The following is a 228,979-nucleotide window of genomic DNA, read 5'->3' as shown; positions in this document are numbered from 1 at the left end:
GCGGGCGCCGGCCTGCTCGCGTACACCAGCATCCTGAACGCGGACACCACGGAGATGCACCTGGCCGCGGACCACCAGGCGACCGAGGCCGCGATCAAGGAGTCCGGCCTGCCGTACGTGTTCCTGCGCAACAGCTGGTACTTCGAGAACTACACCGGCCAGTTCCCGCAGACGCTGCAGAACGGCGCGATCCTCGGCGCGGCCGGCGACGGGCGGATCGCCGCCGCCGCGCGGGCCGACTACGCGGCAGCGGCCGGTGCGGTGCTGACCTCGGACGGCCCGGTCGGCGTCGCCTACGAGCTGGGCGGCGACGTCCCGATCACGCTGGCCGAGCTGGCCGCGGAGGTGACCGCGCAGTCCGGCACCCAGGTCGTCTACCGCGACCTGCCCGCCGACGAATTCGAGAAGGCGCTGGCCGGCTTCGGCATGCCGGCCCCGGTGGCGGCGCTCTTCGCGGACGTGGACGTGAACATCGCGCGCGGCGCGCTGAACACCGGCTCCGGCGACCTGTCCCGGCTGATCGGCCGGCCCACCACGCCGCTGGCCGACGCGGTCGCGGCCGCGCTCAAGGCCTGACCGCACCCGGATCGGGGCGTCGTTCCGGCGAACGGCGCCCCGGTGCCGGCCACGGCGGTCAGTGCGGGTAGGCCGCCGGCGGGGAGGCGCGGTGCCGGCCGCGCCTCGCCGCCTCGGCCTCCGCCGAGGTGCCCGCCGGGAGCGCACGGGCCTGGATCGCGCGGCCCTGGTCCTGCTTCCGGTTCGCCTTGACCGTGTACATGTGCGCGTCCGCCGCGCGCAGCACGCCGTCGAAGTCACGCCGGCCGAAGCTCGCGGTCCCCGGCACACCGACCATGCCGTCGCCGACCGTGGTCGCGAAGCCGATGCTGGTGCCGACGTACACGGTCTCGCCCATCAGCTGGATCGGCTGCGCGACCGCGTCCATGCAGCGCCGGGCCACCTCGGCCGCCACGCCCGCGTCCGCGCCGGAGAGCACGATCACGAACTCGTCGCCGCCGAGCCGGGCCACGATGTCGTCGTCGCGGGCCTGGGCGAGCAGCCGGGCCGCGACCACCTTGAGCAGCTCGTCGCCGGCCGCGTGCCCGAGCGTGTCGTTGACCTGCTTGAACCCGTCCAGGTCGAGCGCCAGCACGGCCATCTCGCGCCGGTCGGCCATCGCCTGCCGGGCGAAGTCGTGCAGCCGGGTCCGGTTCGCCAGGCCCGTGAGCGCGTCGTGGTGCACCTGATAGCTGAGCGCGGCCTTGGCGTCCCGCATGGCCTGGATGCGCTTGTTCGCGTTGCTGGCCGGCAGGCCGGTCAGCAACGTCAGCGCGAGCAGCACGCCGATGATGACCGGGAGGCCGAGCCCGTCGCCGGGCGAGAGCCAGTCCGGCGCCCGCAGCGAGACGATGCCGAGCAGCCCGGCGATCGCACCGGCACCGCTGACGAACGCGCCGCGCAGGTCCGCGCGGTAGGCGGCGCCGTGGATCGGCACCAGCAGCAGCGCCCAGACCTGGCCCGCGCGCGGATCGCCGGACGTGCCGTAGATCAGCATCAGCACGCTGAACAGGTCGATCGGGATCTGCGCGAGGCTCAGCACGCGGTAGACGCGCCGGGCCCGGCAGCGCAGCGCGACCAGCGACAGCATGCTGCCGAGCGCGAACAGCAGCACGGCGACCAGCACCCAGGTCATCTCCGGGAGGCCGTGCAGCGTGGGACCGGGCGCGACCAGCACGAAAAGGATCAGCACGGCGACGGCGCCGAAGACGCGCACACCGAGCGAGACCAGCTCGACCGTGCGTCGTTGCTGAAGCGAGCCGGCGTCGACTTCGCCGTGCCCCGCCTTACCGTTCATCCCCACCGTCCCCGGCCGCCGTGCCTGTCCCATCGGCCGTGGAGGTGCGAACTTTACGAACGCACGCCGCGCAGGAAGTCCCGCAGCGCGTCCCGGTACGGCGCGATCGTGCCGAGCTCGGCGTGTTCGTCCGGCCCGTGCTGGCCCTCGCCGCCGATGCCGAACGCGACCGCGGCCATCCCGGCCTGGAAGTAGAACCGGCCGTCGCCGGCACCGTGCCGGCGCAGGAACGCCCCGGCGTACCCCTGCGCCCGCGCGGCCCGGCGCAGCGCGGTCACGTCCGGGTGGTCCCGCTCGGCCAGGTGTGGCGCGTCGACGTGGGCGACGCCGACCGTGACACCCGGACCGGCGATGTCCGCCAGATGCTTCGTCACCTCGGCGACACCGCGCCCGGTGAAGTCCGGGTCGGTGGGCGGGAAGCGCAGGTTCAGCCACGCCGAGGCCGCCGCCGGCACCTGGTTGAACGCCGTGTTCGGCGTGTCGATCCGCGCGACGTTGATCGTGGTGCGCCACGCCTCCTCGGCCGGCACCGGGTAGCGGGAGAGCAGCGCCCGCACCGCGTCGACCACGGTGAGCAGCGCGTTGTCGCCGAGCCACGGGTAGGCGCCGTGCGCGGCCCGGCCCGCCGCGGTGAGCGTGACGTCGATCAGGCCCTTGGACTCGACCGTGATGTCCAGCCGGCTCATCTCGCCGATCACCGCGAAGTCCGTGGTCACCCCGGCCTCGATCTGGTGCCCGGTGCCGTCCCGGCCGCCGACCTCCTCGTCCAGGACCAGTTGCAGGCCCAGCGGGTACGGCAGGGTCGGTGCCAGCTCGCGGAACACGTCCGCCATGACCAGCGCGGACAGCTTCATGTCCTGGGCACCGCGGGCGTAGAGCCGGTCGCCCGCGCGGCGCGGCGTGAACAGCGCGTCCGGCGCGGGCACCACGTCCAGGTGGCCGTTCAGGATGATCCGGAACCGGCCGGGCCGCACGTCACCGCGGTAGAGCAGCGCGCTCGGCTTGCCGCGCGACTCGAACCGCTCGACCGTGATGCCGGGGCCGACGCGGTCGATCATCCAGTCCAGCGCGCGGGCCAGCTCCGCGGGCCGGTCCGCGGTGCTCGGGATGCGCAACAACTCGTCGGCCGCGGTCAGCCACGCCTCGTCCAGCATCGATCCATTGTGTCGGATCAGGGCGAGTACGGCAGGCCGACATAGTTCTCCGCCAGCGAGGTCGCGGCGGCCGTCGAGGACGCGGTGTAGCGCAGCTGGGCCAGCTGGAGCTCGCGCTGGAACGGGTCGTGGCCGGGGAACGTGTGCAGCATCGAGGTCATCCACCAGGAGAAGTGCTGGGCGCGCCAGACCCGGGCGAGGCAGTCCGCGCCGTACCGCTCGGCGGGTCCCGGATCGTTGCCGGTGAGGAGCGCGGTGAGCGCGACGCTGAGCCGGCGCACGTCCGCTATCGCGAGGTTCATCCCCTTCGCGCCGGTCGGCGGCACGATGTGCGCGGCGTCGCCGGCCAGGAACAGCCGCTCGTGCCGCATCGGCGCGACCACGAAACTGCGCATACCGGTCACGCCCTTCTCCAGGATCGGCCCCTCGGCCAGCGTGAATCCGTCCGCGGCCAGCCGGGTGTGCAGCTCGTCCCAGATCCGCCGGTCGGACCAGTCCTCGATCCGCTCGTCCGGCGGCACCTGCAGGTAGAGGCGGGTGATCGTCGGCGACCGCATGCTGTGCAGGGCGAAGCCGCGCGGATGGTACGTGTAGATCAGCTCGTGGTGCGACGGCGGCGCCTCGGCGAGCACGCCGAGCCAGGCGAACGGGTACGTGTGCTGGTGGACGGTCAGCGCGCCGGCCGGGATCGCGTCGCGGGTGATGCCGTGGAAGCCGTCGCACCCGGCGAGCACGTCGCACCGCAGGATCTGCCGCGCACCGGCCGAGTCGCGGAACGAGACCGTGGCGGCGCGCGGGTCCACCGCCACGTCGGACACGCCGAAGCGCAGGTCACCGCCGTCCGCGAGGCGTCGTGCGATCAGGTCCTTGACCACCTCCTGCTGGCCGTAGACGGTGATCCGCCGCCCGGTCAGCGCCCGGAAGTCGATCCGGTGGTCCGCGCCGTCGAAGCGCAGCGAGATGCCGTCGTGCGGCAGGCCCCGCGCGTCCATCCGCTCGCCCACGCCGGCCTCACGCAGCAGCTCGACCGTGGGCTGCTCCAGCACCCCGGCCCGGACGCGGGCCTCCACGTACGCCCGGTCGCGCAGCTCCAGGACCACGGAGTCGACGCCCGCGAGGTGCAGCAGGTGCGACAGGAGCAGGCCGGCCGGGCCGGCGCCGATGATCCCGACCTGAGTCCGCATACATCGCACGCTATCGCTGTTCCGGTGGCCGGAAAACAGGCGAACGCTTTTTACCTACCCGTCAGTAGGGTAGCCTCGCGCACATGAGCATCTCGGGAACCTGGAACGTAGAGATCAGCACGCCGATGGGCAAGCAGACGGCGGTCCTCGACCTGACCGCGGACGGTGACGTGCTCACCGGCACCGCGAAGCAGGGCGGCGAGACCGCCCCGATCCAGGACGGCACGGCGTCCGGCGACAACGCCACGTTCACGCTCGACCTGACCAAGCCGATCCCGGTCAAGCTGGCGTTCAACGTGACCGCCAGCGGCGACGACCTCTCCGGCGACGTCAAGCTCGGCGCGTTCGGCACCTCGAAGGTCTCCGGCACCCGCGCGTGAGGGTGTTCACGCTCTCCGGCTCAGGCCGGAGAGCGTGTCCGTCAGCAGCGGCCAGTGCGGGTCCCGCGGGTCGATGAACGAGTAGTGGTGCGCGTCCGCCGGCGCGATCAGCTCGGCCCCGCACCGCGCCGCGTAGGCCTCGGACAGCGCGGCCGGCACCGTCTCGTCCCGGCGGCCGTGCAGGAGCACACACCGGTCCGCGGGTACGGGTGGCAGCCGCATCGGGTCGAGCGCCGTCCCGTCGTGCGCGCCGAGGAACGCCCGGACCGCGCCGCCGCCCAGCCCCAGCTCCTCGGCCCGGCGCAGGTCCGCGACCGGGGCGAGCGCGACCGTCCGCAGCGTGTGATCATGCGCGGCCGCCCACAGCGCGAGCTGGCCACCGGCCGAGTGACCGATCACGATCATGCGACCGTCGTGCGCGCTCACCAGCGACGGCAGCGCGTCCAGCGCGGCCCGCACGTCGGACGCGGTCGCGTCCGGGTCGCCGGGGACCCGGCGGTACTCGACCGCGGCGGTGGTCCAGCCGGCCGCGCGCAGCGCCTCCGCCATCGGGCCGGTGTGCGTGCGGTCGAACCGCGGGCGCCAGAACCCGCCGTGCAGGATCACCAGCAGCGGCCGGGTCGCGTCGCCGAGGCGTACCCCCGCGATCTGGTCCTGATCCACGCCGTAGGCGACCGTCCGGTCCGGCGCCGGCGCCGGCCGGGACAGGACCGACTCGTCCTCGCCCGGCATCAGGCGAGCGCGGCCAGCGCCGCCGCGGCGCGCCAGCAGTCGTGGTAGCTGGAGTAGAGCGCCGCCGGGGCCAGCCGGATCACGTCCGGTTCGCGCGAGTCGACCAGCACGCCGTGCCCGAAGCGCAGCCGTTTGGCCAGCTCACCGGCGCTCTGCCCGGTCACGCGCACGGAGACCTGCCCGCCGCGGCGGTCCACGGCCCGGGGCGTGATGACCTCCAGCGGCCGGTGCGGCGTGACCGAGCCCAGCAGGTCCATCAGGTACTCGGTCAGGCGCAGGCTGCGGGCGCGCAACGCGGGCATGCCGACCTCGTCGAACAGGGCGAGCGCGCTGGTCATCGGCGCGAGCGCGAGCGTCTGCGGCGTGGAGAGCTGCCACGCGTCCGCGCTCGCCGGCGGGCGGCTGACCGGCGCCATCTCGAACCGGGTCCGCTCGTCCGTGCCCCACCAGCCGTCCAGCCGCCGGATCGCCGGGTCGCCGAGGTGCCGGGCGTGCACGAACGCGCTGCCGGGCGCGCCCGGGCCGGAGTTGAGGTACTTGTAGTTGCACCAGGCCGCGAAGTCGACGCCCCAGTCGTGCAGGCGCAGCTCCACGCTGCCGGCCGCGTGCGCCAGGTCCCAGCCGACGAGCGCACCGGCCGCATGCCCGGCCTCGGTCAGCGCCGGGATGTCGACGAGCTCACCGGTCAGGTAGTTGACGCCGCCGAGCAGCAGCAGCGCGACCGTGTCGCCCTCGTCCCGCAGGAACGCGGTGACGTCCTCGGTACGCAGCGCGTCCTCGCCGGCGCGCGGACGCAGCCGGACCACGGTCGCGTCCGGGTCCAGGCCGTGCAGCGCGGCCTGGCTGCGCACCGCGTAACTGTCCGACGGGAACGCGGCGTCCTCGATGACGATCCGGGTCCGGGCGCCGGACGGCCGGTAGAACGAGATCATCAGCAGGTGCAGGTTGACGGTGAGCGAGTTCATCACCACCGTCTCCGCCGGACGGGCGCCGACGATCCGCGCGGACGGCACGGCGAGCCGCTGCGGCAGCGTCAGCCAGGGCTCATGCGCCTCCCAGTGGCCCTCGACGCCGAGCGTGGCCCAGTCGTCCAGGTGCGCGGCCAGGTCGTCGCGGACCGCGCGGGGCTGCAGACCGAGCGAGTTGCCGACCAGGTACGCCGACTCCGCGTACCGGCCGCCGGACGCGGGCGGGACCAGGAACATGGACCGGTGGCCGGGGTCCTCGGCGTCCCGGCGCAGCGCGTCCGTCTCATCCGGCGTCATCGGGTCCGGCATCATCGGGTCTCGGGTCTCCGCTCGTCTCGTCGCTCGGTGCCGGGTCGCCCCCGGGCGCTCACATGTGGGTGCGAGCCTCCCACAGCTCGGGAAAGACGACCCGGGCCGCGGACCGTTCCAGCCAGGTGATGCCGGCGGAGCCGCCGGAGCCGGGCTTCGCGCCCATCGTGCGGCGCACCGTGAGCAGGTGCTGGTGCCGCCACTCGCCGAACGCCACGGCCACCGCGGTCAGCGCCTCGCCGAGCATGCGCAGGTGGTTGTGCGGGCCGTCGTCGGCGTAGATCTCGACCCAGCCCCGGCCGTGCCGTCGCGTCAACGCCATCGTCTCGTCCCACAGGCTCGGCTCCTCGAGCGCCTCGACCAGCCGGGGGTACGCCTCGGAGCCCCGGAACGGCCGGATCAGCGACTCGGTCTTCAGGCCGAGCAGGAACTCCAGCTCCCGGTAGGCCGCCGACTGGAAGCCGGAACCCTCGCCGAGCAGGTCGCGGAACCCGTTGAAGTCGGACGGCGTCATCCAGCTCAGCGCCTTCCACGCCGCGTTCAGGCCCTCCAGGTCCAGCGCGGCGCGGCGCAGCGGGGCGAGCGCGCCCCAGGCGTCGTCCTTCCTGATCAGGTCGCGCGCGCCGGCCAGCTCGAACCGGGTGAGGCCGAAGTACAGCTCCATGATCTGGCTGACCATCAGGAACGACATCTCGCCCGGCTCACCGCTGAGCGTGCGCTGCAGCGAGTGCAGCGTGGTGGCGTGCACGTAGGCGTCGTAGGGCACGCGGCCGGCGAACGTCGTCGTCGGCTCGCCGGCGTTCGCGGCGGCCCTGGCGTCACGCTGGGCCGCGGTCCGGGTCTCGATCACGCGGTCAATGATTCCTCCGCGCTCCGGCTTTCCGGAATGCCTTGTCGCTGGTCCTTCCCGGCATCTACCTTGCTTTCATAACCTGATCTTGCGATCGACCTTACGAACGGAAAGTGCGTATGGACGACATGGACTGGGCGATCCTCGGCGAGCTCCAGGCCGACGCCCGGCTGTCCTACTCCGAGCTGTCCCGGCGGGTGCACCTGTCCGCGCCGGCCGTAGCCGAGCGGGTGCGACGCCTCGAGGAGTCCGGCGTGATCACCGGCTACCACGCGCACATCGACCCGGCGCGGGCCGGACGCAGCGTGCTGGCGCTGATCCGGATGTCCTGCTACGGGCCGCTCTGCGTGCTGCGCGACCCGGACGTGGCGACCTGGCCGGAGATCCTGCAGATCCACCGCGTCACCGGCGACACGTGCTGCATGCTGCGCGTCGCGGCCGCGTCGATGGTCGCGTTCGAGCGGGTGATCGACCGGCTCGGCCGGTACGGGCCGCCGTCCAGCACCATGATCCTGTCCACACCGCTGGAGTGGCGGCCACTCACCCGCTCCTGACATCGCCACGGCCGACCGCGCGCTTTCCGGCCATGCCCACCGGAAAGCCCGTCCATCATAGACCTGTTCGTCGATACGGCAATTGCGCGGGCACCATTACCGGTAGCCTTCCCGGCATGACGAGAATTGCGAATTCTACCCTCCTCCTCGCCGCATCCCTCTCGCTCGCCGGGCTCTCTCTCGCGCTCTCCTCACCCGCACACGCGGATGACACCACCTACTTCCAGATCCGGAACGTCTACAACGACAAGTGCGTGGACGCGGACAAGGGCATGATCGTGAAGAACGGCACGCGGCTGCAGTTGTGGGACTGTCACACCGGCGACAACCAGCTCTGGTACGCGGACGGCGGCACCATCCGGAACAAGGCGAGCGGACGCTGCCTGGACGCGGACACCCAGACCGCGGGCATGCCCGGCACCCGCGTCCGGCTCTGGGACTGCTCCGGCGCCGAGCACCAGGAGTGGCGTATGGAGCCGATGGAGAACGGCAACACCATGATCCGCAGCGTGGCGACCGGACGCGGTCTGGACGCGGACCGCAACGTGCTGTTCCAGAACGGCACCGACGTGCAGCTCTGGGACGACTGGAACGGCACGGACAATCTCAACCAGCAGTGGTACACGGCCCACTAATCGCTATTCACGACATCCGGATTCGCGGCAAGAAAAGCCTTCACGTCGTCCTCGGCCATCGCCTCGAACATTTCCGTCGACGTTTCGTCGAGAATCTCCGCGCTGCCCACTCCGTCGATCGTCTCGGTGTTGAAATCGCCGTCGTTCACCTTGAGCGTGGTCAGCGCGCCGGAACGGATCCCGCGCATCGCGAAGATCCAGTCCTCCAGCGGAATGCCGCCGTCGTCAACCGTCATGGTCCTGCCGACGGCGGCCAGCAGGGACGGCAACTCGGTCGCGTCCCCCTCCAGGACGCCGTTCAGCACCGCCTTCATGAACTGCTGCTGGTGCCGCTGCCGGCCGTAGTCGAAGTCGTTCGTCTCCAGCAGGTCGCGCTGCCGCACGAAGTCCAGTGCCTCGTCGGGTGTGAAGCACCGGTTGCCCTTCTCGTACACGTTCGGCGTCACGCCCGGCACCCGGCCGCGGATCGTGCCGTCCGGGTTCACCAGGAACGGCGGGGCCGGCTCGCCGGTGCGGTCGTTCGTGCCGACGTGGATCGAGGTGACCTGGCCGTCGACGTACATGCAGACCTCGCCGAGCGCCTCCACCACCTCGGTGAACCCGTCGAAGTCGATGATCGCGCCCGCGTCCGGTGTGATGCCGGTCGTGTCCCGCACCGTCATGGCCAGCAACTCGAACCCGCCGGACAGCGCGTCCGCGCCGGTCAGACCCTGACTGCCGAACGCGAACGCCGCGTTGATCTTGTTGGGCCCGCCCGCGAACGGCACCTCGCCGTTGTCGTACTCCGGGATCTCCACCAGCGTGTCCCGCGGCAGCGACACCAGGTACGCGTGGTCGTGCGTGGCCGGGATGTGCAGCACGATGATCGAGTCGGACCGGGCCGGCTCGCCCTCGTCCTCGCCCGGCCGGGTGTCCAGGCCGACCAGGAGGATGTTCTTCGCGCCGTCGACGTCGACCCGCTCGCGCTCCTTGCGGGCGTCGCCGAGCAGGTCCTGGCGGGTCACGGTGCCGGTGGCGGCGGTGAGCAGCATGCGGCCGCCGACGACCGCGCCGCCGCCGAGCACCAGCGCGGTCGCGGCCGCCCCGGCGAGGACCTTCCCCCACGGGGTACGCCGTCTCCCCCAGCCGCTCTGCCGTCCCCAGCCGCTCCGCCGTCCCCAGCCGCGCTGCCTCCTGCTCCGACGCCTCACACGCTCTCCTGATCGTTCGGGCGGCGGGCGTTACGCACGCGCGGCCGCTGCGGCGGTCATTACCGTCGATCACGCACCGCAGCCGCCGAGGGTTCAGACGTCACCTTCCGTAAGTATCGAGTGACCCGCGGAGCCCGCACGGACATGAGCCGTCGCCGGAGTCGCGGCCTCGGCCGGAGTCCCGGCCGCGCCGGGCGTCGCGGGGCCGGCTCAGCCGCGCGGCACGGCTATGTGCGGCCCGCCCGAAGTTCACGTACCCGACTGAGTCTCGCGGGCCGCCGGCGGCACGCCGGGAGGCGGACGGTGGGCCGGTGGCCGGCGTGGGGTGCCGCGATCAGCGGTCGTCGTAGGAGGCGCGGCTGGCGCGCACGTGCTCGTGGTGGCGCAGCGACCAGTGCAGCAGCGCGGTCAGCGGCTCGGTCAGCGACCGGCCGGCCGGCGTCAGTTCGTAGTCGACCCGCGGCGGGACCGTGGGATGGACGGTGCGGGTGAGCAGGCCGTCGCGTTCCAGCGAGCGCAGCGTGTGGGTGAGCATGCGCTGGCTGATGCCGGCGGCGGCGCGGCGCAGGTCGGTGAAGCGGCGCGGGCCGTCGCGCAGCAGCACCACGACGATCACGGTCCACCGGTCGCCGATCCGGTCCAGTGTGTCGCGCAGCGGGCAGTGCTCGCGCATCGACTCGGTGACCCGGACGTCCGGTGGCAGGCGCAGGTCCATCATGGTTACTCCCGTGTGCCTCGGGCACTTCCGACTGCCCTCTTCCGCGCAGATCATGGCGGCGGCACGATCGGTGCGGCAATCCGGTTTCGAGGAGGTGGCGGAATGCGCATCGGGGTGACCGGCGCGTCGGGCGCGCTGGCGAGTGCGGCGGTCCGGCTGCTGGCCGCGGCGGGACACGAGGTCGTCGCGCTGACGCGCACGCCGGGATCGTGCCCGGCCCCGGACGGCGTGACCGTGCGCCGGGCGGACTTCGACGAGCCGGCCGGGTTGCCGGCCGCGTTCGCGGGCGTGGACCGGCTGCTGCTGGTCAGCACGGACGCCTGGGAGCCCGGGCGGCGGATCGCGCAGCACACGGCCGCGATCGACGCGGCCCGGGACGCGGGGGTGCGGCACCTGGTCTACACGTCGCTGGTCGCCTGCGACGGCCCGCCCGACATGCTGCACCGCGCGCACCGGGCCACCGAGGCGCATCTGCGCGCGACCGCGCCACGGTGGACGATCCTGCGCGATGCCGTCTACGCCGAGGGCATCCCGGGGCTGCTCGCCGGCGCCCGCACCACCGGCCGGTACGTGACGAACACCGGCGACGGCGCGGTCGCGTACGTGCGGCGCGACGACTGCGCGGCCACGGCCGCCGCCGCGCTGGTCCGCACCGGGGACCTGCACGGCCGGGTCCTGGACGTGACCGGCCCGCGCGCGCTGACCGCCGGTGACCTGGCCGCGCTCGCCGGGCCGGAGGTCACCGCGGTGCACGTGTCCGACGACGGCTACCGCGCCCACCTGATCGCCGGCGGCACCCCGCCGCCGGTCGCCGACGCGCTGGTCGAGCTGGGCCGCGCGATCCGCTCCGGCCGCTACGCCACCGTCACCACCACGGTGCCCGACCTGACCGGCAGACCGGCCACCGAGGCCGGCCGACCGGATGGCGGCTGACCGGCAGAACCGGCTGACGGGCGGGACCGCATAACCGGCGGGACCGGCTGACCGGCGCGACCGGCGGAACCGGCTGACCGGCGGAACCGGCTGACCGGCGCGACCGGCGGAACCGGCTGACCGGCGGAACCGGCTGACCGGCGCGACCGGCGGGACCGGCTGACCGGCGCGACCGGCGCGACCGGCGGGACCGGCTGACCGGCGGGACCGGATAACCGCCTTGGCGGACAACCGGCAAGACACGCTGACCGCCAAGGCGGTCATCCGGCAGGGCCGGATGACCGGGTCCGCGCACAGCGATCGGGGCATCCCGTGGCGGGACGCCCCGATCGGGGACGGTGTGGTGCTCAGCCCTCGGTGGCCGGTGCCTCCTCGGCCGGGATGTCGCCGGTGCCGCCGGTGTCCGGTGGGGTGACCGGATCGGTGGTCGGTTCGGGCTGCGGGCCGGTCCCGCTGCTCGGCGCCGGGTCGGCCGTGGCCGGGGCGTCCGCCGATGCCGTGGTCTGCGGCACCTCGGCGGGCGCGGTGGCCGTGGTGGTCGGGTCGACCGGCACGGTCGAGATGGGCGGCTCCGGGGTGTAGACCGGGGCCGGGTCGCCGTCGCCGGACAGGAACGGCACCGTGGTGGCTCCCGCCGAGCCGTCACCGAAGAGGCCGGCCAGCGAGTCACCGGCCATCAGCTCGAACGCGGAGATCGCCAGCATGGCGAAGACGAACATCGCGGCCGTGGCCAGGCCCAGCCGGACCCAGTGGGCGCGCCGGCCGGCGCGGTCGTCGTCCCGGTCCGGCCGGTCCGCGAACCGGGCGCGGGCCGGTGCCCCGCCGTCACGGCCGGCCGGGCAGGCGCCGATGTCGGCTCCACCGCCGTCCGTGCCGAACCCGGAGGCCGGCCCGGAGCCCGAGCCGGACGCGGAGCCCGAGCCCGAGCCGGACGCGGAGCCCGAGCCCGAGCCGGACGCGGAGTCGATGCCCGTGCCGGCCGCGGCCGCACGGGCCGGGACCGGGCGGTCCGAGGCCCGGCGCCCGTCGGCGGCGTCGTCCCGGGTGCCGGACGCGTCGGCGCGATCGTCCAGGAGGACGGTGTCGTCGCTCGCGCGCGGCACGGGTGCGGGACGGCCGGCCGGGGTCGCCACGCGCGTGGTCGCGCCGACGACCGCGAGGGCCTGCTCCAGGCGTACCCCCCGAAGGCGTTGGTAGGTGTGTTTGAGCGAGTGTGCGTAGAGCTCCTGGCCGACCGTGGCGATCACGCTGGCCAGCGCGGCGCCGACGATCGTGCCGGTGACGCCCAGCCAGGACGCGCACACGGCGGAGGAGATCGCGGCGAGCGTGCCGGCCGCGAGCTTCACCAGGTCGATCTTCGACCAGACCCGCCGTTCCTTGTCGTCCTCGTGGTGTTGATCCTTGGTCATTCCGTGGCCCGTGCCCCTCCCTCGCGCGTCAGGTCCCCGCACCGACATACCCATCCGGCGGCGCCGAACCACGGAATCGACCATGAGTGATTCAGGACGCGCCGCTGGCCTGCCAGTTCAGCCGGACGAGAAGCTGACGGGCCTGCTCGGCGACGTCCGGCGTGGTGGTCACCGCGTACTGGCCGGCCTGCAGCGAGCTGCGCGAGGTGAAGTCGCGGCGGCCGCCGGTGAGCGCGTGCGCGATCGCGCCGAAGACCGCGCCCCAGAGCGCGCCGATCAGCACGGCGGAGAGCATGATGCCGAGCCAGGAGCCCTCGGTGAACAGGCTGAGCAGCAGGCCGATGAAGAAGCCGAAGTAGGCGCCGCTGGCCAGGCCGGCGAGCGCGGCACGGCCGACCGTGAGCCGGCCCAGCACGTTCTCGACCAGGCGCAGGTCGGTGCCGACGATCGCGGTCCGCTCCACCGGGAACTGGTTGTCGGAGAGGTAGTCGACCGCGCGCTGCGCGGACGGGTAGTCGGGGTAGCTCGCCACCGCGACGGTCGAGCCGGTGTCGGGGCCGATCGGTGCGGGCACGGCGCCGGCGGGGCCGGGCGGAATCGGTCTGCCGGGGTCGGTATCGGACATCTTCGCCTCCAGGTAGTCGGTCGTCTCGACCGGAGTACCCGGCCGAGGACACGGTTCGGCATCCGGAGGCATGTGAATTCGTTGTGTGCACGGTCACCGGTGCGACGATCTGTGGCGCCTCGGACAACCGGCGGAGGATGATCCATCGCAGCGGAGGGATACAGCATGGAGCAACCGGACTTCGTACAGCTCTTGACGCCGGACGGCGAGCGGATCGAGCGGTCGGTCGGTCAGGACGGCGTGGAGTACTCCGTCGACCTGACCGACGAGGAGCTGATGGGCCTCTACCGGGACATGGTGGTGACCCGGCGGCTGGACGCCGAGGGCGTGGCGCTGCAGCGGCAGGGCGAGATGGCGCTGTGGGCGAGCCTGGCCGGGCAGGAGGCGGCGCAGGTCGGTTCGGGCCGGGCGCTGCGGCCGCAGGACATGCTGTTCCCGAGCTACCGCGAGCACGGCGTGCTCTATGCCCGCGGCCTGGACCCGCTGCTGCCGTTCTCGCTGTTCCGCGGCCTCGACCACGGCGCCTGGGACCCGGCGGAGCACCGGACGCAGATGTACACGCTGGTCGTCGGCGCGCAGACGCTGCACGCCACCGGGTACGCGATGGGCATCACGCTGGACGGGCGGCTGGGCGACGACGGCGAGGCCGCGATCGTCTACTTCGGTGACGGTGCGACCGCGCAGGGCGATGTGAACGAGGCGTTCGTCTGGGCCGGCGTGCACCAGGCCCCGGTCGTCTTCTTCTGCCAGAACAACCAGTACGCGATCAGCGTGCCCCCGGAGCGGCAGTCCCGGGCGCCGCTCTACCGGCGGGCGGCCGGCTTCGGCTTCCCGGGCGTGCGGGTGGACGGCAACGACGTGCTGGCCAGCTACGCGGTGACGCGGCACGCGCTGGACCGGGCGCGCCGCGGCGCGGGTCCGATGCTGATCGAGGCGTACACGTACCGGATGGGCGCGCACACCACGTCGGACGACCCGAGCCGGTACCGGGCGAGCGCGGAGGAGCAGGCGTGGGCGGCACGCGACCCGATCGCCCGGCTGGCCACGTTCCTGCGCCGCCGCGGGCTCGCGGACGACGACCTGTTCCTGAAGATCGAGGAGGAGGTCCGGCGGCTCTCGGTGGAGTTGCGCGAGCGGGTGCTGGGGCTGCCTGCGCCGGACTCGTCGACGATCTTCGATCACGCGTACGCGCACGGGTCACCGCTCGTGGAGGCGCAGCGTGCCCGGCACGAGGCGTACACGACCTCGTTCGAAGGCTGACCCCAACCTCTGTCGATCTTGGACGGTCGGCGCGTACCGTCGCGGTCATGATTGCCGCGCCGTGCACGTGAACACACCTCCTCAGCACCAAAACCTTGCAAGTCGGTAGGAAATGTGGGAAGTTTCGGCGCAACATATCCATCGCACGGAGGCGCACCCATGTCCCACCACGTCTTCTCCCGCCGTGACCTGCTCCGGGCCGCCGGTCTCGCCGGTGGCGCCGTCGCGCTCGCGGCCTGCGCCGGGCCCGGCGGCGAGGCCACGCCGGCTGCGAGCGGTGGCTTCGACGGCCCGGTCGAGGGCGAGCTGTCGTTCGCGCACTGGCGCGCCGAGGACAAGGACGTCTTCGACCAGGTGATCGCGAGCTTCGTGGGGAAGCACCCGAAGGTCACGGTGCGGCAGGACATATCCGCGTCCGCGGACTACCAGAGCACCGCGCTGACGAAGATCCGCGGCGGCGGCGTGGGCGACGCGTTCACCGCGTTCCGCGGCGCGCAGTTCACCACGGTCGCGTCCGCCGGCGTCTGGACCGACCTGACCGGCCAGCCGCTGGTCGGCGCGTACGAGCCGGCGCTGATCGCGGCCGGTGCGCAGGGCGGCCGGCAGCTCGGCCTGCCGTACCAGCTGGTCTTCAACATGCCGGTGACCAACCCGGACCTGCTCGCCCGGCACGGGTACGCGGACCTGCCGCGGACCTGGGACGGCTTCCTCGGCGTGCTCGACGGCCTCAAGGGCAAGGGCGTCACGCCGATCGCCTGGCCGGGCGGCGACAGCGGCAACGGCGGCCAGCTGATCAACTCGATGGTGATGAACAACGCGCCGGCCGACGACGCGTTCGCCCAGGTCGAGGCCGGCACGCTGAAGGTCACCGACGACTGGTTCCTCACCACGCTCCGACAGTACGAGCAGCTCAGGCCGTACTTCCAGGACGGCGCGACCGGCACCGCCAACGAGGCCGCGATGCAGCTGTTCGCCACCGGCAAGGCCGCGTTCCTGGCCACCGGCTCCTACGCGGCCGGCCCGGTCCGCAAGCTCGGCGCGCGGTTCCCGTTCGGGCTGTACGCGCCGATCACGGTCGCGAACCCGCGCTACACCGGCATCTTCAACGCCACGTTCATCCTCGGCGTCAACGCGAACTCGCCGAAGAGGGCCGCCGCGCTCGCCTGGCTCACCCACCTCTCCGACCCGGCCGTGGCCGCGGTCTACGCGAACGGCACGTCCCAGCACGTGACCGTCGCGGGTGTGGAGTACACGAACCCGGACCTCCGGGCGTTCGCACCCTGGCTCACCGAGAAGACGCTGCTGGCGCCGCGGTTCCAGTTCAACGACCTGGACATCCGTACGGCCGTGGAGGAGGCCGCCGTGAAGGTCGTCGGCGGCACGAAGCCGGAGGAGGCGGCCGAGGCCGCGCAGCGGGTGGTGGACCAGAAGCGGTGAGGCGACACTGGGGTCTCTACCTGTTCCCGATCCCGGCGCTGGCGCTCTACCTGGCGTTCTTCGTGCTGCCGGCGGTCCAGGGCCTGCAGTACGCGATCACGGACTGGGACGGTTTCAGCCCGACGTTCAACCGGGTCGGCACCGGCAACTTCACGCGGATCGTCACCGCGGACGACCAGTTCGCGAACGCGCTCGGCAACAACCTGACGTTCCTGCTGTCCGTGGTGAGCGGGCAGACCGTGCTGGCCCTCGGGCTGGCCGTGCTGCTCGCCGCCCGCAGCCGCGGCTCGACCGCGCTGCGCGCGCTGTTCTTCCTGCCGACCGTGCTCTCCTCGATCTCGGTCGCGTTCGTCTGGCGGTTCGTCTACGACCCGAACCTGGGGCTGCTGCACTCGCTCGGCGTGCCCGGGGTGTTCCTCGGTGACGAGGACACCGCGATCCTGTGGGTCGCGGTGGCGCAGATCTGGTTCCACGCCGGGCAGATGATGGTGCTGTTCATCGCCGGCCTGCACCAGATCCCGGCCGAGCTGTACGAGGCCGCGCACGTCGACGGCGCCGGGCGCCGGCAGCGGTTCCGGTTCGTCACCTGGCCGATGCTGGCCCCGACGACCGCGCTGGTCGTCGCGTACACCACGATCCAGTCGTTCAAGGCGTTCGACCTGATCCTCGGCCTGGCCGGCAACCCACCACGGTCCTCGCTGGACATCCTGTCCACCCGGATCTACACCACGTTCGCCAACAGCCAGCTCGGGTACGCCGCCGCGGAGTCCGTCGTGTTCATGATCGCCATCGGGGTCGTCACCTGGATGCAGAACCGGGCGGCGCGGATCGGAGCCGGACGATGACCAGACGAGCACTTCTCGCGGTCTACGCGCTGCTGATCGTCGTACCGCTGATGGTCGTGCTCTTCGGCTCCTTCAAGACCACGCCGGATCTGTTCGCGTCGCCGTTCGGCCCGCCGCTGTCCCCCACGCTCGGCAACTACCGGGTGATCCTCGGGGACGCCGGACTGCTGCGCGTCTTCGGCAACAGCGTGCTCGTGGTGATCGTCTCGGTGCCGGTCACGCTGGTGCTGGCGAGCCTGACCGGCTACGCGGTGGCCCGGCTCCCCCGCTGGCCGTCCCGGATCCTGTTCGGTGCGTTCGCCGCCGGTCTCGCGGTGCCCGCGCAGGCCATGATGATCCCGCAGTACGTCCAGTTCGACCGGCTCGGCCTGCGCGACAGTCTGTTCGGCCTGATGCTGGTCAACGTGGTGGTGACGCTGCCGGTCGCGGTGTTCATCCTGTCCGGCTTCATGCGCACGCTCCCGCGCGAGCTGTTCGAGGCCGCGGCGCTGGACGGCGCCGGGCCGTGTGCCGTCTACCGCCGGATCGCGGTCCCGCTGTCCCTGCCGTCGCTGGCCGCGACCGCGATCTTCCTGCTGGTCATGCACTGGAACGACCTGCTGTACCCGCTGCTGTTCATCGACGACCCGGCCAACCGCACGCTGCCGCTGGCGCTGCTCGACTTCGCCGGTGAGTACCTGACCGACTATCCCCTGCTCTTCACCGGCGTGGTGATCGCCTCGATCCCGATGGTGCTGCTCTACGCCGTCCTGCAACGGTGGTTCGTCGCCGGCATCACGGCGGGAGCGATCAAGGGCTGACCCGCGGCGCCGGTAGGCCGCACCGCCCCATTCCTTCCTAGGAGGCTAGCCTCATGCCTCCGTCAACGTCACGCGCGGAGCTCGCGCCACGAGGAGTAGTGCTGGATGGAGATGCCGTTGTAGGCGCGGTCCCGGGCGGCCGCGCGGTCCAGTGCGGACAGCTGCGTCCCCAGCACGGTCGCCCCCTCCTCCGCGAAGCTGCAGTGCGCGCAGTCCGCCAGCACCGCCGTCTCCGCGCCGAGGCGGACCTTCTTGCCCGCCTTCGCGCCGCGGCCGAGCCAGTCACGGCTGATCTCGTACATCGAGTTGGGTCCGACCGCGGTGTCGCGGTAGCTCATCACGGTGACCGCGTCGACGCGCTTGAGCGTCTCGGCGGCCAGGTTCCGCCCGCCGGTGACGGTCACCTCGCCGTACCAGAACGCCACGTCCGCCTCGATCGGCAGCGTGGCGCCGGACCGCAGCCTGTCCAGCATGGACAGATAGCGGGCGCCGAGCGTCGCGCGGTTGCCCTCCCAGCTGGGGAGCACGTGCGGTTCCACGTCGACGTGCAGGCCGGCGAAGAGGCCGGTGGCGGTGACCGCCGTGCGCCACGCGACGGCCTGGGCCGGGTCGGCGATCCAGGCCGGGTCGCCGTTCAGCGCGACGAGCCGGATGCCGACCGCGGCGGCCCGCTTCCTGATCTCCTTCAGGCGGGCGAGCTGCGGCGTGCGGGCGACGTCCGTCTCCACGTACGCGAAGATCTCCCGGACGCCGCGGGCCGCCGCCCACGGCACGACCTCGGCCGCCTCGGCGCGGCTCCACAGCCACATGGCCCGCGCGCCGGCCGCGCCCTGCGGCGTGGCCACGCTGGTCAGCTTCGGCGTGACCACCGGGACCGCGGCGGCCACCACCGCCAGCGCGGCCGTGGCCAGCCTCGTTCTCCACCGCCCCGCCATCGCCGCCTCCGTGCGTCAAAGAGCGAACGGGCGAGCCCGTGGATCCCCGGGCTCGCCCCGCCGCTCGTCCGTGAGCGGCGCGTCAGCAGTATCGGCGCCGGGCGTCCCGGCTGAAGGGAAACGCGGTCAGCTGCTCGCCGGGACCGGGACGTCCACGCTGCCGCCCTGGGGCAGCGCCAGGAACTGGGGACAGCCCTTGGGCGCCTCGCCGGTGAGGCAGCGCTGCATCGCGTCGTAGAGCACGTACCCGTCCGGGCCGAGCACCTCGACGAGCTTCTCGATCTGCTTGAGCTTCTCGTCGACGGTCGCGTTCTGCTCCTTGATCGCCTGCCGCTCGGTGATCGCCACCTGGACCGCGGCGAGCCCGTCGACCAGTTCCTTGCGCGGCGCCGGCTTCTGCAGCGTCAGGTTGAACTGGGTGAAGTACGCCTTGCCGCCGGTGGTCGCCATCACCGCGTTGCCCAGGTTCGTGTTGATCGCGGCCTCGAACTGCGCGCGGGTGGCCGGGTCGTTGTAGAGCGCGAGCCAGTCGTACTTCTGCGCCTCGGTGGCCAGCGCCTTGTTCAGCGGCTGTCCGATGTAGAACCGCAGCATCTCCAGCCACCGGTCGGTGGTCTGACCGTCGTCGTCCATCGTCGGCTGGAACTTGAGGCCGATCTCCTCGTGGAACTCGCGCAGCATGCCGCCGTCCGGGTCACACGACGTGTCCAGGTGGAAGGTCAGCCCGCCGGACACGGTCAGCTCCTGGTTGTCCTTGGAGACGACGGTGAACGGGTTGCTCTCCGCGTCGTCGCCGCCCATGAAGTCGAAGTTCCGCTGGCCGGCCGGGTACTTGTAGTACTTCTCGCCGAGCCCGTCCCACGTGCGGTTGTTCTGGGTCACGCACTCCTGGTAGGTGGTGCTCGAGAACGAGCCCGCGTTGTAGTGCAGCGCCACCTGGTCCGACTCCGTGCTCACCGTGCTGCACCCGGCCAGCATCGGCATGGTCACCGCTGCCGCCAGGACGACCGCCACCGTTCGCCGCATCGGTCTCCCCCGTCGTGTCGTCGTTCTGACCCGCAGAGTAGGGAGCCCGGTCAATCGGACGGCCGACACTATGGTCGGGAACACATACGTAGAAATGTGGATTCACTCGGCGAATCGGTCACGCTATAGGCAACCCCCGAGAGACCCTCCAGAGAAAGCGACTCGCGTGAACCGCAACCGTCGTCTGCCCCTCGTCGCCGCCACCGCGCTGCTTGCGCTCGCCACCGCCGCCTGCGGCTCATCCGGCACGGACGCCGCCGCGTCCGGAACGAACACCTCCCCCACGAACAGCACCGTCCCGGTGACGGCCACCACGGCCGGCGGCGCGGGCGGATCGGCCACCGACGTCCCGGCGAAGAAGGGGATCACCCTCCGGGTGACCGGCGGGCACAGCACGGCGGACGTCTCGTACCTGATCGGCACGGCGAACACCGAGGAGAAGGCCACCACGCTGCCGTGGCAGAAGGTCGTCGTCCCGGTCGACGAGGTGTTCCACGTCTCGCTGATCGCCATGTCCACCACCGAGGCGGCGGACCTGACCTGCGAGATCTTCATCGACGGCACCTCGGTGGACACCGCGAAGGCCGGCGAGGCGTCCGGCGGCGTCGCCGGCTGCGAGTGGAACGGCAAGGACAACTAGCCGAACAGGCGGAGCGCGAGCCAGAGCGTGAGGGTGCCGGTCACCAGCGTGACCGGCACGGTGATCGCGCCGAGGCGGGTGAAGCGGCGGTTGCCGGGCGCGTGGTCGTGGGCGTGCAGGATCTGCCGCCAGAGCAGCGTGGCGAGCGAGCCGACGTAGGTGAGATTCGGGCCGAGGTTCACGCCGAGCAACACCGCGAGCGTGAGGCCCGGGTTCCCGGCGGTCAGCGGCACCAGCATCAGCGTGGCCGGCAGGTTGTTGAGCAGGTTCGCCAGCACCGCGGCGAGCGTGGCCGCGGCGAGCAGGCCGGGCAGCGTGGCCTGCTCCGGCACCAGGTGCCCGACCAGCGCGCCGAAGCCGGAGTCGCGCACGGCCAGCACGACCACGCCGAGCGCGGGCACGAACAGCAGGAACGCCGGGTGTACGGCCCGCAGCAGCCGCCGGGACCCCGCGCCGGGCGCCCGCCACAGCCTCGGCACGGCCAGCACCAGCGCGCCGAGCGTGGCCACCCACGCGGGATGCACACCGGCCAGTTCGCCGAGCGGGAACCCGGCCAGCGTCGCGGCCAGCACACCCAGAGCCGTCCGCGGTACGCCGGGATCCGCCGGCGCGGCGGGCGGCTCCGGCGCGCCGGACGCCCGTCCCGGTGCGGCCGATGCGGCGGGTGCCGCTCCCGGTGCGGCCGGTGAGCCGGACGCCGCTCCCGGTGCGGCGGGTGCCGCTGCGGGTGCCGTGGTCCGGTCCGGGGTAGGGATGCGCAGGTCGGCGCGGAAGAAGAGCCGGAAGATCAGGTACTCGGCGGCGATGACGGTGAGCCAGGGCAGGGTCATCAGCGCGGCGAAGCCGGCGAAGGTGAGGCCGCTGGCGGCGAACGCGAGCAGGTTGGTCAGGTTGGAGACCGGCAGCAGCAGCGACGCCGAGTTGGCCAGATGGGCGCAGGCGTAGACGTGCGGCGTGGTCGGCGCGCGCATCGCACGGGCGGCGCGCAGCACCACCGGGGTCAGCAGCACCACGGTGGCGTCCAGGCTGAGCACGGCCGTGACCAGAGACGCGAGCACGAAGACGATGCCGAGCAGGCGGCGTGGTGAGCCGGCGCCGCGGGCGGTGGCGAGCCGACCGGCCCAGGTGAAGACGCCGGCCTCGTCCGCGAGCGCGGACAGCACCAGCACGGCGGCCAGGAACGCCACGGTCGGGGCGAGCTCGACGATCTCGTCCCACGCCTCCGCCGGTTCCACCATGCCCAGGAGCACGACCAGCAGCGCGGCGGGCACGGCCGCGGCCGCCTCGGGGAGGCCGCGCGGCCGGATCACCGCGAACGCGAGCACGGCCGCCAGTATCAGCAGCGCCACCACTGTTCCCATGACGTCCGCCCTGGTGCCGAACCGGATCTTTGCCGCCGGACCAGCTACCCACCCGGGCCGGCCCGTACGCCGGATCACCGAAAGGCCGGGGTATGAGACGCGCCTCGTCACCCGTTCGGTTGCCGGCTGTGACGCATCTGTCGATAGTGGTCGGAAAGGGGCGGTGGGCGCGTCCCGCGGATCGGGTCACCTAGTAACTTGTGCCGAGTGAAATCGCCTCGAGTTGCGCCGGACGAGGGCGCGGCGGACGTCTCGCGCGGTGCCAAGATCTCGCCGCTGCACTCGCTCGACCCTACTGAGCTGGGCAAGTACCAGATCAAGGGCCGGCTCGGCGAGGGCGGCATGGGCACGGTCTACCTCGCGGAGGACGAGGAGGGGCGGCAGGTCGCGGTCAAGGTGATCCGCACCGACCTGGCGGCCGAGCCGGACTTCCGGCGGCGGTTCCGCAGCGAGGTGAACCGGGCCAAGCAGGTGCCGCCGTTCTGCACCGCGGAGGTGCTGGACGCGGACCCGGACCATGAGCACCCGTACCTCGTGGTCGAGTTCGTGGACGGCCCGAGCCTGGCCGACGTGGTCAAGGAGCAGGGGCCGCTCACCCCGGCGAACCTGCACGGGCTGGCGATCGGCATGGCGACCGCGCTGGTCGCGATCCACGGCGCCGGCGTGGTGCACCGGGACCTGAAGCCGCGCAACGTGCTGCTGCCGCCGGGCAGCCCCAAGGTGATCGACTTCGGTATCGCGCGGGCGACGGACGCGACCAGCGGCGTGACGAAGACGCACGAGATGCTGGGCACGGTGGCGTACATGCCGCCGGAGCGCCTGGACACGGCCGGGAAGGCGCCGACCACGCCGAAGGCGGACATCTTCGCGTGGGGTGCCGTGGTCGCGTACGCGGGCACCGGGCGCACGCCGTTCCAGGACGCGTCGATGCCGCTGACCGCGATGCGGATCATCTCCGGCGAACCCGACCTGGAGGGCCTGACGCCGGAGCTGCGCAAGGTGGTGTCGGCGGCGCTGGCGAAGAAGCCGGAGGACCGGCCGACCGCGCGCAAGCTGCTCGACATGCTGCTCGACGCGAGCGGCGAGGCGACGGACGAGTTGCCGCCGGCCGAGGTGGTCGCGGTGGTGACGCCGCCGGCCGAGACGCCCGCGGCGCCGGTGGCCGCGGCCGTTCCGGTGGGCGCGGCGACTCCCGCGACGCCGGCCCGGAAGCGGGCCCGGCTGGTGGCGGTCGTGGCCGGGGTGCTGACCGTGGTGGCGATCGTGGCCGCGATCGCGATCCCGCTGTCGACGCGCGGCGGCGACGACCCGGCCGGCGGCGGGCTGAATCCGGCCGGTGCGGGCCCGAGCGGCCCGGCGGTCGCGGGCGACGGCGGGGTGCTGCCCGGGTCGGAGTCACCCGGCGGCGAGTCCAGCACCGGCAACGCGCTGCCGGAACCGCTGGCCCCCGGTGCCGCCGGCCACGCGGTCGCGGACCCGCTGACCAGCGGCGCGAACTGGGCGGCGAGCACGGAGTTCGGCGGCATCTGCGCGTTCACGGGCGGCTCGATGGAGATCACGAAGCAGTCCGACGGCTGGTTCCGGTGCACCGGGCCGGCCACCGTGTTCGGCGGCGACGTGGAGATCGCGGCGACCGCCACCCTGGTCACGCCGGGCTCGTGCGCGTCGTTCTGGCTCGGCGTCAACGATCCGGACGGATACGTGCTGCACGTCTGCGAGAACGACCTGCGCCTGGACCGGCAGCCGACCGGGACCGGTCTCAAGACCGAGCTCGCCGCCAAGGCACTGACCAGCCCGATCGCGCTGGGCGGGCCGGTCGCGCTGACCATCCGCGCGGAGGCCGACCGGGTTCGGGTGTGGCGCGGCACGGAGCAGGTGGCGATCCTCCCGCTGGCCGGCCGGCTGCCGGCCGGGAAGGTGACGCTCGGCGTGTCCGGCGCGGCGCAGGACGGCCCGCCGCCGCCCTACACCGTGCGGGTCAAGGACATCAGCGTGCGGTCGACCGGGTGATCGCCCAGTTGACCGCCCAGAGCGCCGCGCCGCCGAGCAGCATCCAGAACGCCAGCAGGTAGATGCCGGCGTCGCGGACCACCGGCAGCAGGAAGAGCGCGGAGACGATCGCGCCGAGCACCAGCACGACGGTCGGCGCGCGGAAGTGGTCGTGGTCGACGGTGTCCCGGCGGAGCACCAGCGCGGACACGTTGACGGCCAGGAACACGCCGGTGAGCAGCAGCACCGTGGTGTCGGAGAGGTCACCGAGGTCGTCCACCGCGATCAGCAGCCCGACCGCGGCGGCCGTGGTGAACGCGATCGCGACCCACGGCGTGCGGCGGGCGCCGAGCCGGCCGAAGATCGGCGGCAGCACACCGCGGTTGGCCATGCCGTAGAGCAGCCGGGACGCCATCAGCATGTTGATCAGCATGGTGTTGCTGACCGCGATGATCGACACGGCGGAGAACACCCGCTCGGCGGGCAGGTCCGGCGCGCCGATCCGGACCACCTCCAGCAGCGGGCCGGACGACGCGACCAGCGTGTCCAGCGGCACCGTCATCGCGGCCGTGAACGCGACCAGCAGGTAGACGACACCGGCCAGCACCAGGCCGGTGACCAGCGCCGGCGGGAAGCACTTCCGCGGCTCGGTGACCTCCTCGGCCAGGTTCGCCGAGTCCTCGAAGCCGATGAACGCGTAGAACGCGGTGGCGGCGCCGGCCAGCAGGCCGGTGGCCACGCCGAAGCCGGTGCCGGAGAACTCGAACGCGGCGCCCGGGTCGCCACCGCCGGTGGCCAGCACCCAGCCGCCGACGCCGATGATGAACAGCAGGCCGGCCAGCTCGATGCAGGTGATCACGACGTTGACCCGCATCGACTCCGCGACGCCCCACAGGTTCACGGCCGCGACGAGCAGGATCGCGACGACGCCGATCAGCACGGCCGGCGGGTTCTCGACGCCGGTGAGGCCGGTGAAGTAACGGCCACCGACCCGGCTGGCCGCGAACGCGGCGGACGTGACGCCGGACGCCATCACCGCGAACGTGACCATGAACGACAGCGCCCGGATGCCGAACGCGCGGTCGACGTAGAGCGCGGCGCCGGCCGCCTGCGGGTACTTCGTGACCAGCTCGAGGTAGGCGAACGCGGTCAGGAACGCCAACCCGAACGCGATCAGGAAGCTGGCCCAGATCGCGCCGCCGGAGTCCGCGCCGACCTCGCCGGTGAGCGAGTAGATGCCGGCGCCCAGCACGTCGCCGAGGATGAAGAACGTCAGCACCGGCCGGCTGATCACGCGGCGCAGCTCGGTGGACTCCGTGGCCGTCGTCATGGCGGCAGATGTGCCGCCGATTCATGATCGGTAAACGTCCGGTTACCGGCCGGCCGTGTCCGTGGCGGTTCCGGTCGCGGGCAGGGACGGCAGCGCGGAGATCGCCCGCGCGTAGTTGTCCACCTGACGCTGGCCGGCGGTCGCGCCCATGCCGCGCAGCCGCTGGGCGAGCTCGATCCGCACCTGGTCCTCCGGCAGGCCGCGATGTGTCGCCATCACCTGGGTCACCACCCAGTCGATCCGCATCTGCACCTGCCAGCCGACCGGGCGAATGTCCGGGGCGGTGGGGTCGAACCGCACCTTCTCGTTGTCGCGCATGGTCACGACGGTAGGAAATCGGGTGCTTTGCAGGGAAGACGCAGCCACCCGTTGCTACCTTCCGGCAACCGAACTGCTCCGTACGCTTGCGTCGCGAGATGGGGAGCGGTAGGCCTGGTCTGACAATCGTCGATCTCGGAGGGTCACTGTGAAGCATCTCGCGGCGTTCACCGCCGCCACGCTCGCCGCCACCATGATCAATGCCGCACCGGCGCACGCCTCCTACCAGCCCCCGATCTCCCCGACCGCGACCGGGTACGGCGGCGCGGTCTCCTCGGTCGACCCGACCGTCACCGCGGTGGGCCTGGACGTGCTGCGCCGGGGCGGCAACGCGGTCGACGCCGCGATCGCGGCCGCCGCGACGATCGGCGTGACGGAGCCGTTCTCGGCCGGGATCGGCGGCGGCGGGTTCTTCGTCTACTACGACGCGCGCACCCGGCGGGTGCACACCGTCGACGGCCGGGAGGCCGCGCCCGCGTCGATGCGGGAGAACTCGTTCCAGAACCCGGACGGTACGGCGCTGGACTTCAACGCGGCCCGGGTCAGCGGCCTCTCCGTCGGCGTACCGGGCACGCTCGCGGTCTGGGAGGCGGCGGCGGACCGATGGGGCTCCCGGTCGCTCGGCGAGCTGCTGCGCCCGGCCGCGGACGTGGCGGACCGCGGCTTCACGGTGGACGCGACGTTCAACGCGCAGGTCGCGGCGAACGCGGCGATCTTCGGGCAGTTCGACTCGTCCACGGAGCTGTACCTGCCCGGCGGTGCGCCGCCCGCGGTCGGCTCCACGTTCCGCAACCCGGACCTGGCGGACACGTACCGGCTGATCGCGAAGCGCGGCACGGACGTGTTCTACGAGGGGGCGATCGCGCGCGACATCGCGGCGACCGTGCAGCGGCCGCCGGTGTCGGACACGCCGATCGGCACCTGGGCGCACCCGATCCGGCCCGGCGGCATGACGGTCCGCGACCTCGCCCGCTACCAGGCGCGGTTCCCGGCGCCGACCCGCTCGGACTACCGCGGGCTGGACGTCTACGGGATGGCCACGCCGTCCAGCGGCGGCGCCGCGGTGGGTGAGGCGCTCAACATCCTGGAGGGGTACGACCTGGCCGCGCTGGACGACGCGGACGCGCTGCACCGGTACCTGGAGGCGTCCGCGCTGGCGTTCGCGGACCGCAACCGCTACGTGGGCGACCACACCCGCCGGGCGGTGCTGGACGAGCTGCTGAGTGACCGGTTCGCGGCCGAGCGGCGGTGCGTGATCTCCGGTTCCGCCGCGTTGCCGAAGCCGGTCGCGCCGGGCGTGCCGGACGGGCGGTACACCGGCTGTGCCCCCGCCGCCGCCGGTGTGCCGGACACGGACGCCAGCCAGAGCACCACGCACCTGACCGTGGCCGACAGGTGGGGCAACGTCGTGTCGTTCACGTTCACGATCGAGCAGATCGGCGGCGCCGGGATCGTGGTGCCGGGCCGCGGCATCCTGCTCAACAACGAGCTGACCGACTTCAACTTCACGCCGACCCAGGGCACCGCGGCCGACCCGAACCTGCCCGGTCCCGGCAAGCGCCCGCGCAGCTCGATGTCGCCGACGATTGTGCTCAAGGACGGCAAGCCGTTCGTGGCGGTCGGCTCGCCGGGCGGCGCCACCATCATCACCACCGTGCTGCAGATCCTCATCAACCGGATCGACCTGGGCATGAGCCTGCCGGCCGCGGTGGCCGCGCCGCGGGCGTCGCAGCGCAACTCCGCGACGCCGCAGGCCGAGCCCGCGTTCATCGCCGCGTACGGCGCGGACCTGACCGCGCTCGGGCATCCGGCGTTCACGTCCACGGCCGAGATCGGTGCCGCGACCGCGATCGAGTTCGGCCGGAACGGCCAGCTCACGGCCGTGGCGGAACCGGTTCGGCGCGGGGTCGGCGCCGCCGGGGTGGTCCGCTCCGGCCGTTAGGAGACGCCGGGATGGCCGGGCGGTGAAGCGAAAGTGCGAATTCGGGCCTGGCGTTCCCGGCGTGGGCGTCGTACGCTGAGCGCATAAAGGGTTGACCACCTTCCCCCGTGGGTGGTCAACCCTTTTCCTGTTGACCCATGTCACTGTCAACCCTTTTCCTGTTGACCCATGTCACTGTCAACCCTTTGCTCGTTGGCGCCTGCCGCTGCCAACCCTTTGCTCGTTGACCCATGTCACTGTCGACCCGCTTCTGCGCCCGGGTTTCCTAGCCTTGCAGCATGGACCTGCTCTGCGAGCCGTACCTGCTCGATCCCCGGCCCGGATCCGTCACCGTCGTCTGGCACACCTCGGAACCCGGCGCGGTCAACGCGGTGCTGCTCGGGCCCGCGGACGTGCTCGCGGCCGTCACACCGGCGACGGCGCACGAGGTGCGCGTGGTGCCGGCGGCCACCACCCGGCTGCCCCGGATGCGGGAGGACGCGCGGCCGCCGGCGCCGGGCGGGCCGGTCGAGCGGCCGGTCCACCGCCAGCTCGCGGTCGTGACGGGCCTGCCGGAGGGGCGCACCGCGTACCGGGTGATGTCCGGGTCCGTGCTCTCCGGCGTCCACACGCTGCGCGGCGCGCCGGCGGCCGGGACGCCGGTGCGCCTGCTGCTCACCAGCGATCACCAGCTGGGCCCGATGGTCCCGGCGAACCTGGAGCTGGCCGCGGAGACCGCGGGCGACCTGGACGGCGTGCTCTTCGCGGGCGACATGGTCAACGTGGTGGACCGGGGCAGCGACTGGTTCGACCACGCCGACGGGCGCGCGTTCTTCGCCGCGTTCGGCGGGCGGGCGTCGTGGACCGCGGGCGGGCGCACGTTCACCGGCGCGCCGATCATCTCGTCCGCGCCGCTCTACCCCACGATCGGCAACCACGAGGTGATCCGCCGGACCGCGTCGCCGACGCTGAACGCGCAGTTCCACGACGCGGTGCCGGACGACTGGGACGTGAGCACGTACGAGGCGATGTTCCCGGTCCCGGCCAGCGAGACCGGCGGGCCGCGCTGGTGGGCGCGGACGGTCGGCGACGTCTATGTGGTGTCGCTGTTCGGCACGGAGATCTGGCGCCCGGAGCGGCCCGGCACCCGGGGCACCTATTCCGAACGGCCCGCGGACCGGGACTCGCCGGAACGGTGGGGACACGGGCGGTTCATCTTCGCGCCGATCGGCAAGGGATCGCCGCAGTACGCGTTCCTGGTCTCCGCGCTGGCGTCGGACGAGGCCCGGAACGCGCGCTACCGCGTGGTGATGTTCCACCATCCGAGCCACGGGCTGGGCTTCAACTCGGTGCCGGCCTACACGGATCCGGTGCGGGTGATCACGGACGAGGAGATCCGGTACGAGTATCCGCTGGCGAACGACTACGTGCTGCGCGACCTCGCGCCGGTCTTCTCCGCCTACTACGTGAACCTGGTGCTGAACGGGCACTCGCACGTGTGGGCCCGGTTCCGGGACGACGCGGGCGTCAACTGGCTGGAGACGTCGAACGTGGGCAACACCTGGGGCGCGTACCACAAGCTCTCCGGCCGCTCCCGGATCGCGCCGGCCGGCCCGGACTACGTGCTGCAGGGCGACCCCGGCGGGCTGGAGCCGGTGCTGCCGACGGTGGCGCCGCTGACCGGGCCCGGCGGCGAGCCGCTGCCGTTCGTCGCCAGCAACGAGATCACCGTGTTCACGCTGCTGGACTCGGCCGCCGGGGTGGTGCGCTCCTACCGCTACGACACCGTGGCCGGCGGCGACGTGGTGCTCTTCGACGAGTTCCCGCTCTGACCGGCCGGCCCGCTCCGCGGGATTCCAAGGACGCGGAGCGGGCCGTTCGCGTCCTTGCGCCCTCGGATCCCGCAGGGAGGAGCGCCAGCGACGACCGGTGCCCGCGGGAGCATGCGGCACTCGGCCCGCCGGGAGCGGGCACATCGGTTCGTCATTGCTCCAACGACAGCGCCTGGCTGGGACAGATCAGGACCGCCTGCCGGGCGCGCGTGACCGCCGCGTCGTCCGGCGGCTCGGGACGCAGGACGATCACGATGCCCGCCGCGTCGTCCTGGTCGAACGCGTCCGGGTCGGTCAGCACGCACTGACCAGCGCCGATGCACCGGCTCGTGTCCGCGTGGATCTTCGTCATGGCGCGTCCCAGGTGACCGGCAGGCGGTAGAGGCCGTAGACCGTCGCGTCGTCCTTGTACGGCAGGCCGTCCGCGGGCTCGGTCAGGCGCAGGCTCGGGACGCGGCGGAACAGCGTGTCGAAGACGATCTGGAGCTCCAGGCGGGCGAGGTTCTGGCCCAGGCACTGGTGCGCGCCGAAGCCGAACGCGATGTGGTGCCGCGCGCCGCGCTCGACGTCCAGCTCGGCACCGTGCGGGAACGCGGCCGGGTCCCGGTTCGCCGCGTTGCCGAGCGTGACCACGCCCTCGCCGGCGCGGATCAGCACGCCGCCCAGCTCGACGTCCTCCCGCGCGACCCGGGACGTGGCGAACTCCGCGATCGTGAAGTAGCGCAGCAGCTCCTCGACCGCGGCCGGCGTCCGGGACGGGTCCGTGGTGATCGCCTTGAGCTGGTCGGGGTGGTCGAGCAGCGCCACCACGCCGAGGGAGATCATGTTCGCGGTGGTCTCGTGGCCGGCGAGCAGCAGCAGGAACCCGAGCGAGACCAGCGCCTCGACGTCGTCCGACGTGGCGAGCTGCCGGCTGAGCAGGTCGTCGCCCGGTTGCTCGCGGCGCCGCGCGATCAGGCCGGCCAGGTAGACGTGCAGCGCCTCGGCCGCGGCCGCGCGCTCCTCGGCCGGCGCGGTCAGGCTGAGCAGCGTGGCGGAGGACGTCTGGAAGAAGTCGTGGTCCCCGTAGGGCACGCCGAGCAGCTCGCAGATCACCAGCGACGGGACCGGCAGGGACAGCGCCGTGACCAGGTCGGCCGGGTTCGGCCCGGCGAGCATCGCGTCGATGTGGTCGTCGACGATCCGCTGGATCCGCGGGCGCAGCGCCTCCATCCGCCGGACGGTGAACTCGCCGACGACGGCGCGCCGGGCCTCGCCGTGCTCCGGCGGGTCCATCATCACCAGCGGGGTACGCCGCGCGTGCCGGCCGGGCACGTCCTGCGGGCGGTCCTTGGTGAGCGTGGGGAAGCCGCGGAGCCAGCGGTTGGAGCTGAACCGCGGGTCGGACAGCATCGCGCGGACGTGGTCGAGCCGGCCGAGCGCCCAGGCCTGCTCCCCGTTCGGCATGGTGACCTTCGTCGGCGTCTCCTGGTCGCGCAGCCGCTCGTGCTCCTCGGGTGGGGCGAACGGGCAGGTGCGCGTGGTCCGGAGGTGCGGAGCGGTCATCTGCGGCCATCCCGTCATCGAAGATCGATTAGAAGTGCGGCAAGCGATTCCGGTCAATGCCGACGCTAGACCTCCACCCGCATCACGTCCACGGCGGATTCGGCCGACGTCCGTCCAGCAGGGGTGACTCCACCAGCAAAATTGAACCAGATCACCCGCGAGCACTCCCGAAGATCATGAATTGGCAAGCTGAATCCCGCCGACCGAACCCACCCGATAGCACCGATCAGCAAGACGATCGACCGGCCGCAATCCATGAGCCGACCCCCCGGATGGCGTACAATCGAGGCATTCTGTCCACGCCGCCGGGCAATACACCACGCGACAGTCACAGATTCGTTGCCCACTCCGCGCCACAGAGACGCTCCACGAACGAGCCTCGTCGATTTGCCGGAAACGAGCACAAACCAAGGGCAAATACTCAGCCCAACGAGGGAGTTACAGTCAGTCATGACTGATGCGCAGACTCGGTCGAATTCGGAGTGGGCATGGGATGCATTCGACTCTGACTTCTACTTCACGCATAACTATGACAGCGTCCGGCGAGCTGACGCCGAAATTATTGATCATCTCGGCGCGTTCTTCTCCTCATCCCAGCTGCGCCGGCACGGCCGTGCGATCGACGTCGGCACCGGCGCGAATCTCTACCCCGCGCTGTCCATGCTGCCCTGGGCCGATCGGGTGACGCTGTTCGAGCGGGCGCGCACGAACCGCGCGTGGCTCGCGCGCCAGCAGGCGTCACCCAGCCCGATCTGGGCCGAATTCACCGCTCGGCTGCGCACCGGCCGCCCGGCCTACGACGTGATCACTGATCCCAGCACCGCGATCAGCGGCCGCACCGAGATCGTCGCCGGCAATGTCTTCACACTGCCGCAGGACGGCGCGTTCGACATGGGGACGATGTTCTTCGTCGCCGAGTCGATCACGCAGAACCGGCACGAGTTCGAACGGGCCACTCGCAACTTCCTGGGCTCGCTGAAGCGGTTCGCCCCATTTGCCGCCGCCTTCATGAAGGATTCCCAGGGTTACCAGGTCGGCGCGCTGGAGTTTCCCGCGCTGGCCGTGGACGAGTACGACATCGAGCGCTGCGTTGCGGGGCTGACCCATAATGTCAGTGTCCACACGGTGGACGACACGACACTCCGCGACGGCTACAAAGGAATGATCGTCGTAACGGGTTTCGCGGGTAGAGGCAGCGCGTCTCACAGGAAGTGAGCAGCCGGGATGGATGTCCAACCTCGCCAGCACCTTCTGGAGGTCTGGCGGGCATTCGCCAGCTACTCCGGTGGCGGTGCCGAGTGGCGCTGGGGCGGTCGCGACGGCAGCAACTCGATCAGTGACGCGGAGCAGCTGCTCTGCATCATGTCACCGGCCGCGGACGTGCCCACGTTCCGCATCGACCGGCCGGACGAGACCGAGGACGACGTCATCGGCTCGCTGGCCGCGCTCGGCGATCACCTCGAGGTGCCGAGACGGCTGGTCCAGCTGATCACGGAGTACCTGGAGAAGTACACCGCGCCGGACGGCACGCCGGTGTTCGCCGGCGACACGTACTTCACCGCGGCCGACCCGAGCGCGGTCGACGAGATCAAACCCGAACAGCGCGGTCTCGACGTGGTCGACTCGTTCTCGATCTCGGTGACGCTGATGCTCGCGACGATCGGTTTCGCCAAGACGTTCCGCGCGGTGGTCACCCGGGAGACGCTGCGGCAGCAGGTCGACCGGCTCGAGCAGATGGCCGGCACCCGGCTCACCGCCGCCATGGTCGGCCTGCTGCGCAGCTTCGCGGTCAACGTCTTCGACACCAGCGACGAGCAGGGCCGGCAACTGCTGAAGACCACCAATCAGAGCCGGCTGCCGGAGCGGCAGGTCGTGGAACAGCTCCGGCTCTCGCTGCGGGAGATCAACGCCCGCCTCCGGGACGACGTCACGATCGGTTCCGGTGCCGAGGAGGGCAGCCTGCTCGACAACCCGCACCGGCTGTTCGAGTGCGGATGGTCCTGGGGCCTGGTGGAGAACGCGCCACCGATCGAGGGAAAGGACCAGATCGGGCGGCAGCCCGCCGGCGTGGCCGAGCCGAAGCCGTACCTGTATTTCACGGTGGTCGCGCTCGACGCTATCCGGTCGCTGTTCTCCGAGCGCACCCGGCTGCTCGGCCTGCTCAACGAGGAGCAGCTGCGCCTCGCGCAGGCGTTGCAGCTGCGCTGGGATCTCACCCAGTCGTACTGGTCCGTCATCGCGACATTCGGCTCGGGCCGATGGCCGCTGGAAGATCTTCCATGGGCTGCGACCGACGGTCAGCAGTCCGACTACTTCAGCCTGCTGATCAGCGGCATGGTGATGCAGGACCTGATCACCCGACGGGCGTCCGACGCCGACCTCGCCCGGGTCGGCACCGTACTGGACGAACTGGCCAACCGCAGCCGGATCACCCGCCGCCCGTTCGCGGATGACCCGGCGATCCGCCTGCACCGTCCCGGTGAGACCTTCCTGCTGGTCGGCAGCGAGAAGGTCGGCGGGCCGCAGCTCGGGTGGGTCGCGTCGGACTTCGCGCCGGTGCTGCTCAAGCGCACGGTGCACCTCGCCGGCCTGCTCTCCGACAACGCGGCCCGGCAGAGCGCCACGTCGCTGGCCGGCGACGTGTGGCGGCACCTCACCGACCGCCGGCTGACCGACGACCGCGCCGCGAACCTGTGGGACGACCCGTCCCGGGTGTTCGACCTCGACGTCACGCACACGCTCCCCTCCTGGTACTACACGAAGCGCGTGGTCGACTGCCTGATCCAGGCCGCCCAGGTGATCCGCAGCTCGCCACCGCGCAGCGAGCGGCTCACCGACATCGCCGCCGACCTGCTGATCGAGGCCGAGCACCTGTACGACCAGGAGCAGCTCAACGGTCTCGCGCAGCGCGGCGAACGGCTGCGCACCGAGCTGGAACAGGTCAACCGCCAGCTCCAGCGCGCCCGCCGGATCCTGCGGCAGCGGCCGGGCAGCGCCAAGGCGCTGGCCGAGGACGTGCTCATCCGGCTCGACCGCCTCGCCGCCGCGCGCGAGGCCACCGCCGAGCCGGTGTGACATGCTCGTTTTCGCCACGTCCGACAAGGGCGGCACCGGACGCTCGGTGACCAGCAGCAACGTGGTCTACCGGCACGCGTTGCAGGGCGGCGACGCCTGCTACCTCGACTTCGACTTCGGCTCGCCGACCGCGGGCGCGATCTTCCAGATCTCGGCGGCGCAGGCCGGGGTGGAGTTCGACGGCATGCACTCCTACCTGCGCGGCCAGAGCGCGTCGCCGCGCCGGCTGAACGTGTGGACCGAGTCGCAGCGGCCGAGCCTGCGCAGCCGGCCGGCCGGGGCGGGCCGGCTGATGCTCTACCCGGGCGACGCCGGCGGCGGTGAGTTCGCGTCGACCGGTGAGATCGTCGACCGGTGCGCGGAGCTGTTCCTCCGGCTGGATGAGGAGTTCGACCTCTGCCTGATCGACCTGAGCGCGGGCCGGTCGTACGCGATCGACATCGCGCTGGCCGCGACCGCGCGCGCCGAGCTGGCACATCTGCGGCACCGGTGGCTGGTCTTCCACCGGTGGACCAGCCAGCACATCGGCGCCGCGGCGAGCCTGGTCTACGGTGCCCGGGGCATCCTGCGGATCGGCGAGGACCGCGGCCACGACCCCCGGCAGCTGGCGAACTCGGTGCGCTTCGTGCGGACCGCGGTGGTCGACCCGAGGTCGCCGGACTACGCCGGGCTCCGCCCCGAGCAGCTGGCCTGGGTGGACGCGTGCAACCAGGAGCTGCAGCGGCAGGCCGCCCGGGAGCGGGTCGGGCGCACGCTGATGCTCGGCCAGATCCCGCTCGACCCGGTGCTGCAGTGGCGCGAGCAGCTGCTCACGGACGGCGACGTGTGGGAGCGGCACGCGGCCAACCAGCAGACCGTGGACGCGCTCGACGCGCTGGCGAAGCGGATCGTCGACGACACCGCCTGGGAGGGCCTGTGACCGTCCCGGAGGTGACCTACACCGAGACGACCGCGACGCCGAGGGTACGGTCGACGCCGCTCGCCCACCTCTCGATCGAGCTGGGCCACCTCTACATGGAGGACTTCGCGGCCGGGCCGGAGCGGTTGCGCGCGCAGTTCCGCCGGGTCCGGCCGTGGGCGGACGCGCTGCGCCGGATGGAGGCGGACAGCCGTCCCGGCCAGGCCACCCGGATCAGCACCTGCTTCCTGATCGACGACTACTTCGCGCCGTTCGGCTCGCCCGCCGACGTGCTCCCGGAGCTGGCCGCCGCCGCGGACGAGGCCGGCCTGCGGATCGACTACATCGCGCGCGAGTCCGCGTGCGCGACCGCGGACGGCGTCGAGGTGGCCCGCATCGTGGAGGGCCGGCTGGTCGCCGACCCGCCGCGCGGCACGAACGGTTCCCGCCCGCCCACGCACCAGAGCGGCTGGCTGGCCAACGGGGAGCCGCCGTCCACCGGCACGGCCGCGTCCGAGGCGATGGACGCGGCCCGCGGCTGGCAACCGCCCCGGCAGAACGCGGTGAAGAACCACTCGATCTACGTCGACGTGGAGATCTGGCAGGAGCGCAAGACCGGCCGGCTGTGGGCGTGCCCGTTCCTGGCCGCGGTCTGGCAGCTGCTCCGGCTGGGCCTGCTGCGCGACCACGGCGAGCCGGTCTGGCGACCGGAACCGGCCACCCGCGCGGACCTGCCGGCGTCCTGGCACGAGATGCCGGCCGTGATCCAGTGGGAGCCGCGGGCCGCGCCGTTCGCCGCGTTCCGCACCGCCTCGGTGCTGGACACCCGGTTCATCGAGATCGAGACCGCGGTACGGGTGATCCTGAGCCAGGTGGCGGTCCAGCGCGACGTGGCCGAGCAGGTCGCGGCGCGCGCGGCCGCGGAGGGCATCCCGCTGCCGGCCGAGGTCGTCGACCGCATCGACTACGTCTTCACCTCACGGGCGTAGGCATCTCGGACGCCAGCTCCCACAGCTCCCGGTAGATCCGGGCGTGGTCGCGCACCCGGGTGGGAAGCAGCGACAGCCGAGTCTCCGCGATCGTCGAACGGGCCGTGTCCTCCAGCGGTGCGGGCGCGATGATCTCGTAGCTCAGCAGATCGTCGAAGACGATGAAGCCGAGTCCGAACACGCGCAGCGTAGCGGGAATTCGGGTGCGGTCGAGCAGTCGGACCCTGATGCCGATCCGGCTCTGCGCCTCGCACGCCTCACGCACCTCGGGGTCGATGCCGTCGCTGGGGCGGTCGATCACAAAAATGCGGCGGACCACCGCTCCCCGCTCCACGGCGCTGTGCTGGACCTGTAGGTAGCGCTGACCGATCTCGCTGGTCCACAACCCCCGGTCCACCAGGGTCAGGCTGATCGCGTCGATGCCGATGCGCGCGTGACGAGTGAGGCCGAGCAGCCAGTCGCGATCCTCACCGTCGTAGGTCACCTCACCGCCCCTGCCGAGTTTCCGCAGGACGTCGGACGTTCTCGTGATCTCCTGCGTGAAGAAGTCGTACACGAGCGGCGGCGAGTCCGTCGCTATCTGCGTCGCGTCCCGGACCAGTTGTGTGACGAGATCGGTCGGTAACGGGGAGGCCTCGACCCGCGCGAACAGGTCGGTCGCTTCATTGATCTTTGAGAAAGAGTCGCGCATCGAGTTCTTCATGCTCAGCGCATTGCTCTGCACGGACTGCTCGACGGCCGCGAGCCGCTGCTCGAACTCGATCAGGAACTGACTGATCAACGTCACGCTTCCGATGAGAATGGACAGCGTGATCGCGAGTGCCTGCGGCTGGTTCAGATAGTCGGTGACCAGGTAGGTGAAGGCCCCCACGACGACTGCTACGACAGCCGTCCGTACGACGCGATTTCGGACCGTGGCCTGCATCAGACACGCACCCCGGCCGACAGTGCCTCGACCGTGCCGACCGAGAGCTGGTCGCGGATGCGGGCGACCAGCGTCTCCCACTGCCGGGTGAAGCCGGGCCGCAGCTCCAGCGACTCCCAGACCGCAGCCATTCCGCCGTCCAGCCGGGCCGCGGGCATCCACAGGTGGAGCAGCGTGTCAATCGCCGGGGCCAGCCGGGGCAGCGTCTCCTCTCGGGCCCGGACGCCGAGCGCGCTCGCGCCGATCACCTCGATCAGCGAGCTGAGCAGCCAGTCGTGCCGTGCGATGTCCGCGCACAGGTCGGCGATCCGGCCGGCCGGCAGCTCGGGCAGCGCGAGCCGAAGCGTGCGCAGGTCACCGTCGTCGACCAGCAGGTCCACCCGGTCCGGCCCCACGGTGGCGGCCCAGCGGAACCGGGTGCGCGGCACCCGGAGCGCCACCCGCCGGTCGAGCCGCGGCGAGGCCTGCACCCGGTCGATCGTGCGGGCGCAGATGCCGCCGAGGTCGAGCGCGCCCGGCCCGCGCTCGCCGGCCAGGAAGGCGTCGGCGAGGCCGGCCGGCGGCGTCTTCGCCAGCACCTCCACGTGGCCGGGGCGCGAGATGTAGTGCGACCACGGCAGGCGCCGCGCCTCGGTCGCGGGATCGACCGTCGTGTACGCCGACGCCTGCACCACGCAGCCGCCGGTGAGGACGGCGCAGTGCCGGACCGTCCCGACGGCCCGGCCGGACGTGCCGGCGAGCGGGCAGTCCACGCCGGTGATCAGGTCGGGTGACCACGCGCAGGAGATCGGCCGCTCGGACACCCGCACCGGTTCACCGGCGACCAGGTCGAGCAGGTCCCGTGCCACACCCGTGGTGACCGAGGTGGGGTGACGCAACAGTCCGGTATGAATCTCTCCGAGGATCAACATCGATTCCTTAATCGCGCAGGCCCTCCGATTGCACCCCACTCCGTGTTGACATCGCAACGCCCCCTTGCGGGTTTACTGCTCCATTCCGAGGAAATCTCAGAACACGATCTTCCTGTGATCGCGATATCAACGGATAAATTGTGAATGTCCGCGGTCGAAATTGTGCGATGCCCGTCTACCGTGACGGGATGACCAGCGTTCGCGCGGAAGTCTTGATCATTGGCGCCGGTGTAGCCGGCCTCACCACCGGGGCACTCCTCGCGGAAGCCGGGATGGACGTCCGCATCCGCACCGCAGCGCCGGCGCTGGAATCCACGTCCTACGCCGCAGGGGCGATCTGGGATCCGTTGTATGCCTCGCATGAGCGGATCCGACCGTGGACAGATGTCACCTACCGGACTCTCACCAGCCTCGCCCGGAACGCGCCGGACGCGGGTGTCCACGTGCTCGATGGCATGGAGGCCACCCGCGTGCCTGCCACACCGCCGACCCACGTGACGACGTTGCCAGGGTTCCGGCGCTGTGACCCCGACGATCTGCCGCCCGGTTTCGTCACCGGCTGGAGATATCACGCCCCGGTCGTCGACATGCCGGTCTACCTCGAATACCTACAGCACAGACTGAAGGCGGCCGGCGGAACGATTTCCATCGGGCACGCACCCAGCCTGGCTGCCGTCGCCGGTGAGGCTCCGATCGTGATCAACTGCACCGGACCGGGCGCGGCGGAATTCGTCCCGGACTCGCGCGTCACACCGATCCGGGGCCAGCTCGTCATTGTGGAGAACCCGGGCATCGAGGAATTCTTCGCCGAGCACCTCGGCGGCCCACCGGGAATGACCCATGACGATGCTCCCCGGGAGATGACGTATCTGCTGCCGCAGGGACCACTGCTGGTCCTCGGAGGAAGCGCCGAGATCGGCCGGGCCGACGTGGACGAGGACGCCCGTATCGCCGCCGGGATCATCGCCCGCTGCGCCCGCATCGACCCGCGGATCGCGGAGCTGCCGGTGCTCGGGCACCGCATCGGCATCCGGCCCGTCCGTGATCCGGTGCGGGTGGAGCACGAGCTGGTCGGCGGGCATCACGTGGTGCACAACTACGGGCACGGCGGCGCCGGTGTCAGCCTGTCCTGGGGCTGCGCGGCCGACGTGCGCGACCTGGTCCTGGGGCTCTGATCAGAGCGGCGGGTCGGTCGCGAGCATGTGCAGGACCGGGCGGAGTTCCTCGAGGTCGACGCCGCCGACCTCCTCGGCGAAGCGGACCACCTCGTCGACGTCGAGGCGGGGCAGTTCCTGGCCGGGGGCGAAGGAGTCGGGCATGTCCGGCAGGTCGGGGATGCGCGGCAGGGACGGCAGCGGGCCGAGGTCCAGCGCGGACCGGACCGCCTCCAACATGGTCAGCAGGTCGGCGCGGGCCAGTTCGCGCAGGAACGTGCGGTCGGTGCGGGCGAAGCCGCGCGGGTCCATGATCGCGTCGACCACCACGCGCTGCGCGCCGCGGCGCACGGTCACGCCCGGCGCGTCGCCCTCGCTCCACAGCGGCGCCAGGTCGAGCGTGTGCAGGCCGGACCGGGACCACCAGCGGCGCCAGCGCGGCTCCGCGTCCACGGCCGCGATCAGCACCTGCATGGTCGCGTCGTAGGCGGGGCGGGTGCCGAGCACGGTGTGCAGCCCGCCGCCGTACGTCAGCCAGGTCTCCTCGGCCGTGTCGTCCGCCGCGATCGGCGACCAGAGCGGGTTGCTGCCGGTCTCCACGCTGACCGGCGGCTCGTGCGTCCAGGCCAGGCCGGTGGCCCGCTCGAACGCGTTCGCCGGCACCGCGAGCAGCCACTCCGCGCCCGGGCTGGCGAACTCCGCGATCGCCGGCGGGTCGCCGAACACCCGCAGGTAGGTCTCCCGGCCGGCCGCCACCACCGCGCACCGGGCGGCCAGGAACGCCTCCGCGCCGCCGGGCACGAACGACGCGTGCGCGGGCGTGTCGATCGCGTGCACGACCACGGCCAGGTGATCCGCGAACGCGGTGATCTCGTTGACCGGCCGGCCGGCCAGCTCGGCCGTGAGCGTGGCGACCGCGGCGTCCAGCTCCTCCGCCGACAGCAGCGCGACAGCGGTCCAGAACGAACGCTCATCCATGCCCGTCACCCGCTCCCGTCACACCGGCCACCAGGCTCAACGTAACCGCTCGGGCGTTGCTCCGGGGTGGAATCCGGGTGCGAGGGGCGGACCGGGGCAGGCGGGCACGCTCCACCTCCGCTTGCCGTCCGGCCCCGGCCGGCGGCTCTGTAGGCTGCACACCTTGTGACCGCCACGATGATTGCCCGCGAGCTCGCCGCCGGCCACGGGGACCGCATCCTCTTCTCCGGTCTGGACCTCGTCGTCGCGCCCGGCGACGTGATCGGCCTGGTCGGGGTGAACGGCGCCGGCAAGTCCACGCTGCTCCGCACGCTGGCCGGGCTGATCCCGGCCGAGCAGGGCACGGTGCAGGTCAACCCGCCGACCGCGACCGTCGGTTACCTGCCGCAGGAGGCCGACCGGGTGCCGGGCGAGTCGGTGCGCGCGTTCCTGGCCCGCCGCACCGGCGTGGCCGCGGCACAGGCGGCGCTGGACGAGGCCACCACCGCGCTGACCGAACAGCGGGCCGGTGCCGATGATCTCTACGCGAACGCGCTGGAACGCTGGCTCGACCTGGGCGGCGCGGACCTGGACGAGCGCGCCGAGGCGGTCGCGGCCGACCTCGGCCTGACGGTCGACCTGGACCACCCGATGACCGGGCTCTCCGGCGGCCAGGCGGCCCGCGTCGGCCTCGCGTCGCTGCTGCTCAGCCGCTATGACGTGGTGCTGCTCGACGAGCCGACGAACGACCTGGACCTGGACGGCCTGGCCCGCCTGGAGCGCTTCGTCACCGGGCTGCGCGCCGCGACCGTGCTGGTCAGCCACGACCGCGAGTTCCTGGCCCGGACCGTGACCCGGGTGGTCGAGCTGGACCTGGCACAGCAGCAGGTCAACACCTACGGCGGCGGGTACGAGGCGTACCTGGAGGAACGGGAGACCGCGCGCCGGCACGCCCGCGAGTCCTACGAGGAGTACGCGGACACCCGGGAGGGCCTCGAGGCGCGCGCCCGCATGCAGCGCAACTGGATGGAGAAGGGCGTCCGCAACGCGCGCCGCAAGTCCACCGACAACGACAAGATCGCCCGCAAGCACCGGGCCGAGTCGACCGAGAAGCAGGCCGCGAAGGCCCGGCAGACCGAGAAGATGATCGAACGGCTGGAGACGGTCGAGGAGCCACGCAAGGAGTGGGAGCTGCGGATGACCATCGCGGCCGCGCCCCGGGCCGGCGCGGTCGTCGCCTCGCTGCGGGAGGCGACGGTGACCCGCGGCGGGTTCACGCTCGGGCCGGTCACGCTGCAGATCGACTGGGCGGACCGGGTCGCGATCACCGGTGCGAACGGTTCCGGCAAGTCGACGCTGCTCGCGGCCCTGCTCGGCCGGCTCCCGCTCGACTCCGGCACGGCCGCGCTCGGCTCCGGCGTGGTGGTCGGCGAGGTGGACCAGGCGCGCGGGTTGTTCCTCGGCGGCGACCCGCTGCTGGACGCGTTCGCCGCGCACGTGCCGGAGCAGGCGCCGGCCGAGGTGCGGACGCTGCTGGCCAAGTTCGGGTTGCGCGCCGACCACGTGCTGCGCCCGGCCGGGTCGCTGTCGCCGGGCGAACGTACCCGCGCGGCCCTGGCCCTGCTCCAGGCGCGCGGCGTGAACCTGCTGGTGCTCGACGAGCCCACGAACCACCTGGACCTGCCGGCGATCGAGCAGCTGGAGTCCGCGCTGGAGGGCTACCCCGGCACGCTGCTGCTGGTCACGCACGACCGCCGGATGCTGGACGCGGTCCGGGTCAACCGCCGGCTCGCGGTCGCCGCCGGGACGGTCACCGAAGAATCGCTGTGACCGTTCCGCAACCGCCCGCGACCCCCACCGGCACCGCGTACCGGGTTAGCTGTGTCACCAGGCACGACGTATCAGGAGGTGCACCGTGAACACTCGCGCGGACGCGCTTTTTGCATCCGTACTGCAGGCATCCCAGCGTCCGGCGGAGACCGAGGTCCGCGCGGCCGTGGTCGACACGCTCGGCCGGCTCGGCGAGCACGGCTGCGCCGGCGAGGTCGCGGGCGAGTTCGGCGACCACCCGGAGGCCGCCGCCCACCGGATGATCTGGGCCCTCGACATGGTCAGCCGCTCCTACCGCGACTGACCCCGGCGCCGTTTGCTACAACCCAGGGGCATCCGAGGGTACGGCGAGAGGCGGCGATTCTTCGTGACGGGCTGGCAGAGGACCGGGCTCCCGGTCGAGGCGGTGCTCGCGTCGCTGATCCCGGCGCTGCGCGCACACGGCGCGGCCGTGCTGGTCGCACCGCCGGGCACCGGCAAGACCACGGTGGTCCCGCTGGCGCTGGCCGCGGCCCTGGCCACCCCGGCCTCGAACCGCGCCGCCCTGGCCTCGGACCCCGCCGCCCTCGCCTCGGACCCCGCCGCCCTGGCCGGCGGTCACCGCGCGGACGGCGGCACCGGGTCGGCGGGCGGTGCCGGCGGGGCGTTTCCGGCGGCAGCCGGGCGCGTGGTGGTCGCGGAACCCCGGCGGGTCGCCGCGCGAGCCGCCGCGCGGCGGATGGCCGCGTTGCTCGGGGAGCCGGTCGGCGAGACCGTCGGTTTCACGGTCCGGGGCGAGCGCCGGGTCGGCCCGCGGACCCGTGTCGAGGTGGTGACGACCGGCGTCCTGGTCGCCCGGCTGCAACGCGACCCCGAGCTGCCCGGCGTCGCCGCCGTGATCCTCGACGAGTGCCACGAACGCCACCTGGACTCCGACCTGGCGCTCGCGTTCGCGGCCGACGTCCGCGCGAACCTTCGTCCCGACCTGCTCGTGCTCGCCACCTCCGCGACCGCGGAGGCGGACCGCATCGCCCGCTGCCTGGCCGCCCCGGACGCCCTCGCCCCACCGGACGCCGATCCCGGCGACAGCCCGGTCGGCGGCAGCGCGGGCAACGGCGGCGGTCCGGCCACCGACGGTGGCGCGGTCGCCGACGGCGGCGCGGTCGCCGACGGCGGCGCGGTCGCCGACGGCGGCGCGGGTCGAGGGCCGGTGGCGGTGGGGGCCGGTGGGGTGCCGGTGGTGACCGCGACCGCGGCGGTGTTCCCGGTGGAGGTGGTGTGGGCGCCGCCGGAGCGGCCGATCCCGCCGCCGCACGGGATGCGGGTGGAGCCGCGGTTCCTCGATCATGTGGCGGCCGTGGTGCGGCGGGCGGTGGCGGAGAGCGCCGGGGACCTGCTGGTGTTCCTGCCGGGGGCCGGCGAGATCGGCGCGGTGGCGGGCCGGCTGGCCGGGCTGCGCGGCGAGGTCGACCTGGTCACGCTGCACGGACGGCAGGAGTCGGGTGCGCAGGACGCGGCGCTGCGGCCGGGCGCGCGGCGGCGCGTGGTGCTGGCCAGCGCGGTCGCGGAGAGCAGCCTGACCGTGCCGGGCGTGCGCGTGGTGGTGGATGCGGGGCTCAGCCGCGTACCCCGGATGGATCTGTCCCGGGGTCTCGGGTCCCTCGCGACCGTGCGGGTCTCGCGGGCCTCGGCCACCCAGCGCGCCGGCCGGGCCGGGCGGGAGGCGCCGGGGCGGGTCTACCGGTGCTGGGCGGAGGCGGAGCACGAGCGGCTGCCCGCGTTCCCGGAGCCGGAGATCGCGGCGGCGGATCTGACCGCGTTCGCGCTGGAGCTGGCCGTCTGGGGCGCGCCGGACGGCTCCGGGCTCGCGCTCCCCGACCGGCCGCCGGCCGCCGCGCTGGAGGTGGCCACGACCACGCTGCGCGCGTTGGGCGCGGTCGCCGCGAACGGCCGGGTGACGCCGCGCGGCCGGGCCATGTCCCGGGTCGGCGCGCACCCGCGGCTGGCCCGGGCGCTGCTCGACGGCGCGCCCGCGGTCGGCGCCGAGCGCGCGGCCGAGGTGGTCGCGCTGCTCGCGGACGACACGCTCACCGGCCGCCGGGACGACCTGGCCGCGGCCTGGCGCGCGCTGCGCACCGGCGCCGACCCGGCCGCCGCCGCCCGCTGGCGCGCCGAGTCCCGCCGCCTCCGCTCCGCCGCGACCACCGCCCCGGACGGGACGGCCGACGGCGGCACCCCGTCCGCCGATCCGTCGAGCACAGGTCCCGGACCGGACCGCACAACCGCCGGACACGACCGGACAGCCACCGGACCGCACGGCACAGCCACCGGACCGCACGGCACGGCCGCCGGACACGGCCGGACGCCCGCCGGACCGGACGGCACGGCCGCCGGACATCGCCGGGCACTCGCCGGACCGGACCGGACGGCCGACGACGGCGCCGGCCGGCCGGGCAGCGCACCCGCCGGGCCGGACGGGACGGTGGAGCGGCGGGGTGCGGTTCGCCGGGGTGCCGGGCGGTTGCCGGACGATCTGGCGGCGGGGCTGGTGGCCGGGCTGGCATACCCGGAGTGGCTGGCGCGGGTCCGGTCGGCCGGGAGCAACGGTTATCTGATGGCCGGCGGGACCGCGGCCGAGCTGGCGGACGGGTCGACGCTGGCCGGCAGCGCGTGGCTGGCGATCGCGGGCGCGGACCGGGCGGCCGGGCGGGCGAACGCGCGGGTCCGTCTCGCCGCCGTGATCGACGAGGCGACCGCGCGGGAGGCGGGTGCGCCGCTGCTGAGCGCGGCCGACGAGGTGGCCTGGGACGGTGACGAGTTGCGGGCGCGGCACGTGGAGCGGCTCGGTGCGCTGGTGCTGCGCGAGCGGCCGCTCGCCCGGCCGGACCGGGCGCTGGTCACGGCCGCGCTACGGGACGCGCTCGCGGAACGTGGTCTGGCCGCGGTGCTGGACTGGGGGCGGGAGGCGACCGCGCTGCGTGAGCGGCTGGCGTTCTGCCGGGCCGCGCTCGGCGAGCCCTGGCCGGACGTGAGCGACGCCGCGCTGCTGGACCGGCTGGACGAGTGGCTGGGCCCGGAGCTGGCCCGGGCCCGGCGGCTGCGGGACCTGCGGAGCGCCGACCTGGGTTCCGCGCTGCGGCGGCTGCTGCCGTGGCGGGAGGCGGCGCGGCTGGACGAGGTGGCGCCGGAGCGGGTGACGGTGCCGAGCGGGTCGCGGGTGCGGCTGGACTACGCGGATCCGGCCGCGCCGGTGCTGGCGGTGAAGGTGCAGGAGGCGTTCGGGTGGGCGCGGGCGCCGATGGTCGGTGCCGGGCGGGTCGCGGTGGTGCTGCACCTGCTGTCCCCGGCCGGGCGGCCGGTGGCGGTGACCGCCGACCTGCCGTCCTTCTGGAGGAACGGATATCCGCAGGTCAGAGCGGAGATGCGGGGGCGCTATCCGCGGCATCCGTGGCCGGAGGACCCGACCACCGCGCCGCCGACGAGACGGGTGCAGCCACGCCGGGGCTGATTCCGGGCAACCGACACTGTCAGCTTACTGACACCAATTCACACGAAAAAACCGACATATGGTGTTTTAGTGCTTGAAAGCAGTTGGGGTAGCCCGGCTGCAACGGCACTGGGAGGACGTATGGCGACCATCATCGCTGCCGACGACGATCCGGACTTACGCGCCATCGTGGCGGCCGTGCTGCGCCGCGCCGGTCACGTCGTGACGGTCGAGGAGGACGGTGCGGCGGCGCTGGCCCGCGTCCGCCAGGACCGGCCGGACGTGCTGATCATCGACAACCAGATGCCGCACATGACCGGCCTGGAGGTGCGCAACACGCTGCGGCTCGACCCGGAGACCGCGAACCTGCCGATCGTGCTGGCCAGCGGCTCGCTCCGGGCGGAGGAGCTGAACGACCCGCCGAGCCCGCACGACTACCTGGTGCCGAAGCCGTTCCAGTCGCGTCACCTGCTGGAGACGGTCGAGACGGCGCTCGCCACCGCGGCGCTCCGCGCGGTTCGCCACTGACCCCACACTCAACGTTGAACGGCGCGGACCGTAGGATCGCGCCTCGGCGGCCCGTGCCGGCAGAAACACCGGTTCTCCCGCAAGAGACCTCCGGCCGGGCCGCCGATCCCGCGTCGGCGCTCCCCCGACGGCCGCGTCAGTCGGTGGCGCGCGCGAGCGGTGCGCGCGGTGGCACCAGCCGCGGCACGGTCGCGGCGATCAGGCCGAGCACCACGCCGGCGGTGCCGACGATCCCGGCCGCGCCGCCCGCGTAGGCGACCAGCAGCCGGGTCCGGCTCAGCTCCTCGATCGACCAGTTGATCACGTCGTAGGTGAGCCAGAGCAGCAGCCCGGCCACCACCAGCGCGGCCACCCCACCACCCAGCAGCGTGCCCGCGGCCCACCCGGGACCGGTGCCCCGGAGAATGCCCCGATCCGGACCGGGAACAACGGCGAGCGGCGACGGTACGAGGATGAGGCTGGTCGCGGAGGCCCAGGCGCCGGCGACCAGGAACGCGGCCACCGCGTCACTCGGCCGGTGCCAGCCGGCCGCGAGCGTGGCCACCCCGGCGAACGCGGCCCACCCGGCCAGCGCCAGTGTCCCGGCCGCGCTGATCGCCCGCGGCAGGACCAGGATGAACGCGATCGCCACCGAGGCCGCGATCGTGGTGTGGCCGCTGGGCAGCGTGTTGCCCTCCCGCCACGGGTCGATGCCGTACTCCGGCCGCAGCCCCTGGTGTTTGAGCAGCTGGGTGGTGACGTTCGCGCCGGCGATCACCACGATCGCGACGATCGCGAGCCGGTACCGCCGCCGGTACACCGCGATGAAGAAGACCAGCGCGGTCACCAGCGCGAGCGACACCACGGACATCGTGTTCAGCACCAGCGTGACCGGGCGGTACAGCTCCTCGTAGCCGATCCAGTTCGCGGTGAGCGCGATGGTGTCGACGGCCTGGCCGGTCCGGGTCTGCACGAAGACCCGGTAGACGGCGAGCAGCGCGGCGGCCTGCGCCACGGTCAGCAGCACGAGCCAGGTCGCGAGGTAACCCTGCCGCCGGTCCATCCGGAGGACACTAATCCGCGAACCTGTGAACCAGCCCTCACTCCCGCGCGCGGCGGAACGAGAACCGCAGCTCGGACGGGTGGAGCGTGCGTGGCATCGGGATCAGGCCGCCGGGCCCGGCCGGGCGCACGTCGTACCCGTCGATCAGGCTCTTGATCATCGCGGTCGCGGTCCGGAGCGCCGGGTCGGGCGGGAGCGTGGAGGCGACGGGCGCGAAGCGGGCCGGCCGGTGCAGCCAGACCGTGGGAACGACGAGCGTGGTCCCGGCCGGCAGTTCGGCGCCGTCCCAGCGCGTCTTGCGGCGGGTGTCGCGCAGCACCGCGGGTTCGTCCGGCCACAGCCGGCGGGCCTCCCGCACAGCGGCCTGGAGGTACGTGACGTCCGCGCGCGCCTCGGCCGGCGCGCCCGGGTGCGCGGCCAGCAGACCGAGCGCCCGGTACGCCACCGCGCCCGCGTCCTCCAGCTCGGCGAGCAGCAGCGGCGCGCGCTCGACCAGCGACTCCGGCACCGTCCCGGTGCCCTCGGCCCGGCCGGCGCGGCGCAGGTGGGCGCGGATCCGGGCCAGGAAGCGCCAGCGCACCGGGTCGCGGCGGCGGCGCAGGTAGCCCCAGTTCGCATCCGTGCGCAGCCGGTCGAGCAGGCCGGTGAGCAGCTCGTCGTCGCGGGCGGTGTCGCCGAGCACGATCCGGCGGACCGCGCGGCGCAGCGCGGGCCGCACCTCGTCCCAGCCGATCGTGCCGTCCGCGGCCAGCGGCCGGATCTCCTCGCGGACGATCCGTTCCACGTCACCCGGCGGCTCGACCTCCGCGTCCGGGCTCCCTGCCGTCTGATGCGCCGGCGCGCTCCCGAATGTGTAGTGCGCCAGCGCGCTGCGGCGTTCCCGTCCCACCGGTGGGAATTCCCCGGAGAGCACGCGGCGGGCATGGCCCTCGTCCAGGATCAGCGCGACCGAGCGGCCCGGCACGGCGAGGCGCAGCGGGCCGAGCCCGTACCGGTCGCGCAGGCGGTTGATCTCGGCGTCCGCGAACCGGTCCAGGCCGAGCCGGCCGGTCCACGGGCGCGGCACGACCACGCCGCGGGCGACGCCGGGCGCGAGCACCCGGGTGAGCACGCGGACCGTGTCCCTCGCGGTGGCCCGGGGCGGCCGTCGCCGTTCCGTCCTGCCGCTCTCGGTGCGGGGCGCGCCGACCGCGGTTCCGGAAACGCTCATGGCAACGGAACTACCCGGCGGCCGGGCCGGAAAACCCACCGGGCGACCGCACGCCGCGAGCACGCCCGGCCGCCATCAGCCGGGTGCCGGCCACGTCGCCGGAACGGCCCGGCCAGCCGCGCCCGGCCCGCCGGGCGCGGCTGCGGTGGGGTCAGGAACCGTCGGCGAGGAGGTTCTCGCGGACCTGCCGGCGGAGCACCTTGCCGATCATGCTGCGCGGCAGCTCGGGGACGATCACGATGCGGCGCGGCGCCTTGTAGCCGGCCAGCCGCTCACGCGTCCAGGCGCGCAGCGTCTCCGGGTCCGGCTGGGTGCCCTCGACCGGCACCACCACGGCGACGACCTGCTCGCCGCCGTCCTTGCCCGGCATGCCGACCACGGCCGCGTCCGCCACGTCGGCGTGCCCGCGCAGCACCTCCTCCACCTCGGAGGGGTACACGTTGAAGCCGCCGGTGATGATCAGTTCCTTGATCCGGTCGACGATCGTGAGGTAGCCGTCCTCGCTCATCACGGCCACGTCACCGGTGCGGATCCAGCCGCCGGGCAGCAGCACCCGGGCGGTCTCCTCCGGCAGGTTCCAGTAACCGGAGAACACCTGCGGGCCCTGGATGAGCAGCTCGCCGGGCTCGCCGCGGGGCACCTCCACGGACGGGTCCTCGGGGTCGGTGAGGCGGACCCGGGTGGAGGGGAACGGCACGCCGATCGAGCCCGCGCGCCGGTTCTTCGACATCGGGTTGCCGATCGTGATGGGCGAGGTCTCGGTCATGCCGTAGCCCTCGATCAGCAGACCGCCGGTCAGCTTCTCCCACCGGTCGACCGTGTCCGGCGGCAGCGCCATGGCACCGGAGATCGCGTAGCGGGCCGAGGAGAGGTCGACACCGCGCTTGCGCATCTCGGCGCCGAGCCGGTCGTACATCGGCGGTACGCCCGGGAAGAACGTGGGCGGGCGGCGCTTGGCCGCGTCCAGCACCATGCCGGGGTCGAACCGGGGCAGCAGCACCAGCGTCGCCCCGATCGTGATGGCCGTGGTCAGGCAGAGCGTCACGCCGTACACGTGGAACATCGGCAGCACCGCGTAGAACGTCTCGCCGCCGTCCCGCAGGCCGGGCGGCCAGAACCGGTTCTGCTCAGCGTTCGCGGCGAGGTTGCGGTGCGACAGGATCGCGCCCTTGGGCGTGCCGGTGGTGCCGCCGGTGTACTGCAGCATCGCGGTGTCGTCCACGGACGGTCCGGGCACGCCGTCCGCGACCGGCGCGGCGCGGGCGATCAGCTTCTCCCAGTCCAGCGCGGACGCCGGGGCCGGGCCGGTCATGTCCGCGCGGGTCTTCCGGGCCGCCGGGACCGGCAGGCGCAGCGCGAGCCGCTTGACCAGCGGGAGCGCGGCGGGCAGGTCGACCGCGACGATCGTCTCGACGCCGGTCCGGTCCCGGGTCGCGTCGACCAGCGACGCGACCTTCTGCCAGACGATCGCGACGCGGGCGCCGTGGTCGGCGAGCTGGTGCGCGAGCTCGTCCTTGGTGTAGAGCGGGTTGTGCTCGACCACGATCGCGCCGAGCCGGAGCACCGCGTAGAACGCGACCACGTGCTGCGGACAGTTCGGCAGCACCAGCGCGACCCGGTCACCGGCGCGGACGCCCAGCTCGTGCAGCGCACCGGCCGCGCGCGCGACCTGGTCACCGAGCTGCCGGTACGTGGTGGCGGCGCCGAGGAAGTCGAGCGCGACCCGGTCCGGGAAGCGGGCGACGGCGGCATCCAGGTTCGCGGTCAGCGGCTTCTCGGGGACGGTGATGTCCGCCGGAACTCCCTCGGGGTAGGCCGCCAGCCAGGGCCGATCGTCTGCCACACGCACTCCTACGGTTCCGTAACCTACGTTTCCGTAGGTTACCAGCCGGATGATCGGAAACCGAGCGTCGCTCATGGGTGCATCGATGGCCACAAGTCCGATTGATCACCCCGCGAACGGGTAATTTTTTCGGGTTCACCCGAGCACGGGGCTGGCGGACGGGCCCTGCTCACCTACCATGAGGCCTGCTCGCTCGCACCGTCGCACGGCGAGTCTCCAAGCGCAGCACGCCTTTGCGAGGTTCTCATGACCACCGAGCCGATCGAGTCAACCGGGTCGGCACCCTTCACCGACCTGTCCCCGGTGATCCACGCGACGACTCGCTGGCTGCTCTCGGCGTACCCGCCGCGGCCCGGTTTCCTGTCCTTCCGGCTGGCCGAGGAGCAGGTCCGCGCCGCGGTCGCGATCGCGGCCCGGCTGCGCTACCCGACCGACCTGGAGGCCGGCCTGCTGCTGATCACCGGCACCGGCGGCGCGGGCCGGCTGGACTGGCTGACCGGCTCCGACGTGCACCCCACACCCGGCGAGCCGTGGCGGGCACAGGTCGACGAGGTGCTGGCCAGCTGGGCCGCCGCGCTGCTCACCGACGCGGACCTGGCCGTCGCCGCGACCGCGATCGCACCGGTCCCGGAGGACGTCGACCGGCTGACCGCGCCGGACGCCCGCGACCTCGCCGCGGCCGCGGAACTGCGCCACCCGGAGGCGATGCACCTGATCAGCGCGCTGCACCTGCCGGAACTGACCCGCACGCTCGCGGCCGCGGGCTTCACCGGCTGGTAGGCGATGGACCTCCGCGCCCGGGTGGCGGACGCGCGCGTCGGCCGGCTGGCCACGGTCGGCGCGGACGGCCGGCCGCACCTGGTGCCGATCTGCTTCGCCCTGGTCGGCGACCAGGTCGTCAGCGCGGTCGACCACAAACCCAAGCGGACGGTACGCCTGCGCCGCCTGGCCAACGCCCGGGCGACCGGCGTCGCCTCCCTGCTGATCGACGAGTACGACGACGACTGGACCCACCTGTGGTGGGTCCGCCTGGACGGCACGGTCACCGTGCTGGACACCGCCCCGCCGGCCGCGCTCGACGCGCTCACGGCCAAATACCCGCAGTACGCCGAAACGCCCCCAGCGGGCCCGATGCTCGTCCTCACGATCGACACCTGGTCCGGTTGGTCCTGTTCGGACGGTTGACGACCGCCACTACGATCACCGTCGTGCGCGCCGACGAGCTCGTCCTCCGTACCCCCGTCGCAGGTCATCTGCCCTTCTACCTGTTGATCCTGGGTCTGCCCCAGTTCACCGGCTTCATGGGCGACAACGACGTCTTCAGCCCGGCGCTCCGCGTGCTCTGCCTCGCGATGGGGCTCTTCCCGGCCGTCGTCATGATCGGCCAGTCGCGCACGCCGCCCCGGTTCTCCCCGCGCGGCCTCGTGGTCGCCGCCCACCCGGCCGGATATCGATACCACCCGACGATTCCCTGGGACGCGGTCGGGCGGATCTGGACGAACGGGCCGTCGATCGGCGTCCGGCTGCGTGACCCGGACGCCGTCGCCGGGAGCGACCTCGCGTTCCGGAGGCGCATGCACCGCTCCCGGAGCCGTCGCGGCGCGGACCTGCTCCTGCCGTTGCCGGCGGAGACCCGGAACCGGCCGCTGGTCGCCGACGCGGTCACCCGGTTCAGCGGCGGGCGGCTGCGGCTGGAACGCGCGTACGTCGACCCGGTGCCCGGCAGCTACGACGTGGTGATCGGCGACAACCGGGCGTTCCTCTTCCTGCTCCTGATCGGCATGCCGACGCTGGTCCCGTGGACGTTCGTCTACGCCGGTGACGCCTCCCCGGTCGCGCTGGCCGTCGCCGTGCTGATCGCGGTCCCCGCGGTGCTGCTCGGCCTGCGGGTCGCCGGACCGCTGGCCGCGCCGAACATCATCGCGCCGAGCGGCCTGCGGTTACGCGTGGCACACCCGCTCGCGTACGACCTGACGGTCCCGTGGCCGCGCGTCGCCCGCATCTGGCACAGCCGCCACGGCCGGAGCCCGGCCGTGCTGGTGCTGCTCGACAACCCGGACGCGATCGCGGGCGGCAACGAGCGGCTGCGCGCCCGCATGCGCCGCAACCGCGCCCGCACCGGCGCCGACGTGATCATCCGGACCGCCGGATCGAACATGGACGAGGCCTACCTCGCCACCGCCGTCGCCCACCGCAGCGGCGGCACCCGGGAGCTGGAACATGTCGCGTGACCTGACCCTTCGCGCACCCTTCCTGTTCGTCAACGTGCTGCTGGTCAGCGTCCTGCTGCTGCCGGTCGGACTTCGGTCCGCCGCCGGCCTGGACGCCGGCTCGCCCGACGACGGCTTCTCCTTCGTCGCGCTCCTCCTGGCCGCGTGGGCCTGCTTCCTCGCCGTGCTGCTCCCGAACCTGACGGCGGCCCGGTTCGGCGCGGAGGGGCTGCGGAGTCGCGCCGCGAACCCGTTCCGGCTCGACGTCGAGGTCCGGTGGGACCAGATCGACCGGATCTGGTACCAGCCGGCGCATCCGGCGCGGCTCCTGAAGATCCGGCTGAAGGACCCCGAGCGGGTCGCCGGGCACCGACGGATGCTGCTGCGGCACATGCGGAGCAACCACGATCGGTACGGAGCCCACGTGGTGCTTCCGCTGCGGGCCCTGCACCCCGGCGCCGGCGCGCTCGCCGAGGCGATCCCCCGGCTCAGCGGCGGCCTGCACCGGCTGGAGGACGTGCCGGGTGCCGGCCCGGGCGTGGCGCCGCGACCCCGCGACCCGTTCCGGACGACCGCGGCCGGCACGGTGATCATCACGATGCTGCTGCCCGGCCTGACCGGCACCGCGTGGGGGCTCGTGGAGGGCCGGTGGCCGGAAGCCGTCGCCGCCGGGCTGCTGGCGCTCGGGGCGGCGCTGATCCTGCGTCTCGTCCTGGGCGACCGGCGGCGGGCCGCGTCGTAAGATCCACTTCGTGTCCGACGGGGTTCTGGTGCTGCGCGGACGGCATGACCGACTGGCGTTCGGTGTGCTGACCGCCGTACTGCTCGCGCCGCTCGCCACGGTGGCCGTCACCGGGCGGGCCGCCGCGCCGCTGGTCGCGCTCGCCGCCTCGGGCCTGGTCCTGCTGCTCTTCGTGGGCTCGTTCATGGCCGGGAGGATCCTGGCGCCGGCCACCGTCTCCCCCTACGGCCTGCGCGTGCGGACCGCGGCGCTGGCCAGCTACGACACGCACGCCCGGTGGACGCAGATCGACCGGATCTGGCTGAGCCGGGTGGGCCGCGTACCGTGCCTGCTGGTTCGCCTGCACGACCCGGCCGCCGCCGCGGACGACAACCTCCAGGTGCTGCGCACCATGCGGGCCAACCGTCGCCGGTACGGTGCGGAGCTGCTCATCAGCCTGGCCGCGGTCGCGTCCGCACCCGCGGAGATCGAGGCGGCCATCGACTTCTTCAGCGGCAACAGCCGCCGGCTGGAATCGGTGGTCGACGACTGACGGCCGCCGTCGATCACCGTCGATGACGGCCGGGCCCACGGCGTGAGATCGTACGTCGATGAGGATCACTTCGCGTCCGGCCGATGAGCGCGCGGGCACCGTCTACCCGTCCGTCAACCCCGCCCGCACCGACGACGTCGTCGCGGAGGTGCTGCTCGGCGACGCGGACACGTTCGTCGCCGCCTGCACGGCCGCGCACGAACGCCAGCCGGCCTGGGCCGACGTGCCCGCACCGGTCCGCGGCCGGGTGATGGGCGCGGCCGGCCGGCTGGTCGAGGCGAACGCGGAGGCCCTGGCCCGCCTGGTCACCCGGGAGATCGGCAAGCCGTACGCGGAGGCGCTCGGCGAGGTCCGGGAGATCGTCGACACCTGCGAGTTCTTCCTCGGCGAGGGGCGGCGGCTCTACGGCGAGACCGTGCCGAGCGAGATGCCGGACAAGCAGCTGTTCACGTTCCGAAACCCGGTCGGCACGGTCGCGGTGATCACCGCGGGGAACTTCCCGGTCGCGGTCCCGTCCTGGTACCTGGTGCCCGCGCTGCTCACCGGCAACACCGTGGTCTGGAAACCGGCCGAGTACGCCGCCGCGTCCGCGCACGCGCTCTACGAACTGTTCGTCGCGGCCGGGTTGCCGGACGGCGTACTCCAGCTGGTCTTCGCGCACGGTGACGACACGTTCGCCGGGCTGTCCCGCGCGCTCGACGCCGGGCTCGTCGACAAGGTCGGCTTCACCGGGTCCACCGAGGTCGGACGCCGGATCGGCGAGCTGTGTGGCCAGCACCTCCAGTCGCCCTGTCTGGAACTCGGCGGCAAGAATCCCATGGTGGTCACGCCGAGCGCGGACCTGGACCTGGCCGTCGAGGGCGCGCTCTTCGCCGGCTTCGGCACCGCCGGGCAGCGCTGCACCTCACTGGGCACCGTGATCGTGCACCGGAGCGTGCACGACGAGTTCCTCCGCCGGTTCACCGCCGCGGTCGAGGCCGCGCCGGTCGGCGACCCGGCCGGCGACGTCGTGCTCGGCCCGTTGCTCGACGCCCGGTTCGCCGCGCGCTTCGACGAATACCTCGGCTGGATCGCGCCGCACCACACGGTCTCCGGCTCGTCCGCGACCGGCCGGATCACCGCGGACGCGCCGCGCAAGGGCTTCACCGGCACGGCCGAGGCCGGCCTCTACTACCACCCGACCATCGTCGCCGGCGTCACCGAGACCGACCCGATCTTCCTGCACGAGACGTTCGGCCCGCTGGTCGGCGTGCTGCCCTACGACACGCTCGACGACGCGATCCGCCTCGCCAACCTGCCCGGCTACGGCCTGAGCAGCGCCATCTACACCACCGACCCGGCCGAGGTCTTCGCGTTCCGCCGCCGCGTCTCGGCCGGCATGGTCAGCGTCAACAACTCCACCTCCGGTGCCGAGGCGCACCTACCGTTCGGCGGGAACGGCAAGTCCGGCAACGGCAGCCGCCAGTCCGGCCGCTGGGTCCTCGACCAGTTCACCCGCTGGCAGTCGATGAACTGGGACCACTCCGGCCGTCTCCAGAAGGCCCAGATGGACGTCGCCGACCTCACCGCGGATCTCGGGTTCCGCCTCTAGAGCGTGTATCGAAGTCCACGAGGGTTGCGGCGCGTCGTGGCTGAAATAGGCGAGGTCTCCGGTAGAAGGTTTTTCGACCAAGAAACACCTGAATACCGGAGACCTCGTGGACACCTTAGCGGTGTTGCGGCGGCATGACCTGACCGACGTGCAGTGGGCGCGTCTGGAGCCGTTGCTTTCTGTTCCTGACCAGCGGCGTTCCGGCCGCCCGCCTGCGACGTGCCGACGGACGGTGATCGACGCGATCCGATGGCGGGTGAGGGTCGGCTGTGCGTGGCGGGACATACCGCCGTGTTACGGGTCATGGTCCGCGGCATACGCTTTGTTTCGCCGGTGGCAACGCAACGGGACCTGGTCGAGAATCCTCGCCCGGCTGCAAGCTTTGGCCGAGGCGGTGGGCGCGATCATCTGGAATCTGTCGGTTGATTCGACCATCGCGCGGGCGCATCAGCATGCCGCCGGAGCACGCCGCGACAGCGCCGGGCAGGCGGAGCCGCCGGGCGGTGTCGGTGATCCGGAGCCTGACGATCACGGGTTGGACCGGTCGCGTGGCGGCTGGACGACAAAGGTCCATCTGGCCTGTGAGCAGGGATGCAAGCCCATGGCGATCGTGGTCACGGCCGGGCACCGGGGCGACAGCCCGCAGTTCGTCAAGGTCTTGGAACGGGTGAAGGTCGTGAAACTGTCCGGCCGGACGAGAACCCGGCCGGAGGCGGTGATGGCCGATAAGGCCTACTCCAGCCGGGCCAACCGCGCCTATCTGCGCCGCCGCCGGATCACCTGTGTCATCCCGATCAAGACCGACCAGGCCGCCGGCCGCACCCGGAAGGGTGCAGCCGGCGGCCGGCCCTACGACTTCGATGCTGAGCGGTACAAACAACGGAACACCATCGAACGCGGGATCAGCCGGCTGAAGCAGCACCGCGCGGTCGCGACCCGGTACGACAAACTCGCCGTCCGCTACGAAGCCACCGTCCAGATCGCCTGCATCAACATCTGGCTCTGACTTCGATACACGCTCTAGCGGAGCGCCAAAAGCATTCAGAAGCGGATCTTCCCGCTTCCGGCCCGGTACTGCCCGCATGCTCCCGCGGGCCAACCTCCGGCTCCCCTCCGACTCCGCTGGCGCTCCGCTCCGGTCCGCCGTCCGGAGCCGGTCCCGCCGCCGGTCACCGAGAAGCCCCGCGAGCCCGGCGCTCGTCGCCTTCCGGCCGCGACGGCGATCCCGATCGCGGCTGCGAACGCGAACCGGTCACGAACGCCAACCGGTCACGAACGCCAAGCCGTCACGACCGCGAACCGGTCACGAACGCCAAGCCGTCACGAACGCGAACCCGGCCACAAGCACAAGCGCGTTTGAGAACGCGATCACAACGCAAACGTGGTGACGAATAGAAACCTCGTGGCGAACACGAGCACCGTGACGGACGCAAACGCCGTGGCGAAGGCGAACACCGTGACGACCGCGGTTGCGAAAGCAAACGCGGTCGCGAAAGCAAACGCGGTCGCGGCCATAAAGGGAGCGCGCGTAAACGCGGCTGCAATTACGCGCGCGGCCCGATTACGACCGCGACCACGAACGCGGTCGCGAGCGCGGTCGCGAGCGCGAGCGCGAGCGCGTGATTCAACACAGGATTTCGGCGCTTGGTGCCCGAAATTTCGCTATTTATCTCATCTAGAGCGGCAGTGCTGATCGAAGTTGACGGGAGCCATCGCCTTTGGGCGCGCTCGCGAGCGCCTCGACCCGAGATCGCTCATTCCTGATCTCCTGGGGCCGAGATGAGGATTACCGTGCGCTCCGAGATTGCCGGATGTCGGAATATCAGTCGCGGAACGGCTGATTGCGCTGCCCGCCGCACGATCCCCTGACGGCGAAAGAGCGAAACGACAGATTGCGCCGCCCGCCGCACGATTCCTGACGACGAAAACCGGCGCGAGCCATAATCAGGCCGTGCTCGCTCGCGCGCTCCGACCAGTGTGCGCTCCGACCGGCACGCTCTTGCCAAACCGGTCTTGCCGGCGCGTTCTCGCCAAACGCGATCTCCCCACACAGGTCTCGCCACACAGATGTCGCCACAACGCGTTCTCACCAGATCTCACCAAACGTGTCCCGCCAACCACGATCTTGACGGCCGTCGAGGGGAACTCGCGCCTCGACGATCGTCACGCATGATCGTGGATCACGCGTGGGGACCGGTTTGCGCCCATAGCCGGAATTCCGGTCGGCCGGCGTGGGGTGTGCTCGCCTCGGGGGCGTGGGCAGGCCTCTGTCTCCGTGGGCGCGGGTGTCGGGTCGGGTGGCGGCCGGACTCGGCCGGGACGGGAGGCCCGCGCGGGCACGGTGGCCGGCGTCGGTCTTGCGGCCTCGGATCCGGAAGGGAGGAGCGCCAGCGACGACCGGTGCCCGCGGGAGCGTGCGGGGAATGCGCCGCCGGGAGCGGGACGATGAAAGGCGGCGCCGGCCGCGGGCGAAGAACGCGAGCGGCCGGCGCCGGGAGCGGATATCGTCAGGCGGCCAGGCCGCCGCCGCGGCGGCCGCGACGGGCGCGGATGTAGTCGGAGACGACGTAGGAGCCGAGTTCGTCGGCGTCGGGGGCGAAGACGCGGCCGCCGTTGCGGCGGGCCAGGCCCTCGACGAAGCGGCGCAGGCCCTCGTCGTCGCCGAGCATGAACGTGTTCAGCGTGGCGCCGTAGCGGGTGAGGTGGTCGACCTCGGTAAGCGTGGCGCGCAGCGTCTCCATCGTGGTCGGCCAGTCGAACCAGGCCTCGCCGTCGGCGTCGAGGTGCGCGGTCGGCTCGCCGTCCGTGATGACCAGCACCACGGGTTCGGCCTGCGGGTGTTTGCGCAGGTGGCGGCCGGCCAGCATCAGGGCGTGCTGCAGGTTCGTGCCCTGGAGCCGGGTCGGTTCGATCTCCGCGAGCTCCTGCTGGGTGAGGCGCACGGCATACCGGTTGAAACCGATGATCTCCAGTGCGTCCTGCGGGAACTTCGTGGCGACCAGGTGGGACAGCGCGAGCGCGGTCTGCTTCATCGGGCCCCACCGGCCGTCCGCGAACATCGAATATGACAGGTCGACCAGCACGGCGACGGCGGCGGACGCGCGGCGCTCGGTCTCGGCCACCTCGAAGTCGTCCGGCTGGAGCCGGAGCGGGATCGGGGCCTGACCGGCCGAGGCGGTACGCCGGATCGCGTTGCCGAGCGTGCGGACCACGTCCAGCGGTTGCTCGTCGCCGAATTCCCATGGGCGGGACGCGCCGGTCAGCTCGCCCGCGGCGCCGGCGGAGCGCAGGTCGTGCTGGCCGCGGCGGCCGTCGCCGAGGTGCGCGAAGACCTGCCGGAGCGCGGTGCCGCCGAGCCGGCGCAGCGCCTTGGGACTGAGCGTGAGCCCGTCCTGGCCGCGCTGCACCCAGCCCTGCCGGCGCAGTTCCCGTTCCAGATCGCGCAGCCGGCGTACGTCGTCGGCCGCGGACCGGCCGAGCTGGCGCTCGACCGCCTCGACGTCGACGTCGTCCAGCGTCGCGCCGGGATGGTCCTGGCCGAGCTGGTCGATCAGGTCGTCCAGGTCGCCGATCTCCTCCAGCGCGCCGGCCGCGTCGCCGTAGCCGAGCTCGCCGCGTCCCTGCACCCGCTCGCGACCGCCCCAGTTGAGGTTGGGCCGCAGCGTGCGCAGGTTGTCGCCGAGCGCGGCCATCTGCTCGGCCAGCCCGGAGTTCTGGAACGCCTGCGCCATCAGGCTCTCCAGCTCCTCGCGCTGCGACGGCGAGAGCGACCGCATCAGCCGCTCGCCCGCGGCGGCACGGCGGGCCAGCGCGTCGATCAGCTCGTCGACGGTCTCCGGGTTCTCCGGGAACATGTCGCCGTGCCGGCGCATGAACTCGGCGAACGCGTCCGTGGTGTCCTCGCCACGGGCGTGCCGTTCGAGCAGCGCGTTGAGGTCGGCCATCATCTCGGCCATCCGCGCGGCGGCCTGCGGATCGTTCTGCAGCGCCTGCTTCATGCCGGCGAACCGCTGCTCCAGCACCTCGTTCCGCAGGCCGTCGAGGATCTGCTGGTAGAGCTGCCGGGCCTCGTCGCTGGTCCACCGGTACTCGGACAGCTCGTCGACCGCGCGGGCCGTGGACCGGGGCAGGTTGTCCAGCTGCGCGTGCTTGAAGATCGCCTCGGGGTCGTCGCTGCGGTTCAGCGCGTCCTTCTCCGCGGCGAGCGCCTGGTCGAGCAGCGCGCGCGAGCGGGTGACCGCGCCGTCCAGGTTGCCGCGCCGCATCGCCTCGCGGCGCATGCGCTTGGCCCGCGCGGTCAGGTCGTCCAGGCCGCGCTCGCCCCGGGGGCCGCGGCGCAGCAGGTCGCGCAGCGCGTCCCGGAGGTTGCGGCCCTCCAGGATCTCGCCGCCGACCTGGTCGACCGCGGCCCGCACGTCGAACGGCGGGGCGAGCGGGTCCGGCCCGTCCCGCCACGCGCCGTACCGGAACCGGTTTCCGGCCATCGTGTCAGCTCCCGTAGATCGTGCGGCCGTCGTCGGTGACGTCCTTGGCCAGCCGCCGGGTCAGGTGCAGGCCCTCCAGGACCAGCTCCACGCCGGCCGCGGCCTCACCGCGGGTGGGTGCGTCGCCGAGGCCGAGCCGGTCGAGCACCTTGGCCAGGCCGGGCACGGTGCCGACCTGGTTGAGCAGCTCGTCCGCGCTGACCATGTCGCCGCTCTCGATGATGGTGCCGTCCGCGGCGAGGTCGGTGAAGCCGGACAGGTCGAGGCCGGACAGCTTGGCCCGGAACGTGTCCGCGACCGCGGTGCGCAGCAGGTGCGCCAGGATCTCGATCTCCCGGCCCTCCTCGCCGCTCTCGAACTCGACCTTGCCGCGCAGCGTGGAGACGATCGACGTGGTGTCCGCGACGCGCGCGACCGGCTGGGCCTCGCCGCGCAGTCCGGCCCGGCGCAGCGCACCGGCCGCGACGGTCTCCGCGGCCGCGATCGCGAACCGGGCGCTGACGCCGGAGCGCTGGTCGACGCTCGGCGACTCACGCACCGCCCGGGCGAATCGGGCGACGATCTCCAGCACGTGGTCCGGCACCTCGGCGGCCAGGTCGGCCTCCTGCTTGACCAGGTCGAGTTCCATCTCGAGCTCGACCGGATAGTGGGTGCGGATCTCCGCGCCGAACCGGTCCTTCAGCGGCGTGATGATCCGGCCGCGGTTGGTGTAGTCCTCCGGGTTCGCGGACGCGACCAGCAGGATGTCCAGCGGCATGCGCAGCTGGTAGCCGCGGACCTGGATGTCCCGCTCCTCCAGCACGTTGAGCAGGCTGACCTGGATGCGCTCGGCGAGGTCGGGCAGCTCGTTGACCGCGAAGACGCCCCGGTTGGTGCGCGGGACGAGCCCGAAGTGAATCGTCTCCGGGTCGCCGAGCGTACGGCCCTGGGCGATCTTGATGGGGTCGACGTCGCCGATCAGGTCGCCGACGCTGGTGTCCGGCGTGGCGAGCTTCTCGCCGTACCGCATGCTCCGGTGCAGCCAGGCGATCGGGGTGTCGTCCCCGGTCTGGCGCACCTGGGCCTGGGCGGACGGCGTGAGCGGCCGCAGCGGGTGCTCGTTGAGCTCGGAGCCGGGCAGCACCGGCGTCCACTCGTCGAGCAGGTTGACGAGCGAGCGGATCAGGCGGGTCTTGCCCTGGCCGCGCTCGCCGAGCAGGACCATGTCGTGCCCGGCCAGCAGCGCGCGCTCGACCTCGGGCAGCACGGTGTCGTCGTAGCCGACGACGCCGGGGAAGCGCGTCTCCCCGCTGCGGAGCTGGGCGAGCAGGTTCTCCCGCAGCTCCTCCTTGACGGTCCGGAAGATGTGGCCGGCGGCCTTGAGCTCCCCGATCGTGCGGGGCAGGCCGGCGGGCGGGTTCGGCACAAGCGCCTCTGGCGTTTCTGTCACCCACCGAACCTAGCCCGCGAAACGGAGGCTCCGCCGCTTTTGTTTGTCCGCTGGCGGCTGAAAAATAGGCTGCCGCCACCCCTTGCGTACGGCAGGCTGATCTTCGTTGTTGTTGGTTCCGAGGGGAGGAACGTCACCATGGAGAAGATCAACGAGCGGCTCATCAACTGGGCGAGCATTCTCGAGTCGAAGACCCGTGAGCAGGCCGAACGTACCTCCACGCTGCCGTTCATCTTCCCGCACCTGGCGCTGATGCCGGACGCGCACCTGGGCAAGGGCGCGACCGTCGGCTCGGTCATCCCGACGCTCGGCGCGATCATCCCGGCCGCCGTGGGCGTGGACATCGGCTGCGGCATGGCCGCGGTGAAGACGCAGTTCCACCGGTCGTCGCTGGTCGGGAAGCTCTCCGTGCTGCGCGAGGCGATCGAGCGGGCGATCCCGCTCTCCGCCGGCGGCGTGAACAAGACGCTCACCGCGACCGCGGCCGCCCGCGTCGCCCACCTGACCGAGATGTCGGACAAGGCGGGATTCAACCCGGCGGACTTCGCGGCCCGGTGGGAGCTGCAGCTCGGCTCGCTCGGCTCCGGCAACCACTTCATCGAGTGCAGCACGGACGAGAACGGCATGGTCTGGCTGTTCCTGCACTCCGGCTCGCGCGGCGTCGGCAACCGGATCGCCGGCCACCACATCCAGGTCGCCCGGGACCTGATGAAGCGGTACTGGATCGACCTGCCCGACCTGGACATGGCGTACCTGGTCGAGGGCACGGCCGAGTTCGACGCGTACATCGCGGCGCTGAACTGGGCGCAGGAGTACGCGCTGCTCAACCGCGAGGAGATGATGGACCGGGTGGTCGCCTGCTTCGCCGAGTGGCAGGGCGAGGCCGTGATCGAGTCCGAGCGGGTCAGCTGCCACCACAACTACACGACCCGCGAGACGCACTTCGGCCGCGAGGTCTGGCTGTCCCGCAAGGGCGCGATCAACGCGGCGCGCGGCGTACCCGGCCTGATCCCCGGCTCGATGGGCGACGCGTCGTACGTGGTGGTCGGCAAGGGCAACCCGGTCGCGCTGAACTCGGCGCCGCACGGCGCGGGCCGCAACTACTCGCGCTCGGCCGCGCGCCGCACGTTCACCCGTGACCAGCTCCGCGCGGCGATGAAAGGCATCGAGTACCGCGACACGGACGCGTTCATCGACGAGATCCCGGCCGCCTACAAGCCGATCGACCAGGTGATGACGGACGCGGCCGACCTGGTCGAGATCCGCCACACGCTCCGCCAGTTCATCAACGTCAAGGGCGACTGACCATCGGGTACGGCCCGAAAGTCCGATGAGGACGCGTCGCTACCTGTGTACGGTCTCTCCGTCGTATCGACCAACGGGGAGACCGTACACAGATGAAGACGTTGTTCCGAATGATCGGCGTGGCCGGCCTGGCCGTCGCCGCGCTCACCGTCCCCACCGCCGCGCAGGCCGCCGTGGACCCGCCGGTGCTCGGCACGGTGACCGACGTGGACGCGGCCGGCAAGCCGGTCCCGTTCCCGATCCACCGGGGCGAGTCCGTGCCGGTCACGGTCGGCGTCCACCACTACGGCGCACAGCCGGTCAACGGCGTCCTGCTGCGGATCCGCGTGGTCGACGACCTGGACCTGCCGAAGGACTTCACGAACTGCCGGTACTTCACCGACAGCAACCTCGACGGCGCGTGGTGCGAGTTCGACACCGAACTGGCGGCCGGCGGCACGTACGCGGCCTGGCCGTTCCGCGTCGCCGCCACGCCGGACGCGCAGGCCGGCCGGGTCACGTCGGTGATCTGGAACTGGCAGCCGCGGTCGACCGCGCCGCTGGGCGGCGACATCGACGCGCTGGCGGCCGCCGAGACCGGTGCCGGCACGCCGGTCGCCGGCACCGAGACGGCGCTGACGCTCCAGGCCCGGGAACTGCCCGCGCCCGCGACGCCGTCCTCGGTCGGTTTCGCCTACCCGCGACTGGTGACGCCGTCGGCCTCGCCGTCCGTGTCGCCGACGGCCTCCCCGTCCGGTTCGCCGGCGCCCACCGCGACCGGCACCGCGGGCGCACCGGCCACCACCCCGCCCCCGGGCGGCGCCGGCGGCGGCGAACTGCCGATCACCGGTGCGAACACCGCCGTGCTCGCCGGCATCGGCGCGCTGCTCGTCATCGGCGGCGCGGCCGGTTTCCTGATCGCCCGCCGCCGCACCCGCTTCGTCTCCTGAGCAGCCGGTCCGCCGCCGGCCACGCCCCGCACCGTGCGTGGCCCGCGGCGGCATCGGGCAGGTGATCGAGCTGCAGGACCCGGAGACGTCGGAGGAGTTCGTCGTGGTCCGGTTCGGCCGGCCCGGCTCGCCGGCGCTCGGTCGCCGACCGCCGGGCCGCACGACGCGTGGTCGGCCGGCCCCGGGTCCACCGGCGTCCCGCTCTCCGCGTGCGTGGTCGGCTCCCCCAGGGTGCGTCGGCTCCCCCAGGGTGCGTGCTCTTCGCGGACCGCCTCCGGCGATCGAGTCCCACAGGGCTGGGCGGCCCGCCGGTATCCGGCTCTCTCACGGTGCGTGGTTGGCGGTGGTCCCGGCAGGGGACAATGGGGGTATGGCTCCGCTACCCCGACCCGCTGACCTGTTCGGCTACGGCCGCGCCGCGCTGGAAGGGGCCGCGCTCGGCGCCGCCTCGCTCAGCGGTGTCGCCCACCGCGCGATCGGCCGGGCCGCCCGTGACAATCCCGCGGGCCGGCTCGCGTCCGAAGCGGCCCGCGGCGCGGTCGACGCGAGCCTGCTCGCCGCGCAGGGCGCGATCGGCGTGGCGCAGGGCGCGCTGAACGTCGCGCAGGACGTGCTCGCCGGCGCGCCCGGCGTGGCGGGCGCGGCCCGGGACGCGGCGACCGAGGTGGCCCGGGGCGCGGTCTCGACCGCGGTCGCGCTGGCCTCGGCACCGGGCCGGCTGCTGACCGTGCTCGGTGACGTGGAGACGCTGACCGGCCGGGTCGGCACCGCGGTCGACACGGCCGAGACGCTGATCGCACGGGTCGAGACGACGGTCGACACCGCGGAGACGCTGGTCACCCGCGTCGAGACGACGATCGGCACGGCGGAACTGCTGGTCGGCCGCGCCGGCACCACCGTCGACACCGCCGACGGCCTGGTCACCCGCGCCGGCGGCACCATCGACCAGGCCGGCACGCTCGTCACCCGCGCCGGCGGCACCATCGACCAGGCCGGCACGCTGGTGAGCCGCGCCGGCGGCACCATCGACGAGGCCGGTGTGCTGGTGGGGCGGGCGGAGACGCTGGTGGCGCACGCGGATCAGGCGATCGGTGGGGCCGCCGGGCTGATCACGCGGGCCGAGCACGCGGTGACCGCGATCGAGACGCTGCTGGGTGAGGCGAACGGGCTGATCGGCCGCACCGGCGAGACCGTGGGCACGGCCGGCACGCTGGTCGGCGAGGCGAGGACCGCGATCCAGGAGGTCGTGCTGATCAGCGCGGCCGCGACCGAGGCGATCGAGGAAGCCGCGCTGATCATCGAGGCCGCGACCCGGGTGGCCGGGTCCGCGGAGGGCGTGGTGACCGGCGCGGAGAAAGTCGCCGGGCGAGCGTCCGCGCTGGTCGCGCGGGTGGAGAACACCGCGGTCACGGCCGACGAGCTGCTCGCGTCGTATGCGCCGACGCTCTACCGGGCGGCACCGATGGCGCACCGGTTCGTGGAGCAGCTGTCGCCGGAGGAGGTCGACGCCGCGATCCGGCTGATCGACGAGCTGCCGAAGCTGACCGGCCACCTCACGCAGAGCATCCTGCCGATCCTGCACACGCTGGACCGCGTCGGCCCGGACATCCACGACCTGCTGGAGGTCACCCGGGAGCTGCGGCTGGCGGTGGCCGGCATCCCCGGCCTGAAGATGCTGGCCCGCCGCGGCGACCGCCTCACCGACAACGCCGACTGACCGCTCCCGCCGGCGCGGCAGCACATGGCGCGCGCTGACCGAACGATCAGGTGGTCGGCGGGTTCGGTCCCGCGGGCGGAAGCGGGCGGTGGGGCGACGGCGAGGTGGGCACCGGCGGCGCCTGCTGCGGATACGGCGGATACGGCGGCGCGGCGGGCGGTGCCGAGGAAGGCGGTGGCGCGAGGGGCGTGGTGTAGAGCGGCCCGCCCTGCTGCACCGGCGGACGGCGGCCCGCGCGCACCTTACGCACCAGGTGGGTGAGGTAGAGCAACGATCCCGCCAGCACGCCGATGTCGTCCAGCAGGATCGGGTCGGGCAGCAGGTCGACCGGCGAGATCGTGTAGATGATCGCGCCCCAGAACGCGAACTTGCCGCCCGCGCCGAGCTCGGTGAGCATGCGGCGCATCTTCCAGACGCGGAAGCCGAGGACGATCGCGCCGGCCAGCATCGCGAGCATGAGCAGGGCGATCCCGGCGACCCACAGTCGTCCTTCCACAGACATACCGCTACGGTAGCGCTCCGGTCACGCTACCGCCCCTCGGCGCTCCGCACCCGGGAATGAGTGAAATCTACGGGTGCAGGACGCAGAACTCGTTGCCCTCGGGGTCGGCCAGCACCTCGAACGGCTCGTCGCCCTTCTGCCCGACGTCGGCCCGGGTCGCGCCGAGCGCGATCAGCCGTTCCACCTCCTGGTCCACCGTGCTCCCGGTGGCCGGCCGCAGGTCGGGGTGGTTGCGGTTCTTGTCCCGTTTCACCGCGCCGCCGGCCTGCAGCCACACGCTCGGCTCGCCGTCCACCGGCGACCGGAGGTGCGCGGATCCGTCCGGTTCCCGCTCCACCCGGTAGCCGAGCGCCGCGCTCCAGAACGACGCCATCAGCTCCACATCGAGCGCGTCGATCGTCCACTGTGCGAAACGGACCGTCATGACACCTCCTGCGCCAGCAGCTCCGATCTCAGAAGCTCCAGGTTTCCCTGGTCGAACGCGACCAAACGCACCACCGCCACGCCGGTACGGGTGGTGCGCAGCGTCGACACCGCGATGCGCGCGGCCTCGGCGGGCGGGTACCCGTACACACCGGTGCTGATCGCCGGAACGGCGAGGCTGCGCACCCCGAGCGTGTCCGCGACCGCCAGGCACCGCCGGTAGCAGGACGCGAGCACGGCCGCCTCGTCGTAGCCGCCGCCCTCCCAGACCGGCCCGACCGTATGGATCACGTGCCGGACCGGCGGGTCGAGGCGGAACGCGGGGGTGGCGACCGCGTCACCCGGGTCGAGCGGTGCGAGCGCGGATCCCGCCTCGGCGAGCCGGGGTCCGGCCGCCGCGTGCACGGCCCGGTCGACTCCGCCGCCGCCGAGCAGCGACTCGTTCGCCGCGGTGACGATCGCGTCCACGCGCTGCGCGACCAGGTCGCCGAGCACCACCTCGAGCACCGGCATCAGCGCAGCTCCGTGAGGATCGCGGCCTCGGCGTCCGGGTCGAGGCCGACCGGTGGCCGGTCCGGGCGCTGCGGTGCGACGCCGCCGATCGACCGCAGCCAGGCCCAGGTGTCGGCCACCGTCTCCTCGACCGGGCGGCAGCGCAGGCCGGTGCCGAGCGCGCGGGACACGTCGGAGGTGTGCATCGCGTCGTGCATCTCGCCCGGTGGGAGCCAGACCGGCAGGTCGGTCCAGGGTTCCACGCCCGCGTCCAGGATCACCCGCGGCGGGGCCCAGCGCAGGCGCGCATCCGCGCCGGTGGCCGTGACGCACGCGGTGAGCAGCGTCGACATGGTGGCGTGGCCGGACGGGCTGACCAGGTTGACCGGTCCGCCGAGCCCGGCGGCGAGCGCGTCGAGCGTCCACTCGGCCAGGTCGCGGGCGTCGACGTACTGCAGCGGCAGCGACGCCGGGCCGGGCGCGAGCACGTCGCCGCCGCGTGCGACGCGCCGCAGCCACCAGGGCAGCCGCCCGACGTTCTCGTACGGTCCGAGGATCAGCCCGGCGCGGACCAGCAGCGCCCGGTCGCCGAAGTGCTCGACCGCGGCCAGCTCGCCCGCCCGTTTGATGCCCGCGTAGTCCGCGACGTCGTCGGACGGGTCGACCAGCGGCGCGGACTCGGCGGCACCGGCGGGCGCCGGCCAGGCGTAGACGGACCGGCTGGAGACGTACGCGTAGGAGGTGGCGGAGACCGTGGACGCGGCGGCGGCCACGGCGGACGGTTCCCCGCTCCACGTGTCCACCACCGCGTCGAACGACAGCCCGTCCAGCGCGGCGAGCCCGTCCGCGGCGAGCCGGTCCCCCCGCAGCGACACCACCCCGGTCTGCGTCACCGTGTTGCGGCCGCGGTTGAGCACGGTCACCCACCATCCGCGCGCGACCGCGGCCTCCACCACCGCCCGGCCCACGAACTCGGTCCCGCCCAGCACCAGCAGCCTCATGCGGTAGAGACTGCCCGACCGATGCCGCCGGCACACTCTGCCTACAGCAGAAGGCCGATCTTCGTGTACCCGCGCAGCAGGTCCCGGGAGATGATCAGCCGCTGCATCTCGTCCGTGCCCTCGAAGATGCGGTAGAGCCGCACCTGCCGGTACCAGCGCTCGATCGGCAGCTCGCGGGTGTACCCCATGCCGCCGTGGATCTGCAGCACCCGGTCCACCACGTTGTTGACCATGGCGGCGCCGTAGAGCTTCGCCATCGACGACGCGTGCCGCGGGTCCAGCCCGGCGTCCACGGTCCACGCGGCCCGCAGCACCAGCATGCGCGCCGCCTCCAGCTCGACCTCGGAGTCGGCGATCATCCATTGGATCGCCTGGTTCTCGCCGATCACCCGGCCGAACGTCTCCCGGGTGCGGGCGTGCGCGAGCGCCATCTCCAGCGCGCGTTCCGCGATGCCGATGGCGTGCGACGGGATCGTGTAGCGCCCCTTGCCGATCCACTGCATGCCCAGCTCGAAGCCCTGGCCGACGGTGCCGAGGATGTTCCGGGACGGCACCCGCACGTCCTCGAAGATCAGTGACGCCGGCCCGCCCTCGCCCATGGTCTGGATGAACTCCGACCGCCACCCCATCGCGCGGTCGACCAGGAACGCGGTCGCGCCGCCCTTGCGCGCGCCGAGCGCCCGGTCGGTCACCGCGACCACGATCGCGAAGTCGGCCTCGTTGCCGTTGGTGATGAACGTCTTCTCCCCGTTGAGGATCCAGTCGTCGCCGTCCTGGCGCGCGGACATCCGGATGTTCGCCGCGTCCGATCCGGCACCCGGCTCGGTGATCGCGAAGCACGAGATCCGTTTCCCCTCGATCGTCGGCAGCAGGAACTCCTCCCTCTGCTCCGCGGACGCGTAGAAGAGGATGTTGTCCGCCTCGCCGCCGAACCGGAACGGCACGACGGTGCGCCCGAGCTCGGTCCAGATCAGCGACTGCATCACGGCCGGCAGCGCCATCCCGCCGTACTCCTCCGGCGTGGCGAGGCCCCAGAAGCCGAACGCCCGCGCCTTCTGCTGCAGTTCGCGCAGCTCCTCCAGGGTCAGGCCCGGCCGGTGCGCGCGCTCCCGGCGCAGCACCGTGTCCTCCAGCGGCATGACCTCCTTCTCGACAAAGGTGCGAACCGTCTCCCGGATCGCCTTCTCCTCGTCGCTCAGCGAAAAGTCCACGGCCGATTCCCCTCCAGAACAGTTACGAGATGGCGTTGATGCCGGTCAGCGCCCGGCCGATGATGAGCTGCTGGATCTGGGTGGTGCCTTCGTAGAGCGTCATGACCCGCGCGTCGCGCAGGTACTTGCCGACCGGGTACTCGTCGATGTATCCGTAGCCACCGAAGACCTGCAGCGCGTCGTTCGCGCACCGGACCGCGGCCTCGCTGGCGAACAGCTTCGCCATCGACGACTCGGTGGCGAACGGCTCGCCGCGGTCGATCAGGTCGGCCACCCGCCAGGTCAGCAGCCGGGCCGCCGCGGTGTCCACCGCGATGGCGGACAGCAGTTGCTGCACCAGCTGGTGTCCCGCGACCGGCTTGCCGAACTGGGTGCGCGAGCCCGCGTAGGAGACGGCCGCGTCCAGGCAGCCCTGCGCGATCCCGACGCATCCGGCGGCGACCGACATGCGCCCCTTGGCGAGCGCGGACATCGCGATCCGCAGTCCCGCACCCTCGGCGCCGACCAGCGCGGTGGACGGCACGCGCACGGCGTCGAACGACAGCGCGGCCGTGGCCTGTCCCCGCAGCCCGAGCTTCCCCTTGATCTCGTGCCGGGCGAAGCCGGGGGCGTCCGTGGGTACGAGGAACGCGCTCACCCGCTCGCCGGTGCGCGCGAACACGAGCGCGACGTCCGCCCACGTACCGTTCGTGATGAAGGTCTTCTCGCCGCTGATCAGCCAGTCCGTGCCGGCGCGCTCGGCCCGGGTGGTCAGCGAGCCGGCGTCCGAGCCGGTCCCGGGTTCGGTCAGCGTGAAGCAGCCGAGCGCGTCTCCCGCGCACAGCCGTGGCAGCCACTCGGATCGCTGCGCCGCCGACCCGTACCCGCTGATGGTCTTGGCGACCAGGCCGAGCGAGACGGAGAGCACGCCGCGGACGGCCGAGTCGCCCCGCCCGAGTTCCTCCAGCACCAGGCAGTACGCCAGGTGGTCGCCCTCCGACCCACCCTCGGCGGCGGGGATGGTCAGGCCGAGGAAGCCCAGGTCGCCGAGTTGCTTGACGATGCCGGGGTCGATCGACTCGCGGCGGTCCCACTCGGCCGCGTGCGGCAGCAGCTCCCGGTCGGCGAAGCGCGCGGCCAGCTCACGCACGGCGTGCTGTTCGGGTGAGAGTGCAAGATCCATGAGCGTTCCCCTGTCCGCGGGTGGCCCGACGCCATTAAACTAGCGCCGATAGTTTTGCGAAGTCCAGGGAGAGACATGCCGAGACCGAAGCAAGCCCTCCTCAGCCGGGAGCGGATCATCGCGACCGCGACCGCGCTGATCGACGAGGAGGGCCTGGACGCGGTCTCCACCCGGCGGCTCGCGGCCGAGCTGGGCGTGCGCGGCCCGTCGCTCTACAACCACTTCGCCACCAAGGACGAGATCCTGGACGCGGTCGCCGACGCGATCATCGAGCACGTGGAGACCGCCGCGTTCGCGGATCGTCCCTGGCCGGAGGCGCTGCGCACCTGGGGCCACTCGTACCGGGCCGCGCTGGCCGCGCACCCGAACATCGTGCCGCACATGGCCCGCGGCCCGGGCCGGCGGCCGGCCGCGCTGCGGATGGCGGACGCGGTCTACGGCGGGCTGGTCCGCGAGGGCTGGCCACCGGCCCGCGCCACGCACATCGGCGCGCTGATGCGATACCTGGTGGCCGGCTCCGCGCTGGGCTCGTTCGCCCGCGGCTTCGTCGAGGACCCGGCGCTCTACGCGGAGGACTACCCGCACCTCACCCAGGCGCACCGGCTCGCGGAGCACCAGCGCAGCGTGGACGAGGGCGCGTTCACGCTCGGCCTGGACGCGTTGATCGACGGACTGACGCGCACCTATGACCAGTTCCGGTACGGTGAAAACTTGCGGCGCTAGTTTTATGATCTCTTCACCGACGAAGGGGCACACCATGGACCGCTTCTACATCGACGGCGCCTGGGTCGCACCGGCCGGCCGGGACACGATCCCGGTCGAGGACCCGACCCACGAGACGATCATCGACCACGTCCCGGCCGGCACCGCCGAGGACGTCGACCGCGCGGTGGCCGCGGCCCGGCGCGCGTTCCCGGCCTGGTCGGCCGCGGACCCGGCCGAGCGCGCCGCCCACCTGGACAAGCTGCACACCGTGCTGGCCGGCCGGGCCGACGAGATCGCCCGCACGGTCGCGCGCGAGCTCGGCACGCCGATGAAGGTGGCGACCGCGGTGCAGGCCGGGCTGCCGCTGGCCGTGCTGCGCAGTTTCGCGGATCTCGCCGCGCGAGCGCTGCCGGAGGAGACGATCGGCAACTCCACCGTGGTCCGCGAGCCGATCGGCGTGGTCGGCGCGATCACCCCGTGGAACTATCCGTTGCACCAGGTGGTGGCCAAGCTCGCGCCCGCGCTGGCCGCCGGCTGCACCGTGGTGCTCAAACCGAGCGAGGTCACCCCGCTGGTGGCGTACCTGCTCTTCGACGCGATCGACGCGGCCGGCCTGCCGCCGGGCGTGGTCAACCTGGTCACCGGCACCGGCCCGGTGGTCGGCGAGGCGATCGCGGCCCACCCGGACGTGGACATGGTCTCGTTCACCGGCTCGACCGCGGTCGGCGCCCGGATCAGCCACCTGGCCGCGGACCGGATCGCCCGGGTGGCGCTGGAGCTGGGCGGCAAGTCGGCGAACGTGATCCTCTCCGACGCGGACCTGACGAGGGCGGTCAAGGTCGGCGTCGGCAACGCGTTCCTCAACTCCGGCCAGACCTGCACCGCCTGGACGCGCATGCTCGTGCACCGCTCGCTCTACCCGGCCGCGATCGAGCTGGCCACCGCGACCGCCGCCGGATATCCGCTCGGCGACCCCTTCGCCGAGGGCACGCGGCTCGGGCCGCTCAGTTCCCGCAACCAGAAGGACCGGGTCCGGGGGTACGTGGCGAAGGGGCTCGCCGAGGGCGCCCGGCTCACCACCGGCGGGCTCGACGCGACCGTCCCGCCGACCGGCCACTTCGTGGCGCCGACCGTGCTGGCCGACGTGACACCGGACGCGACCGTGGCCCAGGAGGAGATCTTCGGCCCGGTGCTGTCGATCATCCCGTTCGCGGACGACGACGAGGCGGTCGCGATCGCGAACAACTCGCGGTACGGGCTGGCCGGCGGCGTCTGGTCCGGTGACGAGGAACGCGCGCTGCGGGTCGCCCGGCGGATGCGCACCGGGCAGGTCGACATCAACGGCGGCCGGTTCAACCCGCTCGCCCCGTTCGGCGGTTACAAGCGCTCCGGCCTCGGCCGCGAGCTCGGCCCGCACGGCCTGGCCGAGTTCCTCGAGACGAAGGCCATCCAGCGGTGATCGCGGCCCGCGGCCTGGTCGCGCGCGGCGCCGAGCTGACCGTGGAAGAGTTCCGCCTCGATCCGCCCGGCCCGGGTGAGATCGAGGTGGAGATCGGCGCGGCCGGCGTCTGCCACTCCGACCTGTCCATGGTCAACGGCACGCTCGCGCCGTCGTTCCCGCTGGTCCTCGGCCACGAGGCGGCCGGAACGGTGGTCGCGGCCGGCCCGGGCGTGGAACGCATGCGCGCCGGCGACCGGGTGGTGCTGAACTGGGCGCCGCCGTGCCGGGCGTGCTGGCACTGCACCCACGGCGAGCCCTGGCTGTGCGAGAACGCGGGTGCCCCGTCCACCCCGCGCGGCACCCTGCCGGACGGCACGCCGCTGCACGTCACGCTGGGACTGGGCGCGCTGGCCACGCGCGTGGTGATCCCCGCGCGGGCCGCCGTGCCGGTGCCGGACGCGCTGTCGTTCGCGGACGCGGCGCTGCTCGGCTGCGCGGTGCTGACCGGCTTCGGCGCGGTGCGCAACACCGCGGGCGTGCGGCCCGGCGAGTCCGTGGCGGTGCTCGGCCTGGGCGGCGTGGGCCTGTCCGTGGTCGGCGCCGCGCGCGCGGCCGGGGCCGGGCCGATCGTGGCGATCGACGTGTCGCCCGAGAAGGAGAAGCTGGCGCTGGCCGCGGGCGCGACGGACTTCCTGCTCTCGGACGACACGCTGAGCAGGGCGCTGCGCGGGCTGACCGGCGGGCGCGGCGCGGACGTGGTGGTCGAGTGCGTGGGGCGGGCCGCGACGATCCGGGCCGCCTACCGCGGTGCGCGCCGGGGCGGCCGGGTGGTCGTGGTCGGCATGGGCGCGCGGTCGGACATCGTGGAACTCTCCGCGCTGGAACTGTTCCACTCCGGCCGGACGCTGCGCGGCTGCGTCTACGGCTCGGCCGACTTCGACGTGGAGATCCCCCGGTTGGCGGCCGCGGTGCTGGACGGTTCCCTGGACCTGCGCCCGCTCGTCACCCATCACGCCACGCTGGACGACGCGCCCGCGGCGTTCGCCCGGATGAGCCGCGGCGAGGGCGCCCGCACCGTGGTCACGCTGTAGCCCTGTCCAAAAAACGCACCCGGCAGTCCACTGTCCGAAATTCCCATCAGCACTGGTTTTTCCCGACTATTTCGGGATATGACCGTTCGGGCGATGGGCGAGGAACCGGTCGACGCACGCACTGTCCGCCGATGCGGTGCGTAGTTGGGAGTTAGGTAGATCACAACAGTGCTACGTTAGAAGAAGATGGAGCTAGCAGCGGGGACATGGTGATGACAACAGTTGACGATCTGGCTGCGGAGGCGCTCTTCGTCTCCCACCTGCAGCCGTCGCAGCGCCCCACCTGCCAGGTGGTCCAGGCCGAAGTGACCCGGATGATCCTGCGCCTGGGCAGTGAGGGGTGTGCCGCCGTGATGGCGGCCGAGTTCGGCGACGATCCGGAGACCGCCGTCCGGCGGATGCTCTGGGTGCGCGACACGCTCGCGGTGGCCTATCCGGAGATCACCGCGCTACGTCAGGCGCCGGCGATCGCACGATGAGAGCCCGGCGCCCTCGGGCCGGTCACGGCGCCGAGGGCCGGGCTCGTCTCACGACCGCTCGCGACCCTTCCGCTTCGCCGGGCGGGGATTGATCCCCACGGACGGCATCTCGCCGTCGCGCCGCGCGGGCACCACCGGTGCCCGCCACGTACGGCTCTCCGGCGCATCTGCGTACGGCTGCATTCCGCCCCCTCGATTCCGTGGCCGGTCCGGCTCGACCGGCACCAGGAAAGACGCCGGCGACGCGGGTCAGGTTCCGGATGGCGACATCCGCCACTGCCGGGAACCGTACCGTCGCATCAATGGTTTGATCTTCGTCATGAGCGACACCCCAGCCGTACGCGCGGTCGCCGCCGCCGGCATCGCACACGAGGTCGTCACGCACGGACCGGTCCGGAGCCTGGCGGAGGCCGCGGTCGCGCGCCACGTCGAGGTGCACGACCTGGTGAAGACGATCGTGGTCCGGCGCGGCGACGACGACTACCTGTTCGTGCTGGTGCCGGGCGGCCGGGTGATCTCCTGGCCGAAGCTGCGCACGCTGCTCGGCGTCAACCGCCTCTCCATGCCGGACGCCGCGACCGCGAAGGACGCCACCGGGTACGAGCGCGGCACCATCACGCCGTTCGGCGCCACCACGGCCTGGCCGGTGATCGCGGACGAGCGGATCGTGGGCCGCCGGATCTCGCTCGGCGGCGGCGCCCACGGCACCGGGCTCACGCTGGCCGCGGACGACGCGATCGCGGCGCTGACCGCCACCGTCGCCGACGTCACCGATCCCGAACCGGCCCGCTGAACCGTCGCCGGCCCGCCGTCCGGACGCCGGCCACGTCGCCGCGCCGGCGCCGCACCGCCGTCCGCGCACCGGTGACGTCGCCGCCGGGCCGGACCACGCCGGGATCAGGACGCCTGGGCGGCGGTGTCCAGTGCGGCCAGGTCCTTCTCTCGGTCCGCCGCGATGCGGGCGGCGAGCGCGGTGGTCTGCGGGTCCGCGCCGACCTCGCTCTCGCTGCCGGAGACCATCGCGACCTGGGCCAGATAGTCGCGCAGCGACGTGGTGAAGCCCTCGTCGAACGCGGCGCCCCGCGCCTGGGACAGCGCGGTGACCTCATCCGGCGTGACCATGCCGGGCATGTTGTGGCCCTCGTGCGGGTTCACGTCCGGCAGCCCGGTGCGGGCCAGCAGCGCGCGCAGCTCGCCCGCCTCGGCGCGGTGCGTGTCGCGCAGCCGGGCCGCGAGGTCACGCAGCGGCTGCTCCCCGGCGCGCTCGGCCCCGATCTCCAGCAGCGGCACCAGCTGCTCGGTCATCGGGATCATCAGCTGGATCCAGGCCACGTCCGTACCGTTGAAGGTGGTCGCGGCCGTTGCCGCCACGCTCGGTGGCGGCAACGGGGCCGTCTCGGGCGCCGGACCGGAACATCCCACGGCAAGAGCCAGCACCGGTACGACGAGCGCCGTCCACGGCGCCATAGAGAGCGCTCTCATCGGGGCACAGTCTGGCGAGCGGTCCCGGAGCATGTCAACCTACTGCGAATTACGGTCGAGGACCAGACCGCCCGGACGCTAGCCTTCCGCCGTGAGCGGTGACTATCTCGACATCAACCGGCGGAACTGGGACGAGCGCGCGGGCCTGCACGTGGCCGCGCCCGGCTACCGCGTCGACCGGTTCGCGGAGGACCCGGCGTACCTGAGCGACGTCGTCCGGTTCGACCGGCCCCGGCTCGGCGACATCAGCGGGCTGGACGCGGTGCACCTGCAGTGCCACATCGGCACGGACACCGTCTCGCTCGCCCGGCTCGGCGCCCGGATGACCGGCCTGGACTTCTCCCCCGCGTCGCTGGCCGAGGCGCGGCGGGTCGCGGCGGGCGCGGGCGTCCCGGTGGAGTTCGTGGAGTCCGACGTCTACGGCGCGGTCGACGCGCTCGGCGGCGCCCGGTTCGACCTGGTCTACACCGGGATCGGGGCGATCGGCTGGCTGCCCGACATCCGGCGCTGGGCGCGCACCGTGGCCGGGCTGCTACGGCCGGGCGGCCGGCTGTTCATCCGCGAGGGGCACCCGATGCTGTGGGCGATCGACGAACGGATCGAGGGACCGGGGCTCGCGGTCGAGCTGCCCTACTTCGAGACGGCGGAGCCGCTGGTCTGGGAGGAGGCGGCGACCTACGTCGAGACCGGCGGGCGGACGCTGACGAACACGGTCACGCACAGCTGGAACCACGGCCTGGGCGAGATCGTGACCGCGGTGCTGGACGCCGGGATGCGGATCACCGGGCTGGTCGAGCACGACTCCGTACCGTGGGAGGCGCTGCCCGGCAGGATGCACCACGACGACTCGATCGGCGAGTGGCGGCTCACTGACCGGCCGGAGCGGCTGCCGCTGACGTACACGTTGCAGGCGCTCGCGGGCTGACGCCGCCGGAAGCGCAAAAACTCAGGTTCGGTGCCCGGCCGCCGTATGGATCCGCAGGGAACCGCGACGACTGGAGAGAGATGCGCGCAGCATGGTGGCGTGATGCTCCGCGTGGTTCCGCGGTCCGGCAGCTCATCGTCGGCTTCACCGTCCTGACCGTGCTGCTCGTGGTCGCCGGCGTCGTGCGGTGGGCCATGATCGGTCACCTGACCGCGTCCGCGCGCGTCCTCACCGAGACGATCTACCCGGCCGGCGCCGCGAACACCCGCGCGCTGCAGGCGCTGACCGACGCGGAGACCGGCATCCGTGGCTACCAGCTGACCGCGGACGCGCGCTTCCTGGACGCGTACCACCGGGGCTCGGCCGAGTTCGCGCCCGCGCTGGACGACGCGCTGAGCCACACCGACGACCCGACGCTGCGCCGGCTGCTGGAGACCGAGCGTGTGCTGGGCGAACGGTGGCTCACCGAGTTCGCCGCGCCGATCGCGGCCGGACCCGGCGGCCCCGCGGCCGTGAGCACGGCCTGGGACGCGGTCGGCAAGCAGTGGTCCGACCGGTTCCGCGCCGCGCACCGCGAGGCCGAGGTGTGGCTGACGAACAAGCAGGCTCAGGTGGTCCGCTCGATCAGCCGGCTGGTGCCGCTCGCGGAGGCCACCACGATCGTACTGACCCTGGTCAGCGTCGGTTTCGTGCTGGTCATGGCGGTCCGCGTGGTGCGCGGCGTCGGCATGCCGCTGTCCCACCTGACCCGCACGCTGCGCCGGCTGGCCGCGGCCGAGCACGGCGCCCGCGTCCGGGTGTCCGGCCCGGCCGAGCTGCGCGAGGCCGGCCTGTCGCTGAACACGCTCGCCGAGGAGAGCGACCGGTTGCGCCGCCTGCAACAGCAGCAGCTGGAGACCCGCGCGCTGGCCCGGGCGATCGGCGGCGCGATCGGTGACGCGCTGGAGACCGACGTGATCCTGCAGGAGGTCGTGGACCGCCTCGGCACCGCCATGCACGCCGACCGGGTCTGGATCCGGCTCGGCGGCCGGGCGCCGCGCGCGGCGCAGTGGCACCGGCCCGGACTGGAGCCGATGCTGCTCGACCGGGCCGCACCCGGCACGGATCTGAGCCGTCAGGTCGGCGTCACCGACGAGGCCCGTGGCGTGCTGACCGTGGAGCTGGACCCGCGCCGGGCGACCACCGACGACGACCGGCAGCTGCTCGACCTGGTCGTGGAGGACCTCAACCGGGCGCTGCACCACGCCGCACTCCACGCGCAGCAGCGCGCGGTGGTGGCCGAACTGCAGGCGCTCGACCGGCACAAGGACGAGTTCGTCTCCACCATCTCGCACGAGCTGCGGACGCCACTGACCAGCATCCAGGGCTACCTGGAGGCGATCCAGGACGACATGACCGCGATCCCGCCCGCCCAGCAGCGCATGCTCGGCGTGGTCGACCGCAACGCCCGGCGCCTGCTCAACCTGGTCGACGACCTGCTCACGCTCTCCCAGGTGGAGGCGGCCAGCTCGGAGCTGGAGAAGCGCCCGGTCCGCATCGCCAGCGTCGTCGATCTGGCCACCACCTCACTCGCGCCGGCGGCCACCGCCGCGAACCTGTCCTTCACCGTCGACAACCGCGCCCGGGACGCGCACGTGGCCGGCGACCCGGAGCTGCTCGAACGCGCGCTGCTGCACCTGCTCTCCAACGCCATCAAGTTCACCCCCGGGCCCGGTCACGTGACGATCCGGTGCGCCGTCCCGAGCGGCCGCCCCGACCACGTCGAGATCACCATCAGCGACACCGGCATGGGCATCCCCCGCGAGGACCAGGCGAACCTGTTCCGCCGCTTCTACCGCGCCGCGAACGCGAGCGAGCAGGCGATCCAGGGCTCCGGCCTGGGCCTCGCCATCACCCGCAGCATCGTCGAGGGCCACGGCGGCGACATCACCCTGGTCTCCGAGCTCGACCAGGGCACCCACGTCACGATCAGCCTCCCGGTCGCGCTCACGCCGGCGCTGATCTGACCGGATCCGCCGCCGGACCCCGCACGCGCAGCCGCACCGGAACCCACCGGCGCCGGCCCCGCGCGCCCGGCAACCCCGCGCGCCCGGCAGCCCCGCGCGCCCGGCAGCCCCGCGCGCCCGGCAGCCCCGCGCGCCCGGCAGCCCCGCGCGCCACGCGCTCGGGAGCCCGGCGCGGCGCGCGGCCGTCAGCCCGCGGCCGTGGAGAGCGCGGTGTGCACGTCCGCGTCGGTCAGCTGCGCGAAGTCGTCGTAGTACGCCCCGACCGCCCGGAAGTCGGCCGGGCAGTGCAGGCAGAGCACCGCGTCGGTCTCGGCGGCGAGCAGGTCGCGGGCCTCGGGCGTGCAGACCGGCACGGCGAGCGCGAGGTGGGCCGGGCGGTCCGCGCGCAGCGCCCGGACCGCGGCGCGCGCGGTGACGCCGGTGGCCAGCCCGTCGTCGACCACGATCACGACGCGGCCGCCGACCCGCGGGGACGGCCGGGTACCGCGGTACTCGACGAGGCGGCGGCGGGCCTCGGCGCGTTCCCGCCCCACGTCCGGTGCCAGGTCGGCCGGGGTGAGCCCGAGGCGGTCGAGCGAGCGCGGATCGAAGATCGGGTCGCCGGAGGCGGCGACGGCGCCGATGCCGAACTCGGGGTGGCCCGGTGCGCCGATCTTGCGGGCGACCGTGATGTCGAGATCGCCGCCGACGTGCCGGGCGATGAGCGCGGCCATCGGTACGCCGCCACGCGGGAGTCCCAGCACGAGTGGACGGCCCGGTGGCAGCGTCGCGAGGTGCTCGGCGACCGCGCCGGCGAGCCGGCGGGCGGCGTCGGCGCGGTCGGTGAACCGCATGGGCGTCAGCCCTTCCGCAGGTGGTCGGCGAACCAGGCCGCGGCGGCCGACGAGACCTGCTCCAGCGTGCCCTCCTCCTCGAAGAGATGGGTGGCGCCGGGGATCATCAGCAGGTCGGAGAGCGTGGTCAGCTGCGCGCGGGCGTCCCGGTTGAGCGCCATCACCTCGGGGTCGTGCTCGCCCACCACGAGCAGCGTCGGCGCGGCCACCTCGACCAGCGCGGGACCGGCCAGGTCGGGGCGGCCGCCGCGGGAGACGACCGCGCGGACCACGTCGCGGCGGGCGGCCGCGGCCACGAGCGCGGCACCGGCACCGGTGCTGGCGCCGAAGAGCCCGATCGCCGGCGGTACGTTCGGCTCGTGCTTGCCCTGGTCGGGCTGGCCTCGGCGCCAGTCCTGCGCGCAGATCCAGTCGATCACGCCGATCAGCCGGTCGGCGAGCAGCCCGATGTCGAAGCGCAGGTGGCGGTCGCGTGCGTCCGCGGCCGCCTCGTCCCAGGTGAGCAGGTCGGGCAGGATGGTGCCGAGCCGGTGGCGGTGCAGCTCGTCCGCGACGACCGTGTTGCGCGGGCTGTGCCGGGAGCTGCCGCTGCCGTGCGCGAACAGCACCACGCCGATCGCCTCGGCCGGCATCACGATGTCGGCGGCGAGGCGCACCCCGGCCGTGTCGATTCCCGTGGCGAGCGTCTGCAGACCCATGACCAACCCCCTGACCAGCGGATACGCAGGCGTACCCGGGGGTTGTGGGGATAAACGTCAAAGCCCGTAGGTTTTGCCGATGATGTCGCGCTGGATCTCGCTGGTGCCGCCGTAGACCGTGGAGACCAGCGCGGCGCGGACGTGGCGCTCCATGTCGAACTCGGTGGCGTACCCGTACCCGCCCATCATCTGCATGCCGTCCAGCGCGACCCGGCGGGCGACCTCGGTGGCCTTGAGCTTCGCCATCGACGACTGGCGGGGCAGCACGCGCGCGGGATCGCGGTCGACCAGCGCGGCGGTGCGGTGGACCAGCAGGCGGGTGCACTCGATCTCGGTGGCCAGGTCGGCGATCCGGTGGCGGAGCACCTGGAAGCTGCCGATCGGCCGGCCGAACTGCGTGCGCTCCCGAACGTACGCCAGGACGTCGTCGAATGCGCGGCGGGCGGTGCCGAGCATGACCGCGGCCAGGATCAGGCGCTCGACGTTGAGCCCGGCCATCAGCTGCTTCCACGCGGCGCCGGGCGTGCCGACCACGGCGTCCGCCCCGACCCGCACGCCGGTGAACCACAGGTCGTTGACCTCGCGGCCGCCCATCGTGTCGATGCCGCTGATCCGCAGGCCGGGCGCGTCCGCCGGGACCAGGAACATGGTGAGCCCGTCGTGGTCGCCCGGCGCGCCGCCGGTGCGCGCGACCAGCAGCACGGTGTCCGCGAAGTGGGCGTTGGAGCACCAGGTCTTCTGGCCGTCGATCACCCAGCCGTCGCCGTCCGGGATCGCCTTGCAGGCGAGCGCGGCGACGTCGGAGCCCGCGTCCGGCTCGGACATCGAGATCGAGAACGTGCGGCCACCCTCCAGCCCGGACCGGATCCGCCGCCGCTGCGCGTCGGTGCCGAACCGCTCGACCGCACCGGCGACGATCAGCGACGTGGTGTAGCCGCCGATCGGCAGCATGCCGTACGTCGTCTCCTCCAGGAACACGCACGCGTCGGCCATGCCGCCGGCGCCGAGCCAGCCGAGGCGCGCGATCCGCTCGTAGAGCTCCTGGTTGTGGGCGTGCGCGCCGCTGCCGGTCAGCTCGTCGCGGCGGGCCCGGGTGCCGGCCTCCCGGCGGCAGAACGCGCGGATCGCCCCGGCGAACGCCTCCCGCTCCTCGCTCAGCTCCACCAGATCGATGTTCATTGCCAGTCCCTTCCGCCACCACCAGGGGATTGACAACGAACGTAGCATATCAAATATCAAATCCAGGGGTACGTTTCCCCTGTTGGGAGAGGCATGTCAGGACCAGATGCCGAGCTCGTCCAGGTGCTTGACCAGCCGGTCCGCGCCGTCGACGAAGTGCCGGCGCATCACCGTGCGGGCCGCCTCCGGGTCGCGTGCGGCGAACGCGGCCAGCAACGCCTCGTGATCGGTGCGCATGCCGGCCCGCCAGCCCGGGTCCGCGGAGTAGAAGCGGGCCGGCGTGTATCGCGTCGCCGTGTGCAGGAACCAGCTGAGCTTGCGCGCCTCCGCGATCCGGTTCACCGCGCGGTGGAAGTCGAACTCGCGCGTCTCGACCTCGTCGGCCCGGCGGGTGCGGGCCAGCGCGCGGTCCATCAGGCTCAGCTGCGCCAGCTGCCCGTCGGTGATCCGGCCCGCGACGCGCGCGGCCAGCTCACCGGCGATCTCGCCCTGCAGCGCGAAGACGTCGCGGATGTCCTGCCGGGACAGCGGCGCGACCACGTAGCCCTTGCGCGGCTCCAGCTCCACCATGTCCTCGCCGCGCAGGTGCAGCAGCGCCTCGCGGACCGGCGTGATGCTGACGCCGAGCTGCGCGGCGACCTCCTCGAGGCGGATCCGGTCGCCGGGCCGCAGCTCACCGGACATGATCCGGGCGCGCAGCGCGGTCGCCACTTCCTCAGCCAGCATCCGCTTACATTACCAAATATCACTATATGGGGGTACGCGTGGCCGGACCGTTGCACGGGCTCAGGGTGGTGGAACTGGCCGGGATCGGACCGGCGCCGTTCGCCGCGATGCTGCTGGCCGACCTCGGCGCGGACGTGGTGCGCGTCGACCGCCCCGGACCCGGCTCGCCGCTCTCCGTCGACCCGGCCCGCGACCTGCTCAACCGCGGCAAACGCTCGGTGGTCGCGGACCTGAAGACACCGGCCGGCGTGGACCTGGTGCTGACGCTGGCCGCGCGCGCGGACGTGCTGATCGAGGGCTGGCGACCGGGCGTCGCGGAACGGCTCGGCGTCGGGCCGGACCCGGTGCTGGCGCGCAACCCGCTGCTGGTCTACGGCCGGATGACCGGGTGGGGGCAGGACGGGCCGCTCGCGCACACGGCCGGGCACGACATCGGCTACCTGGCGCTGTCCGGCGCGCTGCACCCGATCGGCCGGGCCGGCGGGCCGCCGCAGGTGCCGGTCAACCTGCTCGGCGACTTCGCGGGCGGCTCGCTCTACCTGGTCGTCGGCGTGCTCGCGGCACTGCGGTCCGGGCGCGGCCAGGTGGTGGACGCGGCCGTCGTCGACGGCGCGGCGCACCTGACCACGCTGCTGCACGGGCTGCTCGCGGCCGGTGCCTGGCGGGACGAGCGCGGCGTGAACCTGCTGGACACCGGCGCGCCGCAGTACGACGTCTACCGCACCGCGGACGGCGGTCACATGGCGGTCGGCGCGCTGGAACCGGCGTTCTTCGCGGAGTTCGTCCGGCTGCTGGGCGTGTCCGACGGCCCCGACCTGCGCGCCGACATCGCAACGGCGTTCGCCGGCCGTACCCGGGAGGAATGGGTGAAGGTCTTCGCGGGCAGCGACGCGTGCGTGGCGCCGGTGCTGTCCCTCCGCGAGGCCACCCGGGACCCGCACCTGGTGGCCCGGGGCACGTTCGTCGACCGGGACGGCGTGGTGCAGCCGGCCCCGGCGCCGCGTTTCTCCGCCACCCCGGCGTCGCTCGGCCGGCCGCCCGCGCTGCCCGGCGCGGACGCCGGCGACGTGCTGGCCGAGTGGGAGGCGTGATGCGGGCCGGGACGCCACCGGTCCACGCGGGCGGACCGCACCACCCCACGGACACGCTGATCGCGCAGGTGAAGGAGATGATGTCGTGAAGCGCGACATTTTCACGGAGGACCACGACGCGTTCCGGTCGCTGGTGTCGACGTTCGTGGCCAAGGAGATCGCGCCGCACCACGCGCGCTGGGAACAGGCCCGGATCGTCGACCGTGCGGTGTGGACCGCGGCCGGGCGGGCCGGGCTGCTCGGCTTCTTCGTGCCCGCCGCGTACGGCGGCGCGGACGTGGCCGACCTCCGGTACCACGCGATCCTGGCCGAGGAACTGGCCCGCGCCGGCGCGACCGGGCCGGCGTTCCCGCTGCACAACGACATCGTCGGGCCCTACCTGACGGCGCTGGCCACGGAGGAGCAGAAGCAACGCTGGCTGCCCGGCTTCTGCACCGGCGAGCTCATCACGGCGATCGCGATGACCGAGCCGGACGCGGGCAGCGACCTGCAGGGCATGCGCACCACCGCGGTCCGGGACGGCGACGACTGGATCCTCAACGGGCAGAAGACGTTCATCAGCAACGGCATCATCTCCGACCTGGTGATCGTGGCCGCGCGCACCGACCCGGCGGCCGGCAGCCACGGGATCAGCCTGCTCGTGGTCGAGCGCGGCATGGACGGTTTCACCCGCGGGCGCACGCTCGACAAGATCGGCCAGCACGCGCAGGACACCGCGGAACTGTTCTTCCAGGACGTCCGGGTGCCCGCGGCCAACGTGCTCGGCGAGCCCGGCATGGGATTCGCGTACCTGATGCGGAACCTGCCCGCGGAACGCCTCTCGATCGCGGTCGCTGCCATGGCCGCGGCCGAGGAGATCTTCCGGATCACGCTGGACCACTGCCGGGAACGCGAGGCGTTCGGCCGGCCGATCGGGCGGTTCCAGCACAGCCGCTTCCTGCTCGCGGAGCTCGCCACCGAACTGCGACTCGGCCGCGTCTTCGTCGACCGCTGCCTGGTCACGCCGGACCTGAGCGCCGTCGACGCCGCGATGGCGAAATGGTGGACCACCGAACTCCAGCAGCGTGTCGTCGACCGCTGTCTGCAGTTGCACGGAGGGTACGGATACATGCGCGAGTACCCGGTCGCCCGGGCCTTCCTCGACTCGCGCGTCCAGACCATCTACGGCGGCACGACCGAGATCATGAAAGAGGTCATCGGCCGGTCGCTGGGACTGTAGGGGGCTGTCATGCGCGATCGGCACCGCTGGCTGCACCGGATCGCGCGCCTCGATCCGGTCCGCGACCACGTCGAGATCCACCGCATCTCCGCCGGATTCGAATTCCCCTGGGACTACACGCGGGCGCTGGAGTTCGCGCTGTTCCGCACGTACTGCGTACCCTCGATCTCCGCGCTGCTCGCCGCCACCGGCGAATTCCGGCGGCGACCGCAGAAACGGTACGACGACACGGCACTGCTGATGGCGGAGATCGCCGCGCACGGGTACGACTCGCCGCGCGGCCGGTCCGCGCTGCGGGTCATCAACCGCGCGCACGGCCACTACGCCATCTCGAACGACGACATGCGGTACGTACTGTCCACGTTCGTCCACGACCCGATCGACTGGATCTCCGCCTACGGCTGGCGGCCGCTGCACCCGCACGAGAAACTCGCGGCCTACCACTACTACCGCGCGGTCGGCACGCGCATGGGCATCCGCGACATCCCCGGCACGTTCGACGAGTTCAAGACCTTCAAGCAACGGTACGAGGAGAGCCACTTCGTCTTCGCGGCGAGCAACCGGGAGATCGGCGACCACACGATCGCGCTGTTCGCGAGCTGGTTCCCGGCCCCGCTGCGGCCGGCCGCCCGGGCCGGGGTGCGCAGCCTGCTGTCACCGGAGATGCTGCGCGCGTTCGGCATGCGGCCGGCGCCGCCGCTGCTGGGCGCGGCCGTGCGCGCCGCGCTGCACGGGCGGGCGTACGCGCTCCGGTTCTTCCCGGCACGCACGGAGTCGGCGCTGGCCCGGATGCCGGGCAACCGGACGTACCCGGGATATCCGGCCGGATACCACCCGGCGGACCTCGGCGCGCCGCCACCCGGCCCGGACGTCCCGGCGCACTGCCGGCGCGCGACACCGTCCCGGCCGAGCCCGGAGACACCGGGCGGCTGACCGGCGTATCAGACCGGCATACCATCGCCGGATGGGTACCAGCCCCGACGCCCCCGCACCGGACGTCCACCCGCCCACCGCCGATCCGGCACCCGCTCCCACGACGCCGCACGGACGCCCGGCTGCGGCCTCCGCCGCACCGGATGGACCTCGGGCCGCCGAATCCGCGGCGCCGGACGCACGTCCGGCCGCCGGTTCCGCGGCGCTGGATGAACGTCCGGCCACCGGTTCCGCGGCGGCAGACGCCCGGGCGGCCGCCGGTTCCGCAGCGGCGGATGGTCGTCCGGCCGCCGGTTCCGCGGAGCCGGACGGTCGGGCGGCCGCCGGTTCCGCGGAGTCGGACGGGCGGGCGGCCGGTGGCGACGGGTCGGTCGTGACGGTGGTCGAGGTGCCGGCCGGCGTGCGCGTCGGCCACTGGACGGGCGACGGTACCGGCGTGACCGTGATCCTGCCGCCGCCCGGCACCGTCGGCTCCGGCGAGGTGCGCGGCGGCGCACCCGCGACCCGGGAGTTCGAGCTGCTCAGCCCGGAACGGATGGTGGACCGGGTGGACGCCGTCGTGCTCTCCGGCGGCTCCGCGTTCGGCCTGGCCGCCGGGGACGGCGTGATGCGGGCGCTGCGTGCCCGCGACGAGGGCTTCCCCACCGCGTACGGCCCGGTCCCGATCGTGATCGGCATGTCCGTCTTCGACGCGTCCGTGGCCACCACCCCGCCCGACGCCACCGCCGGCCGCGCCGCCCTCCGCCACGCCCTCGACACCCCGCCCGCCCCCGCCCCGGTCGCCGGGGGCGACGCGATGCCGGGGGATGCCGGCGGTGCGGCGACCGCGGCGATCCGGGTCGGCCGGGTCGGTGCGGGCACGGGCGCGATGAGTGGGCGGTGGCTCGGCCGCCAGGACCCCGGCGGATTCGGCGCCGCCTCCGCGCGCGACGTCAGCGGCGCCGTCGTGACCGCGTTCGCCGTGGTCAACGCGCTCGGCGTGATCATCGCTCCGGACGGCTCACCCCTGCTCACCGCACCACCGAACGACGAGACCCCACCCACCGGCACCCCGCGGCCGCCCTCGGACGCCGCACCCACCGACAACCCGCCACCGGCGCCCGGCACCACGCCCACCGGCGATCCGCGGCCGCCGTCGGACGCCGCACCCACCGACAACCCGCCACCGGCGCCCGGCACCACGCCCACCGGCGATCCGCGGCGGCCGTCCGGTGACGGGGCCGGCGGCGGCGCGACGCGCGCGCCCACCGGCGGCGTGACGCGGCCGTTCGGTGCCTCGTCCGGCCGGGAGAACACCACGCTCGTCGTGGTCGTCACGGACGCGAAGCTCACCAAGGGTGAGTGCCTGCTGCTGGCCCAGAGCGGCCACGACGGCATGGCGCGTGCGCTCCACCCGGCACACACCCGCTTCGACGGTGACGCGGTGGTCGCCCTCGCCACCGGCTCCGCCGTCCCGGCCGGCGACAACGACCTCGACACGATCCGCGCCACCGCGATCACGGTCGTCGCCACCGCGATCCGCACCGCGGTCCCCCGGCCCGGCCCCGCGGTGTGACGACCCGGCCGGCGACACAGCCCGGCGCCACCCACCGCCCCGCGATCCACGCCCCCATCGCGCTCTCGACCAGCGGCACCGGCGGCCCGCTCGCGCCGGCGCCGCCAGTGGCCGCACCGGCCACCTACCCGTGCCCGCGCCGGCCAGGACCGGCGGCACCGGCCGATGCGCCGCGCCGAACAGCACCGGCCGCACACCGCTGCCTCCGGCAACCGCACCGGCCGTCTACCGGCGCCCATTCGGCACCGCGGCACCCACGCACGCCGCCGGCACCCACCCGAAGCCCGCCGGCGGAGCCGCACCGGCCCCTCGCCGAACCATCCGGCACCGGCCACCGGCGCCGGCGCCCACTCACGCCCTCGGCAGGGCCACCGCGTCGGCCGCTCGCTCGCGCCGCGTACCGGTGGAACAGGCTTTTCGGGCGCCGTGCGTCGGGGCCGGTGGGTGGGGGAGAGTTGGTGTGCGACGGCGGCGATGTATGCATGAGGAGACGGGTGACGGCGGAGGGAGGCGGGCGGATGCGGGTGGAAGCCAGGGCGCCGCGGCGCGGGTCGGTGGTCTGGCGGTACTTCGGCGATGCCCGGAACATGCTGCTCGGGCCGCCGCTGCTGGTGCTGCAGGTGGCGCATCCGGTGGTCGGCGCGGGCGTGCTGCAGCACTCGAACTACCGGGAGGAGCCGTGGCAGCGCCTGGTCCGCACCTACCTGTCGCTCTCCACCGTGATCTACGGCGGGCAGCGGGGCGCCGAGCGGGAGACCGCCCGCCTCCGCCGGCTGCACGAGACGATCAGGGGCGTCGACGATCAGGGCCGCCGCTATCACGCGCTCCACCCGGAGGCGTACCTGTGGGTGCACGCGACGCTCGTCCAGGGTGGCGTGGACGCGCACCGGACCTTCGGCCGGCCGCTGACGGACGCGCAGACGGCCGAGTACTACGCGGACATGCGCCAGGTCGGGCTGCTGCTCGGGCTGCGCGAGCACCATCTGCCCGCGGACTGGGCGAGCTTCCGCGCGTACTACGACGAGCGCGTCCTGAACCGGCTCGAGGACAACCAGGCCGTGTGGGACGTGATCGACAGCGTCCGGCACCTGAAGAAGCCGCTGGCCGTGATCCCCTCCTTCGTGTGGCGTCCGGTCGGCGCGGGTGCCGGGCGGCTCGCGCACCTGGTGCTGGTCGGCGCGCTGCCCGAGGTGCTGCGCGACCGTCTCGGCCTCACCTGGTCGCCGGAGCAGGAGCGCCGCCTGCGCCGCTTCGCCCGCGTCGTCCGCGGCACCATGGCCCTGGTGCCGCCACCGCTGCGGACGGCAGGCGGCCGCATGGCGGCACGGATCGTGACGGCGCGCGCCGACCGCCGGGAACGGCACGACCCGCCGGCCGGCCACGACCGGGCACCGGCGCGTCTTCCCGCCGGTTGACGGCCGGCCCGCGCGGCCCGGGAAGGACCGGGCCGCACGGGTGACCGCCGCCGGGCTCAGGTGTCGGACGCGGTGGCGTAGAGCGCGTCGATGGCCGCGGTGTGCTGCTCGATGACGACGCGGCGGCGGAGTTTCAGGGTCGGGGTGAGCTCGCCGGACTCGGGGGTCCACGCGGCCGGCATGATCCGGAACGCCTTGACCTGCTCGGGCCGGGAGAGTTTGGCGTTGGCCGCGTCGACCGCCGCGGTGATCTCCGCGTGCAGCAGCGGATCGGCGGCGAGGGCGGCGATCGACGTGTCGGGCAGGCCCTTGCCGCGGGCCCACATCGGCGCGATCTCCTCGTCCAGCACGATGAGCGCGGTCACGTACGGCCGTCGGTCGCCGATCGCCACGGCCTGGCCGATCAGCGGGTGGGCGCGCAGCAGCGACTCGATCTGGGCCGGCGAGATGTTCTTCCCACCGGAGCTGATGATCAACTCCTTCTTCCGGTCGGTGATCGTCAGGAATCCGTCGTCGTCGAGCACGCCGACGTCGCCGGTCGCCAGCCAGCCGTCCGCGTCCGTGATCGGCTCGACGCCGCCGGCGGCCGTGAGGTAACCGGAACAGATCAGCGGCCCGCGGACCAGGATCTCCCCGTCGTCGGCGATGCGCAGCTCCATGCCCGGGTTGACCCGCCCGACGCTGCCGGTGCGGAACGCCTCCGGTGTGTTGATCGTGCAGGTGCCGGTGGTCTCGGTCATGCCCCAGACCTCGAACACGTCGATGCCGAGACCGGCCAGGTAGAGCAACGTGGACACCGGGATCGGCGCGGCACCGCTGCCCGCCCAGACCAGCTCGTCCAGCCCGAGCCGGGCGCGCACCGGGCGGAGCACGGCCGCGTCGAGCGCGGCGACCCGGGCGGCGAGCTCCGGCGGGACCGGCGAGCCGGCGGCGCGCAGCCGGTAGCTCTCCAGCGCCGCGGTGCTGGCGGCGTCGAACGCGGCGCGGACGGCCTCCTCGGCCGCGGCGACCTGTGCCTGCACCCCGGCCACCATCTTCTCCCAGACGCGGGGCACGCCGAAGAACGAGATCGGCCGGACCGCGACCAGCGCGGCGAGCAGCTGCCTCTGGTCGGGGCAGATGGTGACGTGGCCGGCCCGGTAGAGCGGGTAGTAGATGCCGAGTATCCGCTCCGCGATGTGCGCCAGCGGCAGGTAGGCCAGCGATCGCGCGTGGTCGGGCGTCGGCACCGTGTCCTCGATGAGCACGCACTGGTAGACCAGGTTGTGGTGGGTGAGGACCACGCCCTTCGGGTCACCGGTGGTGCCGGACGTGTAGAGCATCGTGGCCGGCGCCTCGGGCGGCACCTCGCGCCAGCGTTTCTCGAACGCGCCCGGGTCGGCCCGGTGCGCGGCCGCGCCGGTGGACTCCAGCTCCGCGAGCGTCACCACGCGCCCGTCGGCGGAGCCCCGGCCGGCGACCGTGACCACGGCCCGGATCGTGGGCACCTCGGCGAGGATCGGCGCCCACCGGGCCAGTTCGGCGTCACCCTCCAGCACCACGATCGCGGCGCCGCTGTGCCGGGCGAGGTAGCGCAGCTGGTCGGGGCTCAACGTGGCGTACACCGTGGAGGGGATCGCGCCGAGGTGGACGGCGGCGAGGTCGAGGATCCAGTGCTCCGGTCGGCTCGACATGTTGATCAGCATGCGGTCGCCGGTGTCGAGGCCGAGCGAGCAGAGACCACGGGCGGCGTGGGTGACCCGGTCGCGCAGCGCCGACCAGGTGAGCGTGCCGTCGGCCGCGCCGAGCGCGGTCAGCGCGGGCCGGTCGCCGAACTCGGTGGCGTTGCGGTGCAGCAGCAGCGGAACGGTCAGACCGCGCGCGGTCCCGGCACAGCGGGCGGCGCGGTCGGCGGGGGGAGAGTGGTCGCTCCGGTCAGGGGCGGGCGGCTGGGGCATGACGGCCTCCTTCGCCGGGCCGTGCGGACCGGCGTCGCGGTGGCGGACGGGGGTGCGTCGTTCATGCCGAGACTGTAAACGGCGGTTAACTTCCGAGGGAAGCGATTCTGCTCAATCGGTCACAATGGAGCTGCGGAGATGCGCGAACCGGGATTAACTTCACGCGTCCATAATCACCATGGCGAGCCGGACCAGGTGGGCGTCCATGCCGGTCCGCCGGTCGAAGCGGACCCACCGGCTCAGATCGGTCACCAGGTTGAGCGCCGCGTGCACCAGCACCCGCGCCTCGGGCACCGGCAGCTCCGGGCGCACCTCGGTCAGCAGCCGCACCCACTCCTCCACGTGCAGCCGCTGCACCTTGCGCAGCTCGTGCCGGTCACCGCCGGGCAGGTTGCTGTTCTCCGCGAGGTAGACCGAGACCAGGTCGCTGCGCTCGAACGTCAGCTCCACGTAGGACTCCACCAGCCGGCGCAGCGCGTCCGGCGCGTCCGCGGCGCCGTCCAGCGCGACCGCGGTCGCCTCGGTCACCCGCTCCGACGCGCGGTAGAACGCGGCGGCCAGGATGTCCGCCTTGCCGGGGAAGACGCGGTAGACGCTGGACGCGTTGATCCCCACCCGGTACGCGATGTCGTCGATCCCGACCGCGTGGTAACCGTGCCGGTGGAACAGCATGATCGCTTCGGCCAGGATGAGCTCGCGGCGCGCCACCGGCCGTACCCCCGCGGGGTCCTGATCAGGTCTGGGCTTCCGGCCCGGCCTGCGGGGCACCGGGGGCTCGCCGTGCAGCACGGCCAGGCCCACGCGGTGCAGCGTCTGCTCGGCCCGGCCGCGCGCGATCGCGGCGCGGTGCGTGGAGAGGCTGCCGAAGACGCTGAGCATCGCCCGGACCAGCGCCGACGCGCCGCGCACATCAAGATCTTTTCTAACCGCCCGCAGCGGTACGACGAAACGGCGGGACAGCGTCTCCAGCTGCTCCGCGAACTCGGCGACGTGCACCGGCTCCAGGTGGCGCCACTCCCACTGGTAGAGGCCGCCGACCCGGCGGCCCTCGACCGCGATCCGCGCCAGCGCCGTGAGCAGCGCGTCCAGCCGGGCGGCCGGGTCGGCGTCGTCCGCGTCCACCACGGCCAGCACCCGCTCGATCAGCCGGCGGGTGGCGTAGACGAGGATCGCGTACTTCCCCCGGAAGTGCCGGTAGACCGCGGGGCCGCTGATGCCGACCGCGGCCGCGATCTGGTCGATGCCGACGCCGTGATAGCCACGCGCGCAGAACAGCTCGGCCGCGACCATGGCGATCTGGTCCTTGCGGTCCTTCGGCCGCCGCCGGGGCGGCTCGATCGTCTCTGCGCTGTGCACCGGCGAAAGCATACCGCCGGTGAGAGCGTGTTCGCATCGATGGATCGCGCAATCCCTTGACAGCTGGCCGAAACGAGGCGGAAAGTTAACGACGGTTCGCAGAGGAGGAGGCGCGATGAGCGAGGCGTTCATCTACGACGCGGTGCGCACGCCGCGCGGCCGGGGCAAGAAGAACGGCGCGCTGCACGGCGTCAAACCGATCTCACTCGTCGTCGGCCTGATCGATGAGCTGCGCCGCCGCTTCCCGGGCGTCGACCCGGAGCGCATCGACGACGTGGTGCTCGGCATCGTCTCCCCGCTCGGCGACCAGGGCTCCGACCTGGCCAAGACCGCGGCGCTCGCGGCCGGCCTGCCGCCGGTCGTGGCCGGCGTGCAGGTCAACCGGTTCTGCGGCTCCGGGCTCGAGGCGGTGAACATCGCGGCGCAGAAGGTGCGGTCCGGCTGGGAGGACCTGGTGCTGGCCGGTGGCGTCGAGTCGATGTCCCGGGTGCCGATGGGCTCCGACGGTGGCGCGTGGGCGCTCGACCCGGAGACGAACCTGCTGACCGACTTCGTCCCGCAGGGCATCAGCGCCGACCTGATCGCCACCATCGACGGATACTCCCGCGAGGACGTCGACCGGTTCGCGCTGCGCTCCCAGGAGCGGGCGGCCCGCGCCTGGGCGGAGGGCCGGTTCAGCCGCGGCGTGGTGCCGGTGCGCGACCGCAACGGCCTGCTGATCCTCGACCACGACGAGCACATCCGCGCCGACTCCACGCTGGCCGGGCTGGGCGCGCTCACCCCCTCGTTCGCGCAGCTCGGCGCGCAGGGCGGGTTCGACGCGGTGGCGCTGCAGAAATACCACTGGGTCGAGCGCATCGAGCACGTGCACCACGCCGGCAACTCGTCCGGCATCGTGGACGGTGCCGCGCTGGTGCTGGTCGGGTCGCGGGCCGCGGGCGAGGCGGCCGGCATGGCCCCGCGGGCGCGCATCGTCTCCGCCGCGCTCAGCGGCGCCGACCCGACCATCATGCTGACCGGCCCCGCGCCGGCGTCCCGCAAGGCGCTCGACCGGGCCGGCCTGACCGTCGACGACCTCGACCTGGTCGAGATCAACGAAGCGTTCGCCGCCGTGGTCCTGCACTACATCGACGACATGAAGCTCGACCCGGAGATCGTCAACGTCAACGGCGGGGCGATCGCCATGGGCCACCCGCTCGGTGCGACCGGCGCGATGATCCTCGGCACGCTCGTCGACGAGCTGGAGCGGCGCGGCGGGCGATACGGCCTGGCCACGCTCTGCATCGGCGGCGGCATGGGCATCGCCACGATCGTCGAGCGTCTCTGACGGAGGTTGAGAATGATCCGCTGGGACCGCGAGGACGACGGCATCGTCGTGCTCACGCTGGACGACCCGACCCGCGCCGCCAACACCATGACCGCCGCCTACGTGCGCAGCATGGAGGAGACCGTCACCCGGCTGGAGGCGGAGCGCGACTCGATCACCGGCGTGGTCTTCGTGTCCGCGAAGAAGTCGTTCTTCGCCGGCGGCGACCTCGACTCGCTCCGCACGCCCGGGCCGGATCAGGGCGCCGAGTCGTTCGCGCGCGCCGCGACCGTGAAGGCGCAGTTCCGCCGGCTGGAGACGCTCGGCCGGCCGGTCGTCGCCGCGCTCAACGGGTCCGCGCTCGGCGGCGGCCTGGAGCTGGCGCTCGCCTGCCACCACCGGATCGCGGTCGACGACCCGAAGCTCGAGGTCGGCTTCCCCGAGGTGACGCTCGGCCTGCTGCCCGGCGCCGGCGGCGTGGTCCGCACCGTGCGGATGCTCGGCCTGGTCACCGCGCTCACCCAGGTGCTGCTGCGCGGTCAGCGGCACCGCGCCGCCGCGGCCCGCGACCTCGGCCTGATCTCCGCGCTCGTCCCGTCCGCCGACGGTCTGCTGCCCGCCGCACGCGAGTGGATCCGGGCGAATCCCGGCGCGGCCCAGCCGTGGGACGTCAAGGGCTACCGCATCCCCGGGGGTACGCCGGCCACGCCCGCGCTGGCCGCGATGCTGCCCGCGTTCCCGGCCAACCTGCGCAAGGAGCTGAAGAACGCGCCGTACCCCGCACCGCGCAACATCCTCGCGGCCGCGGTCGAGGGCGCCCAGGTCGACATCGACACCGCGTTCACGATCGAGAATCGGTACTTCGTGGAGCTGGTCACCGGCCAGATCGCGAAGAACATGATCGGAGCGTTCTTCTTCGACCTGAACGCGGCGAACGCGCGCGACATCGGCGACGTCCCGCCGTTCCACCGGGTCGGAGTGCTCGGCGCCGGCATGATGGGCGCCGCGATCGCGTACGTCTGCGCCAAGGCCGGACTCGACGTGGTGCTCAAGGACGTCTCCCTGGCGGCCGCCACCCGCGGTCTCGGCTACTCCCAGCGCCTGGTGGCGAAGGCCGTCTCCCGGGGCCGGCTGACCGAGGCGGCCGGCACCGAGTTGCTCGCCCGCATCTCCCCGGCCGACGACCCGGCCGCGCTGGCCGGCGTGGACCTGGTGATCGAGGCGGTGTTCGAGGACCCGGCGCTCAAGCACAAGGTCTTCGCCGAGATCGAGGACCTGGTCGCGCCGGACGCGCTGCTCTGCTCCAACACGTCGACGCTGCCGATCACGATGCTGGCCGAGGGCGTGCGCCGTCAGGCCGGCTTCGGCGGGCTGCACTTCTTCTCCCCGGTCGACCGGATGCCGCTGGTCGAGGTGATCCGCGGCGAGCGCACCAGCGACGAGACGCTGCGCCGCGCGCTCGCGGTCGTCCGGCGGCTGCGCAAGACGCCGATCGTGGTCAACGACAGCCGCGGGTTCTTCACCAGCCGGGTGATCGGCACGTTCACCAACGAGGGCGTCGCCATGCTCGCCGAGGGTGTGCCCGCGCCGTCCATCGAGCAGGCCAGCAGCCAGGCCGGCTACCCCGCGCCGGTGCTCCAGCTGATGGACGAGCTCACCCTCACGCTCCCGCAGAAGATCCGCAAGGAGACCGCGGCCGCGGCCGGCGACGCCTGGACCCCGCACCCGGCCGACGCCGTCATCGACCACCTCGTCGACGCCGGCCGCACCGGCCGCTCCGGCGGCGCCGGCTTCTACGACTACGAGGACGGCACCCGCACCCGCCTCTGGCCCGGCCTGGCCCGCTTCGCGAAGCGCGAGTCCGCGATCCCGTTCGAGGACCTGCGGGAACGCCTGCTCTTCATCGAGGCCGTCGAGTCCGTCCGCTGCCTCGACGAGGGCGTCCTCACCTCCGTCGCCGACGCCAACATCGGCTCCATCCTCGGCATCGGCTACCCCGGCTGGACCGGCGGCGTCCTCCAGTACATCAATCAGTACCCCGGCGGCCTCCCCGGCTTCATCACCCGCGCCCACCAGCTCGCCGACCGCTACGGCCCCCGCTTCACTCCCCCACCCCTGCTCCTCCGTAAGGCGGAACGGGGCGAGCGCTTCGAGTAGGGCGCGACTCAGCCCTGGATGATGTCGCCGAGGGCCGCGTGGTGCTCCCACCACACTGCACGGCGGTGTTTCGCCTGGACACCGCCGAGCCGGGTCAGCAGCAGCACGTCACCGTTCAGCGTCAACGCGGCGTCCTCGTCCCCACCGGCCAGCACCCGGCCCACCACGACCAGCATGGCGGCGAGCGCACGCTCACTCTGCTCAACCTCGTCGAACTTATCCATGTCGAAGCTGACCATGACGTTCTCCGCGAGGTCCCACGTCCACATGCCGTCGTCGGCCTCTGCGGCCACCGAACCGCGCTGCCTCGGCACGATGGTGAGGAAGAAGCCGTGGCTGTCGTACAGATCCGCCGACAGCAATGTCGGACTGCCGGCCGGCCGGTCCGCCACATCCGGCATCGCCCTCATCGCCACCTCGTCGGCGGGGACGGCTCCGGCCAGGGTCAGCCGATACTCGATTCCCATGTCTGGGCGCTCTCCTCTCAGGACTGGATTACTCGGGAACAACCTGGATGATGCCGCCCTCCGGCGTGATGATCTTCAGTTCCTTGAGGTTCGGCACCGGCGAGTCGTGGAAGTGCCTCCGCAATGCGTCCACGTCTCCACGCCAATCCTCCAGGTTGACCACCACCCGCTGCGTCTGGCCCTTCACGATCTTGGCCTGCACCTCGTCGGCGAGGTAGTGCACCGCCTTGTCCGAAGCGGTCGGCGAGTATGCGTCGAACACCCGGCCCTCGATCAGATAGTCCGGCCTCTTCTGCGGTAGCCCCGCATCACCGGCGTTCTGCCGGGCTTGAGCGACATCCTGAGGGGACGGGTTCTGTTCGACCCGATAGCCTTCCGCGGCGAGCCGAGCGGCCGCCGAGTTTTCCATCTCCAGGGATCGGCGGGTCGGGTAGTCGTCCCTCGGGTTGATCCGGGTCGGCCGGCCCGACGGCTCGCCGCCCTCCTCACCGGTCGGCTGTGTGAGGAGATTGTCTCGGTCTCCGGACGAGTCCTGCTCACCGACAGGGTCGCTGTCGGCGCCGTCCGCCGGCTCGCCACGCCCGTCACCTTCCGGCCACCCGGTGCCGGCGCCATCGGTGCCCGAGCCCGCGGTGCCCGAGCCGGCGGTGCCACCGGCTCCGTCCGGCCAGCCGGTTCCGGTCCGCGATCCGGGCGCACGTCCGGCGTGCGCCTCCTCCGCCGCGATCCGCTGGCCGTCGGCAACGCTTCCCGCGGATGTACTGCTGGATCGATGACGCGGAGTCGTACCGTCACCGTCACTGTTGGTCGGTGGCGTACCGCCGCTGTCCCCCGGTCCTCTGGGCCGCGCCAAGGGAGTCACCTCGCCCCAGTGCTGTCGTGGAGATCTAGACCACCGAGGGTAGTACGAGCCCCACGTTCTGTTCGCGGCTCGCCCGGTCGGCCGAGTGGCCTTGACCAGCGCCATATACGCGTGGGCGAGTATCCGGACGCGAGGTGAAGCGGTGGCGCGGCGGAGGCCGGTGAGAAATCTGCTGGAGCCTGGGGTGCTGGTAATGCTCGCGCCGGGCACGTCCATGCATCCCTACCAGCTCGCCACCGCTTTGAAGCGCACCAACAGGGAGCGCGACCTGGCGATCAAGTGGGGGTCGCTCTACACCATGATCGGGGCCCTGGAGAAGCACGGGCTGATCGCGGCGACCGGACGGACCGGGACGGGCGGCGGCCGGACCGGAGCGGAGCAGCTACGCGATCACGGTTGACGGGCGCGCGGAGCTCACCGACCGGGTGCGGAAGCAGGGGCGGGATCCGGCGCGGTTCGAGGCGGTGCTGGCCGGTGTGCTGCATCCGGACGACGTGACGCTGGGCCGGCTGCGTCACCGGGCGCATGCGCCGGAGCAGTTGACCGACCGGGCACGGAAGGGCGAATTCACGGACATCCGGATCGAGCGGTACGGCACGATCGGGCTACGGCTGACTTTGCGGAAGGAATCGGCGTAAGACCGGCGCCGCCTGATCGTCTGACAGGCAAGGGACGCGCTCACGCCGTACCCGGGGCAACACGGAACAGAGAGGCCGGTGCCGCGACGGGCGGCACCGGCCTTGTCTACGACGGAGGTCAGCAGCTGAGGTTCGCGCCCGGTGTCACGCCGAGGATGCCGGCGAACTTCTGGTACGCCGCGACCCGGCTCTGCACCTGGGCCGGGTTGCCCCCGTTGCACTCGATCGCGCCGTTGATGCTGCGGATCGACTCGCCGAAGCCGCGCCCGTTCACCATCGCGTTGTGGCCGGTCACCGTGCCGGGGCCGGTCTGCGTCATCCAGTACCAGATGCCGGTCTTCCAGGCGACGGCCGCGTCGTTCTGCACCAGGTTCGGGTTGCGCAGCAGGTCGATGCCGAGCGCGTCACCCGCGGCCTTGTAGTTGAAGTTCCAGCTCAGCTGGATCGGCCCGCGACCGTAGTACGCGGCCTGGCCGGCCGGGCACCCGTACGGCTGGGCGGGGTCGCAGTAGTGCGGGTAGTTCGCCGTGTTCTGCTCGACGATGTGCACCAGCCCGCCGGTCTCGTGGTTGATGTTGGCGAGGAACGCTGCGGCCTCCTGCTTGCGCACGGTGTCGCTGCCGGTGCCGGCGAACGCGGGGTACGCGGAGAGCGCCTGGACCAGGCCGGCGTACGTGTAGAACTGGTTCCGCGCCGGGAACATCTGGTTGAACTGGGCCTCGGAGACCACGAACCCGGACGGGTTGGTGCCACCGGTCGGCGCCGGCGGGGTCGGCTGCGTGCCGCCACCGGTGCAGGCGTACGGCTCCCAGAACCAGGTGCTGATGATCGGGTCGTACCCCGGGTTGTCGTGCTCGGCTATGTAGTACTTACCGTCCGTGTACTTCACGATATTTCCGGTCACATAGGACTTACCGGCCTGCCACGCCGGGTGGTTACAGGCCGTCGTCGCCCCACCACCGGAGCCGGAACCGGAGCCGCCCGAACCGCCCGAGCCGGAACCGGAGCCGCACGCCCCCTGGTCCTCCCACACCCCCGTGCCGGCCGCGCTCGGCTGCTCACCCTGCGTCCACCACTTGGCCCGCCAGTTGTGGCCGCCGAACGACGCCGTGTTACCGCCCCAGTACACCGCGGACGCGCTGTACGGGCTGGCGCACTCGGCCGCCGAGGCCATGGTCATCGGCAGGATCGCGGCGGCGGTACCCGCCCCCGCGATCGCCAGTACCGTAGCGACGACTCGAAGCTTCACCGCGCACCACTCCCATTCCGCACAACCGGGTATCCGAGGACCGGATGATCGTGTCAGCGGCGTCTTCAGCGGCGGGCTAAAGGAACGGTAAATGATCCTTATAGTTCATTCGGCGAGCCTGGCAGCACGCAGCGTGAGGTAGTTGCGCTCCGGCACGCTGGCCGTCCGCGCCGCCGCCGTGCGATAGGCGGCGATCGCCTCCGCGCGGGCACCGGCCATCTCCAGCAGATGCGCCCGGGCCGCGGGCAGCCGGTGCCCGCGGGCCAGCAGCGGATCGTCGGCCAGCGCGTCGAGCGTCGCCAGTCCCGCGGCCGGCCCGTCCACCATCGCCTGCGCCACCGCGCGGTTCAGCGTCACCACCGGGCTCGGCGTCAGCCGTTCCAGCACGCCGTACAGCGCCAGGATCTGCGGCCAGTCGGTGTCGTCCGCGGACGGCGCCTCGTCGTGCAGCGCGGCGATCGCGGCCTGCACCTGGTACGGCCCGACCGGCCCGCGCGGCAGCACCTCGTGCACCAGCGCGATGCCCTCCGCGATCGCGGCCGCGTCCCACCGCGACCGGTCCTGGTCGGCCAGCGGCACCAGCTCGCCGACCGGCCCGGTCCGGGCCGGCGCCCGCGCCTCGGTCAGCAGCATCAGCGCGAGCAGCCCGCCGGCCTCCGCGGAGTCCGGGCGCAGCGCACGCACGGCCCGGGCCAGCCGGATCGCCTCGGTGGAGAGCTCCACCCGCAGCAGCGACGGCCCGGCCGAGCCGGTGTGCCCCTCATTGAAGATCAGATAGAGCACCTGCAGGACGGCGGAGAGGTCGCCGGGCCGGGAGAAGCCGCCGGCCACGGACCGTTTCGCCCGGCTGATCCGCTGCGCCATCGTCGCTTCCGGCACCAGGAACGCGCGAGCGATCTCCGCCGTGGTCAGCCCGCCGACCGCGCGCAGCGTCAACGCGACCGCGGACGCCGGGCTCAGCACCGGATGGCAGCACAGGAACAGCATCTCGAGCGTGTCGTCCGCGCTCTCCGCGACGGCCTCGGACAGCGGCGCCCGCATCCGGAAATCCGACATCTCCCGCCGGCGCCGCGCGTCGGCACCGCGGACCTGCTCGACGAACCGCCGGTGCGCGACCTGGATCAGCCACCCGCGCGGATTCGCCGGCACCCCCTCGTCCGGCCACTGCCGGAACGCGGCCAGCAGCGCCTCCTGCACCGCGTCCTCGGCGGCCACGAAGTCGCCGAACCGGCGGGTGAGCACGCCGAGGACCTGCGGCGCGAGGTCGCGCAGCAGGCCCTCCCCGGAGAAGCGGGTCACCAGGCGTCCGGCGTCGGCGCCTCCATGATCTGGCGCACCTCGATCGGCATGCACAGCGGCTTGCCCTCCGGCCCGGGCGCGCTCGACACGTACGCGGCCAGCTCCAGCGCGCGGGCCGGCGTGTCCACGTCCACGATCCAGTAACCGGCCAGGAACTCCTTCGTCTCCGGGAACGGCCCCTCGGTCACCACCGGGGCGCCGTTCGCGTCCGACCGGACGATCTTCGTCTCCTCCGGTCCGGCCAGGCCCTCACCGGAGACCCACTCGCCGGACGCGGTCAGCGTGGCGTTCACCTCACCCATGAACGCGATGTGCCGCTCGATCTCCTCCGGCTTCCACGTGGAGATCTGCGGAAATTCCGTGCTGGCCTGGGAGAACTGCATCATCAGCAGGTACTTCACGGTGTGCTCCTCACGTCGTCGACGTTCTCACGTAGAGGTAGCAGCCATCGGGCCGTTCTCGACACGTACCCGTGGAAGATTTTGATTTTTCAGCCGGAGGTCATCGACGCGGTTCAGGCTCACGCCGGATCACCGGAAGCCACACATGGGAGTAACACAATGTCCCAGCGCCTGCCACGCCGCGTGCTGCTGCAGACCGCGGTCGCCGCACCCGCCGCCGGGCTCGTCGCCGGCAGCACGCTCGACGCCGCGCCCGCCCAGGCGAGCGGTGGCTCGTTCGACGTGGACAGCCCGCGCTTCTCGATCGCGGTGCTGCCGGACACGCAGTACCTCTTCGACGAGGACGCCTCCGACCCGGAGCCGCTGCGCGCCACGTTCAGGTACCTCCGCGAGGCCCGCAAGGACGGCAACGTCGCGTTCATGACGCACCTCGGCGACGTCACCGAGCACGGCAGCGAGCACGAGATCGAGCTGGCGTCGAAGACGTTCAAGGAGCTCGACGGCAGATTCCCGTACAGCGTGCTGGCCGGCAACCACGACATCAAGGGCGGCACCACGGCCGACACGCGCGGTGACTCCGCGTACCTGCGCGCGTTCAACCCGAAGCGGTTCAAGAGCGCGCCCACGTTCGGCGGCGCGTCCCCGGACGGCTACAACAGCTACCACGTGCTCAAGGCCGGCGGCCGTCAGTGGCTGATCCTGGCGCTGGACTGGCGGATCTCCGACGCCGGTGTCGCCTGGGCGCAGTCCGTGCTGGACAAGCACCGGACGCTGCCCGCGATCGTCACCACGCACGACCTGGCCTACGCGGACGACAACGGCACCGCGTACCTCTCCTCCTACGGCCAGCAGCTGTGGGACAAGCTGATCCGGCGCAACGACCAGATCTTCCTGACGCTGAACGGCCACTACTGGCCGCCCGGCCGCACCGTGCTGAAGAACGACGCCGGCCACGACGTGCACGTGCACATCACGAACTACCAGGACCGCTACTACGGCGGTGCCGGCATGATCCGCCTGTACGCGTTCGACCTGGCCCGCGGCGTGATCGACGTGTCCACGCTCGCGCCCTGGTTCCTGTCCAAGGACCCGTCGAAGCGCAGCGCGCTGGAGGAGGAGACGATCGAGCTGACCGGCCCGGTCGACCGTTTCTCCCTGGAGATCGACTTCGACGCGCGGTTCGCCGGCTTCGCCCCGATCGTGCCGCCGGCGCCCCGGCCCGCGTCCGCCGTGGTCCTCCGCGACACCGTCGCCTACTGGCGCTTCGACAACCTGGGCCTCGCCGACGGCGCCGCCGTGTCGCCCGGCACCGTGGTCCGCGACCTGGCCAAGGGCGGCAACGACCTGACCGTCGCGTCGATCGGCGCCGGCGCGCCGCTGCTGCTGTCCACCGACCACCACGCCGGCGCGCCCGCACACGCCAGCCTCCGCTTCAACGGCGGCAAGGCCCCCGACCGCGGCACCATCCTCGCCACCGGCCCGTCCGCACCGCTGAACTCCCTCACCTTCGACAAGGGCTACACGATCGAGGCGTTCATCAAGCTGCCCGCACCGTTCGAGGGCGACCACGCGTGGATGGGAATCCTGAGCTGGCAGGGCCGGTCCGGCGACGCCGGCAAGACCAGCGGCTGGTCCCAGGACGAGCCCACCTGCAGCCTCAACCTCTCCGGCGAACGCTTCCTCCAGTACGTCGTCTACCCCAACGACCGCGACGCCGACCCCACGTCCTGGAGCCACGCGCTCCCGGTCGGCCGCTGGATGCACGTCGCCGTGGTCAACGACGGCCGCCGCACCACCATCTACATCGACGGCTCCAAGATCGCCCGCAACCCCACCCAGTCCTCCCGCGGGATAGCCACGCTCGGCAAGCCGTTCACCATCGGCGCCACCCAGTTCGCCGAACGGTTCGGCCAGGGCTTCTACGGCTGGATCGGCGACGTCCGCATCACCGCCCGCGCCCTGCCCACCCGCGACTTCCTGACCCGCACGTTCTAGACCTTCCCCCAGGGCGCCGGGCGGCCCACCACTCACCCTGCGCGCCGCCCGGCGCCCGCCTACCCCCTCCCACGCCCGTCCGGGGGTAGTGCCGTCTCGCGACCGCGGCCCGGCGGCTTCGCGAGACGGCAACCCTCAATTCTTTTCTGCCCACTTCCGCCGAGGGCGAGATCCGCATGCTCCCGCGGGCAACGGTCGTCGCTGGCGCTCCTCCCTGCACGATCCGTGGCCGCAAGGACTTCTGTGGCGCGGTTCGTTCTTCCGCGGACGCTTTTGCCGCGTGCGCCTGTGTCGCGTGGGTCCAGTGCATGCCTCCCGGCGGGCCTCGGGCTCCGGGGAGAGGGCAGGGATTCCGGCGTGCCCGGGGTTCGCCGGCCCGGCTGTTTCCTCGTGGGTGGACGGGTTTCGTCTCGTTGGCGGCGGTCTGCGCGGGGCGCGCGATCAAAGTCAACGGCGGTGCCGCCGCACGGCATCACACATCCACGACGCGGTAGCAGTGGCCCGGAATGCGGGACCCCATCGCTTGAGCAGCCGTCGAACGAGGATGCCCGAAGAAGGTGCCGGAATGGTCGGCTGTAACGGCTTGCCAACTCGGCGGCACAGCCGCAACCCCTTGCGGGCCGGCACTCACCCGCTCGAATGACACCGCGCACCGAGGCCGGCACGATCAAGAAGCGGCCCTCGATCGCGCCGGAGAAACCCGCGCCGGAAATCGCCCTGCCGAATGCGGCGCGCCAAGGTAAGCGCCACCCGCAGAGGCGCAAAATGCCGAAATATCGGGCACGGAGTGCTTGCTACCGCCGAACGAATCCGGCGCCGAAAGCACCCCGTGACGAGGCGACGAAATGCCGTTACCGGACCGAACACCAGCACTTCGATCGATCAGCAGCCACCGCACCGCCTTCGATCTTCTCGTGCGCACCGCGCAGACCGCCGCCGCCTGGCTGCCCCGCCTGCCGTCGACCACCCCTTGGGGTGCAGATCATCGGCAGCGCCGCCACCACCACGCAAACCGGCGCCGGGCAGCGGCAACCGACAGGTCTTGCACCACGCAACCCCCACCGACGCGACCAAAGCTGGCGGCCCTGCCGATGATCTGCTCGGCTCGACCTGGAAGACGGCAGACGGGGCAGCCAGGCACACCAGAACGAAACCCACCCCACCCACGAAAAAACAGCCGGGCCAACGAACGCCAAGCCCGCCGGAACCCCCGCCCTCCCCGGAGCCCGAGGCACGCCGGAGGCTGCCCGTAATCTCCCCGCCGGAAACCGCCACGTTCCCACCGCCGGGAACCGCCGCGCTCCCACCACCGGAACCACCGGAACCACCGGAATCACCGGGAACCGCCCGCGATCGCACGCACCCCAGGCAAGGGGCGGGCAGACGCCCACCGGGGTCGCACCCGACCACCGGGCGCAACCGCCGCCCGCCCTCGCATCCCGGCGTTACATCGATCAGTCCCGTTCGATCAGGTGACCGATCAGGTCCGGGCAGATGCCCGCGACGCCGGAGCCGTCGCGGCGTGGGTCGATGTCGGGGAGGTCGATCGGCTCGCCGGTTGCGGTGGCCGCCGCGGGGCGGACGCCGATCCAGCCGACGGCCAGGGCCTCTTCGCCCTTCAGGAAGCGGTGTGCGCGTACGCCGCCGGTGGCGCGGCCCTTGGCCGGGTAGTCGTTGAACGGCGTGACCTTCACGGTGCGGCCGGTCGACGTGATGACCAGGGGGGCGCCGTGCTGTGGTTCGTCGGTGCCGACGGCGCCGAAGAACACCACGGAGGCGCCGGCGGCAAGGTTTATGCCGGCCATGCCGCCGCCCTTGGTGCCCTGCGCGCGGACCAGCGAGGCCGGGAAGCGGAGCAGCGACGCGTCCGTGGTGAGGAACGTGAGGGATTCGGTTCCGGTGATCCAGGTGCAGCCGACGACCTCGTCGCCGTCCTTGAGGCCGATGACCTCGAACACGTCCGCGCGGACCGGCCATTCGGGTGCGCAGACCTTGACGACGCCCTGGCGGGTGCCGAGCGCGAGCGTCTCGCCCGGCTTGGGGACGAGCGGGGCCAGCCCGATGACGTGTTCGCCCGGGTCGAGGTCGGCGAGTTCGCTGGCGGACATGCCGCCCCGGAGCGAGACGGTGCCGACGTGTTCCGGCAGGACGGGGAGCGGGAGCACGTCGGTCTTGAACGCGCGGCCGCGGTTCGTGATGAGCAGGACCTGGCCGCGGGCGGTGGTGTGGACGAGCGCGCGGACCGCGTCGTGGCGGTCGCGGCCGTTGCGGCGGGTGCTCTCGGAGGATTCCTCGGATTCGGCGGCGGTGCGCGCGACGAGCCCGGTGGCGGACAGGATGACCTGGCACGGGTCGTCCTTGACCTCGAGCGGGCCGGCCGGGATCGACGCGGCCAGCACCTCCTTCAGGTCGCCGTCGATCAGCGCGGTGCGGCGCGGCGTGGCGTGTTCCTTGGCGACCGCGGCGAGTTCGTCGGAGACGACCTTCCGCAGCACCTTCTCGTCGTCGAGGATCAGCGACAGTGCGGCGATCTCCGAGTTGAGCCGTTCCTGCTCGGACTCGAGTTCGAGCCGGTCGAAGCGGGTGAGCCGGCGCAGCGGCGTGTCCAGGATGTACGACGCCTGGATCTCGGAGAGACCGAACTGTTCCATCAGGCCGTCCTTGGCGGAGGCCGCGTCGTCGCTGGATCGGATCAGCGCGACCACCCGGTCGATGTCGAGCAGCGCGATGAGCAGGCCGTCGACCAGGTGCAGGCGTTCCTGCCGTTTGGTGCGCCGGAACGTGGTGCGCCGGGTGACGACCTCGTAGCGGTGTTTGAGGAACACCTCGAGCAGTGCCTTGAGCCCGAGCGTCCGCGGCTGGCCGTCGACCAGGACCAGGTTGTTCACGCCGAACGACTGCTCCAGCGGGGTGAGCCGGTAGAGGTCGGCGAGCAGCGCCTGCGGGTTGACGCCGACCTTGCACTCGATGACCAGGCGGGTGCCGTTCTCCCGGTCGGTGAGGTCCTTGACGTCGGCGATGCCCTGCAGCCGGCGGGTCTTGTTGACCTCGTCGGTGATCTTCTCGATGACCTTCTCGGAGCCGATGCCGTACGGCAGCTCGGTGACCGTGATCGCCTGCCGGCCGCGCGAGCCCTCCAGCGGCCCTATCTGCACCTTGGCCCGCATGCGCACCACGCCGCGGCCGGTCTCGTACGCCTTGCGCACCTCGTCCAGCCCGAGCAGCAGCCCGCCGGTCGGCAGGTCGGGCCCGGGGACGAACGTCATCAGCTTGTCCAGGTCCGCCTCCGGGTGGTTGATCAGCCACCGGGCCGCGGTCACCACCTCGCCGAGGTTGTGCGGGATCATGTTGGTGGCCATGCCGACCGCGATCCCGGACGTGCCGTTGACGAGCAGGTTCGGGAAGGCGGCGGGCAGCACGGACGGCTGTTCGAGCGAGCCGTCGTAGTTCGGGACGAAGTCGACCGTGCCCTCGCCGAGCTCGCCGACCAGCAGCATCGCCTCGCCGGACATGCGCGCCTCGGTGTATCGCGCGGCGGCCGGGCCGTCGTCCGGCGAGCCGAAGTTGCCGTGGCCGTCGATCAGCGGCACGTTCAGCGAGAAGTCCTGGGCGAGCCGGACCATCGCGTCGTAGATCGCGACGTCGCCGTGCGGGTGGTACTTACCCATCACGTCACCGACGACGCGGGCGGACTTGACGTGCCCGCGGTCCGGCCGGTAGCCCTGCTCGTACATGGAGAACAGGATCCGGCGGTGCACCGGCTTGAGGCCGTCACGGGCGTCCGGGAGCGCGCGGGAGTGAATGACCGAGAACGCGTACTCCAGGTAGGAGTCCTCGACCTCGGTGGTCAGCGGGTTGTCGATGATCCGCGCCCCGGCCGCGTCGAACGCGGACAGGTCGACCTTGGCGGACTTCGAGTCCTTGCGGCGTGCCATTGGACGAGATTCCCTTACGCGTCGATGGCGTCGCGGTCGACGCGGTCGGAGGATTGGATCAACCAGTTCTTGCGGGGCTCGACCTTCTCGCCCATCAGCAGTTCGAGCGTGCGCTCCGCGGCATCGACGTCGGAGAGCGTGATCCGGCGGACCGCGCGCGAGGCCGGGTTCATCGTGGTGTCCCACAGCTCGTCCGCGTCCATCTCGCCGAGACCCTTGAACCGCGGGATCGGCGTGACCACCTGCTTGCCCGACTTGGTCAGCCGCGCGACCGTGCTGGTCATCTCCGGCTGCGTGTACGTGTAGACGGTCTGCGGGCTGCGGCCCTTGGTGGTGATCTTGTGGAGCGGCGGCATCGCGGCGTAGAGCCGGCCGGCCTCGATCACCGGCCGCATGTACTTCGCGAACAGCGTGATCAGCAGCGTCCGGATGTGCGAGCCGTCGACGTCCGCGTCCGCCATGATCAGGATTCGGCCGTAGCGCATCGCGCCGACGTCGAACGTGCGGCCGGAGCCGGCGCCGAGCACCTGCACGATCGCGGAGCACTCCGCGTTGTCCAGCACCTGCTGGAGGCTGGCCTTCTGCACGTTCAGGATCTTGCCGCGGATCGGCAGCAGCGCCTGGTATTCCGAGCTGCGGGCCATCCGGGCGGTGCCGAGCGCGCTGTCACCCTCGACGATGAACAGCTCGCTGCGGTCGACGCCGGTGGAGCGGCAGTCGACCAGCTTGGCCGGCATCGACGCGCCCTCCAGCGCGGTCTTGCGCCGGGCCGCGTCCTTCTGCTGCTTCTGGGTGAGCCGCACCCGGGCCGCGTCGACGATCTTCTGCAGGACCGTACGCGCCTCGGTCTTGGTCTTCTTGTCCTGCACCCAGTCCTTGAGGCGCGCCTCGACGATCTGCTGCACCACCCGGGTGATACCGGCCGTGGACAGCTCGTCCTTGGTCTGCGAGGTGAACTGCGGCTCCGGCACGCGCACGTGGATGACCGCGGTCATCCCCTCCAGCACGTCGTCCAGGACCGGCGGCTCCTCCTTCGGCTTGAGCAGGCCGCGGGTGTTCTTCACGGCGTCGACCAGCGCGCGGACCGCGGCCCGCTCGAAGCCCTTGCGGTGCGTGCCGCCGTGCACGTTGCGGATCGTGTTGGTGAAGCACTCGACCGTGCGCTCGTAACCGGTGCCCCAGCGGAACGCGATCTCGACCTCGGCCAGGCGCTCGACGTTGGAGCGCATCACGCCGTTCTCGTCGGCGGCGTTCTCCCGGTACGTCCCGGTGCCGTTGATCAGGATCGTGCCGGAGACCGGCTTCTCGTTCGACGGCGCCAGGAAGTCGACCATGTCGGCCAGCCCGTTCGGGAAGTGGAACTCCTCGGTGCCGGTGCCGGACATCGGGTCCACGTTCGCGTCGCGCAGCACGTAGGTCACGCCGGGGACCAGGAACGCGGTGTTGCGCAGCTTCGTCCGCAGCGCCTCCACGTCGAGCGCGGCGCCGGCCTCGAAGTAGCGCGCGTCGTACCAGTACCGCGTGGAGGTGCCGGTCGGCTCGCCGCGCTTCATCTTGCCGACCAGGCGCAGGCCGGGCGCGGGCGTGAACGGCGCGTCCGGCCCCGGCCCGTGGAACTCACCGGCCACGCCGTGCCGGAACGAGATCTCGTGGATCTTGCCGTCCCGCCGCACGGTCACGTCGTAGCGCAGCGACAGCGCGTTGACCGCGGACGCGCCGACACCGTGCAGGCCGCCGGAGGTCTTGTAGCCGGACCCGCCGAACTTGCCGCCCGCGTGCAGCCGGGTGAGCACCAGCTCGACGCCGGACATGCCGGACTTGGCGTGGGTGTCGGTGGGGATGCCGCGACCGTCGTCGTCGACCTGCACGGAGCCGTCCTCGTGCAGCGTCACCTTGATCCGGGTCGCGTGCCCGGCCACGCCCTCGTCCGTGCAGTTGTCGACGATCTCGTTGAACAGGTGGTTCACGCCCCGGCTGTCGGTGGACCCGATGTACATGCCGGGGCGCTTGCGGACCGCGTCCAGCCCCTCGAGGTGGGTGAGGTCGGCTGCCCCGTACAGGGTCTCGGGCTGTGCAGTCACCGGTTCTTGACTCCAGATCCTCGCGCTTGTGCTGGGTGGCGCCGTAACACGACTGGAGCGACTCTAACCGCCGGGTCCGACGAGTCCGTCGCTCCATGCCGCACGTCTCACGCCCGGGACCGGAAGACTATCGCACGTCTGTGCTAATCACGCCTCGTACGCGCGCCAGTAGAGACCGTCCTCGCGCGCCAGGATGTCCAGATCGATGAGGTATCGGCGGATCGCCACGTGGTCCACCCCCGGCACCCCGTCGCACCAGGCACGGAGGATGTCGTTGACCTCGGTTTCGGGATAGCGGCGGCCGGGCTCGAAGGACGCGCGGGTGAGGTGGTCGAGCACGGCGCGGCGCCGGGTCAGCTTGCCCGGCATGGCGGTCAGGCGACCGTCGCGCACGAACGTGCGGACGGCAGCGTCAACGGGATCTGACACAACGTCACCTCCGGAGCGACTATGGAGATCCACGTCACCCTGCGGGCCGGGCGCGCCGCGGTCAAGTCATTTCCACTGTGGACACCGCTCAAGATCAAGAGATTCGTGGCGGTACGGGCCCGATCTCCACAGTTCGTTCACAACTCCCGCGTCCGGCCTGCACGATCAGTCTTTAGAGTCACCGTCGAGAGAAGCCGCAGGAGGGACACATGGCCGCACAACGGACGATTCTGGTCGTCGAGGACGAGCGCACGATCGCGGACGCGGTCGCCGCCCGGTTGCGCGCCGAGGGTTTCGTGGTGCACTGCGCCGGCGACGGCCCGTCCGCGGTCGAGGCCGCACGCCGGATCCGGCCGGACGCGGTGGTGCTGGACGTGATGCTGCCCGGCTTCGACGGCCTGGAGGTGTGCCGCCGGCTGCAGGCCGAACGGCCGGTGCCGGTGCTGATGCTCACCGCGCGGGACGACGAGACGGACCTGCTGGTCGGGCTCGCGGTCGGCGCGGACGACTACCTGACCAAGCCGTTCTCGATGCGCGAGCTGACCGCCCGGGTGCACGCGCTGCTGCGCCGGATGACCAAGGCCTCGGCCGGTGAGCCGCCGATCGTGCTCGGCGACCTGGAGATCAACCGCGCCGAGCGCCGGGTGACCCGCAACGGCGTCGAGGCGCACCTGACGCCGACGGAGTTCGACCTGCTGGTGCACCTGGCCGGCCGGCCGCGCACGGTGCTGCCCCGGGAGCGGCTGCTCGCCGACGTCTGGGGCTGGGCCGACGCGTCCGGCACCCGCACGGTGGACAGCCACATCAAGGGCCTGCGCCGCAAGCTCGGCGCCGACCTGATCCGCACGGTGCACGGCGTCGGCTACGCGCTCGAGGTCGGCCGGTGAACCGGCCCGCGCCCGGAGCCGCCCGGTGAACACGGTGCGTGGCCGCCCGGAGAGCAACCTGCCATGGATCATCCGGTTCGGCTCGCTGGTCCTGGACCGGATCTACCGGGCCGGCAGCTGGTTGCGCGCCCGGCCCCCGGTCCGCCCGGTGATGGACACGGTGGAGAAGCTGCTCGGCCGGCTCCCCCGCCCGCTCGACCCGGTCCGCTCGATCAAGGCGAAGCTGTCCCTCGCGCTCGGCCTGGCCGGCGGCGTCGGCCTGCTCGTCCTCTGGTACTCGCTGGAGTGGATCCCGCTGAACGTCGCGTTCATCGCGTCCGCGGTCGCGCTCGCGCTGCTCACGCTGCAGATCGCGGCGCACGGCGCGACCGTGCCGCTGCGCGAGATGACGGACGCGGCCCGGCACATGGCGCGCGGCGACTACACCCGCCGGGTGCACACGAACTCCCGGGACGAGGTCGGCGAGCTGGCCGCCGCGTTCAACGTGATGGCCGCGGATCTCGCCGCGGCCGACCGGCAGCGTCGCGAGCTGATCGCGAACGTCTCGCACGAACTGCGCACGCCGATCACCGCGCTGCGCGGCGTGCTGGAGAACATCGTCGACGGCGTCGCCGAGCCGGAGCCGGCCACCATGCGCACCGCGCTCGCCCAGACCGAACGCCTCGGCAAACTCGTCGCGGAGCTGCTCGACCTCTCCCGCCTGGACGCCGGCATCGTGCCGATGAAGCGCGTCGAGATCGCGCTCGACGACTTCCTGCCGGACGTGGTCGCGGAGGCACAGGTCAACCACCCGTCGGTGCCGATCCAGCTGGACGCGGACCCGGACCTCACGCTCGGCGGCGACCCCGAGCGCCTGCACCAGCTCTTCGCGAACCTGCTGGACAACGCGGCCCGGCACAGCCCGGCCGGCGGTGCGATCCGGCTGCGCGCCGCGCTCGACGGCGACGACGTGCGCTTCGCCGTCGCCGACCAGGGCAGCGGCATCCCGGTCGCGGAGCGGGAACGCGTCTTCGAACGCTTCACCCGCGGTGAACGCGCGACCGGTGGGGGGACCGGGCTCGGGCTGGCGATCGCCCGCTGGGTGGTGCAGTTGCACCACGGCAGCATCGCGGTCGTCGACCCGGGCCCGGGCGACCCGATGACCGGCGCGCACGTCCAGGTCCGGCTCCCCGCCGGACATTGATGACGGCAAAACCCGATTCACCGGTACGTACGCCGCCTCCGGTCACGTCACTTCTATGAGTACCGCGTCGCCACGGCCTGCCCGCGTCCCGCTCGGGTGGCCGTCGCCGCGCGCCCGCACCACCCTCACCCCGGGAGTTCCGCCATGACCACTGCCCCGCCGCCCGGCCCCCGGCCGGACAGCTCCGACCGGCCGGTCCCCGCACCGCCGGCCGAGACACCGGCCGCGCCCGCCGCCGTCGTTCCGTCACCGGCCGGCTCGCCCGGCCCGGCTCCGGCCGACTCGGTTACGGCCGGCTCGGTTCCCGTGCCACCGGCGGCCGGACCCGCCTCGCCGGCTCCGCCGCCACCGGCGGCCGCACCGGCACCGGCGGACGCCGCCGTCCGGCCGGCGCCGGGCGGTGCGCCGCCGGCGGCGCGGCCCGGACCGCCGGTGCACACCCAGCTGCTGGTGCACGGTCCCTGGCCGTCGCAGTTCCCGGACCGCTGGCTCGGACCGGACGCGCCCGCCGCGCCGGCCGCCGTGGTCGCGCTGCTGGTCGCGGCCGCGATCGGGGCGGGCACGCTGAACCTGAGCCGCCCCGGCCTGGGCTGGCTGCTCACCGCGCTCGCCGCCACCGCCGCGCTCGTGGTCGCGGGCCGCGTGCGGCTCCGCCCCACCATGCCGCCGGCCCGCGTCACGCTGCCGGCCACCGGCCCCGGCCTCCGCGCCGACCGCTACCTCTGGGCCGTCGCCACCGTGCTGCTGCTCGGCGCCGGCACGATCCGCGCGGCCGGCTGGCTGTTCGCGCTCTGCGTGCTGACCGCGCTGCTCACCGCCGTGCTGGCGGCCGGCGGCGGCCAGTCCGTCCGGGCGCTGGCCCACCTACTCGCGATCATGCCGGCCGCCGCGGCCCGGGCGGTGCCGTGGCTGGTCCGCGGCGTCCGCACGCTCCGGCGCGGCCGGACCGCGGACTCGCCGCGCCTGGCGCTGCCGATCCTGCTCACCGCGGCGCTCCTGATCGTGTTCGGCGGGCTCTTCGTCTCCGCGGACGCCGCGTTCGAGGAGCTGATAAGCGCGTCCCTGCCGGAGCTGGACGGCGTGGTCGGGGCCCGCGTGCTGGTGCTGTTCCCCGTGCTGGTGCTGCTGCTCGGCGCGCTGGCGTTCATCCGGGCCGCGCCGCCCGCCACCGCGGATCTGGACGAGCCGCTGCGCCGGCCGGTCCGCCGTACCGAATGGCTGCTCCCGGTCGTGGCCCTTGACCTGCTCTTCGGCGCGTTCGTGCTGGTGCAGGCGACCGTGCTGTTCGGCGGCGCGGAGCACGTGCTGGCCACGGCCGGGCTGACCTACGCCGAGTACGCCCGGTCCGGCTTCTGGCAGCTGCTGGTCGTCACCGGCCTGACACTGGTCGTGCTCGGCGTGGCCGCGCTCACCGCGCCGCGCGCGTCCGGCACCGACCGGGTCCTGGTCCGCGTGCTGCTCGGCGCGCTGGCCGGCCTGACGCTGCTGATCGTCGCGTCCGCGCTGTCCCGGATGACGCTGTACGCGGACGTCTACGGCCTGACCCGGCTGCGCGTGCTGGTGTTCACCTGCGAGATCTGGCTCGGCGTGGTCTTCGTGCTGGTGCTGGTCGCCGGCATCCGGCTGCGCGCCCGCTGGCTGCCCCGCGCCGTGCTCGGCACCGCCGTGCTGGCGCTGCTCGCGCTGGTCGCGGTGAACCCGGACGCGCTGATCGCCCGGCACAACCTGAACGAGGACCGGATCGACACCGCGTACCTGCGGCAGCTGTCCGCGGACGCGGTGCCGGAGCTGGCCGACGCCCCGGCCGCGCTGCGCGGCTGCCTGCTGTCCGGCATCGCCGCGGACCTGGGGAGAAACCCCGACGGCTGGACCGACCTCAACCTGGCCCGACTCCAGGCCTGGCGGATTCTCGACGGCCAGCCGGACGTCATCGGCTGTACATATCCCTGAGCCAATCTCCGGGTCGGAGTCTGACTTTCGCCGGATGTGGGAGACCCATGGTGCTTCATAGCGTCGACGGCATGATTGAGTTGCTGGAGGCCGCGGTGACGTCCCCGTGGGTCTACCTGGCCCTTTTCGGGGTAGCCCTGCTGGACGCGTTCTTCCCGGCCGTACCCGGCGAGACCATGGTGATCACCGCAGGCGTCTTCGCCGTCTCCGGCGAACCGAACCTCGCGCTCGTCATCGTGGCCGCCGCGGCCGGTGCGTTCTGCGGTGACCACATCTCCTACCAGATCGGCCACTCGACCGGCCTGGCCCGGCGCCTGCCCGCCACCGGCCGCCGCCGCGCCGCCTTCGACTGGGCCAAGGCCGCACTGGACCGGCGCGGCGGCGTGCTGCTGGTGATCGCCCGCTACATCCCGGGCGGCCGCACCGCCGCCACGCTCACCATGGGCGCGTGCGGCTACCCGCGGGGCCGGTTCGCCGCCTACGACGCGCTCGCCGTGACCTCCTGGGCGCTCTACTCCGGCCTGATCGGCTTCCTGGGCGGCAAGGCCTTCGAGGAGAACAAACTGCTCGGCGTGCTCTTCGCGCTCGGCATGGCGATCGCCCTCACGGTCACCATCGAGCTGGTCCGCTGGCTGCTCGCCCGTCGCCGGAAGACCGCGGCACCGGTCTCCGTCACCGAGACCACCGTCCCGGCCCCGGCCGAACCCGCGCTCGCATCGGCCGCCGACCACTGACCGCGCCGCCGTACGCGTCCCGCCGCTCAGCGCTGCGGGACGCGCACGACACCCTCGGTGCGGAAGATGAACCGCCGCGCCGCCGCACGCACGGCCGCCCACTCCGGGGCCGTGGCCAGCACGCCCGGATCCCACAGCGCACCGCCCATCGCGTCCAGCAGGGCGCCGATCCGCCGGACGAGCGCGGCGTCGGCCTCGGAGACCCAGCCGGCGTCCTCGAGCTGGTCCATCAGCAGTGCCGCCTCGCCCAGCTCCAGCGCCAGCTCGTCCGCGAGGCCGGCGGTGCCGATCGCCTCCAGGTAGGCACGCTGCCCGTCCGCGTCCAACGCCAGCCGCGCCACCGCACGGATCAGGGTGCCGTGGATCCAGGCCAACCGTCGAGGATCGTCGAGGTCCATATCGGTACTCCGTCCGTGGTGAGGCTCATTAGCCGTACGGGATGGGATTCCCGTCCGGATCCAGCTCGTGGCGGTCCCCGGCCAACTCGATGATCAGCCGCCCGCGGTGTACGGCCCGCGCACCCGGATCGGCCGCGCCGGTGCGCCCAGCCGCCGGCGCTCGGCGAGCCAGCCCGCGGTGACCACCAGCAACGCCACGATCAGCCCGAGGAAGGTCAGCTCGAGTGCACCGCGCCGGAACGCCTGTCCCGCGATCCCGGTCGCCACCGCCATCCCGTTCGGGCAGCGTCAGGGGCGGTGTTCGATGGCGTCGTCGAGTTCGTCGATCACCTGCTGCCAGTGCTGGATCAACAGCGCCGGGTCGAAGCCGCGCAGTTTCCACCGGCTGTTGCGGCGCAACGCCTCGTCGAAGTCGTCCAGCAGCGATCCGGGGGCCAGCAGCGTCCACACGTCCAGATCCAGTGCGTACGAGAGGTCTCGCGCGATCGTGCCGGCGCCGAGCAGCAACCGCGGGATCCAGGCGTCCCGGCCACCGGCCAGGTTGTCGGTGACCAGGTCCAGTTCGTAGCGGTGTTCCGGCGCCGGGAACAGCACCGGCGGCGTGACCCAGCGGACGAACCCGGCCCAGCCCGGCCGGTCGCACAGGTCGTGCGCGGCGTCGCCGTGCAGGTAGGCGAGCAGCCCGTCCGCGGTGCCGAACACCTGGACACGGCCGCCGGCGGCGAGGAACCGCGGCTCCTCGTGCGTGCCGCCGCGGCCGTCCTCGTCCGGCTCCCGGTCGATCCAGCGCAGGGTGATCCCGGTACCGGCACCGGTCGCGATCTCGATCGTCTCGATCCGCGGATATCCCGGCACCGGTTGCCACGGCGCGGCCGGCCACAACGCGGGCTGCTGCCAGGGATTCGGCGCCGGCTGCCAGGGACCCGAAACCGGCTGCTGCCATGCGGTCGGCGCGGGCTGCTGCCAGGGTCCCGGCACGGACTGCTGCCACGGATCGGGCGCCGGCTGCCAGGGACCCGAAACCGGCTGCTGCCATGAGGTCGGTGGAAAGGGCTGCTGCCCATCAGCCGGCAGAGGCGCGGCAGCCGGAACGGCCGGCGGCCCCGCGCCCACCGGCGCAGCCGGAACCACCGGCGCGACCGGCACCTCCGGAGTGGCCTGCACGACCGGAGCAGCCGGCACGATCGGAGTGGCCGACATGGCAGAAGCGGCCGGAGGCCCGAAATCCTCGGGCGCAACCGAATCCACCGATGCTGCCGTAGCGGCCGGAGCCTCCGACCCCGGCGGCGCTGCCGGGACCGGCGACGCCACAGCAACCGGCGGCACCGCGGTGGCCACTTCCGGCCACGGCATGGCCAGCGCGCCGTGTGCCACCACCAGTTCCGGCGTCTCCAGCGTGATCGGCTCGATCCCGAGCGCCCGGTGCAGCAGCGACGCCACCAGTGGCATGCGGGCGCCGCCGCCGACCGGCAGCACCGCGGCCACGCGTACCCCGGATCGCTGCATGGTCTGCGCGGTCAGCGCGACCGTGCGTTCCAGCAGCGGCGTCGCCTCCGCCTCGAAGGCCGCGCGGCCGATCTCCACCGGCGCGGGCAGCATCGGCACCCGCAGCCAGCCGGCCGGCTGCGTGGACAACTGCTCCTTGACCGCGCGTGCGGCGTCCCACAGGTCGCGCTGCGCCCGGCGGTCGTCGGCCGTCCGCGGGTGGGTCAGCCGCGACCACACGTCCGGCGACGTACCCGCGGTGAGTCGCTGGGCGATGCCGACCACGATCGCGTCCAGGTGCAGCCCGGACACGTCGGCCAGCCCGTCCGTGGCCACGATCGCCGGGCCGGCCGGGCCGGACCGGATCACCGTGACGTCGAAGGTCCCGGCGCCCAGGTCGTAGACGGCGAGGTCGGGCACCGGCCGCCCGAGCGTGGTGAGCAGGTGGTGCGCGGCCGCGACCGGCTCGGGCACCAGCCGTACCGTGGAGATCTGAGCCCAGGCCGCGGCCTCGGTCAGCGCCGCGAGCTGTGCCGGGCCCCAGGCGGCCGGATGGGTGAGCGTGACCGCGCGGCCGCCGGCGCCGGCGGCGTACAGGATCGCGCCGAGCGTGTAGCCGACCGGGAGTTCGCGTCCGCCGGCCCGGATCACACCGTCCGCGACCCGGAGCTTCGGGTGCCGCTCGACGGTCTCCGCCGCGAGCGCGTCCGCGCCGGTCAGCATGGTGCCGTCCGCGGTGACCGCGACGGCGGAATCCATGATCAGCGGCTGCGGCGGCGCGCCGGACATGGTGACGGTGGTCGACGTACCGAGGTCGATCGCGAGCTGCACCGCACCAGTGTGCACAGCGTTCGCAAGATTCACCCCTTGCGGCCCTGTGTGGCGACGCCCTCGATGAAATACCGCTGGCAGAGCAGGAACGCAATGATCATCGGTACGGTGGTGAGCACCGCGCCGGCCAGCACCACCTCCCAGCGCGCCTCGCCGGCCTGGCCGAACTGGTCGAGGATCGCCTTCATCCCGCGCGGCATGGTGAACAGCGCCGGGTCACGCAGGTAGATCAGCGGCCGCAGCAGGTCGGACCAGCTGGCCCGCAGCTCGAACACGAACGCGACGATCAGCGCGGGACGGCAGAGCGGCACCGCGATCCGCCAGAACAGCCGCCAGTAGCCGGCGCCGTCGACGCGCGCGGCCTCGAACAGCTCGCGCGGCACGCCGAGGAAGAACTGCCGGATCAGGAAGATGTAGAACGCGCTGCCGAACAGGTTCTGCGCCCAGAGCGGCACCTGCGTGGCGGCCAGGCCGAGCTCGTTCCAGATCAGGTACGCCGGGATCATGGTCACCGCGCCGGGCAGCATCATCGTGCCGACGACCAGCGCGAACAGCGCGTTCCGTCCGGGGAAGCGGAAGTAGGCGAAGCCGAACGCCACGATCGCGCTGGAGACCGTCACGGTGCCCGCGGCGGCCAGCGCGACCACCACGCTGTTCGTCAGCCAGGTCAGCACCGGCGCGACGGACCAGATGGTCACGTAGTTCTCCGGCGCCCACTCGCGCGGGATCAGCGCGTTGTCGAACACGTCCGGCCGTGGCTTCAGCGACGCGCTGACCAGCCAGGCGAACGGGTACGTGAAGACGACCGCGGCCAGGGCCAGCCCGGTCCAGATCGGCCAGCGACGTGCCATCAGCCACCCCCGTAGTGGACGAAGCGGCGGCTCAGCCGGACCTGGACCAGCGTGACCACCATGATGATCAGGAAGAGCAGCCAGGCGAGCGCGGACGCGTACCCGATGTGCAGGAACTGGAACGCCTGCTGGAAGAGGTAGACGACGTAGAACAGCGCGGCGTCGCTGCCGTACGTCTGCTGGTTGGCACTGCCGTAGAACGCGGTGTAGACCTCGTCGAACGTCTGCAGCGAGCTGATCGTGTTGATGATCAGGGTGAAGAACAGCGCGCCGCTGATCGCCGGCACGGTCACCGCCCGGAACCGCCGCCACGCGGACGCGCCGTCCATCTGCGCCGCCTCGTGCAGGTCCCGGGGCACGTCCTGAAGCGCGGCCAGGTAGATGATCACGGTGCTGCCCAGGCTCCACGCGCCCATCAGCACCAGGCCCGGCTTGATCCAGGACGGGTCCACGGTCCAGTCCGGGCCGTCCAGCCCGACCAGCCCGAGCGTGCGGTTGACCAGCCCGGACTGCCCGTTGAAGAGCAGCAGGAAGAGCACGCCGACCGCCACCTTGGGGGTGACCGTGGGCAGGTAGAAGACGGTCCGGAAGAACCCGGCGGAACGGCGCCCGGCGCGGTGCAGCAGCAGCGCCAGCGCGAGCGACACCACCATGGTCACCGGTACGTGCAGCGCCGTGTAGAGCAGCGTGTTGCCGAGGCTGGTCCGCACCCGGGGGTCGCCGAGCAGCGTGCGGTAGTTGTCCGCGCCGACGAACTCGGTGCCGGTCAGCGCGTCGTAGTCGGTGAACGACAGCACCAGGCTGGCGACCATCGGCCCGGCCAGGAAGACCAGAAAACCGATGATCCAGGGCGACAGGAAGCCGTACGCGGCCCAGGTGTCCCGGCGTGCCATCTCAGCCGCCGCGGTTCGCCTCGTCCAGTGCGGCCTGCGCCTGTTGCTGAGCCTGCGCCAGCGCCTCCGCCGGTGACTGCCGCCCGTCCAGCACCCGGTTGACCGCGTTCTGCCAGGCCGCCTTGAACTCCTCGCCGGCCGCCATCGCCGGCAGCGAGAACCCGGACTCCTGCGTCTCCAGCACGGTCCGCACCGCGGCGTTCGGCCGCACCACGTCCCGGAAGATCACCTCGTCCGCGCGGACGTTGCCGGTGAACGTCCCGGCGTACGGCTTGCCCGCGGCCGCCCGCGCCGCCGCCCGCGCCCGGGCCGCCGCGATCCACGTGTCGCTCGCCGTCATCGTGGCGATCCACCGGCATGCCTGCTCCTGGTGCGCGCCGCCGGCCGGGATCGCCCACGCGTTCCCGGTGATCCAGTCGACCGGCTTCCCGTCCCGCCCGCGGAACGGCGCCACCGTCACGGCCGTCCCCGGCGAGTTCTCCGCCAGCACGTTCAGGTAGAAGTCCTCCATCAGGAACGCGCCCAGCTGCCCACCGGCGAACTGGTTCCTCGCGCCGAAGAAGTCGAACGTGTCCCGGAACGACTTGAACGCGGCCCAGCCGCCCTGCGCCCGGATCAGCCCGACCGTGAACTCCAGCGCCTCGGCGACCTTCGGATCGTCCAGTTGCGCGGTCCGCCCGTCCGCGCTGACCAGTTCGGCGCCGTTCGCCCGCGCCCACATCGGCAGGAACTCCGGGATCTTCGGGTCGAACCCGATCCGCCGCAGTTTCCCCGCCTCGATCACGGTCAGCCGTTCGGCGCTCGCCGCCAGCGCGTCCCAGTCGTCCGTGGCCAGTCCGGCCTCCCCCGCCACCGCATCGTTGATCATCAGGACCCGGTTGTTGTAGAAGTCCGGCAGCCCGTACAGCTGCCCGCGCAGCGTCGCCTCCGCGACCGCGGCCGGCCGGAACGCCGCCACGTCGATCCCCTCGCGCGCCACGCAGTCGCCGAGCGGCATCAGCGCGCCCTTCGACGCGTACGTGCCGAGCAGCCGCCGCTCCATGTAGACGAGGTCCGGTGGCTGCCCGGAGGCGACCGCGGACAGGAACTGCTGCGCGTCGAAGCTGCCCTCGGCCGCCGTCGCGGTGGCCGGTGCGATGCGCGCGTTCGCCGCGTCGAACCGGGTGCGCGCGATCTCGTCCCCGGTACCGAAGCCCATCATCGTCAGCGTCACCCCGGCGCCGTCCCCGCCGCCGGCGCCACCCACCCCACCGCACCCGGTGACGAGCAGTGCCACCAGCCCCAGCCGTACACACCGGTTGACCGTCGTCATCGTCGTCCCCCCACCTCACCCGCCCTACCGGCGAATATAGGAGTGCGCCGATCAATGCGCAACGTCACGCCTCGATTACCCTGCGATGGTGGTACTGGCCGCACCATCGGCGGTGAGGCAGCCGGGGCCTGCGGCGCACCTACCTCGCCCACCCGCGCGCGGTCGACACCGGTCGCGGCTACGCCCACGGCTACACGATCATCTATTCCGGTCCGGAGCCGACCTACATCGACGCCACCGGCTGGTCGCTCACCTGGGCCGGCGCGGCCGGCGCGGTCGTCTCCGACCAGCGGGACCGGGCGCGGTTCTTCGCCGCGCTGCTGAGCGGGAAACTGATGTCGGAGCGGCAGCTCGCCGAGATGAAAACCACCGCGCCGATCCCGGCCGCGTTCCAGATCCTCGGCGATCACGGCCTGGGCCTGATGCGCAAGGACACGCCGTGCGGTGTGGTCCGGGGTCACGGCGGCGACACGAACGGCCACCACAGCACCGCGGTGACCACGGCCGACGGGCGCCGCACGGCGGTCAGCGACACCACGATCTCACCCGGCGGCGACGCGCGGCGCTACCTCCGCCTCGCGCTGGCCGCCGAGGACGCGCTCAGCTGCGAGCTGCTCGGCAAGCCCGTCCCCACGGAGGTGCTCGGCAAGCTGCGCGGCACGACGCCGCTGCCACCGCTCGAGGAGGACAACTGATGCGGCCCGCACTCGCCGCCCTGACGGTGGCCTGCACCACCACGATCGCGCTCGCCGCGCCGGCCACGGCCGCGCCGGCCGCCCCGCCGTACGGCATGTCGGACATGGTGGTTCCGGGCGAATCTGCCCGACAACCTGGTGGTCGCCGCAGTCCGCGCCCCCGCGCCGCTGTAGCGACATTCCTACCGTTCCTGAGCCGCGTCGCCCCGGGAGACGCACCTCGCCGGTGGTAGACGTCGGACGAGATCCGCACATGGTGCGGCCTTCGGCGAGTGCACTGTGCGGCGTTGAAGCATGGGGTTCGAGACCGCAGGTCGCGAAGAGCCACCCTCCCCTTGCTCTGGAACGGCCTGCGACTGTCCGCAGAGCGACGGAGAAGACGGGCTCGAAGCCGGCCGAGCCAACGGCCCACCGCAACGACTCCACGGTGAGCACTCGCCGCACCGCGGGGTTTCCGGGGGCTCGGCCCTCGGAGCGGATATGACAAGAGGCCGCGGTCGCGATTTACGCGAGCACACGGCCTCTGTATCGGGTGGGCGATACTGGGTTCGAACCAGTGACCTCTCCGGTGTGAACGCGGTCCAGGACCGGCGCCGACCAGCGCAAACTCAGTAATACCGTGGTGGCAGACAGCTACTCGCCGCCGTTCACGCTGTCCGACACCGCCTACAACCGGTAGCGGCACCCATTCCGCTCCCCGGCTGATCACGACTTCGGGGAGCAGCGAACGCACCGTACCCGCCGCACTGCCCGCGTCCACCACGACAGTGCTCCCACCCCGTCAGCAACATCGACCTGAGGGCGGACTCACATGAAATTGAGCCATTCTGCGTAACGGTGACTGACGCTGAGTGACCGGCGGTGCGGAGTCTCGGCGACCTCGGGTACGAAGGCCTGGCCGACACGGTCACGGTCGCGTTCGAACGACCGAAGAACGGCGGACTGCTGCTGGTTGAGCAGCAGTTCAACGAGGCCCACAACAGCCTGCGCGCGGTCGGTGAACGCGCCAAATGCCCTGCCCGAGATGACATTCCGGGCCCTGCGCAACGTCAGCCTCGACCCATGGCGGATCGGGAAGACCGTCGCTGCCGCACTGGTCATCCTGCATACCGAACACGGACGCACCATGCAACCGTCAGTAGTCAACTCATTGCTCGAACCACCTCACTGAGCATGATCTTGATCGTAATCCGTCACGTCGATTGAGGACTCGGCCCATGACGCGCGCAAGTCAGCACAGTCGATAATAACGACGCCGCCAGTCATTCTTATCTCGTGGCGGCAGCCGACGGCGCTAGGAACTATCTCGTCCAACTGAACACTTCCCAAGCGTCGACTTTCGGGCCAAATGCGCGTGGTGGAATTCATTTCATCCACCTCCATGGTGAAATTTTGAACACCATCGTAGACAATCGTCAGCGGCCCATCGTGCTTGAACCGATTCGGCTCGAACTCAATCACAGCACCAACCCGGGCTTGCCCCGCCTCTCGCAATGAAATGGCTTTGACAGTCAGATCCTTCACACATCGGGAAGCAGTGAAGTCGTAATGATCTGCGTCCGAAGCGAAGGCACGCGCCCCGTCAGGCAACTGTGGCAGCAGGTCATCGAGCACTTCAAGGTACGGTCCAGGATCAAGAGCCGTTGCAGACCACGCGCCTTGGCCTGATTCAACACGCACGAATCGCATCAGCATCCACCACCGCTCGACCCGATCATCGGGCGCTTCCAGGCATCGCCCTTGATATTCGCGTCAGCCGGAATCTGCCCAATTTTACGCATCTGATCTACCGCAATTCCCTTGAGCCGATTGTGCACCTGGTCCGGCACATTCACGTCATTTGCATTGATGTTGTGCTTATTGAAGAAGCCATTACTCCCGTAAATACCCACTTCGGTTCCTCGATGGTACACGTGGATTTCGAACGACGCCTGGCCGCGGACATTGAACTGGTCCATCCGAGCCGTGTAATCGCCATAGAGCCGGATGTTGTCCTGGAGACCGCCGCCTCCGTCGTTGTGCACCAGCACGGGTGTGTTGCCGGCGAGCACATAGTACGTGTGGAGGCCATCGACAGTGAGGTCGTAGGCTGCCGCTCCGAAGGAGAACCCGTACTCGATGTCTTGGAGGATGGCGGGTCGGCCACTCGGTGTTAGGAGGGCGTCGCCGGCATCGACTTCGTCCATCCTCTGCCACTGACGGTCGCTGGCGTTCCAGACGAGGTGATCCTCCGTGGCCTTGAGGGCCTCGCCGTCGATTCGCACTAGAACGAGATCATCGCGGTGGGGCCACAGATGCGTGACCTTCCGGGCGCCGCTTTCCCCGGTTTCGGGGTCACTGGCAGCAACCTCGTCTCCAACCTCGATGTCCGCGATTTCTTTCGAGCTTCCGTCTGCCATGAGGACCCGGGTGTCGCCGCTGAAGCTGCAGAAAAGCTTTGCGGCGGCGCCTGCGGCGGTCAGACCGGCCCCTCCCGCGATGCCCACCTCGGCAGTGATCAGGCCCGTCGAGATGGCACTTCCCGTGGCGGCGAATTCGGCCGCTTCATCGGCGATGGAGACGATGCCCCTGACGCAAGCAACGATGGCGGCGGTACAGACGAATGAACCGAGGATGAACCCAGTTATCAGAAGTGCGTCACTGGTGGACTGCCGATTCACGATCTCGGGGTGCGTGCTGCAGTGCTCGTATGAACCCCCCACGCTCTGACAGAGATACATCCAGTTGTCGGTGCTGATCTTGGACCAATCGATGACCTCCTGCCAGCTCAGGCGCTCGGTGCCGTTGTACATCACGTTCGAGCGGATGCCGTCCTGCGCCCATTGAGGTAGGACAGCGATCGGGATGGGGCTGTCCAAGGGGTTCTGCGCGACCGGTGCCGGGGTGGGCGGCTTGCCGTTGCAGTTGCACGGGTCGAAGTAGTCGGTGCGCAGGCCGGTGGGGTCGGAGGAGGTGATGGGGCTGTTATTGGCGTAGGCGTAGCCGTTCCACTGTTGTGGGTCGGCCAGGTCCATGATCGGGTCAACGGAGATGAAGCGGCCGAGGCCTGCGTCGTACTCTCGCGCGCCGATGTGGATGAGGCCTGTGCGGTCTTTGTCTCCGCCGACGAACGTCTTCTCGTTCGGCCAGGTCACCGGTGTTCCCCGGTCGGCGCCGTACGGGGTCTGGCGGCGGACGGTCACGGCGTGGCTGACGGAGTTGATGGTGAGGTTCTGGGTGTTGTGGTGGTCGTTGTAAACCCAGGACAGGCTGTCGATTGCGGTGCCGGTGCGGGAGGCGACGACGGATCCGTCGAAGGTGTAGTAGCGGGTGGCGGTGCTGGTGGTCGCGCCGGTCGCCCGGCGGACCTCCATGCCGGGAAGGTAGAGGGTGATGCCGGTGAGATCGCGCCGGATCAGGCGGGTGCCGTCGGCGTCGTAGACGTAGGTGTGGGTGTCGCTGTTCTCGACGGTCTTGGCTAGATGACCTTCCGCGTCCCAGGTGAGAGTCTGATTGGCGGAGGTTCCGTACCGGCTGACGGTGTTGCCGGCACTGTCGTAGGTGAACGGGCGGGTGACTGGTGCGGCGCCGGGAGCGACCGTGGTCGTGCTGGTCACCGCATGCGGCCGGACCGCGTTCGCGCCCGAGGCCGGGAACCCGTAGGTCGTGACGGTGTCGCCGGTGGGGTTGTGGCTGACCTGCTTGGTGCGGTTGCCGAGGTCGTCGATGGTCCAGTCGGTCCAGTACGGAGCCGGGCCACCAAGATCGGCGACGGAGGGTGCGCTCCCGCAGTCGATTCCGGCCTTCGGCGTCCACGCCGATGTCATACGCCGCAGCGCGTCGTAGGTGAAGCACTGCGTCTCCGCGTCGGCGGTGCCGGGCTTTTCGGAGACAGCGAGGATGTTCCCGGCCGGGTCCTGCTTGTATCTGGTGTCGGCCACCGCGGTGACCGCGTTCTGCAGCTTGACCGTGGTGTCGGTGACTCGGCGGGTGGTGGTGTCGTAGAGAACGTTGTTCTCGATGTAGTCGCCGGTCCCGATTTTCCGCCGGGCCAGGGTGGGTTCGCCGTAGGCGGTGTAGAGCTGGTTGACGACATACGTACCGATGGAGGGCAGGCTCGTTTTGAGCGTGTTCGGCAGGCCACTACCTTCGTGGAAGGTCGTGGTCACCATTTCGTTGGCGAGGCCGCCGGCAGGCGGATACGTGGTGCTGACAGCCTCTCCGTTGTACGGGGAATGGCCGTAGCCGAAGACCCAGGTCCCGCTGACGCCGGTCTCCACGGAGGGAATGACGTAGTTGGCGCTGGTGACCTGGTAGCGGTCGTTGAAGAAGCGCGCCTGCCATTTATAGGCGGCCGTGGTGCCCTTCGAGTTGCTCGCGTCGTACCTGATCGTCTCCGTCAGCTGTCCCTTGAAGAGGTCGCCGCCGTAGGTCTCGTCGTACTTCCATTCAGCGCGCAGCGCGCCGGTCGCGGAGTCGTCCCGCAGCGCTGTCTTCCGGCCGAGGCTGTCGTAGGTGTGGTGCACGACCTCGCCGGCGCCATTGGTGACGTTCTGAATCTCGTCGTAGGCGTTGTACGTGGTAGTGGTCGTGCCGGCGTCGGGATCCTTTGCGGTCGTCTGGCGGCCCTTGATGTCGTAGGTGTAGACCCACTCGTTCTTGCCGGCGTCGACGACCTTGGTCAGTTGCCCCTTGCGGTTGTGCGTATACGTCGTGGCGGTGTAGTCACCCGCGACGCCGGCCGCGGTGGTGTGGGTGCGCAGCTCGGTGGTGCGCCCGTAGACGTCGGTGATCGTCGTCGTCGCGGTACCGCCGGGAGGTGGCGTGACGAGGGTGCGGTCACCCTCGTGCACGGTGGTGGTACGCCACTTCTCGACCTGGTTCGTGTCACCCTCGGGGGCGAGCAGAATAGTGCTGGTGGGGCGGCCGGCCAGATCGTAGACGGTCTTGTTCACGGCGGGCACGGACCATGGATGGTCGTACCAGAAAGTCCCGGACGCGACGCCCAACTTCTGACGTGCGCTGTATGTTGCCTCGACCCGGCCCCACTCGTCGTACAGGGTGTCGGTGACGACACGCGCGTCGCTGCCGTCGAGGGCCGGCGTCTGCATCTGCCGCTCACGCAGAAGCCCGTCGAGGATGGTGTAGGTGGTGGTGTATCCGCCGCCGGCGTGCAGGACCTCGGACTTGATGTACGGGTACGCGGATCGATCGGCCGAGTAGTGGTAGGAGAAGCGTGCCCTCGGGTCGTTCGCGTGGGCGGTCTTGGTCCAGCCGGTGTCCCATGCTCTGATCACGCGGCCCAGCGGGTCGTAGTCGGTGCTGGTGACCTTGTTGTTGGGATCGATGGTGCTGGTGGTGCTGCCCCAGTACGGGTTGGTCTCGACGCTGCTGGTCCAGCCGAGGTGATTCGTCGTGGTGACCTTGGTGACGGGACCGCCTGAGGCGGGGGTGTAGGCGGTGGTGGTGGCGTTGCCCTTGATGTCCGTGCTGGACATGGCCCGGCCGAACGCGTCGAACGACGCGGTGCTGACGGTTTCGAACTCGGTGCCGCCCGCCTTGGTCCAGTTCTTGAGCTGCTCGACCTTGGTGACGTCGCCGATCACCGGCACCGCGTCGACGCTGGTTGCCTTGTCGTAGTAGGTACGACTGTCGCTGACGATGTCATCGGCGCTCTCGGGCGTGGCGCCACAGGGCAGGGCGGTGGTGACGACCCGCTTGGGGAGGCTGACGAGGTTCCGGGCGGTGTTACGGCTGTACGTGTTCGTCACGCAGGATTCGTCACCGGTGATGGCGAGGTCTCCGTCGTCCTGCACGGACACGGTGGTGCCGTACACGGGATCGGTGGTGGTCCGGGTGCGGGTGGTGCGCCAGCCGCGTGATCCGTCGACGCCCAGTGCGGTAGCCGTGTAACTGGCGGCGGTGCCGACGTATCGGGCGGTGACCGTGTCCCCGTTGATGGTGCGGGATGCGGTCGGCGGGGACTGCCACGGCACGTCGACGTTCTTGGAGATGGGTTTGTCGATGGTGCCGTTGTAGGTGACGGTCTCCCGGGTCATGCCGGCGAACGCGTCCTCGTCGTACACCGTCTCCGAGCCCAGTGAGGCGTTGACGGTGACTGTCCGGGTGCCGCCGGTCATGGACGCGCGGTCGCCGTGCATGCCGCGCAGGAAGGTGGTGCGGGTCAGCGACTTGACGTTTCCGGCGCCGACTCTGGTCGCCACGGTCGCGTACCCGCGCCACTGGTTCCAGGTCTTGCGGTTGCTCCTGACCAGTCCGTTGTCGTCGGCGAAGTGCCAGGCAGGGTTGCCCTCGTACTCGTAACTGGTGACCATCGGGGGCGACTGGGCGCCGTTCTTGAGCTGGAGGTCGGTCTCCGTGACAGAGGTGACCACGTACTTGTGCCACCACTCGACCATGTCGTATCCGGGCCTTGCCGGGTCCGGGCCGAGCACCGGGTAGCAGCGCATGCCGTTGGTCGGATAGGTGGCCGGCAGGTTCGAGGCGGTGCATTCCGGCAGCGAGTAGGTCACGTGCGTGGTCGCGCCGGTCTCGTTGATCACCTTCGACAGCCGCTGCCAGCTGTTGGTGGTGTTCGTCTTCGTCAGCACACGGTTCGGCATCGGCTCCGGCTCGAACGTGACCGGCGGGAGCGCGATGCTGCCGCCGACCAGGCCGGTCTTGACTATCGAGGACAGCCACAGGCCGGCGGCGCCGCCATCGCCCGGCGACGGGAAGCTATGGGTGAGTGCCCAGGACGCCACGTCCTGCCAACCGGCGCCACCCGTCTTGGCCGGGTCCCAGACGCGGGTAGTCACCTTGCTGAGCCGCTTGGTCGACCAGAAGGTCGGTGAGTAGGTGGTGCACTCGGTGGCTGTGGTGACGCATTCCTGGTCCCACGGCACATCCGGCCAGGTCTCGCCGTCGTGGCTGGAGCAGGCCGAGCTGATGCATCGGTCAGCCGTGTCGAAGTCGATCTGTGCACGTGCGGCCGTCGAACGGTCGTTCGCGCCCCGGTCCCAGGTGCCGTAGTCGATCCGGTCGAGCGTGCCGCCCCGCACGTAGTCGACGTTCTCGGTGTCGGTGCCGCGGGTCGCGTACTGGTTGAGTTCCTTGGTGTACCAGTACGAGGTGGTGTTGCCGTGGATATCCACGACGTAGTCGAGATTCCACCGATATGCCTGGTCGCAGACGGAGTCGGTGAAGCCGGTCTGATGGCAGGGCTCGCCGGCGTGGTTGCCGTAGACGGGCACGGTCCAGGCGGAACTCGTTCCGGCGCTGTGCCCGGGAAGGTTGTTCAGGCCGAAGTAGTACTGGGTGCCGTCGGTGGAGGTCACCTTCCAGTGCTCACCGTTGAGTGCGCCGTTCGACGCGCCGGTGAGCTTCTCGATCCGTGAGCCGTCCCTCGATCGGCCGTGCCAGCCCTTGCCCTCCTCGTAGACGAGCTCGGTCGCGGATCCGTTGAGGCTCATCGAGGCGTTGTCGGTACGCCAGCACATGTCACCGGTCAGCGTGTCTTTGGTGTTGTTCGACCCGCCTTCGATGTCTTCCCGGCACGGGACGTAGGCGCGCTCGATGAACCCACTGCCGAGCTCGAATCCCTCTCCGATCCAGGAGGGCTGGTTGTTCGACGCCGACGAGCGTCCGTCGACGCTCGACGAGGAGTAGGAGATCCCGACCGTCGGTGGTTTCCCGGCCGCGACCGGCGGGCTCTCGATGTTGTAGGACCAGCTGAACGAACCGGAGTTACCGCCTGCCGTCCACGTCGAGGACGCCGACAGCGAGGTAGCCGCGAAGTCACCGGAGGGGCCGGACGGACCGGCCGTCACGGCCAGCAGGGTTCCGGCCGCGGTCGGCACCGGCGCGTCGCCGGCGCGCTGCTCACGGGTGAGCGCCGCACCGGTGCCGCCGATCGGTTCCACGACCGCATCGGCGGACACGGTCGACGCGGCCGTGTCATTGACGGTCGGCAACGGGCGGGCGGTGCATCGGCTGCTCTCGGGCGTGGTCAGCGCACACTGCGGCAGCTGCCATACCTGCAGACGCGACGCCCAGTCAGCGCCGTACGCGTGCTTGAAACCGCTGTAGTCGACCGTGACGGCTGCGGTCCCGGCCGTCGTCGTACCGGCCGCTCCGCCGACGCGAAGAACCACACCGTCGCGCCAGAGCTCCGGCGTCCGCGCGCGGTCGATGACCTCGACCGTGATGTCCTCGGGCAGGCGATCGCCCGCAGCGCCGGCCGCCTTGGCGACGCTGACCGGCAACGCGCCCGCTTTGGCCCGGCCACCGGCACGAATCACCGCTCGCGCCGAGCCTGCCTTCGGCCAGACGACCGGCGGCAGATCCAGCGCGGGGATCGTGCGCTGGGCCGGACGGACGCCGGTGACCTCGCTGCCCCGAGTGTCGACCTCGTCTGCCTGTCCCCGCAACGGCACTGGCTTCGGCTCAACTGCGACGGCCGGTGGCACGGCGAGCAGGGTGCTCACCAGGACGCCGCCGAGCGTGCCCGCCAGCACCGCCCTCATCCGCTGGATGGTCCTGCTCACGTTGCTCCTCGTTCGTCTCACGTCAGCGGTGGGTATGGAGTCGGTGTCGTCAGCCGGAGACGGCGACGAGTTCGGTCGAGTAGAGGTTCTTCACCTGGGCGTCGCTGAGCGCGCCCTGGTAGGCGTGCACATCGTCGATGCCGCCGTACCACCGGTCGGTACGCACGCCGTTGAACAGGCATCCACCGACGATGAGCGGCCCGGACGCCTGCCAGGCGGTGAGAATCTTGGTCGTCCTGCCCTGAAGGACACCGTTCACGTACAGCCGGAGAGTGCGTCCACCGGCGTCGTACACCGCCGCGACATGTGTCCACGTCGCCGTGTCGTCGCTGTCGACCGGGAGGAGTGACCGCACGGTATCTCCACCGGTGCCCGCCGCGGGCAACATCGAGAACGCCCAGTAGTCCGACTGGACGCCATCAACGGTGATCGGACGCTGGGACAGGGTGAACGGAGTGCGATCTGTGCCGTCCTGCGACACGACCGTGTGGACACCGGTACCGACCTGGTCGGGTTTGACCCACGCCGCGACCGTGAACGACTGGTCGGTGTTCAGGATCGGCGTGTCCTGCCACACCGGCTCGTCCTCGGATCCGACGTTCCGTTGCGACCGCGCATATTCCCGGGTCACCACGGTCGAGGTCTCGTCGACAGGCTTGTCGTCCAGGTACAGGCTCACCTGGTCGCGGCCCGCATCCACGACCGAGCCGGTCGTCAGCGCCAGACGCGAGGGGAACGTGCCGTCGGCCAGCGCTTCACACGTGTTCGGCCGCGTCTCGTCCCGGCAGGGGAATCCCGAGTTGAACGTCCAGTACCCCACCTCGACCGAGTCGACGAAGCCGGGTTCGTCGATCTCTCCGTCCGCGGTGCGGACCGCAGTCGCGCCGGTGAAGTCGTCTGCCACCACGAGGCGGTTGAAAATTTTGACGTCGGCGATGTTGCCGCGGAAGCGCTCGACCGAGCCGGTGCTGCCCGCGTCCTGGCCGCGTCCGATGACGATCGGGTTGGTGTTGGTGGTCGGCGTGCTCAACCCGGCCGACGTCTCGACGCCGTCGACCCAGACCTTGATCCGCTTTTCCGCGCTGTCATAGCCGGCCGCGACATGCGTCCACTGGTTGACCGTGTTGAGCCGGGTCGAACACACCTCGGTACCGGCCGTGGCCGTGGTGGACGGGATCAACAGGCACCAGGAGTTGCCGGCGGTCAGCGGGCGCGCCCGAAGCCGGAACGGGCTGGACGCCCCGGCCGGGGCCTCCTTCGCGATGGCCGTCGACGTGACGGTCAGGTCGGTCAACCGCACCCAGGCCGCGACCGAGTACGACTTCGTCGTGTCCAGGACCACACCGCTGGCCACCGCGCCCTGCGTGGCGGTGCCGCTGAACGTGGCCGTCTTCCCGCCCAGGATCCGCACGTCGTCGGTCCAGGTGAGATCCGTTGCGGCGAGCGAGCCTCCGGCGGCCGTGGCGCTGTTCTGAAGTGCCGCGGTCTGGTCGACGCCCGGATAGACCTGCAGACCGTAGCCGGCGATCGGGCCCGCCGGTGCGCTCACGATCAGACTGATGCTGGTCGCGCGACCGTTGTTGAGCGTGTTGTCGATGCCGTACGCGGTGAAGATGTTCTCGCCGTACTTCACCGTCGACAGCTTCACCGACGCGCTCATCGACTTGCTGCCGTCCGCCGCCGTCACCAGCGTCGCCGCGATCTCCTTGTCCGGCGGGTTCTTCCACCCGTACCGGAACTTCGTCACGTCCAACGACGGCGTGCTGATCGTGAACGCCGCCTCCCCACCCGGCCCCGGCACACCCGACGTCCGCGTCACCGACGGCTCAGCCGGCACGCTCGTGTCCGGATAGAACTCACACCACCCCGACCACGGACTCGACTGGTTGTACGGCGCCGGATCCTTCGTCTGCACCCGGAACGCGTACCGCTTGCCGTTCTGGATCGTCACCTGCACCGGCGAGGCCTGCGCATTCGCGGACTGGTTCACCACCGTCGACGTCGACACCGGGAATGTGCCGTCGTTGACCTGGCCCGCGGCCGGGATCTGCTTCCACTGGAACGTCGCCGTCAGTTTCTGCGTCGTGTCCGCGTCCGGCAGCCGCGCGTACAACCGCGGGGTCAGCGTCCCGGTCGAGATCGGCACACTGCAGTCGGTGTTCGGCTCGACCATCAACCGCTCCGGCGTACCCGGAATGCTGTCGTACTCCACCACCAGGACTGCGGCATCCGCGAAGAACGTCTTCCAGCGGACCGCGTAACCCTCCATCGCGCCGCTGAGGTCACACGCGCAGAACCCGAACGTGATGTCCGTCTTCCGGCCGGTCGCGAACGACTGCACCTGGTTTTTCACCGCGGCGTTGTCGAACTGCACGACCATGTCCAGCTGCTCCGGGCCGCAACCGCCGGCGTCGTTCGCGTGTGAGGACGCTGCCACCAGCCCGGTGCGCAGGATCGTCCACCACGTCACCCGGTCGCCGTTCTTCTGCGCGCCGTTGATCGCATCCGACACCCACATCGACGTCGGCGTGTGATCACACGACCACGAGTGGTCCAGCTTCATCTGCACCCGCGCCGAGTACACATACTTCCCGGCCAGGTCCGTCGTCATGAACTTGAAGAACGATCTGTGCAACGCCTTGGACGCCGGGTTGTAGCCGACCCGAGCCCGGTCACTGTAGTTGTCGGCCTGATTGTTCGTCGCGTACGCCCACTTCGCCGGCTTCTTGTCCCACGCTGGGTCGATGAACAGCGGGAAATGCTGCTCCGGCGCGTCCAGCATGTCCGCGTCCGGGATCAGCCGCAGATCACCCTGTCCGGTCACCTCGGTCCGCACCGCCGCCGTGTTCGACGCGTCCCCCGGCCCGGCCGGCGACGACGGCACACCCGAGGCCGCCATCCGCGCCATCAACGAAAGCGGCGGCGCCGCCGAATCCCACATCGTCGGCGCGTCCGCGGTCGCCAGCACCGTACGGCCCGCGACCGCCCGCAGCCCGCCGTCCGGCAGCGCGGTCACCGACGCGTCACCGCCGACGTCGATCGTCACCGACCGGACCGACTCCGCCGCCTTCGGCGTGTGCACCACGAGCACATGCGTGAAGCCACCCCATGTCGCCCGCAGCACCAGATCAACATCCGGGAGCACGCCACGGTACGTCGCGGAGTCCCCGCTCAACTCCGGCGCCGGCAGATCCCCCGGCCACGACAGCGTCAGGGTCTTCCCCGCGTCGACCAGCGTCACCATCGGCGCGTCATCACCACCGGAGAACCGCACATCGGCGACCGACGCACCGGGCCGCACCGTCCCGTCCGGCCGTACTGACAGATCCAGGTCCGTCTCCGACCATGAGCCGTCCGCGTGCCGCACATGCTTGGGCACCACCGTGGACTCCATCACGAGCCGCCCCGACGGCTCGGCGAAGACCTGTGAGTACTCGGTGCGCTCCGACAGCACTTCGACTCGCTCGCCGGTCTCCGCGGCGCGCTCCACTTCGGGCCTCAGTGCGAGGGCTGACGCGGGCTGTGCCAGCAACGGATGCAGCGACAGACCCACCACACCGGACAGCAGCAATGCGAACCCGCGCCGCGACGACAAACCAAACACGCGCAGTATGACGCCACGTGACACAGCGGTCTCCCCCGGTGATCAAGATCAGCCGCAGGGACTTTAGAGGGCGACACCCAGGAAGTAAACAGGGATTACAAAGCGTATTCACAGAACGGACGAATCGAGTTGATCATCACCGTCCGTCATCTCCCGCCATAGCTCCCTACAAGATGCAGGCGCTCGAACGATCCGCCGGCAACGGCCTGGTCCGGGCACTGTGCATAATCTGCGCCGTGAACGCGAACGATCCAGCACTGCACAGCTCCACCGCCCACGACATCACCGACGGCCGATCGCCCTTCCTTCGGCACCGATCCGCCCTGCTGATCGGTGCCACCGTCATCGGTGTCCTCACGGTGACGACGGCAGTCGCGTATGCGGTCTATCCACGGGAGGACTCCGGCGTCATCGCCTGCCGGCGCATCGCCACCGTCGCGGCAACCGGCGACCCACCCACGATCAGCCTCGCCGAGATGCGCGAGGTGACCGACCTCCTCGCCAACTCCGGCAACCCCGATCTCGCCCGCACCGGCAGCACCTACCGGGACGTGTTCGAGGTCCATGACTCGGGCGAACGCGATGCCACCGACGTGCTCTCCGGCTTTCCCACCTCCCTGACTCTCATCACCCAGACCTTCCAGGCCTGCGGCAGAGTAGGAGTCGAGGTGCCCACACCACACCTCACGCCCCGATAGCCCCTGATCCACCGGCGGTTCGGTCCGAGCATCGACGCCATACTCGCTTCTCGGACACCGCCTCCCCGGCGTCCGCGGCATCTACGGCCACGTCACCCCAGCCGTCGAGCAGCGCCTGGTCGACGGCTGGGGGATCCGCTGGAGGGCCACCGTAGGCGACGACGATTCCGACTAGGCAGCGCTCAGCCGGGAAGCAGGACAATCCCGATCAGGAGTAGCCACCACCCGACGACGCCACGCACCCAACGCACGCCACGCCACCACCGCACCGCGGGGTCTCAGGGGGCTCGGCCCCCTGAGCAGAAATGACGAGAGGCCGCGGTTCGCGCTTTCCGCGAACACACGGCCCCTGCATCTCGTGGGCGATACTGGGTTCGAACCAGTGACCTCTCCGGTGTGAACGGAGCGCTCTCCCACTGAGCTAATCGCCCTTGCGAGACAGAACTGTACCGGAGACCCCCCGGCGCGCGCACATCGGGGGTTCCGGCGCGTCGAGGGGATTGCCGAGCGGGCCGGCGGGCATGGACCGCCCGTGCGCACCTCCCGCGCCGGCGCCGGCCGCGCGCTCTTTGCCAGGCCCGGGCGGTCGTGCGCTCGCATCACGCCGGGGCCGGCCGTGTGCTCCTGCCGCGCCGAGGACGGCCGGGGGTCGGTCGCGCCGGGATCGGCAGGGAGGAGCGCCAGCGACGACCGGTGCCCGCGGGAGCATGCGGAACGTGATCCGCCGGAAGCGGGAAAATTGGTGTGCCGCTCTTCGGCTCGGTGCGGGGTCAGAAGCGGGCGAGGAGGTCCAGGCCGATCTGGATGAGATCGATGCCGAGTGTCAGGCGGAGGGAGAGCCAGACGATCGCGCTGACGAAGAGGAAGCAGAGGAGGCCGAGGAGGGAGCGGAGCGGCCAGGGCTGGCGCAGGATCCAGCGGGTCCAGGCCTGGACGTGTTTGCGGGTGAAGTGGAGCAGGTGGCGGGCCCAGGCGAACTCGATGGCCCAGATGGCGAGGCCGACGATGACGATGCCCCAGCCGGGGCCGGGGAGCGGGATCGCGACGATGCCGACCGCGACCACGATCGCGCCGAGGACGCCGATGCCGATCTTCAGGGCTATCCGGCCGGTGGGATTGGCGCGAATGCCGTCGAGCGTGCCGGTGATGCGGCGTCGCCATGCGGGCGTGGGCCGGACGACCTCTTCGAGGGTTTCCACCTCTTCATGATCGCCCACTGTTGCCACCCCGGAATTGGACGCCGTGGAGGGATTTGCCGCCATTACCTACCCCCGGTAGCGCTAGGGCCGTCACTGAACCGGACAACACGACGTTACCGGAGTGAGTCGACGTTGGTACCGCCGCGATGGCGGACCGAGGAGCAGGCAAGACGCCGGGATCTTACTAGAAATCCGCTTTTGGAAGACCAGTTCGGTACCGACTTCCTACTACTGGGTGAGATCAGCGTATGACGGAGCGTAATCGGATGTATCCGCTGAGTATGGGATACGCGGGGTGAGTACCCCGCAGCGGTGCCGGGGGGAGAACGTCAATGAGTGTCATCCGACCGACGACCGTCGAGGTCGAGACGTCGCTGCGGCTTGTCGCACCGGATGCTACCGCGTTGCCGGTGCGCGCCAGCCTTCGCTACGACCCGTCAGACCCGTACGCGGTGCACGTCCTGTTCCACGCCGAGACGGCCGGGGGCGAGGCCGTGAGCTGGTCGTTCGCGCGGGAACTGCTGGTCACCGGGCTCGACGAGCCGGCCGGGATCGGCGACGTCCGGGTGTGGCCGTGGGCCACGCCGAAGGGTGACTTCGTGGCCCTGGCCCTGTCGTCGCCGGACGGGAACGCCCTCTTCGAGGTACCACGGAGCGTACTGGTCCGGTTCCTTCGCCGGACGTACGTGGTGGTGCCGAGGGGCCGAGAGGGCGATCACCTCGACGTCGACGCGGCCGTGAACCGACTGCTGGCAGGGCGATAAAAGGCGGCATTAAAAGGGACAGAAGAACTGATATGACCCGCGCGGTACCAACCGGTACGCGCGGGTCAGTCATATCCGGCGAAAAGCTACGAAATTGCCATAAATGTGCAACAACAAAATGCGGGGATGCGTCGCCGGCCAGGGACGGTTACCGTGAGTCGGATGGTCGGTATCGGTCAGGCGCGGCCGGGCAACGAACTCGCAAGCCCCACGGGCATCGGCGCCACTACGCTCAGCGACGTCTCCGGCGACGGACCGTACCTTCTCGATCGCAACCTCCTGCTGCTGGTCACGGTCGGTCAGGGCGCGCAGGAGATCGACTTCGTCCGCCACGACTGCCGCCCCGGCACGCTGCTGTGGGCCCGGCCGGGCCAGGCGATCCGGCTCAGCCGCCGGGCCGGGTTGGACGCGGTGCTCATCTCCTGGCACCCCGAGGACCTGCCGGACCACTGGCAACCCGGCGGCCGGTGCGGGTGGCAGCTGGCCGGCGAGGACGAGGACGCCGTGATCAGCGAGGTGAGCCAGCTGGTGGTGGACCGGGAGCGGCACGCCGGCACACCGCTCGCCGACCGGCTGCTGCGCCACCAGCTGACCGTGCTGATGCTGCGGATCGCGCTGATCGCCGGCGACCGCACCCCGCCGGAGCCGGCCATGTTCCAGGAGTTCAGCAAGGCCATCGAGACGGGGTACGCCCGGAGCCGCCGCGTCGAGGAGTACGCCCAGCTGCTCGGCTGCTCGGTCCGCACGCTCACCCGAGCCTGCCTCGCCGCCACCGGCCGCAGCGCCAAGCAGGTGATCGACGACCGGGTGGCGTTGCAGGCCCGGCGGCTGCTGGCCTGCACGGAGACGCCGATCGCGGACATCGGCCGGGCGCTGGGCTTCCCGGAGCCGACGAACTTCGGCCGCTTCTTCCACCGGGAGACCGGCTGCTCGCCCGGCGCGTTCCGGGCCGCGCTGCCCGGCCCGCCGCTGGACGCGCACGACTCCGGCCCGCACGCGTTGCGCACCACGGCCTTCCACCGAATCTAGAGATTTCCGGACAGAGCGGGGCGGCGCACGCGGCGGGCGTACCCGGGGTAACAATGTGGGGGTGCAGATCTCCGCGCGTGGTGAGTACGCCGTCCGAGCCGCCCTCAGCCTGGCCTCGGTCCACCCCTCACTGATGTCCGCCCAGGCGATCGCGCAGGAGCAGGACATGCCGCGCAAGTTCCTGGAGGCGGTGCTCGCGGACCTGCGCCGGGCCGGCATCGTCCGGGCCCAGCGCGGCGCCGAGGGCGGTTACACGCTGGCGCAGACGCCGCGCGAGATCATGATCGGCGCGATCCTCCGCGCGGTCGACGGACCGCTCGCCGGCGTGCGCGGCATGCGCCCGGAGGAGACGCGGTACGACGGCGCCGCGGAGAACCTGCCGAAGCTCTGGGTCGCGGTCCGCAGCGCGGTGCGCGAGGTGGTGGACGAGACCAGCCTGGCCGACGTGGTGAGCGGCCGGCTGCCGAACCACGTCAAGAAGCTGACGACCAGGCCCGATGCCTGGGAACCGCGCTGAGAATCACCCGAACGTTTGCTTTGCCGGGGTTTCGGGCACATGTTCGACAACCCCGGCAGCTATGCAGACGAAGGGAGCAACACGCCATGGGCCTGATGTTCCGTAAGCGTAAGAAGTTCGGACCGCTCATCCTCAACTTCACCGAGAACGGTTTCTCGTCGTGGAGTATCAAGATCGGTCGCTGGTCCTGGAACTCCAAGGCCCGCGCGCACCGCGTCGACCTGCCCGGCCCGTTCTCCTGGAAGCAGGACAAGTCCCGCTCGGCGAACTGAGCCGGCCCGGGGGTCAGGCGCTGACAGAGATTCCCACTCCGCCGCGCGTCTGGCCCCCGTACCGTCGCTTCTCCCGGTCGAGGTCCAACCGCCCGATCGTCCTGCGCGCGGCCAGCGCCGCGTCGTCCAGCAGATCCTTGGGGATCAGCCAGACCACCTCGAACTCCAGCCCGTCCGGGTCCCTGCCGTAGAGGCTCTTGGTGCTGCCGTGATCGGACGTGCCGACCAGCGCGTCCGCGTTCGCCAGCGCCGCCATCACGGCCTCCAGCGTGTCCAGCGTGTCGACCTCCCACGCCAGGTGGTAGAGCCCGACCGTGGCCCGCCCGGCCATCGACGGACCGGCCGGCCCGATCTCGAACAGCCCCAGGTCGTGGTCGTTCGTCGAGTCCGGCGCCTGCATGAACGCGGCGCGGAACCCGTTCGGCGTCATCGGCACCTGGCGGAAGCCGAGCACGTCCCGGTAGAACGCGACGCTCCGGTCGAGGTCGCTGATGTAGAGCACGGCGTGGTTCAGCCGGACGACACCCATGACGATCCCTCCATCCATCTTGGTAGTTGAAGGTTCAACTAGTTGATTATCATACGGTCATGACGCGCTGGCTGAACCCCGAGGAGCAACGCACCTGGCGGGCGTTCCTCTTCGCCTCCCGGGCCCTGCTGGAGACGCTGGACCGGGAGCTGCAGCGGGACTCAGGCATGCCGCACGCGTACTACGAGATCCTGGTCCGGCTCTCCGAGGCACCCGACCGCAGCATGCGGATGAGCGACCTCGCCGACTCGCTCGCCTCGTCCCGCAGCCGCATCTCGCACGCGGTCACCCGGCTCACCGAACAGGGCTGGGTGCGGCGCGAGGACTGCCCCACCGACCGGCGCGGCCAGCTCGCCGTGCTCACCGAGCGCGGGTACGAGGTGCTCGCCGCGGCCGCGCCCCGGCACGTCGACGGCGTCCGCGCGCACCTCTTCGACCAGCTGACCCCGGAACAGCTCACCCAGCTCGGCGCGATCGGCACCCGGCTGCTCGACCACCTCGACCCGGAGCACGAACTGCGCTGACGGCTTCGCGACAGTCCGGAATCGCCCGGTACGGCATTCCCGGACCAGCACCGCCGAGAGCGCCCACTTGAACACATCGTTCCGGAACGAGCACTATGGGGCACGTGTCCCACGGATTGGCTGAACTGACAGCGCACGCGAAGGAACTGGTCGGCGCGGGCGACCTCGGGGCCGCCCAGATGCTGCTCAGTGACGCGCTCGCCGCCGTCGACGTCGATCCGCTGCGCGCGTCCGCCGACCTGGCCGACGCGGCGGGCCTGCTCGCCCGCATCCTGGTCGCGCTCGGCGAGCCACGGTCCGCACGGGCCTGGGCCACGTTCGCGCACACCGCCCAGCGGCGACTGCGCGGCCCGGCCGACGAACGCACCGTCGTCGCGGCCGCCACGCTCGCGGCCGTGCTGCACCGCGTCGGGGCGTTCGCCGGCGCGGCGCACCTCTACCGCGACGTGGTCGCCCGGCTCACCCTGGTCGACGGTCCCGGCTCGATGCGGGTGCTGGCCGCCCAGGCCGACCTGGCCACGGTCGAACACGCGCGCGGCGAGTGCGTGACGGCCCGGCGGCTGCTCGCGGACGCGTACCGGCGGCACCGCGAGACCTACGGCGAGGGCCACCCCGCGGGCATCAAGATGCTGGCCCGGCTCGGCACCATGGAACGCGACTGCGGCAACTTCGGCGAGGCCCACCAGCTCTTCGGCGGCGCCCGCGACCTCTGCCGCGAATACCTGCCGGCCGGCCACCCGATGGCGGCCCAGATCGCGGCGCTCGCCCGCGCGTCCGCCGACCCCGACCACGTCTGCCGCAACCTCTCCCCCGCCGACGACGACTTCTCCGCCGACCCGCCCCTCGGCGAAACCCTGCCCTTCACCGGTACGCCGGAAGCCGCGCACCCCGCCGCGACGGCCGATCCCGGGCCGGACCCGGAGCCGGCGGGTGCCGGCGACGGCCCGGCTCCCGCGGGCCCGGGCATCGACGGTGGGGACGCGGAGACGCGGGGTGCCGCACGGGCCGCGGACGCCACGGTCACCGGCGCGGCACCGGAGCGGGAGACGCCGGCGGCCGGCTCCCCGTGGGGGACGGCGCCGCAGCGACAGACCGGACCGTCGCCGTGGGCGCCGGAGGCCGCCGGTGTCGCGCACACCGCGGGCGCGGCGGGGGGTTCCGCCGGCTCCGGTGCCGCGGGCGCGTCCGGTGCCACGGGCACTTCCGGTCCCACAGATGCCGCTGAGGCCTCAGGTGCGGCGGATGCCGCCCGGGCCTCGGGTGCGGCGGATACGGCCGGCGCCGTGGGTTCGTGGGCGGCCGACGGTGCCGCGGGTCGCCCGGAGCCGGCGGACGCTACGACGTTCCCGGGCGGTGCCGGCTACCCACCCGCGCCCGGCGAGTCGGCGGATCCGGCACGTCTGTCGGCGCCGGCGGCTGTCGCGCATGACGACGAGTCGCCGCACGGCGCGTCCGAAAAGGACGACGGTTCCGACATCGGCCGGCCGGGCGGCGAGGTGTGGCGGGGATCCAGCGAGGACGACGGCACCGAGGCCTGGCGCCTGCCACCCACGCACCCGGGCCCGGCGAGATCCGCACCCGCGGCGCCCGATCCCGCGGCACCCGCACCGGCGGCGTCCGATTCCACGGCTTCCGTACCGGCGGCGGCCGATTCCGCGGCTTCCGCACCGGCGGCGGCCGATCCCATGGCTCCCGCACCGACAGGGCTCGAGTCCGCCGCGCCCGCACCGACGGCATCCGGCCTCTCGGGGCTCGCACCGGCAACGCCCGATCACACGGCGCTCGCACCGGCGGCGCCCGAGCCCGGAACACGCGCGGCGGCGACCGAGGCAACGGCAGCTCCGGAATCCGTGGTGCCCGCGCCGCCGGACGAGGATCGCGAATCGGGCACACGTGCGGTGGGCGACGACCACACGACAGCGTCGTGGCGACCGCTCCCGAGCGATGTCGATACTGCGGCAACGGTTGAGGAACCGGCGGACGGCTCCCGGGATCGGCGCTCCGGCTCCGAGTCCCCGCCGCTGGAGGACGACGCCTCGGCGTTCACGGCCGACACGCAGCCGGCCGCGCCGTGGCAACCGCCGACGCCGGATTCGGGTACCGCCACGGCACCGCCGGCCAGCCCCGGCACGCCGCCGCACTACACGCCCGGCACCGGCACGCCCGCGGAAGACGAACTCGGCGCGACCACACCACCGCGGGCCGACATCGACGCGCTGCCGGGGCACGATCTCGACGCGGGCGTTCCGCCGGAGCGTGATTTCGGTGCCGGTTCGCTGCCGCTCCCGGATAGCGGCACCGGCACGACATCGGAACCCGACGGCGGCGCCCTGCCACGACGAGAGTCCGATCCCGGCGGGCCGGCGGAGCGAGCGTCCGGTTCCGGCCGGCTGGCGGAGCGCGACGATGAGCCGGTGGTCGGGCCGTGGCATCCGCCGTTGCAGGGCGGCGACGACATCGAGCCGTGGCGCGCGGTCAGTTTCTACGCCGCGCCCCGGCCGGCCGGAGCGGACGTACCGTGGACGCCGCCGGCCGGGACGCAGCCGTCGGCCGCCCACGAGACGTGGGCACCGGCTCCGGACGCTCCCGCGGACGCCGGGCGACCGGCCCCGGAGCCGACCGGGCACGCCGGGCCGACCGGGCACGCCGGACCGACCGGGCACGCCGGGCTGCCGGTTCACGAGCAGAGCGGGCCGGCCGGGCAGGGCGAGCCACCGGTCTACGAGCGGGCCGGGTTCGCCGGGCAGGCCGGGCCGGGTGGCGAGCGGCCGGGGTTGCCGGGTGGCCCACCGACACCCGGTGAGCAGCCGGCGCCGGAGCCCTGGCGGCCCCGGACCGGGCGGCCGGAGGCGTGGCAGCCACCGACCGAGCGCGGTCCGTCCGAGCCGTGGCCCCGGGGCAGCGACAGCGGCGCGACGCCGTGGACGCCGCCGGCCAGGACGCCGTCGCCGGACGCCGCGCCCACGCCGCGCTATCCCGCGTCCGGCATCCCGCGGTCCACCCCGTGGGTGTCGGGTGTCTCGGCCCATCCGGCCCCGATCCCCCCGCCGGCCGCGCCGGCCGAGTCCGGTCCGGCCGCGGGGTCGTCCGGCGCGGGTGCCCGGGGCGGCTCCGAGACCGGAGCGGACCGGCCGGCCGACGCCGGGACCAGCGCGACGCCCGGCGCCCCGCACGCGTGGAGCGACGTGCGGCCCGGAGCGGGGACGCCGGACGACGGCGGCACGGCCGCGACGTCCGGCGCCGGGTACGCCTGGAGCGGTGCGGGATCCGAGGCGGACGAGTCGTTCGGTGACCGGCCGCTGGACGAGCCGCCGGCCTGGCGTCCGCCGGACGCGTCCGGGGCCTGGTCGGCCGCGCCACCGGCCGCGCCGCAGCGGCCGGAGCAGCCGGGTCAGGTACCGCCGCAGGCGCGGGCCGCCCGGTACGCGACACCGCCGTCGCCGGCCTCCTACGACGACCGCCGCACCGGCACACCGGCCGATCCCTACGCCGACCAGCGCGAGGCCACGCCGACCAACCACGGCTACCGCACCGACACGCCGGCCGATCCCTACGCCGACCAGCGCGGCGCCACCCCGGCCACGCACCACGACGGCACCGGCACGCCCGACGATCGCTATGCGGACCGGCGGGAGGCAACGCCGGACGAGCGGTACTGGACGGATGACAGTTCGGCCGCGCCGCTGCCGCCGGCGGTCTTCGACGATCTGGCCGGGCGTCCGCCGCAGGCCTCGCCGCCCGCGGTCGCGCAGCCTCGGCAGCCGGTCCCGGCGGAGAACCGCGCGCCGGTGGAGAGCCGGCCGCCGGACGAGCAGTCCCGCGGTTACGCGCAGCGTCAGGCCCGGCAGGACCAGCCGTGGCGTTCGCCGGCCCGGGGCGTCCGCACGCCGCCGCCCGGTGGCCGTTACTCGCCGCTGGCGCCGGGCTACGGCCAGCCCGGACAGGCGCAGATCAAGGCGCACCGCCGCACCCAGGGCGACCGGTCGCTGACCGCGGGGCCGGCGCAGCAGCGGCCGGGGATGCTGGTGCCGGCCCGGCGCGCGCCGGGCCTCGCGCCGGAGCGTTACCCGGAGCGTCCGACCGGGAAGATCGTGGCCGCGCTGGTCGCGGTCGGGCTGGGCACGGTCGTGGTGATCGGCGGTTTCCTGCTGACCGAGCGCGACACCCGGGAGGCACCGCCGCCGGCGCCGACCGCGAGCGCGAACCCGCCGTCCGGCGGTGCGACGCCGCCCCCGGCGGAGGCTCCGGCTCGCGCGGGTGGTGGCCCGCCGTCGAACGTGCGGATCCAGGACTCCCGCACGCAGGTGACGCTGACCTGGACGTACCCGGACAACGCGGAGGGCCCGGTGGTGCTGACCGGCGGCCGGCGCGGCAACTCGGTGGCGATCGAGGAGTTGCCGGCCGGCAGCGAGCAGTACCCGGTCTACAACCTGAACCCGGACGCCGACTACTGCTTCACGGTCGCGATCGTCTACTCGACCAGCGAGATCGAGAAGGCGCCGGAGGTCTGCACGAGCCGCTGACCGGGGGGTGTCCCTATGGTTTTCGTCAAGCCTCAGGGGCAGATTCCTTGGTTGTTTTGGGCTGGTACGGGGTTTTGGTGCGGAGCATGGCGTGGAGGACGTCGGCGCGGCGGCGGGCGAGGCAGATGATGGCGGCGTTGTGTTTCTTGCCCTCAGCGCGTTTGCGGTCGTAGTAGGCCCTGGATGGTGGGTGGGACAGCGACGCGAACGCGGCGAGGAAGAACGCGCGTTTGAGCTGCTTGTTCCCGGATTTCGGCGGGTGTTCGCCGCGGATCGAGCTGCCGGAACGCCGCGTCACGGGCGCGAGCCCGGCGTAGGCGGCGAGGTGCCCTGCGGTCTTGAACGCGGTGGCGTCGCCGACTTCGAGGAGTATCCGGGCGCCGGTCCTGACGCCGATGCCGGGCATCGAGGTCAGGACCTCGGCGAGAGGGTGGGCATCAAGCATCCGTTCGACCTCGTCCGCGACCTGGTCACGCTGCTGCATGGCCTGCCGGAGGCTGTCGGCGAGTCGGGGCAGGACGGTCTCGGCGGCGGTGGTGCCGGGGACGGTGACGGTCTGCTCGTCCAGCGCGGCCAGGACCTGCTCGATGAGCCGGGCTCCCATCCGTGGCGCCTTCGGGGCGACGATCGAGGTGAGGTCGCGCCGGCCGGTCGTGCGCAGCCCAGCGGGGCCGCCGCAACGGGACAGCAGTTCCAGCACCGCTGGGTGGGTGACTTTGGGGCCGAGGATGCGTTCCAGTGGCGGGTGGATCTGGGTGAGCAGGCCGCGGATGCGGTTGCTGATCCGGGTGGCCTCGCCGGCCAGGTCGTCGTCGTAGCCGATCAGGACCTCCAGCTCGGCGAGGGTCTCGTCGCCGGTGTCGACGCGGCGCAGGGTGTGGGGCAGGGTGCGGGCGGCGTCGGCGATGACGTAGGCGTCTCTGGCGTCGGTCTTGGCCGTGCCGGGGTGGAGGTCGGCGAGGCGGCGCATCGCGAGTCCGGGCAGGTAGGCGACCTGGCAGCCGGTGGCGCGGGCGACCGCGACGGGCAGGGCGCCGATCGAGGCGGGCTGATCGACGACGACCAGGACCCGGCCGTGCCGGGCGAGTTTGGTGAACAGGGTCTTCAGACGTTTCTCGGTGTTCGGCAGCGGCGCATCGTGCAGCCGCTTTCCGTCCCGGCCGAGGGCGACCGCGTGGTGGTCGCTCTTGCCGACGTCGAGCCCGAGGAACACGTCGTACTCGTTGTGCACCGCATGCCTTCCATCACCGCAGGTCAACCGGGGTCCAGTCGCGGTCGGGCGTCGAACTGCCGGCACCCACGTTACGAAGAGACCAACCCCAGCAAGCGGGGCGGCCGGGTCCCTATTCAGCGGTCCGTCGACGCCACCCGACCCGGCGGCAACACCCCCCGGATCATGCGTACGACAGGGGGAAAGAGCCATACCGAGCCGAGCGACCAAACAACCCCGAAGGGGTTGATCAAAAAGGTAACGGGGAGGCGGCCGGGCGCTCACTCCGGCAGCACCGGCAGCCGGATCTCCGCGCGCAGGCCGGACGGTGTCGCGTCGGCCAGCGTGATCGTGCCGTGGTGCAGCCGGACCACCTCGCGGACGATGGCCAGGCCGAGTCCGGATCCGCCGGCGTCGCGGGCGCGCGCGTCGTCGAGCCGGGTGAACCGGTCGAAGACGCGTTCCCGGTCCGCGGCCGGGATGCCGGGCCCGTCGTCGGTGACCGCGATCAGGTGCCGGCCGGCGTCCGTGCCGATGGTCAGCGCGACCGTGGACCGCGCGTGCCGGCCCGCGTTGTCGAGCAGGTTCGACACGGCGCGGCGCAGCGCGTCCGCGTCGCCGTCGGTCCAGAACTGTTCGGCCGGTGCGGTGAACGCGACGTCCGGGTAGCGCGCGGCCAGGTCGGTGAGCAGTTCGCCGAGTTCGACCGGTGCGGTGCGCCGCGCGGCCTCGGCCGAGTCGTCCGCGCGGGCGAGCAGCAGCAGGTCGTCGACGAGCCGGGAGAGCCGGTCCGCGTCCAGCATCAGGTCGTCGGCGAACGCGGGCCAGTCGGTGTCGCCGGGCAGCCGCTGCGCGACCTCCAACTGGACCCGCATGCTGGCCAGTGGGCTGCGCAGCTCGTGTGCCGCGTCCGCGACGAACGCGCGCTGCCGGGCGCGGGCGGTGTCGAGCCGGGCGAGCATGTCGTTGAGCGTGACCGCGAGCCGGTGGATCTCGTCGCGGGACGCGGGGACCGGCAGCCGCCCGGCCCGCCCGCTGCCGGTGATCTCCTCGGCGCCGCGCCGCAGTTCCTCGACCGGGCGCAGCGTGGCGCCGACGACCCGCCATCCGACGATCGCGAGCACGACGACCAGCAGCGGAAACGCGACGAGCAGCGCGGTACGGACCACGTTCGCGCTCTGGTAGAGGTCGTCCATCGACTTGGCGACGAGCACGGTGAGGCGGCCGTCCCCGGTGTCGACGCCGGCCGGGACGACCAGCACCGGTCCTTCGATGCCGAGCCGCACGCCGTCGATCAGCACGCGTTCGCCCGCGGTGGCGCGCGACAGCTCGTCCGGGTGCAGCATCGGGACGAGCCGGTCCGCGCCGACCGACGAGTGCCGCACCCGTCCCCGGTCGTCGACGACCTGCACGCGCACGTCCGTGCCGGCCACCGGGACCGGTGCCGGGGGGCGCAGCACGTCCTCCCGGATCAGCGCCACCACGCCCTGCGCGGTCTTGGCCGCCTCCGCGTTCGCGGTGCGGTTCAGCGCGAAGCCGAGCGCGCCGATCAGCGTGATCCCGCCGAGCGCGAGTCCGACGGTGAGCCCGAAGACGCCCAGCAGCACGATGCGGGTACGCAGTGAGCGCTCACGGCGTACCGCGGACGGGGTGGTCGTCATCTAGAGCGCCGAGAGGCGGTAGCCGGCGCCGCGCACGGTCTCCAGGAGATCCCGGCCGATCTTGCGGCGGAGGTAGCCGACGTAGACCTCCACCGCGTTCGGCGCGGTCTCCATGGCGGCGTCCCAGACGTGGTCGAGCAGTTCGGTCTTGGAGACCACCTCGCCCTCCCGGCGCATCAGGTACTCCAGCAGCGCGAACTCGCGTGCGGTCAGCGTGATCGCGGCGCCGGCCCGCTCGACCCGGCGCTGGGCCGGGTCGAGCGTGAGGTCGCCGACCGTGAGCACGGCCGGCCGCTGCGGTGCGCCGCGGCGCAGCAACGCGCGCAGCCGGGCCAGCAGCACCACGAACGAGAACGGCTTGGTGAGGTAGTCGTCGGCGCCGCAGTCGAGGCCGTCCGCCTGGTCGTACTCGCCGTCCTTCGCGCTGAGCATCAGCACCGGCAGCCACACGTCCTCGGCGCGCAACTGGCGCACCACGCGATAGCCGGACAGGCCGGGCAGCATCACGTCCAGGATCATCGCGTCGTATCCGCCGTGCCGGGCCATCTCCAGCCCGGTCGGCCCGTCCGCGGCCACGTCCACCGCGAACCCCTCGGCCTGCAGGCCGCGCTGCACCGCCCGCGCCATCCGGGCCTCGTCCTCGACCACCAGCAGTCGCATGGGGGTTACAGTGCCACGAAGTCCCTGAGGCCGGTCTCAGCGGCTCAGCTTCGTCACAGGCACGCCGACCCATCATGGTTGCAGGAGGTGCGACACCCATGTCATTGATGAAGTCTCAGACGGCCCGACGGTGGCTGATCCCGGCCGCCGCCGCGGTCACCATCATCGGCGGAGGCGCCGCGGTGGGCGCGCTCGCCGCGGGCGCCGACTCGGTGCTCCCGCAGCGCAGCGCGGCCGAGCTCCTGGTCGATCTGCAGAACGCGAAGGTCGACGGCCTGTCCGGCACCGTCGTGCAGTCGGCCGATCTCGGCCTGCCCGGCATCGCGAAGCTTGCCGCGGACGTCGGCGGTGAGACCGGCAACCTCGGTTCGCTGGTCGCCGGCACGAACACGCTCCGCGTCTGGCACTCGGAGCCGGACAAGTCCCGGGTCGCGCTGGTCGGCACGCTCGGCCAGACGGACGTGATCCGCAACGGTACGGACGTGTGGATCTGGCAGAGCGCGGGCAACACCGCGCAGCACTGGACGGTCCCGGCCGAGCACGCGGACGACGCGCCGCTGCCGCTGGCCTCGGACCTGCCGACCACCCCGCAGGAGGCCGCCGATCAGGCGCTCGCCGCGGTGGACCCGACCACCGAGGTCGTGGTGGGCCGGTCGGCGAAGGTGGCCGGCCGGGACGCGTACGAGCTGATCCTGCGGCCGCGCGACGACGCGTCACTGGTCGGCGAGGTGCGGCTGGCGATCGACGGTGAGCACAAGATCCCGCTGCGGGTCGAGGTGCTGGCGAAGAAGGACAGCGTGTCCGCGTTCAAGATCGCGTTCACCCAGGTCGACTTCGGCCGGCCGGACGCGGAGCAGTTCGCGTTCAACCCACCGCCGGGCGGCACCGTCACCGAGGGCAACGCCAAGGACCTCGAGGACGCCACGGCCGAGGCCGGCAAGGAGCCGACGGCCGAGGAGCGGGCCGCGATGGACAAGGTCGCCGAGGCCGCGCAGCCGAAGACGGTCGGCGAGGGCTGGACCACGGTCCTGACCGTGGACCTGAACGCGGCCCAGGGTGCGGTGCCGGGGTCGGAGAAGCAGTCCGGCAAGCCGGAGTCCGCGCCGGAGGACGGGCTCAGCGCCGACCAGCTGTCCGCGCTGTCCGAGACGTTCCCCGAGGTGAGCGGCGCCTGGGGCAAGGGCAACCTGCTCTCCAGCAACCTGTTCAGCGTGCTGGTCACCGACGAGGGCAAGCTCTACGCGGGCCTGGTCGCGCCGGAGAAGCTGTACGAGGTCGCCGCGGCGAACTGAGTGCGAGGGTGAAGCGGGGCGCCGGCCGGCGCCCCGCTTCCGTGCGTCAGTACCGGTAGTGCTCCGGCTTGTACGGCCCCTCGACGGCCACGCCGAGGTACTCCGCCTGCGCCTTGGTGAGCGTGGTCAGCCGGACGCCGAGCGCGTCCAGGTGCAGCCGCGCCACCTTCTCGTCCAGGTGCTTCGCCAGCATGTGCACGCCGGTGGCGTACGAGCCGGTCCACAGCTCGATCTGCGCGATCACCTGGTTGGCGAACGAGTTCGACATGACGAAGCTGGGGTGCCCGGTCGCGTTGCCCAGGTTCATCAGCCGGCCCTCGGAGAGCACCAGGATCGAGTGCCCGTCCGGGAAGCGCCACTCGTGCACCTGCGGCTTGACCTCGATCTTCTCGACCCCCGGGTACGCCGCGAGCCCGGCCATGTCGATCTCGGTGTCGAAGTGGCCGACGTTGCCGACGATCGCGTTGTGCTTCATCCGCGACATGTGGTCCGCGGTGATGATGTCGGTGCCGCCGGTCGTGGTGATGAAGATGTCGGCCCGGTCCACGACGTCGTCGACCGTGGTGACCTCGAACCCGTCCATCGCGGCCTGCAGCGCGCAGATCGGGTCGATCTCGGTGACCACGACGCGGGCGCCCTGCCCGCGCAGTGCGGCGGACGCGCCCTTGCCGACGTCGCCGTAGCCGCAGACCACCGTGAGCTTGCCGCCGAGCATGACGTCGGTGGCCCGGTTGAGCCCGTCCGCGAGCGAGTGGCGGATGCCGTACTTGTTGTCGAACTTGCTCTTGGTCACCGAGTCGTTCACGTTGATCGCCGGGAAGAGCAGCGTCTGCTCGGCCGCCATCCGGTAGAGCCGGGCCACGCCGGTCGACGTCTCCTCGCTGACGCCGCGCAGTCCGGCGGCGATGCGGGTGAACCGCTGCGGGTCCTCGGCCAGGCTCGCGCGCAGCGTCTCCAGGATGATCCGCTGTTCCTCGTGGTCGCCCTCGGCCGCCTGCGGAACCGCGCCGGCCCGCTCGAACTCGACGCCCTTGTGCACCAGCAGCGTCACGTCGCCGCCGTCGTCGACGATCAGGTTCGGCCCCTGGCCGTCCCCGAAGTCGAACAGCTGCATGGTGCACCACCAGTACTCCTCCAGCGTCTCGCCCTTCCAGGCGAAGACCGGGGTGCCGGCCGCGACCACGGCCGCGGCCGCCTCGTCCTGCGTGGAGAAGATGTTGCAGGAGACCCAGCGGACGTCGGCGCCGAGCGCGACCAGCGTCTCGATCAGCACCGCGGTCTGCACGGTCATGTGCAGCGAGCCGGCGATCCGCGCCCCGCGCAGCGGCTTGACGTCCGCGTACTCCCGGCGCAGCGCCATCAGGCCGGGCATCTCGTGCTCGGCCAGCCGGATCTGGTGCCGTCCCGCCTCGGCCAGCGAGAGGTCCGCGACCTTGTAGTCCTGACTTTTCACGTTTTTTCTCCTCTTGTGTGACGCCATCGGCCTCGTCAGGCCATGCGGCGATACCGGGAGACGACGAAAAGGGCGCCTCCGCGGTACGGAGGCGCCCTTCGTCAAACGACACAGGCCGAGCGTGGCGGACACCACGGTCCGTCGCAGCGCCTCTCGGCCTGCCCCGAGTCTAACTCCGCCGCGGCGCGATGCGGAACACCGAAAACCGACCGGGACGCGGCTCACCCCGGTTCCGCATAGACTGACCACCGTGGATCCTCGGGGGCGCCGGCGTGCTCGGCGCGCACGCGCTCCCCGGCGCCGCGTGCTCGTCCTCGCCGCGATCCCGCTGGTCCTGATGGTCACCGCGATCGCGGCGCTGACGGTGGCCTACCCGTCCGTCGTCGCGCTGGCCTGCCCGGCCTGCTACGGCTTCGCCGAGATCCAGCCGCGCGTGTACGTCGAACGCGGTGCCACCGGCGCCCGGCGCGCGACGGTCACGGCCGCGCTCACCACCGCCGACGCCGCGCTGCGCACGTTCTACGGCGACCGGGTCAGCGCGCCGCGCGTCCTGGCCTGCGTCACCGACGACTGCTACCAGCGGCTACGCGGCGGCGGCAGCAGGGGCATCGCGGTCCTGAACCGCGGCGTGCTGCTCTCCCCCGCCGGCCTCGACCCGGTCATCGCGACGCACGAGCTCGCCCACGTCGAACTGCACGAGCGGCTCGGCTCGGCCACCGTCCCGCGGTGGTTCGACGAAGGCCTCGCGGTCGTCGTCTCCGACGATCCCCGCTACCTCGCGCCGGCCGGGAGCGCCGACCGGTGCCTGCTGCCGCCGGCCGAGGCCCGGCCGCTCACCGCCCGCGACTGGAACCTGAGCACCGCGGGCGCGGACAACGCCTACCCGAAGGCCGCCTGCCTGGTCAGCCACTGGCTCGCCGCGTCCGGCGGTCCCGCCGCCGTGCACGACCTCGTGGCCGGCCTGCGCGCCGGCACCCCGTTCCACGCGCTCGTCGCGCCGTGACCTACAGCGAGTCCCAACCGGGGACGGCGGACGGCTTGCGCGAATCCGGCCCGGTGTAGCGGGCGGACGGCCGGACGAGCCGGCCCAGCTTCTTCTGTTCGAGGATGTGGGCGCTCCAGCCGGCGACCCGGGCGCACGTGAAGACCGACGTGAACATGTGCGCCGGCACCTCCGCGAAGTCGAGCACCACGGCGGCCCAGAACTCGACGTTCGTGGGCAGGACGCGGTCCGGGCGGCGGGCGGAGAGCTCCTCGAGCGCGGCCCGCTCCAGGGCCTCGGCCACCTCGTACCGCGGCGCTCCGAGCTCCTTGGCGGTGCGGCGGAGCACGCGGGCGCGCGGGTCCTCGGCGCGGTAGACGCGGTGGCCGAAGCCCATCAGGCGCTCGCCGCGGTCGAGGACGCCGCGGACGTATCCGGCCGGGTCGCCGGAGTACTCCACGGCCTCGAGCATCTGCAGCACGCGGGTGGGTGCGGCGCCGTGCAGCGGGCCGGAGAGCGAGCCGATCGCGGCGGAGATGCAGGCGGCGACGTCCGCGCCGGTGGAGGCCGCGACCCGCGCGGTGAACGTGGACGCGTTCATGCCGTGCTCGGCCGCGGAGATGAAGTACGCGTCGACGGCCTTGATGTGCCGCGGGTCGGGGTCGCCGCGCCAGCGGCGCATGAAGCGCTCGACCACGGTGTCGGCCTTGTCGATCTCCTTCTGCGGCACCGCGGGGAGGCCGAGCCCGCGCGCGGACTGGGCGACGAACGACAGCGCGGTGACGGAGACCCGGGCCAGGTCGGCGCGGGCCTGCTCGTCGGAGGCGTCCAGCAGCTGGGGCAGCCCCCAGTACGGCGCGAGCATGGCGACCGCGGACTGCACGTCGACGCGGATGTCGCCGGAGTGCACCGGCACCGGGAACGGCTCGGCCGGCGGCAGGCCGGGGCCGAACTCGCCGTCGACCAGCAGCGCCCACACGTTGCCGAACGACACCTGGCCGATGAGGTCCTCGATGTCCACGCCGCGATAGCGCAGCGAGCCGCCCTCGCGATCCGGTTCCGCGATGTCGGTCTCGAATGCGATCACACCCTCGAGACCGGGTTTGAACGTGGTCATCGTCCCCTCCTCACAGGCACCGCGGGACGGCGTCCCGGCACGGGGAACCGTCGTTTCGTCGGAGTTTTCCGTACGTTACCGCCGGGCGATACGTTACGTGACCCAAGCCACGACCCGCGTGACCGCGCCTACGCCTTTCGCCCAGACTCTGGCCATTTTTCACCATATATTGGACAAATGGAGGAAGTAGCCGCGCACTCGGTGGCCTGGTGGGCAGAGCTGCTCGCCACCTCGGAGCACTTCGACGCGCCGTACTTCCTGGAGGAGCTGACCAGCGCACTCTCGCCACGGATCGCCAACCCGCTGGTCCGCCGCGAGGTCGAGCTGGCCGCCGCCACCGTGAACCGGCACCTGCTGCGCCCGCTGGACGAGAGTCTCGCGGACGACGCCGCGGCGGCCCGGCAGCGCCTGCGCAGCACGCTCGACCGGGTGGACGCGGACAGCACCCGGCTCGCCGAGGCCCAGGTGGTCGACGCCGCGGTGGCCGGCGACTACCCGGGCGCGGCCGCGGCCGCGGAACCGCTGCTCGGCGCGCACCCCACGCTGCTGCTGGCGATGACCGCACTGCGCCTGGAGCGCTTCGACACCGAACTGGCCGTGAACCTGCTGGCGGCCGGCCGCTCACCGGAGGAGGCCATCCGGTACGGCAGCCTGGTCGGCCGCTACGCGTGGTGGCCGAAGTGGCTGCTGGAGATCGGCACCCGCCGCGCGATGGAGGGCACGCTCGACGAGCGCATGATCACCGCGCTGGACACGTGCGCGTTCGCGAAGCTGACCGCGGCCCAGACGCACATCGCCCGCAAGCTGCTCAGCGGCGACGACCGCGCGTTGCGCACCGCGGCCGAGCACCTGGACACGATCGGCGAGGCCGCCGCGGCCGACGAGCTGCGCAACGGCGACCTGACCCCGGTCGCGCTGGCCGCGAAGATGATGACGCTGTAGCGGCCCGCGTAGCGGAAAGAACATCAGAGGACCGTCTTCCCGCTTCCGGCGTGGCCGGGTTCCCAGTGCTCCCGCGGGCACCGGTCGGCCGCGGGCGGCCTCTCTGCCGGTCACGCGGTGGCCGGGCCGAAACACCACGGCGGCCGCGCGGACCGGCAGGTCAGGCCCGTTCCGGTGCGGCGAGGCGGGCGCCGGCCAGCACCGCCAGCAGCGCGCCGAGCAGCGCCGCACCGGCGAGCGCGGCGGACTCCGCGTCGAGGACGATGCCGGCCGGAACCGTGGAGGCCGCCGAATACCTCAGACCCGGTTGCACGAACGCGCCGCCCTCAGTGAGTCCGGCGAGCGAGAGCGTGGTGCGCAACATGTCACCGCCGGCCACGGCGATCCGCACGGCCACCCACGCCGCGGCCACGAGCACGAGCCCGCCGATCACCGCGAGCCCGGCGGGCACGGCCGTGGCGGGCACGGCTGCCGCCCGAGCAGCGGGCACGGCTGGCGCGGCGGGCACGGCTGGCGCGGCCGTGGCCGGCACGGCTGCCGCCCGAGCAGCGGGCACGGCTGGCGCGGCGGGTGTCGCCGGCGCGGGCGACCCGGCGGGCGTCGCCGGCGCGGGCGGCCCGGCGGACACGGCCGGGCGTGACCGGTGCAGCGATCGGGTGATCGATGCGCCGACGCAGCCGATCGCGAGGATCAGGCAGCCGACGGCGAGGAGCTGGGCCGCGTAGGCGGTCCGGTAGCGGTCGACGTCGAGCGCCGCCTGGAGCGGGTTCACGAATCGCCACCTGCCCAGTTCCCACATCCGCAGCACGATCGCTCCGGCGGCCAGCAGCGGGATCGCCCGCAGCAGCACGCGGGCCGGAGCGTCCGCCACCCGGCCGACCGACGGGTGCGTGATGAGCAGCGCCGCGGCCGTCGCGGCCGCGACACCGGCGACCCACGGCAGCAGGAGCACGGCCCCGGCGACGGCGAGACCGGCGACGCCGAGGATCACCGGAGCAGATCTGAGCCAACGCATCGACACAGACTAGGCCGTGTATCGACGTGGGGGTCGGGGCGAGGTCGTCCGGGTGCGCGGCGCGGACGCCCGCATACCGGTGTTGTACGGGCGACGTGCGGCCGGGCGGCGCCTGGGGCCTCGCCGCGGCCCGGCCATCCACGTCGATACGGGCCCACGGGCGCGGCCGGTAGCACAGGGCAGCGGTGACACCGCGGCGATTCGCCGCAAATCATCCGGTTGCCCGCGCTAACAAACCGTTAATATCGCGTTATTTCGTCCTATTTACTTTAAGTGTCACTTACGCGACAGGCATCGCGGCGTGGCGGCGCGAAGAAGTGGCCACGGAGAGGCCATCGGCAAATTACGCTCCGTTGTGGTCGGTCAGAACGGGCATTGCGCGCGTATCGGACTCGACCGCAAACCCCACCAGCCAGGGGCGCGTACGACCCGGACCTCCACCATCCGTCCGACCAGGACGGCTTGGTCCGGGGCCGCGCCACCTGAACCGGAAGGAGAAACGTCATGGAGGGTGCAGTCGCAACCCGACGTGTACGGGGCGCCATTGTCACGGCCACCGCGCTCACGCTGTTCGGCGGCGTCATCGGCTCGGCTCCGGCCCAGGCCGCGCCGGTCGTGGAGGCCAAGCCGGTCGTCACGCGCAGCGCCGGCCCGGCCGAGGCGCCCGCGATCGACACCGCGCTCAACCGCGACGGCCGTCTCTCGGCGTTCGTCCGCGGCACCAACGACGCGGTGTTCGTGAAGACGCAGATCAAGCGCGGTTCCAGCTCGTGGACGAACTGGGTCAGCCTGGGTGGCGTGGTCACCGGCGCCCCGCGCGTCGGCATCGACGAGGCCCGGCGGATCCAGGTGTTCGCCCGCGGCACCGACAACGCGATCTGGACCAAGCGCCAGACCTCGCCGAACAGCTCCAGCTGGACCTCGTGGACCAGCCTGGGCGGCGTGCTGAACAGCGACCCGACCGTCACCTCGGACCAGGCCCGCCGCCTGACCGTCTTCGGCGAGGGCACGGACGGCGCGGTCTGGACGAAGCGCCAGAAGGACCGCAACAGCACGAACTGGACGAGCTGGCAGTCGCTCGGTGGCCAGATCACCAGCGAGACCTCGGTGTCGTTCGACAAGGACCAGCGGCTGAACATCTTCGCCCGCGGCACCGACGACGCACTGTGGACCCGTCGCCAGTCCTACGCGAACAGCGGCAGCTGGACGCCGTGGAAGACGGTCGGCGGCGAGCTGACCAGTGACGCCGAGCCGGTGCTGGACGGCAAGGGCCGCATCCAGGTCTTCGCCAAGGGCACCGACGACGCGCTGTGGACCCGTCGCCAGATGTCGCCGAACAGCGGCAACTGGACGAACTGGACCAGCCTGGGTGGCGTGCTGACCAGCAACCCGGCCGCGGTGCTCACCAAGAGCGGCAAGCTGCAGGTCTTCGTGCGCGGCACCGACAAGGCGCTCTACACCCGCGTGCAGCACGGCACCGGCAGCGCCGGCTGGACCGAGTGGGCCGGCGAGGGTGGCGTGCTGACCAACGAGATCGAGGCGTCCGGCAACCACGACTGGCGGATCTCCGTCTTCGTGCGCGGCACGGACAACGCCCTCTACGCGAAGTCGCAGTGGGCGCCGAGCAGCCCGTACAGCTCCTTCGCCTACCTCGGTGGCACGCTGAAGTAAGGATCCGAAAGGCAGCGGGGGTACGGCGCACGCCGTACCCCCGCTGCCTTTGGGTGAAGGTCCTACAGCGTCACGACGTGGCTGGACGTGTCCGCGGACAGGTCCACGACGGCGCCGGCGTGGCCGAGCCGGACCCGCCAGGGCAGCGGCTCGCCGGACTCGCGGGTCACCGTGATCGCGTCGCCGGAGCGCGTGACCGAGAAGCGCGCGGCCTCGGTCCCGTCGGTCGCGGGGACGGAGACGGACGCGTCGAAGCCGTCCGGCAGCGCGTAGAGCGCGAGCGTCACGCCCCGCGCGTACTCGTAGTCGGGCCGGTCGTCGACGTCGCCGAGCGCCAGCACCGTGCCCGGCCGGACCAGCACCGGCACCTCACCGAAGCCGACCGTGCGGCGGTGCCACGCCGGACCGGTGAACGTCTCACCGGTCTGCAGGTGCGTCCACTCGCCGGCCGGCGTGTAGAACGTGGTGTCGCCGTCCTCGCTGAACACCGGCGCGACCAGCAGGCTGTCGCCGAGCATGTACTGCCGCTCGACGTGCGTGACCGCGAGGTCCTCGGGGAACTCGACGATCATCGGACGCATCACCGGCACACCCTGCTCGTGGGCCTGCACGGCCTGGCCGAACAGGTACGGCATGATTCGCGCCTTCAGCTTGGTGAACGTGCGCAGCACGTCCACCGCCTCCTCGTCGAACTCCCACGGCACCCGGTAGGACTGGCTGCCGTGCAACCGGCTGTGCGAGCTGAGCAGGCCGAACGGGATCCACCGCTTGAACACGGCCGGGCGCGGCTTGCCCTCGAAGCCGCCCATGTCGTGGCTCCAGAACCCGAAGCCGGACGCGGACAGCGACAGGCCGCCGCGCAGGCTCTCCGCCATCGCCTCGAACGTGGACTCGCAGTCGCCGCCCCAGTGCACCGGGAACTGCTGGCCGCCCGCGGTCGCGGAGCGCGCGAAGAGCACCGCCTCGTTCTTCCCGCGCACCTCCTCCAGCACGTCGAACACGACCCGGTTGTAGAGGTGCGTGTAGTAGTTGTGCATCTTCTCGGTGTCCGAGCCGTCGTGCCAGACCACGCCGCGGACCGGGATGCGCTCGCCGAAGTCGGTCTTGAACGCGTCCACGCCCTGCTCGAGCAGCCCGCGCAGCTTCGACGCGTACCAGGCGCAGGCCTCGGGGTTGGTGAAGTCGACCAGCGCCATGCCGGCCTGCCACAGGTCCCACTGCCAGACGTCGCCGTCGGTGGTCTTCAGGAAGTAGCCGTTGGCCACGCCCTCCTCGAAGAGCGCCGAGCGCTGCGCGATGTACGGGTTGAGCCACACGCAGATCTTCAGGCCGCGGTCCTTGAGCCGCTTGAGCATGCCGACCGGGTCCGGGAAGACCTTCGGGTCCCACTCGAAGTCGGTCCAGTGGAACTCGCGCATCCAGAAGCAGTCGAAGTGGAAGACGGACAGCGGCAGGTCGCGGTCGGCCATCCCGGAGACGAACTTGTTGACCGTCTCCTCGTCGTAGTCGGTGGTGAACGACGTGGACAGCCACAGCCCGAACGACCAGGCCGGCGGCAGCGCGGGCCGGCCGGTCAGCGCCGTGTACCTGCGCAGGATCTCCTTGGGCGTCGGCCCGTGGATGACCAGGTACTCCAGCTCCTGGCCGGGTACGGAGAAGCCGACCCGGGACACCGACTCGGACGCCACCTCGAACGAGACGCCGCCGGGGTAGTTGACGAAGACGCCGTACCCCGCGTTGGTCAGGTAGAACGGGACGTTCTTGTACGCCTGCTCGCTGCTGGTGCCGCCGTCCTCCTGCCAGATGTCGACGACCTGCCCGTTCTTGACGAACGGCCCGAACCGCTCGCCGAGCCCGTAGACGGTGTCGCCGACGCCGAGCAGCAGCTGCTCCCGGACGTACGAGCCCTCGCCCTCGACGTCCAGCGCGGCCAGGTTCTTGTAGCCGCTGGACGTCAGCAGCCGTCCGCCGGCCAGGAAGTCCAGCTTCCACTGGTCGCCCTTGTGGAACCGGACGGTCAGGTCCCCGCTGGTCAGCGACGCGAACTGCTCGTCGTCGGTGATCTCGACGGCGACGTCCGAACCCGCCAGATCGAATTCCGGGGTACGGGGGCGCCGCCCGGCGAAGTGTGTCGTCTTGATCGAGATGACGCCCGGCGCCGGCGAGGACGCGCGGACGGTCAGCAGCGGCAGGTTGAGCGTGTCGCCCCGGGTGACGATCCGCTTGGTCGGCGCGTAGACGGTCAGCGCGTCCCGGTCGACCTGGACGTCGCGGACCTCCATCGGATACATGGGGCTCACCCCGTCCCGCATCCGCCAGTAGCCGTTGCTGAACTTCATTTCCGGGTCCTCCGAGGATGTGTCACTTGACCGCGCCCGACATGACCCCGCGGGTCAGCGTGCGCTGGAAGATGAGGAAGAACAGCACCGCGGGCACGATGCCCAGCAGCGCGGACGCGGCCGTGGTGGTGATGTCGACCTCGCGCTGTCCCTGGAGCACGGCCAGCGCCAGCGGCACGGTCTGCAGGTCGTTGTCGATCAGGAAGATGAGCGGGAGGAAGAACTCGTTCCACGTCCAGATGAAGAAGAACGTGAAGAGCACGGAGAGCGTCGGCCAGCTGGTCGGCACGACCACGCGGATCAGCGTGCGCAGCTTCCCGGCGCCGTCCAGCGCCGCGGCCTCCAGCAGCGACGGCGGGAAGTCCCGGAACACGCTGGAGAGCAGGTAGGTGCCGAACGCGGCCTGGATCGCGGTCAAGATGATGATCACCATGAGCCGCGTGTTGTACAGGTCGAACTGCTTCGACAGGTAGTACAGCGGGTAGACCAGCGCCTCCTGCGGCAGCAGGTTGGCCAGCAGGAAGAACATCAGGAATGCGGTACGGCCACGGAGCCGGCCGATGCCGATCGCGTACGCGTTGAGCACGCTGATGATCACGGCGAGCACCGCGACCGAGGCCGCGATGACGAAGCTGTTCCAGAGCTTCTCGCCGAACTCGACCCGGTTCCAGAAGTCGATCATGCCCTGGAAGTAGAGCGTGGACGGCAGCGCGAGCGGCCCGCCCTGGCTGTAGTCCTCGGAGGACTTGAACGCGTTGATCAGCACGACCAGGAACGGCGCCAGCACCAGCCCGGTGAAGACCGTCAGACCGGCCAGCACGAGCGTCTTGGTGGCGAGGCCGCCCTGCTTGGCCTTTTTCACGGTTTGAGTCGACATATCAGGCTCCCCGCCGCTCGTCGGCGGTCTGGATGCGCAGGAAGACGTAGGTCAGCACGATGATGATCAGCGTCAGCACCGTGGAGATCGCCGCGCCGTACCCCGCGTTGAATTTCTCGAAGAAGTTCTGCCACGCGAAATAGGACGGGACCAGCGTGGAGTTGCCGGGTCCGCCGCGGGTCAGCACGAAGATCTGTCCGAAGATCTTGAGCGCCGAGATGGTGGTCGTGACCAGCACGACGTAGATCTCCGGCTTGATCAGGTGGACCGCGATCCGGGTGAACTTCTGCCACCAGCCCGCGCCGTCCAGGTCCGCGGCCTCGTAGAGCTCGGGGTCGACACGCTGCAGGCCGGACATGAACATCACGACCGGGTAGCCGAGCTGGACCCACACCATCACGAACATCACCGACCAGAGCGCCCACTTCGGGTCGCCGAGCCAGTTCTGCGCGAGGAAACCGAGCCCGATGCTGTCCAGGATCGAGTTGAAGACGCCGGTGCTGGAGTTGAGGAACCAGCCCCACACGATGCCGGTGACCGCGACCGGGAGCACCTGCGGCAGGTAGAGGCCGGAGCGGAAGACGCTCGCCGTACCCGGGCCGATCTTCTTGCCGACGTAGTCGAACAGGACCGCGGCGAGGAAGAGACCGAGCAGCGTCGGTACGACCACCATCGCGACGATGATGAAGAGGATGTTCCGGAACGACGCCCAGAAGTTCGCGTCGCCGAGAAGCCGCTCGTAGTGCTCCAGCCCGACCCACTGCGGGGTGCCGATGCCCTGCCAGCGGGTGAAGCTGATCCCGATGTTCATGATCAGCGGAATGACGATGACGGCGGTGAAGAGCAGCACGCCGGGGAGCAGGAAGAGCAGATAGCCGCTCTTGCCGCCCTGCCGGGACCGGGTCTTGGCCATGGTGAGGGGGGTGCCTTTCAGTGGCGGACCCGCGCCGGCGACCCGAGGGCCGCCGGCGCGGTGCCGGTGCTGCTACTTGCCGATGCTGGCGAGGTTGTCGTTGTACGGCGTGGCGATCTCGTTCAGGACCGCCGCCGGGTCCTTGGAGCCGTTGATCAGGTTCTGCATGCCGGCCACGAGCACGTCGTAGTAGCCGGGTGCCGGCCAGTCCGGGTAGAACGCGAGACCGTTGGCGGCGTTGATCTTGTTGAAGTTCTCGATCAGTTCCTTGTTCTTCGGGTCGGTGATCGCGGACACGTCCGCACCGATCGGGACGCCACCGGAGTTGCCGAGCAGCGCCTGGATCTCCGGCTTCATCGTGATCTCGATGAAGTCGTACGCCAGCGACTTGTTCTTCGCACTGGTCGGGACGACCCACAGGTTGCCGCCGGAACCGGCCTGCAGCGTGTTGCCCGGGAACAGGAACGTGCCCCAGTCGTACTTGATCTCATCGGTGAACCGGCCGTACCACCAGGAACCCGAGATCAGGATCGGGGACTTGCCCTGGATGAAGTTCACGCCCATGTCCTCGGCCTTGACGCCGGCCGAGTCCTTGGCGATGTAACCCTTGCTGACCCACTCGGCGAACTTGGTCGCGCCCTTGGTCATCTCCGGGCCCTGGAAGTTCACCTTGTTCTTGTAGAGCTGGTAGTCGTCGACGAACGTGTTCGTCGCTCCGGAGAGCGCCAGCTGGTAGAAGATCTGCTGCGCCGGGTACTCCGCGCCGCCGACCGCGAGCGGGGTCTTGCCGTCGTCCTTGAACTTCTGCATGACCGTCTCGAACTCGGCCAGCGTGGTCGGCACCTCAAGGTTGAGCCGCTTGAACTCGTCCTTGTTGTAGTAGACCATCACGTACTCGCCGTAGTTCGTGACGCCGTACCACTTGTCGCCGCCCATGACGCCGTTCTGGTCGTACTTGGACGTCGTCGCGATGCTGGCCGGGATCTTCTGGTCCCAGCCGCGCTTCGTGACCTCCTCGGTCATGTCCGTCAGGAGACCCTGCTTGGACAGCAGACCGGCGCTGGCGTTGCCCTTGTTGTACTCCATGAGGTCGGGCGCCTCGTTCGAGTTCAGGATCATGCCGGCGTTCTGCCGGATCTGCTCGAAGCCCTTCTCCTCGTAGACCACCTCGACGCCCGGGTGGGACGCCTTGAAGTCCTCGATGGCCTTGGCCCAGGCGATGCCCATCGCGCTGTTCGGGCCCTCGTAGTGCCACAGCCTCAGGGTCTTGCCGTCGCCGGAGTCGCCGGAGTCGTCGCCGCCACAGGCCGCGAGTCCGAGGGACGCGGTCACGGCCAGCGCGGCCGCGACAACCCCTATCTTCCTGGTACGGAACATGCCGTCCTCCTGATGGAGCGGTTGGTGCCTCTTGTGAGTGGATAAGAAAGACGTGCCTCTTCGGTACGGAACCGGGAAATCAGTTCCCGGTCCCCGGTTGTCGGGTCGCCGGGCCGGTGCTGTCGCGCAGCACCAGCCGGCAGGGGATGAGCTGTTGCACGAGTGGAACCTCGCGCCCCTCCAGGCGGTCGATGAGCACCTGCACGCCCAGCCGGCCCAGCTCCGCCGCGGGCGGGTGGAACGTGGTCAGCGGCGGGTAGGTCATCTCGGCGACCCGCTCGGAGGAAGCGACCGAAAGTACCGAAAAATCCTCGGGGACGCGCGCCCCGTGTTGCGCGATGGCGGCCAGCACGCCCGCGCTCGCCCGCTCGTTCATGACGATCAAGCCGGTCACGCCGGGTGCGGCCGCGTTCATCTCGCGCCAGATCTGGCGGCCGGCCGTCGGCGAGTCGTCGCAGAAGCGGCTGATCCCGTGCGCGCCGGCGGCGTCCTCGAACGCCCGGGCGGCCCGGACCGACGGCCCGTACCCAGCGTCGAACGAGGCCCGCGAGTGGTTGATGAAGCCGATCCGCTCGTGGCCCAGCGCGGTCAGGTGCGCCACCGCGTCGCGGATCGTGCTCTCGAAGTCGATGTCGGCGAACGGGTCGTCGCGGTTGTCGCCGGTGCGGCCGATCATGCAGAACGGCACGCCGGTGCGGCGCAGCATCTCGATCCGCGCGTCCGCCAGGTGCACCTCCATGATCACCACGCCGTCGACCAGGCCCTGCCGGGTCAGCTTGGTGAGCAGGTCGGTGTCGCCGAGCGGCGTGGACCAGAGCACCAGGTGATAGCCGAGGTCACCGGCGGTCTCCGCGGCCGCGCTGACGAACTCCATCTCGGTCAGGCCGAGGCCGCGCTCCAGCATCGGAAAGATCAGTGCCACGTTCCGGCTGCGCCGGCTGGCCAGGCCACGGGCCAGCGCGTTCGGCCGGTAGCCGAGCTCCTCCATGGCCTGGTGGATGCGATCCGCGGTGGCCTTCGCGACCGGCCGCGTGCCGTTCAGCGCGTAGGAGACGGTGGAGACCGCCACATTCGCCCGGCGGGCCACGTCGGCCATGGAAGCCATGTGACCCACCTCCTTCGGTGTCTTAAAACCGCAGGTCAGCGGCGTCGAAGCGGTTAGTCGAAACGCTTCGACTGGAAAGCTACGACTGAGACGTACGTCATGTCAATGCCATGACTCCGGGATTTCCTCAGCGTTACCGACCTGCGATGGGAGGGCTCCCAACCCCGGCCGGACGACGGCGGACCGAGGGTGGGACACCCGCCGGGCAGGGGCCGGAGAGCGCGGGCGGGCAGGTCACCGAGGCCCCGCACGGCCTCCGGCGACCGCCGGAACCGCGGCTTGCCCCAGCCGCCGCCGACCATCGGGACCGGGCCGCGCGGATCGCCGCCGACCGCCGCAACCAGGCCACACGAATCCGCCGCCGACCCTCGGAACCAGCCCCCACGAATCACCACCGACCGCCGCAACCAGGCCACACGAATCCGCCGCCGACCCTCGGAACCAGCCCCCACGAATCACCACCGACCGCCGCAACCAGGCCACACGAATCGGCACCGACCATCGGAACCGAGGCCACGCGAATCGCCACCGACCATCGGAACCGAGGCCCGTCCGGCCGCCTCGGACCGCCGGAACCGGGCCGCGCGGGTCGCCGAGGCCCACCCGACCACCGCGGGGACCGGAGCCCCGACACCGGGAACTCCAGCGACGCGAAGCCGGGAACCGCAGCCACGCGGAAACCGGCACCTGGGAACCGTTGCCACCCGAAACCGGCGATGGCAGCCGCACGAGGTCGGGAACCGCTACCGCCCGAACCCGGGGACCGCGAACCGGGACCCGCGGAACCGGCGCCACGCGAACCGGCGCCACGCGAACCGGGACGGGGTTGTGCGAACCAGCAACCGCCGCCGCGCGACATCGGAACCGCCGCCGCGCGACATCGCGGCCCGGCCGCGCGACATCGCGGCCGCCGCCGCGTGAAACGGGGAACCGCCGCCGAGCGAACCCGGGAGCCCGGGGTCCGCGCTCCCCCGGTTGACCGGTGCGACCTGCGGCGATGCCGGTGTTCCGGTGGACTCCCGGAAATGTGCCGTGATTCGGCGCGCGCCCGCCGTGGGCCGCGGACGTGGCACAGGCTTCGGGATGTCCCGCCACCCGACCTGCCTTTCGGAGAGTCCGAGATGATCCGCCGCCGCGTCCTTCCGTTGATCGCCGCCGCCGTCCTCACCGTGCCCGCGCTCTCCGGCTGCATCCTGATCAGCACGGAGAATCCCGAGCCCGCGACCCCCGCCGCCACCACGCCCGCACCGGCCGCCACCGGCAAGCCCTCCGGTCTGCCGAACGCGCTGCCCAGCGCCGCACCGGGCCGGCCGGGCGGCGCGAAGCCGGCCGACGGCGCCACGATCGGCGACCCGTGCGACCTCCTGACCCGGATCGAGGTCATCGCGCTGACCGGCCGCCAGGTCAGCCAGATCGACAAGGACGGCGAGGACGAGACCGCCGCGGCCCGCTTCTGCCAGTGGCAGCTCGCCGACGGTCAGCTCGCGGTCTTCCTCAGCCACACCACCAAGACCGAGTTCGCCCGGCAGGCGACCACCGGCACCCCGGTTCCCGGCCTCGGTGACGACGCCTTCGTCCAGTCCGGTCACCTCTACGTCCGGACCGGCACGCTGCTGCTCGACGTCTACGCGCGGGGCGGCGAGGACGCCGCGAACCTCAAGGTCGCCAAGCAGGTCGCCACGAAGATCCTGCCCAAGCTCCGGTGATCCCCCGCCGCTGACGCCCCGGCACGGTCAGAGCCGACCGGCCACCGCTTCTCCTCCCGCGGGCCGCGGGTCGGCGCGGTCGGCAGGCCGGAGCGCACCGTGATCCACCGCGCGACGGGACAGGCGCGCCGCCGGTCAGGGCGTCGGGACGACCGGGCGGATGGTGCCGTCGGCGTTGAACGTCATCGGGTCGATCGCGGTCTCCCGGTTGGTGCCGTTGTCGGCCGGGATCGCGAAGCGGTGGTAGGCGATGTACCACGTGTCGGTGCCGGGCGCCCGGACCACCGAGTGGTGACCGGGCCCCTTGATGCCCACGTCGAGACGTTTCTGCAGCACCACGCCCCGCGGGGTCCATGGCCCGAGCGGCCCGGGCCCGGTGGCGTACGCGACGCGGTAGTCCTCGCTGCGGGTGTCGTTCTCCGACCACATCAGGTAGTACAGCCCGTTGCGCTTGAAGACGAACGTCGCCTCGTTGAAGCCGGCCGGGGTGATCGTCCGCACCTGTGCCGGGTCGAACGACACCATGTCCGCGTTCAGCGGCACCGCCCGCGCCACGCCCTGCCCCCAGTACAGGTAGGACCGTCCGTCGTCGTCGGTGAAGACCATCGGGTCGATCGCCTGCCCGCCGGGGAACTGCCCGGACCGCACCAGCGGCACGCCGAGCGCGTCGCGGAACGGGCCGGCCGGCGAGTCGGAGACCGCGACGCCGAGTTGCTTGGCCGTGTCCCCGGTGGCCGCGCCGCCGCTGAAGTAGAGGTAGTAGCGCCCGTTCGCGGCCGCGACCGCGGGCGCCCACGCGGAGTTGTCGGCCCAGCTCACGTCCGGCCCGTGGTCGAGGACGACGCCGTGGTCGGTCCAGGTGATCAGGTCGGTGGACGAGAACGCCTTGTAGTAGGTGCCGGACCAGCCCGCGTACCCGTCGGTGGTCGGGTAGAGGTAGTAGCGGCCGTTGAACGCGGTGAGGTGCGGGTCCGCGAACAGGCCCGGGACGACCGGGTTCCGCGTCGTCCGCGGCGCCCACGGCGCGGTGATCCGGAACGAGCTGTCCGCGCGGAACGCCGCCGTGTCGACGAACGTGTCCAGCCAGAGCGCGAAGTCGCGGTGCCGGATCCGCCGGTCCGGGTAGTTGTAGGAGGCGAGCGCGCCGTCCACGGCGCAGAACGTGGCGTCCGCGCGGAACGTGGCGTCGCCGGTGTTCGCGTCGATCCGCAGCCGCCAGTCGCGGTGCCGCAGGAACTGCCCGTTCCTCGCCTGGAACGAGTGGCACGCGGGCGAGGCCAGGCCGTTGACCACGGTGAACGTGGCGTCCGACTTGAGCTGGGCCGAGCCGGCCGCGGTCACCGGGTCGAGCCGGGCGAGCGAGTCCTGGTGCCGCACGTACCGCCCGGGGTAGTTGACCGCCTCCAGCGAGGCGGCGCCGGCCGGCAGCGGCGCGGCCCGCGCGGCCGAGCCACCGATCAGGACGAGGGACGTGGACAGGACGAGGGACGTGGACAGGACGACGCCGGCGAGCACGGATCGAAGCACTGTCGCCCCCTCAAACAGATCCAAGGGTACGAATGTTAGCGGTCACATGGCCGGTGTCAAGGTTTGCCGGTCCGCGCGCGGGTAAGGCGTACCCGTCGAAGGAGGTTTTCCACCCATGGTGTCCATTGGCTATACGTTGATGAGTGAGCAGTCCGGGCCGCGCGAGCTGGTGGATTACGCGATCCGTGCGGAGGCGGCCGGGTTCGGCCACCTGGTGATGTCCGACCACTACAACCCGTGGCTGGAGTCGCAGGGGCACTCGCCGTACGCCTGGTCGGTGCTCGGCGCGGTCGCGCACGCGACCTCCCGCGTGGAGATGCTGTCGTACGTCACCTGCCCGATCCGCCGCTACCACCCGGCGGTCGTGGCGCAGAAGGCGTCGACGGTCGGCGTGCTGTCCGAGGGCCGGTTCACGCTCGGGCTCGGCTCCGGCGAGAACCTGAACGAGCACGTGGTCGGGCCGTGGCCGCACGTGCAGGACCGGCACGACATGTTCGAGGAGGCGCTGCAGATCATCCGGCCGCTGCTGGCCGGCGAGCGCCTGACCTACTCCGGTACGTACTTCGACGTGCCCGAGGCCCGGATCTGGGACCGGCCCGAGGCGCACGTGCCGATGGCGATCGCGATCTCCGGGAAGTCCTCGGCCGAGCTCGCGGCGGAGTACGGCGACGCGGTCGTCGCGATCGAGCCGGACGCGAACCTGCTGGACTCGTACCGGGAGGCGGGCGGCGCCGGGAACCGGTACGGCCAGGTGCCGATCTGCTGGGGCCCGGACGAGAAGGCCTGCCGCAAGATCGTGCACGACCAGTGGCGCTGGTCCGGCCTCACCTGGAAGGTGAACGCGGAGCTGCCGGAGCCGGAGTCGTTCGCGGCCGCCACCCAGACCGTGCGCGAGGAGGACGTGGCCGAGGCGGTCAGCTGCGGTCCGGACGTGGAGAAGCACGTCGCCGCGATCCAGAAGTTCGTCGACGCCGGGTTCAGTCACGTGGCCGTGGTCCAGGTCGGCGGCGACAGCCAGCCGGAGTTCCTGGAGTGGGCGCAGAAGGAGCTACTCCCCCGCTTCTGAGCGGTGGCGCATCACGTCGTCGGCCAGCTTGAGCTGCAGGTCGGTGATGCGGTCGAGGAACTCGGCCACTACGGCGGCGGCGTCCGGCCCGAGCGCCGCCGCCACCGGGTCCATCGTGTCGAAGACGCGCCGCATCCCGTTCTCCCAGCCGTGCCGGGCCCGCTCGGAGACGGTGAGCAGCGTCGAGCGCCGGTCCGCCGGGTTCGCATGCCGGACCAGGAAGTCGTCCCGCACCAGCCGGTCGACCAGCGCGGTCATCGCGCTCTTGCTGATCAGCAGGCGGGCGCGCAACACCTCCTGGGCGAGCGGCTCGTCCGCGATCAGGTGCGCGATCGCCTCCGCGTCGATCGAGTTGATCTTCAGTCGTCGCGCCACCGCGTGGTGCAGCGTCAGGTGCGACTGCTTCATCCGCTCCAGCGCCATGAGCACCGCACGGCCGTCCGCCACGGGTTGCCACCTCTTCGTTAGGATGGTACGAAAATCGAACCAATATAGAACCGTGCACCGGTACGGCCGTGGCCGCGCCTCGTATCAACCTTGCACACGACCGCTGACGCTTGTGAGGCCCGCCCCGTGACATCCGCGCCGCACGTCCGCCGCACCCGCTCCTTACCCGGTTCCGGCGGTTGCACCCCGGCTCCGCCCGGCGCGGCCGGATTCCGGGCCACGCTGCGCCGGCTGCTCGCGGCGGCCGGCCGGGTCGACGACCGCGCCGTGGCCCGCCTGATCGGCGACGCGCTGGAGACCGACGGCACGCTCGACACCTGGGCGCACCTCTGCGCACCCGCGCTCGCCGCCACCGCCGGGCCGGCCAACGCGCCCGAACTGGCGCTCGCCGCCGGCATCCGCGCGGCACTGGACGAGCGCCTGATCCGCCTCGCCCGCCGCGACCTCGCGCCCACCGTGATGCTCACCGCCCCGCCCGGCGAGCCCGGCGACCTGCCGCTCACCGCGCTCGCCGTGGTACTGCTCGAGCACGGCGTGGAGAGCTGGCGCCTCGGCGCGGACGTACCGTGGGCCGCGATCTCCGACGCGGTCGCCCGCGTCGCCCCGGACCGGCTGGTCGTCTGGTCCGGCGGCGCCCGCGGCGCCGAACTGGCCGAGCTGGTGGCCGGTCACCCGGCGGTCGCGATCGTGCCGGCCGGGCCGGCCGTCCCGCTGGCCGAGACCGCCGCCGCCTGCCTGGCCGCGACCGCGCGTTGACGCGCCGCCACGACACCCCATAGCATCGATCACCATCGGTGGCTCGACGGGCTCCACGCGCCCGCCGCACCCGTTCCGGCCGGGAGCCCGGGCCGGTGTGCCGAGCCGCCGCCGGCACGCGGGCTCGTGCCGGGATCCGTCGTGGCCGCGTCACCACGCGTGCCGTCCCCCGCCCGGAAAGGCAGCCCAGATATGCGCGCGACATGGACGCGCCTCGCTCCCGTCGTCGCGGCCGGACTTCTCGCGGCCGTGCTCGTACCGCTGGCGAACGCGCACGCGGAAGCCCCGGTCACGGTCGTGACCAGCACCTTCGAGGACGGCACGGCCGGCGGCTGGGTGCCGCGCGGCGGTGAGACCGTCGCACCGAGCGACACGGTCGCGCACGGCGGTTCCGGCAGCCTCGCGGTCACCGGACGCACCCAGGCCTGGGAGGGACCGGTGCTGGACCTGCTCGACACGTTCCAGCCGGGCACCCAGTACACGATCTCCGCCTGGGTGCGGCTGGCCACCGGATCGGACAGCGCGCGGCTCAGCGTCGAGCGCCGCACCGGCGGCACCACCTCCTACGATCAGGTGGTCGGCAACACCGCGCTCACGGCCGGCGCCTGGGTGAACCTGACCGGCCGGTACACGCTCACCGCCGCCGTCGACTACCTCACGGTGTACGTGGAGACCGCGAGCGGCACCGGCGACTTCCACCTGGACGACGTCACCGTCTCGTACCTGCCGGCCACGCCGATCCAGACGGACATCCCGTCGATCAGGGACGTGGTGGACGAGTTCCCGGTCGGCGCCGCGATCACGCCGGCCGCGCTGGTCGGCGAGCACGGCAAGCTGCTGACCAAGCACTTCGACTCGGTCACGCCCGGCAACGCGCTGAAGTGGGACGCGACCGAGCCGTCCGAGGGCACGTTCCGGTTCGCCGACGCGGACACGATGGTGGCGTTCGCGCGGGCCAACGGGATGGCGGTGCGCGGTCACACGCTGGTCTGGCACAACCAGACGCCGGCCTGGGTGTTCCTGGACGCCGACGGCGCGCCGATGACCGCGACCCCGGCGCACAAGGCGCTGCTGCTGGCCCGGCTGGAGGCGCACATCCGCGCGGTGGTCGGCCGCTACGGCGACGACATCCCGGTGTGGGACGTGGTCAACGAGGTGATCGACGAGTCGCAGCCGGACGGGTACCGGCGCAGCCGCTGGTACGAGATCGCCGGGCTGGACTACATCCGGACCGCGTTCCGGGTGGCCCGCGAGGTCGCACCGGACGCCACGCTGGTGATCAACGACTACAACACGAACGTGCCGGCCAAGCGCGACCGGCTGTACGCCCTGGTCGCGCTGCTGAAGAGCGAGGGCGTGCCGGTCGACGCGGTCGGGCACCAGATGCACGTCAACATCGACTGGCCGGCGACCGGCGAGGTCGAGGCGATGATCACGAAGTTCGTCCCGCTCGGCGTGGAGCAGCAGATCACCGAGATGGACGTGTCGATCTACACCGCCGAGTCCGAGTCGTTCCCCACGCCGCCGGCGGACCGGCTGCTCAAGGTGGCGTACAAGTACCGCGACCTGTTCGCGCTCTACCGCCGGTACGCGTCGGAGATCACCTCGGTCACGGTGTGGGGGCTCGCGGACGACGACACCTGGCTGGACACGTTCCCGGTGACACGCAAGGACGCGCCGCTGCTCTTCGACACCCGGCTCCAGGCGAAGGACGCGTACTGGGGCGTGGTCGACCCGTCCAGGATCGGCACGGTCGGCACGCCGACACCCACCGCGAGCACCGGCGGCAGCCCGACACCCGACACCAGCCCGACCCCCAGCGGCAGCCCGACACCCAGCGGCAGCCCGACGCCCAGCACCAGCCCGACGCCGAGCACCGGTCCCACGCCGAGCGGGAGCGCCGGCGCGTGCACGGTCGCCTACCGGGTCACCGGCCAGTGGCCGGGCGGGTTCCAGGGCGACGTGCGGATCACCAACGGCGCACCGACCGCGCTCGCGTCCTGGACGCTCGACTGGGCGTTCACCGGCGGCCAGCGGGTCAGCCAGGTCTGGGGCGGCACCGGTGGCCAGTCCGGCACCGCGGTCACGATCCGCAACGCGGCCTGGAACGGCACGCTCGCGCCCGGCGCCTCCACCACCGTCGGTTTCCTCGCCGGCTGGACCGGCGCCAACCCGGCACCGGCCGCGTTCACGCTCAACGGCACCGCCTGCACCGCGACCTGACCCGCGCGGCGGATCCGGGCGCCGGTCATGCCGTTCGCGCGCCCTGACCGGCGCCCGGCTCCCACGCCGTTCGCGCGACCTGACCGGCGCCGGCTCACCGGCGCCGGTGAGCCGGCGCGGGCCACGCGCGCCCGGCGTGACGCGTATAACCGTGGCATGCCCTGTTACGTGCTGCTGCCCAGCCCGTTCCTCGGTCCCGCGGTCTGGGCGCCGGTCGCCGCGCTGCTCGGCCCGGACGTGGTGGTGCCGGCGCCGCGCGGCGACACCCCGGCGGAGATCGCGGCGTCGTTCGCGCGGCAGATCCCGGACCGGGACGATCTGGTCCTGGTCCCGCACAGCAACGCCGGGCTCTACGCGCCCGCGCTGGCCAGTGCCCGCCGCGCCCGCCGCCTGGTGTTCACCGACGCGATCCTGCCGCCGCCCACCGGCCGTACCGCGGTGGCTCCCGAGGGGTTCCAGCGGGCGCTGCGGGACCTGACCGGTGCGGACGGCCGGTTGCCGCCGTGGACCGGCTGGTGGCCGCCGGAGGCGGTGGACGCGCTCTTCCCCGACGCCGCGACCCGGGCGGCCGTCGAGCGCGAGCAGTCGCGGATGCCGTTCGCCTACCTGACCGCGAGCGTGGACGCACCGGCCGGGTGGGACGCGCGGCCCGCGACCTACCTCGCGTTCGGCGACGCCTACGCGGACGAGCGCGCCGACGCGGAGCGCCGCGGCTGGCCGGTCCGCACGTTCCACGGCGGGCACCTGCACATGCTCGCCGACCCCGCCGGCGTGGCCGCCGCGATCGCCGAATCACCCGAGTGAGCTGTGGCGTACGCCCGATGGGTCGCTCGCCGCGCCCGGTTGTTGCACACTGTCGGCCGTGATGGAAGACAGCGGGCAGCCGCATGCGGTGCTGCGCGCGGCCGTGCCCCGGCCGGTGCGGACGGCGGTGGTGGTCAACCCGGTGAAGGTCGCCGACCTCGACGAGCACAAACGGCTGATCTGTGAGGGGCTGGCGATAGCCGGCTGGCCGGAGCCGCTCTGGCTGCAAACCACGCCCGAGGACCCCGGGCTGGGCCAGGCGCGCGCCGCGGTCCGGGCCGGCGCGGAGGTGGTGTTCGTCTCCGGCGGCGACGGCACCGTGCGGGCCGCGATCACCGGGCTGGCCGGGACCGGCGTGGCGATGGCGGTGCTGCCCTCCGGCACCGGCAACCTGCTGGCCGCGAACCTGGGCCTGGAAGGGCACGTGGCCGCGGCCGTGCAGGTGGTGCTGGACGGCGGGCGGCGGCTGATCGACGTCGGCGAGGTGGACGAGACCGGTGACTGCTTCGCGGTGATGGCCGGCATGGGCTTCGACGCGCAGATGCTGGCCGGCACGTCCGAGCGGGCGAAGAAGCGGATCGGCTGGTTCGCGTACCTGTTCGGCGCGGCCCGGCACCTCCGGGACCGGCCGATGCGGGTGCGGATCAGGCTCGACGGCAACCGGGTACTGGACCGGCGCGCCCGTACCGTGCTGATCGGCAACGTGGGCCGGCTGCAGGGCGGGGTGCGGCTGCTGGCCGACGCGGAACCGGACGACGGCCAGTTCAACGTGGCCGTGGTCACCGCGCGCAGCCTCGGCCAGTGGGTGGTGCTCGGGCTCGGCGTGCTCTACCGGTGGCGGCGGGTGCCGCGGATGGAGCTGTACACCGCGTCCGAGGTCGAGATCCGCAGCAACCGGGCGCAGCCCCGGCAGCTGGACGGCGACCTGATCGCGCCGGCCGAGGTGCTGCGCGTCCGGCTCCGGCCGAAGGCGCTGGTGCTGTGCGTGCCCCGGCCGGAGCGCGCCCGCGACCTGGCCGAGGGGGCCGACCGGGTGAAGGAGAAGGCATGAGCAGCACCAATCAGGTCCCCGAGACGCAGCTGATGTCCGGGGACGAGCTGTCCGCGGACGACGCCTGGCACGCGCTGCGCGTCTACGGCCGCTGGCACCTGTTCCACGACGCCTTCGTCCGGTTCCGCTACGGCGACGGGTTCAGCCACTCGCGCGCGCTCGCACTCCAGCTGTGCCTCGCGGTGGTGCCGTTCCTGATCGCGCTCGCCGGTCTCGCCACCGACCTCGGCGTCGAGGAGGGCGGCCTGGTCGTGGCGGACACGATCCTGGCGCTGACCCCCGGTGCCAGCCACGACGTGGTCGCGGACCTGCTCACCGAGGACGACGCGACCGAGGACGCGGGTGAGCTCGCGCTGACGCTCGGCCTGATCACCGGCATGGTGTCGCTCACCCAGACGATGGCGCAGATCGAGCGCGGCGCGAACCGGATCTACGGCGTCGAGCGGGACCGGCCGGCGGTGCTGAAGTACGTCCGCGCCGCCGCGCTGGCCGTGCTGGCCGGCGTACCCGCGCTGTTCGGCTTCCTCACGCTGGTCGCCGGCCGGCCGTTCGGCGACTCGATCGAGGCCCGCTACCCCGGCTGGGGCGCGATGTTCTCGGACGTCTGGGACGTGGTGCGCTGGCCGGGCAGCCTCGCGCTGGTCATCTTCGCGATCGGGGTGATCTTCCGGTTCGCGCCGCGCCGCCGCCAGCCCGGCCTGTCCTGGCTGCTGTTCGGCGCCACGCTGGCCACGATCCTGTGGTGGGCGACCAGCCTGCTGCTCGCCGCGTACGTGCGCTTCTCCGGCGGCTTCGGCGAGACGTACGGCCCGCTGACCGGCATCATCGCGCTGCTGCTGTGGGCCAACCTGACCGGGATCGCGCTGTTCCTCGGCCTCGCGTTCGCGGCCCAGCTGGAGGCGGCCCGGGTCGGCGCGCCCGAACCGGCCGAGCCGGACCGCTGGCAGCCCACGGCCAAGGACGACCGCCCGCACGCGCCGCGCCTGCCCCGGCCCCGGTCCGCGAAACAGCAGACCATCAAGGCCTCGCGGGTACGGTCGTTCAGCGCCGGCTTCGCGGTCAAGCCGGACGGCGCCCGCAAGACCGTCCGGCCGCGCAGACGCCCCGTGGTGTAGCCGGCCGCCGCGCCGGGTAGGAGACCGGCTCGTCTTTCCCCCGGAGGTCGAGCCAGATGACGGCGTGGCGGCGCTTCACCGAGCGATCCGCGTTCGGCCTGCTCGCCCTGCTCGCGTTCGGGTTGCTCCTGCTGCTCGTCCGCGCGGAATGGCCGCCGCTGCACGCGCTCGACCACGCCGTCGCCGCGGACCTCAACGCGGTCGTGTCCCGGCACGAACCGCTGGTCGCGGCGCTCCGGGGGATCTCGGTGCTCGGCGGCCCGCCGGTCACGCCGCTGCTCGTCGCCGTGGTCGCGGCCGGCCTGCTGCTGCGCCGGCGGGTCCGGCCCGCGCTCTACCTGGTCGTCACCGGGCTCGGCGCGCTGATCCTCGATCCGACGCTGAAGACGCTGGTCGGGCGGCTGCGGCCGATCGTCGACGTGCCGATCGCGGCCGCGCCCGGCCACAGCTTCCCGAGCGGTCACGCACTCGGCACGGTCGTCGCGTACGGTGCCGTGCTGCTGATCCTCGTGCCCGTGCTGGGGCCGTTCCGGCGGCGTGTCGCGATCGCCGCGTGGGCCACGCTGGTGGTGCTGGTCGGCTTCACCCGGGTCGCGCTCGGCGTCCACTTCGTCTCCGACGTCGTCGGCGGCTGCCTGCTCGGGCTCGCCTGGCTCGGCATCACCACCCACGCGTTCCGGCTCAGCTTCCGCACCGGCGGCCTCGACCCGGCTCCGCACCCCGCTCTCCCCACGACCGATCGCCCCGGCGCGGCCGGCACCTCGGGCACGGCGGGTGACGGCGACGGTGACCGGCGCCCGGCGCGCGCCGGTGGGTGCACGGACCGGCCCGGTTAGGAGAACTCGCATGGCGCTGACCGTGATGACCTACAACATCCGCAACGGGGGCGGCTCGCGGCTCGACGACATCCTCGGCGTCATCGACGCGCACCGGCCCGACCTGCTCGCGCTGCAGGAACTGCGCGGCTGGGACAACGACGGCGCCCGCCGGCTCGCACACGCCGCCGCCGCGCTCGGCATGAGCGGGCACCTGGCCCGCGCCACGCTGGGCATGCCGGTCGCCGTGCTGGTCCGCGCGCCCGGCCGGGTGCGCCGCCACCGCGCGGTCCGGCTGCCGCTGCACCACGCCGCGTCCATGGTGGAGGTGGACACCGACCGCGGTCCGCTGACCGTGACCAGTGCCCACCTCAACCCGTTCTCCAGCTCGCGCCGCCGCCACGAGGCCGCCCGGCTGGTCCGCGAGACGAGTCCCGCGGCCGGGATGGCGTTGCTGATGGGCGACCTGAACGCGCTCGACCCGGACACCGACCACACCGAGCGCCTGGCCGCGATGCCCGGCCTCTACCGCGCCCGCCACGTCCGCCGGCACCTGCCGGACAGGGCCGACACCCGTGCGATCGAGACGCTGCGCACCGCCGGATATCGCGACCTCTGGACCGCCGCCGGCTCGCGGGGCCGGCCGTTCACGGCGCCGACCAGCCGGGGCGGCGGCCGGGAGTTCGCCCGGGACGGCATGCGCATCGACTACGTCCTCGGCAGCGACCCGCTCGCCGCGCTCTGCACCGGGTGCGAACCGGTCACCGGCGGCGCGTCCGAATCCGCCTCCGACCACCATCCGGTGGTCGCCACTCTCGACCTGTCCTGGCCGGCCTGACCCGCGCCGGGCGGCCGGGACGGCCGGGTCAGCCGGTGGTGATCCACTGGTTGAGGACGCCCAGGCGGACGGCGGCGTCGCGGGCGAGGAGGAAGCCGGCGATGCCGAGGACCCAGCCGAGCGTGCTGTCGCTGTGCTTCGCGAACCAGGCGCCGACCCGGTCGAGCAGCGGCTCCACGTGCCGGCGCGCCAGCGCGCGGACCGCGCCGAGCAGCAGCGCGGGCAGGATCATCACCAGGACGTAGCCGCCGAGGACGGTCAGCCAGGCCGGGGCGGACAGGCCGGCGGACGTGATCAGGCCGACCGCGGCCAGGTAGGGCAGCATGGTGGCGACCTCCAGCGTGGCCGCGCCGAGCCCCAGCCCAATCATCGCGGGGACCGTGGCGTTCTCGCCGGTCAGCCGCGCCTTCCAGCGGTCCGCGCGGCCGGGTCCGCGCTTCTTCTTCCCGTCGAACCGGAAGCTGTACGCGAACAGGCCGACGCCGATCGCCAGCTGCGCCCAGTTGACCCAGGCCGCGTCGGACAGGCCGGACAGCGCGGTGGTGGCGGCCTCGGCGCCGAGCACCAGGAGCACGCCGACGAGCGCGTAGAAGACCGCGACGGTGGCCAGGTAGATCAGGAACCGGGAGGCCCGCAGCCGCGGCGAGAGCAACATCCAGATCGGGATGACCAGCGTGCCGATGCTGGTGCTGTCGATGAGCGCCAGTCCGGCCAGGCCGGCGAGCGTCAGAAGATCCACGAGCGTCCTTCCCCGATTTGTTTTCGCACGGTCGTGTGAAAAACAAAGTAACACGGCCGTGCTAAAAAAGACGGGTGCCTCGAATCGTGGATCATGAACAGCGCCGGCGCGAGCTCGCCGCCGCGGTGTGGCGGGTGATCAGCCGGGACGGGCTGGACGCCGCGTCCGTCCGGGCGGTCGCGGCGGAGTCCGGCTGGTCCACCGGCGCGATCAGGCACTACTTCTCGACCCAGACGGAGCTGCTGACGTTCGCGGCCCAGCTGATGATGGAGCGGGTGCCGGAGCGCATCCGGGTGCACCTCGGCGACGCGTCGCTGACCCCGTTCGACCGGGTGATCGCGGTGCTGGAGGAGCTGCTGCCGCTGGACGAGGAGCGCCGCATCGAGGTGCTGGTCTTCGTGGCCATCGCGGACCGGTCCCGGCTCGCCCGCGGGCTGGACGCGGCGCGCGACGCGGCCTGGAACGGCACCCGCTACCTGTGCCGGCTCGCGGTCGCCGGGCTGCGCGGGTTGCCCGCGCCGGACGAGCTGACCGGCCCGCTGGACGATCCGGACCTGGAGGCCCGCGCGGGACGGCTGCACGTCATCGTGGACGGGCTGTCCCTGCAGGCGCTGATGTACCCGCGCCAGATGCCACCGGCCGCGGTCCGCGAGACGCTCACCACGGCGTTGCGCGAGATCACCCGGTGAGGCGTCTCCGTGCGGGCGGTCGATGATCGTCCCGTACGGTGGGGATCGTGGACAGCGCGGCGGTAACGGCCACGTGGTGGGGGCACGCCACGGTCTGGCTGGAGGACTCGGGGGTTCGGCTGCTCACCGACCCGCTGCTCGGTGAGCGGCTCGCCCACCTGCGCCGGGTGCGTGGTCCCCGCCCGGTGCTGCCCGGCCCGCCGGACGCGGTGCTCGTCTCCCACCTGCACGCCGACCACCTGGACATCCCGTCGCTGCGCCGGATCCCGCCGGACACGGTGTTCGTGGTGCCGCGCGGCGCGACCGGCCTGATCCACCGCCGGCTGGGCGGGCACTACTCCGGCAACTGCGTCGAGCTCGCGGCCGGCGAGGAAACCAAGATCAAAGATGTCACGGTACGGGCGGTGCCCGCCGCCCACGACGGCGGCCGCGGCCCCTGGTCACGGCTGCGCGGTGACGCGCTCGGCTTCCTGATCGAGGGCTCGGCCCGCACCTGGTTCGCCGGCGACACCGGCCTGTTCGACGGCATGTCGCTGCTCGGCCCGGTCGACCTGGCGCTGGTGCCGGTCGGCGGCTGGGGCCCGAGCCTGCACCCGTCGCAGCACCTCGATCCGGCCGGCGGCGCGGAGGCGGTGCGCCGGGTCGGCGCGTCCGCGGCGATCCCGATCCACTACGGCACGTTCTGGCCGGTCGGCATGGGCCGGGTCCGACCGCACATGTTCCACTCCCCCGGCACCGAGTTCGCGCGGCTGACCGGGGAACGGCTGCCGGAGGTGCGCACCCACCTGCTCGCGCCCGGCGAGACCGCGGACCTCGGCGCGTCGTGACGTTCGGTCTCGGCGGCCTGCTGTCCCTGTTCGGCGTGGTCGCGTTCGGCGCGGTGCTGCCGGTCGTGCCGACCGGCGCGGCGGTGAGCGGCGCGGCCGCGCTGGCCGCGCACGGCAACCCGTTCATGGTCGTGCTGGTGGTGCTGTCCGGCGCGCTCGGCGCGTACCTCGGCGACCTGGTCACCTACGCGCTGTGCCGGTGGGGCGGCGAGGCGCTGGCCCGCCGGCTGCGCTGGCTGCGCGGCAACGCCCGGCTGGACCGGCTCGGCGCCGAACTGCGCCACCGCGAGGTGCCGGTGCTGCTGGTCTCCCGGCTGGTGCCCGGCGGCCGGATCCCGATGCTGCTGGCCGCGAGCGTGATCGGCGTGACCTGGCGGACGTTCCTCTACGCGAACGCGCCGGCCTGCCTGTTGTGGTCAGCGGTCTACGCCAGCGTCGGCCTGCTCGGCGGCACCGTCTTCCCGCGCCCGTGGGAGGGCGTGGTGGCCGCGATCGTGCTGGTCGTCGTGGTCACCCAGGTGGCCGGCTGGGTGCACCGCCGGCGCGAGGCCGCCGCCTGACGGCCAGGCCCCGTTCCACAGGGGATGCCCGGACCGCGCTCCGATACCGGGCCTAGTCCTCGATCTCGGGCGTGCGCACGCCGAGTTTCTCCAGCCAGACGAGCAGTTGCCGGTGCACCGCGTCCGGGCCGACGAACTCGTCGGACTCGCGGGCCCAGGCTGCCGGGTGCACCACCATCGCCTCGGTCTGCCAGCCGCCCAGCCCGCCGTGCGAGCCGACCAGTTCCTCGAACGCGGCCACGTCCTCGGTCGCCGGGTCGACCGGGCTGATCAGCACCAGGTCGCCGACGTGGTCCATGCCCTGGTGGCGCAGCAGGTCGGCGCGGGCGCGCGGACCGTACGGCAGCAGCGGGTCCTCGCCCTCGACCGTACCCCCGGCCAGGTGGTGTGATCCTCTCGCGCCGTGCGCGACCGGTCCGCCGGCCTCGTCCACGACGAGCAGCCCGACCCCGGGGTGCGAGATCAGGCCCTCGACCAGACCGGGGTACGCCGCGTCCAGCTCCTCGCGGGTGGCCTTGCCGGGCAGGTGCGGCAGGTAGACCATGGCCAGGTTGCCGGACGCGACCACCACGGACTCCGCGTCGCCGGCCTCCACCGCGGACTTCTCGCTGTCGGCCGGGCCGAGCGTGACCTGACCGTCCTCGGAGCGCTTGCGGGTGGCCGCGCGGGTCGCGGCCGCGGTCGCACCGGACCGGTTCGCGGCCTCGGTGAGCAGCGCGTTCACCGGCCCCCACTGCTCGACCGGCGCGGTCGACGAGCGGGCCGGGCCGGCCGGGCGGACCAGCCGCTGCACCACGTCCTCGATCCGCTCGCCGTGCCGCTGCCGGAACGTGGCGCCCTGTGCCTGCCCGTGGTCGGAGAGGATCACCAGGTGGTAGTCGCGGGGCGCGTCCGCGGCCAGCCGGTGCAGCACGCCGACCACCCGGTCCAGGCCCTCCAGCGAGTGCAGCGCCTCGTTGCGGGCCGGCCCGGCGTGGTGCGCCACCTCGTCGTAGTCGACGAAGTCGCAGTAGACGACCGGCGCGCCCTTCGCCATCTGTTCCGCGATCAGCGACACGTTCAGGTCGCGGAGCAGCACGTTCGTGGCCGGGCGGAGCAGCAGGTAGTAGCCGCCACGGCCGATCCGCGGCTGCACGTCACGCCGTCGCTGCTGGCGGCTCTGCCACAGTTCCTTCATGATCTCGCCGAAGCCGAGCACCAGCGCGCGGGCCAGTCCGAACGTCATGAACGCGGCGTAGCCGGAGGAGGACGGGCCGGGCAGCGCCGCACGGGACACGGTGAGCAGCGACGTCTCCGCGTCGCCGGAGAACACGTTGCTGATGCTGACGCCGCCGTCCCGGAGCAGGCCGTGGCCGGTGGAGAGGCGGCGCTCGATCTCCGCGGCGTCGCGCGGCCGGTTCGTCACCATCAGGCGATGTCCGGCCTTCTCGTACCAGCGGAACGCGGGCACCTGGCGCACGTCGCCGTAGAGGATGCCGGCCTGCACCGCGGGCGTGGTGGCCGGCACGCCGGTGTGGAACGAGGCCAGCCGGTGCGTGCCGTCCCGCAGCCAGCGGCCCAGGTTCGGCAGGTTGCCGGCGCGCACGGCCCAGCGCAGCAGCGGCGCGGACACCCCGTCCAGCTGGACGATGATCAGGCCCTCCCGGTCGGGGTCGTCCGGGCCCGGGTTGCTGCGCCGCACGCGCGACATCAGCCGCATGGTCTCCAGCACGAACGTGTCGTCGGTGCCGGCGTCGACCACCCAGTTGACCACCGCGGCCAGCGCGAGCGCGATCCAGGAGGCGGCGAACGCGACCTCGAAGCCGGTGACGCTCGCGGCCGGGTTCAGGCGCAGCGCGACGTACATGATGATCGCCTGCACCACCACGCCGAGCAGCAGCGCGCCGAGCCCGCCGAGCACGGTGGCCACCCCGAGCAGCAGTGGGCGCAGCAGCGCGCCGACGCCGGTGACCAGCGCGACCAGCCAGAGCAGCGCGACCAGGCCGCTGGCGTTGACGCCGGGCAGCAGCCAGAGCGTGGCCGCGAGCACCACGAAGGAGGTGGCCATCGAGCGGACCAGCGCCCGGAACCGGGGGACCGTGGGCCGCCAGTCGCGCAGCACCCGGAATCCCAGCCGGAGCCGGCCTGGTTCGGCCTGTTTCAGGCTGGGGCGGTCGAGCATCCCTGCACTCTGGCACAGGTGCGCGCGCCCGTCCCCCGCACGCGCGAGGGGCCTGCCACGATGGTGACCCGGCGCACACGATTGCCGCTTGCCGCACGATCCGGCCACACTTGACTCTCGTCCGGCGTCCGGGTTCGGCTCAGGAGGCGCGTGGCATCGCGTCGTCGCTGTCCGGTTGGGGTCTGAGAAAGAGGGTTGTCGATGACGGACGCGCAGGACCGCATCGAGCGGGAGCTGACGCTGCTGGTGCGGCGCACCCAGCGGATCCATCTGCGGCTGCCCGGCGTGGCGCGGCACGTGGAACGCTCCGCGTACAGCATTCTCGGCCGGCTCCACGACGACGGGCCGATGCGGCTGACCGCGCTCGCCACGCTCTTCACGCTGGACGTCTCCACGGTCAGCCGCCAGGTGCAGGCGCTGCAGGCCGAGGGTCTGATCAGCCGGTCCGCGGATCCGGGTGACCGGCGCGCCGCGCTGATCGAGATCACCGGGTACGGCACGGAGGTGCTGCTCGGCATGCGCGCGGCGCGCCGGGAGCTGCTGCGCGAGCTGACCGGAAAGTGGCCGGCCGACGACCGCGAGCGGTTCGCCGACCTGCTGGAGCGCTTCAACGAGGGCGTGGCCGACCGGCTGGGTGGCGCGCCGGAACCGCTGCCACAGAAGGGTTTGATCCCCGAATAACGGGTACTGGGCATCGCCGCGGCCGGCGGCGCTCCACCGAGGACGCCCGCCGCAGGCCCTACACCCGGGAAACGTTCCACTCTAGATCCCGGTGTCCGACATGCCGGATTTTTTACGAAATCGTAGTGTAAATTACGCGACAGCCTTCACATGGCGAAAATACGGGCTCTTTGCCGCTGAGGTACATAGTCTTTGCCTGCCCGAGTGATCACGCGGTTACCTCCGGTTACCGCAAGTCCTCGGGTCGGCGTCGGACCGATTCCGGCACGTGTACTTCAGGAGCTCTCACCATGAAGATCACCATGGCCACCACCGGCCGTATCTCCCTGATGATCGCCACCGCCGCGTTCGGTGTCGCCGTGGCCGCCGCGCCGGCCGCCGCCGGCTTCGGCCCGTCGTCCAGCACCACCAACAAGGCGGACATCGCCATCGTCGGCGGCGACGCCACCGCGTTCGGCGCGTGCATGAACTACGCCAAGGTCTACGCCAAGTGGGGCAAGAAGGCCCCGAAGAACCAGACCTGCAGCAACATCTCGTCCGCGCAGGGTGGCGGCGTGGTCCTGAAGGAGGTGGACGTCACCGTCCTGCAGGACGCGTCCGGCGGCAAGGGCAAGAAGTACAACAGCGCGGACATCAAGATCGCCGGCGGCAACTCCACCGCCTACGCCGCCTGCGCGAACGTGCTGCAGGGCACCGCGACCGCCAAGAACAACCAGGACTGCGCCGCGATCGCGGACTCCAAGGGCGGCGACGTCAAGCTGGACAAGGTCAACTTCACGGTCATCCAGACCAGCTGATTCCGCTGAGCGGGCCGGGTGACCGGCCCGCTCACCACTGCGGTCCTCCCCCGCCGCGCGGACGGCACCGGTGATCCACCGAGGTCGTCCGCGTGGCGCGGAGACGCCGCGCTCCTCGACTCGTCGGCAAGTGCGTGCACGGGCTCTCAGCGCACGCCGCGCCCCTCGTGCCCGCAGTCCTGGAAGGAACGGCAGATGACCAATCCGCTCCGGGGCGCCCTCCTGGCGGGCGCCTCGCTCTCCCTGACCCTGGCCGCCTCGCTCACGCCCGGCGTGGCACAGGCGGCACCCCCGGCAGCGCCCGCGCCGTGGCCGGCCTGCACCATCAACGGCACCTCCGGTGCGGACAAGCTGCTCGGCACGATCGGCAAGGACGTCATCTGCGGCTTCGGCGGCGACGACATCCTGATCGGGCTGGCCGGCGACGACATCCTGATCGGCGGCGCCGGCGACGACATCCTCGTCGGTGGCTACGGCTGGGACACGCTCTACGGCGGCGCGGACGACGACCGGCTGATGGCCGGGACCGGTGGCGGCAAGGTGGACGGCGGCTCCGGCCAGGACCGCTGCCTCGGCCCGGCGAAGAACGCCTGGTACTCCGGCTGCGAGCGCAAGTACGTCACGGGCGCCTGAGATGCGCGCGCACACCGTACCCCCGGCGGTCCTGCTCGGTCTCGTGGCCGGTGCCCTGGTGACGCCGGCCGCCGTGGCGGCTCCGGCGCACGCGGCCGATCCGAAGCCGGCGTTCGCCGTGGACAAGACCTTCGCCACCTGGGACGGCAAGCTGCTCACGGTGACGTTCCGGGAGACCGGGGCGAAGCCGTGGTCGACCGGCCCGGTGTCCATCCGGGCCACCGCGGACGTCGACGTCACCTGCGTGGGCGGCGGCGTCTCGCTCAGCTCGCAGGCGTCCGCCGAGACCGAGGTCGTCGCCGAGCACCGGGCCGACGGCTCCGGCGTGCGCGCCGGCGAGCAGGTCATCGGGCTCTCCGTGCAGCAACCGGGAATCACCGGACTGGACTGCCGTCCCACGCTCACCCGCACGTTCACCGTCACGGTGCGGGACCTCGCCACCGGCGCCGTGCAGACGCTCGCCGGGCCCGCGACCTCCTCCGACACAGGGATCACACCATGAGACTGCAACACCTGACGCGCCTCGGCGCGGTCGCCTCCGGCATGCTGACGCTGGCGCTGGCGCTGGCCGTCACCCCGGCACCGGCCTCGGCCGCGGACGCCGACATCACGCTCAAGGGCGGCGACGGCAACTCCACCGTGGTCTGCGGCAACGTCGCGGCGGCGCTCAGCCTGGCCAAGAAGACCGGCTACAAGCTTCAGCTCAACAACTGCAAGGCGAACGCGGCCGGCGGCTCGGTGGGGCTCAGCAACCTCGAGATCTTCGTGTCCCAGTCCGCCGCGCGGACGAACGCGTCCGCGCTCGCCGCGCTGGACCGGGCCGCGTCCGGGGCCGGCATCGCGGCCGACAAGTGCGAGAACCACCGTCCCAAGGGCACCGGCCAGATGACCAAGTGCTGGGCCACGGCCAAGGGCGGCAAGGTCTACTTGAACAACGTGACCGTGCAGAAGGGCGGCGTGGCGCGGACCATCGACACCGCGGCCATCGCCCGGACCGGCGTGCCGAAGGGCACGAACGGCGGCGCGGTCGCGAAGTGCTGGAACGTCGTCTCGGACAAGCTCAACCAGCGCGACGACTGCAACACGTACGGCGGCGGCGCGGCCTGGATCCTCAAGGGCGTCGACGTCAAGGGCTACAACGGCGAGGGCCTGCGGAAGAACGTATCGATCGAGGTCCGCGGCGGCGACGCGAACAACTACGTGCTCTGCTTCAACACCACGGACGGCTCCGGCAAGGTCAAGCAGATCAACATCTGCTCGGCCGAGGGCAAGGGCGGCGACGTGACGCTGAAGAACATCAAGATCATCACGCTCTGACCCGTCCGGTACGGCTTGGCGCACCAGGCTCTCAGGCTTCACTCTCCGGTGGCCCCGGAGGTGGCCGGTGCGCCATCGGGAGCCCCGCCGGTCGCGGACCGATCGCTGCCGCCTCCCCTGCAGCGATCGGCCCACGATCGGCGGGGTTCCCGCGTTTCTTGACTGCTACGGAGGCCGCCTCTAGCGTTCTCATGGGTAACTGTTGTGCGCCATGCGAACTCTCCGAGGGGCCACACATGACAGACACCCGGCACCTGCTGATAGACGGCGAGCACGTGCCCGCCACCGGCGGCCGCACGACCGAAGACCTCAACCCCTGGACCGGTACGCCGCTCGCGCACGTCGCGGCCGCGTCGCCGGAGGACGTCACCCGCGCGGTGGACGCCGCCCACGCCGCGTTCCCGGCCTGGGCCGCCACGCCCCCGACCGCCCGCCGCGCGATCCTCAACCGGGCCGCGGACCTGCTCGAGGAGCACGCGCACGAGGCCGCCGCGCTGATGGGCGCGGAGACCGGCGGCCCGTTCGGCTGGGCCATGTTCAACGTCGGGCTGGCCACCGGCATGCTGCGCGAGGCCGCCGCGCTGGTCAGCACGCCGCTCGGCGAGGTGCTCGCCACCGACAACCCGGACGCGCTGGCGCTCGGCATGCGCCAGCCGGCCGGCGTGGTGGCCGCGTTCGCGCCGTGGAACGCGCCGATCATCCTGGGCACCCGCGCGATCGCCACGCCGCTCGCGGTCGGCAACACCGTGGTGGTCAAGGCCAGCGAGGACGCGCCGCTGGTCGCCGCGCACTATCTCGCGGACCTGCTGCACGAGGCCGGCCTGCCACCCGGCGTGCTCAACGTGATCACCAACGGCCGCGCGGACGCCGCCGTGATCGCGGAGACGCTGATCGCGGACGACCGGGTGCGCCGGGTCAACTTCACCGGCTCCACCGGCGTCGGCCGGCGCATCGGCGAGCTGGCCGCGCGCCACCTGACGCCGGCCGTGCTGGAGCTCGGCGGCAAGAACTCGATCATGGTCCTGGACGACGCCGACCTGGAGTACGCGGTGAACGCGGTCGCGTTCGGCGCCTACCTCAACGCCGGGCAGATCTGCATGTCCGCCGACCGCATCCTGGTGCACCGCGCGGTGGCGGACGAGTTCACCGCGCTGCTCGCCGCGAAGGCCGCCGCGCTCCCGGCCGGCGACCCGGCCGACCCGTCCACCGTGGTCGGCCCGCTGATCAGCGAGGACGCCGCGCGACGCGTCGCCGGCCTGGTCGACGAGGCCACCGGCCAGGGCGCGAAGGTCGCCGCCGGTGGTGGCGCGCCGGACCGCGCGCTCTACCCCGCCACCGTGCTCTCCGGCGTGGAGCCACGGATGCGCATCCACTCCGAGGAGATCTTCGGCCCGGTCTGCACCGTGCTCACCGTCGACGACGCCGACCAGGCCGTCGCGATCGCGAACGACAGCCCGTACGGCCTGACCGCCGGCGTCCTCACCGCCGACCTGTCCCGCGGCCTGGACCTGGCCCGCCGCCTGCAGACCGGCATCGTCCACATCAACGACCAGTCCGTCGACGACGAGCCGGTCGCGCCGTTCGGCGGCGTCAAGGCCTCCGGCTACGGCCGGTTCGGCGGCCGCGCCGGCATCGACGCGTTCACCGATCTCCGCTGGATCACGCTCCAGCAGCGCCCCAAGCACTTCCCGTTCTGAGCCCGCCCGCCGCGCGCCGGCCGATCATCGACCGATGCGAAAGGGAGGTCATCCTCGCCGTACGACATCCTTTTCGCATCGGTCAGTGATCCTTTGCCTTCGCGGCCTGGATCTGGGTGTAGACGTGGGTGCGCAACTCGGTGAAGCGCGGCAGCGCGCGCGTGTGGAGCTGGTCGCGGTCGGCCGGGAGGTCTATCGGGAGGTCCTCGCGGATGACGGTCGGCGACGCGGACAGGATCAGGACCCGCTGGCCGAGGTAGACCGCCTCGTCGATGTCGTGGGTGACGAAGAGGACGGTGACGCCCAGGCGCCGCCACAGGGAACGGATCAGGTCCTCCAGGTCGGCGCGGGTCTGCGCGTCGACGGCGGCGAACGGCTCGTCCATCAGCAGCACCCGCGGCTCGTAGGCGAGCGCCCGCGCGATCGCGACCCGCTGCTGCATGCCGCCGGAGAGCTGCCACGGGTACGCGGAGTGGGCGTCGGCCAGGCCGACCGCGTCCAGCGACGAGGCGACCAGCTCGCGGCGGCGGTCCCGGGACAGGCCCTTGCGGCGCAGCGGCAGCTCGACGTTGGCGGCGACGCGCAGCCAGGGGAAGAGGCTGCGGCCGTACTCCTGGAAGACGACGGCCATCCCGGGCGGCGGGGCGGTCACCCGCTCCCCGGCGAACGTGACCGTGCCGCCGGACGGCGGGAGCAGCCCGGCGACGCACCTGAGCAGCGTGGTCTTGCCGCAACCGGACGGCCCGACCAGGCAGGTCAGGTCGCCGTCGGCGACCGTGAACGTGAGGTCGCGGATCGCCTCGACGGTGCGGCCGTCGCCGCTGTAGGTCTTCCGCAGGCCGGTGACGTCGAGCATGCCCTATCCCTTCTGGACGCGGCGCAGGCCGTGGTACCAGCCCAGCACCGCGTTCTCAGCCAGCCGGAACAGGCCGGAGAGCGCGACACCGAGCAGGCCGAGCAGGATGATGCCGGTCCACATCTCCGGGATCGCGAAGCTGCGCTGGAACTCGACGATGGTGTAGCCGAGGCCGGAACTGGCGGCGAACATCTCGCTGATCACCATCAGGATGATCGCGAGCGAGAGCGCCTGGCGGGCACCCGCGACGATCTGCGGGCTCGCGGCCGGCAGCGTCAGCCGCCACAGCCGGGCCGGGCCGGTGAGCCCGTAGGCCCGGGCGGTATCGGCCAGCACGCCGTCGACCGCGCGCACCCCCTCGACCGTGTTGAGCAGGATCGGCCAGACGCAGCCGGACACGATGACCAAGATCTTCATGCCGTCACCGATGCCGGCGAACAGCATCATCACGGGGACCAGCACGGGTGGCGGGACCGCGCGGAGGAACTCCAGCACCGGCTCCACCGTCGCGCGCACCAGGGGACGGCCGCCGATCAGCACGCCGAGCCCGACGCCGAGCACCAGCGCCAGCGCGAACCCGGCCAGCAGGCGCAGCAGGCTGGGCAGCACGTCGGCGCGGAGCCGGCCGGGTGTCCAGACGCCGGGCGCGGCCTCCACGATGGTCCGCAGCGGCGGCACGTAGAACTCCTGACTGCCCGCGGTCGCCACCCACCAGGCCACGACCAGCACGAACGGCAACGTCAGCCAGTGGACGAGTCTCATCCCACCGTCTCCCCACGGACCGACTGGTGCCAGCGCAGCGCGTACCGCTCGATCGCCCGGGCGCCCACGTTGATCGCGACGCCGAGCAGGCCGGTGACCACGATCAGCGCGTACAGGTCCGGGACGGCACCGGACGTCTGCGCGACCGCGATCCGCGCGCCGAGCCCGGGCGCGCCGATCACCAGCTCGCCGGTGACGCACAGGATCAGCGCGACCGCGGCGGCCAGGCGCAGCCCGGTCATCACGTACGGCAGCGCGGTCGGCCAGAGCACGTGCGTGATCCGGGCGGCCCGGCCCAGCCCGTAGGCGCGCGCGGTCTCGTCCGCGACCGGGTCGACGTCCCGCACGCCGTGGAGCACCTGGACCAGCATCTGCCAGAACGCGGCGTAGACCACCAGCACCAGCTTGGACTGCAGGCTGGCACCGTAGAGCACCACGACGAGCGGGATCAGCGCCACGGACGGGATCGGCCGGAGAAACTCCACCGTGGACGCGGTCAGCGCGCGCAGCACCGGCACCGCACCGATCAGCAGGCCCAGCACGACGCCGGCACCGGCCGCGATCAGCAGCCCGATCACCCAGCCGGACAGCGTGTCGCGCAGCGCGGCCCAGAACCCGGCGTCGGCCAGCTCGCCGGCGAGCGCGACCGCGATGTCGGCGGCCGGCGGCAGGTAGCGCGACGGGACCAGGCCGGCGCGCGGGATCACCTCCAGCAGCAGCACGAATCCGGCGAGACCGGCCAGGCCCAGGACGAGTCTCCCGGGTCTCACGGCAGCAGCTTGCCCAGGTCCGGTGCGGTGCCGCCGAAGATGCCGTCGGTCGTGCCGAGCGTGGCCAGCGTCTCCAGCGACGTCCGGTTCACGTCGGTGGGCCACTTCGGCAGGATCAGCGCGGCCCGGACCTCCTCGCTGATCTTCGTGTAGCTGCTGAGCACGGCCCGCACCTCGTCCGGGTGCGCGTCCGCGTACGCCAGCGACTCGTTGATCGCCTCGGTGAAGCTCTTCACCAGCTCCGGATCCTCGGCGATCAGCTTCGTACCGGCGAAGTAGGCCGCGATCGTCAGGTCCGGCGCGGTGTCGGTGAAGTTCGACGCGATCACGGTGCCACCCGCGGCCTTGACCGCGGACAGCTGCGGCTCGACCACCCAGGCCGCGTCGACCTGACCGCTCTCCAGCGCGGCCGGCATGTCCGGGAAGCCGATCTCGACGAACTCGATGGTGCTCGGGTCACCGCCGGCCTTGCGCACCGACTCGCGCACCGTGGTGTCGCCGATGTTCTTCAGCGTGTTGACCGCGACCTTGCGCCCGGCCAGCCCGGCCGCACCGGTGATCGGGCTGCCCTCGGCGACCGCGACGCCGCCGAAGTCCTTGCCGGGCACGCCGGTGGACGCGGCACCGTTCGCCACGATCCGCACCGGCACGTTCTTCGTCTGCGCGATCATCAGTGAGGTGATGTTGCTGAAGCCGAACTGGAAGTCGCCGCTGAGCACGCCGGGCACGATCGCGGCGCCGCCCTGCGCGGTGACCAGCTCCAGGTCGATGCCGCGCGAGGAGAAGAAGCCCTGCTCCTTGCCGAGGTAGATCGGGGCCACGTCGACGATCGGGATGACACCGACCGTGACCGGGCGCGGCCCGGACGTGCCGGTGTCCGGCTCCTCGGACGGGGAGCCGCCACAGGCGGTGACGGCGGTGAGCACCGTGGCGCTGAGCGCGACGGCGAGGTAGCGGCGCATATGGATCTCCCGGGTGGGGTGTTTTGCCCGATTTATACCTGTGCGCTATCCGAACAGACGTTCTCATGAAGAACGTAGGGGCGTGAGCTGAACCACGTCAATCCCGTACGTCGATATTCTTACGGCCCGGGCGCCGTTGACGCTGCCCCGGGCCCGGCGTTACGTTCGTCAGACGAACTCTTGTGCGCAAGACGCACACACTGCGGATCCTGGAGCGCCATGGCGGAGATCACCACGCTGGCCGAGGCGGTCGCCCGGCTCGTCCACGACGGCGACACGGTGGCGCTGGAGGGCTTCACCCACCTGATCCCGGTCGCCGCCGGGCACGAGATCATCCGGCAGGGCCGCCGCGACCTGACGCTGGTCCGGATGACGCCGGACATCGTCTACGACCAGCTGATCGGCGCCGGCTGCGCGCGCAAGCTGGTCTTCTCCTGGGCCGGCAACCCGGGCGTCGGCTCGCTGCACCGGTTCCGGGACGCGGCGCAGCACGGCTGGCCGGTCCCGCTGGAGATCGAGGAGCACAGCCACGCCGGCATGGCGAACCGGTACGCGGCCGGTGCGGCCGGGCTGCCGTTCGCGGTGCTGCGCGGCTACACCGGCACCGACCTGCCCGGGCGGACCGCCACCATCGCGCCGATCACCTGCCCGTTCACCGGCGAGGTGCTGACCGCGGTGCCGGCGCTGAACCCGGACGTGGCGATCGTGCACGCGCAGCGCGCGGACCGGCACGGCAACGTGCAGCTCTGGGGCATCACCGGCGTGCACAAGGAGGTCGTGCTCGCCTCCCGGACGTCGCTGGTCACGGTCGAGGAGATCGTGGACGAGCTCGCGCCCCGGCCGGGCGCGATCGTGCTGCCGGGCTGGGCGATCACCTGCGTGGCCGAGGTGCCCGGCGGAGCCCGGCCGTCCTACGCGATGGGCTACTACGAGCGGGACAACGCGTACTACCGGTCGTGGGACGCGATCTCCCGGGACCGGGACGCGTTCACCACCTGGCTGCGGACGGAGGTCCGGTGAGTAGTCATTCACCCGGCGAGATGATGACCGTCGCGGCGTCCCGGGCGCTGTCCGACGGCGACCGTTGCTTCGTCGGCATCGGCAAGCCCAGCACGGCGGCCAACCTGGCCCGCCGCACCCACGCACCCGGCCTGGTGCTGGTCTACGAGTCCGGCACGATCGGCGCGAAGCCGGACCGGCTGCCGCTCTCCATCGGCGACGGCGTGCTGGCCGAGACCGCGGACGCGGTCGTCTCGGTACCGGAGATCTTCAACTACTGGCTGCAGCCCGGCCGGATCGACGTGGGTTTCCTCGGCGCCGCGCAACTCGACCGGTTCGCCAACATCAACACCACCGTGATCGGCGACGACTATGCGAACCCGGCGGTACGGCTCCCGGGCGCGGGCGGCGCGCCGGAGATCGCGGCATCGTGTCGCGAGGTCATCGTGATCGTGCCGCACAGCCGGCGTACGTTCGTGCCGAGGGTGGACTTCGTGACGTCGTTCGGCTTCGGCGCCGGGGCGGGCGACCGCGAACGGCACGGGCTGCGCGGCCGCGGCCCGCAACTGGTCGTCACGGACCTCGGCATGCTCGCGCCGGACCCGGAGACGTGCGAGCTCACGCTCACCCACCTGCACCCCGGCGTCACGCTCGACGAGGTGCACGCGGCCACCGGCTGGGACCTGCGCGTCGCCCCCGGACTGCGGACGACCGAGGCGCCGACGGACACCGAGCTGAGCGTGCTGCGCGCGCTCGAGGGCCAGGAGGGCTGACATGCTGCCGACCTACCGGCGCGACGACGGTACGACGCATCCGCCGCTGCTCTCCCCCGGCTACCGGTCCACCGTGCTGCGGGCGCCACGCGAACAGTTCGTGCTGCTGCCGCACTCGCTCACCGAGGTCACCGGCCCGCTGCTCGGCGAGGGCCGGGTGCGCCCCGAGGACGCCGACCTCACGCTCGCGCCCGGCGGCGAGGCACAGGGCCAGCGGATCGTCGTGCACGGGCAGGTGCGGGACGCAGGCGGCCGGCCGATCCCGCACACCCTGGTCGAGGTGTGGCAGTCCAACGCGGCCGGGCGCTACCAGCACCGGTGGGACCAGCACCACGCGCCGCTCGACCCGCACTTCACCGGCGTGGGCCGCTGCCTGACCGACGACGCGGGACGCTACCGGTTCGTCACCGTCAAGCCGGGCGCCTACCCGTGGGGGAACCACCCGAACGCGTGGCGGCCGGCGCACATCCACTTCTCGCTGCTCGGGCGCGCGTTCACGCAGCGCCTGGTGACGCAGATGTACTTCCCGGACGACCCGCTGTTCGCGTACGACCCGATCTTCAATTCGGTCCGGGACGAGCGGGCCCGCCGGCGGCTGATCGCCCGGTTCGACCTGGACGCGACCGTGGAGTCGTGGGCGCTCGGCTTCCGCTTCGACATCGTGCTGGCCGGCGAGGACGGTACCCCGACGGAGGAGCCGCATGACGACTGAGTTCGACGGGCTCACCCCGTCGCAGACGGTCGGGCCGTACCTGTCGATCGGCCTGCCCTGGCCGGACGGCCACTCCGTGGTCGAGGAGGACACACCGGGCGCGATCCGGATCTTCGGCACGGTGTTCGACGGCGCCGGCGCCGAGGTGCCGGACGCGCTGATCGAGACGTGGCAGGCGGACCCGGCCGGCGGTTTCGCGCACCCGGACGACCCGCGCGGCGCCACGGACAGCGGCTTCCGCGGATTCGGCCGGTGTCCCACCGACGACGCCGGCAACTGGGCGATAATCACCCTGAAGCCGGGCGTCGTACCGGACCGCGAGGGCCGCCCGCAGGCGCCGCACATCGACGTCTCGGTCCTCGCGCGCGGACTGCTCCACCGCGTGGTGACCCGGATCTACTTCGCCGACGAGGCCACCGCGAACGCGGCCGACCCGGTGCTGGCGACCGTCCCGGAGGCCCGCCGGCCCACGCTGCTCGCCCGGCCGGACGGCGCCGGCTACCGCTTCGACATCCGGCTGCAGGGGGATGATGAGACCGTCTTCTTCGCACTCTGACCCGCCTCCCCACGGCACCCCGGCTCCCGGCCCCGGCCCTGCTGCCGGCACCGGCGCGGATTCCGGCCCCATTGCGGATTCCGGCCCCGGCGCGGATTCCGGGCCCGGCGCGGCTCGCGACGCTGACCGGCTCGGGCTGTTCGACGGGGTGCTGTCGGCCGGGCCGGTGCGCGATGCCGTCGGCGACACCGCCTGGCTGCAGGCCATGCTCGACGCCGAGGCCGCGCTGGCCCGCGCCCAGGCCCGGCTCGGCCTGATCCCGCCGGCGGCCGCGGTGGCGATCACGAACGCCTGTCACGCGTCCCGGTTCGATCCGGCCGCGCTCGCGCGCGACGCGGTCTCCGCCGGAAACCCCGTGGTGCCGCTGGTACGCGCACTGCGTGCCCAACTGCCGCCGGACCTGGCCCGGTTCGCCCACGCGGGCGCCACCAGCCAGGACATCATCGACTCCGCCGCGATGCTGGTCGCCCGGCGCGCCACCGGCCCGCTGCGCGCCGACCTGGCCTCCGCCGCCGATCGCGCCGCCACGCTCGCCGCCGTGCACCGGGACACGCCGATCGCCGGCCGCACGCTGCTCCAGCAGGCGCTCCCGACCACGTTCGGCCTGATCGCGGCCGGCTGGATGACCGCGCTCGACGCCGCCGGCGCCCGCCTGGCCCGCGTCCGCCACGGCACGCTCGCCGCCCAGCTCGGCGGCGCCACCGGCACCCTGGCCGCGATCGGCGACCTCGCCGCGCAACACACGCACGAACCCCACGCGCACGAGACCCAGGCGCACAAGACCCAGGCGCACAAGACCCAGGCGCACGAGACCCGGGCGCACGAGACCCGGGCGCACGAGACCCGGGCGCACGAGACCCGGGCGCCGCAGAGCGATGCCATGCCGCAGACGGGCACCACATCCCAGACCCGCACCACGCCGCAGACCGACCCGGCACAGGGCGACACGGCCGACGCGGCACGCGTCGATACGGCCGGTGCGGCACAAGGCAACACAGCCGACGCGGCACGAGACCACCAGGCACAAGCCGACACGGCACGAGCCGACACGGCACGAGCCGACACGGCACGAGACCACCAAGCACGAGGCGACACACCAAATACGGCACAAGCCGACGCCGCCGATGCGGCGCGAGACGACGCGGCCGGCGCGTCCGGCGTGGCCGGCGCGTCCGGCGTGGCCGACGCCGTCGATGCGGCACGGTTGCGGAGCCCGGATGCGGGGCCGGTGGGAGCGGGTGGCGCGGAGGGTGGACGAGGCGGGGTCGCGGGCCGGAGCGGTGCGGTGCGCGCGGCCGGCGACGGCCGGATCGGGCCGGAGCTGATCTCCGTCTTCGCCGACGAACTCGAGCTGAACGAGCCGATCCTGCCCTGGCACACCGACCGCGGCCGGATCGCGGAGCTGGCCGGCGCGCTGGCCGGCGCGGCCGGCACGATCGCGAAGATCGCCCGCGACGTCATCCTGCTCGCGCAGACCGAGGTCGGCGAGGTGCGGGAGGGCGGCGGCCGCGGCGGCTCGTCCAGCATGCCGCACAAGGCCAACCCGGTCGCCGCGATCTCCGCCGCCGCGTCCGCCGCCCGCGCGCCCGGACTGGCCGGCACGCTGTTCGCGGCCATGCCGCACGAGCACCAGCGCGCCGCCGGTGCCTGGCACGCGGAGTGGCTGCCGCTCACCGACCTGCTGCGGGCCACCGGTTCCGCCGCGTACTGGCTGCGGGACTGCCTCACCGGCCTGGAGGTCGACCCGGCCCGCATGCGCGCCAACCTGGACCTGACCGGCGGCGCGCTGCTGGCCGAGCGGGTCGCGGGCGTGCTCGCCGAGGATCTCGGCAGGGACGCCGCCCACGACCTGGTCGCGGCGGTGGTGCGGGACGGCCGGCCGCTCGCCGGCGATCCGCGCGTCACCGCGCACCTGGACCGGGACGCGGTGACCGCGCTCCTCGACCCGGCGGAGTACCTGGGCAGCGCGGGCCCGCTCGTCGATCGCGCACTGGCCGCCCACCCCAAGGGCGACGCGTGACCACATCGTCCCCGTCGCGGGACGCCGGGTGCGAAAGCGGCCGCCGACGCCGTGGGACCGGGCTCGGCGGCACCGCGACACCGGCCGCGGGAACAGGAGGTTCGGCGTGAGTGTCGTCGAGTTGCATCACGTGGTGGACGGGCCGGTGGACGCGCCGCCGCTGCTGCTGCTGAACTCGCTGGGCAGCGACCTGAGCATGTGGGACCCGCAGCTGCCCGCGTTGAGCCGCCGGTTCCGGGTGATCCGCTGTGACACCCGGGGGCACGGGCGCTCACCCGTACCGCCGGGGGATTATGCCCTCGCCGATCTCGGCCGGGACGCGCTCGCGCTGCTGGACCGGCTCGGCGTCGCGTCCGCGCACGTGGTGGGACTCTCGCTCGGCGGGATGACCGCGATGTGGCTGGCCGCGCACGCGCCCGAACGCGTCGGCCGCCTCGTGCTCTGCTGCACGTCCGCGCGGCTCGGACCGCCGGAGGGCTGGGCCGAGCGGGCACGGACCGTCCGCGCGCACGGCACCCGGGCCGTCGCGGACGCGGTCGCCGGCCGCTGGCTCACCACCGGGTTCGCCGAGCGTCACCCGGAGCTGGTCGACACGCTCAAAACCATGATCATCAAGACCCCGCCAGAGGGGTACGCCGGCGCCTGCGCGGTCGTCCAGCACATGGACCAGCGCGCCGACCTCGCCACGATCACCGCCCCCACGCTGGTCATCGCGGGCCGCGACGATCCGGCCACGCCACCGCCGCACGGCCAGCTCATCGCGGACGGGATTCCCGGCGCGCGCCTGGTGGTGCTGCCCGAGGCCGCGCACCTGGCCAACGTCGAACGCGCCGACGCGGTCACCGCGCTGCTCCTCGACCACCTGGAGGACCGGACCGCGGAGAACACCGGCATGGTCGTACGCCGGCAGGTGCTCGGCGACGAGCACGTGGACCGCGCCGTGGCCGGCACCACGCCACTGACCGCGCCGTTCCAGGACTTCATCACCCGGTACGCGTGGGGTGAGATCTGGTCCCGGGACACGCTCGACCGCCGCAGCCGCAGCATGATCACGCTCGCCGTGCTGACCGCGCTGCACTGCCACGACGAACTGGCCATGCACGTACGCGCGGCCCGCCGGAACGGCCTGACCGCGGCGGAGATCGGCGAGGTGCTGCTGCACACCGCGGTCTACGCGGGCGTACCCGCGAGCAACGCCGCGCTGGCCGTCGCGCGCCGGGTGCTGGCCGACGAGGGGTAAGGTTGCACGCCGTGACGGAAAGCGCTCGGGAGGGACACTTCGTCCAGTCGCTGGAACGCGGGCTGGCGGTCATCCGGGCGTTCGACGCCACCCGTCCGGAGCTGACGCTCAGTGAGGTGGCGCGCATCTGCGACCTGACCCGCGCCGCCGCACGCCGCTTCCTGCTGACGCTGACGGATCTCGGCTACGTGCACACCGACGGCCGGCTGTTCCGGCTCAGCCCGCGCGTGCTCGAGCTGGGATATGCGTACCTGTCCAGCATCTCGCTGCCCGAGGTCGCCGAACCCCACCTGGAACGCCTGGTCGCCGAGGTCCGCGAATCGTCGTCGGTATCCGTCCTGGACGGCGACGACGTGGTCTACGTGGCCCGCGTCCCCACCAGCCGGATCATGACCGTCTCGATCAACGTGGGCACCCGCTTCCCGGCCTACGTGACCTCGATGGGCCGGGTGCTGCTGGCCGCCGCCCCCGACACCGTCCTCGACGACTACCTGCGCCGGGTCCCGCTCCGGCGGCTGACGTCACGCACCATCACCAGCGAGGACGCGCTGCGGGCCGAGCTGGGGCGGGTCCGTGAGCAGGGGTACGCGATCGTCGATCAGGAGCTCGAGGAGGGGCTGCGGTCGATGGCGGTGCCGATTCGGGGGCGGGCGGGTGGGGTTGTGGCGTCGGTCAATGTCTCGGTCCACGCGAGTCGTACGTCCGTTGACGCTCTTCGCGACTCGATTCTTCCTTCTCTGCTGGGGACTGCGTCGGGGATTGAAGCTGATCTTCGGGTTGTTTGACCTTCACGTTTCTTGCGGTTTCGTCGGAGGGGGGTGGTCGCTTTGGGGTTATACGGCGGCGGCCTTTTAAGCGGGGTCTTGGAGTAACCACCACCTGACACCGACCCGGGCACCACCCTCACACATCGTGGGTGCTCGTAAGCACCGTTATTGACCCCGAGGTCTCCGGTGCCGGCCGCGAGGCGGTCAATTTTCAGGGTGCCTGGCTGAGCATCAGCCCCCATGGGCACCTTCCGCTTCTTTCACCCTCCCGCCCCACACCGCCGCTCCGCGCCTCCCAAGCACCCGTAGTCGTCACACCCACCCAACGGCCCATAGGGAAGGGCCGGCGGGTGAGCACGCTGGGGGCCGGGGGCGGGGCGGAGGCGCGAAGCGCCGGGGAACGGGGGACGCAACGGGCCGGGACAGCGGCGCCGGGGGTAAAGGCCGACCAGGCACCCTGAAAAACGACCACGGCGCGACCGGCACCGGAGACCTCGGGGCCAATAACGGCGCTTACAAGCACCCACGAAGTGTGACGGTGGGGGCCCGGGTCGGTGTGGGGTGGGCGGCAACACCAAGACCCCGCCTAAAATGCCGCAGCCGAACAACCCAAAGCGACCACATGGGGTGTGGGGGCGATCGGCCGCACGACGGGATCAAGCCTGACCGCCCGTCGTGCGGCCGATCGCCCCCACACCCCCACCCGACGAAACCGCAAGAAACGGCTAAGGAGCCTCCAGCAACACGCTGATGCCCTGACCAACACCGATGCACATCGTGGCAAGCCCCCGACGCCCAGCACCGAGAGACAACTCGATCGCCGCCGTCAACGCCAGACGCGCCCCGCTCATGCCCAGCGGATGCCCCAACGCGATCGCACCCCCGTTCGGATTGACGTGCGACGCGTCGTCCGGAACGACGAGCTCGCGGAGGACGGCGAGGGACTGGGCCGCGAAGGCCTCGTTCAGTTCGATCACGTCCAGGTCGGCGACGGTCAGGCCGGCGCGGTCGAGGAGTTTGCGGGTGGCCGGGACCGGGCCGATGCCCATGATCCTCGGCGGTACGCCGGCGGTGGCCGCGCCGGTGATCCGGGCGAGTGGCGTGAGGCCGTGGCGTTCCACCGCCGCCCGGCTCGCGATCAGGAGTGCGGCGGCGCCGTCGTTGACGCCGGCCGCGTTGCCGGCCGTGACGGTGCCGCCGGGGCGGAACGGCGTGGGCAGCTTCGCGAGCTTTTCCGGGCTGGTCTCGCGCGGGTGTTCGTCCCGGTCGACGATGACCGGTTCGCCGCGTCTGACCGGCACCGGGACCGGGGTGATCTCCCGCGCGAGCCGGCCGTCCGCCTGTGCGCGTGCGGCCCGCTGCTGGGAGCGGAGCGCGAACGCGTCCTGGTCCTCGCGGGAGATCCGGTAGTCCTCGGCGACGTTCTCCGCGGTGCCGCCCATGGAGTCGATGCCGTACTGCGCCTCCATCAGCGGGTTGACCAGCCGCCAGCCGAGCGTGGTGTCCGCGATCTCGGCGCCGCGGGCGAACGGCGTCTCCGCCTTGGGCAGGACGAACGGTGCTCGGCTCATGCTCTCCACGCCGCCGGCGACGAGCAGGTCGGCCTCGCCGGCCCGGATCGCGCGGGCCGCGTAGGTGACGGCGTCGAGGCCGGAGCCGCAGAGCCGGTTGATCGTGGTGCCGGGTACCTCGACCGGCAGCCCGGCCAGTAGCGCGCCCATCCGGGCGACGTTGCGGTTGTCCTCGCCGGCCTGGTTCGCGCAGCCGAGGACGACGTCGTCGATCGCGGCCGGGTCGGCCGTGGGGTGCCGTCGCAGGAGTTCGCGGATGACGTGTGCGGCCAGGTCGTCCGGCCGGACCGGGGCGAGCGCCCCGGCGTACCGCCCGATCGGGGTTCGCACGCCGCCGACGATGTAGGCCTCCGCCATGAGCCGCCTCCTGTTCGCTCTCCGCACATCAGTGCGTCCAGCGTACCGACTAGACGGCCAGCGTGGCACGGGCGAGCGTGGCGAGCTTCTCCACCCGGTCGACGCCCACCCGGTAGCCGGCGTTGCCGTGGGACAGCACCACCAGCGTCAGGTCCGCGGACCCGCCGGTGATCCGCCCGGCACTGTTCACGATCCAGGTGCCGTCCTCGGTGTCCCGGCTCAGCCAGCCGTTCTTCAGCGCGACTCGTTCGCCCGGTGCCGCCGTCGCGCCGACCCCCCAGTCCTGGTCCGCGTCGACCGAGGTCATCAGCGTCTCCGCGACCTGCCGGGAGTAGTCGCTGAACGCGCCCTCCGCGCTGTCCGGCACCAGCAGAGCACTGATCAGCCGGGCCTGGTCGGCCGGCGTGGTCCGGGTCAGTCCCCAGCTCTCGTCCGGCACGGTGCCGGTCAGCCCGAGCCGCGCGACCGCCGCGCCCAGCCCGGCGGCCGTGCCGATCTCGGCGTAGAGCGCGGTGGCCGCGTCGTTGTCGCTGACGCCGATCATCCGGGTGGCCAGCCGGGTCTCCGCCGCGGACAGTTCGCGGCCCTGGTCCTGGGCGAGCAGCAGCACCGCGGCCAGGATGCCGACCTTGGCCACGCTGGCCGACTCGAACGCGACGTCGCCGAGATGGCCGTACGTGAAACCGGTCCGGTTGTCGATCACCGCGACTCCCGCGCTCTCCGCCGCCAGCGCCACGGTCAGCGTCGCCGCCCGCGCGTCCCAGGCCCGGCGCGCCTCGGTGCGGGGATCGGCCGCCACCCGCGGTTCGGCCTCGGCCACCGCGGTCCCGTCACCGGGACGTATCGGAAGGGAGAGCACCGATCCCGTGGCGACGGCCACGACGACCGCCGTGATCAGGGCGTACGGGAGAGGAATCCGTGGCATGACGAGCACGCTGCCAGCGAGGTCTCGAAGCCGTCTCACCGCCGGCACCTCATGATCTTAATAGACGCTCAATAATGGGTACGGTCATCGGGCGCGACGAAGGAGGACCGGGACGTGTCGAAGCCGGCTGAGGCGATCGTCATCGGTGCCGGGATCGCCGGTCTGTGCGCGGCCCGCGCGCTCGCCGGCCGCTTCGCGACGGTGACGGTCGTGGACCGGGACCGGCTGCCGGACGAGCCTTCGGTCCGGCGCGGCACCCCGCAGTCCGCGCACGCGCACGGCCTGCTCATCTCCGGCCGGCGCGCGCTGGAGGAGCTGTTCCCCGGGCTGGGCGACGAGCTGATCGCGGCCGGCGCGGTCCCGCTCGACTCCGCCGGCGACATGCTGATCCACCGGGAGGGCCGGTTCTGGCCGCGGTTCCCGGTCGGGCTGGACATCCTCTCGGTCAGCCGGCCGTTGCTGGAGTTCTCGCTCCGCCGTCGCCTGCTGGCGCTCCCGGGTGTCACGGTCCGGGACGGGACCGCGATCTCCGGTCTGCTGCCCGCGGCCGGCGGGGTGGGCGGGGTCCGGCTCGACACCGGCGAGCAGCTGCCGGCGAAGCTGGTCGTGGACTGTTCCGGTCGCAGCACGCGCTCCGACCGCTGGCTCGCGGAGCTGGGCTTCCCGGCGCCGGCCCGCGAGGAGGTCTCGATCGACACGGAGTACGCCACGCGTGTCTACCCGCGCTCGCCCGGTGACTTCGACGGCGCCACGGCGGTGCTGATCTCCCCGGTCGCGCCGGAGGAGAAGGTGGCCGGCATGGCCTGGCCGCTGGAGGGCGACCGGTGGATCATCTCGGTGGCTGGCGTGCACAACTCCCTCGGTTCCTATGAGGACAGCATCGGCAAGTTGCCGGTGTCGCTGCTCGCCGACTTCATCGCCCGGTCGGAGCCGCTGTCCGGCACGACCTCGTACAAATATCCGGCGAGCCGGCGCCGTCGTTTCGACAAACTGCGAAACCCGCCGTCGGGGTACGTGACCGCGGGCGACGCGTTCTGCAGCTTCAACCCGGTCTACGGTCAGGGCATGGCGTGCGCGGCGCTGCACGCGCTCGCGCTCGGCCGGCTGCTCGACGGGCATCCGGAGCCGACGTCCGGGTTCGCGCGCGAGTTCTACGCCGAGACCGCGCGGATCGCCGCCGCGCCGTGGCGGTTCGCGACCGGCGCGGACCTGGCCTATCCGGAGACCGTGGGGCGCCGGCCGCGGACCGCGGCGCTGACCCGGCCGTACTTCGAACGGCTCACCCTGGCCTCGATCACCGTGCCCGAGGTGCGCCGCGTCTGGCTGGAGGTCCAGCACCTGCTGCGCCCGCCCGCCGACCTGATGCGGCCCGGCACGGTCCTGCGGGTGCTGCGCGGCGGGAGGTGACTCCCGCCGCACCGGCTCAGCCGCACTCCCCCGCTTGCTTGCGTTTGGCGATCGCGGCGTCCGCCCCGCCCGCGTACTCCACCAGCGTGGTGCCCGGGTCGAACTGCCACCCGGTCCCGACCAGGCGCGACGTGCCGTGCTCACTGATCCCGTCGCGCCGCCAGCCGACGTCCACGGTCGTGTCGTCGACCGGCGTGACCCGCTCCAGCTCGAACACGGCCTTCGCCAGCGCCGGGCAGGCCTCGTTGGTCTTCACGTAGACGTCCTTGGCGATCTCGTCCTTGGCCGCTTCCGTCCACGCGTCCCAGGCTTTCGCCCAGTCACCCGCGTTGACCGCCGCGAACTGGTCGGTGACCACCTTGAGCGCGTCCGCCACGTTCGCACTCTTCGGCACCGCGGCCGCCGTCTGCGGCATCACGGGCGTGCCACCGCCTGACCCGGGAGCCGTGCCGCAGCCCGCCAGCGTGATCGTGGCCGCCGCCACCAGCAGGGCGCTGGTCCAGCGCATGAGTATCCTCCGTCTGACTGCGCGCCGCGGCACGGTTTGCCGCCGCGCTGGGGATGCCCTGTCGCCCGGCCCGACCCCGGCAGCGTAGCGGATCTCATGCACCTTCGTCGATGCTCACCATCCGTACCCGCCGAGCCTGAAATTCTGGGTCGATGAGGGTCCCGATCCGGCGCGCCGCACCGATCGCAGCCCTGCTCGCCCTGACGGCCTGCGGCGGCTCACCCGCCCCCGCCCCGACCGACCCACCGGCCCCGCCCCCGTGCACCCCCGACACCGGCACCGTCGACTGGGACGAGCCCACCTCCACCCCGTCCCTGCTGCACGTGGTCGCCCGCTACCGCGACGACACCCGCACCACCTGGCGCGATCTGCTCGACCGGCCGTTCACCCCCGAGGTCACCGGCGACGGCACCGACCGCTCCTGGATCCCGACGCTCGCCCGCTCCCTCGGCGAACGCCACAACCTGAGCCTCGGCCCGGACTCGTCCCCCGGCGACGAACTGACCCGGTTGCACACCATGCTGGAGAACTCCACCCAGCACGGCTGGCTCCTCGCCTACTCCGGCACCACCCTGGTCGAGGCCGGCTTCCGCGTCACCTGCGGCACCGCCGCCCCCACCCCGATCACCGGCACGCTCACCACCTGGAACAGCATGGACTCCGGCTTCCTCAGCTGCGCCGACCAGGACGCCCGCGACGATCCCGCCGCCTACCCCGACGCCTGGGACCACTGCCCCACCGACTGAGTCACGATCCCGGCGGCCGGCACGCGCCGGCCGGCCGGCTTCAGGCGCCCGGCACCGGGAACGCCACCGGGCTGCGCCGACCCGCCGGGTCGGCGGCGCGGACCCCGAAGAACACGTTGTCCTTGGACAGCCGCACGGTCGCGGTCGTGGCCGCGCCCACCGCGACGGCGTGCGTCCAGTCCGGCGCGGTCGTCTCCCGCCACACGACCTCGTAGGCGGGGGCACCGCCCTGCCAGCGCAGCGTGGTGTCGTTCGTCAGGTCGGACGTGACGATGGTGGCGCCCTTCGGCGTGCCCGGCCCCTGGGCGAGCGACCACAGCACCGCGCCGTTGACCCGCGCCACCCGCGCGATGTACGGGAAGTCGCAGAACTCCGGCAGGTCGCCGTACCGCACCCCGTCCTCGACCCGGACGTCCTGGTGCTGGTGCGCGAAGTCCTCGCGCGGTTCGGTGAACCGGGCCGCCGGATAGCCCTGCTGCAGGAACGGGATCTGGTCCCCGCCCCGCAGGTACCGGTCCCGGCGGTAGATCACCCGGAGGTCCATGCCGGTGGCCGCGTTCGCCCCGGTGCCGGCCGCGAACCGGGCCAGCTGCCGGGCCGGCGAGTCGTTCTCGCCGCCCACGGACTGCCGGGTGGCGGCCTGCGCCGGCGTCTCGGAGCTGGGCACCCCCTCGGCGAAGAGCCGCACGACGCGCGCGCTCCCGGCCTCGTTGGGCGCGCCGACGATGTCATCGGTGAACATGCCCTGGACGTCCACGGCCGCCGCCTTGAGCTGGGCGGCCAGGTGCGCGGCGCCGTAGAGTCCCTGTTCCTCGCCGGCCACCGCCGCGAAGATGATCGTGGCTTTGAGGTGGCGGGTGGCGAACACCCGGGCCAGTTCCATCGCGACCGCGACGCCGGACGCGTCGTCGTCGGCGCCGGGCGCGTCCGCGGTGGCGTTCATGACGTCGCTGACCCGCGAGTCGTAGTGGCCGGAGACGACGTAGGTGCGGTTCGGCTCCTCGTCGCCGCGCAGCGTGGCCAGCACGTTCGTGATGACCGTCGGCTCCGGGATCCGGTTCGCGGGTTCCTGGACGTAGGACTGTTTCCGGACGGTCATCCGCCCGCCGGACGCCGCCGCGTACCGGCTCAGCTCCTCGAAGATCCAGTCGCGGGCCGCGCCGATGCCGCGGACCGGGTCGTCCTGGACGGAGAGCGTGTGCCGGGTGCCGAACGAGGCGAGCTTGCGCACGATCGCCTCGATCCGGGCCGGGGAGATCTCCCGCAGCGCCCGGCGCAGCTCCGGCTCCGGCGGTTGCGGGGTGACCGGCCGGCCGGGGCCGGTGACCACGGCGGCCGAGGCGGGAGCGGGAGCGGAGGCGGCGGCGAGCGGCGCGGCGGCCGCGGCGGTCAGTACGGCGCGGCGGCCGACACCGCCGGATTCGATGCCCATGGAACACCACTGTGGCCGCTCCCGCCGGCCAAGTCCATAGCTCGCGGTGAATGTCGGTCAGAGCCGGGCGGCCTCCGGCACCACCCGCTCCCGGAACAGCGCGAGCGTCGCCGGGTCGGCCACGTTCCGCACGCCGCCGTGCGCGACCGCGAAGCCGAGCGCGGCGAGGCCGGCCAGGTCCTCCAGCGTCCGCTCGACCCGGGAGCCGTCGGTGCCCAGGTCGTACCGGTAGATCACGGTCTTCTCGATCTCGTCGTAGTCGCGGCCCACGTCCGCGCAGTGCTGCTTGAGCACCTCGAGTTTGTGCGCGACGTCCGGCCCGGCGAACAGGTTGCACGAGTCCGCGTACCGCGCGACGAACCGCAGCGTCTTCTTCTCGCCGCTGCCGCCGATCAGGATCGGCACGCGGCGGCTGACCGGGCGCGGGTTGTTGAGCGTCCGCCCGAGCGTGTAGTGCCGGCCCCGGAACTCGCCCTCCGGCCCGTCGAACATCTGCCGGCAGATCCGCAGCGCCTCCTCGAGTCGCTCGAACCGTTCCTTGGTCGGCGGGAAGAACAGCCCGAGGCCGCGCGACTCGTCCTCGTTCCAGGCCGCGCCGATGCCGAGCATGGCGCGCCCCTGGGAGAGCACGTCCAGCGTGGTGACGATCTTGGCGAGCAGCCCGGGCTCGCGGTAGACCACGCCGGTGACCAGCGTGAGCAGCTTGACCCGGCTGGTGTGCGCGGCCAGGAAGCCGAGCGTGGTGTAGGCCTCCAGCATCTCGTGCTCCGGCGGCCCGTGGACCGCGATCTGCCAGACGTGGTCCATGACGCTGATCCGGTCGAAGCCGGCCTCGTCGGCGTCCCGGGCGATCCGGGCGACCGTCGGCGCGAGCTGGTCGGCGCCGACGCCCCAGGTGAAGTCGGAGATGTGCAGGCCGAGTTTCACACGGCATCCCATCGGTCGAGCAGATAATCGGTTGCTCCGACACTACGTCCGCCGCCACCATCGGCGCCTCCGGAATTTCGGGCACTTCTCCGGGCCGCAGACGGCACAGTCCGATCCCCGGCGGAAGTGTTCGTGGGCGCTTCCCGGGTGCCCGCAGACGCACGGCTTGACCAGCACATGAGCACTGTATCCAGCGCGCTCGCCGCCTAATCGCAACCCGCCGATCACACTCCGTAGTTCTGAGAAGTTGTGACGCGGAACACAACATCGCGCTGAGTGACCGCGTCGCGTCCGGTTTGTCCGGCGCCGGAACGCCCCTCCGAAATACCCGCGGACACGCCGTTCCGGCCGGGCCGCGCGCATTCCTTAGACCCGTAAACCGTGACGCCGGTGACGGCCCCGACAGCCAATAACCGCAGCTGAGAGTCGTCGCACCGGCCCCGGTCACGCACCGTCCCGGCCGCCGCCCCGGCGACCGGTTGACTCTTCGTGACCGGCGGCTAGTTTCGAGACGCGCGCCGCCCTCCCCACCGGCGCCGCTGTCGTTGAGAGGACCCGCATGTCACCCTCGGTGAACTCCGACGTGAACGTGAACGCCATCTCCCCGGTGACCGTGGTCATCCCCTGCCACACCGAGCACCGCTGGATCTCGCTGCGGCACGCGGTCGAGTCCGCGAGGGCGCAGAGCCCGGCGCCGGCCGAGATCGTGGTGGTGGTCGACCACAACGCCGCGCTGTACGACAAGGCGCGGCACGAGCTGGACGGCGTGACCGTGCTGGCGAACCGCTTCCGGCGCGGCGCGGCCGGCGCCCGGGACACCGGCGCGTTCCACGCGATCACGCCGCTGGTCGCGTTCCTCGACGACGACGTGCGCGCCCACCACGGCTGGCTGGCCGGTCTGCTGGCACCGTTCGCGGACCGGGCCGTGACCGGCACCGGCGGCGCGATCCTGCCGGCGTGGAGCGGCCGCCGCCCCGCCTGGTTCCCGGACGAGTTCCTCTGGACCGTCGGCGCCACCGACCCGGGCCGGCCCGCCGCGCCCACCGCGCGGGTCCGGTCCGCCGCCATGGCCGTGCGCCGCGAGACGTTCGTCGCGGTCGGTGGCTTCGACGGCTGCGGTGACGAGGCCGAGCTGTACCGGCGCGCGGCCGAGGCCGGCGGCCTGTGGATCTTCGTGCCGGACGCGCGTGTCCACCACCCGGTCGGGCCGGAGCGGATGACGTTGCGCCACGTGCTGCGCCGGTGCTTCCACGAGGGCCGGATCGCCGCCACGTCCGGCCGCGGCCCGCTGCGGGCCGTGCTGCCCGGCGCGCCGCTCCGGCACCTGCGGGCGCTGCTGCGCGGTGGCGTCCCCGGTGCGCTGCGCCGGGCCGGTGCGGTCGCCGCGGGCGCGGCCGCGGCCGCGGCCGGTGGCGTGCTGGAGCTGACCACGCGGCCGCCCGCGCCCCGGCCGGCGCCGGTCCCGGCCCAGAAGATCACCGCGGGGGTACGGCGATGAGCCTGCCCGGCATGGAACACGCGATCCGCCGGATCCTCCGCCCGGTCCGGCTCACCCGCGCCGCGTCGGTCCACGACGTCGAGCTCTACGAGCCGCTCCCGGCCGTCCCGGCGATCGACCCGGACGGCCGCCGGGTCGCGCACGCCTGGCTGCTGGTCCGCGCGTTCACCGAGCCGGTCGGCGCGCTGCTGCTGGACGTGCCGGACGGCGGGCTGACGCCGGAGGCGGTCGCGGACGCGATCGACGCCCGGCTCGGCGACGCGGTCCGGTCACGGTTGACCGCGGCCGGGATCGACGCCGCCGGGCCGCTCCCGCTCGGTGGCGCGGTGCCCACGGCCGTACCGGCGTATCTGTCCGACCGGGTCGCCCTGCTGGCGGACGCGCCCGCGCTGACCGTCGTGATCTGCACCCGGGACCGCCCGGACGCGCTGTCCCGCTGCCTGGACGGGCTGCTCGCGCAGGAGTACCCGCGCTTCCGGATCCTGGTCGTGGACAACGCGCCGCAGACCCGGGAGACCGCGGAGGTGGTGCTGGACGCCGCCCGCGCGGCCGAGTCACCGGGCCGGATCACCGTGGACTACCTGCGCGAGGAGACGCCGGGCCTGTCGCACGCGCGGAACCGGGCGGTGGCCGCGGCGCCGGGCGAGACGCTCGCGTTCATCGACGACGACGCGGTGCCGGACGTGCACTGGCTGGCCGAGATCGCCCGCGCGCTCGCCCGGCACCCGGACGCGGACGTGATCACCGGCTCGGTCGTGCCCGCGGAGCTGGAGACGGACGCGCAGCTGTGGGCGCAACGGCTGGCCGAGCCGTCGTTCGTCCCGGAGCGGTTCGGGCCCGCGACCGAGCACCGGCGGCACCCGCTGGCCGCGGTCCCACCGGCCGGGTCCGGCACGAACATGGTGTTCCGGCCGCACGTGATCGAGCGGATCGGTGGCTGGGACGTGGCGCTCGGCGCCGGCACGCCGGCCCGGAGCGCGGCGGAGACGCTCGCGTTCGCCCAGGTGCGACTGCACGGCGGCACGATCGCGTACGAGCCGTCCGTGCTGGTCCGCCGCCGCCACCACCGCGGCCTGGACGGCCTGCGCGCGCAGCTGGCCGGGCACGGCACCGGGCTGGCCGCGGTCTACACCGCGATCGTGCTGGCCGACCCGCTGCTGGCACTGCCGCTGCTCGGCCAGGCGCGACGGAGCCTGGGCGCACCGGCGCTGCCGCCGGACGCACCGGCCGCGCTGCGCGGCGCACACCGGGCCGGGCTGCTGGCCGGCCCGCGCGCCTACCTCACCGGCCTGCGCGACGAGCGCCGCCGTCGCCTCGCCGACCGCCACTACCCACCCACGCCGTGAAAAAGCGGTGGGCGGTCGCCTCGCCGGCCCGCCCTGTCCGGCCACGCCGTGACGGGGCGGCGGGCGGTCAGAGGCGGTCGATCGCGCGCATCTCGTCGGCGGTGAGCGTGAAGCCGAACAGGTCGATGTTCTCCGCGATCCGGTCCGGGTGCGCCGACTTCGGAATGATCACGATGTCGTGCTGGAGGTGCCAGCGCAGCACCACCTGGGCCGGCGTCCTACCGTGCCGTCCGGCGATCTCGGACAGCACCGGCGAGGTCATCGGCGTGCGCTTGATCGGGCTGTAACCCTCGACCACCACGTCACGCGAGCGGAGGTCGGCCAGCAGCGGCAGGTCGTGCCGGACCGGGCTCCACGGGATCTGGTCCACCACCGGCCGCCGCCCGGTCGCCGCGACCAGCTCGTCGATCTGCTCCGGCGCGTGGTTGCTGACGCCGATCGACCGGACGAACCCGCTGTCCTGCGCGCTGATGAACTCGCGCCACACCTCGGGCGCGGCCAGCCCGCCGGGCGGCCAGTGGATCAACCACAGGTCGACCTGCTGCACGCCGAGGCTGCGCAGGCTGGCGGTGAGCGCCCGCTTCTCCCGGCCGGCGTCCTCGGGCAGCAGCTTCGTGGTGATGAAGACGTCCTCGCGGGGCACGCCGCTGTTCCGGAGCGCACGGCCGACCTCGGCCTCGTTGCCGTACATGGTGGCGGTGTCGATGTGCCGGTAACCGGCGTCGAGCGCGGCGCGGGTCGCGTCGTAGGCCTGCTGACCCCGCATCCGCCAGGTGCCGAAGCCGACCATCGGCATCTCGGCGGCCGAACCGTCCGGCAGCGGAAGGGTGACCGTGGGAACCGTCATGGCCGCAATCTATCGCGGTCCGGCGCCGGGCACCGATCGTCGTTTCGCGGACATGCCGTCATGCCGCACTCTGGAGGCATGACGATCCGCGCGAAGGCCATCACCGCGGCGATCGCGCTGCTCCTCGCGGTCGGCATCGCCGTCGCCGGCACGACCGCCGCGCGGGAACCGGCCGTGCCGGAGGCGCGGCCGCCGGCCACCACGCCGGCACCGGCACCGGCCGTCCGGGGCGCCCCGGACGCGCCGGCCGTGGAGAACGAGCCCGACGTCGCGTTCCGGCGCAGCCTGGCGGCGCTGGTCACGACGGACCGGTTCCCGGGTGTGCTCGCGTCCGTCGAGGACCCCGGCGGCGACGCCCGGGACTACACCGCGGGCGCCGGTGACCTGGCCACCGGCGAAGCGCCACCGGCCAACGGGTACGTCCGGATCGGCAGCAACACGAAGACGTTCACGGCCGTGGTCGTGCTGCAGCTGGTCGCGGAGGGCCGGGTCCAGCTCGACCGGTCGATCCAGACCTACCTGCCCGGCGTGGTCCCGGGCGGCAAGAACATCTCGGTGCGGCAGCTGCTGCAGCACACCAGCGGCCTGGCGAACTACACCGACCACATGCGCGACTCCGACTTCGACGAGGGCCGGCACCTCTATCGGAGCCCGGCGGACCTGCTGGGGATCGCGTTCTCGAAGCCGCCCACGTTCCCGCCCGGGAAGGGCTGGCGCTACAGCAACACCGGGTACGTCGTGCTCGGCCTGATGATCGAGCGGCTCACCGGGCACACGGTCGCGGACGAGATCACCACGCGGGTGATCGACCGGCTGGGCCTGCGCGAGACCTACTTCCCGAAGGGTGACGAGGAGACGCTGCGCGCGCCGCACCCCCGGGCGTACGAGGGCGACCCGCGCGACGACGTCACGGTGGCCGACCCGTCCTGGGCGTGGGCGGCCGGCGCCATGATCGCCACGCCCCGCGACCTGAACACGTTCTTCCGCGCGCTGCTCTTCGAGAGCCGCCTGCTCGGGCCGGCCGAGCTGGCCGAGATGCGCACGACCGTGGACACCGGCGACCAGATGTGGCCCGGCGTGCGGTACGGCCTCGGCCTCACCCGCACGCCGCTGAAGTGCGGCGGCGCGTACTGGGGCCACGGCGGCGACGTGCCCGGCTTCGAGACCCGGGGCGGCATCCGCGCCGACGGACGCGCCGTCACGGTCGCGGTCACCGCCGGCCCGTCCGGGCGCGCCGCGCACCTGCACGTGGTCGGCGCGGTGGAGACCGCCTTCTGCTCGTGACGACGTGCCGGGGGGTGACGGGGTGATCACCGGGTAGGCCTGGCCCCACCCCCGGAACGGGGGCTGCGCGGATCGTCCCCGGCCGCGGATTCCGCGAGGCTTCTCGGCATGACGACAACGACGATCCGCCGGTGCACCGGCACCGCGCTGGCCCTGCTCACCGGCCTCACCCTGGTCACCGCGCCGGCGCCGGTGTCGGCGCACTCCGGCGGTGCCGCGCAGGCCGCGCTGGACGCGCTGGTCCGGGCGGACGGCTTCCCGGGTGCGCTGGCCTCGATCACGGACCGCGCCGGCCGCCACCGCGATCTCATCGCCGGCGTCGGTGACCTGCGCACCGGCGCGAAGCCGCCGCGCGACGGGTACGTCCGGATCGGCAGCAACACCAAGACGTTCACCGCCGTGGTCGTGCTCCAGCTGGTCGGCGAGGGCACGGTCGGGCTGGACGAGCCGATCGAGACGTACCTGCCGGGCCTGGTGCCGAACGGCGCGCGGATCACGGTCCGCCAGCTGCTGCAGCACACCAGCGGGCTGGCGAACTACACCGACCACCTGCCGGACGAGAGCTTCGACGCCGGCCGGCACCGCTACCGGGAGCCGCGTGAGCTGCTCGACGTCGCGTTCGCGCACGCGCCGGACTTCGCGCCGGGGGCCGGGTGGCGGTACAGCAACACCGGGTACGTGCTGCTCGGCCTGCTGATCCAGCGGGTGACCGGCCGGCCGCTGGCCGAGCAGATCACCGAGCGGGTGATCGACCGCGCCGGGCTGCGCCGCACGTACTTCCCCGGCGTCGGCGACGAGTCGATCCGCACCCCGCATCCGCGCGGCTACCTCGGCCCGGACCGGACCGACGTCACCGAGATGGACCCGTCGTGGGGCTGGGCGGCCGGCCAGATGATCTCCACGCCGCGCGACCTGAACACGTTCTTCCGCGCGCTGCTCGACGGGAAGTTGCTCGGCGCGGCCGAGCTGGCCGAGATGCGGACGACGGTCGACGCGTCCGCGGGTCTGTGGCCCGGTGCCCGCTACGGTCTCGGCCTGGCCAGCTCGCCGCTGAGCTGCGGCGGCGTCTACTGGGGACACGGCGGTGACCTGCCCGGCTTCGAGACCCGCGGCGGCGCCACCGAGGACGGGCGCGCGGTCTCGATCGCGCTCACCACGACGCCGGACTCGGCGGAACGCCACCAGCACGTGATCGACGCGGTCGACACCGCGTTCTGCCGCTGACCGGGCGGCAACCGCGCCGGGGGTACGCGTACCCCCGGCGCGGTTGTTCGGTCATCCGGCCGGGAAGCGCAGGATCCGGTCGTCGCCGTCGCGGACGTCGCCGCGCCCGTCGGTGTTGGACGTGGTCATCCACAGCGCGCCGTCCGGCGCGATCTCGACCGTGCGGATCCGGCCGTACTCGCCGCTGAACTCCGCCTTCGGCTCCCCGGTGTTCTGCCCGTCCAGCGGGATGGCCCAGAGCCGCTCGCCGCGCAGCGCGGCCACGTAGATCGTGTCACCCGCGATCGCCATCCCGGACGGCGACGACTCGGACGTACCCCAGGTGACCTTGGGGTTGGTGTACTTGCCGTCCGCGGTGTCGCCCTCGCCCTCCACGTCCGGCCAGCCGTAGTTGCGGCCCGGCTCGATCTGGTTGACCTCGTCCAGCCGGTTCTGCCCGAACTCGGTCGCCCACAGCTTGCCGTCCGCGTCCCAGGCCAGGCCCTGCACGTTCCGGTGGCCGAGCGAGAAGACCGGCGAGCCCTCGGTCGGGTTGCCGGGTGCGGCGTCGCCCTCCGGGGTGAGCCGCAGGATCTTGCCGTTCGGGCTGCGCGGGTCCTGCGAGCGCGGCTTCACGTTCGCGTCACCGGTGCCCACGTAGAGCAGGCCGTCCGGCCCGAACGCGATCCGGCCGCCGTTGTGGATGTTCGCCTTCGCGATGCCGGTGAAGATCTCCTCCGGGTCGCCGTCGACGCCCCGGTTGTCCGCCCGCACCTTCACCCGCACGATCCGGTTGTCGTCCGCGGCCGTGAAGTACGCGTAGAGCCACCGGTCGGTGGCGAAGTCCGGGCTGACCGCGAGCCCGAGCAGCCCGCCCTCGCCGCCCGGCTCCACGCCCGGGACCTCGTAGACCTCGTGCGTCTCGCCGCCGTTCGCCGGGACGTGCCGGACCCGTGCGGTCTCCCGCTCCGCGACGAACGCGGAGCCGTCCGGCAGGAACGTCAGCCCCCACGGCACCTCGACGTCCGTCGCCATCTGCTGCGGCTGCGCGCCCAGGTCGGGCGGGCCGGCCGGGCGCGGCGACGCACTCGGCGCGGAGGGCTGGGGCGGCGCGGACGCGGCCGGTGGCGGACCGGTGGTGGCGGCCGCCTCCGGGGACTCGTCCTCGCCGCAGCCCGCCGCCAGCACCATGATCAGTGCCAGCCCGAGGCTCGTTCCTACCCGCTGCGTCATGCCCGACCTCCCGCGTGGTTTCCTTCTTCCTACCCGGTTCACCGAGCACCTGCTCGGTTCCCGTTTCCCTGGAGGCCAATCCCCCGTGTCCGCGACCGCGTTCGTGCTGGCGCACACCCGGCTCGCGCCGGTGCCGTTCGTGCCGGAGGTGCGCCTGCACCTGGCACAGGACGCGATCGACCTGTGGGAGCACACCGAGTCGCACACCGGGGAGTCGCAGCCGCCGCCGTTCTGGGCGTTCGCGTGGGCCGGTGGCCAGGCCGTCGCCCGCCACATCCTGAATTTTCCTGACATCGTACGCGGAAAGACCGTCCTCGACCTCGCGTCCGGCTCCGGGCTGGTGGCGGTCGCGGCCGCGCTCGCCGGCGCCCGGCAGGTGATCGCCAACGACATCGACCCGTACGCGGTCGCCGCTATCACGCTCAACGCACGGGCGAACGCGGTACATGGAACGGTGACACCGAACGGCGACGATCTATTGACCGCGGCGGCGAGCCCGGACGTGGACGTGCTCCTCGCCGGCGACGTCTTCTACAGCCGGGAGATGTCCGGCCACATGCTCACGTTCCTGGAACGCGCCGCCGCGCGGGGCACGGACGTGCTGGCCGGGGACCCGGGCCGGGCCTACCTGCCGCACGGCCGGCTGACCGTGGTCGCCGGGTACGACGTGCCGATGGTCGGCGCGCTGGAGAACGCGGACACCAAGCACGCCACCGTGCTGCGTCCGTCGTCCCCCGATTAGGCGTCAGTCACTCCGATCACCCCGGGCGTCGCTGCGTCGTTTGGCGCTGTATCCACAGAACCCCCGACAGCCTGCCGCGACCACCGCGCGGCGGTTCCCGGTACCTCGAAGGAGCTGGCTGCCGTGACCGGCCCATCGGCACCACTGCGCATCGGCGACACCGTCCAGATCCCGGAGCCCGACTACTGCTACGGACTCGGCACGCTCACGCTCCGGATCACCGCGATCGGCGCGGGCCAGCGCCGCGACTGGATCCAGCTGCGCGGCATCCAGCTGGCCGACGACGGACGCGAGATCAAGGAGCGCGAGGTGCTCGCGCGGGCCGCGGCCATCCGCCGCACCGCGTGAGCACCGGGACAGTCCGGCCCCGCCATCCCGTCCGGCGGACGTCGGACGGGATGGCGGGGCGGCGGGGCTGCGCGGTCCTCAGGCCGGGTCGGCGGGGGCCTGCTGGCGGAGGCGGGAATGGCGGTAGCCGTAGAAGGCGTAGATGAGAATCCCGGCCAGGAGCCAGAGCGCGAAGCGGAGCCAGGTGCTGCCGGGCAGGTCGATCATCAGGTAGACCGCGAAGGCGATGCCGAGCAGCGGCAGGACCGGGGCGAACGGCACCCGGTACGGCCGGGGCATGTCGGGCCGGGTGCGGCGGAGCACCAGGACGCCGATGTTGACCAGGACGAAGGCGAAGAGCGTGCCGATGTTCGTCAGGCGGACGATCTCGCTCAGCGGGACCAGCGCGGCCAGCACGGAGATGAGCAGGCCGAGACCGACGGTCAGTTTCGCGGGCGTGCCGAAGCGGGGGTGCAGCGTGGCCAGGCCGCGGGGCAGCAGTCCGTCGCGGCACATGCTGAAGAAGATGCGGGTCTGGCCGTACAGGATGACCAGGACCACGCTGGTGATCGCGACCAGCGCGCCGAACGCCAGGATCGCGGCGGCCCAGGTGATGCCGGCGCCGTCGGAGAGCGCGGCGGCGAGCGGGGCGTCGCTGCCGGCGAGCGTGCCGGCGCCGGCGATGCCGATCGCGCCGACCGAGACCAGCACGTAGAAGACCGTGCAGATGAGCAGCGAGCCGATGATCGCGATGGGCAGGTCCCGGGCCGGGTTCCGGGCCTCCTCACTGCCGGTGGTGACCGCGTCGAAGCCGATGAACGCGAAGAAGATCAGGGCCGCGGCGCTGACCACGCCGTCGCTGCCGTTCGGCAGCAGCGGGGTGAAGTTGCCGGTGTTGATCGCGGTGCACGCCACGACGATGAAGAAGATCAGCACGGCCAGCTTGACCACGACCATCACCAGGTTGGCCCGGGCGCTCTCCCGGACGCCGAGCGCGAGCAGCGCGGTGATGAGCAGGACGACGGCCACGGCCGGCAGGTTGAACCGACCGTCCGGCGGTGACTGGGAGATCGCGGCGGGCAGCTGGACGCCGAACGTGGCGTCCAGGAACGCGTTGACGTTGCCGCCCCAGCCGACCGCGATGGCGGCGACCGCCACGCCGTACTCCAGGATCAGGTCCCAGCCGATGATCCAGGCGACCAGCTCGCCGAGCGTGGCGTAGGTGTAGGTGTAGGCACTGCCGGACACCGGCATCGACGACGCCAGCTCCGCGTAGGACAGCGCGGAGAACAGGCAGGCGAGCCCGGCCAGCACGAACGCGAGGATCACGCCGGGACCGGCCAGCGCGGCACCTTCGCCGATCACCACGAAGATGCCGGTGCCGATGACCGCGCCGACGCCGAGCGCGGTGAGCTGGACCGGCCCGACCGCGCGTTTCAGCGTCTGGCCCTCCACGGCCGTGTCGGCCACCAGCGAGTCCACGGAACGCGTGGCGAACAGTCTGCGGCGAATACCCACGGAATCGACCATGGTCGACGCCTTACCCGCATCCGACGGAAAGCCGACTCGACGTTCATCTGCTGCGCGATTGCGCGTTTCCGGGCAAAAACCTGCCGCTGGTACGGCTAGGGTAATCAATTTGTGAGCGGTCGCCTACACCTTTCCTGGGTCCATCGGGACCGGGCATTGCTGTGCGACGGAAACGGCGGCTACGCGTGGGTGGACCCCGATGATCCACGGCTGGCCGAGGTGCGGCTGCTCGGCGAGACCGGCCGGGTCGGCGACGTCACCGGCGGGCCGCGCGACAACCTGCTCATCCAGGGCGACTGCCGGGACGCGTTGCGCGCGCTGACCCACATCCCGGAGTGGGCGGCGGCGTACCGGGGGGCGGCCAAGCTGGTCTACCTCGACCCGCCGTTCAACACCGGGCAGACCTTCGCGCAGTACGACGACGGCCTGGACCACTCGATCTGGCTGGCCATGATGCGCGAGCGGCTGCTGCTGGCCCGCGACCTGCTGGCGCCGGACGGCTCGCTCTGGGTGCATCTGGACGACGCGGAGAGCGCGTACTGCAAGGTGCTGCTGGACGAGATCTTCGGCCGGCCCGCGTTCGTCGGCACCGTGGTCTGGGAGAAGGACCGCGGCCGCCGCAACGACACGGACCTCTCCTCCGCGCACGACTACATCCACGTCTACGCGCCGTCCGGGCCCGGCTGGCGCTCGGTGCGGAACCTGCTGCCGCGCACCGCGCTCGTCGACGGGCGGTACCGGAACCCGGACGGCGACCCGCGCGGGCCGTGGCTGCAGGGCGACAACGGCACCGCGAAGAGCGGCAGTGAGCGCAACCGGTTCGCGGTCGAGCTGCCGTCCGGCCGGGTGGTCCGCCCGCCGGCCGGGTCGTACTGGCGGTTCAGCCCGGCCACGCTGGACCGCGCCCGTGCGGAGGGCCGGGTCTGGTTCGGCCGCACCGGCGACAGCCTGCCGGTGATCAAGCGGTACCGGCACGAGGTGCAGCCCGGCCTGGTCCCGCGCACCTGGTGGCCGGCGGACGAGGTCGGCACGAACCAGGACGCCAAGCGCGACCACCTGCGGCGGCTCTTCCCGGGCGCGGAGCCGTTCGCCACGCCCAAGCCGGAGCCGCTGCTGCGCCGGATCATCGAGATCGCCACCGGCCCCGGCGACCTGGTCGTCGACGCGTTCGCCGGCTCCGGCACCACCGCGGCGGTGGCGCACAAGCTCGGCCGGCGCTGGGTCGCGGTCGAGCAGAGCGCGGCCACGGTCGCGGCGTTCACGCTGCCCCGGCTGCGGATGGTGGTGGACGGCACCGACCCGGGCGGCGTCACCCGCGACGAGGCCGTCTCGCCCGCCGAGCCGCTGCCGGACGGCGTCACGCCCGCCGACGTGGTGGCCGCGCGGCGTACCGTGACGGCGCTCGCGGGTCACGGACTGCTGGACGGCGTCGGCGCGGACGCGCTCGGCGTGCTGCACCGGCGGCTCGGCCTCGCCTCCCGGACGCGTCGCACGGTGGTGCGCGAGTGGCCCGGCGGCGGCGGGTTCCGGGCGCTGGCCGTCTCCCCCGCGCGCTACCGGCTCTCCGGCGGGCGGCTGCTGCTGGAGACGCTGCCGCCCGAGTTCGTGGCGGCGCAGCTCGGCTTCCGGGTGCTGCCGCACGGGCCGTTCAGCGGCGTCCGCGGGCGCACCCGGCTCGCGGTCGCGGACGGCGTGGTCGACGACCGGGTCGCGGCGGACGCGGTCGCGGCGCTGCGCCCGGACGAGACCGTCACGATCGTCGGCCGGGCCGTGCTCCCCGGCACGGCCACGCTGCTGCGCGCGCTGCGGCCCGGCTCGCGCGTGCTGAAGGCGCCGGACGACCTGCTCCGGCACCGGCGGGTGGTGCGGTGAGCGACTGGCTGCCGTACGACCCGGGCCTGGTCGCGCGGATCGCGGCCACGATGGACCTGCGGGCGCCGAACGCGGCCGCGCTGGCGGCGGCGGCCCGTGCGGTCGCGCCGGGTGACGGGCGCGAGGTGGTCTGCGAGCTGGCCACCGGCGTCGGCAAGTCGTACGTGAGCGCGGCGCTGGTCGACTACCTGGCCGAGCACGGCGTGGGGCACGTCCTGATCGTCACGCCCGGCACCGCGGTCCGGGACAAGACGATCGGCAACTTCACGCCCGGCCACCCGCGCTTCGTGCCGGGCGCCGAGCACCCGGTCTCGGTGGTGACCGGGCCGGCACCACCGCGGGACGGCCTGACGCTCTACGTTTTCACGGTGCAGCAGCTGATCCGGCCGGGCGCCACGGTCAACCGCCGGCTGCGCGCGGTCGACGAGTCGCTCGGCGGCGGGCTGTACCAGCGGCTGGCGGAGACGGACGACCTGGTGGTGATCGCGGACGAGCACCACGTGTACCGGGAGTCGGCGCGCGCGTTCGGCGCGGCCGTGCGGGACCTCGCGCCACGCGCGCTGATCGGCTTCACGGCCACGCCGGACCGGGCGGACCGGGACCGGGTGGTGTTCCGCTATCCGCTCGCCTCCGCGATCACGGACGGCCTGGTCTCGGTGCCGGTGCTGGTGGGCGGCGCCGCCGCGGACCGGGAGGAGCGGCTGCGGGACGCGTGCCGGTTGCGCGAGGCCAAGGAGAGCGCCTGGCACGCCTGGGCCCGGGCGCACGGCGTACCGCCGGTGACGCCGTTGATCTTCGTGGTGTGCCGTGCCATCGACGAGGCCGCGCAGGTCGCGGAGGAACTCGCCGGGCTGCTGCCGGGCGCCGGGCGGGTGCTGCTGGTGACGTCCAGATCCGGCGACGACGCGCTGCGCGCGCTGACCCACGTGTCCGAGTCCGATTCACCGGTACGCGCGGTCGTCGCGGTCGACAAGCTCAGCTCCGGCTGGGACGTGCCCAACGTGGGCGTCATCCTGGCGCTGCGCGCGCTCGCCTCGGAGACGCTCACCGAACAGGTCCTCGGTCGCGGCCTGCGCCTGCCCTACGGCAGCCGGGTCGGCGTGCCCGCGGTCGACGCCGTCGACGTGCTCACCCACGAGTCGTACCGGGAGCTGCTGGCCGGCACGGACGAGTTGCGTGCCGCGATCGCGCCGGGCTCCCGCGGCACGGTCACGCGCGCGGCCGGCGAGGCGACGCTGACGGTCGGCGCGGCACCGCTGCTGCGGATCAGCGGCTACGACCGGGCGCTGGCCGCGGCCCGGGCGCCGGTCGAGACGCGGCCGGCGCCACCCGCGGAGGAGACGGCCGCCCCGGCGCCACTGCGGGCCGTGCGGTTCTCGCTGGCCGCGATTCCCAGCGACGCGGCGTACGCCGCCGCCGTCCCCGGTACTGCTGCCGCCCCCGGCAACGGTGCCGGCCCCGGTGATCGCGCCGGCCTCCGCGATCGTGCTGTCTCCGGCGATCGTCTCGGCGCCGGCGGTGGCGCCGACCTCGGTGATCATGCTGGCCCCGGGGATCGTGCCGGCTCCGGGAGTGCTGCCGGCTCCGGGAGTGCTGCCGGCTCCGGGAGTGCTGCCGGCTCCGGGAGTGCTGCCGGGCGGGGCCGGGGCGGCGGTGCCGACGCGGCTCGTGACCTCGCCGCCCGGCTGCTCGCGCTGCCGCTGGTCGAGGCGACCGGCGCCGAGGTCGGCGAGGCCGGCCGGCTGGCCGCCGCCTACCTCGCGGGCCGGGCCGCGGCGACCGGCGGGGACGGCTCCCGCTGGGATGCCGCCACCGCCGAACGGGCCACCGACGCACTCGCCCGGGTCATCGCCGACGGGTACCGCCGCCTGCGCTGACGCCGGTCACGTGTGCTGGAGCGCGTCCTTCAGCTCGTCCTTGCTCATGTGCGAGCGCCCCGGCACCTCCGCGCGCCTGGCCTCCTCGTAGAGCTCCGCCCGCGTCATCTCGTCGAGGTCCGCCGACGCGCCGTCCCCACCGGCCGCGGTGATGCCGGACGCCGGCTTCGCGGGCGCGTCACTGATCTCGTCGAGGTCCGTGGCGGTGCCGTGTGCCTCGTCGTCCTCGTCGAGGCCGGCGTCGCGCAGTTCCTCCCGCCGCTTCGCCTCGAAGGCCTCGCCGAGCCGGGCCAGTTCCGCGTCGTCGACGGCGTCCGCCAGCGCCGGCAGGATCTCGTTCTCCTCCTCGTTGACGTGGTGCCGGACCGCCTCGAGGAACTCCTGCAGCGCGTCGTCGAAGTCCGGCGAGTCCACCAGGCTCTGCGCCTTGTGCAGCAGCGACTCGGCCTCGGCGTGCTCGTCGTACCCGTGGTCGACCTCGTCCGCCTCGTCCGGCGCCGCCTTCTTGATCGCCGGATACACCTCCTGCTCCTCCGCGTGCGAGTGCGCCTCCAGCCGGTTCTCGACCTCGGTCAGCAGCTCCCGCCGGTCGCCGTCCCCGGCCTCCAGCCGCGCGAAGATCTCCTCCATCCGCTGGTGGTCCTGCTTGATCGCCTCAACCGCGTCCATGAGCCACGCCTTTCCCCCGATGTTCCGTGGACTGCGGTATCGCATACCCCCGCAAATCCCCTCGAAACGCCGATCAGTCGGGTGCCGCCGCCCGGTAGCCGTCGAACAGCAGGCCACCGGCCCGGGCCAGCACCTGGCCGGTCAGCGCGGCCGGATCGTCGCGGGCCGCCGGCCACCGGGAGGTGAACCCGGCATCGAGGTCCCGCAGCAGCCACTTGCCGTTGCTGACCCACCGCCCGGCGAACGCCGGCGCCGCCCGCGCGACCTACGGCCACAGCGTCGCCGCGATCACGGCCCGCTCCCCCGGGTCGGCCGCGTGCGCGTGATCGTCGAGCAGGTCGACCAGCGCGTACCGGATGCGATCCCGCTCCGCCTCGGTCAGCGGCGCCGGTCCCGCCGCGAGCACCCGGGCGCACCGCTCCCGCGGCTCACCCGGATCACCGCACAGCACGGCCCCGTGCGCGATCATCCGGTGCGTGCTCGGCGTGCGCGCGGCCGACTCCCGCGCCATGACCGCTCCAGATTCGCCGGCGTGTGCACGAACAGCTCCATCGGCCGGCCACGAAATACCGGCTCACCCGATAGCCGGGCCCTCGTCGTACATCACCACGATGTCCGGATCGGATCCCGCGGTACGGTGCGGTCCCAGCACGCTGCCCGCGAGGATCGCCCAGACCGCACCGGGAACGTGTGCGGTGACCAGATCACGGGCGTCCCGCATCGCGTCCATGGGCCCGTCGTCCCCGCGGCGGACGGCGGGCGAATCCCTTTGTCCGCCGCGAGTCCCCCGCTCGGCCCGTTCCGCGCCGTCGGGGAGGAGACCCCGCGCGAGCGCGACCTGACATCAGTCGAGCAACGCGAGCGCGGCGTGGAGATCCCAGGTGGCGAGCTCGAAGAACACCTCTTCCCAGCCGTCGTCCGCGGCCTGGCGGCGGGCCGTTCGCGGGTCGGCGCCGGGCAGGATCACCTTGAGCACGCCGGGCAGCGAGTGGGTCCGCCGCAGCCGGCCGAGCCGGCGCACGGTGGCGTCGTCGCGGGCGATGACATCCACGGGCACGAATACCTTTCGCGGGCCGGCCCATGCCGCCACCGTCGTCGACCCGGCCGCCGCGCGGGCACCACCACGAATTCCGTCCGCCGTCCGTGGCGACGCAAAACGACCACCGGGACGCGCTCGGCGCGGCCACGCCGGCCCGCGTCGGGCCGGGCTCGCACGGCCTCCCGCCACCGCGTCTCGGCGATCACCGCAAGCACCGCACCGGCTCCGGACCGGGGCTCCGCCGGGGTGACGGAACCCGTCCGCGCGCCGCCCTCGCGGCCGTCGTCACGGAGACGCCGCAGCGTTCCGGCGCTCGCGGCGGACGGCCGAACGGCACCCGGAGCCGGTGGCGCGCACCAACGTGGACATGCGGCCGTGCGTCGTGGCCGGCGCGACCGCCGTGCGCGGGGCGTGGGGAGGCGAGCGGCCGAGGTGAGGACGGTGAGCGCCTCGCCCGTCGTCGCGGACCGGGCCCCGATCCGGGGGTACGGCACGGTGGCCGCACCCCCGGATCCCCGTTCCCCCCGGGAAGACGCACTGGTCATCCTGCCGTGGATATCGACAGGTGAGCATCCGGCGTCACCCGGGATTGCGGGTGCGGGAAAACCCTGAGACGCGCAGGACCAGAAGACCACCGATCCCGGGTACGAGCGAGGAGAGTCGCCCGGCGCGGGTGAGGCCGGGCAGGCGGAACGCGGCGATGATGACGAAGAGGTAGGCGCAGCCGTGGACCGGGCCCATCAGGGACGCGATCGCGTCGGCGTGCACGGTGGCGAGGTTGGTCAGCAGCACGAGCAGTGACAGCGCCTCGACGGCCGCGGCGGCGCGGAGCAGGCGGACCACGGTCACGCGCCCGTCGTGGAGCCGGGTCGGACGATCATCAGCACCGTGACGACCGCCCACAGCAGGTTGAACATCCCGGTAGCCATCGCCAGCCGCGGGATCGCACGCGCGGCGGCCACGGCCGCCGGGGCCGGACCGCCGACCGCGGCCCGCGGAACGGCACCGGCGGCCACCGGAGCGACCGAACCGGCGTTCACGACGGACGAGGCCCGCCCGGCGGCCTCGGCCGGCATCAGGCCGACGGCCCCGGCCGGGGGCAGGGCGGTGAGGAGCGTGGCCTGGCCGGGCAGCACGATCAGGATGAGCAGCAGGGCCGCGGCCGCGGTGAGGGCCATCGAGACCAGCAGCCACGCGTCGGTGAGGACGCCGAGGCTGCTGGCCGTGGCGAGGCCGAAGACCGGCACGGCGACGCCGACGACCGCGTAGACGCGGCAGATCCGGTGCAGCAGGCGCGCCCAGGAGGCCGCCTGCGGGTCCGGCGGGCCGGCCAGCGCGCGCCGGGTCACGGCCGGGAACATGCTGGCCGCCACCGTGATCGGCCCGATGGCGATGATCGCGGCCAGCACGTGCACGGCGAGGAGGAACTTCGTCACCGCGACGACGGTAGGCGGCACCGGCGCCGCCGGGTACTGGCGAAAATGCCACGTTCCAACGGATTCTCGCCAAGCACTGAACCGCAGCTCACCGCGGCGATGGCGAAGCCGCGCATGGTTGAATTCCAGCCATGCATACGGTGGCCGTGCTGGCGCTGGACGGCGTCGTCCCGTTCGATCTCGCGACGCCGCTGGAGGTGTTCGGCCGCACCCGCCTGCCGGACGGGCGCACGCCGTACCGGGTGCTGGTCTGCGGTCCGGACGGGGACGTCGGGGCCGGCGCGTTCACGCTGCGGGCGCCGCACGGCCTGGACGCGCTCGCGGAGGCGGACACGATCATCGTGCCCGGGCTGGCGGACGCGGACGCCCCGGTGCCGGAGGCCGCGTTGACGGCGCTGCGGGACACGGCCGCGCGCGGCACCCGGATCGCGTCGATCTGTTCCGGCGCGCTGGTGCTGGCGCGAACCGGGCTGCTGAACGGGCGGCGCGCCACCACGCACTGGCTGGCCGCGGCGACGCTCGCGGAGCGGCACCCGGAGATCACCGTCGACCCGGACGTGCTCTACGTGGACGAGGGGCAGCTGCTGACGTCCGCGGGCGCGGCCGCTGGGCTGGACCTGTGCCTGCACCTGGTGCGCCGCGATCACGGCTCGGCGGTGGCGGCGGACGCGGCGCGGCTGTCCGTGATGCCGCTGGAGCGGGAGGGCGGGCAGGCGCAGTTCATCGTGGGGCCGCTGCCGGCGACGCCGCGCGGGTCGGAGCTGGAGCCGCTGCTGCGCTGGCTGGAGGAGCACGCGCACCGCGAACTGACGCTGGACGACATCGCGCGGCGGGCCGGGATGAGCACCCGCACGCTGAACCGGCACTTCCGCGAGCAGCTGGGCAGCACGCCGCTGCAGTGGCTGCTGCGGGCGCGCATCCGGCGGGCGCAGCACCTGCTGGAGACGACCGGGCACCCGGTGGACCGGATCGCCGGGCAGGTCGGGTTCGGATCGCCGACCGCGTTCCGGGAGCGGTTCCGGCGGACCGTGGGCACCAGCCCGGCCGCGTACCGGTCGGCGTTCCGGGACCATACCCGCTAGCGGCCGGATCTGGGCGATCTTGCCGAATTCCGGCTCATCACCGCCGGATGCCACCCAGAATGCTCCTGTTTGGAGACATTTCGTCTGGGGGTACCGGTGAAGATCCGCTCGCTCGCCACCGCCGTGGTCACGGCCGTCCTCGTCGCCGTCGCCGCCCCACCACCGGCCGCCGCCGCGATCTCCGGCCCCTGCCGCCCGGGTACGCCGCCGGTCGCGGAACCGACCGGCGACTTCTACGCGAACCGCGGCGAGCTCGGGCCGGAGCAGCTGCCGGACGACGAGCCGGCCGGGTCGCTGATGACCGGGTACCGGCGGTTCGGCGGGATGGCCAAGGAGGCGTTCACCGAGCGCTACCGTACGGCGCAGGGCTGGCGGTACCCGCCGGAGGACGGTTTCCTGATCCTGCGTGGCGTCGCGGTCCGCTACGAGCAGACCATGGTCGCGGGCGCCCGGATCGACCGGTTCGGCTACGACGGCGGGCGGTACCTGGCCCCGGTGGACACGCTCTACCTGCAGCGGGCGCTGCCGCCGCAGAACCTGAACACGCCCGCCGGCGCGCCGCAGAGCAACTATCACGTGTACTGCGTGCTGCGCCCGTTCACGGTGGAGGCCGGCCCGATCGCGCCCTGGTTCGGCCAGCCCGGCCTCGGCCTGCAGTACAAACTGGACGGGCGGTTCCTGCCGGCCGCCGGTGACGAGATCTCGGTGGACTGGCTGATCGATCACGGTTATCTGGTCGAGGAGGACCCGGCCGCGGACTGAGACTTTTTCGGTCGATGAAATAAAGAAGGTGAATCGATCCCGGTCGCTCTCACCGCGCGTAGCGTCACCCCACATGCGGGTCATCGGGGTGGGATTCGGCCGAACCGGTACGGCGTCGCTGAAGGTCGCGCTGGAGCGACTCGGCTACGGGCCGTGCTACCACATGCTCTCGGTGCTGGAGCGGCCGTCGCGGGCCCGCGGCTGGCTGGCCGCCGCCAAGGCCGCGGACGCGGCGGACAGCGCGGTCGACCCGCCGTGGGAGGAGATCTTCGACGGTTTCGACAGCACGCTGGACTGGCCCGGGGTGGCGTTCTGGCGCGAGCTGGTCGAGGCCTACCCGGACGCGCGCGTGGTGCTGACCGTGCGCGACCCGTACCGGTGGCATCGCAGCATGGACGCCACGATCCTGCGGGCGCTGCGCCAGGCCCGACACCCGGTGATCGGGCCGCTGATGCGGTTCGGCGGCCGGCTGCGGCCGGACATGGGCGCGTTCTTCGAGATGACCGAGCGGCTGGTCCGGCAGCGGTCGTTCCGCGGTGACCTGGGCGGCGGCGCGGAGCGGTTCGCGCGGCTGTTCGAGGAGCACACGGCGGAGGTGATCGCGGCGGTGCCGGCCGACCGGCTGCTGGTCTTCGAGGTGGCGGACGGGTGGAAGCCGCTCTGCGACTTCCTCGGCACCACACCGCCGGACGAACCGTTCCCGCACGTCAACGACCAGCAGGAGTTCGCCCGGATCAGCGGCGCCCAGCGGCGGAAGGCACTGGCCCCGGTGGTCGCCACCGCCGCGATCGGCGCCGCCGCCGTCACCGCGGGCGCGCTGCTGCGCCGCCGCCTCCGCCCCTGACCGATCCCCGGAAGCGATCCACCCGGAGCGCGATCCCCCGGAGCGACGCGCCCGCGCGAGGACCGCACCGGCGCACCGCGAGCGAGACGCCGCCAGCGAGACGCGCCAAGTGAGGCGTCGCAAGGGAGACGCCGCAAGCGAGACGCGCCAGCGAGATGCCGCAAGCGAGGCGCGGTCAGCGAGGCGTCCTTCGGCGACGTGAAGGACGCCTCGGTCGTCGCGGGGTGGTCAGGACTCGCGGGGCAGGTTGGCGCGGCGGCGGGAGACCTCGGCGATCGCGCCCCAGTCCCGGTCGGCGTCGCCGTGCGCGATCGCGTCCAGGAAGCGGTCGCGGAGAATCCCGGCGAACGGCATCGGCACCCGGGCGTCGAAGCCGGCGGTCAGGCCGAGCGTGACGTCCTTGAGCCCGAGCGGCACCCGGAAGTTCGCCGGCTCGTACCGCCGCTCCTTGATCATGTTGCCGTAGGCGGTGTAGACCACGCCGGGGAAGATGCTGTTCGTCAGCAGCTCGATCAGCGCGCCCGGGTCGACCCCGTGCGCCTCGGTGAGCGCGGCCGCCTCACCCATCGCCTCGATCGCCGACGCGATCATGAAGTTCGCCGAGATCTTGGTGATCACGGCCTGTTCCGGGCCGTCACCGAGCGGCCAGGTGCGCTGCCCCAGCGCGGCGAACAGCGGCTCGACCCGCTCCAGCAGCGCGGCCGGGCCGGACGCGAGGATGTTCAGCTTGCCGGCCGTGGCGACCTCGATCCGGCCCAGCACCGGCGCGGAGACGTAGCCGATGCCGTGCGCGGCGTGCCGCTCCGCGGCCTCCCGGGCGAGCGCGACCGAGACCGTGGCCATGTTGACGTGGATCGTCGCGCGCGCGCCGGCCAGCAGCGCGTCGTCCAGCAGCACCGCGCGCACGGAGGCGTCGTCGGCCAGCATCGACAGCACCACGTCGGCCTGCCAGACCTCGGCGAGCGAGCCGGCGTCGACGGCGCCGTCCGCGACCGAGGCCCGGACCGGCTCCGGCGACCGGTTCCACACCCGGACCGAGTGGCCGGCCCGGACCAGGTTGGCGACCATCGGCCGGCCCATCCCGCCGAGCCCGACGAAACCGACGTCCATGGGGTTCCTCACCTTCGTGTGTGCACTGTGCGGAGGCGAGGGTACCCGGCGCCGGTCTCGGAGCTCGCCTGTGAGCGCTCCCAACGTACCGTGGAGGGCTTTTGGATTTGCTGTGGAACGTCTACTGTGAGCGCTCACAGAACATCGAAGCTCATCCATGAGGAGGCCCCATGTCGTTGCGATCCGTCCTCGCCGCGACCGTGCTCGGTGCCGCCGTGCTGGTCGGGGTCGCGTCCCCGGCCCAGGCCGGCACGCTGTCCATGCGCGGCGCCGACGTCTCCACGCTGCAGCGCGCCACCGACCTCGGCGCGCGGTACTACACGGCCGCCGGCGCGCCGGCCGACCCGCTCGACATCCTGGCCGGCGCGGGCGTCAACTACGTCCGGCTGCGGGTGTGGGTGAACCCGGTCAGCGGCTACAACAACGCGGCGAAGGTGCTGGCGTACGCGCGCACGGTCAAGGCCAAGGGCTTCAAGCTCCTGGTCGACTTCCACTACTCGGACACCTGGGCCGACCCGGGCGTGCAGACCAAACCGGCGGCCTGGGCGAGCCACGGGATCAGCGCGCTGGCGACGGACGTCTACCAGCACACGTACGGGCTGTGCGGCAGCCTGAAGGCGCAGGGCACCACGCCGGACAGCATCCAGATCGGCAACGAGATCAACGTCGGCATGCTGTGGAACGACGGCCGGATCGTGAACAACAACTTCGGGCCGCTGGCCACGCTGCTGAAGTCCGGCTACGACGCGGTCAAGGCGTGCAACAGCGGCACCCAGGTGCTGATCCACACCGCGAACTCGGACAGCCTGGCGAACGCGCGCTGGTTCTACGACGGCATCCGCGCGGCCGGCGTCACCTGGGACGTCACCGCGCTGTCGTACTACTGCAACTGGCACGGCACGACCGCCAACCTGACCACGGTCATCAAGGACATGATCAGCCGGTACGGCAAGCCGGTGGTGCTCGCGGAGACGGCGACGCCGTTCACGCTGGACAACGCGGACGGCACCGGCAACAGCATCACCACCGCCTGCCCGGGCTACCCGGCGACCTGGGCCGGGCAGGGCGCCGCGTTCGCCGCGGTGCAGAACGCGGCGAAGGCGGGCGGCGCGATCGGCGTCTTCTACTGGGAGCCCACCTGGTACGCGGTGCCCGGCAACGGCTGGGACCCGCGCGACATCCAGAACTCCGGCGACGGCTGGGACAACATGGCGGTCTTCAACTGGACCGGCGTGTTCAACTCCGCGGTGCGCTGGATCAGCTGAGCGACCGGGGCGGGGCCGGCCCGGCCCCGCCCCGCGACCGTCACGGCACCGGCCAGGCCATGCTGCGTTCCCAGCCGCGCCCGGCGCTGATCACCACGCGGCCGTCCGCGTCCCGGAGGAACAGCCCACCGTCCGCGTGCATCGCCATGTCCACCGCCACGAAGTCGTCGACCACCGGCCCCCGCCCTTCGTCCGGCTGCACCACCCAGACACCGTCGCCCGGCGTCGCCACCGCGAGCACCCCGTCGCCGAGCGCACGGATCATCGACGCCTTCGCATCGTCGAACTGCGTGACCTCCGCGTGCGACCCACCGGCGCGCGCCACGCCGCGGCCGTCGCCGGCCGCCACGACCGGGCCGTCGCCGTCGTGGGTGACCGCCCAGGCCCGCACCGGGTCGCCGGCCACCAGCCAGGCGTCTCCGTCGATCGGGGAGACCGCCAGCCGGATCTCCGCCGCGCTCTCCCGCCTCACCGGCGTGCCCCAGGTCCGGCCGCCGTCCGCCGACGAACTGAGCCAGAAGCTGCGGGACTCCGGCTCATGCCCCAGCAGCCAGGTGCGGCCCCGGCCGTCCGGCGCCAGCTGGGTGAGCCGGCCCATGCCGGCCGGGGCCACCGGCTCGACGGCCCCGGTCAGGTCGGCGATCTCGGGGCGGTCGCAGGCCAGGGCCTCCTGGCCGCCGTACGTCTCCTGGCCCGGGCACTCCAGGATCAGGTCGCCGCCGTTCACCACCAGCAGATCGCGCGGGCCGGGAAGCGCGGGTGTCAGCACGCTCTCGCCGGTGTCCGGCAGCACCCGCGCGATGGTGCCGGAGTCCTGCTCCCGCAGGTACACATTGCCCAGCGGCGAGACGATCAGCCTCGCGTCCCGGTACTCGCGGCCGCCGGGCCGGGCCCGCCACGTCATGCCGTCGTCCGTCGAGGTGGCCAGTTCGGAGTCGACACAGACGTTCTCGGCGCATCGCCCCTCGCCGTAGGCCCAGAGCGTGCCGGCCGCGTAGCCGAACTGCGCCGGTGCCCGGTGCTCCCAGCCCGGCAGCCGGATCTGGCCGATGTCCCGCACCGGTGCCTCCGGCGCCGCGTCCGGGGACGAGGCGCCGAACGTCAGCGCGCCCACCGGACCGCCCGCCACCAGCACCAGCACGCCGGCCAGCAGCCCGGCCCGCAGCCGGCGCGGCCGGCCGGAGCGGCGTCGGGCCGACAGCTCGGTCACCGGCACCGGGCGGAACGTGGGCGCGACCGACGCCTCGAACCGGGCGAAGACGTCGTGCAGGTGATCAGCCATGGTGCACCTCCGGCAGGACCAGGATCGGATCGTCGTCGAGTCGGGCGGCCAGCGCGGTCCGGCCCCGGGACAGCCAGGACCGGACCGTGCCCTCGGCCACCTCCTCCTGCGCCGCGATCTCCGCCGTGGTCAGCGCGCCGAGGTAGTGCAGGACCACGGCCCGCCGCTGCCGGGCGGGCAGTGCGGCGAGCGCGCGGACCAGGTCGACGTGATCGGGTTCCGGGCCGGCGGCGTGCTGTTCGCGCTGACCGGCGAGGTGCCGCAGCGCGACCTGGACGCGGCGCATGCGACTGGTGGCGAGATTCCAGGCGACCCGGCGGACCCAGGCCGGCGGATCGTCGTAGCCGCGGACCGCCGGCCAGCGCTCCAGCGCGCGGCAGAACGCCTCCTGCACCAGGTCCTGCGCCTCGGCGTGATCACCGAGGTACGCGTAGAGCTGCACGGCCAGCCGGTGGAAGTGCCCCCGGTACAGGTCCGCGAACTCCTCGGGCGGGTGGTCGACCATGGGCGCGCTCCTGTGCGGATGAGAACGTGTCACCCTGTCACGCGCCGGATCGTGGAAATGCTGCACGTGTCCACATGTCGCCATGTCGCCTTCACGGCAGCCGCTGCGGTGGGCGTTGCGCGGCCCGTCCTTACAGACTGTGAGTGTTCTTTCGGACGCGGAGGTGAGCGCGGTGACCCCTTTCAGTGGCGACGAGTACGAGCCCTGGACGCCGTCCGGCGTGACACCGGTCGATGAGGACCCGCCGCCGATGCCGCGCCGCTCGTTCGCGCCGCGGCGGCCGTGGGCGTCCCGCACGTGGTACCGGCCGGCGCCCGGCACACCCTGCTACTGCGGGTGCCGTCCCAGGCCGTAAGGTGCGCAGGCGTGGTCCACGCCGTCTTCGCAGGTCTGTGCACGCTCGACGTGATCCAGTCGGTGGCCCGGGTGCCCGGCGCGAACGAGAAGGTCACCGCGCTGCGGCAGACCGTCGCGGCGGGCGGGCCGGCCACCAACGCGGCGGTCACGTTCGCGCATCTGGGCGGCACCCCGACGCTGCTCACCGCCGTCGGCCGGCATCCGCTCGCGACCGGCGTCCGGGCCGACCTCGCGGAGTGCGGCGTCCGGCTGCGGGACCTCGCGCCGGACCACGACGGGCCGCCGTCGGTGTCGAGCGTCCTGGTCACGGCCGCGACCGGCGAGCGCGCCGTGGCGTCCACCGACGCGGCCGGCGCGCACCTCGTACCGCCGGCGGATCTCGATCTCGCCGGGGTGTCCGCGGTGCAGGTGGACGGGCACCATCCGGCGCTCGCGGAGGCGGTGCTGACCGAGGCGCGGCGGCGCGGGATCGCCACCCTGCTGGACGCGGGCAGCTGGAAGGACGGCACGGAACGGCTGCTGCCGCTGGTCGACGTGGTCGCGGCCTCGGCCGACTTCCGCCCGCCGGCCGCCGGACCACCGCAGGAGATCATCCGAGGGTACGGCGTGCCGTGGCTCGCGATCACCGCCGGCGCCGGCCCGATCCGGTGGTGGGGTCCCGGCGGCACGGCCGGCGAGGTCCCGGTGCCCGCGGTGGCCGTCGTGGACACGCTCGGCGCGGGCGACGTCTTCCACGGCGCGCTCACCTTCGCGGTCGCCACCCGGGGGCTCGCGGCGCTGCCGTCGCTGCTGGCTCCCGCGGCCCACACCGCGGCGCGGGCCTGCGCACACTTCGGCACCCGCACGTGGATGCACCATACAGACACGTGATGACCGGGGCAGTATGACCGAATTTCAGGTCGCCTTCGTAGAGTGTGGTCATGGAGGACGGGGCACTGCTGGATCCGGAGCACGACCGCGTCTACCGGGCGCTGATCCGGCTCGGCTCCGCCGACGTCGAGGAGGTCGCCCGGCGGGCGTCGGTCCGGCACGACGAGGCGGCCCGCGCCCTGCACGCGCTGCGCGACCAGGGACTCGCCGCGGAACGCACCGGCGACGCCGCCGTCTACGTGGCGCTCGCCCCCGACGTCGCGCTCGGCGACCGCCTGCTGCGCCGCCAGGCCGCGCTGGAGGAGGCCCGCCGCTCGGTCGCCGCGCTGTCCGAGGAGTTCCGCGACATCGCCCGGCGCCGCGACGCGGACCGCCTGGTCGAGATCGTGCACGGCCGCGCCGCGCTGCGCGCCCGGCTGCACACGGTGCAGATGGAGGCGCGCGAGGAGATCCTCTGGTTCTGCCGGACGAACCCGCTCGCCATGCCCGGCACGGAGAACACCGAGGAGTCCGGCGCGCTCCGGCGCGGCGTGCGATACCGGGCGATATACGAGCGCGGCCTGCTCACCGACCCGGGCGAGCTGACCGGCATCACGGAGAGCGTCCGCCTCGGCGAGGAGGCCCGCACGCTGCCCGCGCTCCCGGTGCGCCTCGCGATCGCGGACCGCCGCACCGCGATCTGTCCACTCGTCCCGGACGGCGAACGCGGCTTCGTCGAGCCCACCGCAGCGCTGGTCCACCGCAGCGAACTGCTGGACGCGCTGCTCGCGCTCTTCGAGTCGCACTGGGAGCGCGCCACCCCGCTGCGCCTGGCCGACGGCGTCATCGAGGAGGCCGACGCGGACGCCAGCGAGAAGCACCTGCTGTCGCTGTTCGTCGCGGGGCTGCCGGACAAGTCGATCGCCTCCCAGCTCGGCGTCAGCCGCCGCACCGTCCAGCGCCGCCTCGACCGCCTGATGTCCATCGCCGGCGTCGACACCCGCACCGGTCTCGCCTTCCAGGCCGCCCGCCGCGGCTGGCTCTGACCCACCCACACAGCCGGCCTGACCGACCCCCGCGGCCGGCCTGACCGACCACGGGCGGATGACCGTGGAGGCGCGCGGTGTCCCCCGGTAGCGCGGCCCGGCGGGCCGGGTGCGGGCCGCGTGGGTACGTTTGGCGGATGCCGTCGGAAGGGGCCGGATGTCGACCGTGGTGATCGTCGGGGACGTGGGTGGGTGTGCGGACCGGCTGGCCGCGGTGCTGCCCGCGCTGGCCGAGGACCCGGAGGTCACCGTCATCCAGGTCGGTGACCTGGTGGATCGCGGGCCGGACAGCGCGGGCGTGCTGAAGCTGGTCGGCGAGCGGCTGCGGGAGTCCCCCGCCCGGTGGATCCAGCTCATCGGCAACCACGAGGCGCCCTACGCCGGCCTGAGCGACCCCTTCTGGCCCGAGCCGCTCGACGACACGGACGCCCGCCGGATCGCCGACTGGTGGCTTCGCGACCGCATGCGGGTCGCCGCCGCGGTCCGCACCGCGCGCGGCGAGGAACTGCTGGTCACCCACGCCGGCCTGACCGTCGAGTCGTGGCGGGCGCTGGGCGGGCCGGTGACCGCGGGCACCACCGCGGAGCTGCTGAACACCCGCCCGGACGACCTGCTGCGCAGCCTCCGCGGCCCGCTGTGGGCGGAGGCCGGGCCGGACCTCTACCACGGCTGGCTGACCGGCACCGAGTTCCCGCCGTTCGGGCAGGTGCACGGCCACGACACGATCGTCGACTTCGGGCGCCGGGAGTGGCGCTGCGCGGAACGGCTCCGGCAGCGGACCACGGTGGACTGGGACGCGCGGCACACCACCACGATGATCAAGCGGATGCCGTTCGTCGGCGTGGACCCGCGGCACGGCACCACGGGCGCGCCGGCCTGGTCCCCGCTCTATCTGCGCGACGCGACGGTGCTCGGGTAGCGGCGTACTACGCTCCGGAGCATGAAGCTTCCCGCCGCCGCCCGCGCCATCGCCGTTCCCGCCACCGACGCGGTCGAGGCCGCGCGGGCGCGGGACGCGGCGGCGTTCGGCACCGCGGTCGAGGCGCTGGCGGCGCAGGACCAGGAACGGACCGGGCGGGTGCTCGGCGCGGTGGTGCGCTTGCTGGTCGAGGAGTCGCACCCGGACGGCGTGGACAGCGACGACGTGCGCGCGGTGCTGGCCGGCTGCGTGCGGGACGCGATGACCTGGCAGGACGACGTGGATCCGCAGGTGGTGCTGGTGCTGCTGGCCGGCGCGCTGGGCGTCTACGACCCGGAGGGCGACGACGCGCCGCCGAAGGCGCTGACCCAGGCCCGGCACGGTGCGCTGCTGATCGCGAGCCTGCTGACGACGCGGCCGTTCGGCGACTGTCTGACGACCGCGTTCGACGAGATCGCCCGCGCCGAACACCATGACGGATGACCCGCGGATCATCGAGCTCGACCCGGCCGGCGACGACCGGGCCGGGCACCGCACCACGGACGGGCGCCGGCGCGCGGCCGGCTGCGTACCGCTGGCGGCCGTCGTCCTGATCGCCGGCGCAGCCGGTGGTGCGGTGCTGGGTGCGCGCCGGGAACACGACCGGGCGCTCCGGGAACAGGCCGCCACGGTCGCGCTGGTGATCCGGCCCGGTGAGACGCCGCGGCACACCGGGGGTAACCTGCTGAGCGCCCAGCTGACCGGCCCGATCCTGCTGGTCAACGCGGGCCCGCGGCCGGTGGAGGTACCACGGTCACCCAGACCCTCGGCGGACCCGGCACCGGCGCGGCGCGGCCGATCGGCACGCGAAAACGTGGGTCACCGGATGTTTGCCGGCACGCCGTCGCGGATACAAACAGGACACGCGATCCTCCCCCGGATGGCGCCCTTCCTCCCGGCCGCAGCGGCCCCCTGCCCCCGCAGGGCCGCTGCGGCCACTTACCGTTCGTGGCTCACCGGCGGCGCTCCTCGATCGCCAGCAGCACCGCGGCCGGACCGCAGCCGAGGGACGCGGCCGCGAGCAGCGCGAACGCCGTCCCCGTGCCGTGCCCGAACGCGATCACCAGCCCGGCCGTGGCCGCCGCGCCCGCGACCCGGGACACGATGCTGATCTGTGTGGTCGCGTCCGGCAGCTGCGCGGCCGTCACCGCGGTGAACGCGCCGGTCGTGCCGGGCATCATCACCAGCGCCATCCCGGCGCCGCGCGCCACCAGCAGCGCCTGCACCAGCGGCCACGGCAGATCAAGAGCAAGCCCAGCCGTGGGTACGGCCGTGAGCACCGCACCGGCCGCGGCCACCACGCCGGCGCCGTGGCGGTCGACGAGCCGGCCCGCGACCGGCAGCCCGGCCACCGTCCCGAGCCCGGCCGGAACCAGCAGCAGCCCGGCCTCGGCCGCCGACACCCCGCGCCCGAGCTGCAGGTAGAGCGGCAGCACGACCTGGCCGCCGAACAGCGCCGCGCCGGAGAACGCCACGGTGACGGTCGCGGCCGCGTACCGCCGGTTGGTGTAGATCGTCAGGTCGAGGATCGGCCGCCGGCCGCGCATCGCCAGCCAGCCGAACGCGGTCAGCGCCGCGAGCCCGGCCGCCAGCGGCAGCGGCGCGCCCGTGCCGCCGTAGACGACCAGCGGCAGCCCGATCGCGAGCAGCGACAACCCGGGTACGTCCAGCGCGCCCGCGGCCACCCGGTCGCCGGGCGCGCGGGGCAGCAGCCGCCACGCCGCCCCGAGCAGCGGCAGCCCCACCGGCAGGTTGATCAGGAACATCCAGCGCCACCCGGCCGTGTCGATCAGCAGCCCGCCGGCGACCGGACCGAGCGCGGGCCCGAGCGTGACCACGATCCCGGTCGTCCCCAGCACCCGGCCGAGCCGCAGCGGCCCGACCAGCCGCCCGATGACCGCCTGCCCGGCCGGCAGGACCAGCCCACCGGCCACGCCCTGCAGCACACGCAGCGCGATCAGCCACTCCACGCCGCCGGCCAGCGCACACCCGGCACTCGCGGCCAGGAACGCGGCCATGCCGCCGAGCCACAGCCGTTCCGTGCCGGCCCGCCGCATCAGCCAGCCGCCGGCGGGCAGCA

The 228,979-nt window shown here is 72.5% G+C and carries 204 protein-coding genes and 1 tRNA gene (2 of these 205 cut by a window edge); 108 read left to right on the top strand and 97 right to left on the bottom strand.

Annotated features, from left to right (window positions below; genetic code table 11):
• A protein-coding gene (locus J2S44_RS28835) for an NAD(P)H-binding protein (RefSeq protein WP_310420307.1) crosses the window boundary here: on the top strand, positions 1-576 show its 3' portion. Its footprint begins 279 nt before the window's first position; 576 of the gene's 855 nt are visible here — the last part of the coding sequence; its start codon lies off the left edge, out of view; it ends in the stop codon at positions 574-576.
• A gap of 58 nt (positions 577-634) precedes the next feature.
• Here J2S44_RS28835 and J2S44_RS28830 read toward each other — a convergent pair whose 3' ends face one another.
• From J2S44_RS28830 to J2S44_RS28820, 3 genes are read right to left on the bottom strand one after another with little or no spacing between them, the layout of a single operon-like run.
• Positions 635-1,852, bottom strand: coding sequence for a diguanylate cyclase domain-containing protein (locus J2S44_RS28830; protein WP_310420305.1), 1,218 nt, complete (start codon positions 1,850-1,852; stop codon positions 635-637).
• Positions 1,853-1,905: 53 nt separating this feature from the next.
• Positions 1,906-3,006, bottom strand: a complete 1,101-nt coding sequence (locus J2S44_RS28825; protein WP_310420303.1) for a M20 family metallopeptidase — start codon at positions 3,004-3,006, stop codon at positions 1,906-1,908.
• A gap of 17 nt (positions 3,007-3,023) precedes the next feature.
• Positions 3,024-4,190, bottom strand: coding sequence for a 4-hydroxybenzoate 3-monooxygenase (locus J2S44_RS28820; protein WP_310420301.1), 1,167 nt, complete (start codon positions 4,188-4,190; stop codon positions 3,024-3,026).
• Positions 4,191-4,273: 83 nt separating this feature from the next.
• On the opposite strand from J2S44_RS28820, the gene J2S44_RS28815 reads away from it, so the two are divergent.
• Positions 4,274-4,570: a hypothetical protein gene (locus J2S44_RS28815; RefSeq protein WP_310420299.1), complete on the top strand. Its 297-nt coding sequence runs from the start codon at positions 4,274-4,276 to the stop codon at positions 4,568-4,570.
• Positions 4,571-4,576: 6 nt separating this feature from the next.
• Here J2S44_RS28815 and J2S44_RS28810 read toward each other — a convergent pair whose 3' ends face one another.
• The 3 genes from J2S44_RS28810 to J2S44_RS28800 form a co-directional block, all read right to left on the bottom strand.
• Positions 4,577-5,302 (bottom strand): alpha/beta hydrolase family protein, encoded by a 726-nt coding sequence (locus J2S44_RS28810; RefSeq protein ID WP_310420297.1) that lies wholly within the window; start codon positions 5,300-5,302, stop codon positions 4,577-4,579.
• Entirely contained in the window at positions 5,302-6,567 is a 1,266-nt protein-coding gene (kynU, locus tag J2S44_RS28805) for a kynureninase (RefSeq protein WP_374727916.1), read from the bottom strand. Before kynU ends, J2S44_RS28810 begins: the two co-directional genes overlap by 1 nt.
• A 70-nt stretch (positions 6,568-6,637) precedes the next feature.
• A complete protein-coding gene (locus J2S44_RS28800) occupies positions 6,638-7,438 on the bottom strand; it encodes a tryptophan 2,3-dioxygenase (protein ID WP_374728026.1) in 801 nt (266 codons plus the stop codon).
• Positions 7,439-7,548: 110 nt separating this feature from the next.
• On the opposite strand from J2S44_RS28800, the gene J2S44_RS28795 reads away from it, so the two are divergent.
• Together J2S44_RS28795 and J2S44_RS28790 are read left to right on the top strand one after the other, a co-directional pair.
• Positions 7,549-7,983, top strand: a complete 435-nt coding sequence (locus J2S44_RS28795) for an Lrp/AsnC family transcriptional regulator (protein WP_310420293.1) — start codon at positions 7,549-7,551, stop codon at positions 7,981-7,983.
• Positions 7,984-8,099: 116 nt separating this feature from the next.
• Positions 8,100-8,618, top strand: a complete 519-nt coding sequence (locus tag J2S44_RS28790) for an RICIN domain-containing protein (protein ID WP_310420291.1) — start codon at positions 8,100-8,102, stop codon at positions 8,616-8,618.
• Here J2S44_RS28790 and J2S44_RS28785 read toward each other — a convergent pair.
• Entirely contained in the window at positions 8,615-9,808 is a 1,194-nt protein-coding gene (locus J2S44_RS28785) for an LCP family protein (RefSeq protein WP_310420289.1), read from the bottom strand. The genes J2S44_RS28790 and J2S44_RS28785 overlap by 4 nt on opposite strands.
• Before the next feature lie 334 nt (positions 9,809-10,142).
• Positions 10,143-10,526: a winged helix-turn-helix transcriptional regulator gene (locus J2S44_RS28780; protein ID WP_310420288.1), complete on the bottom strand. Its 384-nt coding sequence runs from the start codon at positions 10,524-10,526 to the stop codon at positions 10,143-10,145.
• A 102-nt stretch (positions 10,527-10,628) separates the two neighbouring features.
• On the opposite strand from J2S44_RS28780, the gene J2S44_RS28775 reads away from it, so the two are divergent.
• Entirely contained in the window at positions 10,629-11,459 is an 831-nt protein-coding gene (locus J2S44_RS28775; protein ID WP_310420286.1) for an NAD(P)H-binding protein, read from the top strand.
• A gap of 347 nt (positions 11,460-11,806) precedes the next feature.
• Here J2S44_RS28775 and J2S44_RS28770 read toward each other — a convergent pair whose 3' ends face one another.
• Both J2S44_RS28770 and J2S44_RS28765 read right to left on the bottom strand, forming a co-directional pair.
• Complete coding sequence (locus J2S44_RS28770) at positions 11,807-12,868, bottom strand: hypothetical protein (protein WP_310420284.1); 1,062 nt, start codon at positions 12,866-12,868, stop codon at positions 11,807-11,809.
• A 91-nt stretch (positions 12,869-12,959) separates the two neighbouring features.
• Positions 12,960-13,505, bottom strand: coding sequence for a YflT domain-containing protein (locus J2S44_RS28765; RefSeq protein WP_374728025.1), 546 nt, complete (start codon positions 13,503-13,505; stop codon positions 12,960-12,962).
• A 153-nt stretch (positions 13,506-13,658) separates the two neighbouring features.
• On the opposite strand from J2S44_RS28765, the gene pdhA reads away from it, so the two are divergent.
• The 4 genes from pdhA (at position 13,659) to J2S44_RS28745 (ending at position 17,835) form a co-directional block, all read left to right on the top strand.
• A complete protein-coding gene (gene pdhA / locus J2S44_RS28760) occupies positions 13,659-14,753 on the top strand; it encodes a pyruvate dehydrogenase (acetyl-transferring) E1 component subunit alpha (RefSeq protein WP_310420280.1) in 1,095 nt (364 codons plus the stop codon).
• A 159-nt stretch (positions 14,754-14,912) separates the two neighbouring features.
• The gene (locus tag J2S44_RS28755; protein ID WP_310420278.1) at positions 14,913-16,190 is read left to right on the top strand and encodes an ABC transporter substrate-binding protein; all 1,278 of its coding nucleotides are present in this window, start codon (positions 14,913-14,915) and stop codon (positions 16,188-16,190) included.
• The gene (locus J2S44_RS28750; RefSeq protein ID WP_310420275.1) at positions 16,187-17,035 is read left to right on the top strand and encodes a carbohydrate ABC transporter permease; all 849 of its coding nucleotides are present in this window, start codon (positions 16,187-16,189) and stop codon (positions 17,033-17,035) included. Before J2S44_RS28755 ends, J2S44_RS28750 begins: the two co-directional genes overlap by 4 nt.
• On the top strand, positions 17,032-17,835 hold the full coding sequence (locus J2S44_RS28745) for a carbohydrate ABC transporter permease (protein ID WP_310420273.1): 804 nt from the start codon (positions 17,032-17,034) through the stop codon (positions 17,833-17,835). The genes J2S44_RS28750 and J2S44_RS28745 overlap by 4 nt, the downstream gene beginning before the upstream one ends.
• Before the next feature lie 68 nt (positions 17,836-17,903).
• On the opposite strand, the gene J2S44_RS28740 is transcribed toward J2S44_RS28745, so the two are convergent.
• Both J2S44_RS28740 and J2S44_RS28735 read right to left on the bottom strand, forming a co-directional pair.
• Positions 17,904-18,770 carry a hypothetical protein gene (locus J2S44_RS28740; protein ID WP_310420271.1) on the bottom strand — a complete coding sequence of 289 codons (867 nt, stop codon included), beginning with the start codon at positions 18,768-18,770 and terminating at the stop codon, positions 17,904-17,906.
• A gap of 126 nt (positions 18,771-18,896) precedes the next feature.
• The gene (locus J2S44_RS28735) at positions 18,897-19,796 is read right to left on the bottom strand and encodes an SPFH domain-containing protein (protein ID WP_310420270.1); all 900 of its coding nucleotides are present in this window, start codon (positions 19,794-19,796) and stop codon (positions 18,897-18,899) included.
• A 166-nt stretch (positions 19,797-19,962) separates the two neighbouring features.
• Between J2S44_RS28735 and J2S44_RS28730 the strand changes: the two genes are divergently transcribed.
• On the top strand, positions 19,963-20,436 hold the full coding sequence (locus J2S44_RS28730) for a hypothetical protein (RefSeq protein ID WP_310420268.1): 474 nt from the start codon (positions 19,963-19,965) through the stop codon (positions 20,434-20,436).
• On the opposite strand, the gene J2S44_RS28725 is transcribed toward J2S44_RS28730, so the two are convergent.
• Positions 20,433-21,797 (bottom strand): SLC13 family permease, encoded by a 1,365-nt coding sequence (locus J2S44_RS28725; RefSeq protein WP_310420266.1) that lies wholly within the window; start codon positions 21,795-21,797, stop codon positions 20,433-20,435. The two genes, J2S44_RS28730 and J2S44_RS28725, sit on opposite strands and share 4 nt — an antisense overlap.
• 207 nt (positions 21,798-22,004) lie before the next feature.
• On the opposite strand from J2S44_RS28725, the gene J2S44_RS28720 reads away from it, so the two are divergent.
• On the top strand, positions 22,005-23,807 hold the full coding sequence (locus J2S44_RS28720; protein WP_310420265.1) for a serine/threonine protein kinase: 1,803 nt from the start codon (positions 22,005-22,007) through the stop codon (positions 23,805-23,807).
• Here the strand turns inward: J2S44_RS28720 and J2S44_RS28715 are convergent.
• On the bottom strand, positions 23,785-25,116 hold the full coding sequence (locus J2S44_RS28715; RefSeq protein ID WP_310420263.1) for an APC family permease: 1,332 nt from the start codon (positions 25,114-25,116) through the stop codon (positions 23,785-23,787). The genes J2S44_RS28720 and J2S44_RS28715 overlap by 23 nt on opposite strands.
• 42 nt (positions 25,117-25,158) lie before the next feature.
• Positions 25,159-25,434 carry a hypothetical protein gene (locus J2S44_RS28710; protein WP_310420260.1) on the bottom strand — a complete coding sequence of 92 codons (276 nt, stop codon included), beginning with the start codon at positions 25,432-25,434 and terminating at the stop codon, positions 25,159-25,161.
• A 193-nt stretch (positions 25,435-25,627) separates the two neighbouring features.
• On the opposite strand from J2S44_RS28710, the gene ggt reads away from it, so the two are divergent.
• Both ggt and J2S44_RS28700 read left to right on the top strand, forming a co-directional pair.
• The gene (gene ggt / locus J2S44_RS28705) at positions 25,628-27,376 is read left to right on the top strand and encodes a gamma-glutamyltransferase (protein ID WP_310429969.1); all 1,749 of its coding nucleotides are present in this window, start codon (positions 25,628-25,630) and stop codon (positions 27,374-27,376) included.
• 278 nt (positions 27,377-27,654) lie between these two features.
• Complete coding sequence (locus J2S44_RS28700; protein ID WP_310420258.1) at positions 27,655-29,187, top strand: metallophosphoesterase; 1,533 nt, start codon at positions 27,655-27,657, stop codon at positions 29,185-29,187.
• A gap of 151 nt (positions 29,188-29,338) precedes the next feature.
• Here J2S44_RS28700 and J2S44_RS28695 read toward each other — a convergent pair whose 3' ends face one another.
• A complete protein-coding gene (locus tag J2S44_RS28695; RefSeq protein WP_310420256.1) occupies positions 29,339-29,539 on the bottom strand; it encodes a ferredoxin in 201 nt (66 codons plus the stop codon).
• Complete coding sequence (locus J2S44_RS28690) at positions 29,536-30,732, bottom strand: cytochrome P450 (protein WP_310420254.1); 1,197 nt, start codon at positions 30,730-30,732, stop codon at positions 29,536-29,538. The genes J2S44_RS28695 and J2S44_RS28690 overlap by 4 nt, the downstream gene beginning before the upstream one ends.
• A gap of 450 nt (positions 30,733-31,182) precedes the next feature.
• On the opposite strand from J2S44_RS28690, the gene J2S44_RS28685 reads away from it, so the two are divergent.
• From J2S44_RS28685 to J2S44_RS28670, 4 genes are read left to right on the top strand one after another with little or no spacing between them, the layout of a single operon-like run.
• Positions 31,183-31,947, top strand: coding sequence for an SCO2525 family SAM-dependent methyltransferase (locus J2S44_RS28685; protein WP_310420252.1), 765 nt, complete (start codon positions 31,183-31,185; stop codon positions 31,945-31,947).
• 9 nt (positions 31,948-31,956) lie between these two features.
• Positions 31,957-33,807 (top strand): SCO2524 family protein, encoded by a 1,851-nt coding sequence (locus tag J2S44_RS28680; protein WP_310420250.1) that lies wholly within the window; start codon positions 31,957-31,959, stop codon positions 33,805-33,807.
• A gap of 1 nt (position 33,808) precedes the next feature.
• On the top strand, positions 33,809-34,726 hold the full coding sequence (locus tag J2S44_RS28675) for an SCO2523 family variant P-loop protein (protein ID WP_310420248.1): 918 nt from the start codon (positions 33,809-33,811) through the stop codon (positions 34,724-34,726).
• Complete coding sequence (locus J2S44_RS28670) at positions 34,723-35,694, top strand: SCO2522 family protein (protein ID WP_310420246.1); 972 nt, start codon at positions 34,723-34,725, stop codon at positions 35,692-35,694. Before J2S44_RS28675 ends, J2S44_RS28670 begins: the two co-directional genes overlap by 4 nt.
• Here J2S44_RS28670 and J2S44_RS28665 read toward each other — a convergent pair.
• Both J2S44_RS28665 and J2S44_RS28660 read right to left on the bottom strand, forming a co-directional pair.
• Entirely contained in the window at positions 35,678-36,565 is an 888-nt protein-coding gene (locus tag J2S44_RS28665; protein ID WP_310420244.1) for a hypothetical protein, read from the bottom strand. The genes J2S44_RS28670 and J2S44_RS28665 overlap by 17 nt on opposite strands.
• A gap of 53 nt (positions 36,566-36,618) precedes the next feature.
• Positions 36,619-37,530 carry an SCO2521 family protein gene (locus J2S44_RS28660; protein ID WP_310420242.1) on the bottom strand — a complete coding sequence of 304 codons (912 nt, stop codon included), beginning with the start codon at positions 37,528-37,530 and terminating at the stop codon, positions 36,619-36,621.
• 188 nt (positions 37,531-37,718) lie between these two features.
• Between J2S44_RS28660 and J2S44_RS28655 the strand changes: the two genes are divergently transcribed.
• Positions 37,719-38,705: an FAD-dependent oxidoreductase gene (locus J2S44_RS28655; protein WP_310420240.1), complete on the top strand. Its 987-nt coding sequence runs from the start codon at positions 37,719-37,721 to the stop codon at positions 38,703-38,705.
• Here J2S44_RS28655 and J2S44_RS28650 read toward each other — a convergent pair whose 3' ends face one another.
• Positions 38,706-39,662, bottom strand: coding sequence for a DUF4240 domain-containing protein (locus J2S44_RS28650; protein WP_310420238.1), 957 nt, complete (start codon positions 39,660-39,662; stop codon positions 38,706-38,708). It lies immediately after the preceding gene.
• Between the two features lie 165 nt (positions 39,663-39,827).
• Between J2S44_RS28650 and J2S44_RS28645 the strand changes: the two genes are divergently transcribed.
• From J2S44_RS28645 to J2S44_RS28630, 4 genes are all read left to right on the top strand, one after another.
• Positions 39,828-41,471: an ABC-F family ATP-binding cassette domain-containing protein gene (locus J2S44_RS28645; protein WP_310420236.1), complete on the top strand. Its 1,644-nt coding sequence runs from the start codon at positions 39,828-39,830 to the stop codon at positions 41,469-41,471.
• Between the two features lie 85 nt (positions 41,472-41,556).
• Positions 41,557-41,775: a hypothetical protein gene (locus tag J2S44_RS28640; protein WP_310420234.1), complete on the top strand. Its 219-nt coding sequence runs from the start codon at positions 41,557-41,559 to the stop codon at positions 41,773-41,775.
• 102 nt (positions 41,776-41,877) lie between these two features.
• Positions 41,878-44,958, top strand: coding sequence for an ATP-dependent RNA helicase (locus tag J2S44_RS43140; protein ID WP_445343976.1), 3,081 nt, complete (start codon positions 41,878-41,880; stop codon positions 44,956-44,958).
• Between the two features lie 120 nt (positions 44,959-45,078).
• Positions 45,079-45,465, top strand: coding sequence for a response regulator (locus tag J2S44_RS28630; RefSeq protein ID WP_310420231.1), 387 nt, complete (start codon positions 45,079-45,081; stop codon positions 45,463-45,465).
• Between the two features lie 136 nt (positions 45,466-45,601).
• Here J2S44_RS28630 and J2S44_RS28625 read toward each other — a convergent pair whose 3' ends face one another.
• The 3 genes from J2S44_RS28625 to J2S44_RS28615 form a co-directional block, all read right to left on the bottom strand.
• Positions 45,602-46,507 carry a phosphatase PAP2 family protein gene (locus tag J2S44_RS28625; protein ID WP_310420229.1) on the bottom strand — a complete coding sequence of 302 codons (906 nt, stop codon included), beginning with the start codon at positions 46,505-46,507 and terminating at the stop codon, positions 45,602-45,604.
• A gap of 37 nt (positions 46,508-46,544) precedes the next feature.
• The gene (locus J2S44_RS28620; protein ID WP_310420227.1) at positions 46,545-47,717 is read right to left on the bottom strand and encodes a cytochrome P450 family protein; all 1,173 of its coding nucleotides are present in this window, start codon (positions 47,715-47,717) and stop codon (positions 46,545-46,547) included.
• A 151-nt stretch (positions 47,718-47,868) separates the two neighbouring features.
• The gene (locus J2S44_RS28615; RefSeq protein ID WP_310420225.1) at positions 47,869-49,566 is read right to left on the bottom strand and encodes a long-chain-fatty-acid--CoA ligase; all 1,698 of its coding nucleotides are present in this window, start codon (positions 49,564-49,566) and stop codon (positions 47,869-47,871) included.
• A gap of 240 nt (positions 49,567-49,806) precedes the next feature.
• On the opposite strand from J2S44_RS28615, the gene J2S44_RS28610 reads away from it, so the two are divergent.
• The 7 genes from J2S44_RS28610 (at position 49,807) to J2S44_RS28580 (ending at position 55,641) form a co-directional block, all read left to right on the top strand.
• On the top strand, positions 49,807-50,340 hold the full coding sequence (locus J2S44_RS28610) for a hypothetical protein (protein ID WP_307244902.1): 534 nt from the start codon (positions 49,807-49,809) through the stop codon (positions 50,338-50,340).
• 3 nt (positions 50,341-50,343) lie between these two features.
• A complete protein-coding gene (locus tag J2S44_RS28605; RefSeq protein WP_310420223.1) occupies positions 50,344-50,745 on the top strand; it encodes a TIGR03668 family PPOX class F420-dependent oxidoreductase in 402 nt (133 codons plus the stop codon).
• 23 nt (positions 50,746-50,768) lie between these two features.
• On the top strand, positions 50,769-51,791 hold the full coding sequence (locus J2S44_RS28600; protein ID WP_310420221.1) for a hypothetical protein: 1,023 nt from the start codon (positions 50,769-50,771) through the stop codon (positions 51,789-51,791).
• Positions 51,781-52,512, top strand: coding sequence for a hypothetical protein (locus tag J2S44_RS28595; protein WP_310420219.1), 732 nt, complete (start codon positions 51,781-51,783; stop codon positions 52,510-52,512). The genes J2S44_RS28600 and J2S44_RS28595 overlap by 11 nt, the downstream gene beginning before the upstream one ends.
• A 10-nt stretch (positions 52,513-52,522) precedes the next feature.
• The gene (locus tag J2S44_RS28590) at positions 52,523-53,044 is read left to right on the top strand and encodes a hypothetical protein (protein WP_310420217.1); all 522 of its coding nucleotides are present in this window, start codon (positions 52,523-52,525) and stop codon (positions 53,042-53,044) included.
• 58 nt (positions 53,045-53,102) lie between these two features.
• Positions 53,103-54,635 (top strand): aldehyde dehydrogenase family protein, encoded by a 1,533-nt coding sequence (locus J2S44_RS28585; protein WP_310420215.1) that lies wholly within the window; start codon positions 53,103-53,105, stop codon positions 54,633-54,635.
• 124 nt (positions 54,636-54,759) lie between these two features.
• The gene (locus J2S44_RS28580) at positions 54,760-55,641 is read left to right on the top strand and encodes an IS5 family transposase (RefSeq protein WP_310429476.1); all 882 of its coding nucleotides are present in this window, start codon (positions 54,760-54,762) and stop codon (positions 55,639-55,641) included.
• 362 nt (positions 55,642-56,003) lie between these two features.
• Here J2S44_RS28580 and J2S44_RS28575 read toward each other — a convergent pair whose 3' ends face one another.
• The 3 genes from J2S44_RS28575 to J2S44_RS28565 form a co-directional block, all read right to left on the bottom strand.
• Positions 56,004-56,150, bottom strand: a complete 147-nt coding sequence (locus J2S44_RS28575) for a hypothetical protein (protein ID WP_310420213.1) — start codon at positions 56,148-56,150, stop codon at positions 56,004-56,006.
• A gap of 992 nt (positions 56,151-57,142) precedes the next feature.
• Positions 57,143-59,119, bottom strand: a complete 1,977-nt coding sequence (locus tag J2S44_RS28570) for a hypothetical protein (RefSeq protein WP_310420211.1) — start codon at positions 59,117-59,119, stop codon at positions 57,143-57,145.
• Between the two features lie 4 nt (positions 59,120-59,123).
• Positions 59,124-60,548 carry a sigma 54-interacting transcriptional regulator gene (locus tag J2S44_RS28565; protein WP_310420209.1) on the bottom strand — a complete coding sequence of 475 codons (1,425 nt, stop codon included), beginning with the start codon at positions 60,546-60,548 and terminating at the stop codon, positions 59,124-59,126.
• A 138-nt stretch (positions 60,549-60,686) separates the two neighbouring features.
• Between J2S44_RS28565 and J2S44_RS28560 the strand changes: the two genes are divergently transcribed.
• From J2S44_RS28560 to J2S44_RS28550, 3 genes are all read left to right on the top strand, one after another.
• Positions 60,687-61,853 carry an RtcB family protein gene (locus J2S44_RS28560; RefSeq protein WP_310420207.1) on the top strand — a complete coding sequence of 389 codons (1,167 nt, stop codon included), beginning with the start codon at positions 60,687-60,689 and terminating at the stop codon, positions 61,851-61,853.
• Positions 61,854-61,945: 92 nt separating this feature from the next.
• Positions 61,946-62,782, top strand: coding sequence for an LPXTG cell wall anchor domain-containing protein (locus tag J2S44_RS28555; RefSeq protein ID WP_310420205.1), 837 nt, complete (start codon positions 61,946-61,948; stop codon positions 62,780-62,782).
• A gap of 370 nt (positions 62,783-63,152) precedes the next feature.
• Positions 63,153-64,499 carry a hypothetical protein gene (locus tag J2S44_RS28550; protein WP_310420203.1) on the top strand — a complete coding sequence of 449 codons (1,347 nt, stop codon included), beginning with the start codon at positions 63,153-63,155 and terminating at the stop codon, positions 64,497-64,499.
• Between the two features lie 46 nt (positions 64,500-64,545).
• Here the strand turns inward: J2S44_RS28550 and J2S44_RS28545 are convergent, their stop codons facing one another.
• The 6 genes from J2S44_RS28545 to J2S44_RS28520 all read right to left on the bottom strand — a co-directional run bounded on the left by J2S44_RS28545 (position 64,546) and on the right by J2S44_RS28520 (position 69,290).
• Positions 64,546-65,001, bottom strand: coding sequence for a DUF1232 domain-containing protein (locus J2S44_RS28545; RefSeq protein ID WP_310420201.1), 456 nt, complete (start codon positions 64,999-65,001; stop codon positions 64,546-64,548).
• Between the two features lie 67 nt (positions 65,002-65,068).
• Positions 65,069-65,425, bottom strand: a complete 357-nt coding sequence (locus J2S44_RS28540) for a VOC family protein (protein WP_310420199.1) — start codon at positions 65,423-65,425, stop codon at positions 65,069-65,071.
• Complete coding sequence (locus J2S44_RS28535) at positions 65,422-65,937, bottom strand: macro domain-containing protein (protein WP_310420198.1); 516 nt, start codon at positions 65,935-65,937, stop codon at positions 65,422-65,424. The genes J2S44_RS28540 and J2S44_RS28535 overlap by 4 nt, the downstream gene beginning before the upstream one ends.
• A complete protein-coding gene (locus J2S44_RS28530) occupies positions 65,937-66,917 on the bottom strand; it encodes an NAD-dependent epimerase/dehydratase family protein (RefSeq protein ID WP_310420196.1) in 981 nt (326 codons plus the stop codon). Before J2S44_RS28530 ends, J2S44_RS28535 begins: the two co-directional genes overlap by 1 nt.
• A 41-nt stretch (positions 66,918-66,958) precedes the next feature.
• Positions 66,959-68,128, bottom strand: a complete 1,170-nt coding sequence (locus tag J2S44_RS28525) for an acyl-CoA dehydrogenase family protein (protein WP_310420194.1) — start codon at positions 68,126-68,128, stop codon at positions 66,959-66,961.
• Positions 68,129-68,150: 22 nt separating this feature from the next.
• Entirely contained in the window at positions 68,151-69,290 is a 1,140-nt protein-coding gene (locus J2S44_RS28520) for an acyl-CoA dehydrogenase family protein (RefSeq protein WP_310420192.1), read from the bottom strand.
• Positions 69,291-69,365: 75 nt separating this feature from the next.
• Between J2S44_RS28520 and J2S44_RS28515 the strand changes: the two genes are divergently transcribed.
• The 5 genes from J2S44_RS28515 (at position 69,366) to J2S44_RS28495 (ending at position 73,799) form a co-directional block, all read left to right on the top strand.
• On the top strand, positions 69,366-70,013 hold the full coding sequence (locus J2S44_RS28515; protein WP_310420190.1) for a TetR/AcrR family transcriptional regulator: 648 nt from the start codon (positions 69,366-69,368) through the stop codon (positions 70,011-70,013).
• Positions 70,014-70,047: 34 nt separating this feature from the next.
• Positions 70,048-71,454, top strand: coding sequence for an aldehyde dehydrogenase family protein (locus tag J2S44_RS28510; RefSeq protein WP_310420187.1), 1,407 nt, complete (start codon positions 70,048-70,050; stop codon positions 71,452-71,454).
• Positions 71,451-72,527 (top strand): zinc-binding dehydrogenase, encoded by a 1,077-nt coding sequence (locus J2S44_RS28505; RefSeq protein ID WP_310420185.1) that lies wholly within the window; start codon positions 71,451-71,453, stop codon positions 72,525-72,527. Before J2S44_RS28510 ends, J2S44_RS28505 begins: the two co-directional genes overlap by 4 nt.
• Before the next feature lie 212 nt (positions 72,528-72,739).
• Positions 72,740-73,006 carry a hypothetical protein gene (locus J2S44_RS28500; protein WP_310420183.1) on the top strand — a complete coding sequence of 89 codons (267 nt, stop codon included), beginning with the start codon at positions 72,740-72,742 and terminating at the stop codon, positions 73,004-73,006.
• A 319-nt stretch (positions 73,007-73,325) separates the two neighbouring features.
• Positions 73,326-73,799: an aminoacyl-tRNA deacylase gene (locus tag J2S44_RS28495; RefSeq protein ID WP_310420181.1), complete on the top strand. Its 474-nt coding sequence runs from the start codon at positions 73,326-73,328 to the stop codon at positions 73,797-73,799.
• Positions 73,800-73,903: 104 nt separating this feature from the next.
• On the opposite strand, the gene J2S44_RS28490 is transcribed toward J2S44_RS28495, so the two are convergent.
• Positions 73,904-74,488, bottom strand: coding sequence for a DUF305 domain-containing protein (locus J2S44_RS28490; protein ID WP_310420179.1), 585 nt, complete (start codon positions 74,486-74,488; stop codon positions 73,904-73,906).
• 91 nt (positions 74,489-74,579) lie between these two features.
• On the opposite strand from J2S44_RS28490, the gene J2S44_RS28485 reads away from it, so the two are divergent.
• Together J2S44_RS28485 and J2S44_RS28480 are read left to right on the top strand one after the other, a co-directional pair.
• Positions 74,580-75,413 carry a class I SAM-dependent methyltransferase gene (locus tag J2S44_RS28485; protein ID WP_310420176.1) on the top strand — a complete coding sequence of 278 codons (834 nt, stop codon included), beginning with the start codon at positions 74,580-74,582 and terminating at the stop codon, positions 75,411-75,413.
• A gap of 80 nt (positions 75,414-75,493) precedes the next feature.
• Entirely contained in the window at positions 75,494-77,419 is a 1,926-nt protein-coding gene (locus tag J2S44_RS28480; RefSeq protein ID WP_310420174.1) for an ATP-binding protein, read from the top strand.
• A gap of 185 nt (positions 77,420-77,604) precedes the next feature.
• On the opposite strand, the gene J2S44_RS28475 is transcribed toward J2S44_RS28480, so the two are convergent.
• The 4 genes from J2S44_RS28475 to J2S44_RS28460 all read right to left on the bottom strand — a co-directional run bounded on the left by J2S44_RS28475 (position 77,605) and on the right by J2S44_RS28460 (position 80,855).
• Complete coding sequence (locus J2S44_RS28475) at positions 77,605-78,252, bottom strand: phosphoribosyltransferase (protein WP_310420172.1); 648 nt, start codon at positions 78,250-78,252, stop codon at positions 77,605-77,607.
• A gap of 5 nt (positions 78,253-78,257) precedes the next feature.
• Entirely contained in the window at positions 78,258-78,950 is a 693-nt protein-coding gene (locus J2S44_RS28470) for a dienelactone hydrolase family protein (protein WP_310420170.1), read from the bottom strand.
• A 57-nt stretch (positions 78,951-79,007) separates the two neighbouring features.
• The gene (locus J2S44_RS28465; RefSeq protein WP_310420168.1) at positions 79,008-80,129 is read right to left on the bottom strand and encodes an acyl-CoA dehydrogenase family protein; all 1,122 of its coding nucleotides are present in this window, start codon (positions 80,127-80,129) and stop codon (positions 79,008-79,010) included.
• 96 nt (positions 80,130-80,225) lie between these two features.
• Positions 80,226-80,855, bottom strand: coding sequence for a GntR family transcriptional regulator (locus tag J2S44_RS28460; protein ID WP_310420166.1), 630 nt, complete (start codon positions 80,853-80,855; stop codon positions 80,226-80,228).
• 26 nt (positions 80,856-80,881) lie between these two features.
• Here J2S44_RS28460 and J2S44_RS28455 point away from each other — a divergent pair, with 26 nt between their 5' ends.
• From J2S44_RS28455 to J2S44_RS28435, 5 genes are all read left to right on the top strand, one after another.
• On the top strand, positions 80,882-81,946 hold the full coding sequence (locus J2S44_RS28455; RefSeq protein ID WP_310420164.1) for a CaiB/BaiF CoA transferase family protein: 1,065 nt from the start codon (positions 80,882-80,884) through the stop codon (positions 81,944-81,946).
• Positions 81,947-82,031: 85 nt separating this feature from the next.
• The gene (locus tag J2S44_RS28450) at positions 82,032-83,165 is read left to right on the top strand and encodes an acyl-CoA dehydrogenase family protein (RefSeq protein ID WP_310420162.1); all 1,134 of its coding nucleotides are present in this window, start codon (positions 82,032-82,034) and stop codon (positions 83,163-83,165) included.
• Positions 83,166-83,174: 9 nt separating this feature from the next.
• The gene (locus tag J2S44_RS28445) at positions 83,175-84,098 is read left to right on the top strand and encodes an oxygenase MpaB family protein (RefSeq protein WP_310420160.1); all 924 of its coding nucleotides are present in this window, start codon (positions 83,175-83,177) and stop codon (positions 84,096-84,098) included.
• Positions 84,099-84,471: 373 nt separating this feature from the next.
• Positions 84,472-85,653 carry a P1 family peptidase gene (locus J2S44_RS28440; RefSeq protein ID WP_310420158.1) on the top strand — a complete coding sequence of 394 codons (1,182 nt, stop codon included), beginning with the start codon at positions 84,472-84,474 and terminating at the stop codon, positions 85,651-85,653.
• A gap of 494 nt (positions 85,654-86,147) precedes the next feature.
• Positions 86,148-87,068 carry an oxygenase MpaB family protein gene (locus J2S44_RS28435; RefSeq protein WP_310420156.1) on the top strand — a complete coding sequence of 307 codons (921 nt, stop codon included), beginning with the start codon at positions 86,148-86,150 and terminating at the stop codon, positions 87,066-87,068.
• A gap of 56 nt (positions 87,069-87,124) precedes the next feature.
• Here the strand turns inward: J2S44_RS28435 and J2S44_RS28430 are convergent, their stop codons facing one another.
• A complete protein-coding gene (locus tag J2S44_RS28430; RefSeq protein WP_310420154.1) occupies positions 87,125-89,005 on the bottom strand; it encodes an AMP-dependent synthetase/ligase in 1,881 nt (626 codons plus the stop codon).
• Positions 89,006-89,164: 159 nt separating this feature from the next.
• On the bottom strand, positions 89,165-90,361 hold the full coding sequence (locus J2S44_RS28425; RefSeq protein WP_310420152.1) for a TetR/AcrR family transcriptional regulator: 1,197 nt from the start codon (positions 90,359-90,361) through the stop codon (positions 89,165-89,167).
• Between the two features lie 115 nt (positions 90,362-90,476).
• Here J2S44_RS28425 and J2S44_RS28420 point away from each other — a divergent pair, with 115 nt between their 5' ends.
• Together J2S44_RS28420 and J2S44_RS28415 are read left to right on the top strand one after the other, a co-directional pair.
• On the top strand, positions 90,477-91,688 hold the full coding sequence (locus J2S44_RS28420) for an acetyl-CoA C-acetyltransferase (RefSeq protein ID WP_310420150.1): 1,212 nt from the start codon (positions 90,477-90,479) through the stop codon (positions 91,686-91,688).
• Positions 91,689-91,700: 12 nt separating this feature from the next.
• Positions 91,701-93,824, top strand: coding sequence for a 3-hydroxyacyl-CoA dehydrogenase NAD-binding domain-containing protein (locus J2S44_RS28415; RefSeq protein ID WP_310420148.1), 2,124 nt, complete (start codon positions 91,701-91,703; stop codon positions 93,822-93,824).
• 8 nt (positions 93,825-93,832) lie between these two features.
• Here J2S44_RS28415 and J2S44_RS28410 read toward each other — a convergent pair whose 3' ends face one another.
• Positions 93,833-94,291 carry a SitI3 family protein gene (locus tag J2S44_RS28410; protein WP_310420146.1) on the bottom strand — a complete coding sequence of 153 codons (459 nt, stop codon included), beginning with the start codon at positions 94,289-94,291 and terminating at the stop codon, positions 93,833-93,835.
• 28 nt (positions 94,292-94,319) lie between these two features.
• Positions 94,320-95,144, bottom strand: a complete 825-nt coding sequence (locus J2S44_RS42980) for a CdiA C-terminal domain-containing protein (RefSeq protein WP_374727915.1) — start codon at positions 95,142-95,144, stop codon at positions 94,320-94,322.
• 169 nt (positions 95,145-95,313) lie between these two features.
• Between J2S44_RS42980 and J2S44_RS28400 the strand changes: the two genes are divergently transcribed.
• Both J2S44_RS28400 and J2S44_RS28395 read left to right on the top strand, forming a co-directional pair.
• Positions 95,314-95,553 carry a hypothetical protein gene (locus J2S44_RS28400; RefSeq protein ID WP_310420144.1) on the top strand — a complete coding sequence of 80 codons (240 nt, stop codon included), beginning with the start codon at positions 95,314-95,316 and terminating at the stop codon, positions 95,551-95,553.
• Positions 95,554-95,578: 25 nt separating this feature from the next.
• Positions 95,579-95,791: a hypothetical protein gene (locus J2S44_RS28395; RefSeq protein WP_310420142.1), complete on the top strand. Its 213-nt coding sequence runs from the start codon at positions 95,579-95,581 to the stop codon at positions 95,789-95,791.
• Between the two features lie 118 nt (positions 95,792-95,909).
• On the opposite strand, the gene J2S44_RS28390 is transcribed toward J2S44_RS28395, so the two are convergent.
• The 3 genes from J2S44_RS28390 to J2S44_RS28380 all read right to left on the bottom strand — a co-directional run bounded on the left by J2S44_RS28390 (position 95,910) and on the right by J2S44_RS28380 (position 98,740).
• Positions 95,910-97,040: a glycoside hydrolase family 19 protein gene (locus tag J2S44_RS28390; RefSeq protein WP_310420140.1), complete on the bottom strand. Its 1,131-nt coding sequence runs from the start codon at positions 97,038-97,040 to the stop codon at positions 95,910-95,912.
• 105 nt (positions 97,041-97,145) lie between these two features.
• Positions 97,146-98,339, bottom strand: a complete 1,194-nt coding sequence (locus tag J2S44_RS28385) for an RNA polymerase sigma factor (RefSeq protein WP_310420138.1) — start codon at positions 98,337-98,339, stop codon at positions 97,146-97,148.
• The gene (locus tag J2S44_RS28380) at positions 98,336-98,740 is read right to left on the bottom strand and encodes a YciI family protein (RefSeq protein WP_310420136.1); all 405 of its coding nucleotides are present in this window, start codon (positions 98,738-98,740) and stop codon (positions 98,336-98,338) included. Before J2S44_RS28380 ends, J2S44_RS28385 begins: the two co-directional genes overlap by 4 nt.
• A gap of 159 nt (positions 98,741-98,899) precedes the next feature.
• Between J2S44_RS28380 and J2S44_RS28375 the strand changes: the two genes are divergently transcribed.
• Positions 98,900-100,735 carry a LamG-like jellyroll fold domain-containing protein gene (locus tag J2S44_RS28375; RefSeq protein ID WP_310420134.1) on the top strand — a complete coding sequence of 612 codons (1,836 nt, stop codon included), beginning with the start codon at positions 98,900-98,902 and terminating at the stop codon, positions 100,733-100,735.
• 1,454 nt (positions 100,736-102,189) lie between these two features.
• On the opposite strand, the gene J2S44_RS28370 is transcribed toward J2S44_RS28375, so the two are convergent.
• The 3 genes from J2S44_RS28370 to J2S44_RS28360 all read right to left on the bottom strand — a co-directional run bounded on the left by J2S44_RS28370 (position 102,190) and on the right by J2S44_RS28360 (position 107,180).
• Positions 102,190-104,670, bottom strand: a complete 2,481-nt coding sequence (locus J2S44_RS28370; RefSeq protein WP_310420131.1) for a DNA gyrase/topoisomerase IV subunit A — start codon at positions 104,668-104,670, stop codon at positions 102,190-102,192.
• Positions 104,671-104,684: 14 nt separating this feature from the next.
• Positions 104,685-106,751: a DNA gyrase/topoisomerase IV subunit B gene (locus tag J2S44_RS28365; protein WP_310420129.1), complete on the bottom strand. Its 2,067-nt coding sequence runs from the start codon at positions 106,749-106,751 to the stop codon at positions 104,685-104,687.
• Between the two features lie 147 nt (positions 106,752-106,898).
• Positions 106,899-107,180 carry a DUF2087 domain-containing protein gene (locus J2S44_RS28360; protein ID WP_310420127.1) on the bottom strand — a complete coding sequence of 94 codons (282 nt, stop codon included), beginning with the start codon at positions 107,178-107,180 and terminating at the stop codon, positions 106,899-106,901.
• Positions 107,181-107,389: 209 nt separating this feature from the next.
• Here J2S44_RS28360 and J2S44_RS28355 point away from each other — a divergent pair, with 209 nt between their 5' ends.
• The 4 genes from J2S44_RS28355 to J2S44_RS28340 all read left to right on the top strand — a co-directional run bounded on the left by J2S44_RS28355 (position 107,390) and on the right by J2S44_RS28340 (position 111,934).
• Positions 107,390-108,067, top strand: coding sequence for a response regulator transcription factor (locus J2S44_RS28355; protein WP_310420125.1), 678 nt, complete (start codon positions 107,390-107,392; stop codon positions 108,065-108,067).
• A 25-nt stretch (positions 108,068-108,092) separates the two neighbouring features.
• Positions 108,093-109,250, top strand: a complete 1,158-nt coding sequence (locus J2S44_RS28350) for a HAMP domain-containing sensor histidine kinase (protein ID WP_374727914.1) — start codon at positions 108,093-108,095, stop codon at positions 109,248-109,250.
• 144 nt (positions 109,251-109,394) lie between these two features.
• Positions 109,395-111,200 carry a DUF4153 domain-containing protein gene (locus J2S44_RS28345; protein ID WP_310420123.1) on the top strand — a complete coding sequence of 602 codons (1,806 nt, stop codon included), beginning with the start codon at positions 109,395-109,397 and terminating at the stop codon, positions 111,198-111,200.
• Between the two features lie 71 nt (positions 111,201-111,271).
• The gene (locus J2S44_RS28340; protein ID WP_310420121.1) at positions 111,272-111,934 is read left to right on the top strand and encodes a DedA family protein; all 663 of its coding nucleotides are present in this window, start codon (positions 111,272-111,274) and stop codon (positions 111,932-111,934) included.
• Positions 111,935-111,960: 26 nt separating this feature from the next.
• Here the strand turns inward: J2S44_RS28340 and J2S44_RS28335 are convergent, their stop codons facing one another.
• The 6 genes from J2S44_RS28335 to J2S44_RS28310 all read right to left on the bottom strand — a co-directional run bounded on the left by J2S44_RS28335 (position 111,961) and on the right by J2S44_RS28310 (position 117,704).
• Positions 111,961-112,332: a hypothetical protein gene (locus tag J2S44_RS28335; protein ID WP_310420119.1), complete on the bottom strand. Its 372-nt coding sequence runs from the start codon at positions 112,330-112,332 to the stop codon at positions 111,961-111,963.
• A 93-nt stretch (positions 112,333-112,425) separates the two neighbouring features.
• A complete protein-coding gene (locus J2S44_RS28330; RefSeq protein ID WP_310420117.1) occupies positions 112,426-112,599 on the bottom strand; it encodes a hypothetical protein in 174 nt (57 codons plus the stop codon).
• A gap of 21 nt (positions 112,600-112,620) precedes the next feature.
• A complete protein-coding gene (locus J2S44_RS28325; RefSeq protein ID WP_310420115.1) occupies positions 112,621-114,648 on the bottom strand; it encodes an Hsp70 family protein in 2,028 nt (675 codons plus the stop codon).
• Positions 114,649-114,677: 29 nt separating this feature from the next.
• The gene (locus J2S44_RS28320) at positions 114,678-115,499 is read right to left on the bottom strand and encodes a carbohydrate ABC transporter permease (RefSeq protein ID WP_310420113.1); all 822 of its coding nucleotides are present in this window, start codon (positions 115,497-115,499) and stop codon (positions 114,678-114,680) included.
• Positions 115,499-116,392, bottom strand: coding sequence for a carbohydrate ABC transporter permease (locus tag J2S44_RS28315; RefSeq protein ID WP_310420111.1), 894 nt, complete (start codon positions 116,390-116,392; stop codon positions 115,499-115,501). Before J2S44_RS28315 ends, J2S44_RS28320 begins: the two co-directional genes overlap by 1 nt.
• Before the next feature lies 1 nt (position 116,393).
• Entirely contained in the window at positions 116,394-117,704 is a 1,311-nt protein-coding gene (locus tag J2S44_RS28310) for an ABC transporter substrate-binding protein (protein ID WP_310420109.1), read from the bottom strand.
• A gap of 128 nt (positions 117,705-117,832) precedes the next feature.
• Between J2S44_RS28310 and J2S44_RS42975 the strand changes: the two genes are divergently transcribed.
• The gene (locus J2S44_RS42975) at positions 117,833-118,399 is read left to right on the top strand and encodes a serine hydrolase (RefSeq protein ID WP_374728024.1); all 567 of its coding nucleotides are present in this window, start codon (positions 117,833-117,835) and stop codon (positions 118,397-118,399) included.
• 807 nt (positions 118,400-119,206) lie between these two features.
• On the opposite strand, the gene J2S44_RS28295 is transcribed toward J2S44_RS42975, so the two are convergent.
• From J2S44_RS28295 to J2S44_RS28280, 4 genes are all read right to left on the bottom strand, one after another.
• A complete protein-coding gene (locus tag J2S44_RS28295; RefSeq protein WP_310430165.1) occupies positions 119,207-119,500 on the bottom strand; it encodes a hypothetical protein in 294 nt (97 codons plus the stop codon).
• Between the two features lie 63 nt (positions 119,501-119,563).
• Positions 119,564-120,094 carry a hypothetical protein gene (locus tag J2S44_RS28290; RefSeq protein ID WP_310420102.1) on the bottom strand — a complete coding sequence of 177 codons (531 nt, stop codon included), beginning with the start codon at positions 120,092-120,094 and terminating at the stop codon, positions 119,564-119,566.
• The gene (locus J2S44_RS28285) at positions 120,088-126,924 is read right to left on the bottom strand and encodes an RHS repeat-associated core domain-containing protein (RefSeq protein WP_310420100.1); all 6,837 of its coding nucleotides are present in this window, start codon (positions 126,922-126,924) and stop codon (positions 120,088-120,090) included. The genes J2S44_RS28290 and J2S44_RS28285 overlap by 7 nt, the downstream gene beginning before the upstream one ends.
• Before the next feature lie 49 nt (positions 126,925-126,973).
• Positions 126,974-130,414, bottom strand: a complete 3,441-nt coding sequence (locus J2S44_RS28280; RefSeq protein ID WP_310420098.1) for a LamG-like jellyroll fold domain-containing protein — start codon at positions 130,412-130,414, stop codon at positions 126,974-126,976.
• A 350-nt stretch (positions 130,415-130,764) separates the two neighbouring features.
• Here J2S44_RS28280 and J2S44_RS28275 point away from each other — a divergent pair, with 350 nt between their 5' ends.
• Complete coding sequence (locus J2S44_RS28275) at positions 130,765-131,226, top strand: hypothetical protein (protein ID WP_310420096.1); 462 nt, start codon at positions 130,765-130,767, stop codon at positions 131,224-131,226.
• Positions 131,227-131,585: 359 nt separating this feature from the next.
• On the opposite strand, the gene J2S44_RS28270 is transcribed toward J2S44_RS28275, so the two are convergent.
• Positions 131,586-131,657, bottom strand: a tRNA-Val gene (locus tag J2S44_RS28270).
• A gap of 339 nt (positions 131,658-131,996) precedes the next feature.
• Entirely contained in the window at positions 131,997-132,425 is a 429-nt protein-coding gene (locus J2S44_RS28265; protein WP_310420094.1) for a TIGR02611 family protein, read from the bottom strand.
• Positions 132,426-132,757: 332 nt separating this feature from the next.
• On the opposite strand from J2S44_RS28265, the gene J2S44_RS28260 reads away from it, so the two are divergent.
• From J2S44_RS28260 to J2S44_RS28245, 4 genes are all read left to right on the top strand, one after another.
• Positions 132,758-133,189 carry an SsgA family sporulation/cell division regulator gene (locus tag J2S44_RS28260; RefSeq protein WP_306833366.1) on the top strand — a complete coding sequence of 144 codons (432 nt, stop codon included), beginning with the start codon at positions 132,758-132,760 and terminating at the stop codon, positions 133,187-133,189.
• 162 nt (positions 133,190-133,351) lie between these two features.
• Complete coding sequence (locus J2S44_RS28255) at positions 133,352-134,218, top strand: helix-turn-helix domain-containing protein (protein ID WP_310420092.1); 867 nt, start codon at positions 133,352-133,354, stop codon at positions 134,216-134,218.
• Positions 134,219-134,279: 61 nt separating this feature from the next.
• The gene (locus J2S44_RS28250) at positions 134,280-134,735 is read left to right on the top strand and encodes an RrF2 family transcriptional regulator (protein ID WP_307244797.1); all 456 of its coding nucleotides are present in this window, start codon (positions 134,280-134,282) and stop codon (positions 134,733-134,735) included.
• An 86-nt stretch (positions 134,736-134,821) separates the two neighbouring features.
• Positions 134,822-135,007 carry a DUF4236 domain-containing protein gene (locus tag J2S44_RS28245; RefSeq protein WP_310420090.1) on the top strand — a complete coding sequence of 62 codons (186 nt, stop codon included), beginning with the start codon at positions 134,822-134,824 and terminating at the stop codon, positions 135,005-135,007.
• Between the two features lie 13 nt (positions 135,008-135,020).
• Here the strand turns inward: J2S44_RS28245 and J2S44_RS28240 are convergent, their stop codons facing one another.
• The gene (locus tag J2S44_RS28240) at positions 135,021-135,536 is read right to left on the bottom strand and encodes a VOC family protein (protein ID WP_310420087.1); all 516 of its coding nucleotides are present in this window, start codon (positions 135,534-135,536) and stop codon (positions 135,021-135,023) included.
• Between the two features lie 59 nt (positions 135,537-135,595).
• Here J2S44_RS28240 and J2S44_RS28235 point away from each other — a divergent pair, with 59 nt between their 5' ends.
• Both J2S44_RS28235 and J2S44_RS28230 read left to right on the top strand, forming a co-directional pair.
• Positions 135,596-136,060, top strand: a complete 465-nt coding sequence (locus J2S44_RS28235) for a MarR family winged helix-turn-helix transcriptional regulator (protein ID WP_310420085.1) — start codon at positions 135,596-135,598, stop codon at positions 136,058-136,060.
• Positions 136,061-136,164: 104 nt separating this feature from the next.
• Positions 136,165-140,583: a tetratricopeptide repeat protein gene (locus J2S44_RS28230; RefSeq protein ID WP_310420083.1), complete on the top strand. Its 4,419-nt coding sequence runs from the start codon at positions 136,165-136,167 to the stop codon at positions 140,581-140,583.
• Positions 140,584-140,608: 25 nt separating this feature from the next.
• On the opposite strand, the gene J2S44_RS28225 is transcribed toward J2S44_RS28230, so the two are convergent.
• The 3 genes from J2S44_RS28225 to J2S44_RS28215 form a co-directional block, all read right to left on the bottom strand.
• Positions 140,609-141,814 (bottom strand): IS110 family RNA-guided transposase, encoded by a 1,206-nt coding sequence (locus J2S44_RS28225; protein WP_310412446.1) that lies wholly within the window; start codon positions 141,812-141,814, stop codon positions 140,609-140,611.
• Between the two features lie 260 nt (positions 141,815-142,074).
• Positions 142,075-143,454 (bottom strand): sensor histidine kinase, encoded by a 1,380-nt coding sequence (locus tag J2S44_RS28220; RefSeq protein WP_310420081.1) that lies wholly within the window; start codon positions 143,452-143,454, stop codon positions 142,075-142,077.
• Positions 143,455-144,114, bottom strand: a complete 660-nt coding sequence (locus J2S44_RS28215; protein WP_310420079.1) for a response regulator transcription factor — start codon at positions 144,112-144,114, stop codon at positions 143,455-143,457.
• 98 nt (positions 144,115-144,212) lie between these two features.
• Here J2S44_RS28215 and J2S44_RS28210 point away from each other — a divergent pair, with 98 nt between their 5' ends.
• The gene (locus tag J2S44_RS28210) at positions 144,213-145,406 is read left to right on the top strand and encodes a LolA family protein (RefSeq protein WP_310420078.1); all 1,194 of its coding nucleotides are present in this window, start codon (positions 144,213-144,215) and stop codon (positions 145,404-145,406) included.
• 46 nt (positions 145,407-145,452) lie between these two features.
• Here J2S44_RS28210 and ahcY read toward each other — a convergent pair whose 3' ends face one another.
• Positions 145,453-146,886, bottom strand: coding sequence for an adenosylhomocysteinase (ahcY, locus tag J2S44_RS28205; protein ID WP_310420076.1), 1,434 nt, complete (start codon positions 146,884-146,886; stop codon positions 145,453-145,455).
• A gap of 223 nt (positions 146,887-147,109) precedes the next feature.
• Here ahcY and J2S44_RS28200 point away from each other — a divergent pair, with 223 nt between their 5' ends.
• Entirely contained in the window at positions 147,110-147,862 is a 753-nt protein-coding gene (locus tag J2S44_RS28200; protein ID WP_310420075.1) for a hypothetical protein, read from the top strand.
• 1 nt (position 147,863) lies between these two features.
• On the opposite strand, the gene J2S44_RS28195 is transcribed toward J2S44_RS28200, so the two are convergent.
• Complete coding sequence (locus J2S44_RS28195; protein ID WP_310420073.1) at positions 147,864-148,958, bottom strand: citrate synthase 2; 1,095 nt, start codon at positions 148,956-148,958, stop codon at positions 147,864-147,866.
• A 177-nt stretch (positions 148,959-149,135) separates the two neighbouring features.
• Here J2S44_RS28195 and J2S44_RS28190 point away from each other — a divergent pair, with 177 nt between their 5' ends.
• Positions 149,136-149,900 (top strand): hypothetical protein, encoded by a 765-nt coding sequence (locus J2S44_RS28190; protein ID WP_310420071.1) that lies wholly within the window; start codon positions 149,136-149,138, stop codon positions 149,898-149,900.
• A 160-nt stretch (positions 149,901-150,060) separates the two neighbouring features.
• Here J2S44_RS28190 and J2S44_RS28185 read toward each other — a convergent pair whose 3' ends face one another.
• Entirely contained in the window at positions 150,061-150,915 is an 855-nt protein-coding gene (locus J2S44_RS28185; RefSeq protein ID WP_310420069.1) for a hypothetical protein, read from the bottom strand.
• Between the two features lie 504 nt (positions 150,916-151,419).
• Here J2S44_RS28185 and J2S44_RS28180 point away from each other — a divergent pair.
• Positions 151,420-152,586 (top strand): PLL family lectin, encoded by a 1,167-nt coding sequence (locus tag J2S44_RS28180; RefSeq protein WP_310420067.1) that lies wholly within the window; start codon positions 151,420-151,422, stop codon positions 152,584-152,586.
• Between the two features lie 62 nt (positions 152,587-152,648).
• Here J2S44_RS28180 and yicI read toward each other — a convergent pair whose 3' ends face one another.
• The 5 genes from yicI to J2S44_RS28155 form a co-directional block, all read right to left on the bottom strand.
• Positions 152,649-154,925 (bottom strand): alpha-xylosidase, encoded by a 2,277-nt coding sequence (yicI, locus tag J2S44_RS28175; protein ID WP_310420065.1) that lies wholly within the window; start codon positions 154,923-154,925, stop codon positions 152,649-152,651.
• A gap of 22 nt (positions 154,926-154,947) precedes the next feature.
• Positions 154,948-155,802: a carbohydrate ABC transporter permease gene (locus J2S44_RS28170; RefSeq protein ID WP_310420063.1), complete on the bottom strand. Its 855-nt coding sequence runs from the start codon at positions 155,800-155,802 to the stop codon at positions 154,948-154,950.
• Between the two features lies 1 nt (position 155,803).
• Entirely contained in the window at positions 155,804-156,715 is a 912-nt protein-coding gene (locus tag J2S44_RS28165) for a carbohydrate ABC transporter permease (protein WP_310420061.1), read from the bottom strand.
• A gap of 72 nt (positions 156,716-156,787) precedes the next feature.
• The gene (locus tag J2S44_RS28160) at positions 156,788-158,092 is read right to left on the bottom strand and encodes an ABC transporter substrate-binding protein (protein WP_310420059.1); all 1,305 of its coding nucleotides are present in this window, start codon (positions 158,090-158,092) and stop codon (positions 156,788-156,790) included.
• Positions 158,093-158,171: 79 nt separating this feature from the next.
• Positions 158,172-159,197 (bottom strand): LacI family DNA-binding transcriptional regulator, encoded by a 1,026-nt coding sequence (locus J2S44_RS28155; RefSeq protein ID WP_310420057.1) that lies wholly within the window; start codon positions 159,195-159,197, stop codon positions 158,172-158,174.
• 1,121 nt (positions 159,198-160,318) lie between these two features.
• Here J2S44_RS28155 and J2S44_RS28150 point away from each other — a divergent pair.
• Positions 160,319-160,903 (top strand): DUF3558 family protein, encoded by a 585-nt coding sequence (locus J2S44_RS28150; RefSeq protein ID WP_310420055.1) that lies wholly within the window; start codon positions 160,319-160,321, stop codon positions 160,901-160,903.
• 135 nt (positions 160,904-161,038) lie between these two features.
• On the opposite strand, the gene J2S44_RS28145 is transcribed toward J2S44_RS28150, so the two are convergent.
• Positions 161,039-162,430, bottom strand: a complete 1,392-nt coding sequence (locus J2S44_RS28145; protein ID WP_310420054.1) for a family 43 glycosylhydrolase — start codon at positions 162,428-162,430, stop codon at positions 161,039-161,041.
• A gap of 115 nt (positions 162,431-162,545) precedes the next feature.
• Here J2S44_RS28145 and J2S44_RS28140 point away from each other — a divergent pair, with 115 nt between their 5' ends.
• Positions 162,546-163,496 carry a TIGR03557 family F420-dependent LLM class oxidoreductase gene (locus J2S44_RS28140; RefSeq protein WP_310420052.1) on the top strand — a complete coding sequence of 317 codons (951 nt, stop codon included), beginning with the start codon at positions 162,546-162,548 and terminating at the stop codon, positions 163,494-163,496.
• Here the strand turns inward: J2S44_RS28140 and J2S44_RS28135 are convergent.
• Positions 163,479-163,943, bottom strand: coding sequence for a MarR family winged helix-turn-helix transcriptional regulator (locus tag J2S44_RS28135; protein ID WP_310420050.1), 465 nt, complete (start codon positions 163,941-163,943; stop codon positions 163,479-163,481). The two genes, J2S44_RS28140 and J2S44_RS28135, sit on opposite strands and share 18 nt — an antisense overlap.
• 126 nt (positions 163,944-164,069) lie before the next feature.
• Here J2S44_RS28135 and J2S44_RS28130 point away from each other — a divergent pair, with 126 nt between their 5' ends.
• The 7 genes from J2S44_RS28130 (at position 164,070) to J2S44_RS28100 (ending at position 171,545) form a co-directional block, all read left to right on the top strand.
• Positions 164,070-164,699, top strand: coding sequence for a hypothetical protein (locus J2S44_RS28130; protein ID WP_310420048.1), 630 nt, complete (start codon positions 164,070-164,072; stop codon positions 164,697-164,699).
• A gap of 192 nt (positions 164,700-164,891) precedes the next feature.
• Positions 164,892-166,922 carry an endo-1,4-beta-xylanase gene (locus J2S44_RS28125; RefSeq protein WP_310420046.1) on the top strand — a complete coding sequence of 677 codons (2,031 nt, stop codon included), beginning with the start codon at positions 164,892-164,894 and terminating at the stop codon, positions 166,920-166,922.
• A gap of 156 nt (positions 166,923-167,078) precedes the next feature.
• Entirely contained in the window at positions 167,079-167,726 is a 648-nt protein-coding gene (locus J2S44_RS28120; RefSeq protein ID WP_310420044.1) for a hypothetical protein, read from the top strand.
• 61 nt (positions 167,727-167,787) lie between these two features.
• Positions 167,788-168,777, top strand: a complete 990-nt coding sequence (locus J2S44_RS28115; RefSeq protein ID WP_310429963.1) for a diacylglycerol/lipid kinase family protein — start codon at positions 167,788-167,790, stop codon at positions 168,775-168,777.
• Positions 168,774-169,892, top strand: a complete 1,119-nt coding sequence (locus J2S44_RS28110) for a YihY/virulence factor BrkB family protein (RefSeq protein ID WP_310420042.1) — start codon at positions 168,774-168,776, stop codon at positions 169,890-169,892. The genes J2S44_RS28115 and J2S44_RS28110 overlap by 4 nt, the downstream gene beginning before the upstream one ends.
• A 56-nt stretch (positions 169,893-169,948) precedes the next feature.
• Positions 169,949-170,728 carry a phosphatase PAP2 family protein gene (locus J2S44_RS28105; RefSeq protein ID WP_310420040.1) on the top strand — a complete coding sequence of 260 codons (780 nt, stop codon included), beginning with the start codon at positions 169,949-169,951 and terminating at the stop codon, positions 170,726-170,728.
• Between the two features lie 10 nt (positions 170,729-170,738).
• Positions 170,739-171,545: an endonuclease/exonuclease/phosphatase family protein gene (locus tag J2S44_RS28100; RefSeq protein ID WP_310420038.1), complete on the top strand. Its 807-nt coding sequence runs from the start codon at positions 170,739-170,741 to the stop codon at positions 171,543-171,545.
• 28 nt (positions 171,546-171,573) lie between these two features.
• On the opposite strand, the gene J2S44_RS28095 is transcribed toward J2S44_RS28100, so the two are convergent.
• Entirely contained in the window at positions 171,574-172,284 is a 711-nt protein-coding gene (locus tag J2S44_RS28095; protein WP_310420036.1) for a GAP family protein, read from the bottom strand.
• An 86-nt stretch (positions 172,285-172,370) separates the two neighbouring features.
• Here J2S44_RS28095 and J2S44_RS28090 point away from each other — a divergent pair, with 86 nt between their 5' ends.
• From J2S44_RS28090 to J2S44_RS28080, 3 genes are read left to right on the top strand one after another with little or no spacing between them, the layout of a single operon-like run.
• Positions 172,371-172,973, top strand: coding sequence for a TetR/AcrR family transcriptional regulator (locus J2S44_RS28090; RefSeq protein ID WP_310420034.1), 603 nt, complete (start codon positions 172,371-172,373; stop codon positions 172,971-172,973).
• Between the two features lie 47 nt (positions 172,974-173,020).
• Entirely contained in the window at positions 173,021-173,800 is a 780-nt protein-coding gene (locus tag J2S44_RS28085) for an MBL fold metallo-hydrolase (RefSeq protein WP_310420032.1), read from the top strand.
• Positions 173,797-174,360 (top strand): DedA family protein, encoded by a 564-nt coding sequence (locus J2S44_RS28080; RefSeq protein ID WP_310420030.1) that lies wholly within the window; start codon positions 173,797-173,799, stop codon positions 174,358-174,360. Before J2S44_RS28085 ends, J2S44_RS28080 begins: the two co-directional genes overlap by 4 nt.
• Before the next feature lie 52 nt (positions 174,361-174,412).
• Here the strand turns inward: J2S44_RS28080 and J2S44_RS28075 are convergent, their stop codons facing one another.
• The gene (locus tag J2S44_RS28075) at positions 174,413-176,521 is read right to left on the bottom strand and encodes an alkaline phosphatase family protein (protein ID WP_310420028.1); all 2,109 of its coding nucleotides are present in this window, start codon (positions 176,519-176,521) and stop codon (positions 174,413-174,415) included.
• A 201-nt stretch (positions 176,522-176,722) separates the two neighbouring features.
• On the opposite strand from J2S44_RS28075, the gene J2S44_RS28070 reads away from it, so the two are divergent.
• The 6 genes from J2S44_RS28070 (at position 176,723) to J2S44_RS28045 (ending at position 181,646) form a co-directional block, all read left to right on the top strand.
• On the top strand, positions 176,723-177,202 hold the full coding sequence (locus tag J2S44_RS28070) for a MarR family winged helix-turn-helix transcriptional regulator (protein WP_310420027.1): 480 nt from the start codon (positions 176,723-176,725) through the stop codon (positions 177,200-177,202).
• A 290-nt stretch (positions 177,203-177,492) separates the two neighbouring features.
• A complete protein-coding gene (locus tag J2S44_RS28065) occupies positions 177,493-177,999 on the top strand; it encodes a hypothetical protein (protein ID WP_310420025.1) in 507 nt (168 codons plus the stop codon).
• Between the two features lie 195 nt (positions 178,000-178,194).
• Positions 178,195-178,632, top strand: coding sequence for a calcium-binding protein (locus tag J2S44_RS28060; RefSeq protein WP_310420023.1), 438 nt, complete (start codon positions 178,195-178,197; stop codon positions 178,630-178,632).
• A 1-nt stretch (position 178,633) separates the two neighbouring features.
• Positions 178,634-179,134: a hypothetical protein gene (locus J2S44_RS28055; RefSeq protein ID WP_310420021.1), complete on the top strand. Its 501-nt coding sequence runs from the start codon at positions 178,634-178,636 to the stop codon at positions 179,132-179,134.
• Complete coding sequence (locus J2S44_RS28050; RefSeq protein WP_310420019.1) at positions 179,131-179,949, top strand: hypothetical protein; 819 nt, start codon at positions 179,131-179,133, stop codon at positions 179,947-179,949. The genes J2S44_RS28055 and J2S44_RS28050 overlap by 4 nt, the downstream gene beginning before the upstream one ends.
• A gap of 236 nt (positions 179,950-180,185) precedes the next feature.
• Positions 180,186-181,646, top strand: coding sequence for an aldehyde dehydrogenase family protein (locus J2S44_RS28045; RefSeq protein WP_310420017.1), 1,461 nt, complete (start codon positions 180,186-180,188; stop codon positions 181,644-181,646).
• An 82-nt stretch (positions 181,647-181,728) separates the two neighbouring features.
• Here the strand turns inward: J2S44_RS28045 and J2S44_RS28040 are convergent, their stop codons facing one another.
• The 4 genes from J2S44_RS28040 to J2S44_RS28025 are packed head-to-tail and all read right to left on the bottom strand — an operon-like array spanning position 181,729 to position 184,996.
• On the bottom strand, positions 181,729-182,502 hold the full coding sequence (locus J2S44_RS28040) for an ABC transporter ATP-binding protein (RefSeq protein ID WP_310420015.1): 774 nt from the start codon (positions 182,500-182,502) through the stop codon (positions 181,729-181,731).
• A 3-nt stretch (positions 182,503-182,505) separates the two neighbouring features.
• Positions 182,506-183,264, bottom strand: a complete 759-nt coding sequence (locus tag J2S44_RS28035; protein WP_310420013.1) for an ABC transporter permease — start codon at positions 183,262-183,264, stop codon at positions 182,506-182,508.
• On the bottom strand, positions 183,261-184,034 hold the full coding sequence (locus J2S44_RS28030) for an ABC transporter permease (protein ID WP_310420011.1): 774 nt from the start codon (positions 184,032-184,034) through the stop codon (positions 183,261-183,263). The genes J2S44_RS28035 and J2S44_RS28030 overlap by 4 nt, the downstream gene beginning before the upstream one ends.
• A complete protein-coding gene (locus J2S44_RS28025) occupies positions 184,031-184,996 on the bottom strand; it encodes an ABC transporter substrate-binding protein (RefSeq protein ID WP_310420008.1) in 966 nt (321 codons plus the stop codon). The genes J2S44_RS28030 and J2S44_RS28025 overlap by 4 nt, the downstream gene beginning before the upstream one ends.
• Before the next feature lie 219 nt (positions 184,997-185,215).
• Between J2S44_RS28025 and J2S44_RS28020 the strand changes: the two genes are divergently transcribed.
• From J2S44_RS28020 to J2S44_RS27990, 7 genes are all read left to right on the top strand, one after another.
• Positions 185,216-186,016 carry a CoA transferase subunit A gene (locus J2S44_RS28020; protein ID WP_310420007.1) on the top strand — a complete coding sequence of 267 codons (801 nt, stop codon included), beginning with the start codon at positions 185,216-185,218 and terminating at the stop codon, positions 186,014-186,016.
• Positions 186,013-186,768 (top strand): CoA-transferase subunit beta, encoded by a 756-nt coding sequence (locus J2S44_RS28015; RefSeq protein ID WP_310420005.1) that lies wholly within the window; start codon positions 186,013-186,015, stop codon positions 186,766-186,768. Before J2S44_RS28020 ends, J2S44_RS28015 begins: the two co-directional genes overlap by 4 nt.
• 1 nt (position 186,769) lies before the next feature.
• Positions 186,770-187,480 (top strand): protocatechuate 3,4-dioxygenase subunit beta, encoded by a 711-nt coding sequence (gene pcaH, locus J2S44_RS28010; RefSeq protein WP_310420003.1) that lies wholly within the window; start codon positions 186,770-186,772, stop codon positions 187,478-187,480.
• Positions 187,470-188,036 (top strand): protocatechuate 3,4-dioxygenase subunit alpha, encoded by a 567-nt coding sequence (pcaG, locus tag J2S44_RS28005; protein ID WP_310420001.1) that lies wholly within the window; start codon positions 187,470-187,472, stop codon positions 188,034-188,036. Before pcaH ends, pcaG begins: the two co-directional genes overlap by 11 nt.
• A 166-nt stretch (positions 188,037-188,202) precedes the next feature.
• Positions 188,203-190,056, top strand: coding sequence for a lyase family protein (locus J2S44_RS28000; protein WP_310419999.1), 1,854 nt, complete (start codon positions 188,203-188,205; stop codon positions 190,054-190,056).
• Between the two features lie 106 nt (positions 190,057-190,162).
• Positions 190,163-191,296, top strand: coding sequence for a bifunctional 3-oxoadipate enol-lactonase/4-carboxymuconolactone decarboxylase PcaDC (pcaDC, locus tag J2S44_RS27995; protein WP_310419997.1), 1,134 nt, complete (start codon positions 190,163-190,165; stop codon positions 191,294-191,296).
• 11 nt (positions 191,297-191,307) lie between these two features.
• Positions 191,308-192,081 carry an IclR family transcriptional regulator gene (locus J2S44_RS27990; RefSeq protein ID WP_310419995.1) on the top strand — a complete coding sequence of 258 codons (774 nt, stop codon included), beginning with the start codon at positions 191,308-191,310 and terminating at the stop codon, positions 192,079-192,081.
• 707 nt (positions 192,082-192,788) lie between these two features.
• On the opposite strand, the gene pcaF is transcribed toward J2S44_RS27990, so the two are convergent.
• Both pcaF and J2S44_RS27980 read right to left on the bottom strand, forming a co-directional pair.
• Positions 192,789-193,991 carry a 3-oxoadipyl-CoA thiolase gene (gene pcaF / locus J2S44_RS27985; RefSeq protein WP_310419993.1) on the bottom strand — a complete coding sequence of 401 codons (1,203 nt, stop codon included), beginning with the start codon at positions 193,989-193,991 and terminating at the stop codon, positions 192,789-192,791.
• A gap of 49 nt (positions 193,992-194,040) precedes the next feature.
• Entirely contained in the window at positions 194,041-194,916 is an 876-nt protein-coding gene (locus tag J2S44_RS27980; RefSeq protein WP_310419991.1) for a serine hydrolase, read from the bottom strand.
• A 114-nt stretch (positions 194,917-195,030) separates the two neighbouring features.
• On the opposite strand from J2S44_RS27980, the gene J2S44_RS27975 reads away from it, so the two are divergent.
• Positions 195,031-196,323, top strand: a complete 1,293-nt coding sequence (locus tag J2S44_RS27975) for an FAD-dependent oxidoreductase (RefSeq protein ID WP_310419989.1) — start codon at positions 195,031-195,033, stop codon at positions 196,321-196,323.
• Positions 196,324-196,339: 16 nt separating this feature from the next.
• Here the strand turns inward: J2S44_RS27975 and J2S44_RS27970 are convergent, their stop codons facing one another.
• Positions 196,340-196,831 carry a hypothetical protein gene (locus J2S44_RS27970; RefSeq protein WP_310419987.1) on the bottom strand — a complete coding sequence of 164 codons (492 nt, stop codon included), beginning with the start codon at positions 196,829-196,831 and terminating at the stop codon, positions 196,340-196,342.
• A 152-nt stretch (positions 196,832-196,983) separates the two neighbouring features.
• Here J2S44_RS27970 and J2S44_RS27965 point away from each other — a divergent pair, with 152 nt between their 5' ends.
• Positions 196,984-197,577 (top strand): hypothetical protein, encoded by a 594-nt coding sequence (locus tag J2S44_RS27965; protein WP_310419985.1) that lies wholly within the window; start codon positions 196,984-196,986, stop codon positions 197,575-197,577.
• 40 nt (positions 197,578-197,617) lie between these two features.
• Here J2S44_RS27965 and J2S44_RS27960 read toward each other — a convergent pair whose 3' ends face one another.
• Together J2S44_RS27960 and J2S44_RS27955 are read right to left on the bottom strand one after the other, a co-directional pair.
• Positions 197,618-199,009 (bottom strand): M20/M25/M40 family metallo-hydrolase, encoded by a 1,392-nt coding sequence (locus J2S44_RS27960; RefSeq protein ID WP_310419983.1) that lies wholly within the window; start codon positions 199,007-199,009, stop codon positions 197,618-197,620.
• 57 nt (positions 199,010-199,066) lie between these two features.
• Positions 199,067-199,948 carry an LLM class F420-dependent oxidoreductase gene (locus J2S44_RS27955; protein ID WP_310419982.1) on the bottom strand — a complete coding sequence of 294 codons (882 nt, stop codon included), beginning with the start codon at positions 199,946-199,948 and terminating at the stop codon, positions 199,067-199,069.
• Between the two features lie 547 nt (positions 199,949-200,495).
• On the opposite strand from J2S44_RS27955, the gene J2S44_RS27950 reads away from it, so the two are divergent.
• Both J2S44_RS27950 and J2S44_RS27945 read left to right on the top strand, forming a co-directional pair.
• The gene (locus tag J2S44_RS27950; protein WP_310419979.1) at positions 200,496-201,434 is read left to right on the top strand and encodes a glycosyltransferase family 2 protein; all 939 of its coding nucleotides are present in this window, start codon (positions 200,496-200,498) and stop codon (positions 201,432-201,434) included.
• Between the two features lie 11 nt (positions 201,435-201,445).
• A complete protein-coding gene (locus tag J2S44_RS27945; RefSeq protein WP_310419977.1) occupies positions 201,446-202,780 on the top strand; it encodes a glycosyltransferase family 2 protein in 1,335 nt (444 codons plus the stop codon).
• Between the two features lie 67 nt (positions 202,781-202,847).
• Here J2S44_RS27945 and J2S44_RS27940 read toward each other — a convergent pair whose 3' ends face one another.
• The gene (locus J2S44_RS27940) at positions 202,848-203,627 is read right to left on the bottom strand and encodes an aldo/keto reductase (RefSeq protein WP_310419975.1); all 780 of its coding nucleotides are present in this window, start codon (positions 203,625-203,627) and stop codon (positions 202,848-202,850) included.
• Between the two features lie 78 nt (positions 203,628-203,705).
• Here J2S44_RS27940 and J2S44_RS27935 point away from each other — a divergent pair, with 78 nt between their 5' ends.
• Positions 203,706-204,911: a serine hydrolase domain-containing protein gene (locus tag J2S44_RS27935; protein WP_310419973.1), complete on the top strand. Its 1,206-nt coding sequence runs from the start codon at positions 203,706-203,708 to the stop codon at positions 204,909-204,911.
• A gap of 108 nt (positions 204,912-205,019) precedes the next feature.
• Positions 205,020-206,135, top strand: coding sequence for a serine hydrolase domain-containing protein (locus J2S44_RS27930; RefSeq protein ID WP_310419971.1), 1,116 nt, complete (start codon positions 205,020-205,022; stop codon positions 206,133-206,135).
• Positions 206,136-206,186: 51 nt separating this feature from the next.
• On the opposite strand, the gene J2S44_RS27925 is transcribed toward J2S44_RS27930, so the two are convergent.
• Positions 206,187-207,347 (bottom strand): PQQ-dependent sugar dehydrogenase, encoded by a 1,161-nt coding sequence (locus J2S44_RS27925; RefSeq protein WP_310419969.1) that lies wholly within the window; start codon positions 207,345-207,347, stop codon positions 206,187-206,189.
• Between the two features lie 85 nt (positions 207,348-207,432).
• On the opposite strand from J2S44_RS27925, the gene J2S44_RS27920 reads away from it, so the two are divergent.
• On the top strand, positions 207,433-208,089 hold the full coding sequence (locus J2S44_RS27920; RefSeq protein WP_310419968.1) for a class I SAM-dependent methyltransferase: 657 nt from the start codon (positions 207,433-207,435) through the stop codon (positions 208,087-208,089).
• 123 nt (positions 208,090-208,212) lie between these two features.
• Positions 208,213-208,437, top strand: a complete 225-nt coding sequence (locus J2S44_RS27915; RefSeq protein ID WP_310419966.1) for a hypothetical protein — start codon at positions 208,213-208,215, stop codon at positions 208,435-208,437.
• 78 nt (positions 208,438-208,515) lie between these two features.
• Here the strand turns inward: J2S44_RS27915 and J2S44_RS27910 are convergent, their stop codons facing one another.
• Positions 208,516-209,946, bottom strand: coding sequence for an amino acid permease (locus tag J2S44_RS27910; RefSeq protein WP_310419964.1), 1,431 nt, complete (start codon positions 209,944-209,946; stop codon positions 208,516-208,518).
• A 156-nt stretch (positions 209,947-210,102) separates the two neighbouring features.
• Here J2S44_RS27910 and J2S44_RS27905 point away from each other — a divergent pair, with 156 nt between their 5' ends.
• Both J2S44_RS27905 and J2S44_RS27900 read left to right on the top strand, forming a co-directional pair.
• Complete coding sequence (locus tag J2S44_RS27905; protein WP_310419962.1) at positions 210,103-211,818, top strand: site-specific DNA-methyltransferase; 1,716 nt, start codon at positions 210,103-210,105, stop codon at positions 211,816-211,818.
• Positions 211,815-213,695 (top strand): DEAD/DEAH box helicase family protein, encoded by a 1,881-nt coding sequence (locus J2S44_RS27900; RefSeq protein ID WP_310419960.1) that lies wholly within the window; start codon positions 211,815-211,817, stop codon positions 213,693-213,695. Before J2S44_RS27905 ends, J2S44_RS27900 begins: the two co-directional genes overlap by 4 nt.
• 6 nt (positions 213,696-213,701) lie before the next feature.
• Here the strand turns inward: J2S44_RS27900 and J2S44_RS27895 are convergent, their stop codons facing one another.
• From J2S44_RS27895 to J2S44_RS27870, 6 genes are all read right to left on the bottom strand, one after another.
• The gene (locus tag J2S44_RS27895) at positions 213,702-214,364 is read right to left on the bottom strand and encodes a hemerythrin domain-containing protein (protein ID WP_310419958.1); all 663 of its coding nucleotides are present in this window, start codon (positions 214,362-214,364) and stop codon (positions 213,702-213,704) included.
• Between the two features lie 265 nt (positions 214,365-214,629).
• Positions 214,630-214,875, bottom strand: coding sequence for a hypothetical protein (locus J2S44_RS27890; protein ID WP_310419956.1), 246 nt, complete (start codon positions 214,873-214,875; stop codon positions 214,630-214,632).
• 63 nt (positions 214,876-214,938) lie between these two features.
• Positions 214,939-215,094: a hypothetical protein gene (locus J2S44_RS27885; protein WP_310419955.1), complete on the bottom strand. Its 156-nt coding sequence runs from the start codon at positions 215,092-215,094 to the stop codon at positions 214,939-214,941.
• Between the two features lie 114 nt (positions 215,095-215,208).
• Complete coding sequence (locus tag J2S44_RS27880; RefSeq protein ID WP_310419953.1) at positions 215,209-215,415, bottom strand: hypothetical protein; 207 nt, start codon at positions 215,413-215,415, stop codon at positions 215,209-215,211.
• Between the two features lie 567 nt (positions 215,416-215,982).
• Positions 215,983-216,252: a DUF3817 domain-containing protein gene (locus J2S44_RS27875; protein ID WP_310419951.1), complete on the bottom strand. Its 270-nt coding sequence runs from the start codon at positions 216,250-216,252 to the stop codon at positions 215,983-215,985.
• Positions 216,249-216,839 (bottom strand): hypothetical protein, encoded by a 591-nt coding sequence (locus tag J2S44_RS27870; RefSeq protein ID WP_310419949.1) that lies wholly within the window; start codon positions 216,837-216,839, stop codon positions 216,249-216,251. The genes J2S44_RS27875 and J2S44_RS27870 overlap by 4 nt, the downstream gene beginning before the upstream one ends.
• Before the next feature lie 131 nt (positions 216,840-216,970).
• Here J2S44_RS27870 and J2S44_RS27865 point away from each other — a divergent pair, with 131 nt between their 5' ends.
• From J2S44_RS27865 to J2S44_RS27855, 3 genes are all read left to right on the top strand, one after another.
• Positions 216,971-217,921, top strand: coding sequence for a GlxA family transcriptional regulator (locus J2S44_RS27865; protein WP_310419947.1), 951 nt, complete (start codon positions 216,971-216,973; stop codon positions 217,919-217,921).
• 69 nt (positions 217,922-217,990) lie between these two features.
• On the top strand, positions 217,991-218,683 hold the full coding sequence (locus J2S44_RS27860) for a TNT domain-containing protein (protein ID WP_310419945.1): 693 nt from the start codon (positions 217,991-217,993) through the stop codon (positions 218,681-218,683).
• Positions 218,684-218,756: 73 nt separating this feature from the next.
• Positions 218,757-219,527: a sulfotransferase family protein gene (locus J2S44_RS27855; RefSeq protein ID WP_310419943.1), complete on the top strand. Its 771-nt coding sequence runs from the start codon at positions 218,757-218,759 to the stop codon at positions 219,525-219,527.
• A 228-nt stretch (positions 219,528-219,755) separates the two neighbouring features.
• Here J2S44_RS27855 and J2S44_RS27850 read toward each other — a convergent pair whose 3' ends face one another.
• Positions 219,756-220,637 (bottom strand): NAD(P)-dependent oxidoreductase, encoded by an 882-nt coding sequence (locus J2S44_RS27850; protein ID WP_310419941.1) that lies wholly within the window; start codon positions 220,635-220,637, stop codon positions 219,756-219,758.
• Between the two features lie 170 nt (positions 220,638-220,807).
• On the opposite strand from J2S44_RS27850, the gene J2S44_RS27845 reads away from it, so the two are divergent.
• On the top strand, positions 220,808-221,902 hold the full coding sequence (locus tag J2S44_RS27845) for a glycoside hydrolase family 53 protein (protein WP_310419939.1): 1,095 nt from the start codon (positions 220,808-220,810) through the stop codon (positions 221,900-221,902).
• A gap of 40 nt (positions 221,903-221,942) precedes the next feature.
• On the opposite strand, the gene J2S44_RS27840 is transcribed toward J2S44_RS27845, so the two are convergent.
• Together J2S44_RS27840 and J2S44_RS27835 are read right to left on the bottom strand one after the other, a co-directional pair.
• Entirely contained in the window at positions 221,943-223,184 is a 1,242-nt protein-coding gene (locus J2S44_RS27840; RefSeq protein ID WP_310419937.1) for a hypothetical protein, read from the bottom strand.
• Entirely contained in the window at positions 223,177-223,689 is a 513-nt protein-coding gene (locus tag J2S44_RS27835; protein ID WP_310419935.1) for an RNA polymerase sigma factor, read from the bottom strand. The genes J2S44_RS27840 and J2S44_RS27835 overlap by 8 nt, the downstream gene beginning before the upstream one ends.
• Before the next feature lie 366 nt (positions 223,690-224,055).
• Here J2S44_RS27835 and J2S44_RS27830 point away from each other — a divergent pair, with 366 nt between their 5' ends.
• The 4 genes from J2S44_RS27830 (at position 224,056) to J2S44_RS27815 (ending at position 227,343) form a co-directional block, all read left to right on the top strand.
• Positions 224,056-224,916, top strand: a complete 861-nt coding sequence (locus tag J2S44_RS27830) for a PfkB family carbohydrate kinase (protein WP_310419933.1) — start codon at positions 224,056-224,058, stop codon at positions 224,914-224,916.
• A 50-nt stretch (positions 224,917-224,966) separates the two neighbouring features.
• Positions 224,967-225,941 (top strand): helix-turn-helix domain-containing protein, encoded by a 975-nt coding sequence (locus J2S44_RS27825; RefSeq protein WP_310419931.1) that lies wholly within the window; start codon positions 224,967-224,969, stop codon positions 225,939-225,941.
• Positions 225,942-226,098: 157 nt separating this feature from the next.
• The gene (locus J2S44_RS27820) at positions 226,099-226,860 is read left to right on the top strand and encodes a metallophosphoesterase (protein WP_310419929.1); all 762 of its coding nucleotides are present in this window, start codon (positions 226,099-226,101) and stop codon (positions 226,858-226,860) included.
• Positions 226,861-226,881: 21 nt separating this feature from the next.
• Complete coding sequence (locus J2S44_RS27815; RefSeq protein ID WP_310419926.1) at positions 226,882-227,343, top strand: hypothetical protein; 462 nt, start codon at positions 226,882-226,884, stop codon at positions 227,341-227,343.
• 509 nt (positions 227,344-227,852) lie between these two features.
• On the opposite strand, the gene J2S44_RS27810 is transcribed toward J2S44_RS27815, so the two are convergent.
• A protein-coding gene (locus J2S44_RS27810; RefSeq protein ID WP_310419925.1) for an MFS transporter crosses the window boundary here: on the bottom strand, positions 227,853-228,979 show its 3' portion. It continues 196 nt past the right edge of the window; only the last 1,127 of its 1,323 coding nucleotides appear in the window; its start codon lies off the right edge, out of view — the gene reads right to left on this strand; it ends in the stop codon at positions 227,853-227,855.

It is taken from the genome of Catenuloplanes niger (genome assembly GCF_031458255.1).
In the GTDB taxonomy this organism is placed as follows: Bacteria; Actinomycetota; Actinomycetes; order Mycobacteriales; family Micromonosporaceae; genus Catenuloplanes; species Catenuloplanes niger.
Note: the sequence above shows the minus strand (reverse complement) of the source record. Positions and strands in the feature narration are given on the sequence as shown.

Coding starts and splice junctions, on each gene's coding strand:
- J2S44_RS27965 (WP_310419985.1), top strand. CDS start 196,984: ATGAGGGTCCCGATCCGGCGCGCCGCACCGATCGCAGCCCTGCTCGCC.
- J2S44_RS28655 (WP_310420240.1), top strand. CDS start 37,719: ATGACCAGCGTTCGCGCGGAAGTCTTGATCATTGGCGCCGGTGTAGCC.
- J2S44_RS28570 (WP_310420211.1), bottom strand. CDS start 59,119: ATGGCCGGAAACCGGTTCCGGTACGGCGCGTGGCGGGACGGGCCGGAC.
- J2S44_RS28065 (WP_310420025.1), top strand. CDS start 177,493: ATGAAGATCACCATGGCCACCACCGGCCGTATCTCCCTGATGATCGCC.
- J2S44_RS28180 (WP_310420067.1), top strand. CDS start 151,420: ATGGAGGGTGCAGTCGCAACCCGACGTGTACGGGGCGCCATTGTCACG.
- J2S44_RS28650 (WP_310420238.1), bottom strand. CDS start 39,662: ATGGATGAGCGTTCGTTCTGGACCGCTGTCGCGCTGCTGTCGGCGGAG.
- J2S44_RS28465 (WP_310420168.1), bottom strand. CDS start 80,129: ATGAACATCGATCTGGTGGAGCTGAGCGAGGAGCGGGAGGCGTTCGCC.
- J2S44_RS28110 (WP_310420042.1), top strand. CDS start 168,774: ATGAGCAGCACCAATCAGGTCCCCGAGACGCAGCTGATGTCCGGGGAC.
- pdhA (WP_310420280.1), top strand. CDS start 13,659: ATGGAGCAACCGGACTTCGTACAGCTCTTGACGCCGGACGGCGAGCGG.
- J2S44_RS28585 (WP_310420215.1), top strand. CDS start 53,103: ATGAGGATCACTTCGCGTCCGGCCGATGAGCGCGCGGGCACCGTCTAC.
- J2S44_RS28410 (WP_310420146.1), bottom strand. CDS start 94,291: ATGGGAATCGAGTATCGGCTGACCCTGGCCGGAGCCGTCCCCGCCGAC.
- J2S44_RS28020 (WP_310420007.1), top strand. CDS start 185,216: ATGGCGGAGATCACCACGCTGGCCGAGGCGGTCGCCCGGCTCGTCCAC.
- J2S44_RS28480 (WP_310420174.1), top strand. CDS start 75,494: ATGCGCGCAGCATGGTGGCGTGATGCTCCGCGTGGTTCCGCGGTCCGG.
- J2S44_RS28495 (WP_310420181.1), top strand. CDS start 73,326: ATGAGCGACACCCCAGCCGTACGCGCGGTCGCCGCCGCCGGCATCGCA.
- J2S44_RS27895 (WP_310419958.1), bottom strand. CDS start 214,364: ATGGACGCGGTTGAGGCGATCAAGCAGGACCACCAGCGGATGGAGGAG.
- J2S44_RS28660 (WP_310420242.1), bottom strand. CDS start 37,530: ATGTTGATCCTCGGAGAGATTCATACCGGACTGTTGCGTCACCCCACC.
- J2S44_RS28105 (WP_310420040.1), top strand. CDS start 169,949: ATGACGGCGTGGCGGCGCTTCACCGAGCGATCCGCGTTCGGCCTGCTC.
- J2S44_RS28125 (WP_310420046.1), top strand. CDS start 164,892: ATGCGCGCGACATGGACGCGCCTCGCTCCCGTCGTCGCGGCCGGACTT.
- J2S44_RS27815 (WP_310419926.1), top strand. CDS start 226,882: ATGAAGCTTCCCGCCGCCGCCCGCGCCATCGCCGTTCCCGCCACCGAC.
- J2S44_RS28290 (WP_310420102.1), bottom strand. CDS start 120,094: ATGCTGATGCGATTCGTGCGTGTTGAATCAGGCCAAGGCGCGTGGTCT.
- J2S44_RS28475 (WP_310420172.1), bottom strand. CDS start 78,252: ATGCGGTTCACCGACCGCGCCGACGCCGCCCGCCGGCTCGCCGGCGCG.
- J2S44_RS27855 (WP_310419943.1), top strand. CDS start 218,757: ATGCGGGTCATCGGGGTGGGATTCGGCCGAACCGGTACGGCGTCGCTG.
- J2S44_RS28025 (WP_310420008.1), bottom strand. CDS start 184,996: ATGCGCCGCTACCTCGCCGTCGCGCTCAGCGCCACGGTGCTCACCGCC.
- J2S44_RS27940 (WP_310419975.1), bottom strand. CDS start 203,627: ATGACGGTTCCCACGGTCACCCTTCCGCTGCCGGACGGTTCGGCCGCC.
- J2S44_RS28120 (WP_310420044.1), top strand. CDS start 167,079: ATGCCCTGTTACGTGCTGCTGCCCAGCCCGTTCCTCGGTCCCGCGGTC.
- J2S44_RS28245 (WP_310420090.1), top strand. CDS start 134,822: ATGGGCCTGATGTTCCGTAAGCGTAAGAAGTTCGGACCGCTCATCCTC.
- J2S44_RS28155 (WP_310420057.1), bottom strand. CDS start 159,197: ATGGCTTCCATGGCCGACGTGGCCCGCCGGGCGAATGTGGCGGTCTCC.
- J2S44_RS27865 (WP_310419947.1), top strand. CDS start 216,971: ATGCATACGGTGGCCGTGCTGGCGCTGGACGGCGTCGTCCCGTTCGAT.
- J2S44_RS28375 (WP_310420134.1), top strand. CDS start 98,900: ATGTCCCAGCGCCTGCCACGCCGCGTGCTGCTGCAGACCGCGGTCGCC.
- J2S44_RS28215 (WP_310420079.1), bottom strand. CDS start 144,114: ATGCGACTGCTGGTGGTCGAGGACGAGGCCCGGATGGCGCGGGCGGTG.
- ahcY (WP_310420076.1), bottom strand. CDS start 146,886: ATGGCGTCACACAAGAGGAGAAAAAACGTGAAAAGTCAGGACTACAAG.
- J2S44_RS28340 (WP_310420121.1), top strand. CDS start 111,272: ATGATTGAGTTGCTGGAGGCCGCGGTGACGTCCCCGTGGGTCTACCTG.
- J2S44_RS28070 (WP_310420027.1), top strand. CDS start 176,723: ATGACGGACGCGCAGGACCGCATCGAGCGGGAGCTGACGCTGCTGGTG.
- J2S44_RS28055 (WP_310420021.1), top strand. CDS start 178,634: ATGCGCGCGCACACCGTACCCCCGGCGGTCCTGCTCGGTCTCGTGGCC.
- J2S44_RS28825 (WP_310420303.1), bottom strand. CDS start 3,006: ATGCTGGACGAGGCGTGGCTGACCGCGGCCGACGAGTTGTTGCGCATC.
- J2S44_RS28455 (WP_310420164.1), top strand. CDS start 80,882: ATGGGGGTACGCGTGGCCGGACCGTTGCACGGGCTCAGGGTGGTGGAA.
- J2S44_RS28520 (WP_310420192.1), bottom strand. CDS start 69,290: ATGGATCTTGCACTCTCACCCGAACAGCACGCCGTGCGTGAGCTGGCC.
- J2S44_RS28775 (WP_310420286.1), top strand. CDS start 10,629: ATGCGCATCGGGGTGACCGGCGCGTCGGGCGCGCTGGCGAGTGCGGCG.
- J2S44_RS28430 (WP_310420154.1), bottom strand. CDS start 89,005: ATGCCCCAGCCGCCCGCCCCTGACCGGAGCGACCACTCTCCCCCCGCC.
- J2S44_RS28335 (WP_310420119.1), bottom strand. CDS start 112,332: ATGGACCTCGACGATCCTCGACGGTTGGCCTGGATCCACGGCACCCTG.
- J2S44_RS28500 (WP_310420183.1), top strand. CDS start 72,740: ATGACAACAGTTGACGATCTGGCTGCGGAGGCGCTCTTCGTCTCCCAC.
- J2S44_RS28160 (WP_310420059.1), bottom strand. CDS start 158,092: ATGTTCCGTACCAGGAAGATAGGGGTTGTCGCGGCCGCGCTGGCCGTG.
- J2S44_RS27925 (WP_310419969.1), bottom strand. CDS start 207,347: ATGACGCAGCGGGTAGGAACGAGCCTCGGGCTGGCACTGATCATGGTG.
- yicI (WP_310420065.1), bottom strand. CDS start 154,925: ATGAAGTTCAGCAACGGCTACTGGCGGATGCGGGACGGGGTGAGCCCC.
- J2S44_RS28515 (WP_310420190.1), top strand. CDS start 69,366: ATGCCGAGACCGAAGCAAGCCCTCCTCAGCCGGGAGCGGATCATCGCG.
- J2S44_RS28170 (WP_310420063.1), bottom strand. CDS start 155,802: ATGTCGACTCAAACCGTGAAAAAGGCCAAGCAGGGCGGCCTCGCCACC.
- J2S44_RS27825 (WP_310419931.1), top strand. CDS start 224,967: ATGGAGGACGGGGCACTGCTGGATCCGGAGCACGACCGCGTCTACCGG.
- J2S44_RS28695 (WP_310420256.1), bottom strand. CDS start 29,539: ATGACGAAGATCCACGCGGACACGAGCCGGTGCATCGGCGCTGGTCAG.
- ggt (WP_310429969.1), top strand. CDS start 25,628: ATGATCAATGCCGCACCGGCGCACGCCTCCTACCAGCCCCCGATCTCC.
- J2S44_RS28610 (WP_307244902.1), top strand. CDS start 49,807: ATGACCACCGAGCCGATCGAGTCAACCGGGTCGGCACCCTTCACCGAC.
- J2S44_RS28185 (WP_310420069.1), bottom strand. CDS start 150,915: ATGCGTTGGCTCAGATCTGCTCCGGTGATCCTCGGCGTCGCCGGTCTC.
- J2S44_RS27835 (WP_310419935.1), bottom strand. CDS start 223,689: ATGGTCGACCACCCGCCCGAGGAGTTCGCGGACCTGTACCGGGGGCAC.
- J2S44_RS27970 (WP_310419987.1), bottom strand. CDS start 196,831: ATGCGCTGGACCAGCGCCCTGCTGGTGGCGGCGGCCACGATCACGCTG.
- pcaH (WP_310420003.1), top strand. CDS start 186,770: ATGCTGCCGACCTACCGGCGCGACGACGGTACGACGCATCCGCCGCTG.
- J2S44_RS28235 (WP_310420085.1), top strand. CDS start 135,596: ATGACGCGCTGGCTGAACCCCGAGGAGCAACGCACCTGGCGGGCGTTC.
- J2S44_RS27945 (WP_310419977.1), top strand. CDS start 201,446: ATGGAACACGCGATCCGCCGGATCCTCCGCCCGGTCCGGCTCACCCGC.
- J2S44_RS28100 (WP_310420038.1), top strand. CDS start 170,739: ATGGCGCTGACCGTGATGACCTACAACATCCGCAACGGGGGCGGCTCG.
- J2S44_RS28575 (WP_310420213.1), bottom strand. CDS start 56,150: ATGGCCGCGACCGCGTTTGCTTTCGCGACCGCGTTTGCTTTCGCAACC.
- J2S44_RS28345 (WP_310420123.1), top strand. CDS start 109,395: ATGACCACTGCCCCGCCGCCCGGCCCCCGGCCGGACAGCTCCGACCGG.
- J2S44_RS28770 (WP_310420284.1), bottom strand. CDS start 12,868: ATGACCAAGGATCAACACCACGAGGACGACAAGGAACGGCGGGTCTGG.
- J2S44_RS28470 (WP_310420170.1), bottom strand. CDS start 78,950: ATGGGTCTGCAGACGCTCGCCACGGGAATCGACACGGCCGGGGTGCGC.
- J2S44_RS28075 (WP_310420028.1), bottom strand. CDS start 176,521: ATGCTCGACCGCCCCAGCCTGAAACAGGCCGAACCAGGCCGGCTCCGG.
- J2S44_RS28210 (WP_310420078.1), top strand. CDS start 144,213: ATGTCATTGATGAAGTCTCAGACGGCCCGACGGTGGCTGATCCCGGCC.
- J2S44_RS28415 (WP_310420148.1), top strand. CDS start 91,701: ATGATCCGCTGGGACCGCGAGGACGACGGCATCGTCGTGCTCACGCTG.
- J2S44_RS27845 (WP_310419939.1), top strand. CDS start 220,808: ATGTCGTTGCGATCCGTCCTCGCCGCGACCGTGCTCGGTGCCGCCGTG.
- J2S44_RS28550 (WP_310420203.1), top strand. CDS start 63,153: ATGGCTCCGCTACCCCGACCCGCTGACCTGTTCGGCTACGGCCGCGCC.
- J2S44_RS28820 (WP_310420301.1), bottom strand. CDS start 4,190: ATGCGGACTCAGGTCGGGATCATCGGCGCCGGCCCGGCCGGCCTGCTC.
- J2S44_RS27935 (WP_310419973.1), top strand. CDS start 203,706: ATGACGATCCGCGCGAAGGCCATCACCGCGGCGATCGCGCTGCTCCTC.
- J2S44_RS28595 (WP_310420219.1), top strand. CDS start 51,781: ATGTCGCGTGACCTGACCCTTCGCGCACCCTTCCTGTTCGTCAACGTG.
- J2S44_RS28445 (WP_310420160.1), top strand. CDS start 83,175: ATGCGCGATCGGCACCGCTGGCTGCACCGGATCGCGCGCCTCGATCCG.
- J2S44_RS28810 (WP_310420297.1), bottom strand. CDS start 5,302: ATGCCGGGCGAGGACGAGTCGGTCCTGTCCCGGCCGGCGCCGGCGCCG.
- J2S44_RS28510 (WP_310420187.1), top strand. CDS start 70,048: ATGGACCGCTTCTACATCGACGGCGCCTGGGTCGCACCGGCCGGCCGG.
- J2S44_RS27840 (WP_310419937.1), bottom strand. CDS start 223,184: ATGGCTGATCACCTGCACGACGTCTTCGCCCGGTTCGAGGCGTCGGTC.
- J2S44_RS28050 (WP_310420019.1), top strand. CDS start 179,131: ATGAGACTGCAACACCTGACGCGCCTCGGCGCGGTCGCCTCCGGCATG.
- J2S44_RS28690 (WP_310420254.1), bottom strand. CDS start 30,732: ATGACCGCTCCGCACCTCCGGACCACGCGCACCTGCCCGTTCGCCCCA.
- J2S44_RS28490 (WP_310420179.1), bottom strand. CDS start 74,488: ATGAGAGCGCTCTCTATGGCGCCGTGGACGGCGCTCGTCGTACCGGTG.
- J2S44_RS28700 (WP_310420258.1), top strand. CDS start 27,655: ATGGACCTGCTCTGCGAGCCGTACCTGCTCGATCCCCGGCCCGGATCC.
- J2S44_RS28165 (WP_310420061.1), bottom strand. CDS start 156,715: ATGGCCAAGACCCGGTCCCGGCAGGGCGGCAAGAGCGGCTATCTGCTC.
- J2S44_RS28190 (WP_310420071.1), top strand. CDS start 149,136: ATGGAGGAAGTAGCCGCGCACTCGGTGGCCTGGTGGGCAGAGCTGCTC.
- J2S44_RS28555 (WP_310420205.1), top strand. CDS start 61,946: ATGAAGACGTTGTTCCGAATGATCGGCGTGGCCGGCCTGGCCGTCGCC.
- J2S44_RS28710 (WP_310420260.1), bottom strand. CDS start 25,434: ATGCGCGACAACGAGAAGGTGCGGTTCGACCCCACCGCCCCGGACATT.
- J2S44_RS28540 (WP_310420199.1), bottom strand. CDS start 65,425: ATGACGGTCCGTTTCGCACAGTGGACGATCGACGCGCTCGATGTGGAG.
- J2S44_RS28740 (WP_310420271.1), bottom strand. CDS start 18,770: ATGGCGGGGCGGTGGAGAACGAGGCTGGCCACGGCCGCGCTGGCGGTG.
- J2S44_RS28680 (WP_310420250.1), top strand. CDS start 31,957: ATGGATGTCCAACCTCGCCAGCACCTTCTGGAGGTCTGGCGGGCATTC.
- J2S44_RS27885 (WP_310419955.1), bottom strand. CDS start 215,094: ATGGACGCGATGCGGGACGCCCGTGATCTGGTCACCGCACACGTTCCC.
- J2S44_RS28045 (WP_310420017.1), top strand. CDS start 180,186: ATGACAGACACCCGGCACCTGCTGATAGACGGCGAGCACGTGCCCGCC.
- J2S44_RS27955 (WP_310419982.1), bottom strand. CDS start 199,948: ATGGGATGCCGTGTGAAACTCGGCCTGCACATCTCCGACTTCACCTGG.
- J2S44_RS28755 (WP_310420278.1), top strand. CDS start 14,913: ATGTCCCACCACGTCTTCTCCCGCCGTGACCTGCTCCGGGCCGCCGGT.
- J2S44_RS28035 (WP_310420013.1), bottom strand. CDS start 183,264: ATGAGACTCGTCCACTGGCTGACGTTGCCGTTCGTGCTGGTCGTGGCC.
- J2S44_RS28560 (WP_310420207.1), top strand. CDS start 60,687: ATGGAGAAGATCAACGAGCGGCTCATCAACTGGGCGAGCATTCTCGAG.
- J2S44_RS28240 (WP_310420087.1), bottom strand. CDS start 135,536: ATGGGTGTCGTCCGGCTGAACCACGCCGTGCTCTACATCAGCGACCTC.
- J2S44_RS28260 (WP_306833366.1), top strand. CDS start 132,758: ATGAGTGTCATCCGACCGACGACCGTCGAGGTCGAGACGTCGCTGCGG.
- J2S44_RS28630 (WP_310420231.1), top strand. CDS start 45,079: ATGGCGACCATCATCGCTGCCGACGACGATCCGGACTTACGCGCCATC.
- kynU (WP_374727916.1), bottom strand. CDS start 6,567: ATGACGCCGGATGAGACGGACGCGCTGCGCCGGGACGCCGAGGACCCC.
- J2S44_RS28795 (WP_310420293.1), top strand. CDS start 7,549: ATGGACGACATGGACTGGGCGATCCTCGGCGAGCTCCAGGCCGACGCC.
- J2S44_RS27930 (WP_310419971.1), top strand. CDS start 205,020: ATGACGACAACGACGATCCGCCGGTGCACCGGCACCGCGCTGGCCCTG.
- J2S44_RS28320 (WP_310420113.1), bottom strand. CDS start 115,499: ATGGCACGTCGCTGGCCGATCTGGACCGGGCTGGCCCTGGCCGCGGTC.
- J2S44_RS28675 (WP_310420248.1), top strand. CDS start 33,809: ATGCTCGTTTTCGCCACGTCCGACAAGGGCGGCACCGGACGCTCGGTG.
- pcaG (WP_310420001.1), top strand. CDS start 187,470: ATGACGACTGAGTTCGACGGGCTCACCCCGTCGCAGACGGTCGGGCCG.
- J2S44_RS28620 (WP_310420227.1), bottom strand. CDS start 47,717: ATGAGCGTTTCCGGAACCGCGGTCGGCGCGCCCCGCACCGAGAGCGGC.
- J2S44_RS28685 (WP_310420252.1), top strand. CDS start 31,183: ATGACTGATGCGCAGACTCGGTCGAATTCGGAGTGGGCATGGGATGCA.
- J2S44_RS28815 (WP_310420299.1), top strand. CDS start 4,274: ATGAGCATCTCGGGAACCTGGAACGTAGAGATCAGCACGCCGATGGGC.
- J2S44_RS28780 (WP_310420288.1), bottom strand. CDS start 10,526: ATGATGGACCTGCGCCTGCCACCGGACGTCCGGGTCACCGAGTCGATG.
- J2S44_RS27850 (WP_310419941.1), bottom strand. CDS start 220,637: ATGGACGTCGGTTTCGTCGGGCTCGGCGGGATGGGCCGGCCGATGGTC.
- J2S44_RS28220 (WP_310420081.1), bottom strand. CDS start 143,454: ATGACGACCACCCCGTCCGCGGTACGCCGTGAGCGCTCACTGCGTACC.
- J2S44_RS28460 (WP_310420166.1), bottom strand. CDS start 80,855: ATGCTGGCTGAGGAAGTGGCGACCGCGCTGCGCGCCCGGATCATGTCC.
- J2S44_RS27910 (WP_310419964.1), bottom strand. CDS start 209,946: ATGGTCGATTCCGTGGGTATTCGCCGCAGACTGTTCGCCACGCGTTCC.
- J2S44_RS28420 (WP_310420150.1), top strand. CDS start 90,477: ATGAGCGAGGCGTTCATCTACGACGCGGTGCGCACGCCGCGCGGCCGG.
- J2S44_RS28370 (WP_310420131.1), bottom strand. CDS start 104,670: ATGGCACGCCGCAAGGACTCGAAGTCCGCCAAGGTCGACCTGTCCGCG.
- J2S44_RS28040 (WP_310420015.1), bottom strand. CDS start 182,502: ATGCTCGACGTCACCGGCCTGCGGAAGACCTACAGCGGCGACGGCCGC.
- J2S44_RS28745 (WP_310420273.1), top strand. CDS start 17,032: ATGACCAGACGAGCACTTCTCGCGGTCTACGCGCTGCTGATCGTCGTA.
- J2S44_RS27820 (WP_310419929.1), top strand. CDS start 226,099: ATGTCGACCGTGGTGATCGTCGGGGACGTGGGTGGGTGTGCGGACCGG.
- J2S44_RS28060 (WP_310420023.1), top strand. CDS start 178,195: ATGACCAATCCGCTCCGGGGCGCCCTCCTGGCGGGCGCCTCGCTCTCC.
- J2S44_RS27890 (WP_310419956.1), bottom strand. CDS start 214,875: ATGGCGCGGGAGTCGGCCGCGCGCACGCCGAGCACGCACCGGATGATC.
- J2S44_RS28605 (WP_310420223.1), top strand. CDS start 50,344: ATGGACCTCCGCGCCCGGGTGGCGGACGCGCGCGTCGGCCGGCTGGCC.
- J2S44_RS27980 (WP_310419991.1), bottom strand. CDS start 194,916: ATGCCACGGATTCCTCTCCCGTACGCCCTGATCACGGCGGTCGTCGTG.
- J2S44_RS28715 (WP_310420263.1), bottom strand. CDS start 25,116: ATGACGACGGCCACGGAGTCCACCGAGCTGCGCCGCGTGATCAGCCGG.
- J2S44_RS28150 (WP_310420055.1), top strand. CDS start 160,319: ATGATCCGCCGCCGCGTCCTTCCGTTGATCGCCGCCGCCGTCCTCACC.
- J2S44_RS27950 (WP_310419979.1), top strand. CDS start 200,496: ATGTCACCCTCGGTGAACTCCGACGTGAACGTGAACGCCATCTCCCCG.
- pcaF (WP_310419993.1), bottom strand. CDS start 193,991: ATGGCGGAGGCCTACATCGTCGGCGGCGTGCGAACCCCGATCGGGCGG.
- J2S44_RS28545 (WP_310420201.1), bottom strand. CDS start 65,001: ATGTCTGTGGAAGGACGACTGTGGGTCGCCGGGATCGCCCTGCTCATG.
- J2S44_RS28725 (WP_310420266.1), bottom strand. CDS start 21,797: ATGGGAACAGTGGTGGCGCTGCTGATACTGGCGGCCGTGCTCGCGTTC.
- J2S44_RS28315 (WP_310420111.1), bottom strand. CDS start 116,392: ATGGCACGCCGGGACACCTGGGCCGCGTACGGCTTCCTGTCGCCCTGG.
- J2S44_RS28625 (WP_310420229.1), bottom strand. CDS start 46,507: ATGGACCGGCGGCAGGGTTACCTCGCGACCTGGCTCGTGCTGCTGACC.
- J2S44_RS28530 (WP_310420196.1), bottom strand. CDS start 66,917: ATGAGGCTGCTGGTGCTGGGCGGGACCGAGTTCGTGGGCCGGGCGGTG.
- J2S44_RS28140 (WP_310420052.1), top strand. CDS start 162,546: ATGGTGTCCATTGGCTATACGTTGATGAGTGAGCAGTCCGGGCCGCGC.
- J2S44_RS28790 (WP_310420291.1), top strand. CDS start 8,100: ATGACGAGAATTGCGAATTCTACCCTCCTCCTCGCCGCATCCCTCTCG.
- J2S44_RS28735 (WP_310420270.1), bottom strand. CDS start 19,796: ATGCGGCGAACGGTGGCGGTCGTCCTGGCGGCAGCGGTGACCATGCCG.
- J2S44_RS28255 (WP_310420092.1), top strand. CDS start 133,352: ATGGTCGGTATCGGTCAGGCGCGGCCGGGCAACGAACTCGCAAGCCCC.
- J2S44_RS28295 (WP_310430165.1), bottom strand. CDS start 119,500: ATGACCAGTGCGGCAGCGACGGTCTTCCCGATCCGCCATGGGTCGAGG.
- J2S44_RS28115 (WP_310429963.1), top strand. CDS start 167,788: ATGGAAGACAGCGGGCAGCCGCATGCGGTGCTGCGCGCGGCCGTGCCC.
- J2S44_RS28830 (WP_310420305.1), bottom strand. CDS start 1,852: ATGAACGGTAAGGCGGGGCACGGCGAAGTCGACGCCGGCTCGCTTCAG.
- J2S44_RS28355 (WP_310420125.1), top strand. CDS start 107,390: ATGGCCGCACAACGGACGATTCTGGTCGTCGAGGACGAGCGCACGATC.
- J2S44_RS28535 (WP_310420198.1), bottom strand. CDS start 65,937: ATGCCGGTGCTCGAGGTGGTGCTCGGCGACCTGGTCGCGCAGCGCGTG.
- J2S44_RS28195 (WP_310420073.1), bottom strand. CDS start 148,958: ATGACCACGTTCAAACCCGGTCTCGAGGGTGTGATCGCATTCGAGACC.
- J2S44_RS28310 (WP_310420109.1), bottom strand. CDS start 117,704: ATGACGACGGTCAACCGGTGTGTACGGCTGGGGCTGGTGGCACTGCTC.
- J2S44_RS27960 (WP_310419983.1), bottom strand. CDS start 199,009: ATGGGCATCGAATCCGGCGGTGTCGGCCGCCGCGCCGTACTGACCGCC.